Source organism: Brevundimonas sp. TWP2-1 (genome assembly GCF_049897645.1).
GTDB lineage: Bacteria > Pseudomonadota > Alphaproteobacteria > Caulobacterales > Caulobacteraceae > Brevundimonas.
Genome location: NZ_JAFCWR010000001.1, coordinates 1,675,177 through 1,898,872 on the forward strand (window position 1 = coordinate 1,675,177; position 223,696 = coordinate 1,898,872).

Sequence of the window (223,696 nt, forward strand, 5' to 3'; positions counted from 1 at the left end):
AGATGACCGCCGGCATCGGGCCCGACAGCTGTATCGACGCCGTCGGCATGGAGGCGCACGGCTTCTCGCCTGACAACATCGTCGACGCCATCAAGCAGGAGACCAAGATCTTGGGCACCGACCGCCCTCACGTGCTGCGCGAGACCATCATGGCGGTGCGCAAGGGCGGCACGGTTTCGGTCCCTGGCGTCTATGGCGGCGTCGCCGACAAATGGCCGATCGGCGCTTTTATGGAGAAAGGCCTGACTCTGAAGACCGGCCAGACGCACGTGCAAAACTATCTGCCGCAGCTTCTCGAACTGATCCTCGACGGGAAGATCGACACCACCGATCTGATCTCGCACCGGCTGCCGCTGGAACAGGCCGCCGAGGGCTACAAGAACTTCAAGGAAAACCAGAATGAGTGGACCAAGGTCGTGCTGAAGCCCTGAGGCCTGCCCCCATGCGCGCTGATCTGGACGCCCGCCCCATGGAGGCCCGGTCTCGGCCGGATCTGCCCGAGGGGGCGGAATGGATCTTTGAGCCCAAATGGGACGGGTTTCGCTGCCTCGCCTTCAAGCGAGGCGGCCAGGTTCACCTGATCGCCAAGTCCGGAAAGTCGCTGAACCGCTTCTTTCCCGAGGTCGTCGAACGTCTCGCCGCCCTGCCCGAAACCCGGTTCGGTCTCGACGGCGAACTACTGGCCAGCGACGGCGACGGCTTCTCTTTCGAGGTGCTGCAGGCGCGTCTGCACCCCGCCGAGAGCCGAATCCGGCGTCTCGCCCAAGAGACACCGGCGATCTTCGCCGTCTTCGACATGCTGGTTGATGTGGATGACGCGGACCTGCGGTCGTTGCCCTGGTCCGAGCGCCATGTTCGGCTTGAGACGTTCCTGCGACGCCATCAGTCTGCGGAACTCACGCTCACACTCGGCGCGACAGATCGGGATCAGGCCCAGGCTTGGCTCGATCAAGGGAAACTGGAGGGCGTGATCGCCAAGTCCAAGGCCGGCCCCTACCTCGAAGGCGAGCGGGCCATGATCAAGGTCAAGCGCGCCCGCACAGCCGACTGCGTCGTCGGCGGTTTCCGCTATGCGTCGAACGCGCCGGTCGTCGGCTCGCTTCTCCTTGGTCTCTACGACGACGCAGGAAAACTCAACCACGTCGGCCATACGTCGGGTTTCGCGGGCATCGACAAGATCGCCCTGACCCGCGACCTGGAAGACTTGCGTGGCGGTGAAGGCTTCAGCGGTCGTTCCCCCGGGGGGCCGAGCCGATGGTCCACCGAGCGGTCGGCGGCCTGGGAACCGCTGCGGCCCGAGCGCGTGGTCGAGGTCGGCTTTGATCAGGTTTCGGACGACCGTTTCCGCCACGGCACGAAGCTGTTGCGCTTCCGCCCTGACAAGACGCCAGGCCAGTGCCGCATGGAGCAGCTGAAGAGTTAAGGGGGAACCTCCCTCAAGCCCAGTTGGCGAGGACCTCCGCGCTCTGCGCCGTTTCGACCTGCTGTCCGTAGCGATTGCGGTACAGACCCAGCAGGGCGTCATGGCTCTTGTCGGAGGAACTGCACAAAGCATCCGTGACGACGATCACCCGGTACCCGAGATCGACCGCCCCCAGAACGGCGGCCAGAACGCAGACGTCGGTCTCTGCACCGGTGACGACCACCGTGTCCACGCCGCCGGTGCGAAGGGCGTCATCGAGCCCGGTGCCCGGCCACGGCGAATAGATCCGCTTGTCCAGAACACGGGCCGGCGGCGTGAAGGCCGCGAGGTCTGGGATCAAATTCACCCTCTCGGGGCCCAGCCGCTCGATCGTCATCTCCGGCCAGCGTTCCCAGTAGCCGCGCCAGGTTCCCCAACCCTCCCCCACCTCCGCAGCCGGCATGAAGCGGGTGAACCACGTCCGCTCGGACTTGCGCTTACAAATTCCGAGCACGATTGGAAGCACCCGCTCCATCCACGGCGTTCGCCAAGGGGTGTCCTCGGCGAACATCCGCTGCATGTCGATGCAGAGATGGACGGCGTTCTCAGGGATCGCGCCGCGGATCAGCCCGTCCGTCATGGCGGATCAGGCCGCTGCGGCCCCTTGGGCCTTCGCGTTGGCGGTGGCGTCCGCCAAGGCCGTCAGGCTTTCGTCCGTCGCCGATTCCTGCTGCAGGGTCTCGTCGAGAAGCGCTGCTGCGTCATGGAAGCCGAGCAGGGTCGCCCACCGCTTCAGCGTGCCGTAGCGGGTGATCTCATAGTGTTCGACCGCCTGAGCCGCCGCAATCAGGCCGGCGTCAAGCGCGTCGGTTCCCGCATACTCCTCGAGAATCTCATCGCCTTCGGCGAGGATGCCTTCGATGGCGTCGCAGGTCTTGCCCATGGCGCGCTTGCCGATGATCTCGAAGACCTGTTGCAAGCGCTCGATCTGGCCTTCGGTCTCTTCGCGGTGTTTCTCGAAGGCCGCCTTGAGCTCGGGCGAGTTCGCGCCGCGCGCCATCTTGGGCAGCGACTTCACGATCTTGCGCTCGGCGTAATAGATGTCCTTGAGCGTGTCGTAGAACAGGTTGTCGAGGGTCTTCTCAGCCATCTGGGCGCTCCACGTTAAAGGGTGAACCCGTAAAAACCGTTCGCCGCGAAAGTGTTCCAATGTCCGATGGCGGAGGCGATCAGACCCGGCTAAGGCCCGTCGCCCCGCACGATCTGGCCGAGCTCGGCCTGTCGGCCGGCTTTCCGTTCGGTCTTCAGAGATTTAGCCGATGCGGCTCCTCATCCGACAAAGGAATCGGTTGACGTCGGAGGACGTCCCGCCGGCGGGACGGATATCGGGGGATGTCGAGTCCTGGTCCATCTCGGTCTCCTGCAGGGGAAAGCCCTTGCCCGGTCGAGCCCGTTCCCGATCAGACCTCCGGCGTCAGTTCGGCCCGGTCCGCGCCGTGGCGCGCCAGAAGTCGCATCGGCCGCCCCCTCACCCACACCCGACCGATCTCGATCGCGGTCCAGCCCTTGGGCAGGACCACGGGACGGCGCGGCCAGGTCTGGGGATCGCCGTCGTCGATGACGAGCCCGGTCAGCCCGAGCATCAGACCCAGCAGCATTCCGCCGAGATTGGCGAAGAAGGGACCGGCCTTTACCTGGCTGTCGGGATGGTCGGGGCGGTATTCGAGGCACTGGTGGAAGCGCCCCTGGTCGTAGGCCGCGTAGCCTTCCTCGAAGAGCTTGAGCGATAAGTCGCGGTCGCCAGCCATGGCCGCCCAGGTCGTGTACAGCGCCGGGAACATCGGGGCGCCGACGTATTCGGCCCAATGCTGCAGGTAGAAGTCGAGGGTGTTGCGTCGCTCCCGATCCGACGCGGGGTGGTCGTAAGGAAAGAGCCCCGCCAGCGGCGACGGCGTCGCGCCCTTGGGCTCCGAGACCCGGAAGCCGTCATGGGCGGCGATCACCCCGTCGGACCGAAGCGGCAGGTACAGGTCATCGGCTGTCGTCGTCCATTCGGGCGGGGCCGTCCGTCCGATCTGCTCGGCCGCCCGGATCGCGCGACGCAGGACTTGGATCGCGGCCATGATGGTGAAGGCGTCGTTGTCCGGCGGCTCAGGCACCTCGGCCGGTCCCGTGACGCGCAGGATCTCCAGCCCGCGCGTCGTCCTGGTCGTGCGGCTGACGATCCAGTCCGCCACCCCCGACAGGACCGGCCAGGCGTCCTCTTTCAGGAAGGTCTCGTCGCCCGTGACGTCCGCATAGAGGCCGAAAGCCCGCGCCGTGTGCAGGGAGCCGTGATCCTCGTGGGCGGCGCCGTCGCCGCCCCCGGGCGAAGCCTCCTGTCCCGACAGCGGCGCCGCCTCCCACGGGAATTGCAGACCCTCCCGTCCCGATAGTCGGGCGTTGGATCGGGCGGCGTCCAGGCCCCGGGTGCGAAAGTCGAGGATGGCGCGGGCCGCATCGGGCTGGAAGAACAGCAACGGCGGGACGCAGAAGGCGTCCACATCCCACATCACGTGGCCGAAATAGTAATTATAGTCGTGCCAGGTCGCGAGGCCGAAGATCGAGGTCGCCGACGGCGAGGCTTCATGGGTCGAGCAGTTCAGGTAGAAGACCGCCGCGTCGATCAGGGCCTGATGCTCGCGGTTCGCGCCGTGCACGACGATCCGCCCCTTCCAGATTTCGGCCCAGGCCTCGCGATTGCGCCGGCGCAGGGCGTCGAATCCGCTCGCCTGGGCGCGGGCGACGCGACGAAGGGCTTCCTCGTCGGGCCGGTCGTGAAGGACCGACGGCAGGATGGCGACCAGCTGGCGCAACCTGACGGGCCGGTCGGGCCGGGCGCGCAGCCTGTATTCGGTGCGCAGCGGCCCGGATGCGTCCCAGGCCTGCACCGCCCGCTCCGCGTCACCGCCGATGAGGTCCGTCGCCAGGGCGAAACCGCAGGTGCTGAGCGCGCCTTCCGCTTCCCAGAGCAGCGACCCGTCGCATGCCGGTTCCGGCTCGCCGGGGGTGTCGGTCCGGCGCCGGGCGACCCGTCCGCGCAGCCCCCCGGTCTCGACCACGGCGCGCAAGGCCAGATCGCAGGCCTGATCGACCCGAACCGTGACCTCCTGCAGCACGATGGACGGGGCCGACCGGCTGGCGAAGGTGACGACCTCCACCTTGGCGACCACGCCGGCGGCCTCATAGCGGAAGCCGCTGGTCAACTCCCCGGTCGCGAAGTCGTAGGCCTGCGCCAGATGCGACACTGCGGACGGCTGGTCGCTGAGCCAGACGTTGTTCAGCGCGAGATCCCCCGCCAGCGGATAGGGCGCAGGCGCGGCGGCCTCGACCCGGCGTTCGGGATGCTCGCCCGCGAAGCCGCTGACGATGGTCATCCCGGCCTGCAGCGGCTGTTCCCGGACGCGCAGGCCGATCAGTCCGTTGCCGACATAGGCCGGCAGGTCGCCGTTGCGCGGGCCCTGCGCCTCGGGCGGATCGATGGGCGTGGTCGCCTGAACATCCGGCGTCCTAAGCATTGACGGGCGGGTCCAGATGGATTTTGGCGTGGCCGCCCCGACGCTCGTGGGTCTCGTCGATCTCGCGGATGATGGCCTCGCCGCGCTCCTTGCCGACCAGCTGCAGAAGGGCGTCCAGCTTGGCCTCGGTGCGGTCGTCGTTCTCCTTGGAGGCCGGCGAGCCGACGTAGAGGAAATAGGCCAAGCCGACGACCTGCCAAAGCAGTTGAAGGAACTCCGACTGCCAGTTCTCGAAGGTGTCGCGCCCCATGATCATCAGATAAGGCGTCAGTTCGACGGCCTGTCCGTGCTCGCGGGCCTCATCGACATAGGTGAACCAGCCGAACAGCCAGTGGCCGAGAATCGAGATGACGAAGAATCCCAGGGTGATCCAGGCGTAGGCATAGCGTTTCATCGATCTCTCCGTGATCGTTGCCGTAATGCTGAAGCAGCCGGAGAGTTTCTTCGTCCATTCGCCGACATTGGAACTCGCATCGGACGCCCCGCTTTGTTCCGAGGAGAGGAGAGTCTCGATGACTGACACAAAGATCCCCCGCCCATACGCAAACGGCTCGGAGGAAGACGAAGGCTCCGGCGTTCGCCGTCCCGACCTGGTCAGTCCGAATCAGCCGGGCCCCACGCCCCAAGGTTCTGCTAGCGGCGGCGAAGGTGCGGCCGGCGCCGGCGGCCCCGACGGATTTGGGACCGGCACATGAGCCGGCGCCTCTACAAGGTCGGGCTCGGACAGGATGGCGGCCCGTCCCGCCAGGTCCATGTGATGTCCGAGACGGATGTGCAGGCCGGGGACGCCGCCGCGCCCTTGATGGCCCCAGGTGAGGCAATCCTCTCCATTGAGCAAATTGAGGATGATGGTTCGGTCGTGGTCGATGCGCCGCCGCCCAAGTCCCAGGCGGCTGAACTTGCTCCGGTCACGCCGGGGGCGGCTGCAGCGCCGGACGTCTGAGGCCGGTCGCGGAGCCGGCTTTAACGGTCATTGTTCAGCGTCCGATCGGAATCCGGGCGGCTTGAGCGCGACGATGTCCTGCTCGCGGGCGACAAGCATCCGAGAACATAAAAGCCGCGTTCGGCAAGGCGTCTGTTCAACAATTCGATGTCGTCGGGACCAAACTCAGAGCGCGACGCAGTGTCGGTGTTGGCGTCCATTTGCCTTCCTCCCAGAGGGGAAAAACTCCCGAGACGTCGCTTCCGCAATTCACAGTCTCGGCATTATCGGGGGGCGATCCCCTCAGGCTAGGCGCGGTGTTCGCTCCCGCCACGCAAAGGAGCGCGTTCTCGCGATCCGTTCGACCTGGAGGGCTCGAACGCCGAACTGACATTCGGCATAGCGTCGAGGCGCTTCGTGTCTATGGACGCTGACTTTGTTCGACCCGGCTGGTTTGGAACTAAGCGGATGGACGCCTGCGTCGGAACAGCAGGCCAGGCCACGTGTTTTCTGAGGACATCCTGCCCAGAAAGCTGCCGATCATGACCGACCGCCTCGTCCGCCAGGACCCCCGCGAACAGTATCCGCGCCCTCCCTTTCCTGAGCAGCCGCAGCCCGAACCCGGTCTCGCAACGCGGATGGAGCCCCGGCCTGACCATGGTGAGACGAGCTATCGCGGCGCCGGTAAACTCGCGGGCCGCAGAGCCCTCGTGACGGGCGGGGACTCCGGCATCGGCCGCGCCGCCGCCATCGCCTATGCACGTGAGGGGGCCGATGTCGCTATTTCGTATCTGCCTTCCGAGGGGGCGGATGCGCGAGAGGTCATCGCCTTAATCGAGGCCGAGGGTCGCAAGGCCGTGGCGCTCCCCGGCGATATCACGGACGAGACCTGGTGCCGTCAAATGGTCGAGACGACAGTGGCCGAACTGGGAGGCCTTGATGTTCTCGTCATCAATGCCGGCCATCAGCAATACCGCGAAGACGTGGGCGAAGTCTCGACCGGGGATTTCGACCGAACGATGAAGACCAATCTCTACGCCATGCACTGGATCGTTCAGGCTGCGGTCCCGCACCTTCCCGCTGGTGCGGCGGTCATCACCACAGCCTCGGTTCAGGCCTACGAGCCGTCGGCCATACTGCTGGATTACGCGACGACCAAGGCCGGCATCGTGGCCTACACCAAAGCCCTCGCGAAACAGCTCATCAAGAAGGGCGTCCGCGCCAATGTCGTCGCGCCCGGTCCCTTCTGGACGGCCCTTCAGCCGTCGGGCGGACAGCCGCAGGAGAAGGTCAGAAACTTCGGTGAGCAGAGCGAATTCGGAAGGCCCGGCCAGCCTGTCGAGATCGCCCCCGTTTACGTCCTGCTTGCCTCGCAGGAAGGCAGCTATATCTCCGGCGAGGTCTACGGCGTCACCGGCGGGGCGGGCGTGGCCTGAATTCCCGTGTGCCCGGCAGATGACGTCCGTCGGCGGGCCCTCGCCCGGCCGTCAGGTGAACGTCCGATCCCCCGTCCGCCCCGCGGCGACGGGCAGCAGTTGGTCGCCCCAGCGGTGAATTGTGGGAAATCGCACGGTCGCTCGCCCTCTGCCCCCGGTTCGGTCTTGCCAGGCCGAAGTGCGCTAGACGGTGACTTTCTGAAGCTTAATCCGGCAAATCAGGCCATCGGGCCTGAAGTCTAACTGGACGTCAAACAGCCCCGCCTGCTCGGTCAGCAGGCGCGAGCCCAGGCCCTTTCGGTTTGGAGCGGCCACAAGCGGACCGCCGACCTCCACCCAGTCGAGATCAGCCGATCCCTCCTCGAGCCGCCAAGTCAGGATCACCTTTCCGGCAGAGCGCGAGAGCGCGCCGTATTTCACTGCGTTCGTCGCCAGTTCGTGCAAAGCCAGCACCAGGGGCACGCAGGTGGCTGCGGGCACGCTGCACTCCGGACCGGTTATTTCTACAGCGCCGTCGCGGGCGAAGGGCGCAAGCGCGGCCCTGACAAGGTCCGGAAGGCGGCACTCCTCCCAGCTTCCAGTGATCAGGATTTCATTGGCTTGCGACAAGGCCGCCAGACGCCCGTCAAACGCCTTATAGAATTCCGTGGGGTCCGGCGTCGTTCTCGCGGTCTGACGCGCAATTCCTTGAACAACGGACAAGTTGTTTTTCACCCTGTGCTGAAGTTCGAGGCTCAACACACGCTCACGTCTGGTGTTCGCATCCACTTCTCGAACAGATGCTCTCAGTGTTTGAGCAGCGACGACGATGAACATCGCTGAAGTCAGAAATAGCGTTGCGCCGACCCCGCTTTGTGCTGCGAACGAGAACCCAAATAGCGGCCGGATGAAGAAATAGTCGGCCGAGATTGCGCATCCGACCACCACGACGAGACCCCACCGCCACCCCATGAACATCGTCGCCAGGAGGACAGCGGGAAAATAGGTGAGGTAGGGGAGATCGTCCACGATCGGCGATGCAGCGAGCCTGATCAGCGTCGGGATCGCGATCGCGCAAAGCGCCCACACTGTCGGCCCGAGGAGGCCCGATCGATCGGTTACGATGCCACGATGGACAAACCCCAAGCGGGTCACTGGCCGTCCTTTTGGGGTAACGGTCCAAGACTTCACGAAGGCGAAGCGGAGCCGCTCGTCACATGGTCATGGCCGCTGCCCGAATGCCAGATCTGAGTAAAAGATCCCCTAGGCCCGCCCAATCTAGGCCCCCCCTACGATCCGTCGCCCAAGATTGCGTTGCCGCTGTCTCGATTGCGAAACAACAGCGGCTCGGCTCGCCCCAGGTTGCGATACGAGCAGGCGTCGGACCGATAGCGGAGCTCAAAAAGCCGTAGTGCTGGTGTGGAATCTAGCGCATAGACGGTGGTCACCTGCTCTTGAGCACCGGCTGGCGAACGAATTTCGTTCCGCTCCCGGAGGCCCAGAATGCCCGAGACAAATCTCATCAACAACTGGCTGTTCGCGGCCATGACTGAGGCGGACCAGGACGCTTTGCGCCCAGGGTTGGTCCGACAGGCCTTGACGCAAGGCGACGTGCTTTTTCGCGCAGGCGCCCTGATCGTTTACACTGCAAATCGCGCCATTGAGGACAAGACCGCCTGGAACGTTTTACGTGGCGCCTCGTTAGCCTTCCGGGGAATAGGGCCAACTCATTGACCGCACTGCAAGATACGGCGGACGACAGCCGATACAGGCTCTTGGTCGAGTCCATAACAGACTACGCCATCTATATGCTTGATGCCGAAGGGCATGTGACAAGTTGGAACCCGGGCGCCGAACGCTTCAAGGGTTACACCGCAGATGAGATCCTCGGCGCGCATTTCTCCCGCTTTTATACGCCTGAGGATCGCCAGGCCGGACGGCCATCGAAAGCGCTGCAGATTGCAGCGGAGTCCGGGCGGTTCGAAGCTGAGGGGTGGCGCCTGCGTAAGGATGGGGCCCGATTCTGGGCCCATGTGGTCATCGATCCCATACGCCGCGGCCAGGATCTGATCGGCTTTGCCAAGATCACGCGTGACTTGACTGAACGCAGAGCCGCCGAGCAGGCGCTTCGTCAGAGCGAGGAGCAGTTTCGGATACTTGTCGGAGGCGTGAGAGACTACGCCATCTATATGCTCGACCCCGACGGGCGGGTGATCAGCTGGAACGCCGGCGCCGAACGTATCAAAGGCTACACGCCAGACGAAATCATCGGCCACCACTTCTCGCGGTTTTACCTTCCCGAGGAGGTGGAGGCCGGCGCCCCAACCGTCGCCCTCAGCATTGCTCGTGAAGCTGGACGCTTCGAAAAGGAGGGCTGGCGTCTTCGCAAGGACGGAACGCGTTTCTGGGCGCATGTGGTGATCGATCCGATCACCGGCGACGACGGCGAGATTGTCGGCTTTGCGAAAATCACGCGCGACGTTACGGAGCGTGCCGAGGCTCAGCGCGAGCTCGAGGCCGCGCGCGAGGCGCTCTATCAATCACAAAAGCTGGAGGCCATCGGGCAACTGACCGGGGGCGTGGCGCACGACTTCAACAACCTCCTGGCGGCGATCACCGGCAGCCTTGACCTTCTTCGGAAACGACTGCCGTTCGATCCCAGAACGACGCCGCTCCTCGAGAACGCCATCCAGGGCGCAGAGCGTGGTGCGATCCTGACCCAACGGATGTTGGCTTTCGCCCGCAAGCAGGAGCTAAAGCTCGAAGCGGTGGACATACCCCAGCTGGTCAGGGGTATGGGCGAGTTCATCCGCCGCTCCATCGGGCCGAACATCGACGTCCGGATGCGGTTCGCCGATGTGTTGCCGAGAGTGCAGACCGACCCCTATCAACTTGAGACGGCGTTGCTCAATCTTGTCGTCAATGCGCGCGACGCCCTCCCGAACGGGGGAGAAATCTCGATCACCGCCGAACAGCTGAAGATGGCGCGCACGCAAGGTGAGCGCCGGGCTGGAGACTATGTAAGGCTCAGCGTGAGCGACAATGGCACAGGGATGCCGCCCGAGATCGCCGCCAAGGTGACCGAGCCGTTCTTCACCACAAAGGGTGTAGGCAAGGGCACCGGCCTCGGGCTTTCGATGGTCCAAGGCTTAGCCGGGCAATCCGGGGGCTGGATCGAGATCAAGAGCGAAATAGGCCACGGCACCCGCATCGACTTGTGGTTGCCCCTCGCAGGCGCCGACCTTCCTGCGGCAGGCTTGGTGGTGACCGAGGCCGTCGACAATGCCGGAGAGCGGCTTGTCGTGCTGGTCGTCGATGATGATCCTCTGGTGCTGACCAACACGGTGGCGATGGTGGATGAGCTCGGCCACAACGTCCTCGTCGCAAACTCCGGTGATGAGGCGTTGGTCATCTTCCAGCGACACCCGGAGATCGATCTGGTTCTGACAGACGAGGTCATGCCCGGGCTCTCCGGCAGCCAGCTTGCGGAACGGGTCAAAGCGCTGCGGCCCACAGCGGCGGTGGCCTTGGCGTCGGGCTATGCCGACCTTCACCTGTCGCCAGGCCCCGACGTGGCCACTCTGCCGCGCCTGGCCAAGCCGTTCACGCTGGCCCAACTCGCGAGCTTTATCGAGGGTCTGGCGCTGGACGTATCTCAACGCGCGGTGGACTGAACGGCGGGCGAATATCGCCAGCGACGCTAGCCTAGGGAGCCCCACACTGTGATCGACCGTCTCGTGTACCGCAGTCACGCTGTCGCGATCTTGCCTGAAGTTGCGCTGGATCGGATTTTCCGGTCCTCCGTCCCGAACAACGCGCGTATGAATATCACTGGAGCGCTGGGTTTCTGCGAGCAGACCTACATCCAGCTTCTCGAGGGCTCCCCCTGCGCCATCGACGAACTGGTCAAGACGCTGGAGGCCGACGCCCGCCACACACAGCTGACGATCCTGCTCCGCGGCTCATCTGAGAGGCGCTTGCTGCCGGGTTGGTCGATGGCGCGCGTGGACCTCGCCAAGGCGGCCCCCGAGACGGCGACACTGCTTGAAGCGGACGATGGCTTGGGTTTGATCGCGTTGATGGCCGCCCTGGCGCATGAGGGTGTCGCAACCTGACCTCGGCTCTGGCGGTCGAACGGGCGCAGGCTTCCTTCGTGTGGAACAGGCTCTCGCGGGCTCGCCGCTATCCTGGTGACTCCTCAAAGACGAGTTCATGGACAAGCTCGATCAGCACGTCAGGACGGACGGGTTTGGCGACATGGCGATCCGCTCCTGCCGCAAGCGCGACGGCTATGTGCTCGGGGAGAGCATTGGCCGACAGGATCGCAATGGGGGTATGGCCTCGGTCGCCTGTCGCCTCGATCTCGCGAATGAGGCGAACCGCCGTCAGGCCGTCCATGACCGGCATCTGCATGTCCATAAGGATGAGGTCGAAGACCCCGGCTCTGAACACCGCGACCGCAGCGGCCCCGTCCCCCGCTGTGGTGCATTGCGCACCGACCTGATCCAAAATCAGAACCACGACCTTCAGATTGGTCTCGTGATCATCGGCCACGAGCACCGAGAGCGTGCGGTCAGGCGTTTCCGCACGGGCGCCAGTCTGCTGCGGCGTGACAATGGGGCTCTCCGCAGCTGTAAAGGGCAGTAAAACCCAAAAGACGGAGCCTGTCCCGACTCGGCTGTCGTAGCCGATGTCGCCCCTCATGAGTTGGGTGAGGTCCTTGGCGATCGCCAACCCAAGCCCTGACCCCCCGAAGCGGCGGGTGATTGAGCCGTCAGCCTGCTGAAACCGTCCAAACAGATCGCCGGTTTCTTCAGGATCAAAACCGATCCCGGTATCACGGACAGCAAGCCGAAGACGGCTTTGATCGTCCAGTTCAGCCGACAGACGCACCTCGCCTCGATCGGTGAATTTAATGGCGTTGGCGACGAGGTTGGTGACGACCTGACGCAACCTTGCACCGTCGCCCAGTATCGCCCGATCGACCACTGGCGCGATCTCCAGAATGACCGTCACGCCCTTCTCCCGCGCCTTGAGGCTGAATAGGGCGCAAACGGACCTGAGCATGTCCCCAAGCTCGAATGGCGCCGACTCGAGGGCGATTTCCCCAGCTTCGATGCGCGCCACGTCGAGGATATCGGAGAGAAGACCTGTCAGGTTCTGCCCCGAGGAGCGGATGATTTCGACCATCTCGCGATCGCTTTGCGCGAGCGGGGATTTGGCGAGGAGATCAGCCATGCTGACGACGCCGTTCAGAGGCGTGCGGATTTCGTGGCTCATATTTGCGAGAAACTGCCCTTTGGCGCGGTTGGCGCGCTCCGCCGCCAATCGTCCCTCCTCGGCGAGGCGAAGTTTGCGCGCCAGCTGGGTCGAAGCCACGCAGGCGGCGATGACGAAAAGCAGGCTGGCTCCTGAGATTTGAAGTGTCGCGAGAGGCGTGTGACCGGTCGCGACGGCGGCCCCTGCGATGCCAACGAAACACATCATGAGAGGAAGGATGGACGCCCACGTCAGGGCACGGGAACCTGCGCTGACGATGACCCCGTTGATGATGGCGCCGGCGATCAGAAGGGCGGCCGAGACGAGGCTCAGATCGCCGCCCTCGAACGCTTGGCGCACGGCGAAGGCGCCGAAGACCGCATTGTTCACCGCGACCAGGGCGATCGCCCCTAGGCACCATCCCGTCGTCGGCGTCCACTCCGCAGGTCGCGACCGAAAGCTGAAGACACGCCATTCAAAGAGCTGAAGGGTGGCGTAGACCAAGAACCAACTCGCCGCGAAGGCGCCGCCGGTGGTCGTGAAGAAGGCGCTTGCGATCACGGCGCCGAGGCCTAGACGCGTCGGCCACTGGCGGGCGCGCGCCGCCATTGCGACACGCAGAAGCTGGCGGGAATTGGGGTGGGCCATACGGTCCTCGTTTCCCGGGACGTTGCGCCGGAAACAGTGGACACTTCGTTAGATTTCCACGCCCTTCTTCAGCCCGGGGCAAGTGAACGTCAGGATAGGCGGCACATCCAACTGCGGCCCATCCTCCTCATAAGGCCGCGGAATCACAAAGCGCCCTGCCCTTATGCTTCGGCGCGTCCACGACGCGCCAAGGCAGACATTGGTGGGCTCCAACCTTTCAGACGTTGGCTCCGCGCCCTAGCGGAAACGCTGGGAATGGCTCGAGCTAGCAATCTCATCGCCGAAAAATAACAACGGAACCCGAAAAGCATCTGCGGCTTAAACATGGCGAAATCGACCCTTGCCGGACCCATTCCTCAGAGTTTCAAATGAACCCTCGCCTTCTCGCCGCAGCGTCCGCGGCGGCGCTGTGCTGCGCCACATCCGCCTTCGCTCAGGCTCACCCTGAAGACAACGACCGGCTTGCCATTCCGACCGCGATCTTCGAGCCCACAGCGCGGGCTCCGCTGCCGGGGGATACGTCAGCGCTTAAGGTCCCTGATGGATTTGCGGTCAGCCGGTTCGCCGAACGCCTGGGCAATGTGCGCATGCTCGCGGTGGCGCCGAACGGCGACATCTATGCGACGCGGCGCGCCGAGGGCGACGTGATCCTGCTGCGTGACGCCGACGGCGATGGCAAGGCCGACGGCGACCCCGTCGTCGTGGCCCGTCGGGCCGGAGCGCACGGTGTGGCGGTCCATAGCGACAAGCTTTATCTCGCCACGGTCAAGGAGGTCTTCGTCGGCGACATCCTGGCTGATGGGACCCTATCCCCCCTGTCCCTGATCATCGGCGATCTTCCGGACTCGGGCCAGCATCCGAACCGGACGCTGAGCGTCGGTCCAGACGAGATGTTGTACATCTCCGTAGGCTCCACCTGCGACGCCTGCGCCGAGAGCAATCCGGAGAACGCTACGATCCTTCGGGCGTCGCTAGACGGTAAGAGCCGCACCATCTTCGCCTCAGGCCTGCGCAACACCATCGGGTTCGGCTGGCATCCGCGGACCGGTCAGCTGTGGGGCATGGACCACGGCATCGACAATTTGGGCGATGACCTGCAGCAGGAAGAGCTGAACAACATTCAAGCCGGCAAACGCTACGGCTGGCCTTACGTCTACGGCGTCGAGGAAGCCGTCAATCCGCAGGATGAGCCGCCGGCGAACATCACTGCCGCGACCTGGGGCGAGATGAGCGAAGCCGCTGTTCTGGGCTACACCGCCCACGCGGCGCCCATGCAGCTGGCCTTCTATGCTGGCGGGCCTTTCCCGGACGCCTACAACGGCGACGCTTTCGTCGCCTTGCGCGGCTCCTGGGCCCGCAGTACGCCGTCCGGCTATGAGGTCGTACGCGTGGACTTCGAAAACGGCCGCGCCCGCTCCATCGAGCCCTTCCTGACAGGCTTCATCGCTGACGGCGGCCAAGCCCGCACAGGGCGCCCCGCAGGGCTGGCTGTCGCCGGCGATGGATCACTTCTGCTGGGCGACGACGAAAACGGCATCCTCTATCGCATCAGCTATCCGCGAGGGCGTGGTCGCCCCGTGATGGCTGTCGCGCCCGCCGATGCGATGCGGACCCAGACTGGGCGCGGGTCCGGCGTGCCGCTGGCCATCGAACGACTCCAGGGCGCGGCGCCGATCACCGTTACCTCGACCGCATTCACGGACGGCGCGCCCATTCCCCGGCCACAGAGCGAATATTATGACGGGGTTGCCCCGGCGCTGAGCTGGACCCCCGTCGATGGCGCCGCAACCTATGTGATCATCATGGAGGACCCGGACGCCGCCGCGCCCAAACCCTTCGTGCACTGGCTCGCCTGGAATATCGCTCAGCCGATGACGCCGGAAGGCTTGTCCGAGGAGATCAAGCTCCCAGACGGCATCGTCCAGGGCGCCACCTCGCGCGGCTCGGTCGGCTATTTCGGTCCGCGGCCGCCGGTCGGCGATGCGCCGCACCGCTACCACTTGCAGGTCTTCGCGCTGGACACCCGCCTGGACATCCTGCCGGGTTCTGACCGCGACACCCTGCTCGCCGCCATGCGCGGACATGTCATCGGCGAGGGTCGCCTCGTCGGGACCTATGCCCAGACAGACGCCCCCCTCAAATAACCGAGAAGAAGACCCATGAAACGCCTCTTGTGCGCGACCGCAACGCTGTCGTTGCTCGCCACCGCCGCCTCGGCGCAATCGTTCACCTACACCTGGACGCCCGCCGGCACCCTGGCTCCCACGCCGCCCGCGCCTGAATTTCTGATGTTCGCCGGCGCTGGTGACCTTTATGAGCTCGAGTCGAGCAGAGCGGTGCTCGAGACAACCGCCAATCCGGCCATCCGCCGGTTCGCCCAGATGATGATTGATCATCATACCAAGACCACAGCGGACGCCGTGACCGCCGCTCGCGCGGCCGGCTTGACGCCCGCGCCGCCGATGCTGGATGCGCCTAAAGCCGCCATGGTCGCGGCCCTACGTCAGTATTCCGGCGTCGAGCGTGACCGCCTGTATCTGGTCCAGCAGCAAATGGCGCACAAGGAAGCCCTGGGCCTGCAGAAGACCTACGCCGAAACCGGCGAGACCCCGCAACTTCGCAGCGCCGCCCGCGCCACGGTGCCGATCGTCGAGGCCCATCTCGCCGAGCTCCAACGCCTGATGCGCTGATCGAACCCCGGGAAATCTGACATGAAACGCTTGACCACCATCCTCGTCGCGGGGGCCTCCGCCGCCGCCCTGTCCGCCTGTGCCATGACGCCGTCCGTGATGGACCCCGGCCTGACCAGCGCTCCTGCCTCGCCCATGGCGCCGATGGGCATGACCGCTCGTCCTGACGCTGACATGCAGGCCGTGCTCGACGCCCACGCCGCTCTCGGCGCTAAGCCGATCGAGACCCTTACGGTTCAACAGGCCCGCACCCAGCCGAGCCCCGCCGACGCCGTCAACCGGGTCAAGACGATGCGCGGCATGTCGACCGCGCCCGATCAAACCGTCACGGCCATGAACCTGACCTATCCGACCGGCGGCGCAACACAGCCGGTGCGCATCTACAAGCCGGCCGACGCGATCGGGAACAACCTCCCGGTCGTGGTCTATTATCACGGCGGCGGCTGGGTCATCGCGGATCTGGACGTGTATGACGCCACCCCGCGGTCGATGGCGCGCAATCTCAACGCCGTCGTCATCTCGGTCGAATATCGCAAAGGTCCTGAGAACAAGTTCCCTGCCGCACACGACGACGCCAACAACGCCTACCGCTGGGTGCTGGACAATGCTCGCGCCTGGGGCGGGGACCCGAGCAGGATTGCGGTTGCGGGTGAAAGCGCCGGCGCCAACCTGGCTCTTAACGTCGCCATCTCTGCGCGGGACGGCGGCTGGACACAACCCAAGCACGTGCTGGCGGTCTATCCGATCGCCGACGCCGATCCGAACCTGCCTTCAAAGATGGAGAATACCGCCAGCCTGCCGCTGCGCACGCCGACCCTGGCTTGGTTTGGTCAATACGCTCTGCGCGGCCCCTCGGATCAGCAGGACCCCCGCTACAACCTCGTCGCCGCCAACCTGCGCGGGCTTCACGGCGTGACCATCGTCAATGCTCAGATCGACCCGCTGAACTCAGACGGCGAGACCCTCGCATCCGCCCTAACGCGCGCAGGCGTCCCCAATGAGCGGCGCGTCTGGGACGGCTCGGTGCACGAGTTCTTCTCGATGGCCGACGTCGTCCGCGACGCCTACGACGCCCAGCAATGGTCGTTTGGCCGCCTGCGCAGCGTTCTTACGCGCTGACTTGGGTCCGGCCTCGCCGGCTTTGAGCGAAAAGGCCCCGGTTTGCGCCGGGGTCTTTGCGTTTCGTGCTGACCCCGACGATTACGGGAGCGCCCTGGGTAGCCGCCTGCGGAGAGCGGAATTGCCAGGATCAGACATTGGCGGCACGCCGGAAATACGACGTTTAGCCATGTCGTCTAGGCCTGCGAAAGTCCGCTTTTCGATCCGGCGCCTTTGGCGGTTTCCGACCCAAGGCGGACGGTGAGATGGCGCGGAACTCGACCCCTCCCGCTCTCATTCAGATCCTGAGCCATGGAGGACACGATGAGCCCCATCCGAAGCATTGCCCGTTTCAAAATCCATCTCGGCAAGACCGAGGAGGATAAGAGACTCTTGGCCAACTGTATGGACTTGGTGCGCGCAAAGACCCTGGCGCCGTCCGCTACGACATCTTCATGAACGACGATGCGAAAGAGACCGTTGTCTATGAGAAATACGAGAGTTCGGCAGCGGCGGTGAAGCACTTCGAGACCATGGGCGACGATGCCGAGGCGATCTTCAAAATCGTCGATATGGAAGGCGAGACATGGGGTGAGCCGAGCGGTGAACTTCGCAAGGCTTTGGCGGAGCATGGCGTTCGCATCCTTAGACCGCTGATGCGTCTCACCGAGTGGAAGATCCGCTCGCCGTGCGTTATCGTTCGCGACGTAGATGCGGTAGACAGAGCTTGATGCAGTGAGTTCCAGCAGTGAGCAGCGGCCACTCCGCGCATGTCGTGCCGACGCGGCAAATCTCTTCGCGGGTCCAGGCGAGGTCCGAGCCTTGGCGCGAGAGTTGGACTGGTCCGCGACTGCCTTGGGTTCCACCCGTCATTGGTCTGCGGCACTGCGGACCATGGCGAGGTCGATCTTCGACTCACCCTTCCCGATCTGTCTGTGGTCGGGTCCCCAATACGCGCTGGTTTACAACGATCCATACCGACGCATCCTCGCAGCGAAGCATCCTGCAGCGCTCGGTCGACCCGGCTCTGTCGTTTGGGCGGAAATCTGGAACGAGCTCCAGCCACAGTTTGAAGGCGTGCGAAGGGGCGGCTCGCCAGTCTATTTCGAGAACGCGCCTTTCCTGATGGCTCGCCTCGAAGGCGGCGAGGCCGAAATGGCCTGGTTCAACTATTCTCTTTCGGCGCTGAAAGACGACGACGGAAGTGTCGCGGCCGTGCTCAACATCACGCCGGAGACGACCGTCAGCGTCCTGCTGGAGCAAACGCTTAAGGAAGAACGGGCGGCCTTGGCGGCCAGCGAAGAGCGCCTTCGCCACCTCAACGAAACGCTGGAGGCCCAGGTCGAGGCGCGATCGGCAGAGCGGGACCGACTCTGGACCCTCTCCCAGGATATGATGGCGCGGGCCGACTACAGCGGGATGATGTCCGCGGTCAGCCCCGCGTGGACACAGGTGCTTGGTTGGACCCAGGAGGAGTTGCTTTCGCGCGGCTACGCCTCGTTCATGCATCCGGACGACGAGCCGCCGACGCTGGAGGCCATTGGGCAAATGGCCGAAACCGGCCTTCCGACCCGCTTCGAGAACCGGATTGCGACGAGCAATGGCGGCTGGAAATGGATCGAGTGGACCGTCGCGCCTGAGCCAGACGGCCTGAACTTTGTTGCAGTGGGGCGAGACCTGACTGCCACAAAAGCTCGTGAGGCTGAGCTGGAGCTGGCCCAGGAGGCTCTGAGGCAGAGCCAGAAGATGGAGGCGATGGGCAGTTTGACGGGCGGGGTGGCGCACGATTTTAACAACCTACTGACCCCGATCATCGGCTCGCTCGACATGCTGGTGCGCAAGGGTGTCGGAAATGACCGCGAGCGGATGCTCATCGACGGCGCCCTGCAATCGGCTGAGCGGGCCAAGACCCTGGTTCAAAGACTTCTGGCCTTCGCTCGGCGACAACCCCTTCAGCCGACCGCCGTCGATGTTACGCGGGTGGTTGAAGGCATGACGGGCCTTCTCGGCTCTACCCTCGGACCCAAGATCGAAATCCGTGTTGATCTTGCGGACGACTTGCCGCCGGCCCTGGCTGACGCAAACCAGCTTGAGATGGCTCTGCTGAACCTCGCGGTGAACGCGCGGGACGCCATGCCAGATGGCGGTGCTCTGGTCATTTCCGCACAACGCAAGAGCGTAAAGACACTCCACCCTGCCGGAGTGACGCGCGGGCACTATGTATCGGTAAGAGTGGGTGACTCGGGTGTGGGGATGGACGACGCGACCCTCCGACGGGCGACCGAGCCGTTCTTCTCGACCAAGGGCGTCGGCAAGGGCACAGGCCTGGGTTTGTCTATGGTCCACGGTCTGGCGGCCCAACTTGGCGGGGGGCTGGCGATCGAGAGCGCACCAGGGCGTGGCACGACGATCGAACTTTTACTGCCCGTCAGCTCACGCCCAATCTCCGAAGACGCAGCGGAAAGATCGGAAACGCACGCGATGATGACCCGCGGTGTCGCTCTCTTAGTCGAGGACGAGGAGTTGGTTCGGGTGAGCACCGCCCATATGCTGGCGGACCTGGGTTTTGACGTCGTGGAAGCGAGCTCAGGCGAAGACGCGCTATCGATCATCCGCACCGGATTAGTCCCGACTGTGGTGGTCACCGACCACCTGATGCCGGGCATGAGCGGTACCGAGCTGGCGCGGACCTTGAGGGCGGAACTCGCCCAGCTGCCGGTGCTCATTGTATCCGGCTACGCCGAAGCGGAGGGCGTCGACGCCAGTGTCGCGCGTCTCACGAAACCTTTTCGTAATTCTGAGCTGGCCGAAAGTCTGGCGTCGCTGGTGGGTGGGGCCAGCTGACGCGAACAGACCGGCCGCCCTGGGCTCGGGGGAAAGCGAAATCCGGCGCGGAAACGCACCCCGGTTCGCCCGCCTAGTGCGCTTCAATGCATCGGTCGGAACTAGCGGGTCAAGGCAGCCCTTAGCGCAACATTGCTCCGAACAGAATTCGCGAGCGTCCGCTTTGAGTTAGAAAAGGCCTATCGCCTGACTACGTGTCGGGTTTTCAGAGTTTCTGCTCTGATGCCGCCCAACAGGTAAGCGAATGAAGGCACAACGCCCGTGTCAACTCGTCGGAGGCGGTCCTTTCGATGGGTCGAACTGCTCGGCAACGGCGTTGATTTGCACGTTCGCGCCGTGGACCAGTTGCAGTCCCGCCGGCGAGCGGCGGAACACTAAGGTCATTCGGTCGTCTGAGGCAGGAACGATCGATCCATCAGGTGGACTGAACTGGCCGACCGACCAGCGCACGACCGCAATCACCACGTCGGGACCGGCAGACCTCACGCTCTCGATGGACTTGAGCGACATCGGCACGCCCTTGAACATGGTGTTCAGATACAGGGCGTGGACGCCGACGACCTGAGCCTTTCCGCGCCAGTGCATGCCGACAATATTGACCCATTCGACATCGTCGGCAGCCGACCGGAACATTCGTTCCGCATCGCTGGTCGCCCACGCGGCGGCGCATTCATCCAGCCAGGCCTGGACGGCGGTCCGGTCGGCGTCTGCGATTTGTGTTTGACCCAGGGCCGGAATGGCGGTCATCAGACTGGCTCCTCCAAGAACGGTCATAAGGGTGCGGCGGTTCATCGGCTTCTCCTTTTTCACGCGAAGGATGCCGCCTGCGGATACGGGTTCGCTAGGAAGAATCGGACATGGCGATCGCTTCCGAAACCAGGGCGCTGGGCGGCATGCCCGTGAAAGCGTGGGCATCGCGAAGCAGATGTGCCTGATCAAAATAGCCGAACCGGTGGGCTAGCGTGGTCCAGTTCAGATCAGGGTTTCGCTCGCGCGCCTCCAACACCGCTTCGAACCGTACTGTCCGCGCATAGAGTTTTGGCGTCAGACCCACTTGATCGGTAAACCGCCGCTGAAGCTGGCGAGGGGAAAGGTCTAACCGGGCCGCCATCTTGGCGACCGGCGGCGCGCCCTTGGCACGTCGGATGAGCCGCGCGACGTGGTCCAGGGGATCAGCGGCGCGCGACCACGCCAACCGATGGGCCAGCCAGTTGTCGGCGACCCTCACGCGCGAAGGAAAATCAGGCGCCTGTCGGATGCTACCGACAAACTCGTCGAGCGGCTTCAGACCTAAGTCGCAAATGCCCACCGCAATGTCGCTCAACTGCCCCATGCCAATGCCGAACAGTCGGTGAAATCCAGTCGGCTGAAAGGCGACATGGAAGGCGGCGACAGGGCCGGCGAGCAATAACCGCGCGCTGTGTCGCGATGACGGCCCGACAACCACAGCCTCGGGAGCAGCGTCGAATGCACCGCCATCGATGCTGACGCGATAGGGCGTATCCAGATAGATTTCGAGAAACTGAGCCGGGCGACCTGGCAGCGGCACGACCACGCCTGGCCCTGCGCTGAAGCCCGTTCGCTCGCGATAACCGCGCACAACTGCCACCACGCCTGGCGAGGCCCGACACGCGAGCGCCGAAATCACAGCCGTTGCACCCGTTGAGATATCCGGCCCACCCCAACCTCCTGCTGATCCGACATTACCACAGTCAGTCCTTGGTGGCGCGCCTCCCCTCGCGCTCCGCGGCAGGTATGCTTTTCGGACAGGCAACGACGAGGCAGAAGTCGCCACCGGCCCAGCGGATCAGACGCTGGTCGAGCGGCGGACGCGTGCCTACAAGGTGTTTTTGGTGCCATCGCCCAACCGCCGTGCCTGGACAGAAAAGGCAGAAGGCGGACTTCGCGAACCTCCGCTAGGAGTTAGGCACAATCATTTGCTGATGATGCGGCAGACCAGACATTGGCAGCCCGCCGAAAACGCGACAGTCGGGGAAGGCTGCGAAGGTCTGCTTCGTCGCCTGCGTGAACGCGCCGGTTCCGACCCTTAGCCGACATCAGCCATAGCTGCCGAGGGCCCGTTGTGCATGAGAGCCGCCTGTCGGGCTGAGGGGACGTAGCCAGCCATTGCATAAGCTGCTTTCAGGTTTCCAAATCTCCGGCGGATCGTGGCCGGCGTCGGCACACCCGGGGTCGATAGGATGAGTGGGATCGTGAGCCGTCCCTCCACCGCAAGAAGACCGCGTAGCTTCCTGATTATATGCTCGTCGGACAGCACACACCCTTTTTCGCGACGCCTCTCGGTGATCGCCTGCATGTTGACCAATGAGGTCTGCTGGCGTTTGGTCATCTTGAAGCCCGCCTGCGCGAAATGCGTTTGCAGATCGCCCAACCGCCGCCTGTAATATGCGCTGGTTCTTCCGCTGTAGGCACTGATCAGTGCTTGGCTCACGAAACCATGCTTTTGATAAAGCGCGTGTATCTCGGCCATGAGGTCTTCGTTAGTGGGCACGCGGCGGCGACGAAGGTACTCCCGTTGCGCACTCTCAAATGTTGCCTTCGTTACGATTGGCTTCACAAACCCCGGAAGGCGCACCCAGTCTTCCGGGGTGGTAGGCAGCGGCTTGCCGAGATGCTGCGGAAACCGGGCGCCGACATATGTGCCCGCGTACTTCTCGTTCGTGATGATCTGGCGGACAGTATACCAGCGCCAATCTCTTCCGTTCTCTGCCTTGAGCCCATCGCGGTTTAGGTGCGTTGCGATCTCAGCGAAGCTGAGCTGGTCTTGGATATACAAGCGATAGATGCGCCGCACGGTGGCCACCTCATCAGCTGGCCCATGCACCAATACGCACCGCGACTTCAGGTGAGGATTTCGCTCGCCATATTGGCAGACGCGGAGTGTTCGACCGGAGCGTGTCACCGCCTGTCTGCGCAGGCCATACCCCGGAGCACCATTGGTCCAATACCCCAAGTCTCGAAGGCCCTCCTTCGCAGCTTTCGTTTTGTGGGCCAGTTCGCGACTAAACTCCGCCGCCATCAGGCGCTTCATAGATTTCAGCAATCCAGAGGCCGGGCTTCCGTCGTTGGCAAATGGCTCTGCGCAGTAGTGAACAGGTACACCAGCCTCGACGCAGATGAACTCGTAGTGTGCGGCTTGGTCTGGGTTCTGAAAGCGCCCCCAGCGGCTGATGTCGTATACGAGCACGGTGGCGTACCGAGCGGTTCCCCCGACGACGTCAGCCAGAAGGGACCGGAGTGCTGGTCTGTTCGAAATGTCCAAGCCGCTGATGCCAGCGTCGGAGTACGTCTGCACAACTTCGTAGCCGTGCTTTTCGGCATACTCCGCTATGGCAAGCGACTGCATCTCAATCGAGAAGTCCTGCCTGTCTGTCGACATACGGACGTATTGAGCGGCTGGACGGGACTGGATGGTCGACGCTTCAAGCATTTCGTTGGACACCGTAGCGGGACGTCTGATCCGCTAACATTCACGGTAGTGACCAAACAGGAGCGACATTGCTGGTTAGTGTTCCATCCGTGTCGCCCAGTCGGCGTGACAACGCAAACATATGTCAGCTTCCCACCCTTCGCCGCCCGCGCGGACGTCGGCTGTCAGGCGGTCGACTGTTTGCGAACCGCTTAGTTGCGCGGCCCGACATTCGTCCGTTTGGTGACCGCCCTCCTCGGAAATAGTAGACATTGACTGCTCGCGAAAATGCGACGCTCCGATCCCGATCTCACATGGATATCGACACGCTGCTACGTGTCAGCGTCATCACCAGCATCCAGACGGCCATGGCGATCATCATCAGGTTTTCTGTCAGGGACAGAAATCCCAACGGGACATTGCTGTCGCCGCCGACGCAGGCGCATTTCAGTTCGCGTTTATCGATATAGACGGCCTTAAACACTGAGACCGCGCCGATGCCGCCGATGATTAAGGCGACCGGCGCCGAAAGCCAGGTCAGGGCGCCCGCCACCATTAGCGCGCCCGCCCCAAACTCGGCGAAAGGGTAGATCTTGCCGTAGGGAACCCAGCGCTTGGCCAGCAGGTCGTAGTTGAGAAACATAGACGAGAAACTCTCGATGTTCTGGAGTTTCAGCATCCCGAGCACCATCATCGACAGTGCGATGAACCACTCGCCGGCGCGCACGGTCAGAGGTGTGCCGTAAATGACAAGGCTGAGCATGGCGGCCATGACGGCGGTCGTCAGAAACACCACCAGCACCGGCGTATAGGTCGTCGCTTTGGGATCGCGCACCTTGAGGCCAAGATAGCGACGCAGATCGTCGTGGCCGCCGATCCGCTGTCCGTCGATGAACACCTGGGGCGTAGTCTTGACCCCATGCTCGGCCTTGAAGGCGTCGGTCTGCTCGCGAGTGGTCAGCAATCGGTCCTCGACCTGATAGCCCCGGCTCTTCAGTAGATGGCGCGCCTTGAGCCCCCAGGGACAGGTGTGGTCTGGCATCACCATGCGGTGGATGGTGGCGGTCTTGGTCACTGCAGCCTCCGTGATCTTCCAATCCGAGGGCCACGTCTTAAGTTCCGTACCATGATACGGAGTCAAGCATGGGCGTTCGAACGATTGCAGGACTGGCGCGCGAAGGGGGCGTCGGCGTCGAGACGATCCGCTTCTATCAGAGGCGGGGCCTTATGGTGACGCCGGAGCGATGGTCGCGCGACGGCGCGGGCGCGGGCATCCGCCGCTATGGCGACGAGGACGTGCGTCGTCTGAAGTTTATTCGGTCGGCCCAGACGGCGGGGTTCACCTTAGAGCAGATCAAGGAACTGCTGTCTCTGGATGCCGGCGAGGACCGGGCGCGCGCACGCGAGCTGGCGGCCGAACGGCTGACCGCGCTGGATCGCACGATTACGGAGCTAGAGAAGGCGAGAGCAGCGCTGCGGGGTCTCGCGGGTGCATGCGCGTCGAATGACAGCGGGCCCTGTCCTATAATCGAGGCGTTTCAGGGCAGTCCACTTTAAGACGAAGCCCATCTCGATATGACCAAGGTGGGCTTGGATCGACATCTCCGGCGCGGCGAGCGACGTCGCCGGCGGAAAACCGATCTTCAGGAAGCGTCAGCCAGCCTTCTTCCGACGGGTCTCCCAACCTTTTTTGGCAGCGGCCGAACGATCAGCCTTGGAGCGCGAGACAGACGCTTTGCCACCAGTGCGGCCCCCCTTATGTGCGGCGGGATGACCGGTGGACTTGCCGCGACCGGACCCTCCCGGGTTCTTGCCCCCGCCGTCGTCCTTGTTGACCGTGGCCCAGGCCCGGCGCTCGGCTTCGCTTTCGGAGACCCCGCGCTTCTCATAGCCTTCGGCGATGTGGTCGGCCTTCCGTTCCTGCTTGCCCGTGTATTTGGATTTTTCGCCGCGCGGCATGTTTAGCTCTCCCTTTTGGAGCGTGAACATTCGACTGAGCTGAGAGTTCCTCGACGGAAGGAACCAGCATTGCGCCGAACACTAAGCGCGGTCCGGGAAGCTACGGAGAGTGTCTTCAACCAGAACGATCCTGCGAACATCGCGGCGTCGCTCAAGCGATCCGCTGAACAAAGCCATCGACGCAGGGCACGCCGCTGCAGTCGGCGATGTCGATGCTGACGTTCCACGTCAACCGCACCGGCGAAATCTTGGCAGGGAACGGCTGGAGGCCCTGGAGGGGGCGAGGGGCGAGTCGCGTAAGGCGTTCGGCAAGCAGGAAGACCTCGAACTAAGCCGGGACTTTCGACGGTCCCTCCGCAACCCATTCATCAGGTCGCCGCAGACCGAGCCAAACATATACGCAATCTGCCGTCCTCAAAATGGCGCTTAGGTGCGAACCGCCTTAGCGCCTCCCGGTTCGGAGGACCCGTAATCGCCAGCACAGACGTCAGACCCTTAAAGAACTGCTCTGGCCGGTTATTCCCAATCAGGTCGACTGTGCGGTCAAGGCTACAATCCAACGGCGGTAATGAACGGCAGAGCGACCTGGGATCCCGTGAGACCGGCTGAAATAGGTTGGAAAGCTCAGTTCGGAATCAATAGCCCTGCACCCCACTTGTACCCCAGGAGCCCAACGCACGGGACAGTTCGACGCGAAGCCATTGAAAACATGGCGACCCCGGAGGGACTCCAACCCCCGACCTCGGCTTTAGGAAAGCCTTGCTCTATGCAGCTGAGCTACGGGGCCACGGGGGTGACCTAGCGTCTTGGGGGGATTTGGAAAAGTGGGCAGCGCCGTCGGTGGCGAAAAAGTCTTGTTTGGGTGACTGCGAAGAGTTGGAACAAGCTTGTGGTTGGGGCCCCTTAACCTACCAGATGTCGCGGTGAACAAAGGACGAATGGGGCGGTGTCGGCGATTCGGTCCTGATTCGTTTCACGCTTGTTCCGCACCATGAGGCTTGGCCGTTAACTCGCCGGCGGAACGTGTGCGGTCAGGGCGCGCAGGCCTTCCAGTAGGCGTTCGGAACCGGGCGTGGCCTTGCCGCTGTCGGCCAAAGTCAGTCTGAGCACGCGGACGTGGACCTCGACCGACGGCCAGGACCAGGCGTCGGCGGCGCGCATGCGGTCGGCGATCTCGCACAGGCTGAAGGCGGCCTCGAAGAAGGTGGGGACATCCAGATAGCCGGCCATGTCGACCATGGCGGAGGCGAAAGCGTAGATCTGGGTCGGGGCGTCGTCGGGACGACTGACGCACAGGGCGTCGATGGCGTCGATATTGGTCGCCAGCAGATCGAAGACGTGATCGCGCTGGCCCTCCAGCGCCTGATTGGCGCGGGATTCGGCCTCGACGATCAGGCGCCCGCCGGGGCGGGCCATCTGTCGTTGGAGCGAGGTGTGGACCTTGCGGATGGTGGGCTTGGTCATCGAGTGCGGCTCACAGGCTGACCTTCATCGGTTTCATCAGCATGTCGATGTCGTCCTGACCCATGTTTTCTTCGACGGCGGCGCCCAGTTCGCCGGACAGGTCGCTCTCGCGACGACCGTCGGTTCCGGCCGGCGGGCCATAGTTGCGCACTCGGCGGTCGGGTCCGACATAGTGTTCGGCCTCGACGAAGTCGCGGTCCTCGGCCCCCAGCCAGATGATGCGCTTGAGCAGCAGGGAGGGAGACAGGGGCTTGGCGACCACGAAGCTGGCGCCGCAATCGCGTCCCTGCTGAACCTTGACCTGGGACGCGTGACCCAGGATCATGATGACGGGCACGTAGCGGGTCGGCGTCGGGGCGTCGCGTCGCAACCAGCGGACGAACTCATAGCCGTCCATGTCGGGCATGATGCAGTCGATCAGGATCAGATCGACGGCGCGGCGGGCCAACAGTTCCGTCGCCGCCTGCGCAGACGCGCACTTGATCTGTTCCTTGCAGCCGAAGCCCTGGACGATGGAACCCAGCATATCCAGCGACGTAGGTTGATCGTCGATCAGCAGGACTGTGGTGTGCGCCAGATTGACCCGATCGCTCTTGGCCATGACATCAAAACAGCATCAGGTCGCCGGCGTCGGCGGTGGCTTGCGACGGCGCTTCGCCGGCCGCGGGCCGCAGACGGCCGGCCATGTCGGCCAGCGACAGCCGGCTGACGGCCTCGGACGGACTGGCGCCGCCGCCCAGCATGCGCAGGACGCCGGACAGGGCCTCCAGCCTCTGGGTCAGAGCGTCCAGGGCCTGGGCCTGGGTCAGGGCGTTGGGGCGTTCCTCGGGCGGGGCGCGGCGGACCAGATCGCTGACCAAGGCCTCGATCCCGTCGATGCCTTCGCGGATCAGCATCAGCTCATCGGCGACGGCGGCCAGAAGGTCGGCATGTTCGGGAGGGGCGCTCATGCTCAGAACAGTTCCAGCGCGCCGGTATCGACCGGAGCCATGACGGGAACGGGCTTGGGCGCGACGACGTCGGTCACGGCGCGTTGCATGGCGCGGCCGGAGACGGGCCAGTAGTGCAGGCGGCGACCGCCGTCGCCGCGCAGGCTGCCGCCCACGACCGGAATGCCTTCGTCACGCAGAAACTTCTCGGCGAAGTCGGCGTTGGCGCGACCCACGTCCCGCAAGCTGTCGAACATGCGGCCGCCGCCGAACAGCTTGGCCTCCATCCGCTCGCGCCGACCGCCGGCCTTGAGCATGTCGTTGATCAGAAGCTCCATCGCATAGGCGCCGTAGCGACGGCCCGCGTCGGTCCCCGCCCCCGCCCCTTCCGGCAGCAGGAAGTGGTTCATGCCGCCGACACCGGCCAGCGGATCGCGCAGGCACATGGCGACGCACGAGCCCAGGATGGTGCTGAGCACGACGTTGGGATCGGACGTGATGTGGTGCTCGCCCTGACCGACGTGTATGCGCTTTTCCACGCTCTCTCTCAGGGCGGCGAAGCTCATGTCAGGGGACCAAAGACGGCTTCCAGCTTGCCTTTGAGCTGAGCGACCGTGAACGGCTTGACCAGGTAGTTGTTGACGCCGAACTGCACGGCGCGCTGGACCAGTTCGCGGTCGGCCCGGCCGGTCAGCATGATGAAGGCGGTCTTGGACGTGGGCGGATGGGCGCGCACGGCGCGCAGCAGGCCCAGACCGTCCAGGTTCGGCATGTTGTAGTCCGAGATGATCAGGTGCGCGGGCTTGGAGATGATGTCGCGCAGGGCGATCTCGCCGTCGGCGGCCTCGCGGATTTCGCGAACCCCGAGCTGTTGCAGACTGGTGCGGACCAGCGAGCGCATAGTCATCTGATCGTCGACGACCAGGCAGTGAAGTGAGGCGGCGGCGGGCATGATGTACGCTCCCGGTTAGGCGACTGACCGCGCGGCCTGATCGGCGCACAGTTCGAGGATGGCGGGGGACAGGCGGTGCAGCGGCAACTGCCGCTCCACGGCGCCCAGTTCGAAGGCGGCTTTCGGCATGCCGTAGACGACGCAGGTGGTTTCGTCCTGGCCCAGGGTGCGGCCGCCGGCTTCGCGCATGGCGAGAAGGCCCTTGGCGCCGTCCTTGCCCATGCCCGTCAGGATGACGCCCGTCATCGGGCGCTTCAGGCGCACAACGGAATCGAACATCACATCGACCGAGGGGCGGTGGCCGTTGACCGGATCGCTGGCGACCAGTCGGCAACGGGGCGACATGCCGGAGGAAACCTCCAGATGGGTCGCGCCGCCGGGCGCCACATAGATGTGGCCGGTTTTCAGCGGCGCGCCGTCCACCGCCTCGGTCACGGTCGGGGCGCAGACGCGGTCCAGACGGGCGGCGAAGCTGGCGGTGAAAGTCGCCGGCATGTGCTGGGTGATGATCGTGGCGGGACAGTTGGCGGGAAAGCCGCTGAGCACCGTCAGCAGGGCCTCGACGCCGCCGGTGGACGAACCGATGGCCAGGATGTGATTGGAATCGGGGCGATACGTGCTGGGCGCCACGGCGGCGGCGGGGGTGTCGCCACGGGCGCGGACGCGCGAGCGGGCGGCGGTCTTCACCTTGCCGATCAGATCATGGAAGGCGTCCACGCTGGCCACCGCCGGCTTGGCCACGGCGTCCACGGCGCCGATTTCGAGCGCCGCCAGGGTCACGTCGGTCCCCGCCGCCGTCAGGGTCGAGACCATGACGACCGGCATGGGCCGCAGCCGCATGATCTTTTCCAGGAACTCCAGCCCATTCATGTTGGGCATTTCGACGTCCAGGGTGATGACGTCGGGGTTCAAGGCCTTGATCGCGGCGCGCGCCTCGATGGGATCGGCGGCGGTGCCGACGACGTCGATCTCGGGGTCCGACTTCAGCGCGGCCGAGATCAGGCCCCGCATGGTCAGGCTGTCGTCGACGACCAGGACACGAATGATGCTCATGCCGGTCCACCCAGACGATAGGTGGTCAGGCCGGCGGTCTGAAGCTGGCTGGTGGCGGGACCGGAGACGCGTTCCGAGTGCCCGATGTAAAGGGTCGCGCCGGGGTTCATCAGAGGCGTGAACCGCTTCCACACCCGCTCCTGGGTCGCGTCGTCGAAATAGATGACGACGTTGCGGCAGAAGATGACGTCGAACTTGCCCTTCATCGGCCATTCGCCGATCAGGTTCAGCTCCTTGAAGCTGACCAGACGCTTCAGCTGCTGGCCCGCCGTCCATTGGCCGCGGTCGGCCCGGTCGAAATATTTGCGCCACAGGGTGACGGGCGCCGGTTCCAGCGCTTCTTCGGAATAGGTGCCGTCATGGCCTTGGGCGACCATATTGGGATCGATGTCGGTAGCCAGGATCCGCACGTCCAGATCCGCCGCCTCGGGCAGGGCTTGAAGGATCGTCAGCGCCATCGAATAGGGCTCCTGTCCGTTCGAACAGGCGGCCGACCACAGGCGCACCCGACCGCCGGCGCGCGCGCGGGCCGCCAGCTCGGGCATGACCCGGTCGCGCAGATCGTCGAAATGGTGCGGCTCGCGATAGAAGCGCGTCACGTTGGTGGTCAGGGCCGCCGTCATCCTCTGGCGCTCGTCCACGCCGTCCACGCCCTCGACCAGGGCGCAGTAGTCCCGGAAGCTGGTCAGGCCCAGGGTGCGCAGACGCTTGGCCAGCCGCGAATAGACCAACGCGGCCTTGCCCTCGTTCAGGGCGATGCCGGCGTGGGCATGCAGCATTTCGGCGATGTGGCGGAAATCATCGGCGGTGAAGACGAACTCGCCCTCGACAATGGATCCCCGACCGGCGGCGGCGTTCATGCGGCTTCGGCTTCGACTTGAGGCAGGATGTAATCCAGTTCGATCAGGCTGATCATGCGGCCGTCGATCGAGAAGATGCCCTTGACGAAGGTCTTGACCTGATCGCTGGCGACGTCGGGCGTCGGTTGAACCGAGGCCTCGCTCATCTGCAGGATGTCGGACACGGCGTCGACCAGCAGCCCGACCATCCGGCCGCCGATATGGGCGACCATGATGACGTGGCGCGCCGTCGGTTCCGAGGTCGTCAGGCCGAAGCGCGCCCCCAGATCGATGATCGGCAGGACGGTGCCGCGCAGGTTGATGACGCCCTTCATATAGCCTGGCGAACGCGGCAGGGGCGTCGCCGGCGTCCAGCCGCGGATTTCACGCACCGACATGATGTCGACGCAGAATTCCTGACTGCCGATGCGGAAGGCGATGAGTTCGCGCTGGGGATCTTTGGCTTCGGTCATGGTTCAGCTCGCGAGCTTGAAATCGGGACGGATGGATTTGCGGCGCATGTCGGTGACGATGACGTCGACGTCGAGGATCAGGGCCACGCGGCCGTCGCCAAGAATGGTGGCGGCGGCGACGCCCTCGACCTGCTGATAGTTGGTCTCAAGACTCTTGATGACGACCTGGCGCTGGCCCTGGATGGCGTCGAACAGAAGGGCCGCCTGCTGGCCGCTCTCGGTCTCGACGACCACGGCGACGCCGTCGGTCGGGCTCATCGGCTGCTCGCGGAAGCCCATGATCAGGGCCACGTCGATCAGCGGCAGGAAGCGGTCGCGGAAGCGGATCACGGGGTCCACGCCGCCGACGAAATGCAGGTCGGCGGCCTGGGGCGTGAGGCTTTCCACGATGGTCGGCAGGGGCGCGATCAGCGTCTGTTCGGCGGCGGCGACGACCATGCCGTCCAGCACCGCCAGCGTCAGCGGCAGGCTGAGGGTGAAGGTCGAACCCTTGCCCGGAACCGAACTGATGGAGATCCGGCCGCCCAGGGCCTGGATCGAGCGCTTGACCACATCCATCCCCACGCCCCGGCCCGAGATGTCGGACACGACGGCGGCGGTGGAGAAGCCCGGGGCGAAGATCAGATTGTCGATCTGCTCGTCGGTCAGGGGGGCGTCGGCGGCGATCAGTCCCTTGTCGATGGCGATTTTCTTGACGCGTTCGCGGTTGATGCCGCGACCGTCGTCGGAAATCTCGATCACGATCCGGCCCGAGCGGTGAAGGGCGGCGAGACGCACCGTGCCCTCGGCCGACTTGCCGGCCGCGATACGCTCGTCGGGCGTTTCCAGTCCGTGGTCGATGGCGTTGCGCAGCATGTGGGTGATCGGCTCGGCGAGGCGTTCGACCACGGTCTTGTCGACCTCGGTGTCCTCGCCGACGGTGACCAAGCGAACCTGTTTGGAGACCATGTCGGCGACTTCGCGGACCAGACGCGGCATGCGTTGGAACACCGACTTCACCGGCTGGGCGCGGATGGCCATGACGCTGTCCTGGATCTCGCGGGTCAGCAGCTCCAGGTCTTCAAGGCCGAGGGCGATGCCGGACGAACGGGCCAGGCCGCTTTCCAGGACGCGTTGCGACAGCATGGCCTGCTGGATGACCAGCTCGCCGACCACGTTGATCAGGCGGTCCACCCGATCCAGATCGACGCGGATCGTCACCGGCGCCGGCGCAACAGGCGCAGAGGCGGCGACAGGAGCGGCGGCGACGGGCGTAGGGGCAGGCGTTGCGACGACAGGAGCGGGCTCGGGCTCAATGGCCGCGAACGGGATCGTCTCCGGCACAGGGTCCGCGACCGCTCCGCTGGCCTTGGCCAACAGGGCGGCGATATCCAGATCGTCGCCGGCCGGCAGGATCGCCGCCGGTTCGTCTTCGAACGTTGCGCTCATGTCCGCGCCTCCCAGAGTGGCGCCAAGTGGCGTGATGGTCAGTTCGCAGTCGCTCTCGACGAAGTCGAAGACCTCGCGCACGGCGGCTTCGTCGACGGCGGCGTCCAGATCGACGGTCCAGGTCAGGCAACCGTCCTCGACCGACAGGGCGTCCAGCGTAGGCGTTTCACTATCGTCCATGACGACCGTGGTCGGGCCGAGGCGGCCCAGTTCGCGCAGCAGCAGGCCGGTCTCGTTGGCGTTGGCGTACATCCGCCCCATCGGCTTGAACACGATGCGCCAGCCGACGGCTTCAGGTTCAGGCTCCGGCTCGGGTGCGGCGACGGTTTCGTCCAGCGCCATGTCGAAGGCCATGGGCATGAAGCCGAAATCGTCGTCTTCGTCCTCGACCGGGGGGGGAGCCTCGCCGCCGTGGGTCAGCATTTCAAGCTCGGCGACCAGGGCGGCGGAACGGCCCTCGTCCACCTGCGGGATCAGACCCTGGGCCGCCTGGATATGGTCGGCCAACACGTCGGAGGCGCGCAACAGGGTCTTGATGGTGATCGTATCGCACGGCTTACGGCCCGAGCGCAGCTCATCCATCAGGGTCTCGAAGACGTGGGCGAACCGGACTAACGCCTCCAGCCCGAACGCCCCTGCCCCGCCCTTGACCGAATGCACGGCGCGGAAGACGGCGTTGATCGTTTCAAGGTCGGTCTGACCCTGTTCCAGCAGCATCAGCTTCGCCTCCAGGTCGGCGAGCAGTTCGTCGCATTCCTGGAAGAAGGTGACTTTGATGGCTTCGAAGGCGTCCATTAGGTGCGGGTCCGGCGGGTGATCAGGCGGCGACGCGGCGAACGGCGTCCACCAGTTTTGCGGGGTCGAAGGGTTTGACGATCCAGCCGGTGGCGCCGGCGGCGCGGGCGCGAGCCTTCTTCTCGGCATCGCTCTCGGTCGTCAGAACCAGCACCGGCGTGGTGCGATGGTTCGGATCGGCGCGCACGCCTTCGATGACGCCGAAACCGTCCATGCGGGGCATGTTGATGTCGGTGATGATGACGTCGGCGCCCCTGGCGGCCAGCGTCTCCAGCCCGTCCACCCCATCGACGGCCTGGATCACGGTATAGCCCGCGTCTTCCAGCGCCATCAGCAGCATGTCGCGCATGGTGCGTGAATCGTCGATCGTCAGAACGGTCTTGGTCATGCCAACGCCCCCTCGGTGTTGAAGTCGGGCGCGCCTAGAGCCGCCCATTGTTCTGTCCAATATTGGGACACAGACCCTAAGCTTAGGTTGACGCCGTCGGCGGCCCAGGTCTTGCGGGCCGACATGAGGATTTGCAGGCACAGCCCGCCCAGCCGCTCGACGGCCGAGGCGTCCAGCGTCAGGGCGTGACCTCGCAGAGCCAGCAGTTCAGCCTTCAAAGGCTCGGCTGCATTCAGGTCCAGCACCTCGGCCAGGATCAGGGTCTCGCTCATCAGAACTCCTCCCAGCCGTCTTCGACGGCGGCGGCTTGCGGTTTCAGGGCCGCGCCGCCACGACCGATGGTCTTCAGCGCGGCGACCATACGGTTGGCGGGCTTGGCGGCAGGGGCAGGCTTGCGAACCGGAGCGGGCGCGTGAGAAGCCTGCTGGTGCGACCCGACGCGGAACTGGGACACCGAGGCCTGCAGGCTTTCGGCTTCCTGGGCCAGCGAGTGGCTGGCGGCCGTCGATTGCTCGACCATCGCAGCATTTTGCTGAGTGACCTGGTCCATCTGGTTCACGGCCGTGTTGACCTGGGCCAGGCCGACGGCCTGCTCCTGGGCCGAGGCGGCGATTTCGGTGACCAGGCTGTCGATCTCGGCGACACGATCCACGATCCGTTGCAGCGCTTCGCCGGTCTCACCGACCAGTTTGACGCCGGCGCCGACCTGACCGGTCGAGGCCGAGATCAGGGTCTTGATCTCTTTCGCCGCCTCGGCCGAACGTTGCGCCAGGGCGCGGACTTCAGAGGCCACGACCGCGAAGCCACGACCCGCATCGCCGGCACGGGCGGCTTCGACGCCCGCGTTCAGGGCGAGCAGGTTGGTCTGGAAGGCGATCTCGTCGATCACGCCGATGATCTGGTTGATCTGGTTGGACGAGCCCTCGATGGCCTGCATGGCGGAGACGGCGTCTCGAACGACCATACCGCTCTTTTCGGCGTCGCCGCGCGCAGCCTGAACCACGTCGGAGGCCTGACGCGCGCCCGAGGCGGTCTTGTTCACCGTGGCTGTGATCTCATCCAGGGCGGCGGCGGTTTCCTCAAGCGAGGCGGCCTGCTGCTCGGTGCGGCGCGACAGGTCGTCGGCGGCCTGACTGATCTCGCTGGCGCCGGAACGGATCCCGGACACATTGCCGACCACGACCGAGATCGCCTGCTGGAGTTGGGCGATGGCGGCGTTGAAGTCGGCTTTCAACGATTCCGAACGCGGCGCGACCTCGACCGTGAACCGATGGGTCAGGTCGCCGTTGGCCATGGCCGAGAGGCCGTCGGCCAAGGCGTCCAGAGCGACCTTGTCCTCGGCGGCGACGCGGGCTTTTTCGGCTTCGTTGGCGGCGCGTTCCTGTTCGCTCATCGAACGATGCGACGCGGATTCCTGCTCAACGCGGACCTTGTCGAGGGCGGCGTCACGGAAGGCGACGATGGCCTGGCCCATCTTGCCGAACTCGTCCTTGCGGTCGGCGCCGACGATCTGAATGGCGGTGTCGCCCGCCATCAGCTTCTGCATATAGCCGATCATCGTGAAGATCGGCTGTGTGATGGCGCGGGTCGCGATCAGGCCGGCGACCAATGCGATCGCCAAGGCGGCGATCAGACCGACAATCAGGCCGATCATGGCGGATCGACTGGCAGCACCCTGCGCCTCAGCCGACGCTTGTCTAAAGATGTCGTTGTTGCTCTCAATCGCCGCGATCGTGTCTTCGATAGGGGCGACATAGTTGTCGGCGGAGCCATTGCGTCCAACCATCTGAACCGCCTGTGCGCCTCGACCGTCGCGAACCATGACGACGCCGGCTTCGACGACGTTCTTGTACCAGGTCGCGTTGGCCTCGATGACCTTGTCGATCGGAGCGGCGCGGTCGGCCGGCAATGCGTCGCGCAATTCCTGCAGCGCGGCGAGGAATTTGGCGCGGTGGGCGTCCAAACGTTCGAGGTAGTAGGGATCCTGAGACAGCAGGTAGCCGCGGAAGGCGTTTTCCTGGCGCGCCATGTAGAATTCAGCGCTCGCCGTAGCGCGGTTCGCTTCGTTCTCGACCGTGCGAACTTCGCCCGCCGCTTCCAGCCTGAGCAGGCTCATCACGACGACCGCGCCCATGATGGCGATCGCCGCCAGCACCAGACCGAAGGCCACGAACAGCTTACGGCCGACGGGCATATTCTCGATAATCTTCAACTCAGCATCCCCCGATGGATCGGTTATTCAAAAAATATAACTGTAGACGAGAGGGCAGCCAGACGGCGCGCCCGCGGACCGACGGTCGGCGTCGCATTTTTGCGGATCGATCGCCTTCGTCCGCAAACTTGCGCCTGTAGGCCGACATTCCATGCGTGTGATCATTTTCCCCGCCGTCCATGCGATCGAAGGGGCCTGTATCGCGGCATGTTGTCCCGGCGTTCAGAAGCCGATGGACGAAAGGCGAACGAGACATGGCGGTCCTTGATGCACCTGCATTGTGCCGATCAAGGATGAGGCGATGATTAATATTATTTCTGAACCACGCCGTAGGTAGGAATGCGTAGGAACGGCAGAGCTTGCTTCTCGTGGCCCGGCTGCCAATCCGTCGCAGTGATTACGTATTTTCACGCATAGAAAAATCGCCTATACGAAATAAGGCAAAAAAACGACAGGGAAGCGTTCGGGTGGTTTTGCGCAGGCAATATGCTTCATGGCGCAATTAGATTGCGCCGTTTTGAAAAGATCTGATCACCCAGTCTACATGCTGCGGCGCACAAAGACTTGGTGGGGCGGCCTTTCTGTCGCCTTTGTATCAGTATTGGTTGCTATCTCCGTTCGCCTGGCGCTCGAACCCTTCGGTCATTTCTATTATCTGCCGATGATCGTCGCCGTGATGGTCACGGCCTTGTTGGCGCGGCGGCTCTCCGTGCTGGTGGCGATCGGTCTGTCCATCACGGCCAACGAACTGATGGTGCAGCGGGAAGATGCGCTGGACTCGGCGATCAACGCGGCCCTCTTCGCCGCCGTTTCCTGGACCATCGCCGAGGTCTGCCGGCGCCTGGGCGGCGCGTTGAGAACCGCTCGGGCGCTGTCGCGCGATCTGGCCATGCGGGAGATGCTGCTCGACACAATCCTGACGTCCGTCCCGGTCGTGACGCTGGATCGCGAAGGCCGCACACAGCGCGTGACGCCGGCGGCGGCGGCGCTTCTGGGCGTGAGGCGCGACGAAGCGATGGCTCTGCCCTTTCACACGCTGGTGCCCGGTTTCGATGACCTGGCCCTCGAGTCGGCCCGGCAGGGCGGCGAGGTTCTGGCGCCGTCTCCGGGTTCCTGGATGGTCAGCCGGGCTGACGCCTGTCCTGTGCCGCTGACCATCCACGCCAATGTGTTGCCGGACGACATCGGGCCGGAACATATCCTCCTGGCGCTCGCAGATCAGAGTCAGGCCGAAGCGATCCGTAAACGCGAGCGCGACCTGACCGAAAGGCTCGACAGCGTCTGGCGTCTGAACTCCATGGGCGAGATGGCGGCGACCCTGGCGCACGAGATGAACCAGCCCCTGACGGCCGCCGCCGTCTATCTGCATGCCGGCCAGGCCGGTCTGGCCAAGGTGGGGCCGGCCGCCGAAGAAGCCAGTCGCGCACTGGATTTGGCCAGGACTCAGTTGCTGCGCGCGGGCGACATCATCCGACGCATGCGCGAACTCCTCTCGACTGGATCACGCACCTTCACCGAGGAGCGTGCGTCACAGATGATACAGGATCTGGTTCCCGTCTTCACTCTGATCGGGCGCGATACCGATGTCGTCATCGACATAGACGCCGATAACGAGGACGACCATGTGATGGCGGATCGAATTCAGCTGCAGCAGGCCCTGGCCAACCTGGTCCGCAACGCTGTCGACGCCGTCGTCGGAAGCGAAGCAGGCCGCGTGTCCATCGTCGGCCGTTCGGTCGGCCCCGAAGGCTACGAGATCGCCGTCGAGGACAACGGACGCGGCATTCCCACCGATCAGCGCGAGAGCATCTTCCAGCCCATGATCAGCACCAAGGCCGGCGGCATGGGCCTGGGGCTGTCCGTCACGCGCTCCATAGTCGAGAGCCACGGGGGCGCACTGACCGTCGGCCGTGGCAGACTTGGCGGCGCCGCCTTCACCTTTCGTCTGCCTCACAAATCGGAGCTCGACGCCGCATGAACCCGCATTCCGTCTTCATCGTCGATGACGACCCAGCCATGCGGGACTCGCTTGTCCTCATGTTGCGGGGGGCAGGCTTTCGGGCGCGCGCCTTCGTTAGCGCAGACGAATTTCTGGAGAACCTGCCCACAGACAAGAGCGCCTGCATCGTCAGCGACGTGCGCATGCCCGGCGTCGAAGGGCCGGAACTGGTTCGCAAGCTGAAGGTGCTGAGGGGCGACACCTGGCCCGTGATCGTCATCACCGGCCATGCCGACGTATCGCTGGCGGTTCAGCTGATGAAGGCCGGAGTCGTTGATTTCATCGAGAAACCCTTCGATCCCGAACAGATTCTGGACTGCGTCGGCCGCTGCATGGCCTCGCTGACCAGCCTGGAAGCGGACCGGTCGGCGCGGGACGAGGCCAGGAGCCGTCTGGCGACCCTGACCGCCCGCGAGCGCCAGGTATTCGACGCCCTGATCGAGGGCTGTTCGAACAAGGAAATCGCGCTGCGGCTGGAGATCAGCCCGCGCACGGTGGAGATTTTCCGCGCCAAGGTAATGACCAAGATGCAGGCGCCGAACCTGTCCACCCTGGTTCGTATGGGAATGCGCGCCGGCGACGCTTGAGCCGGAGGAGAATCGTCTCCACCTTAGGGCGGCAATGAGCGACCGGTCCGCAGGCCTCGCCCCGTCCCGCGTCACTGCGGTCCTGGGGCCCACGAACACCGGCAAGACCCATCTGGCGGTCGAGCGGATGCTGGGTCACGCCTCGGGCATGATCGGCCTGCCGCTGCGCCTGTTGGCTCGTGAAATCTATGAGCGGATCGTTCGGCAGCGCGGCACCGCCGCCGTCGCCCTGATCACGGGCGAGGAAAAGATCGTCCCGCCCCGCCCGCACTATTTCGTCTGCACCGTCGAGGCCATGCCGCTGGAGCGGTCGGTCGAATTCCTGGCCATCGACGAAATCCAGCTGGTCGCCGACCCCGAGCGCGGCCACGTCTTCACCCAGCGGCTGCTGCACGCGCGCGGCCGGTTCGAGACCATGTTCCTGGGCGCCGGAACCATGGAGCCCCTGATCCGCCGCCTGGTCCCGGACGTCGAGATCGTGACGCGGGACCGGTTGTCCACGCTTTCCTATGCCGGGTCCAAGAAGTTGACCCGCCTGCCCCGCCGCAGCGCCATCGTCGCCTTCTCGACCGAGCGGGTCTACGCCATCGCCGAGCTGATCCGGCGTCAGAGGGGCGGGGCGGCCGTGGTCATGGGCAGTCTGTCGCCTCGCACCCGCAACGCCCAGGTCGCCCTGTACCAATCGGGCGAGGTCGACTTCCTGGTCGCCACCGACGCCATCGGCATGGGTCTGAACATGGATGTGGACCATGTCGCCTTCGCCGGTTTGCGCAAGTTCGACGGGCGGCGGACCCGCTGGCTGCACGCGCACGAGATCGGCCAGATCGCAGGGCGCGCCGGGCGTCACCTTCGCGACGGGACGTTCGGCGTTACCGCCGAGGCCGAGGATCTGGACGCCGATCTGGTCGAACAGGTAGTCGAGCACCGGTTCGATCCGGTCGAGGCGGCGGAATGGCGCAACGCCAAGCTCGACTTCGACACCCTGCCCGACCTGCTGCGGTCCCTGACCGTCACACCCCAGCGGAGCGGTCTCAGCCTGACCGGCGAAGCTCTGGACGAGACCCTGCTGCGTCGCCTGATCAAGGACGAGGAGGTGGCGCGCATCGGCCGGTCGCGCGGAGCCATCATGCGGCTGTGGGAGGCGTGCCAGTTGCCCGACTTCCAGAAGACGACGCTGGACGAACACGCGCGGCTGGCCAAGGACGTCTTTCACGCCCTGACCGGCAAGCGCGGGCGGCTGACCGACGACTGGATGGGGCCGCGCTTCGCCTTCGTGGATCGCGACGACGGCCAGATCGACCAGCTGTCGGCCCGGCTGTCGGCCGTTCGCACCCTGTCCTATATCGCCAACCGCCCCGACTGGGTTCACGACGCGCAAGGGTGGCGCGACAAGACCCGCGCGCTGGAGGACCGGTTGTCGGACGTGCTGCACGAGCGGCTGACCGCCCGGTTCGTGGATCGTCGCACCACCGCCCTGATGCGCGCCCTGAACGTCCGAGAGGATACGTTTGCTGGGGTCGCCGACGACGGCGAGGTCACGGTCGAGGGCCAGGTGGTCGGCCAGTTGGAAGGCGTCAGCTTCCAGATGGAAAAGGGCGCCTCGGCGCTGGAGGACCGCACCCTGCGCCAGGCGGCGGTGCGCGCTGTAACGCCCGAGATCAATCGCCGGCTGGGCCGGCTGGCGGCCGAGAGCGACGAAGCCTTTTCCGTCACGCCGGACGGAGCCGTCCTGTGGCGCGGCGTGCTGACGGCCCAGATCGTGGCGACGCCGACCGGCGCCGATCCGTTCTCGCCCGTCGTCCGCCTGTTGGGCGAACTGGGTCCGACGCCCGCCCGCGAGCGCGCCAAACGCCGGATCGAGGCCTGGCTGGCGTCCGAGGCGGGCCGTGCGCTTCGGGATCTGCGCCGCCTGCGTCAGGCGGTGGAATCGGGGGCGCTGAAGGGCCTGCCGCGCGGGATCTCCTTCCGCCTGATTGAAGCTGGCGGCCTGATCGACCGGCGCGACGTGGAGCGCGATCTGGCGGCGCTCAGCCAGGTCGAGCGACGCACGCTGAAGAGTTTCGCCATCCGCGTGGGCGTCCACTCCGTCTGGCTGCCCGGCCTTCAGAAGCCGCGCGCCCGGCATTTCGCTCAAGGGTTCGTGGACGCGCCCCTGATCACGGCGACGCCCGACCTGATCCCGACGCCGGTCGAGGCGCCCTCGCCGCGCCTGCTGTCGGCCCACGGCCTGCGCCAGGCCGGCCGATGGCTGGTCCCGGTCGAGACGCTGGAGAAGATGGCCGACCTGCGGGCCGCGAACCACGGCAGGCTGTCCAACGAAGCCCTGACCGACCTGGGCTGGACCGCCGATCAGGCGAAACAGGTCATCGCCGCCCTGAAGACCGAACGCGCCCGCCTGCCCGACAAGCCGGGCGCCGCGCCCAAACCGGTTAAGGATTCGCCGTTCGCTGCGCTTGCGGTTCTGACGGAAGCCCCGCCTGCGCGGCCCAAGCGGCGGCGTCCGCGTCGGAAGGCGACGGCTTGAGCGAGGACGCCTGTCGCATCGATCTGTGGCTGTGGCGCGCGCGGTTCGTGAAGACGCGGGGATTGGCCGCCAATCTGGTCGAGCGGGGCGCGGTGCGGCTGACGCATCAGGGGCGGGAGACACGGCTGGACAAGCCCAGCCGCTGCGTCCACGTCGGCGACTTGATGACCTTCGCTCAGAACGGACGGGTCACCAGCCTGAGGGTGGAGGCGCTGGGCGAAAGGCGCGGACCACCCGAGGAGGCCCGCGCCCTTTATTCACCTACTGCTTGAGGGCTCAAGTAGCGCGAGGCGCGATAGCCCTACTGCTTAAGAACGAACTCGCCCTCGATGTGCAGCTTCACTTCGTCGGAGACGGCCGGCAGGGCGTAGTTGATGCCGAAGTCCGAGCGCTTGATCGTGGCCTCGCCGTCGAAGCCGGACTTGTAGGCGCCCATGACGGTGCCGGCGCCGTTGAACTCGACCTCGATGGTGACCGGCTTGGTCACGCCGCGCAGGGTCAGGTCGCCGACCACGGTCGCCTCATTGGCGTCGTCCGAATCCACCGTCACCGAGCGCGAGACGAAGGTCGCCGTCGGGTGGTTGGCGGTGTCGAAGAAGTCGGCGGTCTGCAGGTGCGCCTTCAGCCGGTCGTCGTTCGGCGCGACGTCGGTCAGCGGAATGGTGGCGGTAAGGGTCGAAGCCGACGGATTGGCCGGGTCCAGCTTCAGCTCGGCCTTCACGTTCACGAACTGGCCCGTGTAGGTCGACAGGCCGAAGTGGTTCACCGACCAGGTGATCTTGCCGTGGCTGGATTCCAGGTCGTAGTTCCCGGCGGTGACTTCGGCCGGGTTCTTGGTCAGGGCGGCCTGGGCCACGACCGCGCCGCCGGCGGCGAGGCTGAGCGCCAGAGCGCCGGCAACGGCGTATTTCATGAAGGGCGTGCGCATGGGGAGTTCCTGTCGATGGGACGGTGGATATGCAATCAATACAGTTGCGATTAAGCCTGACTGTTGTCAAGCGGCGTCGAACCCGCTTGCGAACGTCTCTCGCTTTAAGCCCTGCTGTTGACAGTTGGTTGCGTGGCCGCCATGTCGCAGGCCTCCCGCTCACAGCTTGCCCCCATATCTTCGCCCAATGACCTACATCGTCACCGACGCCTGCGTGAAATGTAAGTTCATGGACTGCGTCGAGGTGTGTCCGGTGGACTGCTTCTACGAGGGCGAGAACTTCCTGGTCATCGCGCCCGACGAATGCATCGACTGCGGCGTGTGCGAGCCGGAATGCCCCGTCGACGCCATCGTGCCCGACACCGAGGACGAGCCGGACGGCAAGTGGCTTCAGGTCAACGCCGAATACGCCAAGGTCTGGCCCAACATCACCGTCAAGGGCACGCCCCCCGCCGATCGCGAACAGTACGAACGCGAGACCGGCAAATACGAGAAATACTTCAGCCCCAAGCCGGGCAAGGGTTCCTGACTTAGAGCCCGGCGGCGCTCAAGCCTTGCCGCAAATCCACGTCCGCCCTGTGGACGTTTTGAAATTCCGCAGATTTGTGATAGGTTCTGTTTCATTGGATCGGGCGGTCGAAATCTTCGCGCCGCCCGTGTTTGCGACAGAATCCCGCCCACAGACGGGATCGGCCAGAGGTTTGGTGATCCGTTTCCGCATTTGACGCCTGACATCATCCCCTCCGACGGAGCGATCCGGCGGATGAGATTCTGTTTGCGTTTTCTGCGCCTTCGCGTCGCCCGGCCCTGAACCGGGAAAGGACGAATATGACGAGCAAGACTGGTCTGGAGTTCAAGGTTGGCGACGCGGTCGTCTATCCGGCGCACGGCGTCGGTAAAGTCGCGGCGGTCGAGACCCAGGAAGTCGCGGGCATGTCGCTGGAAGTCTATGTCGTGACCTTCGACCACGAAAAGATGACCTTGCGCGTTCCGACCAAGAAGGCCGCGACGGCCGGCCTGCGTTCGCTGGCCGCCGACGACGTCGTGACCAAGGCCCTGAGCACCCTGAAGGGTCGCGCCCGCATCAAGCGCACCATGTGGTCGCGCCGCGCTCAGGAATACGAAGCCAAGATCAACTCGGGCGACCTGATCTCCATCGCCGAAGTGGTCCGCGACCTGCACCGCGCCGACACCCAGCCGGAACAGTCCTATTCGGAGCGCCAGCTCTATGAATCGGCTCTGGACCGCATGGCGCGCGAAGTCGCTGCCGCCAACAAGATCGACAAGGGCGCCGCCGTCGAGCTGCTCGCCAAGTCGCTCAGCGCCAAGAAGCCGATCCCGACCGCCGAAGCCGCTTAATCTTCGACCTCGGACAAACGAAAAGGCCCCGGAGCGATCCGGGGCCTTTTTGTTTTTCGGGTCCTACTTGCCGAGCTTTCCCGACTTACCGGGCACGGGAACCAGGTTCTTCAGGCTGGGCTGGGACGCGTTCGCCTTGGGCGGCGCGACCTTCTTGGACTTGCCCTTGCTCTCTTTCACGGTGATCGACCTTTTCTGTGAGAGATCAGCCTAGCAGGCAGGCGGCCGCCAAATGAGGCCGCACAGGCCCGCGCCCATGGCTTTTGAGCCGAGACTTCCCAAATAGGAGAATGGTCGCCGAGAGCGAACCGCCCGCAGGCGGTTGATCGGATCCGGTTTGACCACCATGCGAAACCTTCGATCTTATGATCTGGCTCATCGAGCTATCCGTCGTGCGCGCCGCCGCGACGGGTCGTCCCCTTTCAATCAAGGGGAGGGCGGACGCATGATCGGCTATCTGATCCTGGTTCACCGCTATCCCGAACAGTTCAAACGCCTGTTCGACGCCGTCTATGATCCCGCCAACCAGTATGTCGTTCACGTCGATCGCAACTCCGGCCCCGAGCTGGAACAGCAGATCCGCCAGTTCCTGGCGCCCTACGCCAACGCCGACGTCATCGAGAGCCGGCGCGCCCTGTGGGGCGGCTACAGCCTGATCGACGCGGAGCTGCGCGGTATGAAGCGGCTGCTGGAGATGAGCGACGACTGGTCGGTCTTCGTCAATCTCAGCGGCCAGGACTTCCCGTTGAAGTCCCAGGCCGACATCATGGCCTTCCTGACGAAGCACAAAGGGCAGGAGTTCATCCGCGCGGTCGATCAGCGCACGATCCGTCCCGACACCATGAACCGGGTCCGCAACATGGTGTTCGAACGCCCCGGCGGCATCCTGCGCACCATCCTGCGCCGCCCGTTCCTGCGCGGCGCCACGCCCTATATCGGCAATCAGTGGATGATGGTCAGCCGCCGCTTCTGCGACTTCGTCTGCAACGACAAGGCGGCGGACCGGTTCAAGGCCTTCTATCGCCACACCTTCATCGCCGACGAAGGCTTCTTCCAGACCGTGATGAAGAACACGAACGCCCATGGGCCGATGGTCAACGACGACATGCGGATGATCGACTGGATCCCCGACGGCGACATCAAGCTGCGCCCGCGCACCTACACCCTGGCGGATCTGCCCGAACTGAAGGCCAGCCCGTCACTGTTCGCGCGCAAGTTCGACGCCGAGGTCGATGACGCCGTCATCGACGCGCTGGAGGACTGGATCGCGCCCGTCGGCGCCAACAGACCGATCCCGACCGCCGAAGCCGCTTAATCTTCGACCTCGGTCGAAAGAAAAGGCCCCGGAGCGATCCGGGGCCTTTTTTGCTGCTCGGCTATACGGGCTTCAGAAATACTCGGCGTTGGCCGGGCATTGGGCGCTGATGCGACGCGCGGTGATGCTGGCGGGAATATAGGGAGTGCCGCGCACGATCTGGGCGCCGCCGTTAAAGCTGAAGCTTGTATCCGTATAGGTCCCGTTCAGCCGCACGGCGATACGGCGGCCCTTGCGGTCCTGGCACGTGCCCTCGAAGCGGGCGTTGCCATTCCCCACCACCCGGGTCGGATAGGTGCAGCGCCACTTGTTGGTCGACAGGCCGCCGAAGAAGCGGTTGATCTCGCTGGGGCGAACGCAGCGCTGGAGAGTGTCGCGCTGGCCCACGGCGCTGGTGGTGTATTCCCAATAGCCGGGCAGCACTTCAGACTGGGCCGCCGTCTGTGCGGGGGCGACGGCGGGCGAGGCCAGCATGAAGCCGCCGGCGACGACCGGGGCCAGGACGGCGAGCGCCCGCTTGGGCAGACGGTCGATCAGCGACGGACGGGACATGGCGGCCTTCTGTTCAGCTTTGGTCTTCATGGTATGACGCATACAGGGCGGCATTTGAATGACGGCTGAACGAACCGTCTGGATCATGCGTCCAGACTCAGCTTGACGCCGAACCGCCTCTTCCCTTATACGGCCCCCTCTCGCGCGGGCAGGTTCCTGCGCGCAACTGTTCATGCGTCTTCTCCCATGCTCGGGCTGGACGCCGCATCTTAAGGATCTGACGATGTCGCGTCGTTGCGAACTCACCGGTATCGGCCCGATGGTCGGCCACAATGTGAGCCACTCGAACATCAAGACCAAGCGCCGCTTCCTGCCGTCGCTGAAGACGGTCAAGCTGACTTCGGACAGCCTGGGCCAGACGTTCAGCCTGCGGATCTCGAACGCCGCGCTGCGCACCCTGGACTACAAGGGCGGCCTGGACGTCTTCATCGTCAAGGCCCGCGACGAGCAGCTGTCGATCGCCGCCCAGCGCATCAAGCGCCAGGTTCGCGCCAAGCTGGCCGAGCAAGCCGCCGCCGCCTGATCGGCGACGACATAGAGTTCTGGAAGAGGCCGGTGGAAACACCGGCCTTTTTCTTTGCGCCCTTGCCGGCCCGCGCTAAGCCTTCCTCGCCAGACCAAAGGGAAGTTCGATGCGCATCAAGGTTCTGCTCGCCGCCGCGAGCCTTCTGACCCTGACCGCCTGCGCCACCACCCCGACCGCCGCGACGACGCGCGAATCGACCCCCTACACCCTGGCCACCGACCAGCCGTTGACGCCCGAACAGCAGGCGATGCGGTTCGACAAGGCCGATCTGACGATCAAGGTCATTCCCGCCGACCAGGCCATCGACGCGGTCGCCGTGCTGGACTTCACCGCCAAGGCCCCGCTGGAGGCCCTGGTCGTCGACCTGGATACGCTGCTGACCATCTCGTCGGTCCAGATCGACGGGGTCGAGGTCGCCGTCGACCGCTGGTCCAATCCCCAGGGCCGGCTGACGGTGCAGCTGGCCCAGACCCTGCCCGCCGGACAGTCCGTCGCCCTGCGCGTCGCCTATTCCGGTCAGCCGCGCGTGGCGCCCCGCGCGCCGTGGGATGGCGGCTTCGTCTGGTCTGCCGCGCCGTCGGGCGAGCCGTGGATCGCCACCGCCGTCCAGGGCGAGGGCTGCGACATCTTCTGGCCCTGCATCGACAGCCCGCATGGCGAGCCGGACCGGGTCGATCTGCACATCACCGTGCCGTCCGAGCTGTCGGCGCCGTCCAACGGCCGGTTCCTGGGCAAGGTCGATCACGGGGACGGCTGGACCACCTGGAACTGGACCGCCAGGTCGCCCGACACCTACGCCATCGCCCTGAACGTCGGCCCTTACGAAGAGGTCGCGGGCCAATATCGCAGCCGGTTCGGCAACACGATTCCGATGGCCTACTGGCATCTGAAGTCGGACACGCCGGAACAGGTCCAGGCCCTGTTCGCCCAGTTCCCGAAGATGCTCGATTTCTTCGAGGCGACCGTGGGCCCCTATCCCTTCGGCGACGAGAAGATGGGCGTGGTCGAGACCCCGCACCTGGGCATGGAGCACCAGACCATCAACGCCTATGGCAACGGCTACAAGATCGACGGCCGGGGTTACGACTGGCTCCTGCAGCACGAGTTCGCCCACGAATGGTTCGGCAACCAGCTGACCAACCAGAACGCCGACGACATGTGGCTGCACGAAGGCTTAGGCAGCTACATGCAGCCGCTCTACGCCCGCTGGCTGCTGGGCGACCGTTACATGCAGCGCGAACTGGCCGATCAGCGCGAGGGGCTGATCAACGCATTCCCCGTCGTCTCAGGCGCCCCCAAGACCGAGGACGAGGTCTACAAGGGCGATGTCGGGCCCGGCCTCGACATCTACAACAAGGGTTCGCTGATCAGCCATTCGCTGCGGATGCTGATTGGCGACGCGGCCTTCCACGAGGCGGTAACTCGCCTGGTCTATGGCCGACCCGATCCCCGGCCGGGCAATTTCGCGCCGCTCTATCGTTCGACGGGCGACTTCCTGGACATCGTCAATGCCGTGACGGGCCAGGACTATGGCTGGTTCTTCCAAGGCTATCTCTACAACGCCGCCTTGCCCGTGCTGGCGCAGACGCGCGAGGGCGGGACGTTGCGGCTGGAGTGGACGACAGGCGACGGCGGGGCCTTCCCCATGCCGCTTGAGGTCGAGATCGACGGCGTCGTCCAGACCGTGGCGATGCCCGGCGGCCGGGTCCAGATCGCGGTTCCTGCCGGGGCGCATGTGCTGATCGACCCGCAGAATAAGGTGCTGCGCCAGATGGACGTGATCGACGAACTTCAGGCCTACAAGGCGGCGCAGGCCGCGAAATAACGGCCCTTCTCCCATTGGGAGAAGGTGGCCCGGAGGGCCGGATGAGGGTCGGCCGGTGGGCCAACTCGCACAACCCGCCCCTCACCCTTTCGCGCGAAGCTGATCGCTTCGCTCTCAGGCGCTCAAGCCCTCTCCCAATGGGAGAGGGTAAGCATCACGCCGCCGCCACCGTCACCGACTGACGCACCATCTGGCACCGTTCCTGGGTGGTCAGGAAGGCGATGTCGGCCGCATCCCGCCCGCAGGCGATTCGCACCAGACCCTCGACCGGGGCCAGGCCCGTCGCATCGACCAGCCACCAGCCGTTGTCCAGCCAGACCTCGAAGATGGCGTGGAAATCGGGCGGCTCCAGCTGATGAGCGAAGGCGCTGACGGCGCGGGCGGGAATGCCCGACGCGCGGCACAGGGTCATGCCCAGGTGGGTGAAGTCGCGGCAGACACCCGCCCGGTCGATGAAGGTGCGCGCCGCGGTGGTCTCGGTGTCCGAGACGCCGTGCTCGTAATCGACGTTGGCGGTGATCCAGTTCAGGATCGCCAGCACGCGCGCGCCGCCCGCCGTATCGCCGAACTCGCGCGTCACGAACCGGCCGAACTGGTCTGACGGGCAATACCGGCTGGGCTGAAGATAGGGCAGGACCTCGGCCGGCAGCTCGCCCCAGTCATGCTGAGACACGCTGGGCGGCAGTCCTTTCAGGACGCCGTTCTCGACCACCGCCTCATAGGTCAGGGTGACCTCGCCCTCGACATGGCAACGCAGGGTGCGGGCGCCGAAATCGACGTCCTCGTCCTCGTGAAACTCGACCGGAGGATCGAAGGTCAGGGTCTCTTCGATGATGTCCTGGCCGGGCCAGTGGGCCACCTGGATCTTGTAGATGGCGTCGGTCGGCGGATCGAAACGATAGACGAGCTCGGCGCGCACGCGCAGTTTCATGAGGGCCTACCGTTCCGAGCGAAAATGAAAATGGACGAGGCTGCTGAACGCCATGCGCCCTGGGCCGTTCCGTGTCCGTGAGGCGCCTTCTAGCGCGGCTTTGCGTCCGTGAAAATCGACAAGACAAGACAGTGTGTTAGTCTGGCGCCCATGATCGCTTCCCCCGCCCTTCTCGCTCTTCGGGAAGCCACCGCATCCGCTCACGAAGCGCTGGAAGTCGAGGCCCGGATCGAGCCGCGTCTGGCCGACCGCGTGACCCGCGCCGCGACGGTGCAGGCCTTTCACCGGTTCCACGCCGGTCTGGAGCCGGTAAGCCATCCGCTGGTCGCGGGCCTGAACACGGATGTCGGCGGCGGTTTCGCGCCTCGCTCTCGCGCCGACGGCATCGCCCGGGATCTTGCGGCGCTGGGCGTCCGCGTCCCCGCCCCTGCGCGCCCGGTCGCGCCGACGACCGCTGGGGCCGCCCTGGGCTGGGTCTATGTCGCGGAAGGGTCGATGCTGGGCGGCCGCATCATTCGTCGTCGTTTGACGGCCGAAGGACGCGATCTGGACGGCCTCGACTTCCTCGATCCCTATGGCGAAGAGACCGGCGCCCGCTGGCGCGCCTTCATGACCCTGCTGGACCAGGCCTGCGCCTCGGGTCGCGCGACTATCGAAGAGATCGTGCAGGGCGGTATCGACGGCTTCGCCTTCGCCCAACGGACCCTGCAACCGCAGACGCAGGACGCCGCCGCATGACCGAGGCTCCGGACCGCGTCGAACCGGCGCTGACGGACTGTGATCGCGAGCCGATCCACATTCCGCAATCCATCCAGCCCCACGGCTTCCTGCTGGTTCTGGACCTGCAAACCCTTACGATCAGACAGGGCGCGGGCGCCATCGAGGATCTGACCGGCCGCAAGACCTGGATTGATCGCGCCATCGCCGACGTGCTGGGCGATGTCACGGACCGGCGCATCCGTTCGATGGCCGCGATGCAGGAGACCGGCTTCGCCTGCCGCTGGCGCGCGACCAACCGCCTGGAATACGACGTGGTCGTCCACCGTGCGCCCAACGCCGGCCCCGCCGACGACCTAATGATCGTCGAGGTCGAACAAAGCTCGCAACAGGCGCGCCTGGGCATCGACCTGGTCGCCAATCTGGACGCTGCGGGCGCGTCGCTGGAACGGGCCGTGACGGTGCAGTCGGTGTGCGAGCGGGCGGCCGAGGCGTTTCGCAAGCTGACCGGGTTCGACCGGGTCATGATCTACCGCTTCCACGACGACGATGCGGGTCAGGTGATCGCCGAGGCTCGTGCGGACGGCACGGGCTCCTTCCTGAACCACCATTTTCCGGCCGCCGACATCCCCAGACAGGCGCGGGCCCTGTATCTGCGTAACCCCGTGCGGGTCATTCCCGACAGCCGCTATACGCCCCAGCCCTTGCGTCCCGTGGCGCCCGGCGAGACGCCGCTGGACATGAGCGACAGCGGCCTGCGCTCGGTGTCGCCGATCCACCTGCAGTATCTCAGGAACATGGACGTGCGGGCCTCGGCCTCGGTGTCGATCATCGTCGACGATGCGCTTTGGGGCCTGATCGCCTGCCACAACGCCTCGCCCAAGCTGCTGCCCTACGAGCTGCGGGTCGGCTGCACGACCTTGGCCCGCAACTTGGCGCGGCAGCTGAAGGCCAAGGGCGACGCCGAGCTTTATCGTGAACGCATCCGCCTGCGCCGCCTGGAAGACGAACTGATCGGGCGGCTTTCGACGGACCGCCCGCTGCGCGACGCGCTGGGCATGCGCGCGGATTCCTTGATGCAGCTGACGAGCGCCGACGGCCTGGCCATCGTCGGCGAGGGCGACGTCCAGATCTTCGGCCATGCCCCGCCCAAGGACGCGGTGAGCGCCATCGCCGCCTGGGCTGCGGAACAGCCCGGTCTGCGCCCCGTGTCCTCCCACAACCTTGCCGCCGTCCTGCCCGAGGCCAAGGCCTGGTCGATCCATGGCAGCGGGCTTCTGGCCGTCACCCTGCCCATCGACCAGCCGGTGTCGATCCTTTGGTTCCGCTCCGAAGTGATCGAGACGGTGCGGTGGGCCGGCAATCCCTCGACCGCCGACAAGACCGGTCCCAACGCCGTGCTGACGCCGCGCGCCTCGTTCGAGAGCTGGTCGGAATCGGTCTCGGGCCGCGCCCATCGCTGGAGCCCGGCTGCGATCGAGTCGGCCGCGCGCCTACGCGACGCCCTGGCCGACTATGCCGCCATCGACCAGCTGCGCCGCCTGAACCGCTCGCTTCAGGACCGCCTGTCCGAGCGGGATCTGCGGCTGGAGCAGCAGCAATATCTGATCCGCGAGGTGAACCACCGGGTCCAGAACAGCCTGACCCTGGTGTCCAGCTTCCTGGGTCTTCAGGCGCGCGAGCAGACGGGCAGCGCCGCCGCCACGGCCTTGAACGAGGCGCGGCGTCGCGTGCGCGCCGTCTCGGCGGTGCACAGTCGGCTGTATCTGGGCGACCAGGTCGCCTCCATCGACATGGCCCGCTACATCGGCGACCTGATCGTGGACCTCAGCTCCAGCATGGGGCCGGACTGGACCGCCGTGATCGAGACGGATCTGGACCCGGTCTGCGTCGATGCCGGGCGGGCGGTCACCATCGGCCTGATCCTGACCGAGCTGATCATCAACGCCCAGAAATACGCCTACAACGGCAAGCCCGGTCCGCTTCGCATCATCATGGAAGACCAGGGCGCCAACTTCCGCCTGTCGGTCGAAGACGAGGGCGCCGGCGGCCATCTGGCGGGCAAGGGTTTTGGCTCGATGATGATCCAGAGCCTGGTGGGACAGCTGGACGGGACCATCGACTATGTGGACCGGGCGCCGGGCCTGGCGGTGAACGTCAAGGCGCGGATCGATCCGCTTATCTGATCCAGCCGCCTGTGGCGTGACGCCGCAGGGCGGCGTAAGAGCCGCGCCATGTCCGCCCTTGTTTCGCGTGTCTCGCCTCGCGCCTTCGCCCTGATCGTCCTGCTGATCGCCGCCTGCGTGCTGGGCCTGGCGCCCATTCTGGTGCGATTGACGGAGACGGGGCCGGCGGCCGCAGGTTTTTGGCGCTTCCTGTTCGCCCTGCCGCTGCTGACCATCCTGGCGGCGCGTGAGCCCGGCGGGATCGCGACCCCGTCGAAATGGGCGCTGCTGGCGGGCCTGTTCTTCGCCCTGGACCTCAGCTTCTGGCACTACGGCATCGTCATGACCTCGGTCGCCAATGCGACGGTGCTGTGCAACCTGACGCCGGTCGTCGTCACCCTGTTCGGCTGGTTCGTGCTGAAGGAGCGGCCGCACCGGCTGTTCCTGTTGGCCCTGGCCCTGGCCATGGGCGGCGCCTTTGCGATGGCGGCGGGAGCGGACGGCGGACAGGGGACCAATCCGCCGCTGGGCGACGCCTTCTCTCTGTCGGTGGCGGTCTGGTATTCGGGTTATTTCCTGGCGGTGAAGGCGGCGCGGCGCACGGCCGGCGCCATGCGCGTCACCTTCTGGGCCACCCTGCTGGGCGCGCCCCTGCTGCTGATCGTCGCCCTGGCCCTGGGCGAGGACATCATTCCCGCCGGGCCGGCCGGGTGGGCCGCCTGTATCGCCATGGGGGTCATGCACGTCTTCGGCCAAGGCGGCGTGGCCTGGGCGCTGGGCAAGCTGCCGGCGTCGGTTACGGCCGTCACCATCCTGATCCAGCCGGTGGTCGCGGGCCTGCTGGGCTGGTGGATCTTCGGCGAGACCCTGACGCCGATCCAGGCCCTGGGCGGCGCCCTGGTGCTGGGCGCCATCGTTCTGGCGCAGCGGTCGCAGCGGGCGAAGACGGTCACCGCCGCAGAGGCGCCGAACGGGCTCAAGTAGCGCGAAGCGCGGTAGCCGGGAACGATGCGCTCAAGCAGCGCGAAGCGCGGTAGCCAGACAAAAAGAAAACGGGCGCAGGAGAAACTCCCGCGCCCGTCCCTAAGCCTTGAAGGCTGATCGACTCAGAGAAGCTTGAGATCGATCGCCGAAGTCTTGCCGCGCTGGTTTTCCAGCTCGTATTCGACCTTGGCGTTCTCATCGAGACCCTGAAGTCCTGCCTTCTGAACGGCGGTGACGTGAACGAACACGTCTGTTCCGCCGCCATCGGGCTGGATGAAGCCGAAGCCCTTGGTGGGGTTGAACCACTTGACCGTGCCGGTCGCCATGTCTGCGTCTCCGTAAACGCGCTTTTCCAGGCGGATCCCCCTTGGGGTGACCCGACAGTCCTCTGGACAGCTCGTTCAGGCGAAGGAGCGAAACGCGGGTATGGACCCCACGTAAAATCCGGACTGTATCGATGTTGTCACCCGGCTTTTCGAGGCGGTCAACAGCAAAGCGATTCGCGCTGGACGCATTCAGGATTAACGACAGATGCCCCGCGCGGCGCCGTCGATGTGCAGATGGTTGGCGTGGGCGGCGTTGTAGTCGGGCGTCAGAACCGTCGAGAACAGACGGCACGCGCCGTCGCGAACGGCATGCAGGAAGCGCGAGCCCGGCTCGCCCGCAGGACCGTCGCCACGCCAGTCGTTCAGCACACTGACGGTCCGTCCGTCCTTCAAGGTGACGCCTGCGACATCCAGCGCATTGGCCTTGGCATGTTCGCTGGGGCGTTCCTGATCGTCCTGCGAGCCATAGATGCGGCGGCAGGAATAGGTGCCGTAGTTCTCGACCCGCGCCGGGGCCGAGCCCAAGATGTCGCGCGACGCCGGCCGTAGCACCTGTCGGTCCCAGATGACGTAGCGCACCGCCAAGGGGCACTGCATGACGACGCCTGCCGGAGCCAGGGGCGTCACCTCGCCGCCCGTGATCCGCACCGCCCCGCGCACCACGCAGAAGCCGCCGTCGTCGCGGTCGGCCGCCCGTTCGACCTGAACCCCCGCATTGCGCAAGGCCTGCATACAGGCCTCCGTCGCGCTGTTGACCGCCTCGGGCGAGGCGGCGGTCGGCACGTCGAAGGCGGCGACTTTGGCCGTCGTGGCCCGTCCTAGGGGCCGATCAAGATCCAGCGGCTTCCACGGCAGGTCCTGCGCCGGAGCGAAGACGTTGAGCAGCGCAAAGCCCGCGCAGACCAGCAGCGCGAACTCCCACACCAGATTCCACATGTCCGCCAGATCGCGCTTCATTCCGCCCCGTCACGGGCCGCAAACGGCCCCGCTGGCAAACGCCGCCGGGCGCGATACGTTCACCCCGCCTCGAAAGCGCGGACCAACCCCGGCATCAGTCCGGTCGCCGCCGCCCCGTCGCCCTGGTTGGTCAGGGCGATGAAGGCCGCGCCCAGACCCGGCGCCACCACGGCCGTCGCATACCACAGGGTGTTCGACCCATCGTGGGTCAGGAGCGGCCCCCTGGACCAGGCTTTTCCCGGCAGAACGATCCAGCCCAGCCCATAGGGGGTTCCCTCGCCCGCCAACGGGGCGGCGAGCGTCCCGACCGTTTCGGATTTCAGCCAGCCCGCTCCGTCGTTCAGAAAGACGCCCAGCCATATCGCATAGTCGCCCAGCGTCATGTGCGACGTGCCCGCAGGCCCGAGGGCCAGAGGGTTGTCCGCGCCCGGATCGGCGGGGTCCATGGCGATCCGCCCGGCCCCGGCGCCTCTGTGTCCCCAGGCATTGGCGCCGCCCGTCGCATTGTGGACCGGCGCGCCGAACCCGCCGGTCGTCAGACCCAATGGGCCATAGACCTCGGCCCGCATCGCCTCTTCCCAGGGTGCGCCGGTGATCCTTTCGATGGCGGCGCCGACGATCATGTAGTCGGCGTTGCTGTATTCATAGACGCCCTGGGGTCCGCTTGGCGGTGCGCCCAGCACCCGCTCGACGACGGCCGCCCGCTGTTCGGGCAGGGATCGCGGATCGTCTCGCGCCGTCATGAAAAAGACCATGCCCAGGGCGGCCGCGTCCTTGACCCCGGCCCGGTGACCCATGAAGTCGCGCATGGTCGTCCCATCCCAGCCTGGATCGATCGTCATGCCGGGAAACAGTTCGCCCAGGGGCGCGTCCCATCGGGTTCGGCCTTGTTCGACCAACCGCGCGAACAGGGCCGCCGTCATCGCCTTGGTGTTCGACCCGAAATGCCAGCGATCATCGAGCGTCGCCGGATCGTTCGCGCCGAACCGGCGCACGCCCCGCACCCCGGACCACGCCAGCCCCTCGCGCGTCACCACCCCGCCGGCCATAGCGACCGGCGCCTGGGCGGCGAAGGCCGCGTCCAGGGCGGCGTCATAAGCCGCCGCTCCCCGCGCGGCAGCCGGTCGGGCGCCCAACAAGGCGGCTGCGGCGCCGGCAGCCATGACGTTTCGACGATTCAGCCTCATGCGATCCCTCCTCCTGAAAGTCTGCGACCCTAGTCCGAAACCGCGCGGCGTCGCGTGAGAAGATCGTAATCTCGCGCCGCTTGCCCCGATCCCGCATCCGGCCCACTCTCTCGTGATGGGAAAGAAATCAGACGCCTATGACGCCGAGCTGGAGCAGATCCAGCTGGCCATCGTCCAGAGCCAGGCCTGGAGCATCGAACACGGCTCTCGCGTGGTCATCGTGCTGGAAGGCCGCGACACGGCCGGCAAGGACGGGGCGATCAAGCGGCTGACCGAACACATGTCGCCGCGCCAGACCCGCGTCATCGCCCTGCCCAAGCCCAGCGACCGCGAGACCAGCCAGTGGTATTTCCAGCGCTATGTCCCGCACCTGCCGGGGGCGGGCGAGACGGTGATCTTCAACCGGTCCTGGTACAACCGCGCCGGGGTCGAGCCGGTGATGGGATATTGCAAGCCCGAGCAGTACGCCCAGTTCATGACCGACGCCCCACGCTTCGAGCGGATGCTGACCGACGACGGGATCATCCTGATCAAGATCTGGCTGGACATCTCGCGCGAGGAACAGGCCAAACGGCTGAAGGAACGCCGCACCGACCCGCTGAAGAAGTTCAAGCTGTCGTCGCTGGACGCCGAGGCCGAGGCGCGGTTCGACGCCTATTCCGACGCCCGCGACCGCATGCTGGACGAGACGGATCGCCCCTTCGCGCCCTGGACCGTCGTGGCCACCGATGACAAGAAGACGGCGCGGCTGAACATCGGACGCTACATCCTGTCGGTCCTGAAACACGCCAGCGTCGAGGTGAAGAAGCCGGACCCGCAGGTCGTCTTCAGCGCCGCCAAGGCCAAGGGCAAGCTGGCGCGCTGATCGGCCTCAGGCCGTCCTGACGATCCCGCCCGTCGCCGCCACCGGCCACGGCATCAGCCGCCCGCCCGCGCAGGGACCGCCCTTGCACTCGCCCGTCAGCGGCTCGAACACCGCCCCGTGCCAGCCGCACAGGATCAGCGATCCGTCGGGCGTCAGATAACGGTCGATCTCCATGGCGATGGGGAAACCGGCGTGAGGGCAGCGGTCGACCCAGCCGGCGACCTGACCATCCTTGCGCACGACGAAGCCGTGGAAGAAGGCCTCGCCGATCTGAAGCACGAAGCTGCGCGAGCCGGGGTCGGCGATGTCGCCCTCGGCGCACAGGGCCACATTGGGCGGCGTCTTCCAGACCCGCTTGCGCTCGGCCGGGTTCTCCTCAGACACGCTCGGCCTTCAGCGGACGCGAAAGCAGGCCGTCGATCAGGCCGTCCACGTCGATCTCGCCCGCCAGCAGGGCCGCGACGCCTTCCGAAATCGGGATTTCCACGCCCATGCGCGCGGCCAGTTCGCGCACGGCGGGCGCGCTCTCGTAACCTTCGGCCACCGACCGTTTGCCGGCCAGGGCCTGTTCAACCGTCTGCCCCTGCCCCAGGGCCAGACCCAGGCTCATGTTGCGCGACTGGGGGCTGGAGCAGGTCAGGACCAGGTCGCCCAGGCCGCATAGGCCGGCGACCGTCTCGGCCTGTCCACCCATGGCGACGGCAAGGCGGGTCATTTCCGCAAAGCCGCGCGTGATGAGGGCGGCATGGGCGCTGCGACCCAGCTGTCGTCCCTCGGAAATGCCGCATGCAATGGCCAGCACATTCTTCAGCGCCCCGCCCGCCTCGGCTCCCACCAGATCGGTCGCCAGATAGGGCCGGAAACCCGGCGCCGACAGGGTGTTCAACAGGGCCTGACCCAGCGCCGCATCGGCGCAGGCCAGGGTGACGGCGGTCGGCAGGCCGCGCGACACCTCGCCCGCGAAACTGGGACCGGACAGGACGGCGGCGGGCGCGTTCGGCAGGGTCTCGGCCAGCACCTCGGTCATCAGCTTCATCGTGCCGCGCTCGACCCCTTTGGAGCACAGCACCACCGGCACGCCGGCGCGGTGATGGGGCGCAAAGGCCGTCAGAGTCGCGCGCATATGCTGGGCTGGCGGCACGGCCAGGATCACGTCGCAGTCGCCCAAATCCGCCAGGTCCGCCGTGAACTTCAGCGCGTCCGCCAGCGGAACGCCGGGCAGATACAGGTCGTTGGCCCGCGTCGCCCGCAGGGTCTCGACCAGCTTCTGCTCGCGCGCCTGCAGCGTCGTGTCGAGGCCTGCCCGGACGCAGACCTGCGCCAGGGCGGTGCCCCAGGCACCCGCGCCGATGACCCCTGCCGTGCGGAATTCCATACGCCCTCCCGAGGCTTCTTTTTGCGTCATGCCTTGGCGCCTTTGCGGCCCGGCTTGTGCGAAGGATCGGACAGGGCGCGCGCTTCGTCCAGCGGCCATCGCGGCCGGGCGACGACGTCGATGTCGCTGGTCAGCCCCAGGGCCAGCCGTTCCGCCCCCGCCAGGGCGATCATCGCCGCATTGTCGGTGCAATAGGCCATGGGCGGCGCCAGGAAGTCGAAGCCGTGTTTCGCCGCCGTCGCCTGCAGCGTGGCGCGAATGGTCTTGTTGGCCGCCACGCCGCCAGCCACGACAAAAAGACGATTCTCATGCGTTTCCGCATAGGCCGCCAGCGCCCGCTCCGACCGGTCCGACAACTGGCGCGCGATGGCGTTCTGAACCGCGTCGGCCAGGTCCGCCTTGTCCTGATCCGTCTCGCACGTCTGGGCGATGCGGAAGGCCGCCGTCTTCAGACCCGAGAAGGAAAAGTCGCAGTCCTTGCGGCCAAGAAGTGCACGCGGCAGATCGATCTTAGACCCGTCGCCCTGCGCCGCCAGACGCTCCAGCGCAGGCCCACCGGGATAACCCAGGCCCAGAGCCTTTGCGATCTTGTCAAAGGCCTCGCCCGCCGCGTCGTCGATGGTGGCGCCGATCCGGCTCATGTCGCCGATGCCGCGCACCTCCAGAAGCTGGCAATGGCCGCCCGACACCAGGAGCAGCAGGAAGGGATAGGCGACCTCCGCCCCCAGCCGCGCCGACACCGCATGGCCTTCCAGATGATTGACCGCCACCAGGGGCAGGCCGCGCGCCAGGGCCGCCGCCTTGCCGAAGCTCAAGCCCACCATGACCCCGCCGACCAGGCCCGGCCCCGCCGTCGCCGCGATCGCGTCCAGCCCGTCGTAGCCCATGTCCGCCTCGGCCATCGCGCGGCGCGTGACCTCGGCGATCATCTCGACATGGCTGCGCGCCGCGATCTCGGGCACCACGCCGCCATAAGCCGCATGGTCGTCAATCTGGCTGTGAACGACCGAGGACAGCACCTCGGCCCGCCCGCCAAATTCAGAAGGGTGTAGGCGCACGACCGAGGCGGCGGTCTCGTCGCAGCTGGTCTCCAGGCCCAGCACCGTCACGGCCCGGACATCCCGTCCAGTTGCCGCATGGGCGCGGCTGCTATAGTCGGCGGACATCTCCATCGGGTCGAGGTAACGACCCGGCGACCGGTGCGCAACGCTCATGACCTTTCCTCTCCGCATCGGCACCCGGCGCTCCAAGCTGGCCCTGGCCCAGTCCGGCATGATGCAACGCGCCATCGGCCGCGCCCTGAACGTGCCCGAGGCCGAGATCGAGACCGCTATCCCCCTGGTCGAGATCGTCACCACCGGCGACCGCATTCAGGACCGCCGCCTGCTGGAGGTCGGCGGCAAGGCCCTGTTCACCAAGGAGATCGAGGAGGCCCTGCTGGCCGGCCGGATCGACATCGCCATCCATTCGATGAAGGACGTCCCCGCCGAACAGCCCGACGGCCTGTGCATCGCCGCCATTCCCGAACGCGAGGACGCCCGCGACGCCTTCATCAGCCGCGACTTCGACAGTTTCGACGCCCTGCCCTTCGGCGCGCGCCTGGGCACCGCCAGCCTGCGTCGCCAGGCCCAGGCCCTGGCCCTGCGGCCCGATCTGAAGGTCGAGATGCTGCGGGGCAACATCGACACCCGCCTGCGCCGCGCGGCCGAGGGCGATTTCGACGCCATATTGCTGGCCGTCTCGGGCATGGCGCGGCTGGGCGTCACCGAACACATCCGCGAGAAACTGTCGCTGGACGCCTTCCTACCGGCGCCGGGCCAGGGCGCCCTGGCCATCCAGACCCGCGCCGAGGACATTGACGCCCCCCTGAATGCTCAATGGGTCGCCGCCCTGAACCACCCCCAGACCGCCATCGCCGTCGCCGCCGAGCGCGGGGCCATGACGGCGCTGGAGGGGTCGTGCCGCACAGCCGTCGGCGCCTATGCCCTGATCGCCAACGATGCGCTGCACCTGACCACGGAAATGCTCAGCCCCGACGGGTCCGCGCGCTGGCGCCGCGTCGGCGACCTGCCTCAACCCACCGAAGCCGACGCCCGCGCCCTGGGCCAGCGTCTGGGCGGCGAGGTTCACGCCTCCGCCGGCGATCAGGAGGTCGATCTCGCGACCCTGGACGGATGACTGCCCCCGACGCTGAAGCCAGGCCCGCCCGCGTCTGGATCACGCGCGCCGAGCCCGGCGCCTCGCGCACCGCCGCACGCCTGCGAGACATGGGGTTCGAGCCGATTATCGCCCCCCTGCTGGCGATCGAGAACCTGACCCCGCCCGTCCCCGACCTGGCCTCGGTCGCCGCACTGGCCTTCACCAGCCTGAACGGCGTGGCCGCCTTCGCCGCCCTGACCCGCGAACGCGACCGGCCGGTCTTCGCCGTGGGCGATGCGACCGCCCAGGCCGCCCGCGACGCCGGCTTCGCCGACGTCCGCTCCGCCTCCGGCGACCTCCACGCCCTCGCCCGCCTGATCGCCTCCGAACTGAGCGAAGGCGTCGTGCTGATTCCGCAAGCCGAAACCCCCGCCGGCGACTTCGACGCCGCCCTGGTCCTCGCCGGCGCCCGCCACGTCTCGATCCAGCCCCTGATCGTCTACCGCGCCAGGCCCACGACCGTCGCCGCACCCACGACATCCGACGCGGTCCTGGTCCACTCGCCCCGCGCGGCGAAGATCCTGGCCGAACAAGGCGGCGCCCGGCTGTCGCACGCCCTCACGGCCTGCATTTCCGCCGCCGCCGCCGCCCCGCTGGTCGCGCTGGGCCTGACCCCGGCCGTGGCCCAAACGCCCGACGAAGCCTCATTGCTCACGATCTTGAAAGCGGCGCTTGGCAAGCGCGATGCGGCCGTATAAAGACCCCGTCTCGCGCGGACTGCTTCGTCCGTCGCAACCGGGCCGCTTTAGCTCAGCCGGTAGAGCACATCATTCGTAATGATGGGGTCAGGTGTTCGAGTCACCTAAGCGGCACCACTTTTCCGAGCGCAGTTCGCGCCGGAGGCGACGGCGAGAACCCCGTCATACATCCCAATGGTTGAATTCACACTGATCAGCACACGTAGCACTCCCTAGTGGAGCAGCTTTGGCTTGACGGCGTTGATGTTTTGGGGCCTTGGCACGCCATTAGTCCTGTCCGTAGGCCCAAATGAACGACGCAGTAGATCCCGTAGACATCGCCATCGGCGGCCGCATCCGCACGCGTCGCGAGGAACTGCGCATTACGCAGGCGCAATTGGCAGCCGGCGCCGGCGTTACCTTCCAGCAGATTCAGAAGTACGAGCGGGGCGTCAATCGCGTGTCCGCCGCCCGTCTGCTGCAGATCGCATCGGTCTTGAAATCGACCGGCGCGGCCCTGCTGGGCGAGTTGGAGACGGCCGAGGGCGACGAGCTTGCTCTGGCCGCCCCTGGCGTCGCCGAACTGCTGGCTGCCTTCCGCGGGATCAAGGACGCCGCTCAACGCGACGCCCTCTTGACCGTGGCCAAGGGCCTGCGCGGCTGATCAGCCTCGGTTGCTGACGCTCTTCAGCAACTGCTCGACCTCGTCTCGCCCGCCCGACGGCGCGTCCAGCGCCGTAGCGGCAAGCCAGGACTGAATAGCTTCAAGCGCGCGCATGTCGCGGCCGTCCGAACGGCCGGCGTCTGACAGGCTCTGGCGAATGATCTCGATCATGCAGACCGCTTCTACCGCCGTCTTGGGTGCGTGATCGAGAAGCGTCGTTTCCGCCTCTTCCATCGGCGCCAGATCAAGCTCGACCAGCAAGTTCTCGCCGCTCGCGGACAGGGCCTGAGATCCCACCTGTTTAGCCAGATTGGCGGTTTCCAGCCAGGAGCGGAACAGGGGCATGAAGGCGTTCGAGGTTTGGATATTCATGATAGTCTGACCTTTTTAAGCGCGCGGATCGATGCGGGCCTTGATTTGGTATGGGCGTAGGGGGCGGCTCGCGCCTCCCAGACGCCGAAGAGGGCGAGAAGCAGGAGTTCGAACCAGACGACCATCCGAGTCGAAACGATCGACCAGAGAAGGGCGTCGGAACCGGCGATGCCGGCCAGATGGGTCGAGACCGCGATAAGCTGGGCTCCGGCCGCAAGAAGCAGCCACCATCGGTCGTAACGGAGAGCCAGACCGACCAGCAGAAAGAACATTGAGACCGAAAGGATCGCCACCCCCCACCGGAAATCTCCGATGAACAGGTCATCGACCAATGGCGTGCCCCAGTTGAGGACGACCAAGGCGACCAAGGCGATCCGCTCGGGCGTACGGCCTTTCCAGAGCAGAAGCGCCATGACGCCGTAGGTCAGACACGCCAGAAGCAAGGATAGCGGCGACCACATCCCGACGGCAGCGATCAAGCGGCGACGGCGAGAACCGGGGCAAACCCAGTGGGTTTGACCTTTTCTTCGTGCGCACCGTCCATGTGCCAGCCGACCTTATGGTCATCGGCCACCTGGGCCAATTCGCCATGACTGGCGATCACGGCGCCGCGCACCTCTGCCAGTTGGCTGAGACCGCGCACCATATTCGCCAGGGCGTCCTGTCCGACTTCCGCCGCCAGCCGGGCCTCGACCCGTCCTTCCAGCGCCGTCTGAACCAGACGACAGACCTCGATCATCGCCTGATCGACGGCGTGTTCGGCGGTTCTGACCTGTCGCGCCACGCGAACGCCGACGTGCATATTCTTCATTGGCTCATCTCCCGTTAAGCCGTTTTGTCAGCGCATTTCAGCGGGAGCGAGCCGGTCGAAAAGGGATGGAACCACCATGCCCGCCGTCACGATCCCGATGGCGAACAGCAGGGCGATGGCAGCCCCGGCGACGATGACCCCCACTCTCGCCAGAGCGCCGCGGGGCGGAGCCGGCAGGAGCCAGGACGTCGTTCGGTCGGAAACCGCATCGTCAGACTGTTCGGCCGACGTGGGATCATTCAGCGGATCGGGACCGGTGTTGGGAATGAGTATCGACGCCTCTGAGTAGACGCTACTCAGCCGACGCGCCGCCAGTTTGCGATCCGATACGCCCAGTTTGGCGTAGGCGCGATGCAGGTGATTGCCGACGGTGCGGGGCGAAATGCCGAGCCGTGCGGCGATCTCCTTGTCCTCCAAGCCTTGGCCGGCGAGGTGGACACATTCGCTCTCTCTCGTCGTCAGGCTGTCAGGCATTCGATCCCCCGCAGCCTGTTTACCCTAAAATCCAACGCTGTCAGCCGATCCGCTCGGCGTGCGAACCACTTTCCGCGTTATCGCCCGACGTCAGATCACTTGAACATATAAGCATATCTTTATATGTCTGATCACCTGACACAGACAGGAGCCTCTCTTGGCCGCTCGTTCTTCCTTCCTCTTCACCTCGGAAAGCGTTTCCGAAGGTCACCCCGACAAGGTCGCGGACCGCATCTCCGACACCGTCGTCGACGCCTTCCTGGCCAAGGATCCCGAGGCGCGCGTGGCGTGCGAGACCCTGGTCACGACCCAGCGCATCGTTCTGGCCGGCGAAGTCCGCGCCACCCAGCCGGGCAATACCAAGGAAGAGAACGAAGCCTTCACCCAAGGCATCATCGACAGCCTGGAGCCGCTGGTCCGCGCCGCGGTCAAGGACATCGGCTATGAACAGGACGGCTTCCACTGGGAAACGGCGGAGTACGCCTGCCATCTGCACGCCCAGTCGGCCGACATCGCCGTCGGCGTCGACTCGACCAACGAGAAGGACGAGGGCGCCGGCGACCAAGGCATCATGTTCGGATACGCCTCGAACGAGACGCCGGAACTGATGCCGGCGACCCTGCAATACAGTCACAACATCCTGAAGCGCCTCGCCGAGGTTCGCCACGCCGGCGGCTCGCAGCTCGAGCCCGACGCCAAGAGCCAGGTCACCATCGAATACCAGGACGGCAAGCCGTTGCGCGCCACCTCGATCGTCCTATCGACCCAACACGCCAAGGGGCTGAGCTCGGCCGAGGTCGCCGAGATCGTCAAACCCTATATCCTGGAAGTCCTGCCCGAGGGCTTCATCGACGAGAACACCGTCTGGCACATCAATCCGACCGGCATCTTCGAGATCGGCGGGCCTGACGGCGACGCCGGCCTGACCGGTCGCAAGATCATCGTCGACACCTACGGCGGCGCGGCGCCCCACGGCGGCGGCGCCTTCTCGGGCAAGGATCCAACCAAGGTTGACCGTTCGGCGGCCTATGCCTGCCGCTACCTGGCCAAGAACGTGGTCGCCGCCGGTCTAGCCGATCGCTGCACCATCCAGATCTCCTACGCCATCGGCGTGGCCAAGCCCCAGTCGATCCACGTCGATCTGCACGGCACGGGCAAGATTTCCGAAACAGTCCTGGAAGACAAGATCCTGGACCTGATCGGCGGCGCCACGCCGCGTGCGATCCGCGAGCATCTGAAGCTGAACAAGCCGATCTACGCCCGCTCGGCCGCCTATGGTCACTTCGGCCGTGAGCCCGATGCGGACGGCGGTTTCAGCTGGGAAAAGACCGACCTGGTCGATCAACTCAAGGCGCTCGCTTAAGGCGTCAGGCGGCCTGGTCCACGACCAGGCCGCGCACGCCCGTCAGATTGGCGTCGGTCAGGTCGGCCTGACGCATTTGGGCGCCGTGCATCGTCGCCCGGCCTAGGTCGGCGCCGACCAGCACCGCGCGCTTCAGATCGGCGCCCGATAGGTCCGCACCCCGCAGCACCGCCCCCGTCAGATCGGCCGGCATCAAACGATCGGCGGCGATCAGCAACGGCCCCAGCTGCGCCTCGCGCATGTCCGCGCCGTTCAGCCTTGCGCCCTTCAGGCGCGCTCCACGTAGGTCGGCGCGTCGCAGTTTGACGGACCTCAGATCGGCGTTTTCGAGCTGGGCGCCCTGTAGCTGCACCCCCTCCATGTCCAGGCCGTAAAAGACCGCCCCCTTGGCCGACAGGGCGGTCAGGTTCAGTCCCGTGATCGACTTCAGCGGGCGCAGATCGACGCCGTCGAAGACCGAAGGCTGCCCCTCCGATCCACCCGTCTCGCACCAGCGGGCGTGTTCGCGCAGCATTTCGGCGGCGGGCATCCGGTCCACGGATTCGCAGGCGGACTTGTTGTCCGTCAGCGCGCCTTGCATGTCAGCGCCGTCGGCGCGCCACATGGTCATCTTGCAGCCCACCAGGATGGCGTCGCGCAGATCGGCGCCCGACAGGTCCGCGCCGGACAGATCGGCGCCGGCGAGGTCCGTGCCGCGGAAATTGGCCTGTTTCAGATTGGCCCGGACCAGTTTGCAGTCCTTCATCACCGCGCCGGAGAAGTCGGCCTTCATGGCGATGACGCCCGACATCTTGGAGCGTTGCAGATTGGCGCCGGACAGGTTGGCGCCGACTGCCTCGGTCTCTTCGCGATGGCGCGGCTCGATGACCTTGAAGCCCAGTTTGGCGTCGGCGGCGGCGATGGTGCCTTCGCGCAGGTCGGCTTCGAACATGTCGGCGCCCGACAGGTCCGCGCCGCGCAGACAGGCCCCGCGCAGATCCGCGCGACGCAGGCTTGCCTCGGCCAGGATCGCGTCCTGCATATCCGCGCCGAAGAAGTTGGCGTTGTCGAGCTTGGCCCCCGTCAGGTCGCAGCCTTCCAGGCAGGCGGCGGCGAAATCGGCGTCGGCGAGATTGCGGCCCTTCAGGCTGAGGCCCGACAGGTCCATCCAGGCGAAGACAGCACGGGCGCCGCCGGGGCGGGCCTGGAACAGCCGGTCATGCCGGGCGCAGACCAGGTCCAGCTCCGCCTGCGTCAGGCGTTTTCTCACGATGGGTTCCGCCAGTGCCATTTCGACACATTGCGCCCGTCTGACTTAAGAAACCCTTGAACGACAGGCGGTTGTCAGACGCTGAGCAGGCCCTGCTCTTCGAGCGCCTCGGCCAGCTCGCCGGGGCCGGTCCACAGGCGGGTGTAACCGGCCTCGCCTAGCCGCTTCAGCTCGGTGACCAGATCGGCCTTGGGCGAGGCGACGAAGCGGCCGTCGAAGCCGACGCCGTCCTCGCTGATCCGCACCATGGGCCGTCCGGTTTCCAGCCGATGCAGGAAGCCTTCGCACAGGTAGGCGCCTTCCTCGCACATCAGACCGGTCTCGACGGTCAGGCCCTGGGCGCGCAGGCGCTCGGTCCCCCGGCCTGCGGCGAAGGGCGACGGGTCCAGACAGGCGATGACGACGCGCGCCACGCCCGCCTCGGTCAGGAAGTGGGCGCAGGACTTGCGGCCCGACGACCGGGCGCCGCACGGCTCCAAGGTGACATAGACGGTCGAACCGACGATCTCGGCGCCGGCGGCAGGCACGGCCTGCTCCTCGGCGTGGGGGCGGCCGCCCGGCGCGGTGGCGGCCTGGGCGATCACCCGGCCGTCCTTGACGATGACGCAGCCGACCGCCGGATTAGGCCAGGTCTCGCCCATTCGTCCGGTCGCCAGGGCGATGGCCTGGGCCATGAAGGCCTGGTCGGCGTCGCTCCAGCTCATGATGCGGTCGGCAGCGCTTCGGCGCGGGCGGCGTCGAGATAGCGGGCGGCGGTGGGCTTCAGGTTCGCGTCCAGGTCGATCTCCAGCGGATTGCCCGTGGGGATTTCGACGCCGACGATCTGGTCGTCCGGCACGCCGAACAGCAGTTTGACGATGGCCCGCAGAGAGTTGCCGTGGGCGGCGATCAGCACGTCCTCGCCGGCCTTCAGGCGCGGCGCGATCTCGGCGTCCCAATAGGGTTTGACCCGATCCAGCGTGGTCTTCAGGCTTTCGGTGTCGGGAATGGCCTTGCCGGCATAGCGAGGGTCGGCCTCGAAATCGAACTCGCCGCCGGGCGCCAGCGGGGGCGGCGGCACGTCATAGCTGCGGCGCCAGACCTTGACCTGGTCCTCGCCGTGCTTCTGCGCCGTCTCGGCCTTGTTGAGACCCGTCAGCCCGCCGTAGTGGCGCTCGTTCAGACGCCAGTCCTCGATCACCGGCACATCGGTCAGGCCCGCCGACTGCAGGGCCAGGGCGCCGGTCCGCTTTGCGCGCGTCAGGACCGAGGTGAACATGACCGCCGGCTTGAACCCGGCCTCGGCGATCAGCTCGCCGCCGTGACGCGCCTGGGCCTCGCCCTCCGCCGTCAGATCGACGTCGACCCAGCCGGTGAAGCGGTTTTCGAGGTTCCACTGGCTCTGGCCATGGCGGAGCAGGATCAGGCGCGGCATTCGGTCGGTCCTTCGCGAAACGGTCTTTCGGGGTAGGACGCCCTCCGAAGTCGGTCAAGGCTCACCAGGATCAAGCCGTCGCCTCGCTTGTCGCATCGGACGCACGAAGGTAACAGTCGACCGATGTCAGACCGTCTGTTCTTTCCCCTGGCGCTCGCCGCCGCCGTCGTGATGATCGCGCTGGCGACCGTCTGGCCGTAAGGCGGGCCGCAGCCCGCCCCTTCGTCTCTTAAAACAGTATCTTGCGCAGGTTGATGCGGAAGACGCGGCCCTGCGGGTCCAGATAATCGCGCTGATAGTTGATCGGCGTAGCGCCGTCGCTGCTGGTCACCGAAACTCGGTCGTCGAAGATGTTCTGAACCCCGAACCCGATCCGCGTCCCCTTCAGGAACGGGAAGCGTTCGACCCACGACGTGCGCTGGGTCAGATCGGCGAAGGCGAACAGATTGACCGTCGTGCGTCCCGAGAAATCCAGGTCGGGCGAGCCCAAGGCGTCGCCGTTGACCGTGGTGCCCGCACGCCAGTTGGCGTTGACGAAGGCGCCCAGCCCATTCTTGAACAGGCCGGTCTGAAGCTGGACCTCATGGCGCGACTGACCGCCTGAACCCGAGATCGAGTCTCCGTCCAGCAGATCCAGCGGCGCCAGCCCCTCGCGGATCACGACCTCGTCCTGAACCCGCCAGGTGTGGGTCAGCGACAGGTTGAACATGCCTTGGCCCGGCTGCATCCCCGGCCCGCGCGAGCCGCGCATCCGTCCGCCGCCGCCAGGGCCTCCAGGACCGCCTGGGCCAGTTATCATCATGCCGCCGCCAGGGCGTCCGCCGCCCGGCCGCTGACCGGCCTCTGCCGGGTTCGGCTTGCCGAAGGGACGCGAGAAGTTGAAGCCCCACTGCACGTCCTGCTGCTCGCGCTTGAAGAAGTTCAGCGGCCGGGCGTCGATAGACAGCAGATTGCCGTCGGCGTCGCGCACGAACCGATCCGGCAGGGCCGCTTCCAGGTCCGGGGTGATGGCGGGGAAGCTGGAAATCTCGTTATCCGCCTCGGTGCGAGTATAGGCCAGGTTCAGCCGGAAATCCTGGGCCGACACGGGCTGCCAGTTCATGCCCAGCTTCAGGATGCGCCGATCCTCGGCCTTCAGATTGGGGTCGCCGCCTGTGATCTGGTTGATCTCGACGGTCTGGCTGTTGCGGAAGTCGAAGACCGGGGTGTTGGGCGTCGATATCGTCGGGTCGTTCAACTGCTGGACAGTCGGCGCCTTGCCCTCGTCGGAATAGTTGGCCGACAGCGACAGACGCTCGACCGGGGACCAGTTCAGGCCCGCGCCGACGGCGGTGACGCCGCCGAAGTCGGACAGTTCCTGATAGGCCAGGTTCACATTGGCCGACAGGTCGCCGATCTTGGGCAGGATGCCGCGATCGACACTGGAGATCGGCAGGTCGAAGTTGGCCTGGACATTGCCCGAGTTGCGCGACTGCGACCGATCCACGGCCACGCCGGAGCGCACGCTCTCGGAGTCCAGCGACTGATAGCCGGCGCCCACCTTGAAGGTCGAGGTGATGTCCCCCGCCGGCAGCTCGTACGGCCGGCCGTTCAGCACCAGTTCCGCCGTCGCCGTCTGAGCCAGCGAGTTGGCGGTGTCGCGTGGATTGACCGTGGCCCGGCTGGTCAGATCGCCGAAGGGGTTGACCGTCAGGTCGCCCGCGGTCAAGGCCTGCAGCGCGAGTTCATCCACGCCCCGCCCGGTTGAGGTGTCGGTCTCGACGCGGCTGTATTCCCCCGTCGCCGTCCAGCGCCAGTCGCCCACATAGCCGTCGAAGACCGTTCCCAGCTCGGCGGTGCGGGTATCGGTCTTGCGCGTCAGGGAGCCGGGCAAGTCCAGATAGCTGAACAGGGTCTCGTCCTGGCCGGACGGCGAAAAGGGATTGGTCCCCGGCACGTTCAGCAGAAGGTTGGGCAGGCCCTGGTAGCTGAAGCTGCTGGAGTCCTCCAGACTGCCGCTCAGCGTCATTCCGACCTTGTCGTTCAGGTCGTGCTTGTAGGTACCGGCGACCGAAACCTCGTCGGTCTTGGGCAGCAGGGTCCGATAGGCGTTCGCCTCTTCACCGGTCGCTCCACCGGCCGTGGCGCTACGGTCGATATCGCGCTCGGTCTCGAACAGGGTGTTGGCGGTCGTGCCGTTGATGTCCAGCGACCAGCGGTCGCCCCCGGCGATGCGCAGGACGTTGTTCTCGCTGGCGGTCGTGGTGCGACCGCCCTGCTCCGGCCGGCTGACGTTGACCGAGGCCGTCAGGGACTTGAAGTCCGCTTTCAGGACGATGTTCACCACCCGCTGATTGGCGCTGTAGCCATAGGACAGGGCCGTCTCTTCCGGCAGGACGTCGAAACGCTCGATCGCCTCGGGCGGAATGCCGCGGATCTCGCGGAAGCCCGAGATGCGGCGTCCATTGACCAGGAAGACCGGAGACCCGCCGCGCGCGCTGCGGGTCTGGGCTTCCAGCAGCGTGATCAGCTCGCCGATATTGGTCGCGCCGAACGCCTGGATCTGGGCGGCGTCATAGGAGACGATCGGCTCCTGCCCGCCCAGGGCCACGCCACGCCGCGCCGCCGTGACCTCGATCTCGGGCAGAACCACAGTGGGATCTTCCTGCGGCGTCTGGGCCGGTGTGGTCTGGGTGACGCCGGCCGTAGGGGCCAGCGCCAACAACATAAGCGCGATCTGGGTCATGGAACGACGGTCCGGGAAACGAATTCAGCCCCTTGCAGGACGGTACAAACATGGCCGTAAAACGACACAATTCATGAAGAAACAGAAAGCGTTGCAGGCTTTCAACACAGTGAAAAAAGTCGCGACGGAAAGCGCGATCTGCGCCGTTTAAATCACCGCTTGGCGTGCGACTTCCTCAATCAAGGGCAGCATCAGGCGCGAGTATTTCGCGCCTGAACACCTATTTCCTCTGCAAAGGCGCGAGCGGATTGCTCAACGCTCAGGTCGGCGACTTCGGCTCGGACCCTCGCACCTTTTCCACGGCCGCGGCCACTGCGGCGATCAAGGTCGGCAGAGTGATCGGCTTGGAAAGGTGACCGTCCGCCCCCGCAGCGCGGCCCGCTTCGATATGTTCGGCCAAGGCGTTGGCCGTCAGCATGACCAAGGGCGTGCGCGCCCGGCCTTGTTCCACTTCCATCCTGCGGATGGCGCGGGTGGCGCTTAGCCCGTCCATGACCGGCATCTGCATGTCCATCAGCACCAGGTCGAAGCCGCCGTTGCGGTAGGCCTCCACCGCCTGATGCCCGTCCTCGACCAGGACCAGTTCGGTCGGCAGGCCGCCCAGCATGATCTCCATGACCTTGCGGTTCGCCGGATGGTCATCGGCCAAAAGGATGCGCGCGGGAAAGACCATCTCCGCCGCCGGCTCGTCCGGCGCCGACACCGGCGCCTCGACGGCGGGCGCGAGCGGAATCTCGAACCAGAACCGGGCGCCGACGCCCGGTTCGCCGTCGCATTCCAGCTGACCGCCCATCAGCTCGACCAGATCGCGCGAGATCGTCAGCCCCAGGCCCGTGCCGCCGAACCGGCGCGTGATCGATCCGTCCGCCTGCTGGAAGCGCGAGAAGATGCGGCTCTTCTGTTCGGCGTCGAAGCCGCAGCCGGTGTCCGTCACGGAAAATCTCACCCGCCCATCGCCGGCGGACGTCACAGCGATCGCCACCTCTCCCCGTTCGGTGAACTTCATCGCATTGGAAATGAGATTGGACAGGACCTGGCGCACCCGCACCACATCCCCCTCGACGGCGACGTCCAGCGCCGGCTCGACCTCCAGACGCAGATTCACGCCCTTTTCCTCGGCGCGAGGACGGTAGAGGGCCGCCACGCCGCGCACCGTGTCGCCGAGATCGAAGGTGGCGCGCTCCAGCGAAATCTGGCCCGCCTCGATCTTGGCCGTATCCAGAATGTCGGACAGAAGGCGTTCCAGGGTGATGCCCGAAGCGTGGATCACCTCGGCCATCTCTCGCTCGCGGGGATCGAGGCCCGCGCGAGACAGGGCGTCGGCCATTGCCACGACCCCGTTCAGCGGGGTGCGGATTTCATGGCTCATATTGGCCAGGAACTCCGATTTCGACCGGCTCGCCTCTTCCGCGCGTCGTTGCGCGATCCGCAGCCTCCGCGACTGACGCCAGAGCCACACAAGGCCGAAGACCGATACCAGGCCAAAGACGGCGGCGATCCCCATCAGCCATCTCTGCGTTTCGATGATGTCGCCCTGCAACTGGGTGTTGGCGCGCGCGGTCTCCAGTTGTTCGCGGCGGCGGGTCAGCTGCTGCTGCATGTCGCCGGTGACCTGGCGAATACCCGCGCTGAAGCGGCTGGCGTCCGCGATCTTGTCCAGGCGGGCATGCTCTCGCAGTCTTTCATAGGCCTCGGACGGGCGTCCTTCGGCGAACAAGATTTCCGCCTCCACATGCGGAAGCTCCGAAGCCCCCTCGTCACGCACAGCGCCTCCGGCCTGGCGCCGGCGCATCTGCTCAAGGTCGCGGCGCGCTTCGGCGATTTGTCCCGTCTGCGCACGGGCGATCGCCCGTGCGGGCAGCAGATGAGCAGCGAGGAAGGAGGCTTCGCCCAGGTCCTCGCCATAAGGGGCCAGACACTGCAGAACATCCCCTGGCGCCTGTCGGGCCTCGGCGACGATGGCGCACAGATTGGCGTCATAGACCGATAGACTGGGCAACCCTGCCCGCTGCGTCAGACGGTGGTGGATCAGATACAGGCGCTGCGCCTGGGCGGCGTCGCCGATCTGGCTCGACAGCCTGGCCAGATTGTAGACGGCGTCGAAATCCGGCCGCGGATAGGCCGGGTTGGCGAAATCGATCTCGAACCGACCGAAGGCGGCAGTGGCGCCCGTGATGTCGTTCAGCTTCAGCAGGCCGATGCCGGTCATCTCCCACAGTCCCGCTCGCGCCGCGTTCGCATAGGGCGCGTTGTCCGGGATCAGGGCGTCCGCGTTGGTCAGCAGGCTCAGTCCCTCGCCGATCTTGTCCTGATCCATCAAGGCCAGGGCCCAGATGCGTATGGCGTGGGTGCGTGCGAACCAGTCTTGCTCGGTCTCGGAGATGCGCCGCATCTCCTCAGCGGCGGCCGTGTCGCCCTGATCGTAACGCAGCGTCAGGGCATTCAGATGAGCGATCTGCATATATCGCTTGTCGCCCTGGCGACGAGCGGCCTGCGCCAGCCGGTCGTTCCAGGCCTCGGCGCGATCGAACTCGCCCTGGTTCAACAAAATCCAGGCCACATGATAAAGTCGGTTCAGCCCCTCGCGGTCGCGCCGTTCCATGGCCTCACGGCCAAAGGATTCCAGCGCCGCGAAATCCGTCGCACCCGCACGGCGTTCCACCGCCTGCGCCAAGGCCAATGGCGTGCGGGCCGACGCGGAAGCCTGGCCCCGAGCCAGCGAGATGGGGACAAACAGCCCGGTCAGAACGAGGGCGACAGTAAGCGAGACTGAGAATCTGGACATGCGGGTTCCGGTTCGTCCAGACCCTGCCACACCGTTCGTTGAATAAGGTTTATCAACCGGCGCCGCGACGGTCCGCTGCGGCGTCCTGCGGGATAGAGAGTCGATCCGGCCAAGACTCCGCGTTGACCGCCCCCGGGCTTTCGGCTATAGGCCCGCCCTCTTGAGATTTCCGCGCCGTGGACGTGTGCTCCGCGGCGTTTTCCGTTCGAAGGTTTGACATGGCCAACAACCCCGGCGCCCGCAAGGCGATCCGCAAGATCGAAGCGCGTACCGAAGTGAACAAGGCGCGCCGTTCGCGCGTCCGCACCTATCTGCGCAAGTTCCAGGAAGCTCTGGCCGGCGGCGACGCCGCCGTCGCCAAGACCGCTTTCGTTGAAGCTCAATCCGAGCTGATGCGCGCAGTCTCCAAGGGCGTCGTTCACAAGAACACCGGCTCGCGCAAGGTGTCGCGCCTGGCCGCCCAGCTGAAGAAGCTGTCGGCCGCCTGAGCCAAATTTAATCCGACGCAGACGGAGCAGCTGTCGCTGTTCCGTTGTGGGATTACGAAGCAATATCAACGCCGAAGGAGCGCATGCTCCTTCGGCGTTTTGCGTTGTGTCGCTAAGGTGCATTTTTGAAATCGTCGCTCGTCGAGCGACAGTTCGCCGGAAATTCCAAGCAGGATCAGGGTTTGACGGAGTCAAACAATTTAACTGCGAATCGACCAACGAATCAGCGTTGACCCACCCGGCTCGCAGCGTAAGTTTTGGCCTCTAACGCACTTCCATCCCAGCACGGATGAAGACGGCGCGGGACTTGGTTTCGCGTCGGCGGGAGATGTCTGTCCAGAGGTTCGACCCCGTCCGAAAAGCATCGCTTTTCGGCGCAGGAGAAGTCGTCCCTGAACCATCGCCCTGAAGTCGCGGAAGGTCGGATTTGGTTTTGGACTGGGCGGGCAAGATGGTTGGGGGCGCAACGGCGATGGCGGGCGGAACGAAGACGTCGGGAATGACGGACCCGGACCGCATCTGGAGCGAGGCCTCTCTGCGTTTGCGCGCCGAGATCGGCGACGGCCCCTTCTCGTCCTACATCGCCCCGTCGGCGGTCCGGCTGGACAACGCCGGCGGCCTGATCCTGGTCACCCCCACCGCCTATGCCCGCGACTGGGTGCGCAAGAACGCCCTGCGCCGCATGAACGAGCTGTGGCTGGGCCTGGACGGCCTGAACCGCCGCCTTGAGGTGCGTTGCCGCGCCGAAGTGGGTTCGGCCCCGCCGGCCTCCGCCGTTCTGGCCGGCAATGTGGTGGACGCCGCCCCGCGCCTGGCCGCCTTCGCCTCGACGCCCCATATCGCGCCCGCCGCCCCCATAAGCGCGGACGGCGCCCGCGCCGTGCGCGCCGCCGGCTTGCAGGACCGCCTGACCTTCGACAGCTTCGTTGAGGGTCAGGGCAACGCCTTCGCTCTGGCCATCGCCAAACAGGTCGCCAGCTGGGCCGACGGTCACTTCAACCCCGTCTTCTTCTGCGGCCCCTACGGCTACGGCAAGACCCACCTGCTGAACGCCATCGCCTGGGAAGCCCAGCGCCTGCGGCCCGAGGCCAAGGTGGTCTATCTGACCGCCGAACGCTTCCTGTCCACCTTCGTCAAGGCGATGCAGGACCGATCGACCGCCGCCTTCAAGGAGAGCCTGCGCTCGGCCGACATGCTGCTGCTGGACGACGTCCAGTTCGTGGGCGGCAAGACCTCGACCCAGGAAGAACTGCTTTCGACCCTGACGGCCCTGATCGAGGACGGCAAGCGGATCGTCTTCTCGGCCGATCGCGCGCCCCTGGCCCTGACCGAGGTCGAGCCGCGCCTGCGCAGCCACCTCGCCGCCGGCCTGACCTGCCCGGTCGAGGCGGGCGACCGCGAGCTGAAGATCGCTGTGGCCCAGAACCGTCTGAAGGCCCTGTCGGCCCTGGGCGTCGTTCAGGGCGAGGCCAACCCCGAAGTTCTGGCCCAGTTGGTGGATCGCACCCCCGGCTCGATGCGCGAGCTTGAGGGCGCCGTGAACACCTTGGCCGCCGCCGCCGGATCGCGCCTCTCTTCCGTCTCGGTGGACGAGGCCTCGACCCTGCTGGGCGCCGCCATGCGCGGCGGACCCGAGCGCCGCATCACCGTGGACGAGATCCAGAAGACGGTCGCCGACCACTTCAACATGAAACAGGCCGACCTGCTCAGCGAGCGCCGCACCCGTGCAGTCGCCCGTCCCCGCCAGATCGCCATGTATCTGTGCAAGCAGCACACGACCCGCTCCTACCCCGACATCGGCCGTCGTTTCGGCGGTCGCGATCACACCACGGTCCTGCATGGCGTGCGCAAGATCGAAGAGCTGATGCCGCAGGACGACCAGATCGCCCGCGACGTCGAGGCCCTGACGCGCAAGCTTCGCGGCTGATTTTAAGTGTCGAGTGGCGAGTGACGGGTGGCGAGCGAGGGAAAATCTCCCCGTATTGCCGACTTGCCCCCATTATCCACTCGCCACTCGCCACTAACCACACGCCACTTCCTTGCAGCATGCGCCTAATCCGCTAGTGTCCAAGGTCACTTAACCGCGGCCATCTGCGAATCGGCCGCGCCGGGCGAGACGACATGCAGCTGACCATCGAACGATCCGCGCTCCTCAAGGCCTTGGGCCACGTCCAGAGCGTCGTCGAACGTCGAAACACCATTCCGATCCTGTCCAACGTCCTGCTGTCCGCAGGGCGCGACCGGCTGGCCTTCGCCGCCACCGATCTGGACATGGAGATGGTCGACGAGGCCGAGGCCCAGGTGCAGGTAGAGGGCCAGATCACGGCCCCCGCCCACACCCTGTATGAAATCGTCCGCAAGCTGCCGGAAGGCGCCGAGGTCTCGCTGCTCTATTCGGGCGACGATCCGCGCCTGGTCGTCTCGGCCGGTCGGTCGCGCTTCAACCTGCCGGTCCTGCCGGCGGGCGACTTCCCCGTCATGTCCACCGACAGCGCCGGCGCCTCCTATGTCATGCCAAAGGAAGACCTGGCCCGCCTGATCGACAAGACCCGGTTCGCGGTCTCGACCGAGGAAACCCGCTACTATCTGAACGGCCTTTATCTGCACACGGTGTCGGAGGCCGGCGTGCCCCTGCTGCGCGCCGTCGCCACCGACGGTCACCGTCTGGCCCTGGCCGAGACCCCGGCGCCCGAGGGCGCGGCCGGCGGCCCCGGCGTCATCGTGCCGCGCAAGACCATCGATCAGGTCCGCCGCCTGCTGGACGACGCCGGCGGCCCGGTCGAGGTCACCGTCTCGGCCCAGAAGATCCGCTTCCAGATGGGCGAGGCGTCCCTGACGTCCAAGGTCATCGACGGCGCCTTCCCCGACTATCTGCGCGTCATTCCCAAGGGCAACGACAAACAGGCCGACATCGACAACGCCCTGTTCGCCAAGGCCGTCGACCGCGTCGCCACCATCTCGGCCGAGAAGAGCCGTTCGGTGAAACTGGCCTTCGACAACGACCGCGTAAAGCTGACCGTCCGCAACATGGAAGCCGGCCAGGCCGAGGAAGAGGTCGAGATCGGCTATTCCGACGAGCCGTTCGAGATCGGCTTCAACGCCCGCTACCTGCTGGACGTCGCCGGCCAGATCACCGGCGAAAACGCCGCCTTCCGCTTCGCCGACCCAGCCTCACCCACCCTGGTCCTCGACCCGGCCGATCCGGGCGTTCAGTATGTGCTGATGCCGCTGCGTGTCTGATAGCCATGGGCATGGCGGAACGGTGATCAAAAAAGCGAGGTGGAGAATTTGGACTCCGCTCGTGATCTCGTTCTTGGGTCTTGGCGCTTACGTCGGCATTTACGCTTGGTTTTCGAGCCTTGAGGGTCGCGAAGAATTTCTTCGCTCCTTCACGAGTTCCATTACCGACGCGGTCATAATCGTTGCACCAGGTTTGGTGATGCTCGCTCTATGCGGCGAAGCGATACGGTCGCTGTTCTGGGGAGATTATATCGCCCCCGGTCATCGCGGCATCGGCTTCCGGGTCAACGGTCGCACGCATTTCCTTCTCTGGGAACGGGTGAGGAAGTTCCGCGTCGAAACGCCCGTGTTGGGCCAAGAGGGTGTGGTCGGATGGGACTACAGTGACGATTTCCGTAGCGAAAAACGCATAAAGAGTTCGGTGGCGACGACACTGGATGGCGATTTCGGCCTCGGCTGGCAAGGTGGGCCAGACGCCGTTTGTGCGACGCTGGAAGATTGGAGATCGTGCCATTCCGACCCCCTAGTCTTTCAAGAAGAGAGAAGCGCTGCGCATCGGGACGGCGGTCAGGACGGAACAGACCTTCCAATGTCTTTGACGGTGCGCACGGACACACGAAAAGCGCTTGGGCCGCTACTATTGATCTGGTGCTGCTTTTTCGCACTGTTCGCCCTGCCGATCTGGATTACGGCCATGGCAGCTCCAAGCGGCCAGGGGCTGACGGTATGGACGAGACTTGCAAGCAGTTGGTCGTTCTGGCTCATCGCACTGATGTATGTCGCGATGGCGCTTTGGCTCGGATATGTCGCCCACCTTTTGACACGCCGCTTTTTTCTGAAGCCGACCATGGTGCTGACCTCAGCTGGCTTCACGATCAAGGACGAGGCGGGGGTCCGCTTCACACGCTGGCGAGACGTCGAAGCGTTCGGCATAGCCCATGACTCGAACAATCATCGTGAACACGTCGGCTGGCGTTACCGGCCCGGCGTCGCCACCGTAGACGCCTGGGACAAGCCGTCCCTTGATCTGGACGCTTCGGTTGGCATGGGCTGGCAGGGTTCGGTGCATGACCTTCGCGCTACGTTTGACGAGTGGCTCCGTCGGTACGGCGCCCTCTGAGCCTACAGATTGATCCAAACCCTCACCCTCACCGACTTCCGCTCCTATGCGAGCGCACGGCTGGAGATGACCTCCGGCCCCGTGGTGATGCATGGGCCAAACGGGGTGGGGAAAACCAATCTGCTGGAGGCGATCAGCCTGCTGACGCCGGGCAAGGGGCTGCGCGGCGCGACGGCCGCCGAGATGGGTCGTCGTGAGCCCGGCGAGGCGACCGGCCGCGCCTGGGCCGTCATGGTCGAACTGGACGACGAGACGCGGCTCGGCACCGGCGTCCAGACGGCGGGCGCGGCGCGGCGCATCGTGCGGATCGACGGCGAGACGGCCCAGCCGGGGCGATTGCTGGACTATCTACGCCCTGTCTGGGCCACGCCGGAACAGGATCGGCTGTTCTCGGATGCGCGGGCCGAGCGGCTGAAATTCTTCGACCGGCTGGTCTTCGCCGCCGATCCCGATCACGCCGCCAGCGTCTCGAACTATGAAAAGGCCCTCCGCGAACGGCTGCGCCTGCTGAACGATGCGGCCGACGGACGCGAAGCCGACCCGGTCTGGCTGGACGCGCTGGAGCTGCGCCTGGGCGAGTCAGGCGCCCGCGCCGCCATCGCCCGCGTCGCCGCCCTGCACGCGCTCCAGGCCGCCATCGACGCCCGCCGCGACCGTCCCTTCCCCCAGGCCGACCTGGGGCTAGACGGTCCCGCCGAACAAATGGCCGAGGACGGCGCCGAGGAAGACGAGATCGCCGCCGCGATCCGCGAAGGCCTGGCCAAGGCCCGCGCCCGCGACGGCGCCGCCGGCCGCTCCCTGTTCGGCCCGCACCGCACCGACCTGACGGCGCTGCACCGCGAGAAACAGCGCCCCGCCGCCGAGGGGTCGTCGGGCGAGCAGAAGGCCCTGGTCCTCAACCTGATCCTAGCCCAGATCACCCGCCTGTCAGATCAGGCCGTCGCCGGGGCCGCCCGCCCCGTCCTGCTGCTGGACGAGGCCCCCGCCCACCTCGACGAACGCCGCCGCGCGGCCCTGTTCGACGAGATCGTCGCGCTGAACCTCCAGGCCTTCATGACCGGCACCGAACGCGACCTGTTCGCCGGTCTGGAAGGCCGCGCCCAGTTCGTCCAAGTCGCCGGCGGCGCGCTGGAAACCGACTAGATTGCCGACGGTTCGCCGTTCCGTTATCTTCCGGACATGGCGACGATGACCCTTTCCCTGTCGGATTCATTGAAGGCGTTCATCGACGCTCAGGTCGCCGACCAGGGCCTGCCAGCCGACAGCGACTACGTTCTGGCTCTGGTGCAGTTGGAACAGGAGAAACAGCGTGTCCGCGACATGCTGATCGAAGGTCGAGACTCCGGTCCCGGTGAAACCGTCGATGCTGACTATTTCAAACGTCGCCTGGATCGCATCGAAACCGCTCGGCGTGGCCAAGGGTGAGATCATACGCGATCCGCTCGCTGAGCAGCGCTGATCGCGACTTCGACATCATCGTCGATCATTACGTCCAGGAGGCGAGCTTCGATACGGCAGTGCGCTTCGTCCACGCTCTGGACGCGGCCTATGTCGTTCTGGCCGCAGCGCCTGAGGCCGGATCACCGATTGTCGGCGGCGCCTTGGGCATCCCGGACCTTCGGACATGGACGTTGCGAGGCTTCCCCTACCTGATCTGCTACGCACCCGTGGAGCATGAGGTCGTGGTATGGCGCATTCTCCACACACGCCGCGATCTGGCTCAGGCTTTCGCCGACACGACGTTTCCGAACTGACTGGAATTCATCGGTCGCAAACACGGCGCTGAGCCGCCGTTTCGCTCGCAATTCCCGTCAAATTTCCTATATGTTGCGGGCTTCGGCGCGGTGCGACTCCGCCGTCGATTCGAGTGCTCCACGCGGCGCTCTATCCCCGTCCCGGTCGGGACTTCAGAGCCAATGACTTCATGACCGATCCGATTGCCGACATGCCCGAATACGGCGCCGATTCCATCAAGGTTCTCAAAGGCCTGGACGCCGTGCGCAAACGTCCCGGCATGTATATCGGCGACACCGACGACGGCTCCGGCCTGCATCACATGGTCTATGAGGTGGTGGACAACGCCATCGACGAGGCCCTGGCCGGCCACGCCGACCTGGTCCAAGTCATCCTGAACGCCGACGGCTCGGTCACCGTGACCGACAACGGCCGCGGCATTCCCACCGGAATTCACGAAGGCGAAGGCGTCTCGGCGGCCGAGGTCATCATGACCCAGCTGCACGCGGGCGGTAAGTTCGACCAGAACTCCTACAAGGTCTCGGGCGGCCTGCACGGCGTGGGCGTGTCCGTCGTCAACGCCTTGTCCGATTGGCTTGAGCTGAAGATCTATCGCGACGGCAAGGCGCACCAGATGCGGTTCGAGCGCGGCGACACGGTCAAGGCGCTGGAGATCACCGGCGACGCCCCGATCCGCGAGGACACCGGCAAGGCCCTGAGCGGCACCGAAGTCACCTTCTATCCGTCGGTCACGACCTTCAGCCACATCGATTTCGACCTGAAGACGCTGGAGCATCGCCTGCGCGAGCTGGCATTCCTGAACTCGGGCGTTGTGATCAAGCTGTCGGACCATCGCGGCGCCGAGCCGGTCGAGATCCTGCTGCACTATGAGGGCGGCGTGGAGGCCTTCGTGCGCCACCTCGACAAGTCCAAGACGCCGATCCTGAAGGACGTCATCGTCATTCGCGGCAAGAAGGAAGGGATCGAGATCGATCTCGCCCTGTGGTGGAACGACAGCTACCACGAGACCATGCTGTGCTTCACCAACAACATCCCCCAACGGGATGGGGGCACCCACCTGTCGGCCTTCCGCGCCAGCCTGACCCGCATCATGGGCGGCTATATCGAGAGCTCGGGCGCCGGCAAGAAGGAGAAGGTCTCGGTCACCGGCGAGGACGCCCGCGAGGGCCTGACCTGCGTCCTGTCGGTCAAGGTGCCGGATCCCAAGTTCAGCAGCCAGACCAAGGACAAGCTGGTCTCGTCCGAGGTGCGCCCGGCCGTCGAGGGCCTGTGCTCCGAGGGTCTTTCGCAATGGTTCGAGGAACATCCGGTCGAGGCCAAGCAGGTGGTCGCCAAGATCATCGAGGCCGCCTCCGCCCGTGAAGCCGCCCGCAAGGCCCGCGACCTGACCCGCCGCAAGTCGGCGCTGGAGATCAGCAGCCTTCCGGGCAAGCTGGCCGACTGCCAGGAGCGCGATCCCGCCAAGTCCGAACTGTTCATCGTCGAGGGCGACTCCGCCGGCGGTTCGGCCAAACAGGCGCGCAACCGCGAGAACCAGGCCGTCCTGCCCCTGCGCGGCAAGATCCTGAACGTCGAGCGCGCGCGCTTCGACCGGATGCTGTCGTCGGAACTGATCGGGACGCTGATCCTGGCCCTGGGCACCGGCATCGGCCGCGACGACTTCAACGCCGACAAGCTGCGCTATCACAAGATCATCCTGATGGCGGACGCCGACGTCGACGGCGCCCACATCCGCACCCTGCTGCTGACCTTCTTCTATCGGCAGATGCCCGAACTGATCACGCGCGGCCACGTCTATATCGCCCAGCCGCCGCTCTATAAGGTCGCCAAGGGCAAGCAGTCCCGCTACCTCAAGGATCAGTCCGAGATGGACTCCTACCTGATCGAGGAAGGCTCGTCCGAGGCCGAGCTGGACCTGTCGACCGGCGAACGCCGCCTGGGCCTGGACCTGCAATCCCTGGTGCGCGAGGCCAAGAGCTTCAGCGCCGGCGTTGATCGCCTCAGCCAGCGCGCCCCGGCCTTCGCCATCGAACAGGCGGCGCTCGCCGGCCTGTTCGCCGAAACCTCGGACATGGCGACCGCATCAGCCGCCGCCGCCGTGCGCCTGAACCTCTATGCCGAAGAAGGCGACGGCGACTGGACGGGCGCACCGGGCGAACAGGGCGCCGTGGTCTTCACCCGCACCCGTCGCGCGGTGCAGGAAACCATCGTGCTGGAAGAGACCCTGATCCGGTCGCTGGACGCCCGTCGTTTAGCCGAACGCGCCCAGGCGTTCGACGGCGTCTTCGTCTCGCCCGCAACCTATCGCCGCAAGGACAAGTCCACGACCATTCGCGGGCCGCTGGACCTGCTGAACGCGGTGCTGGACGCCGGCAAGAAGGGCCTGTCGATCCAGCGCTACAAGGGCCTGGGCGAGATGAACCCCGAGCAGCTGTGGGAGACGACGCTGGACGTCAACGCCCGCACCCTGCTGCAGGTCTCGGTCGAGCACGAGGAAGACGCCAACGACCTGTTCGCCAAGCTGATGGGCGACGTGGTCGAGCCCCGTCGCGAATTCATCCAGGAAAACGCCCTGGACGCGGCGGTCGACGTCTGACGGCGGTTGAGACGCGGCCTACTGGCCGCGTCCGCCCGCGATGAAGGCCGCAATGGTCGGGAAGGCGGCGGTCTGAGGCCGCATATCCTCGCAGGCGAAGGACTTGATCCCGCCGTAGACGCCGCCGCTGGGCGTCGCTTCCCACGGCGTGTCCTCGGAATAGCGATCGGTTTCCGCGCCGTCCGCCCCATAGGTCACCGTCGCGCCCGAGCGCGACTGGCCGTCCGAACACCGCACCATGACCTCTTCGGTTTCATGGCTCAGATCGGCGGCGTCGCCGCGCGCCGGCACCCGCGCCATCCGTGTGGTCGCCACGCCGTCCACCGGCGTCAAACCGTCCAGATCGACGAGATAGACGACGGCGTCGCTGCGCGAAAACGCGGCCCAGCTTTCCGCCGCCGCAGGCGACGCCAGGGCGGCCGTGGCCATAATCGCTGCAAGACCGATTGTTCTGATCATTCTCTTCCCTCCCCAGGCAAGGCGATCATTTCATACCCGTGTGCGGAAGAATTCAATCTACATGACGGTCCTGAAAAGCTTTTCCGATCAGGGCCGATCTCGCGACGGCAAAGCCGCGATCTCTTCGGCCGTCAACTTTCTGGCGATGCGGACGCGGCAAGGTTCAGGGCCGGTCGCCGGGCTGCGCAAGGTCGCCTGATCGCCGACGCACAGGTTCGATCCAGAGAGCGGCTCCAGCGCGACCGACAGGGCGCGGGTCATGTCGCGGCAGAAGGTGCTGTCGATCTGAAACACGTCCGAACTGGACGTGCGCACATACAGGGTCTGGTCGTTGGGGGCGTTGAAGTTCCGCACCAGGCTGGGCCGGAAACATTGGGTGGCGTCGACGCGGCTGGCCGTCGTCGCGCCGGGCGATGGCGCACAGGCCGACAGCGCCAGGACGGCGGCCGAGGACAGGATGAGACGATGCATGTTTGGCTCCCGAAACAGCCCCCGGCTCATCCTGCGCTTGCCGGAGACGGGGGCGCAAGGTGATTACGGATGACCGCCGCCCGGCGCGGCGAAACGCGCGACGCCAGATCGCGCGGCATAGGCGAAGGTCGGTTCAGGATCAGGGCGGCGACATGCTCCGCCAACACAGGCGCGACGCAGAAGCCGCGCGACCCCAGCCCGCCTAGCAGATAGAGACCGTCGTCCAAAGCCCCCGCCAGGGGCAGACGATCCGGCGTGGTGGCGCGGATTGCGGCGCGGCTCTGCACCTGTCCCGCCGCCTCGATCTTGTCGGCCAAACCTGGCAGGCGCGCCCGCAAGGTCGCCAGATTTCTCTCGCTGTCTTCCGCGGTTGGCGCCGTGTCGGTGTCGCTCCGGTCATGGGTCGCGCCATAGAGGACGCCATGGCCGGTCGGGACGGCATAGCCGCCCCAGGCCATCGCGTTGGTCGTGACCTCGCCCTCGACCCAGTCCGCCTGCCCCCGCACGGGCGACAGGCGCGGCGCCGGATCATGCCCGTCCAGCAGGGCGGCCGATCCCCAGCCGGCGGCGACCACGACGGCATCCACCTCGGCCAGCACCGCAGACCCCTCGCCGATCAGCCGCCAGCGGCCGTCGATCCGCTCCAGTTTCGTCACCCGCTCGGAGCGCATGTCCGCATCGCCCAGCCAGTCCGACAGCACGGCGGCGGGATGCACTGCACAGGCGCACCTCATCGACAGACCGCCCGACGCCGTCGCCTCGCCCGCCAAGGCCGCTGCGGCGTCTTCGTCCAGCACGACCATCGTCCCCTCGGCCCAGATCGGCTGGCGCGCGATCTTCTCGAACCGGGCCGCATCGCGCGGCGCCTGGGGCAGTTGCAGCACCCCATGGCCCGTCACGGCGTCCGGCGTCGCGGCATAGAGATGGCCTGCCCGTTCCAGCGCCTGGGCGTGCAGGGCGGCGATACCGATGTCGCCCGCATCCAGACGCGGCGTGACCAGGGCCGCCGGAAAGCCCGATCCGCCCGCGCCCGGCCGCTCGGCCTCGAACACCACGGCCCTCACGCCCTGATCTTTCAGGGCGCGCACGACGGACGCCCCGGCCACCCCCGCCCCGATCACGGCGATGCTGGGAAGCGGCGCAGATGCAAAGGTCGAGTTCAAACGCGCCTCCAGCCGCTCGCGCTTGCGGCCATGACCGGGGCGTTTGTCGATCACGAAGCCCTGCTTGGCCAGGCCACGCCGCACGGCGCCGGCGACGGTGAAGGTGGCCAGGCGCGCGCCGGGCGCAGACCGCGCGGCGATCAGGGCCATCACCTGCGGCGACCACATGCCGGGGTTCAGCGCCGGCGAGAAGCCGTCCAGGAACCAGGCGTCGGCCGCTCCCGACCACTGCTCCAGCGCCCAGGCCGCATCCCCAACCGCCAGGTCCAGCACGGCGTCGAAGCCCGGCAGGTCCACACGGTGAAAGCCCGGCGTCGCGGACGGCCAGGCGTTGATCAGCGCCTGCGTTGCCTGCGCCAACTCCGGCCAGGCGCCCAGGGCCCGCGACGCCTCGGCCGCCGTCAGCGGAAACCCCTCGATGGAAAAGATATGCAGCCGCCCGCCCTCGGGCCGCGTTCGGCGCCACAGGTCCAGCAGGGCGGCGATGTTCAGCCCCGTGCCGAAGCCCAACTCCGCCACCGTGAAACAGTCCCGTCCGGCCCAGGCGTCGGGCAGGCCGCATCCGTCCAGGAACACCGCCCGCGTTTCCGCTAGTCCGTCATCGCGCGAGAAATAGACATCCCCGAACCGGCCCGAGCGCGGCTCGCCCTCTTCGGTCCAGGTCAGGTGCGGCGAGGCGTCGTCATCGGAGATCATGGCGCGGCTCTAGCACCTTCGTCGCACAGACGAAAAAGGCCGCCTCGTTCGAGGCGGCCTGATCGATGGCTTGCAACCGAACCCTAGTGGGCGGCGGGCGCGTGCGGCGGTTCGGCCGGGGCTGTCGGGGACGGCGCCGCGGCGGACGCGTCCGCGCCCTGCATCGTCGTTGCCGCCGGGGCGGCGGCGGTGTCGTTCTGGATAGCTTGGTTGGCGGCGGCCTCGGCGTCCTTGGCGGCCTGATCGACCGTCAGGGCCGCTTCCTCGGCGGTGCCGGCAGCCTCGACCGCGTCGGTCGCGGGGGCGGTCTCGGCCTTTTCTTCAGGCGCCTTGCCGCAAGCGGCCAGGACCAGGACCGCAGCCGATGCGGCGACGAGGGCTTTGATACGCATGAGGACTTCTCCGAAAGCTTGCGCGAGGCTGCACGCCTTGCACCCGGACGATAGGGCCGCCTTGCGCGTCAGGGCAAGTTACGATCCGGCAAGGCGCGACCGGGGCGGCGCCGCGCCGCGGCGGACTAAACCTAGTCCGCGGTGATGTTGTTCAGCGTTTCTTCCATCTCGCCGAACGACGGCTGGGCGGACGAAGGAATGTCGCCACGGCCGATCTCGACCGAGATCTGGGCGGCGTTGCCGTGCAGGTGGGCCACCAGCACCGACTGGATGATCTTGTAGTAGGCCGCTTCCTCATTGATGATCGCGGTCAGGCGTGCGGCGAACGGGCCGACCAGGCCGTAGGCCAGGAACACGCCCATGAAGGTGCCGACCAGGGCGCCGCCGATCATGGTGCCCAGCACCTCGGGCGGCTCGGTGATCGAGCCCATGGTCTTGATGACGCCCAGCACGGCCGCGACGATGCCCAGGGCGGGCAGGCCGTCGGCCAGGGTCTGAAGGGCGTGGGCGTTTTCGAGATGCTCGTGGTGATGCTTTTCGAGCTGCTTTTCCATCGCGTCCTCGACCTGGTGCGGATCCTCCAGGTTCATCGTCATCATCCGCAGAGTGTCGCAGATGAAGTCGACGGCGAAATGGTCCTTCAGCACCTTGGGGTACTTCTGGAAAATGGCCGATTCCTTGGGCTTTTCGATGTGGCTTTCCAGCGCCACCACGCCTTTGGACTTCATGGTCTTGGTCAGCTGGAACAGCAGCGACAACAGGTCCTTGTAGTCCTGCTTCTTCCACTTGGGGCCGGCGAAGCATTTGCCCAGCCCCCCCATGGACCCCTTGATCACGGTCATGGAGTTGGAGATCATGAAGGCCGCGATGCCCGCACCGCCGATCGCCATCAATTCATGGGGCGCGGCGTGCAGGATCACTTCGAACTTGCCGCCAGAGATGGCGTAGCTGCCGAAGACGAGGCCGAACAGCAGCACGATGCCGATGATCTGGAACATGAAAGCGAACGATCCTGACGCGAGAGATCGGGATCATCGCCGTTAATCATTAAGACGGCGTTTCGCGAACGCCGTCTCCTGACCTCAGAGGCGACCTTCGCCGTTCAGGATCGCGGTGCGCGCCGCCGCCGTCAGCTTCTGATACCCGGTATTGCCGCCGCGCACGTAAAGCGCCGTCCCGGTCTTTTCGGGATCGAAGCCGTCCGCGACCAGATCGGCCTTCCTGTATTTGAACGTGCCGGTGGTTTCCGCCGACTTGATCAAGCGCAGGAAAACGGGCTGGGCATAGGCGGGCAGCTTGGCCTCGACATGGTCGGAGAAGGCCTGGGCGTCAAACTTGCCCTCGACCACCAGGGCCGCCATCCCCGCCTTGCCGTCCTGGGCCGGCACCGGCACGCCATAGACGATGGCCTCGGTGACGCCGGGCGCATCCATCAGCACCTGTTCGACCTCGGAGGTCGAGACGTTCTCGCCCTTCCAGCGGAAGGTGTCGCCCATCCGGTCCACGAAGTAGAAATAGCCCTCCGCATCCTGTTTCATCAGGTCGCCGGTGCGGAACCAGCGGTCGCCCTTCTTGAACACGTCGGTCAGGATCTTCTTCTGCGACGCGGCCTTGTCGGCATAGCCCGAGAAGTCGTGGCGGATGTCGTTGCCGATCAGGCCGATGGCCTCGCCCACCTCGCCGACCCGCGCCAGACGGCACAGGCCGTCAGGGCCTCGAATGGGCTGTTCGGTCTCGACGTCGAACTGAACCAGCCGGATATTGATCTGCGACTTCAGGAAACCGGGCACGCGGCCGATGGAGCCCTGTTTGCCGTCAAAGTTGAACAGCGAGACGTTGCCCTCGGTCGAACCGTAGAACTCCAGCACCTCGGGGATGCGGAACCGGCTCTGGAAGTCCGGCCAGACGTCGGCGCGCAGCCCGTTGCCGAACGCCAGCCGCAGCTTGTGCTTGGTCTCGTCTTCTTGCGGCGGACAGTTGACCAGATAGCGGCACAGCTCGCCGATATAGACGAACATGGTCGCCCCCGACGACCGCACGTCGGGCCAGAAGGTGCTGGCCGAGAACTTCTTGCGAATCACCAGCCGCGCGCCGTTCAGCAGGGCCGCGCCCACCCCGACCAGACCGCCGGTCGAATGATACAGCGGCAGGACGTTGAAGATCCGATCCTCGGGCGTCGAACGCGTGGCGCCGGCGAAGGCGCGCATATAGGTGCGGGCGCGCGAATGCGGGATGCGCGCCGCCTTGGGCAGGCCGGTCGTGCCGGAGGTGTAGATATAAAGGGCGGTGTCTCGGTTGGTCAGACCCTCGCGCGCCGACTTGGACGGCCGCACCGACGAGCCGCCGCGCACGGGCTTGTCCAGGCCGCGACGGTCGCTGGTCTCCAGGTCGTCGGGCAGGCCCAGCACCCAGAGCGCCAGGTTGTGATCGACCAGAGGGCGCGCCTCCTCGATCTGGCGCCAGCAATCCTCGTCGGCGACGACGTTGAAGGCCTTGGAGATGGCCAGACAGTGGGCCAGCCCCTGCCCGCCCAGATTGGTGTTGATCAGGGCCGTGGCGATGCCGACCTTGGAGAAGCCGATCCAGGCCGCCAGATATTCGATCCGGTTCGTCATCATCAGGGCGATGGTGTCGCTGCGACGCAGGCCCCGGTTCTTGGCCCAGTGGGCGAAGCGGTTGGCCATGGCGTCGAGGTCGCGATAGGTCAGGGTGCGCTGACCGTCGTCGATGGCGATATTGTCGGCGAACTTGTCGACCGCCTCTTCGAAGTCGTCACAAAGCAGGACGTCGCTGTCCAGCTCTATCGGCTTGATGCGCTTGAGCAGGCGGAACAAACCGCGAGCGAACCGGACGTCCCGACGGATATTCGCTACAAAACCCATGCGCGCCGTGTCTCCGGTCAATGCGTGTTCCACCCTGTCCGGTGATGGACGAAGGGGGGGCGTCGGGTCAACCGCGCCGTCCGCGATCCCTCGCGAACCCGACGGATTGGCGTCAGCCGTGATCCATTTGTTCTGTTGACGCCGGGGAAATCCAGAGGCGTCGCCTGCTTTTTATTGCCGCATTCCCCGCTGATCCGGCCGCAAAGGGCGCGATTGTCGCCTCATTCCAGGCAGGAACGGTGTTTCTTCGGGGCTTTTGCGCCGGCGGCGGAACGACGTTGCGAGACGGCGGGTTGGTTGATCAACGTTATGGAGGACAGAAACAATGTCGATGACCTACGCCAACGCCAATACCGAAGCCCGCACCGAAGAGACCTTCGTGCCGCGCTACGCCCGCAACACCAAGGCCAAGAAGTCGGTGAAGACCTGGATGATCCTGGCCCCAATCGGCGCCGTCGTGCTGCTGGGCAGCGGGGCCGCCATGATGATGGGCGGCGGCGAACAGGCGGCTCCCGCTGCGTCCACCGAGGTTGCGGCCCCGGCGATGCAGACCGCGCCCGCCGCGATGACCGCCGCCGAGACGCCCGTACTGCCGGCCGCGCCGATGGAGACCGCTCCTGCTCCGACCGCCGCGCCGACGCCGGCAGCCCCCGTTCCGGTCGCCCGTCGTGCTGAACCGCGCGCCGAGCCGGTCGCCCGTCGCGCCGCACCGGCCGCTGAACGCCCGGCCGCCGCACGCGTTGAGACGCCTGCTGTGCCGACCGGTCCTCAGCCCTATGCGGCCCCGTCCGTTCCGGCGGCGAGCACGAGCCAGTTGAACACCGCTCCGGCGGCGGCTGCGACGCCTGCTCCGGTCGTGACCACACCCGCCGCGCCGGCGATCACGGTTCAACCGTTGAACTGATTGCAGTCAAATAGAAGAAAGCCCCGGTTTCGACCGGGGCTTTTTTTATGGGCCGGTTACGCGCCAGATTACATTGCCCACGTCGTCGGCGACCAGCAGCGCGCCCAGCCGGTCAATCTGGACCCCCACTGGCCGTCCCTGCGCCTGACCCTGGGCGTTCAGAAAGCCGGTCAGCACATCCTGCGGCGGACCGGCCGGGCGGCCGTCCATGAACGGCACGAAGATCACCTTGTAACCGCTGCGCACGCTGCGGTTCCACGACCCATGCTGGCCGACGAAGGCCCCGCTCCGCAAGGCGGGCGGCAACAGGGTCGCCCCCTCGCCGAACGTCAGCCCCAGAGAGGCGGTATGGGCGCCCAGGGCGTAGTCCGGCCGGATCGCGCGGGCGACCATCGCCGGATTGGCGGGCGGCCGCACATCGACGTGCTGACCATAATAGCTCCACGGCCAACCGTAGAAGGCGCCCGGCGTCACCGAGGTCATATAGTCGGGGACCAGATCGTCGCCGATCTCGTCACGTTCGTTGACCGCCACCCACAGCTGGCCGGTCTGCGGGTTCCAGTCCATGCCCACCGGATTGCGCAGGCCCGATGCATAGACCCGCCGCGTCCCCGTCGCCGGATCGATCTCCAGGATGGCGGCGCGATCGACCTCTTCGTCCAGCCCATTCTCGCCGACGTTCGAGTTGGACCCGACCCCGACATAGAGGCGGCTTCCGTCAGGGCTTGCGACCAGGCTCTTGGTCCAGTGGTGATTGCGACCGGCGGGCAGGTCCACGATCTTGGTCGACGTGGCGTCGATCCGCGTCTGTCCTGTCCGATAGGGGAAGGCCACCACCGCATCGGCGTTGGCGACGTAGAGGCGCTCCCCCACCAGGGCCATGCCGAAGGGCGAGTTCAGGCCGGTCAGGAAATCCGTCTTCGTCTCCGCGACCCCATCGCCGTCGGCGTCGCGCAGCAGGACGATCCGGTTCGGACTGGGCACGCCGGCGCCTGCTCTGGCCATGACCTTGCCCATCACCCAGTCCCGCAGTCCGCCCTTCTTGTCCTGCGGCGGAGGCGGTGCATTCGACTCGGCGACCAGAATGTCGCCATTGGGCAGACGATAGAGCCAGCGCGGGTGATCCAGCCCCCTCGCAAACGCCTGCACCCGCAACCCCGCCGCCGCGACCGGCGTCGCGCCCTGGGGCCAGCTTGTCGCAGGCGCGATATTGACCGTCGGCAACAACCCCTGACGCGGTGCGGGCAGTTCCGGGTTCGGGCCAAAGCCCGCCTCGACGGGCAAGGCCTGGCCGCCCGCACAGGCCCCCAATCCCAGGGTCGCCGCCAACATTGTCGAGGCGAGCAGGGATTTGGAGGTCGCGGTCATGATCGTTGGTCCTTACCGAGCGGGTTGCGCCGGAAACTCCAGCCGGCTGACATCATAACCCAGACCGCGCGCCCGTTCGGTCAGGCTGCGCACCTGGGCTTCGGTCGGCAGGTCGCGGGTGTAGATGAACAGGCGCTCGAACGTGGGATCGGCCGAGATGAACCAGCTGTAGTCGTCGGCCCGGTCCAGCACCCAATAGTCCCAGGTCACGAACCCGGCCAGATACTTGACCCTCAGCTTGGCGTTCGTGCCGGGATCGAGGATTTCGCCTCGCCCGCCGATGGCCTTTTCCTTGCCCTGCGGCGTGCCGACCTGACAGGTGTCGCGCACGTCGACGCGCGTGCCCTCCACCGGCGTGTAGATCGATGCGCCCGCCACGCAGCCGTCCGTCAGCCGATCCGGCAGACGCGCAATCTCGTGCCAGCGCCCGGACCACAGACGCTGGACATCCACCGGTTTCGCCGGCTGTGGCGCGCGATATTCGGAAGGCGGCGGCGCCGTCACGCAGCCGGCAAGAGCGAACACTGCGGCCGCCGAAACGGCGAGGGATTTCATGCTGGACATGAGCGTTTCCGTTTGAAGCCATAAGCCGCGCTTGGCGACCCTGGTTCCTTTACGTCGCAGCGCCCGTGTCGGACGGCGTGGACGGCAAGGTGGGAAATCTCTCAGGCCGTGGCAGTATCCCTCGCTTGTCTTAAGTCGCACATTGGCGTTGTCACGTCGGCGTTCGACGGAGATCCGCTGGTGGACACTGCCATTCTGACCGAAAGCCAAACCGCCCTGCCTGCCGCGCGCCTGACCCATCTTCAGCGTCTGGAGGCCGAGGCCATCCACATCATGCGCGAGGTGGCGGCCGAGGCCGAGCGACCGGTGATGCTGTATTCGATCGGCAAGGATTCGGCCGTGATGCTGCACCTGGCGAAGAAGGCCTTCTACCCGTCCAGGCCGCCCTTCCCCCTGCTGCACGTCGACACGACGTGGAAGTTCCGCGCCATGTACGCGATGCGCGAACAGGCGGCGGCCGATCTCGGCGTCGAACTGCTGGTCCATCAGAATCCCGAGGCTGTCGCGCGCGGGGTCAATCCCTTCGACCATGGCTCGGCCCTGCACACCGACCTATGGAAGACCGAGGGGCTGAAACAGGCTCTGACCCTGCACGGCTTCGACGCGGCCTTCGGCGGGGCTCGTCGCGACGAGGAGAAGTCGCGGGCCAAGGAGCGGATCTTCTCCTTCCGCACGGCCGAACACCGCTGGGATCCCAAGAACCAGCGGCCCGAGCTCTGGCGGCTCTACAACACGCGCAAACGGCCGGGCGAGAGCATCCGCGTCTTCCCCATCTCCAACTGGACCGAGTTGGACGTCTGGCAATACATCCACCTGGAGCAGATCCCCATCGTGCCCCTCTATCTGGCCGCGGAACGGCCGGTGGTCGAACGCGACGGCGCCCTGATCATGGTCGATGACGACCGGTTCCGGCTGCGCCCCGGCGAGACGCCTCAGATGAAGTCGGTCCGGTTCCGCACCCTGGGCTGCTACCCCCTGACCGGGGCGGTCGAGAGCACGGCAGCGACCCTGCCCGAGGTCATCCAGGAAATGCTGCTGACCACCACCTCCGAACGCCAGGGCCGGATGATCGACCACGACCAGTCCGCCTCGATGGAGAAGAAGAAGCAGGAGGGCTATTTCTGATGGCTCACCAGTCTGACTTGATCGCCCGCGACATCGACGCCTATCTGGACGCCCATCAGCACAAGAGCCTGCTGCGCTTCATCACCTGCGGCAGCGTGGACGACGGCAAGTCGACCCTGATCGGGCGGCTGCTCTACGATTCCAAGATGATCTTCGAGGATCAGATGGCGGCGCTGGAGGCGGACAGCCGCCGCGTGGGCACGCAAGGGGGCGACATCGACTTCGCCCTGCTGGTCGACGGTCTGGCGGCCGAGAGGGAGCAGGGCATCACCATCGACGTGGCCTATCGTTTCTTCTCGACCGAAAAGCGCAAATTCATCGTCGCCGACACGCCCGGCCACGAACAATACACCCGCAACATGGTCACCGGCGCCTCGACCGCCGACGCCGCCGTCATCCTGATCGACGCGCGCCGCGGCGTCCTGACCCAGACGCGGCGGCATGCCTATCTGGTCAGCCTGCTGGGCATCCGCCACGTCGTCCTGGCGGTCAACAAGATGGACCTGATGGGCTGGTCCCCGTCTGTGTTCGACGCCATCGTCGCCGACTTCCGCGCCTTCGCCGGCCAGATCGGGCTGAAGACCTTCGACGCCATTCCGATGTCCGCCCTGCGCGGCGACAATATCACCGAAGCCAGCGCTCATTCGCCCTGGTACGCCGGCCCGCCGCTGATGAGCCTGCTGGAGACGCTGGAGGTCGGGGACGATCTGCAGGTCGATCCGTTCCGCCTGCCGGTTCAGTGGGTCAACCGGCCCAATCTCGATTTCCGGGGCTTCTCCGGCCAGATCGCCGCCGGGACGGTGCGCCCCGGCGATCCCGTCCGCGTCCTGCCCTCGGGCCGCACCTCGACCGTCGCCCGCATCGTCACCGCCGACGGCGATCTGGCCCAGGCCGTCGCCGGCCAGTCGATCACCCTGACCCTGACCGACGAGATCGACGTCTCGCGCGGCGACGTTCTGGCCTCGGCAGACGCCCCGCCGGAAGCCGCCGATCAGTTTGAGGCCACGGTCGTCTGGATGGACGACGAGCCCCTGCTGCCAGGCCGGCCCTACCTGCTCAAGATCGGCGCCAAGCTGGTGGGTGCCACCATTACCGAGCCCAAGCACAAGGTGAACGTCAACACCCTGGAGCAGCAGCCGGCCAAGCGGCTGGAGCTGAACGAGATCGGCGTCTGCAACCTGTCGCTGGACGCCCCGGTCGCCTTCGCCCCCTATGTTCAGAACAAGGACCTGGGCGGCTTCATCCTGATCGACCGGATCTCGAACCGCACGGTCGGAGCGGGCCTGCTGAACTTCGCCCTGCGCCGCGCCCACAACATCCACTGGCAGGCCCTGTCGGTGGACAAGGCGGCGCGCGCCACGATCAAGAACCAGACGGGCCGCGTCGTCTGGCTGACCGGCCTGTCGGGCGCGGGCAAATCCACCATCGCCGACCTGGTCGAGAAACGTCTCTACGCCGACGGCCGCCACACCTATCTGCTGGACGGCGACAATGTCCGCCACGGCCTGAACCGCGATCTGGGCTTCACCGAGGAGGACCGGGTCGAGAACATCCGCCGCGTCGCAGAGGTGTCGAAACTGATGGTGGATGCCGGTCTGATCGTCCTGGTCAGCTTCATCTCCCCTTTCCGCGCCGAGCGCCGCCTGGCCCGCGACCTGCTGGGGCCCGGCGAGTTCGTCGAGGTCTATGTCGACACGCCCCTGGCCGTCGCCGAGCAGCGCGACGTCAAGGGCCTCTACAAGAAGGCCCGCGCCGGTGAACTGAAGAATTTCACCGGCATCGACAGTCCCTACGAAGCCCCCGAAAATCCCGAGATCGTTGTGGACACCACCACCATGTCGCCGCAGGACGCGGCCGAACGCATCGTCGCCTGGCTGGACGGCCGGTTCTCGACCGAGGATTTCAGCATCTGACCCCTCGACGTTCGGCCGGTTCGGGCGCGAGGGTGGAACCTTGACCGTTCGCCAAACGCTCTGGAGCCCATGACCAATCCGATCAAACAATTGGACCTGGCGGCCATCGAACAGTCGCAGGTCGTGCGGATCGCCGGGGCCAATCTGACGATCGGCGGCCTGACCAGCGCCGGGGTGATCCTGCTGGTCGCCTTCGCCGCCCACTGGCTGGTGACGCGGTCCCTGCGCCGACTGCGCGAGCGGGCGGATCGCAGCCGCCAGGCCGTCTATCTGCTGGAGCGGCTGGCGGGTTACGCCATTATCGTCATCGCCGTAATGTCGGCCCTGTCGGCGGCCGGACTGAACCTGTCGTCGCTGACGGTGTTCGCGGGCGCCCTGGGCATCGGCGTGGGGCTGGGCCTGCAGGGCGTGGTCAAGGAGTTCGTCTCCGGCCTGTTCCTGATCTTCGACCGGATGGTGTCGGTCGGCGACTATATCGAGATCGAGGACATCGGCATTCGCGGCGCCATCATGGAGATCGGCCCGCGCGCCACCCGCGTCCGCACCAACGACAACGTCAATGTGCTGGTGCCCAACTCGCGTTTCATCGGGCAGCCGGTGACCAACTGGACGCTGAAGGGCGATACCCGCCGCATCCACGTGCCCTTCTCGGTCGCCTATGGGTCGGACCGGGGCAAGGTGCGCGACGCGGTTCTGGCGGCGGCGCGGGCCAGCCCCTTCACCCTGCCTGAGACGGAAGCGCGCAAGAGCCAGGTCTGGCTGGTGGCCTTCGGCGACAAGGGGCTGTCGTTCGAGCTTCTGGTCTGGCCGACGCGCGAGGCGGTAAAACGGCCCGCCGCCATGCACGCCGCCTATACCTGGCTGATCGCCGACGCCCTGGACGCCGCCGGCATGGAGGTGCCCTTCCCCCAGACCGACCTGCGCATCCGCAGCGCCTTCGGCCTGGAAGGCGACGAAGCCCTGAAGCGGCTCGGCTATGGCGTAGGCGCCCCGCCCCAACCGACCAGCCCCCCACGCTCCGCCCAGACCGCCAACGACGCCGCCGACGACGTGATGGCCGACGACGAAGCCGATGGGCCGGAAGCGCCGAGCGCACGGACGGATTAAAACAAGCCGTCACCCTCGGGCGCGTCCCGAGGACCCACCCATCCGTCGCACGGGAAAGGACGTGGATCAGCGATCTCGATCCGCCTCCAAACGCCCGCGCCTGCATCAGCCGTAGGCCCTCGGGACAAACCCGAGGGTGACGGGCTTTTAGTGTTGCGCCTTCGCCTTCAACCGCCAGGCATGCAGCAGCGGCTCGGTGTAGCCGTTCGGCTGTTCCACCCCCTCGAACACCAGCGCGCGCGCCGCCTGATAGGCCAGGCTGGTCTCCGGGTTAGCTGCCATCGGCCGATAGAGCGGATCGCCCGCGTTCTGGCCATCGACCTTGGCGGCCATGCGCAGGAAGGCGGCCTCGACGTGATCGGCCGTGCAGACCCCGTGCAGCAGCCAGTTGGCGATATGCTGCGAACTGATCCGCAGCGTCGCCCGGTCCTCCATCAGGCCGATGTCATGGATGTCCGGCACCTTGGAACACCCTACGCCCTGATCGATCCAGCGCACCACATAGCCGAGGATGCCCTGGGCGTTGTTGTCCAGCTCGGCCGCCACCTCGTCCTCGGACCAGTTGACGCCGTGGGCCAAATCGGGGGCCAGCGGCGGGGTCAGCAGGGCCTCCAGCCCCGGCGTCGGCTGCTCCGCCACCGCCTTCTGCACCTCAAAGACATCGACGGCGTGATAGTGCAGCGCATGCAGGGTCGCCGCCGTCGGCGACGGGGTCCAGGCGGTGTTGGCGCCCGTCCTGGGGTGGGCGATCTTCTGCTCCAGCATGTCGGCCATCCGATCCGGCGCCGCCCACATGCCCTTGCCGATCTGGGCCTTGCCGGACAGGCCGCATTTCAGGCCGATGGCGACGTTGCGCGCCTCATAGGCGGTGATCCAGGCGCTGGACTTGATGTCGGCCTTTCGCACCACCGGCCCGGCCTGCATGGCCGTGTGGATCTCGTCGCCGGTACGGTCCAGGAAGCCGGTGTTGATGAAGACGATCCGGTCCTTCACCGCCTGGATGCAGGCCGCCAGATTGGCCGAGGTGCGGCGCTCCTCATCCATCACCCCGACCTTGATCGCATGGCGCGGCAGGGCCAGCAGATCCTCGACCGCGTCGAACAGCCGGTCGGTGAAGGCCGCCTCGTCCGGCCCATGCATCTTGGGCTTGACGATATAGACCGACCCCGTCGCGCTGTTGCCGAACCCACCCAGCCCCTTGATGTCATAAAGGGCGATCAGGCTGGTCACGATCGCGTCCATGATCCCCTCGGGCGCGTCCGACCCGTCGGCCAGACGAATGGCCGGCGTGGTCATCAGATGTCCGACGTTGCGCACGAACAGCAGGCTGCGCCCCTTCAGGATCACCGACGATCCGTCCGGCGCCGTCCATTGGCGATCCGGCTCCAGCGCGCGGGTCAGGGTCTCGCCGCCCTTTTTGAACGTCGCCGACAGGTCGCCCCGCATCAGGCCCAGCCAGTTGCGATAGGCCTCGGCCTTGTCCGCCGCATCGACGGCGGCGACGGAATCCTCCAGATCGACGATGGTCGTCAGGGCCGATTCCAGCACCACGTCCGCCAGACCCGCCGCATCGCCCCGCCCGACCGGATGGCTGCGGTCGATGACCAGTTCGATATGCAGGCCGTTGTGCGCCAGCAGAATCGACGCCGGCGCCGCCGCATCGCCGGTAAAGCCGACGAACTGTCCCACATCCTTCAGCGCCGGCGACAGGGCGCCGTCCACCACCGACCAGCCGGTCACGTCCGCATGCGACCCTTCGGCCAGCGGCGCCGCCTCATCCAGGAAGGCCTTCGCCCGCGCCACCACCCGCGCCCCGCGCGCCGCGTCATAGCCGCCGCCGGCCGGCAAATCGCCCAGGGCGTCCGTGCCGTAAAGGGCGTCATACAGGCTGCCCCACCGCGCATTGGCGGCGTTCAGCAGGAAGCGCGCGTTCAGCACCGGCACGACCAATTGCGGCCCGGCCATCTGCGCGATCTCGGCATCCACGCCTTCGGTGCCGATGGAAAACGCCGCCGGCTCATCGACCAGATAGCCGATCTCTCTCAGGAAGGCCTCCGACGCCCCCACGTCATAGGGCTGGCCCCGCCGCGCCCGATGCCAGTCGTCGATCTGCGCCTGCAAGGCATCGCGCCGGTCCAACAGCGCGCGGTTCTCCGGCGCGAACCGCTCGAAGATCGACGCCGCCCCGGCCCAGAAGTTTGCCGCATCCAGCCCCAGCCCCGGCAGCACATCCTGTTCGATCAGGGCGATCAGCTCGCCTGCGACCTTCAGCCCGGCGCGATCTTCATGGGTCGTCATGACGGCCTCTCCCCGGCGCGACGCCGGACCTGTAACAATGCGTGATCAGGTAAGCCGAGCCCGCGCCGCTCCGCAAGGGTCACGTCGCGTCATCGGGGTCGCTTTTCGTCGAATGGTGACGGCGGCGCGCTCTGATCGTGGTCAGAAACTCTTAACCGCGTCCGTGAACGGGACTGCAAGCGGCGGCGCCTATTGTGAGCTTACGGACGAACTCGCGTCCGGCCAGTCGAGCGTATAGCCCATGCTGTTTCTTCTGAACGATGTCGTGTTCGACCTGGACGAGGCCTGCCCGGCCACGCCCGCCGACACGCGCCGGTTCGAGAAGCTGGAGTTCGACTATGTGCTCGAACTCGGCTGCGAACTGTTCGCCGAGGATCCGCTGCTTCACCGCAACGATCCACAGCGCGCGCGCCGCCTGGCTTGGCTGATCGCCGAGCGCAGCCCGGATGTGAACGCCGCCCTGTTCGCCGCCCCGGCCGTCGCCTGCAACCCCGACCTGGTCGAGCCGCGTTTCTGCGCCCTACCGCAGCAGGTCATGCATCAGCTTCAGGCCAAGGGCCGTCGCCTCGACGCCGTCTCCGCAGACCGCGCCGTCTGGAATCGCCTGGCCGCCTGATCGCGGCCCAAACGCAGTCAGAACACCGCGTTGAACACCACGTGGACCAGCGTCGCCACGACCACGATAAAGCCGAACCCAACCGCTAGCCCCAGGGCCGGATGAAGGGGCGCATGCTCGCGCGGCGTATGGGCGATACGGTCTTGAGGATGGATGACAGCCATCGTCTTTGTCCTTTCCCTATGATCCCGGATCGATCCGGGAGGGGAGCGTCGGACTCTGACGGCCTGATCGTCTCCTCCAGACCGGAGCATGACTCCAATATCCCCTGATGGCGAGGGGTTATTTTTCGTGCGCCCTGCGCTGGACGACGGCGCGCCGAAGTTGCACCTTCGCGCCCAAGGGATGTTCAGGGGCGATCTATGACTTCGAGGCTTTTGACCTGCGCCGCTGCGGCGGTGGGGGCATTCATGCTGGCGACCGCGCCACAGCCGGCGCGCGCCGACTGGCTACGGGCCGAAAGCGAACGCTTCATCGTCTACAGCGACGGCGGCGAGCGCGCGCTGAGAGACTATGTCCAGAAGCTGGAGATCTTCGACCGCGTCATGCAGTTGCGGACAGGCGTGGCCATAACGACGGAGCCGCCCAGAAAACTGCCCATCTATCTGGTGCGAAACAGAAGTGCGCTCCTGCGCGTCCATCCGCAAAGCGGAGAAAATGTCGTCGGCACTTATTTTCCGACGGAAGAGGACATCTTTGCAGTCGCCATTCGTAGCGATGGCAACGGCATTTCTGGCGACGAAGTCCTGATGCACGAATACGCGCACCACTTCATGCTGGGAAATTTCCCCGGCTCCTACCCGGCCTGGTTCGTCGAAGGTTTCGCCGAATATTACGCGACTGCGGACATCGACGTCCGCGACCGGGAGGTCGTGCTCGGCGGCTACAATCAGAACCGCGCCTATTGGATCATGGCGGAGAGCTGGCTGCCGCTGGACGTGTTGCTGACGAAGCGCCCGAGTGAAATCCGCGCCTCCAGCCAGCGGGCGACCTACTATCCCATCGCCTGGTTGCTCACGCATTGGTTCTACAGCACGCCTGAACGACAGCAGCAGTTGCAAACCTACCTGACGGCTGTTGCAGGCGGAGACGACTCTCTCACGGCGATGCAGCAGGCGACAGGGATGACACTGGAACAACTGCGCACCAACCTGCGGCGCTACACACGCGAGCGCCTGAGCATCACCAAAATCAGCGGTCAGTTTCCTACCGCCGAAATCTCGGTAGAGAATCTCTCGCCCACTGCCGACGACCTGTTGCTGATCAATCAGAGACTAAAGGTCGGCGTGCCGGACGAAAACAGGGCCGCTCTTGGCCAGGAGGTGGCCCGATTGGCGGCCCGTCACGGCGACGATCCGTTGGCACTGCTGGCCGCCGGCCACGCCGGTATGCACTTCGGCGACAAGCCGGCGGGGGAACGCGCGTTGCAACGCTTGCTGGAGATAGAGCCCGACCATGTGGAGGCCCTGCAGTATCTGGCGCAGGAACGGTTGCGGCAAGCGCGGGAGGCGGACGACGACAACCAGGCGCAGGCTTTGCGGATTCAGGCCCGCGAATATCTAGCTCGCGCCTATGCCGCCGGTCAGAATGATTATCGCACCCTGATGCTGTTGTCACAGATGCGTCAGAGCCAGCCCGGCTATCCGAATGAGAACGACCTTTTGACGCTGGGACTGGCGCTGGATAGGGCGCCTCAACTCGCAGCGGTGCGCTTCCCCTACGCCAACGCCTTGGTGCAGACCGGCGAGAAGGAAGAGGCGGTCGCAATCCTGAAGCCGCTGGCCAACAATCCACACGGCGGTAGCGCCTCGACCTTCGCCAGTCGTCTGATCGCCGCCATCGAAGCGGGTCAGGATCTGCCCGAGGTCACAGAGGACGCCGACGCCCCTCAGATCAGCGAGCCGGAGCCTGAAACGCCCGGCGAAGAGCCCGAATCCACCCCGGCGCCCGCCAGCGAGTGACTTTCGGCGCGTGGCGGGGTAGTCGCGCGCCATGTCCTCTCTGACCCTGCCTGAAGAAGCCGCGCGCCGCCGGACCTTCGCCATCATCGCCCACCCGGATGCGGGCAAGACGACCCTGACCGAGCACATCCTGCTGGCCGGCGGCGCCATTCGCGCGGCCGGGGCCGTGCGGGCGCGCGGCGAGAACCGGCGGACCCGGTCTGACTGGATGAAGATCGAGAAGGAGCGCGGGATTTCCGTCAGCGCCTCGGTCATGACGTTCGAGCACGACGGCAAGATGTTCAACCTGCTCGACACGCCGGGGCACGAGGACTTTTCCGAAGACACCTATCGCACCCTGACCGCCGCCGACTGCGCCATCATGGTGCTGGACGCCGCCAAGGGCATCGAGCCGCAGACGCTGAAACTGTTCGAGGTCTGCCGCCTGCGCGACATTCCGATCATCACCTTCATCAACAAGCTGGACCGCGAGGCCCAGGATCCGATGACCCTGCTGGACGACATCGCGTCCCGCCTGCAGCTGGACCCCGCCCCGATCTGGTGGCCGGCCGAGAGCGGCAATCGTCTGCGCGGCATGGTCGAGGTCGGGACCGGTCGGTTCCAGCCCTATACCCGCAAGATCGCCGGCTCGGCCGAAGACCCGGATCACCCCCCCGCCCTGCCGCTGGACCAGGCGGCGCAGTATTTCGAGGCGGGCGAGCAGGACAATCTGGCCGAGGCGGTCGAACTGGTCGAGGGCGGCTATCCGGCCTTCGACCGGCAGGCCTTCCTGGAGGGGCATATGACCCCGGTGCTGTGGGGTTCAGCCCTGCGCCACTTCGGCATCGACGAACTGCTTAAGGCCATCGGCGACTGGGCCCCGGCGCCCAAGACGATGAAGGCCCGAAAGGAATCCCCGCCCGAGACCCGCAACGCCCCCGCCCCCGTCGATACGGTGGTCGAGCCCGGCGCCGACGAGGTCACCGGCTTCGTCTTCAAGGTCCAGGCGAACATGGACCCCAACCACCGCGACCGGATCGCCATGTTCCGCATGGCTTCGGGCGCCTTCAAGCGCGGCATGAAGCTGAAGGTGCAGAACACGGGCAAGTCACTGTCGGTCAACGCCCCGATCATGTTCTTCGCCAGTGACCGCGAACTGGCCGACGACGCCTTCGCCGGCGACGTGATCGGCATTCCCAACCACGGCGTGCTGCGGGTCGGCGACAGCCTGTCGGAGAGCGGCGTGGTGCGGTTCGCCGGCCTGCCCAACTTCGCGCCTGAAATCCTGCAACGGGTGCGGGTCAAGGATCCGCTGAAGGCCAAACACCTGAAGAAGGCGCTGGAAGGTCTAGCCGAAGAAGGCGTGACCCAGCTGTTCCGACCCGAGATCGGCTCGGACTTCATCGTCGGCGCCGTGGGCCAGCTTCAGTTCGAGGTCATGGCCGACCGCCTGGGCGAGGAATACGGCCTGGACGTCATCTTCGAACCGTCCCCCTACGCCGAGGCGCGCTGGATCGGCGGAACCGACGCCGACATTGAGGACTTCAGCGGAAAATACCGCCCCCAGATGGCCCGCGACATCGACCAGGCCCCGGTCTTCCTGGCCAAGTCCAGCTGGGAAACCGGCTACGTCGGCGAACGCTTCCCCAAGATCGCCTTCACCAAGACGAAGGAACGGGGCTGAGTTTCGGAGCGCCAAACGACTTCCTTTGGTCACGCGGCTGAGCCATGATCGCGTGATGTCGTCGCTTCTCGCCCTTTCCAGCGCTGTGGTCATGCTGCAGGCTGCCCCTTCCGTGGGGCTGGTCTCGTATGACGAGGCCGTGCGCTGTGCGGGGCTGACCCAGGCGGCGTCTGAACTTGAGGGTGGCGAGAGCGCGCAGGGGCGGCGGCTGTACGATGCGGCCCTTTACTGGTCGCTGGCGGCGATGCAGGCGGCGACGGCGGCGGGCAAGCCGGCGACGGTCGCCGAGGGTGATCAGACGCGAGCGCGCATCGCGGCCGTGCGGTCGCTGAACGGCAGTACGCCCGAGGCCAGGGCCGCCCTGCAACGCTGTCAGCAGAAGACGCCGAACCTGGACTGACGAAAGTCCGCATAAGGTCAAGCCGAACCGCTTTCGCGGCGCTGCGTTTGCATTGGACGCCCCGAGAGACGCAGTCTGCGTCCCGAAGCGGGATAACTGAGGTCAAGCGCATGTTCGAATTCGGCCGCGATCTTCGAAAACTCTTCGCCCAGGCGCGTGAGAGCGAAGACCTGGGCTGGGTCGAGCTGATCGGCGTGGACCTGTTGCAGGCCGAGGCGCGGCGCGAGACGATCGATTCAGGCCGCGTGTCCTGCGCCCGTCCCTTCGAAACCGAACACCGCGCCTGCGCCCTTTGGCGCGAACATGCCCGGCGCGGCGGCGCGTCCGACAGTCTGGACCGCGCCGAACGCTGCGCCGACAGCCTGGCGCGCACGGCCGTGGGCGAGGATCAGGTCGCCTTGGCCGCCATGGACAAGGCGGCGGTGCTGATGCTGCGTTTCGACCTGTGCGGCGATCCCGCGCGACTTGATCGCGCCCTCGCCACCCTGGCGGCTGTCGGTCGCCCGCGCAGCCGACGCATTACGGCGAGCATGGCCGCGCTGCATGCCCGGCTCAAGGTCCGCACCGCCCGGCTGAGCGGCGATGTCGCCAGCCTGTCCGACGCCGCCGTGTTGATGGACGCTGCGGTGCGCAGCGACGACACGCACGACATGGATCTGCGAATGGACCGCGCGGCCCTGTCGCTGGAGATGGGCGTGGTCCAGCGCGACGTGCGTTTGCTGGATCAGGCCGGCCGCGACCTGGGCGCCCTGGTGGAGACCGCCTCGCCGGACCATCGCCCCCTGACCCGCGCCCGCGCCCTGGCCCTGTGCGGCGCCGGCCTGTCGGCGCTGGCCGCCATCGCCGGTCATGAAGAAGCTCGCGCCCAGGGCCGGATCATGTTCGACGCGGCTGCCGATCAGTTCACCCCGGACCACAGCCCGCTGGACTGGGCCGCCATTCAGGTGCTGCGCGTCGACGACGACGCCCAGCCGCTGATGCTGTTGAACCAGGCCGAGGCCCTGACGCAGGGCGGCGAACTGATCATCGGCGCCTTGGTGCGCGAACGTCGTATCACGCGCGAAGTCGCCCTGGCCGAAGCCGTCAAGAACCTGACCGCTCTGATGACGCTGGAAACGCGCCTGCGGGCGCGGATGGCGACGGCGACGCCGCTGGACTGGGCCGCCGATCAGATCGGCATGGCGGAAATCCTGCTGGCGCGGCATCGTCTGGGCGGCGACGCCCCGACCGATCTGGGTCTGATCCTGGGCGAGGCCGCCATGACGGCGCGCGAACTGGGCGTCGGCACCTTGGCCGAGCGGGCAGAGGCCCTGCTGGCGACGGCGAGACGCTAGGCCTTCAGCCGCCCATGGCGACGAAGGCGCCGTTCAGGAACTTGGTCTTGCCATAGGACAGTCGCTGGCCGTCATCGGCCAGCACCCGGCCGCCGGCGGCTTCCAGAACCGCCTGGCCCGCTGCGGTGTCCCATTCCGAGGTCGGGCCGGTGCGCGGATAGGCGTCGAACCGTCCCTCGGCGATCAGGCAGAACTTCAGCGAAGAATCTGTCCCCTGCCAGCGCGAGCAGCCGTGGCGGGCGGCGAGGCGCGTCGCCTCCTCGTCGGTGACGCTGTGGCTCAGCAGGGCCATGCCCTCCTGAGGGCGGTCGCGCACACGGATCGGACGCCAGTCCTCGCCCGCATGGGCCTCGCCGGCCTGAAGCGCGCCGAACTGACGCCGGAAGGCGCCGCCTTCGGGCTTGTCGGTGCGCCAGGTCGTCGCCGTCGCAGGCGCCGTCACCACGCCGGCCACCGGATGGGCGCCATGGATCAGGGCGATATTGACCGTGAACGCCTCGCCGCCGCGCACGAAACCGCGCGTGCCGTCCAGCGGATCGATCAGCCAGAACCAGTCCTCGGCGCTGGCGGGCGCACCGTTCGCCGAAACCGCCTCTTCCGCGACCATCTGGACGCCGGGATACAGGGCCGTCAGCCGTTCCAGGATCAGGGCCTCGGCCGCGCGATCGGCCTGGGTCACCGGGCTGTCGTCGGACTTGGTCTCGACCGCCGTGCCTGCGCGCCAATAGGGCAGGATCAGCCGCGCGGCCTCCTCCGCGATCTCGGCGATGGCCAGGGAAAGCGCACCGGACTTCAGGTCGCGGGCGAGATCGGTAGAAGAAGAGGTCGTCATTGGCGGGTCGATAGACCATCCGGGCGGTTCCATGAACCAGCAAATCACTCCAACTTCGCGCGCGACACGAACTGTGACCTGAGCGCGCCAGACATCATGACATCCATCCACGACACAGACGCCGCTCCGCTGGACCTTCCCGTCGATGGGACGGAGCTGGCGACCTACATCGCGGCCAAGCTGTGCCATGACTTCATCAGCCCCTCCGGCGCCATCGTTTCCGGCCTGGACCTGATGCAGGATCCGACCGCTCAGGACATGCGCGACGACGCCTTGGCGCTGATCGAGCAGAGCGCTAGGAAGATGGTCGCCCTGGTGCATTTCGCCCGTGTCGCCTTCGGCGCCGCCACCACCAGCGAACGGTTCACGGCGCGCGAGATCGAAGGCCTGGTGTCCGGCATGGTCCAGGGCGGCCGCGCCGCGATGGACTGGCGCATAAGCGATGGCGAATTCACCAAGCCCCAGGCCCGCGCCCTGACCAATCTGGCCTATCTGACCATGGGCGCCCTGCCGATGGGCGGCGTCGCCGTGATACAGTCTCGGGTCGAGGACGGCATGATCTATCTGGAAGGGTTCGCCGAAGGCGCACGCGCCCGGCTGAAGCCCGAAGCCGTGGTCGGCCTGGCGGGCGAGCGCCTGACCGAAGGCCTGGCCGGACAATGGATCCAGCCCTATTGGCTGTGGCTGACCGTGAACGAGGCCGGCGGCGCGCTACGCGTCAAGGTTGAAGACGGAGAGGTCGCACTGGTCGCCCGAATGCCGGTCTGAGGCATTTCCAAACGACTCATTAACTGGCGTCTGGGATAAAAAGGGTCCATGCGCCTCGGGCGAAAGCCGCGTGTCTGTGAGGGATCGATCTTGGACTTCCGAACCTGCCTGATCGTCGACGACAGCCGCATCATCCGCAAGGTTGCGCGTCGCATCGTCGAGGGCCTGGGCTATGAGGTCGATGAGGCGGCGGACGGCTCCGAGGCCATGGCCTATTGCACCGGCGCCATGCCCGACGTTCTGCTGGTGGACTGGAACATGCCCGTGATGGACGGCATCACCTTCCTGCGCCGCCTGCGCGCCATGCCGGGCGGCAAGCGACCCAAGGTTCTGTTCTGCACGATCGAGACCCGCCCCGAGCGGATCGCCGAAGCGCTGGCCGCCGGCGCCGACGACTATGTGATGAAGCCGTTCGACGGCGAGATTCTGCAATCCAAGCTGACGGAGGTCGGAGCGATCGCCGCATGACCCCAGAGGACTTCGACAAACTGCAGTCCCTCCTCGCCACCCGCGCCGGCTATCGGCTGTCGCGGGATCGCATTCACCTGGCCGAACACCGGCTGGGACCGATCGCGCGGCGCGAGGGCTACGCCAATGTCGAGGCCCTGCTGTCGAACCTGTGGGCCAACCCGGTCGCCTCCCTGGCCTGGTCGGTGATCGAGGCCCTGCTGAACGCCGAGACCTGGTTCCGTCGCGACCGCACCCCCTTCCGCATTCTGGAAAGCGAACTGTTGCCGGCCCTGTCCAAGGCGCGGCCTGACGGTCGGATCAAGATCTGGTCCGCCGGCTGCTCGACGGGGCAAGAGGCCTGGTCCATCGCCATGACCGGGCTGGAGCTCGGCGTGCCGGTCGAACTGGTCGCCACCGACCTGTCGCAACGCGCTATCGAAAAGGCCCGCTCGGGTCTCTACACAGGGTTCGAGATTCAGCGCGGCCTGACGGCCAAGACCATGCTGCGGTGGTTCGAACCGATGGACGACCAGTGGATCGTCAAGGCTGAACTGGCGGACGCCGTGCGTTTCGGGCGCGCCAACCTGCTGGACGAGCCGACCGACGACGCGCGGTTCGACGTCATCTTCTGCCGCAACGTCCTGTCGGACATGGAGCCGTCGCGACGCGCCCGTCTGCTGGACGGGCTGGAACGGCGTCTGGTCGACGACGGCTGCCTGTTCCTGGGCGCCGAAGAGAAGCTGGAGGGCGAAACCGTCGCCTTCCGCGCCGTCAACGGCCGCCGGGGCCTGTACGTAAAGGCGCCCTCGGCGCTACGCCGCGCGGCCTGAACATTCGGCGGCTGAGTCAGACCGACCAGCGTATCATCGTAATTCAGAAAAGGTTCGTCACAGCGATCACGACGAGTATCACGGCGAACACGACGGAGCCGTGTCCGGTTCGGAACGTCTTGATGGCCTGCGGCGGCGAAGCCGCAGATCGATAAACGGCCTGAACATGAAGTTGAAAGGAGCCGACGCGTATTCGGTCTCGTCGTGTTCGCCGTGACCTCGTCGCGCCCGTTGTGATGAACCCCTCCCAGGCCCGCATCAACTCAAGCGCCGATGGCTCTAGCCCGCGTGCAGTTCCTGCTTCACCCGCTCCGCCAGGGTCTTGATGTCCAGCGGCTTGGGCAGGAAGGACACCCCGACCTCGTCCTGCAACAGATCCGAGAAGTCGCTTTCGGCATAGCCCGAGATGAACATCACCGGCGCATCGCCCAGATACTGCCGCGCCTTCTTCAGCAGCGACGGCCCGTCCAGCCCCGGCATGATGACGTCCGAGATCATCATGTCGATCTGACCGGCGTATTCCTCGGCCAGCAACAGGGCCTCCTCGCCATCGGCGGCCTCGATCACCTCATAGCCGCGCTGGCGCAACAGGCGGGCGGCGATGCCGCGCACGGCGTCCTCGTCCTCGACGAACAGGATACGGCCGGCGCCCGACAGGTCGCGCGGCGCCTTGACCTTGACCTCGACCGGCTGAACCTCGGCCAGTTCCGCCTCGCCGGCGGCCGGCAGGAAGATGCGGAAGGCGGCGCCGGCGCCCTCGATGTTGCTGACGGTGATATGGCCGCCCGCCTGCTGGGCGATGCCGTAGACGGTGGCCAGGCCCATGCCTGTGCCCTCGTTCACCGCCTTGGTGGTGAAGAAGGGTTCGAAGATCTTGTCCAGCAGTTCGGGCGGCACGCCGGGGCCGGTGTCCGACACCTCGATCAGGGCCACCTCGTCCGTCGGCGCATCGACCCAGCCCAGGGCCCGCGCCTCGTCGCCCGTCAGGCGGCGCGTGGCGATGGTGACCACGCCGGCGCCCGGCTCGACCACGCCGCGCATGGCGTCGCGGGCGTTGACGGCCAGGTTCATCACGGCCGTCTCCAGCTGGGACTTATCGGCCAGCACCACCGGCAGGTCGCGACCGTAGTCGGTCTCCAGCCGCACGTCCTCGCGCAGCAGACGCCGCAGCAGGATGGCGAACTCGCCCACCAGTTCGCCCAGGTCCAGCCGCTCGCGGCGAACGGTAGACTTGCGCGAGAAGGCCAGCAGCTTCCTGACCAGATCGGCCGCGCGGATGGCCGTCTGGCGGATTTCGTTCAGCCCCTCGTAGGACGGATCGCCCACCGGGTGGCGTTCCAGCAGGCCCGACAGCTGAAGCTGGATCGCGGTCAGCAGATTGTTGAAATCGTGCGCCACGCCGCCGGCCAGCTGGCCCACGGCCTGCATCTTCTGGGCCTGGTTGAGCTGCAGCTCCATCGACTTCTGGCCCGACACGTCGAACAGCCAGATGCGCCGCTTGTCGCCCTCGGGCGCCACATAAAGATGCAGCATCTTGTCGGGATAGGCCCGCGCGATCAGCTCGATCGGCCCCGACGACCCGTCCTCCAGCTTCAGCCGCGCCTCGGCGACGCCGCCCGGATCGAACAGATCGCCGAAGGCCGCGTCGCGCGCGGCGCCGGGACCGGTCAGCACGGCCAGGGCCGGATTGGCCTCTTCCGCCCGGCCCGAGAACAGGTCGTCGCCGCCGATCACGGCCGAACCGAACGGCGCCCCGGCGGCCATCGCGCGCGCCTCTCCGGTCGCGGCTGCGGGCGCATGCACAGGAGCCAGGGCGATGGGCAGAGCGGCGTCGGGCGCCGCGCGCATCAGGAAACGACCCTCGCCGGCTTGGCCGATCACGACCTCGACTTCGCGCGCGCCGATCATGACGATGGCGCGGCCCGGCTCGCCTTTGCGCGCCTGGGCGAAGGCCATGTAGAGAGCCTGGGCCGACTTGCCGCGCGGCAGGGCGCCCGTTGCGCCGTTGGCCTCGGCCCAGGCGGTGTTGAACGCCAGGATCTGTCCTGAATCCCACACGAGGGCGGCCGGCTCAGCCATGGCCTCCAGCACCTCGATGGCCGCGTCGCTGCTGGGCTTGGCGTTCGCCGCCCGCCGGAAACCGAACAGGCCGATCAGCGCGATCATCCCCACCGTCAGGATCAGCACCAGCCCCGGCGCCGAGGTCGGGTTGTCGCGAAACGCCGGATAGGCCAGGGCGGCGATGGCCGCCACGACGCCAAACGCCATCACGGCCGACAGAATATCGAACGAAGGGCGTCGGGTGGACGTCATGCAGCCTCGCGAATCAGTGGGCAGATCATACGCTCAAATCCTGACGCACTCTTACCGGCGCTTTCTGGACTGGAAGACGAAGCCGATGATCTTGGCGGCGGCGTCGAAATGCTCGCGCGGAATGATCTCGTCCACCTCGACGGCGGCATACAGGGCGCGCGCCAGCGGCACGTTCTCCACGATCGGCACCCCGTGCTCGGTCGCCACTTCGCGGATACGCAGCGCCAGCGCATCGACGCCCTTGGCGACGCAGATCGGCGCGCCGTCGCCCTGGTCCGGCTCATAGCGCAGCGCGACCGAATAGTGGGTCGGGTTGGTGACGATGACGGTGGCCTTGGGCACATTGGCCATCATCCGCTGGCGGCTGCGCTGCATGCGGATCTGCTTCAGCTTGGCCTTGATGTGCGGGTCGCCCTCGGACTGTTTGTAGTCTTCCTTCAGCTCTTCCTTGGTCATCCGCATCCGTTTGGCGAAGCGCATCTTCTGCCAGACGAAGTCGGCGCCTGCGGTCGCAGCGAGCAGAAGGATCGAGGCGAAGAACAGCGACACCGCCATGTCGCGCGCCAGCGGCAGGATCGCCAGCGGGCTCATCGACACCATGTTCTCGAACTCGCGCAGGTGCGGCTTCAGCACCATCCAGCAGACCACGCAGACGGCGATCAGCTTCAGGAAAGTCTTGACGAACTGCATCAAGCCGTCGGGTCCGAAGATCCGCTTGAACCCCTGCAGCGGACTGACCGCCGACCATTTCGGCTTCAGCTTTTCGGCGGTGAAGATCAGGCCCGACTGCGCCAGATTGCCCCCGACCCCGCCCAGGATGGTCGCCAGCATGACCGCCCCCAGGAACGGCGCGATGGCCCAGACGGTGCGCACCATGATCTGGTTGCCGGCGCCCGAGTTCAGCGTGCCCAGCATCTCGTGTGGGGCGGCGATGAAGGGCAGCATCTGTTCGGCGATGGACGAGGCGAACCAGCCGCCGCCCATCAGGATCACCGCCGCCGCGCCCGCCAGCGACATCACCTGGGCGACGTCGGGCGACTTGGCCGAGTCGCCCTTCTTTCGGGCGTCCTCAAGCTTTCGCGGGGTCGCCTCTTCGGTTTTCGACTCGGGATCCGCGCCTTCAGCCATTGGGGCCTCCGAACACGAAATACTCCGCCAGACGGCGGTAGCGGTCGATGAAGATGGTGCCCAGAGCCCCCAGGCTCAGCGCGAAGATCGACAGGCCCAGGATGACGCTCAAGGGCGCGGCGGCGAAATAGACCTGGAAGGACGGCATGACCCGCGCCACCAGACCGGACGCCAGGTTGAAGATCAGGGCGAACACCAGCACTGGCGCCGACAACTGGACCCCCAGCATGAAGCTGTCGCTCAGGGTGCGGACCGCCATCTGGGTGAAGTCGGCCATCACCAGCGGCTGGGCCGGCGAGATCAGGCGATAGGAACCCACCATGCCGGCGATGAAAAGGTGATGGGTGTCGGTGGCGAACAGCAGCGTCACCCCCAGCAGGGTCAGAAAGGCCGCGACGGTCGTGCCGGGTTGGGCCTGCATCGGGTTGGCGGTCTGGGAAAAGCTCAGCGTCGTCTGCAGCGAGATGATCTCGCCCGCCGTCGACAGGGCCGTCATGAACATCCGCAGCAACAGACCGATCATCAGGCCGACAGCCACCTCGCGGATGATCCATCCGACCATCAGCCCCAGGCTGTCGGGCAGGCCCGGCAGCGATCCGCGCACCACCGGCCATAGCGCCAGGCTGATGAGCAGGGCCAGCGACAGCCGCACGCGCGGCGGCACATAGGTCTCGCCGAAACCGGGGATCAGCATCAGGATCGCCGCGATCCGGGCGAAGATCAGCCCCCCGGCCCAGACCTGATCGGCGGTGGCGTAAGCCTCCACTACATCCCCGCGATGCGGGCCGCGATCTGGCGCATGAAGCCGCCCAACAGCGCGCCCATCAGCGGCAGGAACAGGATCAAGGACACGAAGATGGCGATGATCTTGGGCGCATAGATCAGGGTCTGTTCCTGGATCTGCGTCAGTGCCTGAAACAGGCCGATCACCACGCCGACCACCAGGCCAACGATCAGGACCGGCAGGCATAGTTGTATCGTCAGCCAGATGGCGTCGCGCCCGACATCCAGAACTTCCGCGCCGTTCATCGACACCGCTCCCAAACTACTGGGCAGAAAATGCCGACAGGATGGTTAACAGGCCGCTAACCAAACGCGTATTCGTGGAAGATCAGGCCGCCAAGGTGCGAGACAGTTTGCGCGCCAGTTCGGCCTGGGTGAACGGCTTGCGCACGATCATGTCCTCGCCCACGTCCGTCAGGGCCTCGGCGTCGGCGTATCCGGTGGCGAACAGGATGGGCGCTTCGGGTAGCCGCGCCTTCAGTTCCTTCGCCAGCTCGCCGCCGTTCATCCCCGGCATGGCGAAATCCAGCACCATGGCGTCGATCCGCTCGTGATGCTCCAACGTCTCCAGCGCCGCCCCGCCGCTGTCGGCCTCGATCACGTCATAGCCCAGGTCGCTGAGATAGCCGGCCGTGACGGTCCTGACCGCCTCGTCGTCATCCACCACCAGAACGACCATCCCGGCGTCGCGCGCAGCCAGCAGTTCGCCGCTCGGCTCGCGTTCCTGCGTCGGCGCGGCGTCGGCGCGGGGCAGGAAGATGCGGATCGTCGTGCCCTTGTCGACCTCGGTATCGATGCTGACCCCGCCGCCGGACTGTTTGGCCAGGCCAAACACCTGGCTCAGTCCCAGGCCCGATCCCTTGCCGACGTCCTTGGTGGTGAAGAAGGGTTCGAACGCCCGCGCTCGAACCTCGTCGGTCATGCCCGATCCGGTGTCGCTGACCGACACCACCACATAGTCGCCGGGCGGAAGCTCGTCGGGCCTCCCGGACGCATCGAGCCGCGCGTTCTCTGTGCGGATGGTCAGCGACCCGCCCACCTCCATGGCGTCGCGCGCATTGATGGCCAGGTTCAGAATGACCAGTTCGATCTGCGTCGGATCGATCATCGCTGGCCACAGGTCCGTCGCCAGTTGCGGCGGCTCGATATGCACGCTGCCGCCGATGGCGCTCTGCAGCATGTCGCCCATGCTGCGCACCGTCTCGTTCAGATCGACCGCGCGCGGCTCCAGTTTCTGACGACGCGAGAAGGCCAGCATCTGCGCCGTCAGTCGCGCACCCCGCTGCGAGGCCTCGCGCATCATGTCCAACCGACGCAAGACCTTGGGATCGGTCTCGTTCTTCCTTAGCTGATCGACATTGCCCAGCACGACGGTCAGCAGGTTGTTGAAGTCGTGCGCCACGCCGCTGGTCAGCTGGCCGACGGCCTCCAGCCGCTGCGCCTGACGCAGGGCCGTCTCGGCCTTTTCCCGCTCGACGATCTGGGCGGCCAGTTCGCGGTTGGCCGCCTGCAATTGCGCGGTGCGGTCGGCGACCCGACGTTCCAGCAGGGCCTCCGCGCGCTGGATCTCGGCGATCCGTTCGCGCGCCTCATACTGCCTGCGGCGACCGCGCAACGCCGTATCGACCGCACTGACCAGGGTCGTGGGATGGAACGGCCGCTCCAGAAAGCTGACATTGCCCAGGGTCGCCGATAGCCGACGCGCCGCCGGATTACGCTCGACGCTGCCGCCGCGGCGGTTCAGCACCAGAAAGGGAAAATCCGACCAGGACGGCTGGCCTTCGATCCAGACGGACAGGGCGTTGAGGTCGCCGTTGATCAGCACCTCCTCCACCACCACGGCCAGGGCGGCGCCTTCGATCATTCGCGCCAGAAGGTCGTCCAGGGTGTCGCAGACCTGCGCCACCGTGCCGACCTCCGTCAGGATCTGGGCGGCCACGACCGCGTCGCGCCCGGCGGGCGCCAGTATCAGAGCGCGTTCTGACAGGTCTCCGCCGCGGCTCATTCGGCGCTATCGCCCATCAGTAGTCGTTCACCTTGGCCCACGAAGTTGGGAACGCCGCGCAGAACCCCCTGGAAGCCGTACAAGGGCTCGCCCAGCGTCAGGCCGTTGGTCCCGATGTCGAATTCGCGAATAGTCTTCTCGTGGCCGCCCGCGCGCTTCTTGATGACCGAGATGGCGCGACGGACCAGGCCCGCCGCCTCGAAATAGCGCAGCAGAATGACCGTGTCGGCCAGATAGGTCACGTCCACCGGAGCCTTCATGTCCCCGACCAGTCCGTGCTGGGCCACGGTCAGATAGGTCGAGGCCCCCTGACGGTTCAGATACTGCAGCAGTTCGTGGATATGCAGCACCAGGAACTGCTCCTGCGGCATGGCCGCCTGATAGCCGTTCAGGCTGTCGATCACGACCGTCTTGATGTCTCGCCTGGAGACGCAGTCCCGAACGCGCGCGGCGAACTCGCCCGGCGACAGCTCGGCCGCATCCACCTGCTCCACGAGCAGGGAGCCCTCGTCCACACAGGCTTGCAGATCGATGCCGATCTCCAGCATCCGCGCGAACAGCAGACCCAGTTCCTCGTCGAAGATGAACATGGCCGCCTTCTCGCCCCGCGCGATCGCGGACATCACGAAACTGACGGCGAACAGCGACTTGCCGGTGCCGGCGGGGCCCAGGATCAGCGCGCTCGAACCGCGCTGTATGCCGCCGCCCAACAGGTCGTCCAGGCCAGTCACCCCGCTGGACATGGGCTCGCGCTTGAACCGGGTGCGGTGTTCAGAGGCGACGATGCGTGGATAGACCTCCAGCCCGCCCGTCTTGATGGTGAAGTCGTGATAGCCGCCGCGGAATCGACGCCCGCGATACTTCATCACCCGGACGCGGCGGCGCTCGGCCCCATATTCCGGCGCCAGCTCCTGCAACTGGATCACGCCGTGCGTGACGCTATGGACCGTCTTGTCGTTGGCGTCGGTCGTCAGGTCGTCCAGCAGCAGCACGGTCACGCCGCGCTTGGCGAAATAGTGTTTCAGCGCCAGCACCTGACGGCGGTAGCGCAGCGATCCCTGGGCCAGCAGTCGGATTTCCGACAGGCTGTCGATCACCACCCGCTGGGGCTGAAGCCGTTCGACCGCCTCCAGGATCATGCGGCTGGTCTCGCCCAGTTCCAGGTCCGACGAATACAGCAGGCTCTGCTGCTGCTGTTCGTCCAGCAGACTTTCCGGCGGCACCAGTTCAAACAGTTCGATCCCGTCCAGCGACCAGCCGTGCGACTTGGCCGTGGCGCGCAGCTCTTCTTCCGTCTCAGACAGGGTGATGTAGAGGGTGGTCTCGCCCAGCGCGACGCCCGTCATCAGGAACTTCATCGCGGCGGTCGTTTTGCCGGTGCCCGGATTGCCTTCCAGCAGATACAGCCGGTCCCGTTCCAGCCCTCCGGCCAGAATGTCGTCCAGTCCGGCGATCCCGAAGGCGGCCTGGTCTTGCTTAATCTCGCCGTCCGTCATGCCATCCTCTCGCCTGTAGCTGAGCCGTAACGCACGGAAACGGATAAGGTTACACGCCAGATGACTCGTCTCCAGCGGCGCAGGATCGACGACAAAATCTCTTCCCAGACCTTGAACGGCGTAGCTCTGATCCCAACCTCACGGCTTCGCCGGGGGGCCTTTCACGATCCGATTTCAGACGAATTGCACTCTTCAGACGCTCTTTTTTCAAGCGTCACCGTCTGAATGCGTCCCGGCCTCGTAATGAGGCCCGAGATCCTCTCCCCTTCCCGCAATCGCCCCGCTATCTAGGCCGCCATGACCGAACCCCGCGCCTCCAAAGTCTCCCAGGCCGACGCCGAAGCCGCCGTCCGCACCCTGATCGAATGGGCGGGCGACAATCCCGACCGCGAAGGCCTGCTGGAGACCCCGGCCCGCGTCGCGCGCAGCTATCGCGAACTTTTCGAGGGCTATGAGGTCGATCCCCTCTCCTATCTGGAGAAGACGTTCGAGGAGACGGGCGGCTACGACCAACTGGTCGTGCTGAAGGACATCCGCTTCGTCAGCTTCTGCGAGCACCACATGCTTCCGGTCGTGGGCAAGGCGCACGTCGCCTATCTGCCAACTGACCGCGTCGTCGGCATCTCCAAACTGGCCCGCGTCGTGCGCGGCTTCGCACGGCGCCTGCAGATCCAGGAGAAGATGACCTCCGAGATCGCCGAGGCCATCCAGACCGTCCTGCGCCCCCACGGCGTCGGCGTCGTCATCGAAGCCGAACACAGCTGCATGACCCTGCGCGGCGTCAATGCGCCGGGCGCCAGCCTGTCGACCAGCCACCTGATCGGCGTGGTCCGAGACGACCCCCGCACCCGCGAAGAGTTCCTGCGACTGGTCCGGGGCTGATTATGTTCGCCTGAGGGGCGAACTGGCCCGACGCTTGCGGTAAAAGGACCAAAGGAGGCGCTGACGATGCCCTGGTCCCTGATTTCGACCCGCAATGAGACAGTTCAGATCGCGCGCGGCGGCTGGCTGGACGCTCTGCGTTTCATCGTGGCCTTCCTGATCATCCTGCATCACTTCCAGGCGGCGGGCCCGGCGCCCCTGGCCGAGGTGATCAATCCGATCTTCGAGCGCGGCGGCTTCCTGCTGACCAACTTCTTCCTGATCGACAGCGGCTATGTGCTGATGCGCGTCTATGGCGCGGCGGTGGACAAGGGCCGGCTTTCGCCGGGCGACTTCTTCCTGAAGCGGTTCCTGCGCGTCGTGCCCGCCCACCTGATCATGGGCCTGTCGCTGGTCGGATTCGTTCTGCTGGCCACCGCCGCCGGCGTCCCGCCCCGCAATCCGGAATGGTTCGCCTGGGACCAACTGCCCGCCCAGTTGCTGCTGCTTCAGTCCTATGGCGTTTATGGCGGCCTGGGCTGGAACGCCCCAACCTGGTCGATCTCGGCCCTGATCGGCTGCTACCTGGCCTTCCCCTGGATCATTCGTGGCCTGATGCGTCTGGGTCCGTGGTCGGCGCTGGCTGTCGGCGTCGGCGTCTACCTGGTCGCCAACCAGCTCTGCTGGCACTTCCTGGGCTATCCCGTCTATCAGATGCCCATGCGCTACGGCATCATCCGCGCCCTGCCGCTGTTCTTCCTGGGAATGTGCCTGGCCTGGTTCGCCCAGAAGGTCTGGATCGCCCCGCGCCTGGCCGGCTGGGCCGGCGTGCTCGCCGCCGTGGGCTTCTTCGCGCTTGAGCTTCACGACAAGCACGCCCTGGCCGCCCTGACGCTGATCTCGATCATCATCCTGGCCGCCGGCGCGGTGCCGGTGAAGCGACCCTCCAAGCTGGTCGAGATGGCCGCCATGGTCTCCTTCTCCATGTTCATCTCCAACGAGGTGATCCGCATCGTCTGGTTCGGCGTGGTCAACGCCGTCGAGGCCCGCATCTCTCTGCCCCTCGCCGCCCAATGGGGCCTGTGGGGCCTGGGCGTCGCGGCGGCCGTCGCCTTTGCCTTCGCCTTCCACTTCGCCATCGACAATCCGATCCAGACCCGCATCCGCGACTGGTTGAAGCGTCGCAGCGCGCGTCGCGGCCAAGTTCAGCCCAAACTGGGCCCGGTCATCTCCATCGACGGCTGATCGACGCTCGACTCCAAGGTCGCCTTGGCGACCGGCGATCCTCGACCAAAGTCGCTCTCTCCAGCCGCCTCCCTCTCGGTCAATGTCGGCGTCCACGTATCCGCAGGGATGCGCAGAACGGCCGATAACGGCGACTTGGGAGGAAATGGATCATGGCTACCGACGCTCCAATTGCGTCTGGGGAAGAGGAACACACCGTCGATCGCAGCGATCGCCTGGTCATCCTCGCCTCATCGGTCGGCACCGTCATCGAGTGGTACGACTTCTATCTTTACGGTTCGCTGGCGGCGATCATCACCGTCCAGTTCTTCTCGGGCGTCAACGAGACGACCGGCTACATCTTCGCCCTGATGGCCTTCGCGGCCGGCTTTGCGGTGCGGCCCTTCGGCGCCATCGTCTTCGGTCGGCTGGGCGACCTGTGGGGACGCAAGAACACCTTCCTCGTCACCATGCTTCTGATGGGTCTGTCGACCTTCGTCGTCGGCCTGTTGCCGCCCTATGCGGTCATCGGCATCGCCGCACCGATCATCCTGGTGCTGATGCGCCTGATCCAGGGCCTGGCCCTGGGCGGTGAATACGGCGGCGCCGCAACCTACGTCGCCGAGCACGCCCCGCGCGGCAAGCGCGGCTTCTACACCTCCTTCATCCAGATCACGGCCACCGCCGGTCTGGTGCTCAGCCTCGTGGTCATCCTCGGCGTCCGGCTTGCGGTCGGCGAGGAAGCCTTCGCCGATTGGGGCTGGCGCATTCCGTTCCTGGTCTCGATCCTGCTGCTGGGCGTCTCCCTGTGGATTCGTCTGAAGCTGGCCGAGAGCCCGTCGTTCAAGAAGATGAAGGCCGAAGGCAAGGGCTCCAAGACCCCCCTGAAGGACAGCTTCGGCAAATGGCCGAACCTGAAGATCGTGCTGATCGCCCTGCTGGGCCTCACCGCCGGTCAGGCCGTCATCTGGTACACGGGTCAGTTCTACGCCCTGTTCTTCCTGGAACGGGTCATGAAGGTCGACGCCACCCTGGTCTATATCCTGTTGACCATCGCGCTTCTGGCCGCCTCGCCCTTCTTCATCTTCTGGGGCTGGCTGTCGGACAAGGTGGGCAGAAAGCCGATCATCCTGGCCGGCTGCCTGATCGCGGCCCTGACCTATTTCCCGCTGTTCAACGCCCTGACCCAGGCCGCCAATCCGCGCCTGGCCGCCGCCGCCGCCTCGGCGCCGGTCGTGGTCTATGCCGATCCGGCCGACTGCAACGTCCAGTTCGACCCCGTCGGCAAGACGGTGTTCAACCAGTCCTGCGACGTGGCCAAGTCCCACCTGGCCAAGGCCGGCGTGACCTACACCAATGTCGAGGCGCCTGCCGGAACCGTGGCAGAGGTGCGCATCGGCGATCAGTCCGTCATCCCCAGCTTCCGGGGCGACGCCATGACCACGGCTGATTTCGCCGCCCAGAAGAAGACCTGGGACACGGAACTGACCGTCGCCCTGACCGCCGCCGGCTATCCGGCCAAGGCGGACAGCGCCCTGGTCAACAAGCCGATGGTTGTGCTGATCCTGTTCATCCTCGGCTTCTACGTGACCATGGTCTACGGACCGATCGCGGCGGCCCTGGTCGAGATGTTCCCGACCAACATCCGCTACACCTCAATGTCCCTGCCCTATCACATCGGCAACGGCTGGTTCGGCGGCTTCCTGCCGACCACGGCCTTCGCCATCGTGGCGGCGACCGGAAACATCTATTCCGGTCTCTGGTATCCGATCATCGTCGCCCTCGCGACGGTCGTGCTGGGCTTCCTGCTGGTCAAGGAAGGCAAGGACGTCGATCTGAACGCCTGATCCTGCTTTCAGGCGGAACGAGGGGCGGGTCGTCGCGAGACGGCCCGCCTTTCGCTTGTGAAACACACCCTGCCAGGTTCAGATGCCCCCATGTTCAGCCTGACGATCCTCGGCCTGGTCGCCGCCTATATGGCGGTGCTGTTCGCCGTCGCCTGGTATCAGGAACGGCCGGCGGCGCGGGCGCGCGGCAAGGGATTGGGGCCGTCGGTCTACGCCCTGTCCCTGGCCATCTACTGCACCTCCTGGACCTATTACGGCGCGGTCGGCACGGCGGCGCGTGACGGGTGGGAGTATCTGCCCATCTACATCGGGCCGGTGATCGGCCTGACCCTGTTGTTCCCGCTGTGGCGCAGGATCGCGGCCGCCGCCCGGCGCGAGAACGTCGGCTCGATGGCCGACTTCGTGGCCTCGCGTTACGGCAAGAGCCAGACCCTGGGCGCGGCGGTCACGGTCGTCGCCATCCTGGGGTCGCTGCCCTATATCGCGCTTCAGCTGAAGTCGCTGTCGATGGCCGGCGCCCTGTTGACCGCCGGCACGCCGGTGGCGGGGTCCGAGCGGCTGACGGTGCTGGTGCTGGCGGGGGTGCTGGCCTTCTTCGCCATCCTGTTCGGTGCGCGCCGTCCCGACCTGACCGAGCACAATCGGGGCCTGATCCAGGCCATCGGCCTGGAGTCGATGGTCAAGCTGGGCGCCCTGTTGTTTGTCGCCGTCTTCGCCCTGGTCCTGCTGCTCAACGAAGGCTCGCCGCCGCGCATCATCGAGGGACTGGGCGCCCTGGCCTCCCCGCCCGAGGTCACGCCGCGCTTCACCGCCATCACCCTGTTGTCGACCTTGGCCATCTTCTGCCTGCCGCGTCAGTTCCACGTCGCCTTCGTCGAGGGCGCCCAGCCGTCGGACGTGAAACGGGCGCGCTGGATCTTTCCCCTCTATCTGCTGCTGACCAGTCTAGCGGTCCTGCCGCTGGTGGCGGCGGGCGCCCTGTTCGCGCCGAGCGTGAACCCCGACCTGCTGGTGCTGGCCCTGCCCTTCCAGCGCGGCGAAACCATGCTGACGGCCATCGTCTTCGTCGGCGGCTTTTCGGCCGCCACCGCCATGGTGATCGTCGAGGCCGTCGCCCTGTCGGCCATGGTGTCCAACAGCCTGATCCTGCCCTTCGTGGCGCGCGACCGCTGGCGGGTGCGGGGCGACGCCTCGGACATGGCGGGGACCATCCTTCAGGTGCGGCGCGCAGCCATCGTCGCCGTCTTGCTGCTCGCCTGGCTCTATTATCAGGCGACGGATCAGTCGCGCGGTCTGGCGGCCATGGGGCTGGTGTCCTTCGCCGCCATGGCCCAGCTGGCGCCCGCCCTGTTCGGCGCCGTGCTGTGGCGCGGCGGTCATGCGCACGGGGCCCTGGCGGGGATGACGGTCGGGATGGCGGTGTGGATCGTCATGCTGGCCCTGCCGCAACTGGCGCCCGGCGCGCCGTGGCACCTGCACGTCATGCTGGGGGTCAAGGACCCGCTGGCCCTGGGGGTCTTCGTCAGCCTGGGGCTGAACCTGGCGGCCTATGTCGGGGTGTCGCGCTTTGCTCAGCCCCGACTGATCGACCGGGTCCAGGCCCGCGCCTTCGTGGATCGGCTGGGGCCGGACTGGATGGAGGCCAGACCTTCGCCGTCGGGCGCCTCGGTCGGCGACCTGCGCGCCCTGGTCGCCCGCTTCATCGGCGACGAGCGGGCCGAGCGCGCCTTCTCCGCCTGGGGACGCGAGACGGACACCCGGCTGCGCGACGCCGATCCGGCCGATGCAGCCCTGGCCCGCGCGGCCGAACGGATGCTGGCGGGCGCCATCGGCGCCGCCTCGGCCCGGCGGGTCATCGCGGCGGCCCTGGCCGGCGTCGGCCGCGCGCCCGAGGACGTGGTGCGGATGCTGGACGAGGCGTCGCAAGCCGTTCAGTTCAACCGCGACCTGCTTCAGACCACGCTGGACAACATCGATCAGGGCGTGATCGTGGTGGACGAGGATCTGCGCGTCACCGCCTGGAACCGACGCTATGTCTCCATGTTCGAACTGCCGGTCGGCTTCGTCCACGTCGGCCTACCCATCGCCAACATCTATCGCCTGAACGCCGAGCGCGGCGAGAGCCCCGACGACATCGAGGCCTGGGTCGAGCGGCGGCTGGAGGCGCTGAGCCGCCGCATCCCCCACGACCATGAACGCGCACAGCCCGACGGACGGGTGCTGCGCTCATCCGGCGCGCCCATCCCGGGCGGCGGCTACGCCACCAGCTACACCGACATCACCGCCCTGCGCCGCGCCGCGCGTGAACTGGAAGAGGCCAACGAACGGCTGGAGGCGCGCGTCGCCGACCGCACCGCCCGGCTGGACGAGGCGCGGCGCGTCGCCGAGGACGCCACCGCCTCCAAGACCCGCTTCCTGGCCGCCGCCAGCCACGACCTGCTGCAACCGCTGCACGCCGCCCGCCTGTTCATCGCCGCCCTGAAGGAGGAGCCTGCGCTGGCGGAACCGACCAGCCGCACCCTGGCCGTCAACGCCGACCGCGCCATCGACAGCGCCCACCGCCTGCTGACCGCCCTGCTTAACCTGTCCAAGCTGGAGGCCGGCGGGGTGCGGACCAATGTGACCAAGCTGTCGCTGGGCGGTCTGTTCGACGAGTTGCGCCGCGAGTTCGCACCCGTGGCCGAGGCCAAGGGCCTGCGCCTGACCATCATGCCCAGCCGCCTTTGGGCGGCGTCGGACCGCGACCTGCTGCGATCCATGCTGCAGAACCTGGTGGCCAACGCCATCCGCTACACAGATTCAGGGCGGGTGCTGGTCGGCGCGCGGCGGCAGGGCGAGACGGTGCAGTTGTTCGTCTGCGACACCGGGCGCGGCATCCCCGATTCCGATCACGAGACCGTCTTCGGCGAGTTCGTGCGTCTGCCCGGTGCGGTGGACGAGCCGGGCGCCGGCCTGGGCCTGGCCATCGTGCGCCGCCTGTCCAGCCTGCTGGACCATCCGCTGGAGCTGAGCTCGCGCATCGGACGCGGCACGATCTTCCGCATCACCGTGCCGCGCAGCCCCGCCGACGTGATTCCCGAAGTCGCGCCGGTGCGCGAGGCGCGCTTGCCGCTGGCGGGCCTGCGGGTGCTGTGCGTGGACAATGAGCCGGTGATCCTGGATGCGCTGAACGCCCTTCTGACCCGCTGGGGCGCGAAGCCGACCCTGGTGTCCAGCGTGGCGGCGGCCAAGGCGGCCAAGGGTCCGTTCGACGCCGCCGTGGTCGATCTGCACCTCGGCGACGGGCCGGAAGGCTTCGCCGTCATTGACTGGCTGCGGCCCCACGGCGTGCGCCGCATCGCCCTGGTCACCGCCGACACCCGCGATGGTCTGAACGAACAGGCGACGGCGGCGGGCGCCGTCCTGCTGCCCAAGCCGATCAAGCCAGCGGCGTTGAAAGCCTTCTTGTCGAGCTAGCTGGGGTCCAGCGACTTGGCCAGGATCACCGCCTGGGTCCGGTTGTGGACGCCCAGCTTGCGGAACACGCTGGTCAGGTGCGCCTTGATCGTGGCCTCGGACACGCCCAGGTCGAAGGCGATCTGCTTGTTCAGCCGCCCGGCCTTCAGCCCCTCCAGGATACGCAGTTGCGACGGCGTCAGGCTGGCGACGCGGCCGGCCGGGTCGTCGTCGTCCGCCTCTGGCACATCGGGCGCCCAGCTGTCGCCGGCCAGGATGGCGGCGATGGCCTCGACCATCTGGGGCAGGGACGAGGATTTCGGAATGAAGCCGGCGGCGCCCAGGCCCAAGGCGTGGCGCACCACGGGCGCGTCCTCGCTGGCCGAGACCACGGCGACCGGCACGGTCGGCTGTTCGGCCCGGACGGCGGCGAGCCCCGCCATGCCCTCGCTGTCCGACAGTTTCAGGTCCAGCAGCAGCAGATCGACCGGCCCAGCGACCATCGCCGCCTTGGCCTCGGCCAGGCTGGCGCATTCAACCACCTCCGCGCCCGGCGCCGCCTTGTCGACGGCCGAGCGCAGGGCGGCGCGGAACAGGGGATGGTCGTCGGCGACGACGATGCGATCCATGGGCGTCCTTCCGTGCGCGGCGTCTGATCGGCCGCGTCGTCGCCATCATGGCGCGGTTCGACTTTGGTCGAAATTAGACCAATGGCCAATGGCTCCCCGAGGCTGGAGGCGGAAAGGTTTTCGAAGGGACGCCCGCGTTAGATGGGCGCGGGAGGATTCATCATGATCAAGACAAGCCTAATGGCGGGAGCCGCCGCCGTCGCCCTGCTGGCGTCGCCCGGTATCGCCTCGGCCCAGGACGAGGCTGCGCTCGAAGCGCGCATCGCCCAGCTCGAAGCCCAGCTGAACGCCCTGAAATCCGAGGTCGTCGCCTCGCGCACCCAACAGGCCGCGCAACAGCAGGATATCATCCGCCTGGAGACCCGCCCGGCGGCTGCCACCAATCAGGGCCAGGTCCAGCAAGCCGCCGCCCCGGCCGCGCCCAGCGACGGCTTCCGCATCGGCGACCACACCGTCAAGTTCGGCGGCTTCGTCAAGGTCGACGCCTACGCCACGCGCTACTCCGGCGGCGACCCGGTCAACGGCGACGCGCTGCGTGAATTCCACATTCCCGGCTCCATCCCCATCGGCGGCGCCGACGAGGATACGGCGACCGATTTCAACGCCCGTCAGACCCGCTTCTGGTTGACCACCGACGGCATGGTCGGCGGCCACAAGATCGGCACCCGCATGGAGATGGACTTCCAGACCCTGCCCGGCGCCGGCGACCAGCGGACGACCAGCCCCGCCAACCCGGCCCTACGTCGCGCCTTCATCACCATCGACAACTGGCTGATCGGCCAGGAGTGGACCAACTTCCAGAACACCGCCGTCCTGCCCGAATCCGCCGACTTCATCGGCGCGGCGGAAGGCACCGTCTTCGCCCGTCAGGTCCAGGTCCGCTATACGCGCGGCCCCTTCTCGGTCTCGGTAGAGAACCCCGAGACGACCGTGACCCCGTTCGGCGGCGGCGCGCGCATCGTCGCCGACGACAACAGCCTGCCGGACTTCACCGCCCGCTACGCCGTGTCCCAGCCTTGGGGCGACTTCCAGTTCGCCGGCCTGCTGCGCCAGCTGAAATACGAGAATCCGGCGACCAACATCGATTCCACCGCGACCGGCTGGGGCCTGTCGGCCTCGACCAAGATCAAGGTCGGGTCCAAGGACGACATCCGCCTGATGCTGACCGGCGGCGAGGGCATCGGCCGTTATGTCGGGCTGAACTTCTCCAACGACGCCGTGCTGGACGCCTCGGGCGAACTGGACTCCATCGGCGTGGTCGCCGGCTTCGCGGCCTACCGCCACGTCTGGGCCCCCGGCTGGCGCTCCAGCCTGATCTGGTCGGCGCAGAAGGTTGACAACGAGACCGGCTTCACCGGCCTGGCGGTCAACCGTTCCGCCCAGAGCATCCATGCGAATTTGATCTGGTCGCCGGTTACGGCGTTCGATGTCGGGGCCGAGCTGATGTTCGCGGATCGTGAGATCGAGACCGGCGCCAGCGGCGACATGACCCGTCTGATCCTGTTCGCCAAATACGGATTCTGATTTTCTACGGAGACGTCTCGCGTGCCTGATCCCGACCTCTATCCCGTCCCTGCCGACTGGGCCGAAAAGGCCCATTTGAACCGGGAGACCTATGAGGCGGCGCGGATCGCGGCGCGCGAGACGTCCGACGCCTATTGGGCCGAACAGGCCAGGCGTCTGGACTGGATCACGGCCCCGACCAAGATCAAGGACGTCTCGTTCAAGAAGGAAGACTTCCGCATCCGCTGGTTCGAGGACGGCGTCCTGAACGTCTCGGCCAACTGCATCGACCGGCACCTGCCTCACCGCAAGGACGAGACGGCGATCATCTGGGAAGGCGACGATCCCGCCGACAGCCGCCACATCACCTTCGGCGAACTGCACGCCGAGGTGTGCCGCATGGCCAATGTGCTGAAGGCGCACGGGGCCAAGAAGGGCGACCGGATCACCCTGTATCTGCCCATGATCCCCGAGGCCGCCTACGCCATGCTGGCCTGCGCGCGCATCGGCGCGGTCCATTCGGTGGTGTTCGGCGGCTTCTCGCCCGACAGCCTGTGCGGCCGGATCGAGGACTGCGGCTCCAACCTGGTCATCACGGCCGACGAGGGTCTGCGCGGCGGCAAGCACGTGCCTCTGAAGGCCAATGTGGACGAGGCCCTGACGAAGGTGAAGGTCGACACCGTGCTGGTCGTGCGTCGCACCGGCCGCGACGTGCCGATGATCGAGGGCCGCGACTTCGACTACGCCCTGGAAGCCGCCAAGGTCGACGCCGACTGCCCGCCCGAGCCGATGAACGCCGAGGATCCGCTGTTCATCCTCTACACCTCGGGTTCGACCGGAAAGCCCAAGGGCGTGCTGCATACCACGGGCGGCTATCTGTTCTGGGCCGCCTGGACGCACGAGATCGTCTTCGACTATCGCCCCGGCGAGGTCTTCTGGTGCACCGCCGACGTGGGCTGGGTCACCGGCCATTCGTACATGGTCTATGGGCCGCTCGCGAATGCGGCGACGACCCTGATGTTCGAGGGGGTGCCCAACTATCCCGACGCCGGCCGCTTCTGGCAGGTGGTGGACAAGCACAAGGTCGAGATCTTCTACACCGCCCCCACGGCCCTGCGCGCCCTGATGCGCGAAGGCGATGCGCCTGTGAAGGCGTCCTCACGCGCCTCGTTGCGCCTGCTCGGCACGGTGGGCGAGCCGATCAATCCCGAGGCCTGGCGCTGGTATCACGAGGTGGTCGGCGACAGCCGTTGCCCAATCGTGGACACCTGGTGGCAGACCGAGACGGGCGGCCATCTGATCACCCCTCTGCCCGGCGCCACCGACCTGAAACCCGGATCGGCGACCCTACCCCTGCCGGGCGTCGAGCTTGAAATCGTGGACGCCGAGGGCCAGCCGCAGGAGGGCGCCGCGTCCGGCAACCTGTGCATCACCGACAGCTGGCCGGGCCAGATGCGCACCGTTTATGGCGACGACCAGCGCTTCTTCGACACCTATTTCTCGACCTATCCGGGCCGCTATTTCACCGGCGACGGCTGCCGTCGCGACGAAGACGGCTACTACTGGATCACCGGCCGGGTGGACGACGTCATCAACGTGTCCGGCCACCGCATGGGCACGGCCGAGGTCGAGAGCGCCCTGGTGCTGCACGACGATGTCGCCGAGGCGGCGGTCGTCGGCTATCCCCACGACATCAAGGGCCAGGGCATCTACGCCTATGTCACCCTGAACAACGGGGTCGAGGGGACCGAGGACCTGCGCAAGGCCCTGGTCGCCCACGTCCGCCACGAGATCGGCCCCATCGCCGCGCCCGACGTGATCCAGTGGGCGCCGGGCCTGCCCAAGACCCGCTCGGGCAAGATCATGCGACGCATCCTGCGCAAGATCGCCGAGAACGAGATCGGGTCGCTGGGCGACACCTCGACCCTGGCCGACCCGTCGGTCGTGGACGATCTGGTGAAGAACCGCGCCGGGGCGGAATAGACAGGGCGCAATAGCGGCGCGGGGTTCAATGCGGGGGCGGACGCGCCTATCTGTGCGTCAGCCTGCCGCAGCCTGAGCCGTCCATGCCCCGTTTCCTGTCCCGCCTGCCCATCGACGGCTATCTTCTGGCCCTGATCGGGATGGTGATCCTGGCGGCGCTGCTGCCCGCCAGCGGACAGGCCGCCGTGGTCATGGACTGGGTGGTCAAGGCGGCCATCGCCCTGCTGTTCTTCCTGTACGGCGCGCGGATGTCGCCGGCGGCCATCGGCGCGGGCCTGCTGCACTGGCGGCTTCAGGGCACGGTCTTCCTGTCGACCTTCCTGCTGTTTCCGCTGCTGGGGCTGGGGCTTGTCTTCCTGATGCGCGGCTCGCTTCAGCCCGATCTGCTGACGGGGATGCTGTATCTGTGCCTGCTGCCGTCCACGGTGCAGTCGTCCATCGCCTTCACCTCCATCGCCGGCGGCAATGTCGCGGGCGCCCTGACCAGCGCCAGTCTGTCGAACCTGCTGGGCGTGATCGTGACGCCGCTTCTGGTCGCCCTGATGATCGGCGGAGCGGGCGGCGGAATCCACCTGCAATCCATCCTCGACATCGGCCTGCAGATCCTGGCCCCGTTCGCCGTGGGCCAGCTGTGTCGCCCGCTGCTGAAGGATTGGCTGGGTCGTCACGCCAAACTGACCGGCCTGGTCGATCGCGGTTCGATCCTGCTGATCGTCTACGCCGCCTTCAGCGAGGGCGTCGTGGCCGGCGTCTGGTCCCAGGTGGCGCCCATGGATCTGGCCAAGGTCATCGGCCTGAACATCGTCCTGCTGGCCATCGTCCTTGGCCTGACCCTGATGGCAGGGCGGCTTCTCAAGTTCGACAAGCCCGACCGGATCGTCATCCTGTTCTGCGGCTCCAAGAAGAGCATGGCGACCGGCATCCCCATGGCCGGCATCCTGTTCGCCGGTCACGCGGTCCCGCTGATCGTCCTGCCGATCATGCTGTTCCACCAGATTCAGCTGTTCGCCTGCACCATCATCGCCCAGCGCTATGCGCGGGAGAATGAAGCTCGCGCCGTTAGCCCAGTCTTGCCTTGAGACATGGCGCCCCTTGAGATAGACCGCCCTCAGGCCATCGCGGGCATGATGTAGTGGTAGCCTGGCAGCTTCCCATGCTGCTCGTGCGGGTTCGATTCCCGCTGCCCGCTCCAGCCGATCGCCCGAGCGGTTGGTGAAGGCGCGACGATCGTGCCGCCGCGCCTCCTTCCCGTTCTCAGTTCGCGGCTTCGACGGTGACGCCGCGCTGTTGCAGGATGGCCTGGACACTTTCGTCCCCCGTCAGGTGACCGGCACCGACGGCGATGAAGGCGGTGCCCGAACCTTCGAGCAAGGTCTGGATCTGATTGGCCCAGTCGGTGTTCCGGTCGACCAGCAGCGCCTGATACAGGGCCGGCGAGGCCTCCTTCATTTCCTCGACCATGACGCGGTCCAGGGTGGCGACGTCGCCCTTGGCCCAGGCTTCGACCATGCCATCCAGCATGGTGACGGCGTTCTCGTAATCCTTCAGCGTCTCGCGCAGGAAGGCCATCTGCACGTCGTCGGGCAGGTCGGCCAGGATGCCGATCTGCTTGTCGATGGTTTCGAAGCCGTGGATCGGCTTGCCGGCCGCCTCGGCGCGCGCCTTCAGCACCAGTTCGACGCCGGACTTGGGATCATAGCCCGCCTTGACCAGGGGGGCGACCGACAGGCTGAGCGCCGCCAGCCAGGGCTTCATCGGCTGAAGCTGGGCGGCGGACGAACCCATGGCCTGGGCGGCGGCTTCCAGTTCGACGTTCTCCTCGGGCGTCAGGCGGCTGGACAGGGGCGTGTCGAGCGACAGGCCGTGCTGCTGGATCAGCGGCATGACGGCGGCCTGATCGTCGGGATTGCTGATCTCGAACCAGATGTCCGAGGCGCTGTCGAAAGCGGCCTCGACGCGGGGGCTGGCCCAGCCGGTCGTGGGGCGCAGGACGTGGACCGAACCGAACAGATACAGGGTCGAATCCGCATCCTTGATCACCCACAGGGCGGGGCCTTCGCCCTGGATGGGCGCAGCGGCGGCGGGGGCCGTCGTCTGGGCCAGGGCGTCGGCCGGAACCCCGGCGATGGAGACGAACAGGGCCAGGCCGCCGGCGACGCCGAGGGCGCCGCGCGCGAGGGTGGAAACGGAGGATCGGAGGCGGGCAGAGAGGGTCATGAGGTCACTCCAGTTTTTGAAAAGGACGGAAAAAGGGAAAAGAGGTCAGGCCAGACCGCGACGGGCGCTGACCCAGATGGAGGCGGCGAGATAAAGCGTCATCAGCACCGCGTAGATGTCCCAGGCGGTGATCGTCGGCGCGGCGCCCAGGCGTTCGGCGGCGGCCCACAGGAACAGGATCAGCTGGCCAAAGAAGAAGGTGACGGCGGCCGCCTCCATCACGGCGCGGCGCAGCAGTTCGTCGGCCTGGCGATAGACACGCACGTTCATCACCGTGTGCAGCATCACCAGCAGGCCGATGGCGCCGAGGCCGAGCACGGGGCTGACGCCCGTCAGGCTGAATCCGATCGGCAAGGTCAGGATGACGCCGGAGAAACCCATGACCGCCGCCTGGAACCGCGCCACGGCGGCTTCCTCGGGCGAGGCGTCGCCTTCCAGATTGTACATCTGTCCCAGGCGTTTGGCGTCCAGGCTGACGTAAAGCGCCCACAGCGCGCCCACGACCAGGGCGAACCCGACCAGCAGGGCCAGCACGTCCGACCAGCGTATGGCCTTGTCCGTCAAGCCGAACCCGCCCGGCGCGACCTTGGCCAGCCAGGCGCCGACGCCGTAGCCGATCACGCCGAACATGGCGCCGAAGGCGAAGGCGCGGACCCATCGGGGCCACGAGGCGGGAGAGAGCGAGGGAGACTTCATTTCGTCGGCTCCTGGTCGTCCGAAAAGATGGATTCGATGGGTTGGCCGAAGATGCGCGCGATCTTGAAGGCCAGCGGCAGGGAGGGATCGTAGCGCCCGGTCTCCAGCGCGTTCACCGTCTGGCGCGACACGCCCAGATGTTCGGCCAGCTGCGCCTGGCTCCAGTCACGCTCGGCGCGCAGGACCTTGAGACGATTGTTCATGGCTCAGCCCCGCATCCGCGCCAGCCACCACCAAGCCCACACGACGGTGTAGCCGATCAGCATGGGGGCGATCATCAAGGCCGCGCCGGCGGACATATAGTCGACGGGGGAGCCGCCCGATCCGACGTGGCGGGCGATGATGTCGCGCCACGGTCCGGCGGAGGACAGGATCAGTCCCACGCCGCTGACGCACATGCCGGCCGTGCCGCCCCAGTACCAGGCGGCCTTGTGGGCCTCGCGCGCGGCCTCGTCGATCACCCGCATCCATTCGGCGCCGACCCAGAGGGCACCCGCCATGATGGCGGCGGCGAAGACGCCGGTCACGATCAGCTCACCAAGCTCAGAGGTAATCCAGCCCGAGTTGGAAGCGTAGCCAACCGCAATGCCGCCCAGAAGCGCGAACAGCAGCCCACCGCCGAACGTGATCACCGTCGCCCTGATTACCGGCCGCCACTTACGCATCAGTCAACACCCCTTGTCCAATTGACAAGTTACATTGACATCACGCTGCGACGCCTGTCAAGCGCCCTTTCCACAAAAAGACGCCCTACTCCGACTTGGACGAGGCGATCAGCTCCGGGCGAGCGATGACGCGCGGCGCCGTCTCCACCGGCGTCAGGTCCGGCAGGGCCTTGCCTTCGTGGTCCACCTGCAGGTCTTCGAAGCGGCGGGCCGAGACCATGACCTGGCTCTCCAGCGAGCCGACGAACTGATTGTATTTGCCCACGGCCTGATCCAGGGCGCGACCGACGGCCGAGGCGTGACCGCCCATGACCGACAGCCGCTTGTAAAGCTCGCGGCCCAAGGCGGCGACCTTGTCGGCGTTGGCCGCCTGTTCTTCCGCCCGCCAGCCATAGGCGACCGCCTTGCACAGGGCGAACAGGGTCGAGGGGGTGACGATGACGACGCGCGACGCCATCGCCTGGGTCATCAGGTCCGGCTCGTGATCCAGAGCAGTGACCAGAAAGGCGTCGCCGGGCACGAACAGGACGACGAAATCCGGGCTGGGCTTGAACTGGTCCTGATAGGCCTTGGACGACAGCTGGCGCACGTGAGTCTTCAGGCTGGCGGCGGTGCGCAGGCCGACCGAACGGGCGCGCGCCTCCTCGTCGCCGTCGCCCTCGTCGAAGGCCAGGGGCACCTTGGCGTCGATCACGAACATGCCGCCGCCGGGCAGGCGCACGATGAAGTCGGGCCGGTTCTGGCGACCCTCGTCGTCGGCGCTGGAGGTTTGTTCGGTGAAGTCGAACCGGCCGGCCATGCCGGCGGCCTCCAGCACGTTTCGACAGGTCTGTTCGCCCCAGCGGCCGCGTCGGCCGGTGTTGCCGCGCAGGGCCTCGGTCAGCTTTCGCGCCTCGTCCCGTGTCGCCGACGACGCCGCCATCAGCTGGGTCAGTTGTTCGCGCAGGCCGCCGGTCTCCTCGGCCCGGGTCTTTTCCAGCGCGGCGACATGTTCCTGGAACTTGGTCAGGGTGTCGGCGACGGGCTTGAGCTGGGCCGCCATCCGCTCGCGCGCCAACTGGTCCTGGGCGCGGAAGGTCTCGGTCGCGCGGCTGACCATCTGGTCCGCCACCACCTGGGCCGACTGGGCCGCTTGGGCCTTGAGCATTTCGCCCATGGTGACGCGGCTTTCCTCGACCAGGTCGATGCGCGCCTCGGCGGCCGCCAGCGCGCCTTGCGTCCTCTGCCAGCCCATGAAGGCCCACAGGAACGCGCCCGCGAAGGCGGCGGCGAGAAGGGCGAGGATGGGCACGAGCATGTTCATGCTCCGTTCCTAGCGGGAGTCGCAGCCCATGAGAAGCGCGCCAAGCCTCGCAGGAACGTAGCCGTTCCGGTGACGTTGGTTTGGCTGAACCTGTCCTCGGAGAAGACACGCCATGATCCCGCAAGAGCCCGAACGTCACGACAAGGCCGCCGACGCCGTCCACGAAGGCCGTCCGGTCGATGCCGAACTGGTGCGCAGCGGACGCAAGGGTCCGCGCATCCTGGTTCTGCTGGTCATCTCGACGCTGGCGGCGGCGGTTCTACTGTTGGGAATCTGGATGATTTCGAACGGCGGCTTCAACGCCCAGAACGATGAAACTGGCCCGACCGCAGCGGACACTCGCGACTTTGCAGGCGACAGCCAGACGCCGCCTGCGGCCGACGCCCCCACGGACGCGACAGGCCGAGCTGAGCCTGTGCCGACCGGCGAGGCGCCGAACGTCAATGCGCCGACGACGCCGTCGAACTGATCGGCGTCAGGCGGGGCGGCGGGCCTTCAGGGCCTGGACGATGGTGCCGTCGTCCAGCCAGTCCAGATCCCCGCCGACCGGCACGCCGCGCGCCAGGGACGTGACCTCGACATCCGGGCCGCCGATCCGCTCGGCGACATAGTGGGCGGTGGTTTGGCCATCGACGGTGGCAGGCAGGGCCAGCACGACCTCGCGCACGCCGCCGCCCCGCACCCGTCCGACCAGTTCGGTGATGCGCAGATGCTCGGGCCCGACGCCGTCCAGGGCGGACAGCAGCCCGCCCAGCACATGGTATTTACCGCGGAAAGCGCCGGATCGCTCCATCGCCCACAGGGCGCCGGCCTCCTCGACCACGCAGATCAGGCCGTTGTCGCGCGCGCCGTCCGAACAGATGGCGCAGGGGTCGCGGGTGTCGGGTGTCCCGCACACCGAACAGGACACGACCTTTTCCGCCGTCTCGGCCAGGGACGCCGCCAGCGGCACAAGCAGCTGCTCGCGACGCTTCAGCAGGGCCAGGGCCGCGCGACGGGCGGAGCGTGGACCCAGACCTGGCAGTTTGGCGAGCAGGGAGATCAGCCGTTCGATCTCCGGCCCGGCGGAGGCGGCCATCAGAACAGTTTCGGCATTCCGGGAATGTTCATCCCGGCCATCGGCCCGGCGGCTTCGCGCATCAGGGCGTTGTTCTGTTCGTCCAGCTTGCGCTTGGCGTCGGCATGGGCGGCGACGATCAGGTCGGCCAGGATCTCGCCCTCGCCGGGCGTGAGCAGGCTGTCGTCGATCCTGATCGCGGTGATCTCGCCCGGTCCCTTGAGGGACACCGAGACAAGGCCGCCGCCCGAGGAGCCCTCGGCGCTGGTTTCGGCCATCTTGGCCTGGGCGTCCTGCAGCTTTTGCTGCATCGCCTGGGCCTGCTGCATCAGTTGTGTGAGGTCTTTCATGCTCTCTAGATAGGGGCAAGACGGCCGGTGCGACAGGGGTTTTGCGCATTCCTCGCGAAATCGGAAACGCAGAGGCGCCGCATTCGCACTTGCGACCGTTGCAAAACGGCCTAATTAGCACCTGCATTCGTTGCTGTTCTAATCAGGAAGGCATTCCATGGCCTATGACGCCCTCACTCATCGCGACGCCCCGCTGTCGGACGCCGCCCTGTCGCAACTGTTCACCGAGGCGCGCACGCGCAACGGCTGGACCGATCGCCCCGTCGCGCCCGAGCTGCTGCACAAGCTCTATGAGCTGACCAAGTTCGGGCCCACGGCGGTCAACGGATCGCCCGCCCGCTTCGTCTTTGTGACCTCGCCCGAGGCCAAGGCGCGCCTGGTCCCGCTGATGAGCGAGGGCAATCAGGCCAAGACCCAGCAGGCGCCGGTGACCCTGATCATCGGCCAGGACATCGACTTCCACGAGCATCTGGACGCCCTGTTCCCGCACGCGCCGGGGGCCAAGACCTGGTTCGCCGACGAGGCCGGCCGTCGCGAAAGCGCCTTCCGCAACGCCTCGCTGCAGGGCGGCTATCTGACCATCGCCGCGCGGGCGCTGGGCCTGGATGTCGGGCCGATGTCCGGTTTCGACGCGGCGGGCGTGAAGGCCGAGTTCTTCCCCGACAGCAATGTCGAGCCGAACTACATCCTCAACCTGGGCTATGGCTCGGACGAGAACCTGTTCCCCCGCTCGCCGCGCCTGTCGTTCGACGAGGCGGCGCGGATTCTCTGAGGCGGCTGCGCCTGCCGAAAAACGAAGAAGGGCGGCCCGTCGGGGCCGCCCTTTTTTGTCGTCTCTGGACCGAAGTCGATCAGGTGTTCGGCGGGGCCGAGGCCGTCGCGGCGGGCGGAGCCGCCGGGGTGGCCTGGGCCGCTGCGGGCGCGCCCTCGGCCGGGGTCGTGCCCGTCGCTTCGGTCGCGGCGGCGCCTTCGGTCACGGGCGCCTCCGCCCCCTCGGCCGGGGCGGCGGCGCCGGGCTGACGGGTCGGATCCGGCGCCGGGATGGCGAAGCCGCCCGAGCCTTGCGTGCGCAGCCAGGCGATCAGGTTGATGCGCGTCTGGGTGTCGCGGATGCCCGCGAAGGACATCTTGGTGCCCGGCACATAGCGCGCCGGCGCCGTGATGAAGCTGTCCAGCTGGTCATAGCCCCAGGCCGGCGCCTCGGCCTTGTGCTTGGCCATGGCGTCCGAATAGGCGAAGCCTGGACGGTGCATCACCGGTCCGCCGACCACGCCATACAGGTTCGGACCGATGCCGTCCGCGCCCCCTTGCGTGACATTGTGGCAGGCCTGGCAGCGCGCGAAGGCGGCCTCACCAGCGGCCAGATCGGCAGTCGGCAGGACCGTGCCCCAGTCGGGCGCCAGTTCGGCCGCCTCGCCGCCTGCGACCTCATCCGGCGCATCGACGAAATAACCCATCTTTTCAGGAGGCTCGGAATGATAGACGAGGCCCGAGGCCTGCTGGACGACCAGGATGACGAAGGCCGTCCCCAGAGCCGCACCGAAAATCTTGTTCCACTTAAGATCGCCGCTCATGCGCCTGGTCGAATCCCTCTGCCGGCCGGGCCCTCGAAAACACGCCCCGGACATAATCTTGCGTTGGCGTCTCTTGCACGGTAGCGCCGCCTTCGCAACCGGCCCAACGCGCGACGGGCCAGACAGGCGTCAGGGAAGTCGATGAATCCGTTGATAATGATACCCGCTCGCATGGCGGCGACCCGCCTGCCGAACAAGCCGCTGGCCCTGATCGGCGATGTGCCCATGATCGTGCGCGCCTATCGCCAGGCGGAAGCCTCGGGCCTGCCGGTCGTAGTCGCCGCCGGCGATCCCGAGATCGTCGAGGCGGTCGAGGCGGCGGGCGGGCGGGCCGTACTGACCGACCCCGCCCTGCCCTCGGGTTCGGACCGGATCCGCGCCGCCGTGGACGCCATCGACCCGGAGGGCGATTTCGACGCGGTCATCAACGTCCAGGGCGACATGCCCTTCGCCAGCCCCGGTCTGGCCGTCGCCTGCGCCGCCATACTGCATGGCGAACCGGCGTGCGACATCGCCACCCTGGTCGCCGCAGAAGCCGACCTGTCGGACCGGACCAACCCCGACGTGGTCAAGGCGGTGCTGGCGTTGGGTGAGAACGAGCGCCAGGGCCGCGCCCTCTATTTCACCCGCTCGACCCTGTATGGCGACGCGCCCATCTGGCGGCACATCGGCGTCTACGGCTATCGCCGCGAGGCTCTGAACCGCTTCTGCGCCGCCCCGCCGTCGCCGCTGGAGAGGCGCGAAAAACTCGAACAGCTGCGCGCCCTGGAGATGGGCATGCAGATCTGGGCCGCCGTCATCGACGAAGCCCCCCTGTCGGTCGATAATCCGGCCGATCTGGAAGCGGCGCGACGGCTGGCATGAAAAGAATCTCGCTCCCATGAAAGGGAGCGAGATTAGGCTTCCTCGACCCAGGCCTTGATCAGGCTGTGGGCGATGGCGAAGGGCGGCGGGGCCTGGATGGTCGGGTGGTCGCCCGCCAGCACCGCCCGCGCCTCGGCCCGCGTCAGCCAGGCGACGGATTCCAGCTCGGTCTGGTCGGGCCGGGCCTGGTCGTCCGACACCTCGGCGATCAGGCCGATCATCAGTTGCGACGGGAACGGCCAGGGCTGGCTGGAGTGGTAGGCGGTGGCGATCACGGTCAGGCCGGCCTCCTCCTTCACCTCGCGGGCGCAGGCCTCCTCGATGGATTCGCCGGGCTCCAGGAAACCGGCCAGAGCCGACATCCGCCCCTCGGGCCAGGCCGCCTGACGGCCCAGAAGGCAGATGGGTTCGGCGCCGCCCTTATAGACCGGCAGCATGATGGTGACCGGATCGACGCGCGGGAAATGCTCGGTCCCACAGGCCGGGCAACGGCGTTTCCATCCGCCCGAGGCCGTTTCGCTCAACGTGCCGCAGTTGGCGCAGAAACCGTGTTTGCGCCGCCAGTCGAACAGGCTCTTGGCCCCGCCCGCCATGGCCGCGTCCGCCGCCGGCAGGATCGCCGCCGCCGAGCGTAACTCCTGAAAGGCGCCGACGCCGGCCAGCGGCCCGTCGGTGGGGTCGATGGAGCCTTCGAATTCGATGGCGAAGACGGGCGCCGCATCCCACAGGCCCAGAAAGACATCGCGATCCGGCACGATGTCGCGCGCGTGTTTCAGCGACAGCCAGGCCAGGCGCGGCCCGTCGGCCGTCTCCTCGATCAGGGGACGCCCTTCCCACATGACCATGGCTTGGGCCTCGGGATTGGCCTCCTGTCGGGCCAGCCATTCGGGATCGTTGCGCAGGTCGCCGGCGCGATCGAGCGGATTGCCGGCGAAGGTGTTCTGATGGGCCATGCGGGTTTTGTAGCTCTTGATTCCGATGGCCGCACCCGTCATATCTCCGCTCGGAGATCGCGGGCGAAGGTTTCGCCAACTTGGTCAGGGCCGGAAGGCAGCAGCCACAACGAATTCCCCTTCGGGTCGCGGTCTCTACTTCTCTTTTTTGGTGCGCTAACGCTCGCGACGCGGTCGCTCGCTGCTTGAGCGCGGTTGTGCGCTAACGCATCGCGATGGGCCGGTTTGCTGCTTGAGCGCGTCTCGTTCGCCTCCCTTCTCCCCTCGGGGGAGAAGGTGGCTCGCGGAGCGAGACGGATGAGGGGGCTGCCAGACGCAGGCCCGCTCTCGCCGTCAGTGGGGCGGATAGAGCCCCCTCATCCGAGCCCTTCGGGCCCACCTTCTCCCCCGAGGGGAGAAGGGAGATTGAATCCCTTCGCGTAGCCCCGGACCCGCTGTAAGACTTCTCTCATGACGGACAGCGACACGAATCTCGACGGCCCGCCTTGGGAAGAGGACGACGTCGTCCAGCGCGACGAGAACACCGACGACATGTTCGGCGCGCCCGCTGCGGCGCCTGAGCCGGTCGCGGCGCCCATTGCTGCGCCCGTCGTCGCCAAGCCCGCCCATGCCGATATCGATATCGAGGCCCATGTGGACGACGGGGCCGCCTATCAGGTTCTGGCGCGCAAATACCGGCCGCGGACGTTCGAGGATCTGATCGGGCAGGAGGCGATGGTGCGCACCCTGACCAACGCCTTCGCCACCGGCCGGATCGCCCACGCCTTCATGCTGACCGGTGTGCGGGGTGTCGGCAAGACGACCACCGCCCGCCTGCTGGCCCGCGCCCTGAACAACGAGACGGAGACCATCGACCGGCCGTCCCTGACCCTGACCGCCCACGGCCGGCACGACGCCGCCATCATGGCCGGCCAGCATATGGACGTGATGGAGATGGATGCGGCGTCGCACACCGGCGTCAACGACATCCGCGACATCCTGGAGAGCGTCCGCTACGCACCGGTCGAGGCGCGCTACAAGGTCTATGTGTTGGACGAGGTCCACATGCTGTCGACGCAGGCGTTCAACGCCCTGCTGAAGACGCTTGAGGAGCCGCCGCCCCACGCCAAATTCATCTTCGCCACCACCGAAATCCGCAAGGTGCCGGTGACGATCCTGAGCCGGTGCCAGAGGTTCGACCTGCGCCGGGTCGAGCCCGAGATCCTGGTCGAGCATCTGGGCCGGATCGCCGACCGCGAGGGCATGAAGATCGAGACCGACGCCCTGGCGCTGATTTCGCGCGCAGCCGAGGGGTCGGTGCGCGACGGCTTGTCGCTGCTGGACCAAGCCCTGGTCCAGGCCGAGCGGGGCGAGACGGTCAAGACCGAGACCGTGCGCGACATGCTGGGTCTGGCCGACCGGACCCAGACCATCGCCCTGTTCGAAAGCGTCATGGCCGGCCGCACGCCCGAGGCGCTGGAAAGTTTCCGCACCCTGTACGGCTTCGGCGCCGATCCGGTGCAGGTGACCAACGACCTGCTGGAACATTGCCACGCGGCGTCGGTCGCCAAGATGCTGGGCCCGAACGCGACGCGCCTTCCCAACGACCAGGCGCAGAAGCTGGCCGCCCTGGGCGCAGCCATCCCGGCGGCCACCCTGTCGCGCACCTGGCAGATGCTGCTGAAGGCGCTGGACGAGGTGCGGCGCGCGCCCAATCCCGCCGATGCGGTCGAGATGGCTATCGTGCGCCTGGCCTATGCGGCCGACTTGCCTGGGCCGGAGGAGGCGCTGAAACGGCTCCAGTCGGGCGAACCGCTGGGCGGCGGCTCGGCCCCGCGTGGCGGCGGTGGTGGAGGTGGCGGTGGAGGCCACGCCAGTACGGGGGCGCAACTGGCCGCTCGCCCCGTCATGGCCCCCGCCCTGCCCGATCCGCAAACCTTTGAACAGGTTGTCGCCCTGATCGGCGAAAAGCGCGAGGTCGGACTTCAGATGGACGTGGAGCGGTATGTGAAGCCGGTCTCGTTCAAGCCCGGCGCCATTGTCTATGAAAGCGTCCAAGGGGCGCCCATCGAACTGGCGCGCAAACTGTCCGCGCGCCTGCGCGAATGGACCGGGCGCACCTGGCTGATCGCCGCCAACGGCCAGGGCGGCGCCGAGACGGTGATCGAACGCCAGAAAAAGGATCGCGCCGCCGAACGCGCGGAGGTCGAGGCCAACCCCTTCATCAAGGCGGTGATGCTGGCCTTCCCCGGCGCCAAGCTGGGCGAGATCAAGACCATCGCCCCGACCGTGGTCACCCCGGAAATCCCCGACATGGTCGAGGATGACGACGACTGAGACTGCACACGCCTTCTGAGGTGCGTCAGTCAGCCTTTAAATCCAAACTCCGTCACCCTCGGGCTTGTCCCGAGGGCCCACCGTCGAGCTGCACGGCCGACTGGAATCCGCGAGCGATGGCCGAACCAGTTGTCCAACCACCGTGTTCGAACCTACCGTGGGCCCTCGGGACAAGCCCGAGGGTGACGGATTAAGGCTTGCCCCCTACCGCGGCGCGCGCTTGGCGAGGATGCGTTGCAGGGTGCGGCGGTGCATGCCCAGGCGGCGGGCGGTTTCCGAGACATTGTGGTCGCACAGCTCGTAGACGCGCTGGATATGCTCCCAGCGAACCCGGTCGGCGCTCATGGGATTTTCGGGCGGCTCGGGAGAATCGCCGGTCGCCAGCAAGGCCTTGACCACGTCGTCAGCGTCGGCGGGTTTGGACAGATAATCGACGGCGCCGGCCTTGACCGCCGCGACCGCCGTGGCGATGGCGCCGTAACCGGTCAGCATGACGATGCGGGCGTCCTCGCGCTTTTCGCGCACGGCCTCGACGACCTTCAGGCCGTTGCCGTCCTCCAGCCGCATGTCGAGCACGGCGAAGGCAGGAGCCTTGTCGCGCAGCAACTGCGTGGCCTCGGCGACGGACTCGGCGGTCGTCACCTGAAAGCCGCGCGCCTCCAGCGCGCGGCCCATGCGGGTGCGCAGGGCTTGGTCGTCGTCCAGCAGCAGCAGGGACTTGTCGGGCAGGGCGGCGATGCGGGCTTCTAGTTCGGACATGCGTTTCTCTCCTGCCGCTTCAAGTCGGGACGGGTAGCGTGTGGGTCAAGGCCAAGGTTCCGCCTGCGACGCTAAGACCTAATCCGGTCATGCCGCGACCTCCAGCGCCGGTCGCGCCCAGCGCACGGCCACGCGGGCGCCGCGTGACGCCCCCTTAGCCTCGGACTGAGCAAGCCCCTGGCCCACGCTGACCGAGCCGCCGGTGCGTTCCAGAAGAGTGCGGGCGATGAAGAAGCCAAGGCCCATGCCGCCCTGGCTGGGGGCGATGGGCGTTTCGGCTGTCGGGCGGCGTTTGGACGGGCGAGCGGCGGCGGCGATCTGGGCGGCCAGGGCCTGGCGGGCCTTGCCCTGGGGCCGACTGGTCACATAGGGCTCGCCAAGGCGGGGCAGGATGTCGCTGGCGAAGCCGGGGCCGTCATCCAGTATGTCGATCTCGATCCAGCCGGCGTCGACCACGGCCTGGACCCGCACGGTGGTCGCAGCGAAGTCGGCGGCGTTCTCGACCAGGGTGGACAGGCCGTGGACCACCTCGGGGAGGCGGCGCACGCGCGGCGCGGGCTGGCCCGGCGGGGTCTTCACCAGCACCTCGAACGCCAGGTCGAAGCCGCGGTGGGGCTCCACCACCTCTTCCAGCAGGGCCTTCAACGACACGTCGGCATAGAGGGCGTCGTCGCCCTCCGGCTGTTGCGACAGCTGGGTCAGTATGCCCCGGCACCGTTCGGCCTGTTGCAGGATCAGGGCGGCGTCCTCGGCCGCGTCGCTGTCGGGGGGCGAGGCGCGCTGAAGCTCCTTGGCCACGACCTGAATGGTCGCCAGCGGCGTGCCCAGCTCGTGCGCCGCCGCCGCCGCCAGCCCGCCCAAGGCCGCCAGCCGTTGTTCGCGTTGCAACACGTCCTGGGTCGTGGCCAGGGCCAGTTCCAGCTTCTCCGCATCGGCCGCCACCCGCCAGGCGTAGCCTGCGGTGAAGACCACCCCGGTCACCAGGGCCATCGCCATGCCCAGCCGATACAGGGTCGGCAGGTGGAAGTTCTCGTGCGGGCGCCACGGCAGCGGCTCGGACCAGAAGAACAGCACCCCGACCGCGATCAGGGCCAGCAGACCCAGCATCAGGGCCTGGCGCCCCGGCAGGGCCGCCGCCGCGATTGTCACGGGCGCGACCAGCAAGAGGCAGAAGGGGTTCTCCAGACCGCCGGTCAAACCCAACAGAATCCCCAGCTGGAAGATGTCGAAGCCCAGATGGATCGCCGTCAGGCGCCCGTCCGGCAGGCTAGCCTCCAGCCGACGCACCCGCGCCATGGCCCCCACGTTCACCGCCGCGCTGATGGCGATGACGATCAGGCAGGGCCAGAGCGGCAGGGGGAAGTGAAGCCCCTGATGCGCCGTCAGGATCGCCGCGCTCTGCCCCATGATGGTCAGCCAGCGCAGCACGATCAGAGTCCGCAGCGAAAACCCGCGCCCCCGACGCGGCGCATCGCCCCACCCGTCTAGCGGCTCGGAAGCCAGACGTTGGGGGGATGATGCGTCGTGCGGCGCCATGCGGGCTTCTGTCGAGGTCACACCGCTTCTATAGACCGATCACATCCGTTTCGTGAGAGGCCGTCATGCCGCGTCGTTCCATCCTGCTGTTCGCGGGCGCCTGTATCGCCATCGCCGTGGCCCTGGCCATCATCACCGTGGTGGTGGTCAGCGGACGCGCCCCGACCTCGAACGGCGCCGAGATCACATCGACCGGCCAGCCCCTGGTCGGCGGCGACTTCAAACTGGTGAACCAGGACGGACAGCCGGTCGATCAGACGATGATGAACGGCAAGTGGAGCCTGGTCTTCTTCGGCTTCACCTACTGTCCCGAGTTCTGCCCCACGACCCTGGCGGAAATGGCCGTCGTGCAGCAGCGGCTGGGCGACAAGGCCGAGGATCTGCAGATCGTCTTCGTCAGCGTCGATCCCCAGCGCGACACGCCCCAGGCGCTGAAAGACTATCTCTCGTCCGACGGCTTTCCCAAGGGGACCATTGGTCTGACGGGCACGCCGGAACAGGTGGCGACGGCGGCCAAGGCCTACCGCGCCTTCTACGAGAAGGTCGGTGAGGGCGAGGCCTATACGATGAACCACTCGCTGACGGTCTATCTGATGGGACCGGACGGCAAGTTCCGCACTGCCGTCGCATATGGGATGGGGCCGGACAAGACGACCAAGATCATCGAGGACGCCATCGCGCGGGGCTGAAGGAAACGCGCCGGATAAGGACGATCCCATAATCCTTTTGCAGGGTGATGCATTATATGTTGCCCTGCACAAACGGCGATGGGCCGTAACGGATCGTCATGCTCTACGCATTTCATGAACTCGCCTACCAATCGGCCCTGCCGTTCCGGGTCGGCGCCCAGATGGCCCGGAACTTCTGGACCTCGCCGTTCAATCTGGCGGCGGACACCGCCATCGGGCGCACGGCCTATGCCTCGGCCGAACTGTTCGAGAGCGTCACGCGGCGCTACGGCAAGCCGGACTGGAAGCTGGAAACCCTGGAAATCGGCGGCAAGACCGTCCGCACCACCGAACAGGTGATCTGGCAGAGCCCGTGGTGCCGCCTGGTCCGTTTCGCGCGCAACATCGGCGACCTGAAGCGGGCGGGCAAACCCGTCGCTGCGCCCGCCGTCCTGATCGTGGCGCCGCTGTCGGGTCACTACGCCACCCTGTTGCGCGGCACGGTCGAAGGCTTCCTTCAGGACCACGACGTCTATGTCACCGACTGGGTCAATGCGCGGCAGGTGCCGATGCTGGAAGGGCGGTTCGACTTCTTCGACTATATCGACCACGTCCGCATGATGCTGGCCGAGATCGGCGGGCGCGCCCACGTCGTCGGCGTGTGCCAGCCCGGCCCGCCGGTTCTGGCCGCCGGAGCCGTGATGGCCGAGGACGGCGACGAGAACCGGCCCCTGTCCATGACCTTCATGGGCTCGCCCATCGACGCGCGCCTGTCGCCGACCGTGACCAACCAGCTGGCGGAGGAAAAGCCCTTCACCTGGTTCAAGTCCAATATGATCCACACCGTGCCCCTGCCCTATTCGGGGTTCGGTCGGCGCGTCTATCCGGGCTTCGTCCAGCTCTACAGCTTCATGTCGATGAACGAGGCGCGCCACCGCGATGCGCACTGGGACTATTTCAACAGCCTGATCGACGGCGACGGCGACGGGGTCGACAAGCACGAGGAGTTCTACGACGAATATCTGTCGGTGCTGGACCTGACCGAGGAGTTCTATCTCCAGACCATCGACATCGTCTTCCAGCAGCATCTGCTGGCGCGCGGCCTCTTGGAACATCGCGGGCGCAAGGTCGATCTGTCCAAGATCACCGACATCGGCCTGATGACGGTCGAGGGCGAGAAGGACGACATTTCCGGCGTCGGCCAGACCCAGGCGGCCCATGGCCTGTGCCCCAACATCCCTGAGGATCGCCGCGTGCTCTATGTCCAGCCGGGCGTGGGCCACTACGGCGTGTTCAACGGCCGTCGCTTCCGTGACGAGATCTACCCCCGCGTCCGCGATTTCATCGCCAAGAACGAGGCCGTCGGTGGCGTACCGCAACGATCAGCGGCTGCCGCTTGACGAAGGGGGCGGGCCTGGTCCCGTCCTGAGACTGTCCGTCAATCCCCGCGCCCGGCGCCTGTCGGTGCGGATCGACGCGCGGGCCGGCGAGGCCGTGGTCATCGCCCCTACCGAGCGCGGCCTGATTCAGGCCGTCGCCTTCGCCCGGACCAAGGCCGTCTGGATCAGCCAACGGCTGGCGGTGCGACCCAAGGGTCGGCCGCTGGAGCCGGGCCAGGTCATTTCCCTGCGCGGCCGTCCCGTGCGGCTGGAGGCCGTGCCCGGCGCAGGGGCCGCACGCCTGGTCGAGGAAGGCACGATCATCCGTTCGGGCGGCGAGGGCGAGGCCTATGCCCGTCGGATCGAGAACCTGCTGAAGCGCGAGGCGCGCGACACCCTGCTGGAACGCACCGACCACCACCTGCGCGCCCTGGGGCAAAAGCCGGTGAAGATGTCGATTGCCGACACCCGGTCGCGCTGGGGCTCGTGCAGCCCGCACAACCGCACCATCCGCTATTCCTGGCGCGTCATCATGGCCCCGCCCCCGGTCATCGACTACCTCGCCGCCCACGAGGTCGCCCATCTGGTCCACGCCGACCACAGCCCGGCCTATTGGTCCGTGGTCGAACGTCTGGTCGGGGATCACAGGCCGTGGCGCAAATGGCTGAAGGATTACGGCGGCGCCCTGCACGCCGTGGGGCGGTAGGTTCCCAGCGTCTCCTCCCCATGAAATGGGGAGGAGACGGATGTCAGAAGAACAGGGCGTCGCCCCTGCGTTCAGGCGGCTGGCGGCCTTCCGGCTGCTGGTCCGGCGTGTCGCGCGGCGCCGGCTGAGGCGCATTTGGACGCATCATCGGCTGGTTGGAGGACGGCTGCTGGATCGGCGCCTGCGGGTCTTCGACATAGGGTTGGCCCAGTAGAGAATCGACCGGCTCCACCGGCAGGCCGTTCTGGTCCAGGCCGCTCATCAGGTCGCCGACCGGGTCGGGCGCGACCCAGCCCTCGGGCATGGCCGGGCCGTCGGGGATGCGCGGGGCGTTCAGGCGCGGCAGGGCCGCCTCCATGAAGCCCTTCCAGATCGCGGCGGGCGACGATCCGCCGGTCACGCCGCGCATGGCGGTGTTGTCGTCCTTGCCCACCCAGACGGCGGTGACGAAGCCGCCGGTGTAGCCGACGAACCAGGCGTCCTTGTAGTCCGAGGTCGTGCCGGTCTTGCCCGCCAGGTCGCGGCCCGAAATCGCCGCCGAACGGCCCGAACCGCTGGAGACCACGCCCCGAAGCATCTGGTTCATGTAATACAGCGACGGATTGTTGATCGCCTGGCCGCTCTGACCCGACTGGCGCTGATAGATGACGCGGCCCTGGGGCGTGCGGATGCGGCTGATGCCATAGGCGTCCACGCGGCGGCCGCCGTTGGCGAAGGCGTCATAGGCGGTGGCCATCTCCAGCGGCGAGACCTCCACCGCGCCCAGGGCCATGGCCGGCTCCAGCCCGATGCGGCTTTCGATGCCCAGGCGGCGCGCGGCGCGGGCCACGCTGTCGCGGCCGACCTGATCGGCGACATAGGCGGCGACCGTATTGGTGGACTGGGCCACGGCCTGAGCCAGGGTCATGTTGCCGCTGAAGGTGCCGGAATAGTTGCGGGGCGACCAGTTGCCGATGGTGATCGGCTGATCGACCACCGGGGTCTGGGGCGTATAGCCGGCCTCGACCGCCGCCAGATAGACGAAGGGTTTGAAGGCCGAACCCGCCTGGCGTTTCGCATCGACGGCGCGGTTGAACTGGCTGTCGGCATAGGAGGCGCCGCCGATCATGGCGCGCACCCGGCCGTCGCCGTCCAGCGCGACCAGAGCCGCCTGCTGTACGCCCTTGCCTTCGTCCCGGTCCAGGATGCGGCGCACCGACCGCTCGGCCGAGGTCTGCAGCGTCAGGTCCAGCGTCGTCTCGACCACCATGTCTTCGGTCGGTTCGCCGACCAGGCTGCGGATCGACTTGTCCAGCCAGTCGATGAAATACTGGGCGTGCTGGGTCGCAAGCGTCCGCGAAACGATGACCGGCTGGGTCACGGCCTGTTCGCGCTGGGCGGCGGTGATGACGCCGGCCTCTTCCATCTCGTTCAGCACGACGGTGGCGCGGGCGGCGGCGCGCTCGCTCTCGGACACCGGCGAATAGCGCGACGGCGCCTTCAGCAGACCGGCCAGCAGCGCGGCCTCGCCCACGGTCAGGTTCTTGGCCGACTTGTCGAAATAGCGTTGCGAGGCGGCCTCGATGCCGTAGGCGCCGGCGCCGAAATAGACCCGGTTCAGATACAGGGCCAGGATCTCCTGCTTGGAGAATTTCATCTCCAGCCAGACGGCCAGCATCAGCTCCTGCACCTTACGGCGCATGTTCTGGTCGGGCGTCAGGAACAGGTTCTTGGCCAGTTGCTGCGTCAGGGTCGAACCGCCCTGAACCACGCGGCCGGCGCGCATGTTCGTCACCATGGCGCGAGCCATGCCGATCGGGTCGAAGCCGGGGTGGTTGTAGAAGCGGCGATCCTCGATGGCGATGAAGGCCGCCGGCACATAGTCGGGCAGGCTGTCGAGATCGGCGGGCGGCGCCATCTGCGTGCCTCGGGTCGCGATCAGGGCGCCGTTGCGGTCCAGATAGGTGATCGAGGGCTGGCGATCGACCTGATACAGGCTCGACGTATCCGGCAGGCCCCGCGCGAAGACGGCGAAGAAGACGACCAGGAAGATCAGCCCCCAGACCGCAAGCACCGCGCTCCAGTAGAACAGCCGTTGCCAGGCCGACCGGCGGGGCCTGCCCTGCGCCTGTTGTCCGCCCGCGTTAACTGGACCCGCCATGACTATCCTTCAGATGCCGCCCTGGGCGGGTTTTCGTTCAGAGGCTGTGTATCGCGTATGAACGACCGCCGAAACGGTCCCACCGACTTCACGGGATCGTGAGCGGCTATTTCGCCGAAAGAAAGGCGTCCAGGTCGGCGTAGAAGACCTGGGGCTGGTCGAACATGATGAAGTGGGCGCTGTCGTCGATGCGCTTCAGTTCGACGCCTTTCAGATTGGCGAACGAGGCCTGATAGATGGCGTCGGTGATCTGGGGCGTCATGCGCGCATCGTTGAACTTGACGTACAGCACCTCGGTCGGGGCGGTGATCTTCGACAGCTCGGGACGCAGGTCGGTGGTGACCAGCTCGCGGAAGGCGGCGGCGGAAACCTTCTGGTCGCTGGTCCGCATGTCCTCCAACGCCTCGGCGCGGCGGCTCTCGGTGTTGATCATGCCGTTGATGCTGGCCGTGGCCTGGGCGACATAGGCCTCGCGCGGGCTGGTGGATTGGGCGGCCCAGATCTGGTCGGCGACGGGGGTAACGCTCTCGGCCGTCGCGCCGGGCGCGCCGAACATCGCGCCCATGAAGGGGATCATGTCCACGACCATCAGCTTGTCCACGCTGTCGGGATGGCGCGCGGCCAGCATCAGGCCGATGGTCCCGCCCATCGAATGTCCGACCACGGCCGGCTTGATCAGCCCATTCTCGCGAATGTAGCGGGCGATCTCCTCGGCGACCGGGGCGGCGACGGGCGTCGGCGTCGCGCCTTGCGCATTGCCCTCGGCCGGCGCGCCGGCGAAGCCCTGGACGTGGATGCGGTGAACGCGCCAGCCCACGCCGTCCTGCGCCGTCAGATGGTCCACCGTCCCCTGCCAGATCTCGGGCGACGAGCTGAGGCCGGGGATCAGGATGATGTCGCGACCGTCCGTGTCGCCATCGACGCGAACATGGATGCGGTCGGAGACGAAGGCCGCATGGCTGTGCCCGTGTTCGGGGTGCGTCCCGTGCCCGTCCTGGGCCGAGACGATAGCCGGCGCGCCCAGCATGGCGGCGGCGATGGCGAGGATGCGGAGCATGGCGAAACTTCCCTTGGACGACCTGAGCGGCGTTCTTCGAACAAGACATAACCCCGCCGAGACAGACAGGGGAAGGCGACGGCGGCCTTGCGCGCTCCTCTTTTTTTCGTTTCGGGGCCGAAACGTCTTCTCACTCTACGCGATCATGCGAATGCGGATGACGTTCGCCTTCGCCCCCGCTAAAGCCATCCCATGACCGACACGCCGAAAAAGGGCTGGTTCCAGCGCCTGTCCGCTGGGCTCTCGCGCTCCTCCAAACAGATGACCGATCAGGTCGTCGCCACCTTCGTCAAGGAACCCCTGTCCGAGGCCTCTCTGGAGCAGTTGGAAGAGCATCTGCTGGAAAGCGACCTCGGCCCGGCCGCCTCCGCCCGCATCGTCGAACGCTTCCGCAGCCTAAAGTTCGGCAAGGACGCCCAGGAGCATGAGGTCAAGGAGGCGCTGGCCGAGGCCGTCGCCGCCGAGCTGTCGCCGCGCCAAGCGACCTTCGATCCGCTGAGCGGACCCAAACCCTATGTCGTCCTGTTCGTCGGGGTGAACGGCTCGGGCAAGACCACGACCCTGGGCAAGATCGCCGACGACCTGACGGGAAAGGGAGCCAAGGTGATGATCGTCGCCGGCGACACCTTCCGCGCCGCCGCACGTGAACAGCTCAAGGTCTGGTCCGAACGCGCCGGCGCCCATTTCGAGAGCCGCCGCGACGGCGCCGACGCGGCCGGCCTGGCCTTCGACGCCTATACCAAGGCCAAGGCCGAGGGCTTCGACGTCGTCCTGATCGACACGGCCGGGCGATTGCAGAACAAGTCCGCCCTGATGGACGAACTGCTGAAGATCGTGCGGGTGCTGAAGAAGATCGATCCCGAGGCGCCGCACGACACCCTGCTGGTGCTGGACGCCACGGTGGGCAGGAACGCTCTGGCCCAGGAACAGATCTTCGGCCGCACCGCCTTCGTCACCGGCATCGTCATGACCAAGCTGGACGGCACGGCGCGCGGCGGGGTGCTGGTGCCTGTGGCCCAGGCGTCGGACGCCCCCCTGATGCTGATCGGCGTGGGCGAAAGCGTCGAGGACCTGCAACCGTTCGACGCGCGCGCCTTCTCCCGCTCGCTGGTGGGACTGGAAGACTAACATGACCGAGACACCTCGCAAGGCCTCCAACATCCGCCAGGCCGTCGATTTCGGCGCCTTGGTCGCCTTCATGGCCGCCTACGCCGTCAACCGCTTCGCGCGCGGCCTGGACGGGCAGGAGGCGCTGGTCCAGGCGACCTGGGTGCTGGTCGGGGCCTCGGCCATCGCGCTGATCGTCGGCTATGCGGTGGAACGGCGCCTGGCGCCCCTGCCCCTGCTGACGGGCGGCTTCGCCCTGATCTTCGGGGTGCTGACCATCGTGTTCCACGACCCGAACCTGTTGAAGATCAAGCTGTCGATCCAGAACGGTCTTCTGGCGGTCGTGCTGCTGGGTTCGCTGCCGATGGGCCGTTACCCGTTCAAATATCTGCTGGGCGACGCGATCAAGATCACCGACCTGGGCTGGCGCGGCCTGACCCTGCGCTACGGCCTCTATTTCGCAGCCGTCTGCATCGTCAACGAGATCGTCTGGCGCACCCAGTCGGACGACACATGGGTGGCTTTCCGCGGCGGCCTGTGGATCGCCTCGGCCGTCTTCGGCGTCTGGCAGGTCTTCTTCATCATGAAACACATGATCAAGGACGAGGAACCCGCCCCCGTCTCGCCCGATACGGGGCTGTAGGTCCGACGAACTGTCACGGAACCGACGCGCTTTTCCCGTCAAATCGTAAAGCATAGCTGATACGTGTTCGGACGAAACTTGAGGGAGCGGTGCGATGGTGAAGGCTGGAAAAGCGATAAAGAAGGTCGGTCCCCTAGCGACCTCGCCCAGCCACCTGATGCACCGCGCGCTTCAGCTCGCGCTCGATATCTATGCCGAGGAAACCGGCGCCGACGGCCTGACCCAGCGCCAGTTTGCGGTGCTTGAGGCGGTGTCGATCAAGGCCGGTCTGACCCAGACCGAACTGGTGCGCATGACCGGCATCGACCGCTCGACCCTGGCCGACCTGGTCACCCGCATGACGGCCAAGGGCCTGCTGGAGCGGGAGCGTTCGACGCTGGACGCCCGCGCCAAGGCGGTCCGTCTGTCGACGCAAGGGGCCGCCCGCCTGGAGGCCGCCCGTCCGCTGGTCGAGGCCGCCGACAAGCGGATCATGGCCCTGCTGCCCAAGGGCCAGCGCGAAACCTTCCTGGCTCAGCTGGCCGAGCTGGCCGCCGCCGCCGACGCCGCCCCCGACGCCGCCAAGGCCGAGGCCAAGGCCGCCAAGAAGGCGCTGAAGGCGGTCGAAAAAGAAGCCAAGAAGGCCGAGAAAGCCGCCAAAAAGGCCGACCGCCCGGCCAAACCCGCCAAGGTCAAGAAGCCCAAGCTCCAGATCGTCGAGACGGCCTAAGACTGGGGTTTGGGCCTTACGCTGAAGCGCCGCGCCCTGACGTCTCGGCCTCTGGCCCATCCGCATCGGCATCCGGATCGCGACCCTGGCTGCGGTCGAACCACCGCATGACGGGCGTGACGGTGATCCCATGCAGCAGGATCGACATCAGGCAGATCAGACCGACGATGGCCCATAGGCGGTCGCCGCCCTCGAACGGCGCGGCGTTCAGCCCATAGGCCAGATAGTAGAACGACCCCACGCCGCGGATGCCGAAGAAGCCCAGGATCAGCTTCTCGCGCAGAGGTCGCTTCCAACCGATCAAGCCGATCATCCCGGTCAGCGGTCGCACGACCAGCACGATCACAGCCGCCACCGCCGCATCGACCGGTCTCAGCGGCGCCAGCAGACCCGACACCAGCGCTCCTCCAAAGAGGACCAGCACCACCATCATCGCCATGCGTTCGATCTGCTCGATGAAGTCGTGCATCTGGGCGTGGAAATCGTGGTCCCGGTCGGCGTGCCGGAACGCCAGCGCCGTGATGAAGACCGCCAGAAACCCGTAGCAGTGCAGCATCTCCGTCACCGAATAGGAGATGAAGGTCGCCGCCAAAACGATGAAGCCGTCGCGTGTCGCCGCAAGCCGCGAGCGGACCGGGATTGCAAAGGTCAGCCACCCGAACAGCCAGCCGATCGCCCAGCCGATACCAAGCCCCGCGCCGATCTCCCACAGCACGCTGACGGTCAGCCATTCCACGAACCATTCGGTTTTCTGGCCCGACGCCACCAGCGCCAGGGCGATGGCCAGGTTCACAAACGGAAACGCCAGCCCGTCGTTCAGCCCTGCCTCAGACGTCAGGCCGAACCGAACCTCGTCTTCTCGCCCTTCGCGCGGCGCGCCCACCTGGATGTCGGAGGCCAGAACCGGATCGGTCGGGGCCAGCGTCCCGGCGAGCAGGATCGCCCCGGCCAGCCCAAGCCCCAGCACCGTCCAGCCCAGGATCACGATCGCCGCGATCGACAGCATCATGGTCACGCCCAGCAGTCGCCAGGTCACCCCCCAGCGCCGCAGGTTGAAAATCCTGTCGATCTTCAGACCGGCCCCCATCAGCGCGATGATCACCACGAACTCGGTCAGACGCTCGGTGATGTCGGGATAGGTCTGAGGCAGCGGATCGAACCCCACCTGCGGCAGGGCGAAGATCACGGCCCCGAGGATCACGCAAACGATCGGCAGCGACAGTGGCGCACGCCGGAACACCAGCGGCAACCACGCCACCAGAGCGACCAGCGCCCCCACCACGAACAGCATCAGGATATAGGGATCGGGCATGGCTCTCCGGGGGCCGTCAACGAGACCGTGCTTGCCTAATGCGACAGCGCACAGAAGGTCGCTGACGCCGCGCAATAGCGTCATCAGAGAGAGGCCGCCAATCCTCCACCGCCGATGCAAACGACCCTTCTGCGCTGCCTAAAGCGGCCGCCGCAGGGCTCCACAGCCTCGTCTGCTTTCCACCCCGACCATAGGCATGTCCTTTTGCGGCGCCTGCGCTCCGCTTTGCCGGTAAAGGTCTATCCTCGTCATTTCAGGGCGAGAATGACGGCTTAAAGAAGGGTCTAGCTCTTCTTGCGAAGTCGCTTCGCGTTGGCCGTCGCCGTCTTGTGGATCGGGGCCAAGGCCTCGGCCTGGGCCTTCATCAGTTCGCCGTTCAGGGTCATGGCCTGGGCCGCCGCCCGGCTCCACCAGCCCATTGCATAGCTGAGCTGGGCTTCGGCCGCCTTTGCGGGGGTGCGCGCCTGGGTGACCGCCGCCGCCGCCCGCAGCGCATGCGCCCCCTCGTCCATCGCCGCGCGTCCCAGCCGCTGGCCGATGGCTCCGGCGCTGGCGGCCATGGCGTCGGCCGAGGCGGACAGGGCCTCGGTCTTCTCCGAACTCATCAGCGACAGCTCCTTCAGGTCCTGACCCTTGGCGCTGGTCAGCCCCTGAGCCATCAGGCCGGTGCGGACCGCGATCACCTCGGCCGAGGCGGCCAGAATCTCGGCGCCGACGATGGCTGCGTTGGCGGCGGTGGGGGACTTGCGGGTCAGTGAGGACCTCCAGGTTGAGTCTCTGCGGCGAAGGCCGCGATGTCGCTCAACAGGGCGGGGATCGCCGCGTCGATGATCTGCCGGCCCTTTTCGGGACTGGCCTGCGCCGGATCCGAGCCGATACGGCCGTCGGGGAAGCGGGCGCGATAGTCCAGGGCGTCGCGGATGGGACCGTTGGGCGCGATCTGGGGCGAATAGTCCGCCGTCTTGATCCGGTCGGGATAGGCGGCCTGCGTCACCGCGATTTCGGACGGCGTGGCGTGCATCCCGTGGCCAGTGGGGAACAGGCGGTTGCACAGGCCGTGGACGCCCGGCAGATCCCACCAGTTCTTCAGCTTCAGGATGAAGGGCGGCTGATCCTCGACGAAGCTCCACTCCGCGTAGATCTCAGAGATGGTCGCCTCGATGGTGGCGACGTTGCCGCCGTGGCCGTTCAGGAAATAGATCCGCTCGAACCCGTGCCGGCTCAGCGACGACACCCAGTCCGTGATCGCGGCCATGAAGGTCGATGGGCGCAAGCTGATGGTGCCGGCGAAGGCCAGATGGTGCTGGGCCATGCCGATGTTGAACGTCGGGGCCACGATCAAACCGCCGTCGGTCTTCTCGGCCGCATGGGCGATGATCTCGGGGCACAGCCAGTCGGTGCCCAAAAGGCCCGTCGGTCCGTGCTGTTCGTTGGAGCCGATGGGCACGACGACCGTCTTCGACAGAGGACCGCCGTCGTTCAGCCGGGCGTCGATCTCGGGCCAGGACGACAGATGGATCAGCATGGCGACACTCTCAGGCTACAAAACACCAGCGCTTCTAGCGCGGCGGGGTCAAGAAGTCTTCGCTTCGGATGGGGGCGCATGGGCGACGACGAAGATCCGGGCCGCCTCCCTGGCCCGCGCCGGGCGCTTCTCGGGCGCCAGCTGCGGCACGTCCAGCATGGCGCGCAAATGGCCGTGGCCCAGCACCAGGCCGGCGAACATCTCGGCCGCCTCGTCGGGATCGGCGACGGTCAGACGCCCCAACCGCGTCTGTTCCGCCAGCCAGGCCGCCAGTTCTCGCAGGCTGCGACGCGGCCCGGCCTCATAGATGGCGTGGGCGATCTCGGGCGCCTCGACCGACACCAGGGCCACGCCGCGCATCGAGCCGACCTTGTCGGCGCTGCACACCCGGTCCAGCAGGGTCAGGGCCAGGGTCTCCAGCACCGTCTGCGGATCGCCGGTCCCGCGCAGGGGCGCGATGATGTCCTCGACGCGCTTGCTCGCCAGGGCCTGCGCGATCTCCAGCTTCGAGGCGAAGCGGTTGTAGACCGTCTGTTTGGACACGCCGGCCAGCTTGGCGATCTCGTCCATCTTGGCCTGCAGCCCCTTGTCGGCGAACAGGGTCGCGGCGGCGTCCAGGATCGCCTCGCTCTTCTTTTCGTCCACCTGTCCGCGACGGCGCGCCATCAGTGGACGTCCGAGGGCGGGGCGCCCGCCTGGGCCTTCACCGGCTGGGCCGCCAGGGTGACGAAGGCCGCGCCCGCGCACATGATGCCCAACAGGGCGAAGGCGTCGCCGAAGGCCATCGTCGTCGCCTGCCGTTGCAGAATCCCATAGACGGCCTTCATCGCCGAGGCGGCCGGGTCGATGGAGCCGGAGAACCGCAACGCCATTCCCGCCAGCATCTGCTGCATCGCCTGGTCGCCCTGGGTGATGCCGCTGGTCAGTTCGGCCATGTGCAGAGCGGTGTTGGTGGTCAGGCTGGTGTTCAGGATCGCCAGGCCGAAGGCGCCGCCGACGTTGCGCGCCAGGTTGACCAGACCCGAGGCGTTCTTGACCATGTGCGGCGGCAGGGTCGCCATCGTCACCTGTTGCGAGGCGATCATGGCCAGCATCACGCCCACGCCCCGGAACGCCTGGACCGAAGCGAACTCCCAAAAGCCCCAGTTCTGGGTGACGACCCGCGCCTCCCACATGCCCCAGGCGCACAGCATGAAGCCGCCGAACATCAGGATACGCGCATCCATCTTGCGCACCAGACGCCCGGCGAAGGGGGCGGTGGCGAACATGGCAAGACCCGAGACGACCATGGTGGTGCCCACCTGGGACGACGAATAATCCAGCACCCGCCCCAGGAACAACGGCAACAGGAAGGTGCCGCCGTACAGGGCGAAGCCGACGATGAAGGTCATGACGAAACCGACCAGGAAGTTGCGGTTGGCGAAGGCGCGCAGCTCGACGATCGGCTGGCGATAGGCCAGGGAACGCCAGATGAAGACCGGCCCCGCTACGGCGGCGACCACCGACAGCAACAGGATGTGGGTGTCGTCGAACCAGTCGTTCTTGGAGCCTTCCTCCAGCACATATTGCATGCTCATCAGGAAGGTCGCCATGAAGCCCAGGCCCCACCAGTCGAACCCCTTGGCCAGGGACGGGTCGCCCTTGTCGAAGTTCCCGTAGCGGCCGACCAAGAACAGCACCAAGAGGCCCGGCCCGACGTTGATGAAGAACAGCCAGCGCCAGCTCAGCCACTCTGTCAGGTGCCCGCCCAGGGTGGGGCCGACGGTCGGCGCCAGGGTGACGATCAGGCCTATGACCACGCTGGCCGTGACCCGCTTGTCCGGCGGGAAGGCGGTGAAGGCGACGGCGAAGACAGTCGGGATCATGGCCCCGCCGACGAAACCCTGGATGGCCCGGAACAGGATCATCATGTCGATGGACGACGACAGGCCGGTGGCGATGCTCATCAGGACGAAGCCGGCGCACGAGGCCAGGAACAGCCGCTGCGTCCCCCACAGCCGCGACAGGAAGCCCGACAGCGGGATCATGACGACTTCGGGGATCAGATAGGCGGTCTGGATCCAGCTGATCTCGTCGGCCGAGGCGCCGACGCCCGCCTGAATCTGAGGCAGCGAAGCGGCGACGATCTGGATGTCCAGGATGGCCATGAACTGGCCCACCACCATCCCGGCGAAGCCGAGCAGCAGCATGGTCCAGTTGATCTCGGGATGGCCGGCGACGGGGCCCTTGGGCGCGGCAGGGGCCCCGCCGTCTGCGGCGGGGGCGGCGGCGGTCACTGGCCTGCGGCCCCGATCGCGGCTTCGCCGAAGCTCTGGCCGCCCTGGCTCTTCAGATCGATCTTGACGTCCACCGACAGGCCGGGACGCAGCGCCAGACTGCGGTCGGCGCCGCTGACCACGATCCGCACCGGCACGCGCTGGGTGATCTTGGTGAAGTTGCCGGTGGCGTTCTCGACCGGGATCAGGGCGAACTCGGATCCGGTGGCGGGGGCGAAGCTGTCGACGCGCCCCTCGATCTTGCGGCCGGGGAAGGCGTCGGCCGAAATCTCGACGGTCTGGCCCAGGCGCACCTTGTCCAGCTGCGTCTCCTTGAAGTTGGCGACGATATAGGTCTGGGTCAGGGGCACGATCGACAGCAACTGGGTGCCGGCATTGACGTATTGGCCAGCTCGCACGCTGCGGGCGCCGACGACGCCGGCGGCGGGCGCGCGGATAACGGTGCGCTCCAGGGCGATGCGAGCCTGATCGACGACGGCGCGCGCCTGTTCGACGGCGGCGACGCTCTGCTGGCGGGTCGAGCCGAGCACTCCGGCGGTGCGTTGTTCGGCGACCAGGGCGGCCTGGGCCTGCTGAACCCCGGCGGTCGCGGTGGCGGCCGAGGCGCGCTCGGTCTGGATGCGCTGCTGCGACACCCATCCCTGTTCGGCCAGCTTGCCGTAGCGATCGACCTCGGCGCGCGCCAGGCCGGCCTGGGCGTTCGCCTGGGCGACGGAGGCGGCGCGGGCGGCGATGGTCGCCTGTTCCTGCTCGGCCTGGGCGTCGACATGGCCGACGGCGGCGATGGCGGCGGCCAGATTGGCCTCGGCCTGGGCCAGCTCGGCCTTCTGGTCGGAATCGTCCAGCTTGACCAGGATCTGCCCCGCCTCGACCCGCTGGTTGTCGCCGACCAGAACCTCGGTCACCCGGCCCGACAGCTGCGGGCTGACCAGGGTGGTGTCGGCCTGGACGAAGGCGTTGTCGGTGGTCTCCCACCGCTGGCCGTTCACCCACCAGATGACGCCACCCACGATCAGGGCGAGGCCGACGATGACCGCCGCGAACAGCGGCAGGCGTTTCTTGAGTTCAGGCGACATTGGACATCCGGGGAGGGTGCGACGTTTTGAAGCGGCGCTAAAATGGACCCCGCCGTCCAGAAATCAATGTCCAATCGCGCAAAACCCGATCACGACGCGTTTTCGTGTATGTCCTCGCCGCATGAACGACCGCGCCCGAGCCTCCAATCCCCTGCCGTCCCAGGTCGATGTCGTGGTGATCGGCGCCGGCGCGGCCGGGATCGCCGCCGCGCGCCGCCTGACGCGGCCCGGCTTGTCCCTGTTGGTCCTTGAGGCCCGCGACCGGATCGGCGGGCGCGCCTGGACGGTCAGGGCCGAAGGCGAAGGCTTGGACATGGGCTGCGGCTGGCTGCACTCTGCCGACGACAATGTCCTGGCCGGGCGGGTCGAGGCCGAGGGGCTGACGCTGGATCAGACCCCGCCGCCCTGGCGCACCCAGGCCTTCGATCACGAGATGACCCGTGCGGACCAGGTCGCGTTCGGGGAGGCTTTCGCCGCCTTCGACCAGCGCGTCACCGAGGCGGCGGCGCGGGGCGAGGACCGCCCGGCCTCCGATTTCTTCGATCCCGACAGCCGCTGGAACGCCCGGATGGACGCCATCTCCGGCGCCCTGAACGGCGCTCGCTTCGCCGAGGTCTCCAGCCTGGATTACGACGCCTATGGCGATACCGGTGTGAACTGGCGGGTGCGCGAGGGTTATGGCCGGCTGATCGCGCGCCTGGGCGAGGCCGTGTCGCCGGTCACGGTGACGGACTGCGCCGTGCGTCGCATCGACCGATCCGGCCCCTTGCTGCGGCTGGAAACCAACCGGGGCGAACTGACCGCGCGGATCGTGATCCTGACCGTGCCCAACAGTCTGATCGCCAGCGAGACCATCCGCATCGACCCGCCCGTTCCGATCCTGCTTGAGGCGACGGCGGGCGTGCCCCTGGGTCTGGCGTCCAAGGTGCATATGACGGTGCGCGGGGCGGGCGATTTCCAGCCCGACACCCAGCTGTGGACCCGCACCGACACGGCCGAGACGGGCGGCTATCACCTGCGGCCGTTCGGGCGGCCGATGATCGAGGCCTATTTCGGCGCCGACCTGGCCTGGGGACTGGAGGCGCAAGGCCCGGCCGCCCTGTTCGATTTCGCCCTGTCCGAACTGGTCGCGGCCCTGGGTTCGGACATGCGCAGACGGCTTGAGGCGGTCGCGGTCAGCGGATGGGGTGTCGATCCCTGGTCGTGCGGCGCCTATTCCCACGCCCTGCCGGGGCATGCGGCGGACCGGGCGAAACTGCGCACCTCGGTCGAGGACCGGATCTTCCTGGCCGGCGAGGCCACGGCCCGCGTCTATTACGGGACGGCGCACGGAGCCTGGATGGAGGGTCGTCGGGCGGCCGATACGGCCCTCATCGCGCTGGGTCTTGACCCGCGTCGCGACGACGGCGACAGCGAGGCATGAAGCCCGCCAAGGCCCGAAAACCCGCCGCGAAACAGGCCGCCAAACGCCCGTCCATCATGACCGGCGCATCCATCCCCGTGCTGCGCTGGCCGCCGGACGAGGACCGGGTCGAGACCATCTTCGAACGCCTGTCCGGCGTCATGCCCGACCCCAAGACCGAGCTGACCTTCTCCAACCCCTACACCCTGGTCGTCGCCGTCGCCCTGTCGGCCCAGGCCACGGACGTGTCGGTGAACAAGGCGACCGACCGGCTGTTCAAGGTCGCCGACACGCCGGAAAAGATGCTGGCCCTGGGGGAGGAGGGGCTGGTCCCCTACATCGCTTCCATCGGCCTTTATCGCGGCAAGGCCAGGAACGTCATCGCACTGAGCCGCATCGTGCTGGAGCAGCATGGCGGCGAGGTCTCTTTGAACCGCGCCGATCTGCAGGCCCTGCCCGGGGTGGGACGCAAGACGGCCTCGGTGGTGCTGAACGAGTTGGGCATCGAGGCCGCCATCGCCGTGGACACCCATGTCTTCCGTGTCTCGCACCGGCTGGGCTTGGCCAACGCCGCGACGCCGGACAAGGTCGAGGCCCAGTTGTTCAAGGTCGTGCCGGAAGACTGGCTGCCCAAGGCGCACCACTGGCTGATCCTGCACGGCCGCTACACCTGCACGGCGAAGAAGCCCAAATGCCTGTCGTGCGTTATCGCCGACCTGTGTCCGTCGCGCGCCGGACTGCTGGCCCTGAGCGAGGCGGGCTAGGAGCCGGCGTCCGGCGGGAGTTCCGAAGGGGTACCGCTCAAGCTTTCGTTGGCTTCCAGATCGGCGATCATTTTCTGAAGAAGATCGCGCAACTGGGCGATCTGCGGGTCGGAGAGCGGCAGACGGTCCACGACCTCCCGCCGAACGTCCAGAACCTGTCGCCGCAGGCCCCAGGCCTTGGCCGTGGGCTGGACCCAGACCTTGCGTTCGTCCTTTTCGTCGCGCCGACGATCCAGCAGACCGGCGGCCTCCATCTTCTTGACCTGTGGGGTCAGGGCGCCCGTCTCCATATGGGTGCGGCGGCCGACCTCGCCCATGGTCACGGGGCCTTGCGTCTCCCACAGGGCGAGAAGGATGAGGTACTGCGGATGGGTCAGGCCCAAGGGGTCCAGCAAACGCCGATAAAGGCGCGTCACCAGACTGCTGCTCGTCTGGAGCGCCAGACACAGTTGGGCGTCGATCTCCAGGTCGGGAATACGTCCCTCGGTGCGTGATTGGGAAGCCATGATGGTCTTTAGAACACGCTTCGCACGGGCCAAAAAGAACCGAAGCAATCGGTTCCATCAAAGCTCAAAAATATATCAGGTCTGATATAATCATTTGTTAGTTAGATGGACCTACTGCCGACGACCTTGTTCAGAAGGAACCTGCAGATGTTCGGCCACCGCCAAAGACGCCGCGATGCGGAAGAGCTTCAGGAAATGCGCGAGATGGTCGCGGCCCTTGGGCGCGTCCAGGCGGTGATCGAATTCGAACTGGACGGCACGATTGTCACGGCCAACCCCAACTTCCTCGCCGTGGTCGGCTACAGCCTGGACGAGGTTCAGGGTCGGCATCACCGGATCTTCGTGGATCCCGCCGAGGCCGCGTCGCCCGACTACGCCGAACTGTGGCGAAAGCTGAACGCCGGCGAGTTCGTCGCCGGCAAGTTCGTCCGCTACGGCAAGGGCGGCGCCCGCGCGGTGATCGAGGCCAGCTATAATCCGATCCTGGGCGTCGATGGAAAACCCTACAAGGTCGTCAAGTTCGCCATTGACGTGACAGCGGTCGAGGCGGAGCGCCAGCGTCGCATCGAGGCGGACCAGATGGCGGCTCAGGTGCAGACCCTGGTCGTCAAGGCCACCGGCCAAGGCCTGTCGGCCCTGGCGGCGGGCGACCTGTCCTATCGCATCGACGAGGCCTTTCCCGGCGATTACGCCGTGCTGCGCGAAGACTTCAATCGCGCCATGGGCTCCCTGGACCAGGCCGTCGCCGTCATTCGCAGCAACGCGAGTTCGATGCAGTCCGGCGCCGGCGAGATCAGCAGCGCCGCCGAAGACCTGTCGCGCCGCACCGAACGCCAGGCGGCCGGTCTGGAAGAGACCGCCGCCGCTCTCGATCAGATCACCGCCACCGTCCGCAAGGCGGCCGAGAACGCCCTGGCCGCCGACACGGTCGTGACCCAGACACGGGCCCAGGCCGAAACCGGCGGCGTCGTCGTCCAGCGCGCCATTACGGCCATGGGCGAGATCGAGGCGTCCTCGACCCAGATCAACCAGATCATCGGCGTCATCGACGAGATCGCCTTCCAGACCAATCTGCTGGCCCTGAACGCGGGCGTCGAAGCGGCCCGAGCCGGGGAGGCCGGTCGCGGTTTCGCGGTCGTGGCCTCGGAAGTGCGAGCCCTGGCCCAGCGCTCGGCGGACTCGGCGCGTGAGATCAAGACCCTGATTTCGGCCAGCGGGGCGCAGGTCAAGGACGGGGTCACCCTGGTGCGCCAGTCCGGTGAAGCCCTTTCCGGCATCGCTCAGCGCATCAACGACATCACCCATCTGATGGGCGAAATCCGCGCCTCGACCCAGGAGCAGGCGCTGGCCCTGGCCGAGGTCAATACGGCCGTGAACGAGATGGACCAGGTCACACAACAGAACGCGGCGATGGTCGAGCAATCGACCGCCGCCAGCCTGAACCTGAATCGCGAGGCGGCCGACATGGCGCAACTGGTGGGTCGGTTCCAGGTCAGCGACGGCGGCGCCGGCCAGGCGCCCGCCCCGATCCGCCGGGCCCACGCCCGGATCGAAGCCTTCGCTGCACAATCCGCTCCGGCCAAGTCCGCGCCCGCCAGGCCGCGTCTGGTCGCCGGCGGCGACTGGCAGAGCTTCTAAGCCTCCAGCCGCGCCTTCACGGCCTCGGCGAAGCCGGCGCCGTTCGCCGGGTCGTGATCCAGGTAGAAGTCCGGCTCGATCAATTCGGCCTCCATCAAGACCCAGGCCCCGGCGTCGTCGCGGGCCAGGTCGATGCGGGCATAAAGCAGCGGCTCGTCGATGGCCGCCAGCACATGCTGCGCCAAGGCCATGGCCTCGGCGTCCGGCGTCACGGTCGTATAGAGGCCGCCGAACTGCATCTGGATGCGGAAATCGCCGGGGACCGGCCGCTTGTTGACGGCATGGCTGAACCGGCCGCCGAAAAACAGCAGCGAGGTCTCGCCCTCGGTCTCGATGGATTTCAGATAGGGTTGGATCATCGCCGCCCCCTCGGGTGCGTCGATCAGAGCGTCGCCGCGAGAAAGACGCAGGGTCCGAAACGCCCCGGCCGACACTGTCGGCTTGACGATCAGAACCGGCGCGCCAGTCTCGGCGAAGGCGGCGTCCACCTGATCCTGGGTCACGCCGTCGCTCCAGCGGGTCGGCGGGATCGGCACGCCCTTGTTCGCCAGCCGCGCCAGATAGGCCTTGTCCGAGTTCCAGCGCAGCACTTCGGCCGGATTGGCGACCGGCAGTCCCGCTTCGGCCCAGGTCGCGCACGCCTTCAGCCAGCGTCCATGGTCGCGGTGATAGCCCCAGGCGATGACCGGCAGGATCAGATCATAGGCCGCCAGACCCGAGGCGTACTCCACATGATCGGTCCAGGGCGTCGGCGAGACCGTCGCACCCGTGCTTTCCAGCCTCGCCTTCAGCCGCTCCAGCACCTCGGGCCAGCGGCCGATATAGGTGCGGTCGGACGGATCGGGGGTCAGGACGGCGATCTGGGTCATGACGCCTGCCTATCGCAACGCGCCGACGCATATAAGGGCTTCCTTATATGTTTTCGGGTGACGTCGGAGCCTGCAACCGCTAAGGCGCGACCATGACCCAGAACACCGCCCAATATGACGTCTGCGCTGTCGGCAACGCCATCGTCGACGTGCTCAGCCCCTGTGACGCCGCCTTCCTGACGGCCCAGGACCTGGCCCCCAACTCCATGCAGCTGGTCGACGCGGACCGCAGCGCCGCCCTGTATGACGCCATGGCGCCGGGCGTCGAGGCCTCGGGCGGTTCGGCCGGCAACACCGTGGCGGGCGTCGGCTCGTTCGGCGGTCGCGCGGCCTATATCGGCAAGGTCGCCGACGACATCCTGGGCGAGGTGTTCAGCCACGACATCCGCGCGGCCGGCGTCCACTTCGACACCCCGGTCCTGACCGGCGGGGCCGAGCGCGGCTTCGGCACCGGCCGCTGCCTGATCAACGTCCTGTCGGACGGGGCGCGGACCATGGCCACCTTCCTGGGCGCCGCGAACCAGCTATACGCCGACGACATCGACGAGGCCCTGATCGGCGCCAGCCAGATCGTCTATCTGGAAGGCTATCTGTTCGACCCGGCTCCGGCCCGCGCCGCCTTCGAACGCGCCGCCGCCGCCGCGCACAAGGCCGGCCGCAAGGTGGCCATCACCCTGTCGGATACCTTCGTCGTCGCCCGCTGGCGCGCCGAGCTGCTGGACTTCATCACCCAGTCCGCCGACATCGTCCTGGCCAACGAGGCCGAGCTGGGCGCCCTGTTCGAAACCGACGACTTCGACGCCGCTGCCGCGAAACTGGCCGCCATCGTCGAGATCGCCGCCGTAACGCGAGGCGAGCACGGCTCGGTCGTGATCAAGGGCGAGGAGCGCGTCGTGGTCGCCGCCTATCCGGTCGCCAAGGTGATCGACACGACGGGCGCCGGCGACCAGTACGCCGCCGGTTTCCTGCTCGGCGTCGCGCGCGGTCTGACGCTGGAAGAGGCGGGCAAGCTGGGCTCGCTGGCCGCCTCCGAAGTCATCGCCCACTGGGGCCCGCGCCCGATGGTGAAACTGGCGGATCTGGCCGGTGAAGCCGGGTTGAAGATCTAAACTTATTCCTTCTCCCCTTGGGGGAGAAGGACTTGGGCCTCAGCTCTTCCACCTTAGCGTCGTGGGCTGGATCGGGTTGACGAACGGCCGGTTCTCGGCGTGGCTCTTGGCCCACTCGCGCTTCAGCTGCTGGTACCATTTCGCCTGTCTGTCGGCGTCGTCGATCCAGATCAGGGCGGGGTCGTAGCGCAGGCCCTCGTTCTGCAGGTTCACCATGCCGCCGTCCTGTTTCAGGAAGGCGACCACCCCCATACGCAGGAAAGGCTTGGCCAGGTCGAAGACCCAGTGGTCGGACCAGAAGATCTGGGTGATCCGCGTCTTGGTGTCGGTGATGGGCGTCAGGCAGGTCAGGGCCAGGATCTGTTTTTCGCCCACCTGAATATGCTCCCAACGAAAGCCGGGCAGGCGGAAGGTGATCTCGGTCGCCGGCGCCCCGCCCAAGATCTTGTAGAGGCGGCTGTTCGACGACGGCGCGTGGCGCACCATGGCCCAGCCGAACTCGGTCGGCGCAAAGGCCTTGGCCTTCTCGTGCATCGAATGTTCGGACCGCCACCACCATTGCTGGTGGACGTAGGGGCCGTGCGCCGGGTCCATCAGGCCGACGACGGCGTTGTCGATATGGCTGTCGAAATCCATCGCCTCGACCAGCTTGGCCTCGCCGCCGACCACGCCGGGGAAGACCGGCGGCTCATGGTCCGGCTCCATCGGATTGCGCGCGTCCGACGCCATCCAGACGAAAACGATCCCCTGGCTCTCGCGCACCGGATAGGACCGCACGCGGATACGGTTCGCCTCGAACGCCTGATCCTCGACCAGGGACGGAATGGCGGCGCAGACCCCGTCGGTGCGGAACCGCCAGCCGTGATAGGGGCATTCGACCGTCTCGCCCTCGCCGGGCTTGTCCACCAGTTTCCCCGCCGACAGCGGCGCGGCGCGATGGGGACAGATGTCGCGCATCGCATAGACCTGGCCCGCGCGCGTGCGGCCGACCAGCACCGGCTCGCCCATGATCTCGTAGCGTTTCAGACTGGCGACCGCGACGTCGCGGCCCAAGGCGACGAAATACCAGGCGTTGGTGACGAACCCCTTGCCGAACGGACTGACGCCCGCCTTGGACGGGGCGGCTTCGGCTTGCGGGGACGGGACGGGAGCGACGGTCATTCGAGCTGTTTAACAGCGGCTGACAGGCGAGGCCATCATGCGAGATGGCCTCAATAAACGGCTTGTCGTTCGGGCGATATGATATACGAAATATGTCCGTTTCATATATTTTGGAGCCAGGGCATGGGCATCGTCAACATCGAGGACGAACTGCACGAGCAGCTGCGTCGGGCCGCAAAGGCGTCCTATCGCTCCATCAACGCCCAGGCGGCGTTCTGGATCAGGATCGGCATGTTGTGCGAGACCCATCCGGGCGTGACGTTTCAGGAGCTGGTGGCGCGCGAGCTGAGGGCGGCGGGCGTGGATGCGCCTGCCCAAGGTGCTCCAATGCCGACGGACGCCGCCGCGTGATCAAGACGCCGGCCGAGATCGAACTGATGGCCGAGGCGGGCCGGCTGCTGGCCTGCGTCTTCACCCATCTGGACGCGATGACGCTGGAGGGGCTGAGCACGCTGGAGATCAACGACCGGGTCGAGGCCTTCATCGTGGACGAGTTGAAGGCGCGACCGGCCAGCAAGGGCCAGTACGGCTACGGCTTCGTGCTGAACAGTTCGCGAAACCAGGTCGTCTGCCACGGCGTGCCGTCGGCGGACGAGGTGTTGAGGGACGGCGACATCGTCAATCTGGACATCACCCTGGAAAAGGACGGCTTCATCGCCGATTCCTCCAAGACCTATCTGATCGGGTCGGTCGGGCCGCAGGCGCGACGGCTGGTCCGCACAACCTATGAGGCGATGTGGAAGGGAATTCAGGCCGTTCGGCCGGGCGCCAAGCTGGGCGACATCGGTTTCGCCATCGAGAAACACGCCCGCAAGGCCGGCTATTCCGTGGTGCGCGACTATTGCGGCCATGGCATCGGCCGCGAGATGCACGAAGACCCCCAGGTGTTGCATTTCGGCAAGGCGGGGACCGGCGCGACCCTGCGCGAGGGCATGACCTTCACCATCGAACCGATGCTGAACCAGGGCGTCCGCACGGTCCGCACCGAGGACGACGGCTGGACCGTGGTCACCGACGACGGAAAACTGTCGGCCCAGTTCGAACACACGGTGGCGGTGACGAAGGACGGAGTGTGGGTGCTGACCCTTCGGCCAGACGAGAAGCGGGAGGGGGCAAGGCCAGCCGAAAACTGGAAGTTGTGATTTGGGAATGTTGGCCTACAGTCTCCTAAGCTGAAGAAGTCTTGCGGAGAAGATATGATGGCTTTGTTGGCTGGCCTGTTGAGCGTCATGCTTTCGTCGGGCTTTCAGGTTCAGCCGCAATCGACTCAAGCGCCTGTCGATCTGGAAGATATATCCGTGCTCGGATTATCTACGAGGGAACAGACACAGCAGTTTGTCGGACGCATCGCAACGGCGCCCGCCGGCGCAAGAATCGGTCGATGGCATGACCCCCTCTGCATCAGCGTGGCGAATATGACAGCGCCTCACGGGCAGATGCTGGTTGATCGAATAGCAGAGTTGGCCAGAGAGCTTGACGTCAAGGTTTCGCCTCCAGGCTGCAGGTCCAATGTGCTGATCGTGGCGACAGACGATGGCGCAGCCATGGCGGAGGCTATGGTGGAGAGATGGCGACTGAGATTTCGCCCGCCTATCGATAATACGAACATGGGACTTGCGGCGCTGGACCGGTTCCGAACAGGAGACGCGCCGGTGCGATGGTGGCCTGTCGCCCTGCCAGTCTCTGTCGATACAGGGCAACCTGTCGCCCGCGTGACAGGCGAGCACCGCGCGCCGATTTATTACGCCCGAAATGTGAGTCGCTTGCGATCGGCAGTAAGATACGATCTGCGATCGGTGACCGTGATCATCGACATGACCAAGACCGGAGACATTACGCTTCAATCCCTGATGGACTACACAGCGATGGTCGTCCTTGCTCAGGTCAATCCGAGATCTGACTATTCAAATCAACCGACCATCATGAATCTTTTTGATAATCCAGATGACATAACACAGATGACCGAATGGGACCGGTTATATCTTCAAGCTTTATATGATTCGGAAGTCGATCGACCCACGCCTAGCGCTCAGGTGGCGGCGGTTGTCGAGCATGTGGAGCGGTTTCGACGCCGATCACCTACATCTCAAGATCGTTTCAGCGAAGTCGACTAACGGAAGGCGCAATTCCGCCCTCAAGGATGCGCTGCTGACCAAGCCACATAGGCGTCCAGCGCCGTCTGGGGCTGGGCGAGCCACCAGGAGTAGCCGTTGCGGCGGCCGACGGAGATGCCGTTGACGTCGTCGTGGATGGTCTGGTCCTTGTCGCCGAAGATCGGGCGGCCGGTGACCAGGTCGTAGTTGCGCGACCAGATCGGGCCGGCGCCGGGCTTGTCGATCAGCTTGCGGCCGTCGTCGGTCATTTCGAACGACTTGTCGTAGGTGCGGTTCGCCTCCAGCCAGGCGACGCCCCCCCGGATGGCGGCCTGGACTTCAGGCGACGGATCGGGTTCGCCCATCAGGAAGATCAGGATATCGGTCGTCTCGCCACTGGCGATGGAGCGGGGTTCGTAGTTGCGGGCGCTGGTGGGGACCAGACGCATCGGCTCGACCTGTTGCGGCCAGCCCAGCAGGCGGTCGCCCCCATTCTCGTCTTTTTGTCTGACCTGGGCGGCCAAGGTGACGTCGATGGCCTTCCTGGTCGCCTCGCCGGCGCGGACCTTCAGTTCGTCGGGGACGAAGTCGAAGCCTTCCGCGCCCTTGGACACGTCCCGCAGGATCATGGCCGCCTCGGCCACCGCATTGTCGTTGAAGGTGATGGAATCGTGGAAGCCGCCTTCCAGCGGCCAGATTTGGGGCCAACCGCCGTTCGGATACTGGGCGTTCAGCAGATAGTGGACGCCCTTGATCACGCTGGCGCGCCAGGCGTCGCCCTCACGGCCCGGCGTCCGGGCCGCGACCTTGGCCAGATAGCGCATCTCGGTCCAGGTCGAGTTGTTGTCCAAGGTGCCGACGAAGGTCCAGAAACGGTCGGCGGGCGCGTCGAAGTTGGCCGGGTTCTGCTCCATCGTCTCGGCGTCGTTGGAGAAGCGTTGGCCCGGCAAGCGGGCGATGGAGCGGTCTTGGTTCTTGCTCCAGCCGCCGGCGGGGGTCTGGAAGGTGACGACGGCGTCGGCGACGGCGCGGGCTTCGGCCGAGCCGTACCAGGCGGCGGGGCGATCCAGCGGCATGTGCGAACTGTTGCCGCGAATGGCCAACGGCGGCGGGGGCGGGGTCGCGCCGGCGGGCAGTTCGGCGGCGAGGGCCGCGCGATCCGCCAGATGCTGGGCCTGCGACCGCGCCAGATAGTCGGCCCAGGCGCCGCGCTCCGCATCCGGCAAGGCGCCGATCCGATCAATGGTCAGGCCCACCGCCGGGGTGTTGGCGCGAATGACATCGGCCTGGGCCGCGCCGACGGTGAGACCGGCGGCCAGAACGAGGGTCAGGATCGAGGCGGTGAGGGCGTGTCTCATGGTGCGTTTCCTGGATGCGGTCCAGCTTCTGCGCCAGTCCCATTATTTGCCACGCACTCTACATATTGAAATCTGAGGCGCAAGGCGGTGATGTCGGGTTTGATCCAACCTCCATCCGCCTGCATGATCGCCCCTGTCGAGCGACGGATTCTCGCCCTTCATCTTTCCGGCCTATATGAAGGGCGACGACCGGCGCGCGCCGGATGCAGCGGACGATCCGATGGTTGATGCCCCCTCCTTCTTCTCGCCCAAGACGCACGGCTTCGTGCGCGTGGCGGCGGCGACGCCGATCAGCCATGTCGGCGATCCCAGGGCCAATGCGGAGGAGCATGTTGCCCTGATCCGTCAGGCGGGCGAGCAGGGCGTAGACCTGATGGTGTTTCCAGAACTGTCGCTGTCGGCCTACGCCATCGACGACCTGCATATGCAGGCGGCGTTGCTGGAGGAGGTGGAGCGTCAGATCGCGGTCGTCGCCCAGGCGGCGGACGACAGCAATCTGGTCGCCATCGTCGGCGCCCCGATCCGCAACGGCGACGCCCTGTATAACTGCGCCGTGGTGATGGGCGCCGGCGAGGTTCTGGGCGTCGTGCCCAAGACCTATCTGCCCAACTACCGGGAATATTACGAGAAACGCTGGTTCGCTCCGGCGACGGCCCGCGCCGAGGACGTGATCCGGCTGAACGGCGAGACGGTGGACTTCGCCCCCGGCCTGGTGTTCGAGGCGGTCAACCGGCCGGGCTTCGTCTTCGCGGTCGAGATCTGCGAGGACTATTGGGCGCCCCTGCCCCCCTCGACCCGCGCGGCCCTGGCGGGGGCGCGCATCCTGCTGAACCTGTCGGCCTCCAACATCGTCATCGGCAAGGCCGACGAGCGCGCCATGCTGAGCGCCAGCCATTCGGCCCGCACCCTGTCGGCCTATGTCTTCACCGCCTCGGGCTGGGGCGAGAGCACCACCGACCTGGCTTGGGACGGTCAGGCGACGATCCATGAGCTGGGCTCTAAGCTGGCCGAGGGCGAGCGGTTCGCCCTGGAGAGCCACCTGACGATCGCCGATGTGGACGTGGACCGGATCGGGCTGGACCGGCTGAGGAACGGCACCTTCGCCGAATGTGCGAGGAACGAAGGCGAGCCGGCGACCGTCGTGCCCTTCATGGCGCGCGAGGACCATGAGGCCAGCGAGTTGATCCGGCCGTTGGACCGCTTCCCCTTCGTGCCGGACGACGCCGGGCGGCTGGATCAGGACTGCTACGAGGCGTTCAACATCCAGGTCCAGGGGCTGATGCGCCGGATGACGGCGACCCAGGCCGAGCGGCTGGTGATCGGCGTCTCGGGCGGGCTGGATTCGACCCAGGCCCTGCTGGTCGCCTGTCGCGCCTTCGACCGGCTGGACCTACCGCGCACCCAGATCCTGGCCTATACGATGCCGGGCTTCGCGACGTCGGACGGGACCAAGTCAAACGCCTGGGCCCTGATGAAGGCTCTGGGCGTCTCGGGGGCCGAGATCGACATCCGCCCCGCCGCCGAACAGATGTTCAGGGACATCGGCCATCCTTACGCCGAGGGTCAGCCGGTCCACGACATCACCTTCGAGAACGTGCAGGCTGGCCTGCGGACCGATTATCTGTTCCGCCTGGCGAACCAGAACAAGGCGTTCGTGCTGGGGACCGGCGACCTGTCGGAACTGGCTCTGGGCTGGGCCACCTATGGCGTCGGCGACCATATGAGCCACTACAACGTCAACGGCGGGGTGGCGAAGACGCTGATCCGCCACCTGATCCGCTGGGTGGCGACCGGCGACCTGATCGGCGCGGGCGCGCGCGAAACTCTGCACGCCATTCTGGACACCGAAATCTCGCCCGAGCTGGTGCCGGCCAAGGACGGCGTGATCCAGTCCACGGAAGGGACGGTGGGCCCCTATGCGCTGAACGACTTCTTCCTGTTCTACATCAGCCGCTTCGGCCTGAAGCCGTCCAAGGTCGCCTTCCTGGCGCACCAGGCCTGGAGCGACGCGGGCGCCGGGCATTGGCCCGCGAACACACCCGACGACGAAAAGGTCGAATACGACCTGGCGACCATCAAGGCCTGGCTGAGGAAGTTCCTGATCCGCTTCTTCCAGACCGCCCAGTTCAAACGCTCGGCCCTGCCCAACGGGCCGAAGGTTGTGACCGGCGGCTCCCTGTCCCCGCGCGGCGACTGGCGCGCGCCGTCGGACGGCAATGCGCGGGTGTGGCTGGACGAACTGGACGCCAACGTGCCGGACTAACCGTCTCCTCCCCGCTTTGCGGGGAGGTGGCGCGGCGCCTTTTCGCGCCGTGACGGAGGGGCTGTGTCCGCATCGCTGATGTCTGTGGGGCGTCAGGCAGCCCCTCCACCGCTTCGCGGTCCCCTCCCCATTTCATGGGGAGGAGACATGGGCAAATCCGCACGTCGAGTGTGGATATTTGTCGGCCCGGTCGCTAGAAGCTTCGCCATGACCGAAGACGTGACCAAAGACTCCAACGGCAACATCCTGGCCGACGGCGACAGCGTGACCCTGATCAAGGATCTGAAGGTCAAGGGCTCGGGCGGGGTGACGCTGAAGCGCGGCACCCTGGTCAAGAACATCCGTCTGACCGGCGACACCGACGAGATCGAGGCCAATGTGGACAAGGTGCGCGGCCTGGTCCTGCGCGTCGAGTTCGTGAAGAAGGCTTAGCGCCCCCTCTTCCCAAGTGAGGCGTCAGCCGCCATCTAGCGGCCCATGACCGACACCCTCGCCGCCCCCGCCTCGACCGCCTCTACCAACGGCAAGATCCCCGTCACCGTCCTGACCGGCTATCTCGGCGCGGGCAAGACGACGCTGCTGAACCGGATCCTGACCGAGGATCACGGCAAGCGTTACGCCGTCATCGTCAACGAGTTCGGCGAGATCGGCATCGACAACGACCTGGTGGTCGGCGCCGACGAGGACGTGTTCGAGATGAACAACGGCTGCGTCTGCTGCACGGTGCGTGGCGACCTGATCCGCGTCGTCGCCGGCCTGATGAAGCGCCAACGTCCCGGCAAGCCCGCCTTCGACGCCATCATCGTCGAGACCACGGGCCTGGCCGACCCCGGCCCGGTCGCCCAGACCTTCTTCGTCGACGAGGACGTCAAGGCCAAGACTCAGCTGGACAGCGTCACCACACTGGTCGATGCCAAACATGTGATGGCGCGGCTGGACGACTCCAGGGAGGCCCGCGAACAGGTGGCCTTCGCCGACCGGATTATCCTGAACAAGGTGGATCTGGCGACGCCGGAAGAGCTGGATGCGGTCGAGGCCCGGCTGCGGGCTCTGAACCCCCTGGCCCCCATCGTCCGGGCCGAGCGTTCGAACGTGCCGCTGGATCAGGTGCTGGGCCTGCACGCCTTCGACCTGGACCGGATCCTGGAGGTTCGGCCGGACTTCGTGAATCCGCCGCACGGCGCGGATGGCCATGTGCATGATGAGGCCTGCGGGCACGATCATCACGACCACGATCATGGACACGACCATCATCACCATGATCACTCACACGGCGCGCGCGGTCACGCCCACCAAGACGACATCAAGGGCATTTCGCTGTCGCTGGACCGCCCGCTGGACGGCGCCAAGTTCACCGCCTGGCTGGACAAGCTTCTGGGCGAGCAGGGCCAGAACATCCTGCGCGCCAAGGGCATCATCGACGTTCAGGGCGAGAACCGCCGCCTGGTGTTCCAGGCCGTACACATGATCCTGGAAGGCGACCTGCAACGCGAATGGGGCGTCGCCGAACGCCGCTGGTCCCGCGCCGTCTTCATCGGCCGTGATCTGGACGAGGCCGCGCTGAAGGCTGGCTTCGAGGGCTGCGCGGCCTGATCTCTGTTTTCGTCATTCCGGGCGAAGGGCTCTTGGCTCGAAATGACAAAAGAGGCCGGTGGAGCGATCCACCGGCCTTTTCCTTGTGTGACAGTCAATTCGCTTAGGTCTTACTTCCCGAACAGCTTGTTCCAGCGGCGCTTGTCGCGGGCCTTCCAGGCGCCGCGGTGATAGGCGTCGGAGCCGATCAAGGGCACGACGGTCGTGGCTTCGGCGAAGACCATCTGTTCGTGGGTGGTCTGGACCTTGCCCCAGGAGGCGGCCTCTTTCAGCGTCGAGGACGAGCAGGCGCCGTCGCGGACGTCGGCGACCGTGATCTGGACCGCATAGCGGTGCATCTCGGCTTCCACGCCCAGGATTTCGGCGCAGACGACCGTGTCCTGGGCGAAGTTCTTGGGCACGCCGCCGCCGACCATGAACAGGCCGGTGACGCCGGCGGCGATCTTGATGTCGGTCAGTTCGCGGAAGTCGGCGATGGCGTCCAGCATCAGATAGGGCAGGCCAGCCGCAGCGCGTTCCTTCTGGTGCTTGACCAAACCAAAGCCGGCCGAGCTATCGACGAAGGCCGGGCAGAAGATCGGCACGCCCTCTTCATAGGCGGTCTGGATCAGCGAGCCGGGCTTCTTGGCGTTGCCCTCGCTCAGCCACTTGCCCATTTCCCAGATGAACTCGCGGCTGGAATAGCCGCGCGGCTCAAGCCGGTTGGCGATCTCCAGGATGGTGTGGTCGCATGCCTGAAGCTCTTCCTCGTCGATATAGGTGTCGTAGATCCGGTCGATGTAGTTTTCACGCAGGTCGTTGTCGTCCACCTCGCCGGCGGCCTGATAGTGTTTGAAGCCCAGGGCCTCGAAGAAATCCATGTCCACGATCGAGGCGCCGGTGGCGACGACGGCGTCCACCATGCCGAACTTCACCATGTCGCGGTACACATGCATGCAGCCGCCGGCCGAGGTCGAACCGGCCAGGATCAGCCAGGGCGAGCAGTCCTTGTCCTCGATGGCCATGGAGAAGATGTCGGCGGCGCGGGCGGTGTCGCGCGAGCTGAAGGACATCTTGCGCATGCTGTCGATGATCGGGCGCGCGTCGAAGGACGTGATGTCCACGTGCTCGACGACATTCTGCAGCAGCTGGGCCTTGGTGTTGGCTTGAACGGGAGCGTTCATTTCGGAGGTTTCCCTTTGATTTGAGCGCCCGTCATAACCGTAAGGAGCGTCGGGACGGAGCGACCGATGATCCTAATAGACCGTCACCCTCGGGCTTGTCCCGAGGGCCCACCTGTCAGTCGCACAATCCCATCATTGATGGACGCAAAACCGTGGGCCCTAGGGACAAGCCCGAGGGTGACGAAGTCAAGTTACTTCCGGCGCGACTTGCGCTGACCGGCCTTACCCTTGGGACGTGACAGACGCACGATCTTGCGGGCGTTCTCTTCCGCCGTGGTGCGCACGGTGGGGATGGAGCGCGGGGCCAGACCATAGAGCGAAGCCATCGGGGCGTCCTCGACCACGGCGAGATCGTGCTCGCCATAGCCGTTGAAGCCGGTCGACATCGCGACGCCGTAAGCGCCCAGCATGCCGATCTCGATGAAGTCGCCTTCGCGGATATCGGCCGGCAGCCAGAAAGGTCCCGGCATGTGGTCGATGGAATCGCAGGTCGGGCCGTAGAACTGGAAGGCCTTCAGATCGCTCGCCGCCTCGCCGTCCCGGACCAGCTTGGTCGGGAAGGGCCAGCGCGAGTGGGTCGCGTCGAACAGCGAGCCGTACGAACCGTCGTTCAGATACAGGGCGTCGCCCTTGCGCAGATCGACGCGCGCCAGGATCGACGAGGATTCGGCGACCAGGGCCCGGCCGGGCTCGCACCACAGCTCGGTCGTTTCCGACACCGGCATCTCGTTGAAACCGCGATGGATGGCGTCGGCGTATTCGCTCATGTCCGGCGGGACCATGCCCGGATAGACCGAGGGGAAGCCGCCGCCGACATCGACGATGTCCACGATGACGCCGGCGCGGCTGATCGACCGCCCGACCTGGGCCATGGCGGCCTGGTAGGCGGTCGGACGCATGCACTGGCTGCCGACGTGGAACGAAACGCCCATCAGGCCTTGCTTGACCGCCTGGCGCGTGGCCATCAGTAGGGCCGGAGCCTGATCCGCCGAGACGCCGAACTTGCCCGAAAGCGTATAGGCCGCACCGTCGGCCGAGACGGCCATGCGCACGATCAGGTTCAGGTCGTCCGCGCCGCCGGTGGCGTCGAGGATCTTGTTCAGCTCATCGACGCAGTCGAGCGAGAAGGTCCGCACGCCGTGATCGAAATAGGCCTTGGTGATCGCAGACCGGCTCTTGACCGGGTGCATGAAGGCCAGGCGAACGTCATGGCTGACCGAGCGAACAAGCTCGATTTCGGCGATGGACGCCACGTCGAAACCGCGAACACCGGCTTCGATCAGGGTTTCGACGACCCAACGCGACGGGTTCGCCTTCACAGCATAGAAGACGTCGGCCTTTAGATTATCCTGGAACCAGCGTGCCGCTACGGAAACCGAACGCGGTCGCACGAGGGCGACGGGACGTTCAGGGGACCGCTCACGGACCAGGTCCAGGGGAAGCTGATACGTGCGCAATTCACGTAACCCCCTGCTAATTGTTAAACCCAGACCGGCGTTAGCGGCGCAGAAAGGACCTACGGGGTCCGCCGGAAGGCGCGATATGGGGACTTCGAACTGTCATGTAAAGGGGTTTTTTCGTGGCGGGGCTTGGGTTTGGCCAGGACTGGACTGTCACAAATGTCCGCGCACCCCATGAAACGCCGCCATGAGGGCAACCTGGGCCGTTCCACCTGGTTGAGCAGATTGCGACGCACCAGCCCTGGCGCCGGCGATGGGTATCCTCGCGCGCGAAGCACTTGAACGCTGCCGCGGCGGAAGGCCGCTGAATGGGTCGGCTATGGACGAGGTCGCACGCCGTGTGCGATTAAGGCCTTGCCTAGACGCCTTCGTCGCGTCATGCGGCGCCCCTTCGCCACAGCCTCCTAGCGAGTTCATGAGTTCATCCGCAGCCGCCGTCTCCCCCGGGCTCGTCCTGGCGCGCGACGTGTCGAAGACCTTCGGATCGCGAAAGGCGCTGGACGGCGTCTCGATTTCCGTCGCCTCCGGCGAAATGGTCGCCCTGATCGGTCCGTCCGGTTCGGGCAAGTCCACCCTGCTCCGCTCCATCACCGGCCTCCAGTCGATCGACGCGGGCGCGGGCACGATCCAGGTGTTCGGCGAGACCGTGCAGAAGGACGGTCGGGTCACCGGTTCCGTGCGCAAGGCGCGCGGCAAGCTGGGCATGATCTTCCAGCAGTTCAACCTGGTCGGCCGCCTCAGCCTGTTCTCCAACGTCATGCTGGGCGCGCTCGGGCGCCTGCCTGCATGGAAGGGCCTGCTGGGCGCCTGGCCCCAGGCGGACAAGGACAAGGCCATGGCGGCCCTGCACCGCGTCGGCGTGTCCGATTATGCGGCTCAGCGCGCCAACACCCTGTCGGGCGGTCAGCAGCAGCGCGGCGCCATCGCCCGCGCCATCGTGCAGGGCGCCAAGGCCATCTTGGCCGACGAACCCGTCGCCTCGCTGGATCCGGTGTCCGCGCGCAAGGTGATGGAACTGCTGGTCGAGCTGAACAGGCGCGACGGCATGGGCGTGATCGTCACCCTGCACCAGGTCGACTACGCCATCCGATATTGCGACCGCGTCATCGCCCTGCAAGGCGGCAAGATCGTCTATGACGGTCCGTCAACGGCGCTGGACCAACAGCGTCTGATCGAAATCTACGGTCCCGAGTTCGAGGACGCGTTCTGGGAGACCAAGGCATGAGCCTGTCCCGTATTTCTTCTACTCGCCGACTGTTCGCAGCGGCGGGCGCAGCCGTGATGATCCTGGGCCTGTCGGCCTGCGGCGGCGGTGATGACCAGAAGGCCGGCGGCGTGCCGACCGAGATCACCTTCTCGATCCTGTCGGCCGAAGGTCAGGCCTCCGCCGGTCCGCTGTGGCAGCCGCTGCTGGACGATATGTCCAAGGCCATCGGCGTGCCGGTCAAACCCTATTTCGGCTCGAACTATACGGTTTTGGTCGAGGCCATGCGCGGCAACCACACCCAGGTCGGCTGGTTCTCGGCCAAGCCTGAGGTCGAGGCCATCGACCGCGCCAAGGCCGAGGTCATCGCCCGCACCGTCAACCGCGAAGGTCTGGACAGCTATCAATCGACCCTGATCGTCAAGAAGGGTTCGGGCATCACGCTGGACAAGGTCATGGCCTGCGGCAAGCAGTACAACTTCGGCATCGGCGACGCCCAATCGACGTCGGGCACCCTGGCCCCGCTGACCTTCCTGTTCAATCCGCGCGGCGTGGTGCCGTCACAGTGCTTCAAGACGGTGCGCTCGGCCAACCACCAGGCCAACGCCTTCGGTGTGGCCACGGGCGTGATCGACGTGGCGACCTCCAACAGCGTCAACACCATCTTCATGCGCAAGGAAAACCCGCAGCTGGCCGGGCAGATTGAGGAAATCTGGACCTCGCCCCCCATCCCCGAGAGCGGCATCGTCGTGCGCGAGGACCTGGACCCGGCGCTGAAGGAAAAGATCCGCAGCTTCTTCCTGACCTATGGCCAGGGCGAAGGCGCCGAGGCCGAGCGCCAGCGCGCGGTTCTGGCGGACCTGGAATATTCCCGCTTCACCGCCGCCGACGACAGCTATCTGGACCCGATCCGCGAGATGATCGCCGACCAGAAACTGGGCGATGCGCGCGCCAAGGGCGACACCGCCGCCGCCGCCGCCGCCGAGCGCGAGCTTCAACGCCTGCGCAGCCTGCGTGAGGTCCGGCCTTGACCGCAGTCGCGTCCCCCGCCGTCTCCATCCCGGCGGCGCCCAAGAAATCCACCCTGGCGTGGGTCGCCGACATTCTGGTGTGGGGCGGCGTCGCCGCCGTCCTGCTCTACAGCATCGATGCCGTCGATCTGGGCAATCTGCCGCGCCTGTTCGCAGGCAACGACAGCACCCAGCTGTTCGTGCACGACCTGCTGCGTCCCGACTTCAGCGACTGGAAGATGTTCGTCGCCAAGATGTGGGAGACGGTTCAGATCGCGCTGTGGGGCACCTTCCTGGCCGTTCTGCTGGGGATTCCGCTGGGCCTGGCCGCCGCGCGCAACATCGCCCCCGTCTGGGTCGTGACGCCCGTGCGGTGGGTGATGAACCTGCTGCGTTCGGTGCCCGACCTGGTGATCGGCCTGCTGTTCGTGACCGCCGTTGGCCTGGGGCCGCTGGCCGGCGTCCTGGCCATCACCCTGAACACGGCCGGCGTTCTGGCCAAGCTGTTCTCCGAAGCCGTCGAATCGATCGACAAGGGGCCGGTCGAGGGCGTGCGCGCCACCGGCGCCGGCAAGCTGCACGAGATCGTCTGGGGCGTGTTGCCGCAGGTCGCGCCTCTGTGGACCTCGTTCGCCCTGTATCGCTTCGAATCGAACAGCCGTTCGGCGACGGTTCTGGGTCTGATCGGCGCCGGCGGCATCGGCCAGGTGCTGTTCGACAGCATGAACGCCTTCGACTTCCGGGCCGTCTCGGCCATCGTGATCGTCGTGGTCGTCGCGGTGACCCTGATCGACACCCTGTCGCAGGTCATGCGCCGCCGCCTGCTGTAGCGGCGGGCTGTCCTTCGTCGGACTGTCACAATCCTCTGCTCTAAGCATCGCGAAATCGATGCTCAGGGAGAGCTCAGGATGATCCGCACACTGAAACTGGCGGCTTCGGCCGCCGCCCTTCTGGCCCTGGCGGCCTGTGGCGACAATGGCGGGGGCGGCTCGGCCTCCGGCACGCGCGCCGGCATCTGGTCGGCGGGTTCGTCCACCGTCTTCCCCTTCGCCACCCGCGTGGCGGAAACCTTCGCCCGCGCCTCCAACGGCGCGGCGCCCCGCGTCGAATCGCTGGGCACCGGCGGCGGCATCCAGGCCTTCTGCCAGGGCATCGGCCCGACCACCCCGGACATCGCCAACGCCTCGCGTCAGATGAAGCAGTCCGAGTTCGACCTGTGCGCCAAGAACGGCGTCACCGAGATCGTCGAGATCAAGATCGGCTTCGACGGCATCGTCATCGCCACCGCCCGCAACGGCAACAGCTTCAACTTCGAGCTGAACGACATCTACGAAGGCCTGGCCAAGGAAGTGCCGGGCCCGAACGGAACCTTCGTCGCCAACCCCGCCACGACCTGGAACCAGGTCAACGCCGGCCTGCCGAACCAGCGCATCCAGGTCTATGGCCCGCCGCCCACCTCCGGCACGCGCGACGCCTTCCTGGAGCTGGGCATGACGCCGGGCGCCAAGCTGGTTCCGGCCGCTGCTGCGGTCGAAGCCTCCGACGCGGATCGTTTCGAAGCCCTGGCTCACACCTTGCGTGAGGACGGCGCCTGGATCGATTCCGGCGAGAACGACAACGCCATCGTCCAGACCCTGACCCGCACGCCGGGCTCGCTGGGCGTGTTCGGCTATTCCTTCCTGGAACAGAACCTGGACACGGTGAAGGCCGAGACCATCGACGGCGTCACGCCCAATGCAGACACCATCGCCAGCGGCGCCTACCCGCTGTCGCGCAGCCTCTTCATCTATGTGAAGAAGGCCCACATCGGCGTGATCCCCGGCCTGCAGCAATATGTGCAGGAGTTCCTGTCGGAAGGCGCCGCAGGCAAGGGCGGCTATTTGGCCGACCGCGGCCTGATCCCGCTGCCGGAAGATCAACTGCTGGCCCAGCGCGCGACCATCGCCGCCATGACCCCGATGACGCGTCCCGCCAAGTAAGGCGGAACCCGACCGCCGTCCCGCCCCTTCTTTCGCCGGTCCGCACCGGTTAGAAGGGGCGGGATAGCTGTCAGGATATATTGATGACCACCACGCCCGCGCGCTTGCGCAAGGCCGTATTGCCCGTCGCGGGCCTCGGCACCCGCGTTCTTCCCGGCACCAAGACGACGCCCAAGGAACTGCTGAACGTCGTCGATCGACCGATCCTGTCCTACATCGTCGAGGAGGCGCGCGAAGCGGGTATCGAGCACATCGTCTTCGTCACCGGCCGCTCCAAGGGCGCCATCGAGGACTATTTCGATCACCAGATCGAGCTGGAAGCCCAGCTCCTGGCCAAGGGCAAGATCGAAATCCTTGAGATGATGAACGCCGAACTGGCGTCCGCCGGCGAGATGAGCTTCACCCGGCAGATGCAGCCCAAGGGCCTGGGTCACGCCGTCTGGTGCGCGCGCGACATCATCGGCCATGAGCCGTTCGCCGTCATCCTGCCCGACGTGATCGTGGACTCGCAGCCCGGCGCCCTGAAGCAGCTGGCCGAGGTCTATGCCGAGACCGGCGGCAACATCATCGGCGTGGAATCGGTGCCCGAAGAAAAGACCCACCAATACGGCATCGTCGATCCCGTGAGCCGCGACGGCTCGCGCATCGTCATGAAGGGCATGGTCGAAAAGCCCGCCGCCGGAACCGCGCCGTCCAACCTGTCGATCTCGGGCCGCTACATTCTGCAGCCGGAAATCTTCGACCTGCTTGCGACGCAGGAAAGCGGCGCAGGCGGCGAGATCCAGCTGACCGACGCCATGGCGCGGCTGATGCAGCACCAGGCGTTCACCGCCGTCGAATATGCGGGCGTGACCCACGACTGCGGCGACAAGATCGGCCTGCTGCGCGCCAACGTCGCCCTGGCCCTGAAACGGCCCGACCTGGGCGACGCCGCCCGCGCGGCGATCTCGGCCCTGCTGTAGGTCTCGACCGTGGCTGAGGGGAGGCGTTGAGCGCGCCTCTTCACCCTGCTAACCCTGCGCCAAATCATCAGGAGACGAACCATGGCCACTTCCGAAGGCTGGGACATGCCGACCGGCGAACTCATGAAGGGCAAGAAGGGCCTGATCATGGGCGTGGCGAACTCCAGCTCCATCGCCTGGGGCATCGCCTCTCAGCTGGCGGCGCAGGGCGCGGAACTGGCCTTCACCTATATGGGCGAAAGCCTTGAGCGGCGCGTGCGGCCGCTGGCCGAAAGCGTCGGCGCAAAGCTGCTGATCCCGGCCGACGTCACCGACGACGCCTCGATGGACGCCGCCTTCGCCGAGCTGGAAAAGACCTTCGGCACGATCGACTTCGTCGTCCATTCGGTGGCCTTCGCCAACAAGGACGAGCTGAAGGGCAGCTTCGTGGACAACACCACGCGCGACAGCTTCCTCTTGACCATGAACATCTCGGCCTTCAGCTTCGTAGACGTGGCCAAGCGCGCCGCCAAGCTGATGCCGAACGGCGGGTCGATGATCACCCTCACCTATCTGGGGTCGGAACGGGTCATTCCGAACTACAACACCATGGGCGTGGCCAAGGCGGCGCTGGAGGCGGCGACGCGTTACATCGCCCGCGACCTGGGCCCCAAGAACATCCGCGTCAACGCCATCTCGGCCGGGGCCATGCGCACCCTGTCGCTGGCCGGCATTTCGGGCGGGCGCGGCCTGCACTCCAAGTCGGCCCAGTTCTCCCTGATCAAGGAAGAGACCTCGATGGAGGGCGTCGCCGGCGCGGCCCTGTGGCTGTGCTCGGACCTGGGGCGTTCGACCACGGGCGAGGTGGTTCACGTGGACGCAGGCTTCCACGCCGTGGGCCTGCCGGACGACATGGAAGGTTGATCGGCGAGGCCTGATCAGGCCCTTCCGACGTTCACGGTGACGGTTTAAGGCCGGGGCATGACTGCTCCGGCCTTTTCCATGCGCCCCCTGCCCGCCTCCGCCTTTTCGTCCGCCGCCGTGGCGACGCTGATCGGGTTCGGCGGGACCGTCGCCCTGGTCGTTCAGGCGGGACAGGCGCTGGGCGCGGACGCCGGTCAGATCGGGTCGATGGTGACGGCGCTGTGCCTGGGTATCGGCGTGCCGGGCGCCCTGCTGAGCTGGCGGTTGAGGATCCCCGTCGTCCTGGCCTGGTCGACGCCGGGAGCGGCCCTGTTGGCGGCCTCGACCCTGGGCCTGTCATGGCCGACGGCCATCGGCGCCTTCGTCTTCGCCGCCCTGCTGATGATCCTGACCGGCCTGATCCCGGCCCTGGGGCGGTTGGCGGCGCGGATACCGGGGGCCATCGCTTCGGCCATGCTGGCGGGCGTGCTGCTGCCCTTCGTGTTGAGACTGTTCAAAGTCGTGCCTGACGAGACGGTTCTGGTCGTCGGACTGGTCGCGCTGTTTCTGGTATCGCGGCGCCTGTGGCCGACCTGGGCGCTGCCGGCCGTGCTGGCGGCCACCTTTGCCGTCCTGGCGATACGGGGGCAGTTGACCCTGCCGGCAGGGACCAGCCTGTTCGGCCATCTGGAGCCCGTTGCGCCCGTGTTCGACTGGAAGGCCGCGGTCAGCCTGGGCTTTCCGTTATTCTTGGTGACCCTGGCGGCGCAGAACCTGCCGGGGCTGGTCGTGTTGCAGAGCGCCGGCTATCCGCCGCCCGCCAACCGGCTGATCCTGTCCACCGGCGTCGCCAGCCTGCTGATCGCCCCGTTCGGCGGACACGGGGTCAATCTGGCGGCGATCACTGCGGCGATCTGCACCGGGCCGGACGCCCATCCCGAGCCCGCGCGGCGCTGGGTCGTGGGCGTGATCTATGGCGGTTTCTATCTGATCGTGGCCCTTTTCGCCGCACCGCTGGCCGGGCTGTTCATCACTATGCCGCCGGCCGTTTTGGCGGCCGTGACGGGGCTGGCGCTGATCTCGCCCTTGACGGGCGCGCTTCAGAACATGACGGCCGAAGTCGCGTCGCGCGAAGCTGCCGTGCTGACGTTCGCCGCCACAGCCTCGGGCCTGGCCCTGTTCGGGGTGGGATCGGCCTTCTGGGGCCTGGTCGTCGGCTTTGCGGCCCTGGCTGCCGGACGCTGGATCAGACCGCAGACCTGATCCAGCGCATCATTTTAGCCTATCGCGCTTCGCGCTACTTAAGGCGCGTTAGTCGCGCAGCGAGGCGGGGACGTGACCGCCGTTTTCAGCCAGTTTGGTCCACACCGCCTTTGAAAGGGCGATGTTCTGTTCAGCCGAACCGTGCTCGCCGGCGTGGACATTCAGCTCTTCCGCCAGTTCCTTGCGGGCGGACAGGCTGGAATCCAGGTCCAGCAGCTTCAGCAGATCGACGATCGAGGTACGCCAGTTGCCGCCGCCGCCCTTGGACGCCGCCAGATCGCTGAGCACCGCCTCGACATCGACGGGCGGCAGGGCCGGAGCGGCGGTCGGAGCCGCCGCGCCCGGTGTCGGCGTGACGCTGGCGGTCGGCGTGGGCGCCGGAGCGGGGGCCGCCTTGGGCTTGTGACCCGTGATCTTGTTCCAGATCGAAGAGAAGATACCCATCCGTCGCGCTCCTGTTTGTGTCGTCAGATAATGCCCACCGGGCACGACGGTTCAGTGACGCGCCGGAATCTCCAGTCCGCGCTGCACGGCGGGGCGCGCCAGACCGCGTTCCAGCCAGGCGGCGACGCGCGGAAAGTCCGCAAAACCGACGATCTCGCCCGCCTCGTAAAAGCCGATCAGGTTGCGAACCCAGCCCAGTGTGGCGACGTCGGCGATGGAGTAGTCCTCGACGATCCAGTCCCGGGGCTCTCCTCCTTCATTGGCAAGCCGCGTCTCCAGCACGCCCAGCAGGCGGCGGCTTTCGGCGACGTAGCGGTCGCGCGGGCGCTTGTCCTCGTAGTCCTTACCCGCGAACTTGTGGAAGAAGCCCAGCTGGCCGAACATCGGGCCGATGGCGCCCATCTGGAACATGACCCACTGGAGCGTCTCGTAGCGGGTCGCCGGATCGGTCGAGAGCAGCTTGCCGGTTTTTTCCGCCAGATAAATCAGGATGGCGCCGGATTCGAACAGGGCCAGCGGCTTTCCGCCCGGACCGTTCGGATCAAGGATGGCGGGGATCTTGCCGTTGGGGTTCAGCGACAGAAACTCCGGCCCCCAGGTCTCGTTCTTGGTGATGTCGACCAGGTGCGGCTCATAAGCCAGGCCGACCTCCTCCAGCATGATCGACACCTTCACGCCGTTGGGCGTCGGCAGCGAATAAAGCTGGATACGGTCGGGATGCTGGGCCGGCCAGCGCTGGGTGATGGGGAAGGCGGACAGGTCGGTCATGCGGGAGCCTCGGCTTGCGATAGGGCCTATGTCGGCGCCGTCCGCCCGATCCGCAACACCTACAGGCGCGGTGTCAGGATTCCGGTTCGCGCTCGCCCACCTCGGTCGGCGGCGCGGCCAGCAGCCAGCCGTCGGCCAGGTGCAGTTCGGGCGTCGCTTCCTTGGTGAAGGGCAGATACCAGGTCGGACCGCCGATCGCGGGGTCAATCTCCAGCATGTCGTCGGCGCCGAAGTTCTGGACCGACTTCACCTTGCCCAAGACCGCGCCCGCCGTGTCGCGAACCTCGATCCCCAACAGGTCGGCAAGGTAGAATTCATCCTCGTCCGGCTCGGGGAAGCGGTCGCGTGGGACGTGCAGTTTCAGCCCACGCAGGGCGTCGGCCTCTTCCTTTGTGGCGATCTCCTTGGCCCGGCCGACGACACCGTTCTTGTCCGGCCGCGTCGAGGTTAGGGTCAGGGCCACTATGCCGTCGGCGCGCAGCAGCGGGCCATAGGCGGTCAGGGCCAGGGGATCGGCGGTGAAGGCGGTCACCCGCACCTCGCCCCGCACGCCGAAAGCGCCGCCGATCTGGCCGACGAGGATCAATCTGCTGTCCGTGGTCATGCTGGTCCTTAACGCATGAAAAAGGCGGCGTCGAAAGACGCCGCCTTGATCGTGTCGAAACCGAAAGGCTTAGGCTTCGGTCTTTTCTTCGGTCGATTCTTCAGCAGCCGGAGTTTCTTCGGCGGCGGCCTCAGCGGCAGGGGCCTCTTCAGCCGGAGCTTCTTCAGCCGGAGCTTCTTCAGCAGCCGGAGCCGGAGCAGCGGCGGCGGCCGCAGCTTCTTCCTTGGCGCGGGCGGCGGCTTCAGCGGCCTCGACCTTGGCGGCGGCTTCGGCTTCCAGGCGGTCGGCTTCGCGCTGGGCGCGTTCGGCGGCGCGCTCTTGCGCCTTCTTGCCGGGCTGGGCCTTGTTCGGGTTGTTCGACTGGGTCCACTTGACCTTCTGACCCAGGGTCTCGTCCTGCGACAGGAAGCGCGCGACGCGGTCGGTCGGCTGGGCGCCCTTGCCGAGCCATTCGGCGATGCGCTCGACCTTCAGAGCGACGCGCGGGGTGGCGCCGTCCTTGGGCAGCATCGGGTTGTAGCTGCCGACCTTCTCGATGAACTTGCCGTCGCGCGGCGAGTGCGAGTCGGCGACGACGATGTGATAGTAGGGGCGCTTCTTGGCGCCGCCGCGGGCCAGACGAATCTTCAGCATTTTCAGTCTCTTTCTAGGAAGTCGTTATTTCTTGGGAGGGAAGCCCGGAAGGCCAGGGAGGCCTCCCGGAAGTTGTCCGCCACCCAATCCGGCGAGCCGGTCTTGGATGGCTTTCAGTTCGTCGGCGCTGGCTTCCGGCGTCTTGCCGCCGCCCAGGGCCTTCAATCGGTTCAGATCCGGGCCGCCGCCCATTCCGGGGATGCCGCCGCCGCCGCCGAGACCGCCCAGCATGGCGGCCATCTGCTGCATCTTCTTGGGTCCGCCGCGCGCCATCGACTTGACCACGTCGGCCATCTGGCGGTGCTGTTTCAGGACCCGGTTCACGTCCTGCACATCCACGCCGGCGCCGGCGGCGATGCGCTTCTTGCGGCTGGCGTTCAGCAGGTCGGGCTTCTTGCGCTCGGCCTTTGTCATCGAGGAGATGATGGCTTCCTGGCGCAGGATCATGCGGTCGTCGATGCCGCTTTCGGCCATCTGGCCCTTCATCTTGGCCACGCCGGGCAGCATGCCCATGATGCCCTGAAGCCCGCCCATCCGCTTCATCTGCTGAAGCTGACCGGCCAGGTCGTCCAGGTCGAACTGACCCTTGGCCAGTTTGCGGGCCATCTTCTCGGCCTTGGCCTGGTCAAGGTCCTGGCTGGCCTTTTCGACCAGGGCGACGATATCGCCTTGGCCCAGGATGCGGCCGGCGACGCGACGGGCGTCGAAGACGTCCAGCGCATCGACCTTTTCGCCGGCGCCCAGATATTTGATCGGCAGGCCGGTAACGGCCCGCATCGACAGCATGGCGCCGCCGCGACCATCGCCGTCGGCGCGGGTCAGGACCAGGCCGGTCAGGGGCAGACGGGCGTGGAAGGCGGCGGCGGTGCGGACCGCGTCCTGGCCGGTCAGGCTGTCGGCGACCAGCAGGGTCTCGATGGGCTTGGCGATCTCGGCGACCTCGGCCACCTCGTTCATCAGCCCTTCGTCCAGGGTGATGCGGCCGGCGGTGTCGAGGATCAGGACGTCGAAGCCCTGAAGCTTGGCCGACTGCAGCGCCCGACGCGTGATCTGGACGGCGCTCTCGCCCGCAACGATGGGCAGGACGGCGACGTCGATCTGTTTGCCCAGCTGGGCCAGCTGTTCCATCGCGGCCGGACGACGCGTGTCCAGCGAGGCCATCATGACCTTCTTGCGATCGAACTTGGTCAGGCGCAGCGCCAGCTTGGCCGAGGTCGTGGTCTTGCCCGAGCCCTGCAGGCCGGCCATCAGCACCACGGCGGGCGGACTGGCGTTGGTGTTGAGGGGGACCGGCTCTTCGCCGCCCAGCATCTCGATCAGGCCGTCATAGACGATCTTGACCACCTGATCGGCCGGGCGGACCGAACGGATGACCTCTTCGCCCGTCGCGCGCTCCGTCGCGAAGGCGATGAATTCCTTGACGACCGGCAAAGCGACGTCGGCCTCAAGCAGGGCCACGCGCACTTCGCGCATCGCCTCGGCGACGTCCTTTTCGGACAGGGCGCCGCGCCCGGTGATCCGGTCGAAGACGCCTGTCAGCCGCTCGTTCAGAGCCTCGAACATTCACTACCTCGTGGCGACGGGTGAAGCGGCTCCATACGACAACGACCTCTGGCGACGATCACGTCGGCAGAGGGTTCTCGCCCACCTCGTTCTCTCCTGCGAGAGCTGTCGTGTGGGTGGAGACGCAGGTTCACTTGCGTCGGAAGCGGCGGCTTATGGCGGAAAACCCCGACAAAGGCAACCGAAGCGAGTCGATGACGGCTATAAAGCCGATCTTCGCCGTGGGATTTAGCGGATTGTCATCATCGTGCTAAGAGCCCCGCCCTTTATAGGGGCGGCGATGTCGCCAACGTTTTTGACTTCAGGAGAAGCACGCATGAGCAAGGTGCTGGTAATCGGCGCAGGCGGCGTCAGTTCGGTCGCGGTCCACAAGATGGCGATGAATGCGGACATCTTCTCGCATATCACCCTGGCGAGCCGCACCAAGTCCAAGTGCGACGCCATCGCCGAATCCGTGAAGTCGCGTTTTGGCGTCACCATCGACACCGCCGCCATTGACGCCGACGACGTGGCGGCGACCACGGCCCTGATCAAACAGGTGCAGCCGGCCCTGGTCGTGAACCTGGCCCTGCCCTACCAGGACCTGGCGATCATGGACGCCTGTCTGGCGGCCGGCGTGAACTATCTCGACACCGCCAACTACGAGCCGCGCGACGAGGCCAAGTTCGAATACAAGTGGCAGTGGGCCTATCAGGAGCGGTTCGAGAAAGCCGGTCTGATGGCGCTGCTGGGCTCGGGCTTCGATCCCGGCGTGACCTCGGTCTTCGCGACCTACACCAAGAAGCACCTGCTGGATTCCATCGAGACGCTGGACATCCTGGACTGCAACGGCGGCGACACAGGCCTGCCGTTCGCGACCAACTTCAACCCCGAGATCAACCTGCGCGAAGTGACCGCGCCGTCGCGTCACTGGGAAAACGGCCAGTGGGTCGAGGGTCCGGCGCTGAGCCACAAACAGGCCTTCGACTTCGAGGGCGTGGGTCAGAAGAACATGTACCTCATGTACCATGAGGAGCTGGAATCGCTGGCGAAATTCTACCCCGAGATCAAGCGCATCCGCTTCTGGATGACCTTCGGCGACAGCTATCTGAAGCACCTCGAAGTGCTGGAAAACATCGGCATGACCTCCATCGAGCCGATGATGTTCCAGGGCCGCGAGATCATCCCGATCGAGTTCCTGAAGGCCCTGCTGCCGGAACCGTCGTCGCTGGGTCCGATCACCAAGGGCAAGACCAATATCGGCACCATCGCCACGGGCGTGAAGGACGGCGTGGCCAAGACGGTCTACGTCAACAACATCTGCGACCACCAGGAAGCCTATGCCGAGACCGGCAACCAGGCCGTCAGCTACACCACCGGCGTGCCCGCCATGATCGGCGCGGCCCTGATGCTGACCGGCCAGTGGAAGGGCGCGGGCGTGTTCAACATGGAGCAGCTGGATCCCGATCCCTTCATGGACATGCTGAACAAGCACGGCCTGCCGTGGAAGGTTCAGGACCTGGACGCCCCTCTCGACTTCTAAGGCTCAGACCATGGCCATGCAGACCCAAGCCGGCGGACCGGGCGCCTTCGCCCGGTTCGATCTGAACCGCGTCCCGTCGCCCGCCTTCGTGGTCGACGAGGCGGCGGTGCGTCGCAACCTGTCGGCCCTGAAGGACGTAGGCGCGCGCGGAAACGCGCGGGTTCTGTTGGCCCTGAAGGCCTTTTCCATGTGGTCGCTGGCCGACGTCGTCGGGGAATACCTCGACGGCGTCTGCGCGTCTGGCCTGTGGGAGGCGCGGCTGGCGCGGGAATTCTATCAAGGGCATCTGACCACCTATTCGCCGGCTTACAAGCCGTCGGACCTGCCCGAAATTCTGCGTCTGTCGGACACGGTCATCTTCAACGCCCCGGACCAGATCGCCCGGTTCGCCGATGTGATCAAAGCCGCGCGCGTCGAGGGCGAGACGTTCGACATCGGCCTGAGGCTGAACCCCGAGCATTCCGAGGCCGAGGTCGCCAAATACGATCCCTGCCAGTTCGGCTCGCGCCTGGGGTTCCCGGTGTCGCAGCTGAAACCCGAACATCTGGACGGCGTCGACGGCCTGCACATCCATGCCCTGTGCGAACAGGGGTTCGAACCGCTGGAGCGGATCTGGGCGGCGGTCGAGCCGACGCTGGCGCCGCTGCTGGCCGATCTGAAATGGATCAACCTGGGCGGCGGGCACCATGTCACGCGGGCCGACTATCGTCGCGACGATCTGGCGGCCTTCCTAAGGCGGCTAGGCGAGACCCACGGGCTTGAGGTCTATATCGAGCCGGGCGAGGCCGTGGCACTGGATGCCGGCATTCTGATCGGCGAGGTGCTGGACACCTTCGACAACGGCATCGCAGTCGCCATCACCGACATTTCAGCGACCTGCCACATGCCCGATGTGATCGAGGCGCCCTATCGTCCGGCCATGCTGAACGAGGGCGAGGCGGGCGTGACCTATCGCCTGGGCGGGCCGTCGTGTCTGGCGGGCGACATCATCGGCGACTATGTCTTCGAGACGGCGCCGACGGCGGGGACGCGGATCGCGTTTCTGGACCAGGCCCACTATTCGATGGTGAAGACCAACACCTTCAACGGGGTGCCGCTTCCGGCCATCGCCCTGTGGAACAGCGAGACGGATGCGCTGACGATCGTGCGCGAATTCGACTATTCGGAATTCCGCGACCGCCTGTCCTGATCGCTCCGGTCGTAAGAAAAAGGGCGGCTTTCGCCGCCCTTCCCTGACCTATTCTTCCTTAGATTCGTCCGCCGCCGGCTCGGCGTCGGGCTTAGGCTCGGAGCCCGGCTCGGTGACGACGACGCCTTCGGGCGCAGCCGACAGTTTCGTCAGGTCGCCGCCGGCGCGCAGCACGTCCAGCGCCCGTTCCAACTGATAGTCCTTTTCCTTGTCGAAGCTCTCGCCGGGGGCTTCACGCGGCGTGTGCGGGCCCTTGCGTTCGGCGCCGATGGAGGCGTCCAGCGCCGTGGCGTAGGCGGCTTCGGAATAGATGAAGCTGGAGCGTGAGACGATGCGGGCCTCGGCTTCCGAACGGGCCACCTCCAGGTCCGGCTCGATGCCGATCTTCTGGATCGAGGCGCCCGACGGGGTGTAGTAGCGCGCGGTCGTGATCGACAGGGCGCCGTCCTGGCCTTGGCGCAGCGGGATCACCGTCTGGACCGACCCTTTGCCGAAGCTGGTCAGGCCGACGACGGTCGCGCGCTGATGATCCTTCAGGGCGCCGGCGACGATTTCCGACGCCGAGGCCGAGCCATAGTTGACCAGCACCACCAGCGGCAGGCCGCCGGTGATGTCGCCGGGCTTGGCGGAATAGCGCTGGATCTGCTCGGGCTTGCGGCCGCGCTGGCTGACGATCTCGCCGCGTTCCAAGAAGGCGTCGGACACGTCAATGGCGGCGTTCAGCAAACCACCGCCGTTGTTGCGCAGATCAAGTACATAGCCCTTCACGCCCGGCTTCTCGGCCTTGATCTTGGCGATGGCCTCGTTCAGCTCGCGGCCGGTGTTTTCGTTGAAGGTCGAGACGCGCAGATAGCCGAAGTCGCCCTCGACCCGGCCGGTCACCGACTGGACCTTGATGACCTCGCGGGTCAGGACGACCTCCAGCGGATCCTCGCCGTCCCGCAGGAAGGTCACCTTGACGCTGGTGCCGACCTCGCCGCGCAGCTTTTCCGACACCTGGCTGACGGTCAGGCCGGCCGCGTTCTGGCCCTCGATCGAGGAGATGACGTCGCCTGCCTGGACGCCGGCCTTGGCGGCGGGGCTGTCGTCCATCGGCGAGATGACCTTCACCATGCCGCCGTCGGCGCTGATGGTCAGGCCGACGCCCGAATACTGGCCCTCGGTGCGCTCGCGCAGCTCGTCGTAGTTGGAGGGTGGCAGATAGTTGGAGTGCGGATCCAGCGCCGTCATCATTCCGGCCAGGGCGGCCTCGATCAGCTTCTTGTTGTCGACCGGCACGACATAGGCCTGCTCGACGATGCCCACGACGTCGCCGAACAGCTCCAGCATGCGGAAGGTTTCGTTGCGGGGGGTCTGGCTGCTGACAGCAGCGGCGGATCCGCCGAGCACCAGTGCGGCGCAGCCGACGAGGAGCAGTTTACGCATTCGGTCTCTTTCGGTCGGGCCGATCATTCAAGGCGCCCGTGGGAAGGGTAAGGCGGTGCAGACACGACCAAATCGTGGCGACGCAGCGTTGCGCCGATAAAATCAGCGTCAGATGGGAAAGCAAGCGCTTATCTTGATACGCACCTTACACGCTCGTCATCCTCGGCCTTGTGCCGAGGATCCACGGTCGGGCTGACACAAACATGGAAGCCGCGCACAAAGTTGGGCACATCTCGATCAACGAGATGGCTGACAGGTGGGTCCTCGGCACAAGGCCGAGGATGACGGCGGTGAAACCTATTGCAACCACGGCCCCGGATCGATGGGCCGTTCGTCGCGTCGCAGCTCGAAATAGATGTCGCCGTCCGGGCCGCTGCGCCCCAGGGCCTGACCGTCCGACACGCGGGCGTCCGATCCCACATCCACGCTGTCCAGACCGGCGATGACTGCGCGCCAGCCGGGGCCGAGGTCCAGCACCACCACATTGCCCCATCCCGTCAGCGGTCCGGCATAGGCGACCTTGGCGTCGGCAGGAGCCGTCACGGCCGCCCGGTCGGCGCGCCAGCGCCAGCCGGAGGTTCCCGCCCCCCAGGTCTGGCTGGGCGCGCCGGAAATGGGCGAGCTGAGGCGCGCGCGGCCGGCGGGCAGGCGGGCCGTGGGGGTTTCGGCCGCCTGGGTGGTCGGCACGGCCCCGCCCAGTTCACGGATGCGGCGCTCCAGCACGGCGGAGGCGCGTTCGGCGGCGCGGGCCTCGGCGTTCAGGACGGCGGTCAGGGCGGTCTTGCGCGACGTCAGACCCTCGATCTCGCCGCGCCGGTCGCCCTGTTCGCTCTCGGTCGTCAGCAGCCGCTCGGAGGACAGGACGGCGAGGCGGCGGATGCGCATGATCTCGGCCTGACGCGCGCCCAGGGCCTTGGCGCGGTTTTCCAGGTCCGGCGTCATGGCCTTTAGCAGGATGGAGGCGCGCACCGTGTCGATGGCCTTGTCGGCCGGCACCAACAGGGGCGGCGGCGGGCGGCGGCTCATCATCTGCAGCGCGCTGAGCAGACGGCCCTGGGCGCCGCGTTCGCGGGCCAGGTCGGTGACCAGTTCGGCCTCGCGCTCGGTCAGTTGCTGCAGGCGGGCGCGCTGGTCATCGATCTGGCGGTCGTCAGTCTGCTCGTCGGCGCGCAGCGAGGCCAGGCGGCGCTCCAGCTGGGCCAGTTCGGACTTGGCGGCGTCGGCGTCGGCGCGCAGGCGGCGCGCCCGCACCGTCTCGTCGCGGTATTCGGCCTGGATACGCGACAGTTCGCTCTCGGGCGCCTGTCTGCCGACGGCGGGCGCGGCGCAGACGAAACCCGTCAGCAGGGCTAGCGATAGGGGAAGGGCGCGACGCATGTCAGTCGCGATGATAGGGCGATCCGGCCAGGATGGTCACGGCCCGATACAGCTGTTCCGCCAGCATGGCGCGCGCCAGGGCGTGGGGCCAGGTCTGGGGGCCGAAGGCCAGGGTCGAGGACGCGGCGGCGCGCACGCTCTCGTCCAGCCCGCCCGCCCCGCCGATGGCGAAGACAAGGCGGCGTTCGCCCTGGTCGCGCAGCTTGGCGATGTGGTCGGCGAAGGCGCGCGAGGAATAGGTCCTGCCGCGTTCGTCGCAGGCGATCAGATGCGATCCTTCCGCGGCGGCGAGGATCAGCTCGGCCTCCGGCGCCTTGCCCGGCTTGCGGGCTTCAAGGTCGATCAGTTCGAGGGGGCCGAGGCCAAGCGCGCGTCCCGACAGGGTGGCGCGCTTGGCGTAGTCGTCGGCGAGCGTCGCCTCAGGCCCCCGGCCCGGTCGGCCGATGGCGACGATGCTCAGCTTCACGGTCTCAGTCGCGGACCATGCGGTGGGCGGAATCGACGGCCCAGATCTTCTCGATATTGTAGAAGGTGCGCACTTCCGGGCGGAACAGGTGGACGATCACGTCGCCGGCGTCGATCAGGACCCAGTCGCAATGCGGCAGGCCCTCGACCTTGGCCTTGCCCAGACCGTTTTCCTTCAGCGTGCGCAGCAGGTGGTCGGCGATGGCGCCGACGTGACGGTGCGAACGCCCGGACGCCACGATCATGGTGTCGGCCATGGCGCTTTTGCCCTTGAGGTCGATCAGGACCATGTCCTGGGCCTTGTCTTCGTCGAGGCGGCTCAGAATGGCTTCTTCGAGCGGCGTGGAGCCGACGGGACGGGGAGCGGAATCGTCGAAACCGCGCGGCGCGGCGTCGAAATCAGATTCATCTTCGGTATGGAGAGGTTCGATAGGGTCCATCTCGTGCGCCGTATTCGAAACGGCGGCGTCTTGCGTATCATACGCGGGCGAGGGGGTCAGCGGAGAGCTCCGGGAGCGATGACTAAAGAAGCCCTCTAGCACGGATGGGCCGCAACGTGAACCGGCGCCCGAATCATCGGGCGATCACGAGACCGCGCGTCGCCCCGCCGAGGTCCTGATCGCGGTCGAGGACAGGGGATTGAGCGGCGCCGTCAGATAGGTCCAGGCGGGCGCTTCAAGGGTCGGCAACAGGCCGGCCTGCTGGGCCGGAATGCGGAAACCGGCGAAACGGGCGGCGGCCGGCGCCGTGCGGCTGTCCAGCAGCGAACCGGGCCGGGCGATCACGGCCACGGGCATCAGCCGCATGATGTCGGTCCAGCCTCTCCAGCGATGGAAGCTGGCCAGATTGTCCGATCCCATCAGCCAGACGAAATGCACGCCGGGATGCCGCGCGACCAGCAGGCGCAGTGTATCCACGGTCCAGGCGACGCCGGCGCGGGTCTCGAAGTCCGAGACAATCATCGAGGGACCGCGCGCGTGCCGGCGGGCCGAGGCCATGCGCTCGTCCAGCGGCGCGCTGTGCCGAGCGTCCTTCAGAGGGTTCTGAGGCGAGACCAGCCAGACGACGCGGTCCAGGTCCAGCCGACGCATGGCGGTCTCGGCGACATGGGCGTGACCGTTGTGGGCAGGGTTGAAGGAGCCGCCGAACAGACCGACCTTCATGCCCGGCGCCAGGTTCAGGCCATCGCGCAGCGCCCCGGATCGGGGGCCGGCGCCTTTGGGCGCGGGACCGGCGTGGAAGAAGGACAAGCGGCGTCTCGGGCGGCGAGGGAGTTTTGCTCAGCGGTGCCCTTATAGCGCGGGTGTTTGTTCAGCCTACAGAAATCGTTTCAGACGGCGGCGTCGAACAGGGCGTCGCGGGCGATGTCGGCGTGGGTCATGGGGAACAGGTGGCCGCCGCCGGGCACGACCTCGACCGTGACGTGGGGCAAACCGCGCGGCGCGACCGGAACATGGGTCAGGGCGCCGTGTTCGGCCTTCAGAATGCGCACCGGCCCACGATAGCGACGCAGCGCCCGCCAGGGATCGTGCGCCTGGGCCGAATAGTTGGCCGCCTCCCAGGCCGGTGTGGCGGTCAGGTTCAAGCCGCCCTCTCTCTCACCCAGGCCTTCCGACAGATAATCGGCCAGAACCATGTCGGGCCAACCCTTGAAGGCGCCGCGCCCGCGATAGGCGGCCATGGCCTGCTCGCGACTGTCGAACAGGCTGCGGCGGCGAAGCGTCGCCTTGGCGATCGGGATCGCGCCCATCAGCCGGTGGGCGAAGGGCAGGTTGAAGGCGAAGACGGCCGAGCGTTTCCAGATCACCGGATCGAACAACACCAGGCTGGACACGCGATCCGGCTGCACGGCGGCCGCCATCAGCGACGACGTGCCGCCCATCGAATGGCCAGCCATCACCACCGGCGGGCCGTCGATGGCCTTGAGCAGGGCCAGCAGATCGTCGCGATGATCCAGCCAACTGGTCTTGGGCCGGGTGAAGACCGGCAGTGTCGAGCGGCCATGCCCTCGCAGGTCCGGCGCCCAGATGCGCAAGGACGCCGACAGAGGCGACAGCAGGCTGCGATAGGTGGCGGCGTTGAAGCCGTTGGCGTGGGAGAAGATCAGATCGACCGGGCGTTTGGGATCGCCGAAATCCAGCACCGCCATCTCGCCGGCGCCCCAGCGGTTGTCGATGGGGACGGACAGGCGCCGAGGAGGAGACATCAGCGCCGCATCCATGCTCAAGCCGCCTCGCGGCACGCGGCGCAACGGCCGTGCGCCTCGATCGTCGTGCGGGCGATAGCGTATCCGGCGGCGGCGGCGGCGGCGTTCATGGCGCTCTGGTCCGGGCCGCTGACCTCGCGTGTCGCGCCGCAGCAGTCGCAGATCAAAAAGGCGGCGGCATGGGCGGCGTCGCCGTCGTCGGTGCAGGCGACATAGGCGCTGATGGAGGCGATGCGGTGGGCCATGCCCAGCCGCTCCAGAAACTCCAGCGCGCGATAGACGGTCGGCGGCTTGGCGGCCTGGCCGTCCTCGCCGAAGCGCGCGATCAGGTCATAGGCCTTCACAGGCTCGCCCGTTTCCAGCAGCAGGGCCAGAACCCGGCGGCGCTGGGCGGTCATCCGCTCGCCACGCTGAACGGCGCGCCCCTCGGCCGCCGCCAGGGCGCGATCCAGCGCGCCGCCGTTCAGGCCGGAATGGTCGTGATCGTGATCGCAGGCTGAACCCATGCGCCACAGCTAATGGCTGGCGACCTCTATCGCAACTGAAGCATCGCGGGTTTGCCGGTGAGACGGGGTTGGGCTAGAAGGCGCGCCTCCTACCTCAACCAGAGCGTCCTCGCTTCATGACCGACACGAACAACTCGCCGCTCGAAGGCAACGTCCTCTTCTACGTCAACCCCGAGCCGCTCGATCAGGGCATCCACGGCGGGCTGGGCGTCAACCCGACCGACAAGCCCTACGCCTTCGTGGCCCAGACCAATGTCGTGCCGCTGACGGTGACCGAGTTCTCGGCCGCCGCCCTGTCCTATCCGATCATTTTCACCGGCGAAAACCGCCAGCCCGTGGCCGTGATGGGTCTGCGCGCGAACGAGAACCTGTTCGTCGCCGACGACGGCGAGTTCCGCGCCGACGCCTATGTGCCGGCCTATGTGCGCCGCTATCCGTTCGTCTTCGCCGACGACAAGCAGAACCAGCGCCTGATCCTGTGCATCGACCGCGGCGCCTCGATCGTCGCCGAGGGCGGCCAGAACCCGCTGTTCGTCGATGGCAAGCCCAGCGACTACACCAACATGGCGATGGAGTTCTGCAACAACTTCGAGCAGGAGCGTCTGCGCACCGAAGGCTTCATGACGCTGATCAACGAGCTGGACCTGCTGGACATCCGCGAGGCCCACTTCACGCCCCGCAACCCCGACGGCACGCCGGGTCAGCCGCAGAAGCTGGCTGAATACTACGCCGTGTCGGAAGACAAGCTGCGCGCCCTGCCGGCCGAGAAGCTGGCCGAACTGCGCGACAACGGCGCCCTGGGCCAGATCTACGCCCACCTGGTGTCGCTGGTCGGTTGGGATCGCCTCATCGCCCTGGCCGTCATGCGCCAAGCGCAGGCTCCGACTTCGGTCAACTAAGCCCCGGCCTTTACAGACTGACAGACGCCCCGCCGGTTCGCCGACGGGGCGTTTTTCGTTTCAGCGACGCGAAAACAGGGCGCGCGTCAGACACGAGAAGACCAGCCTGCCGGACTCGTCCAGCAGGTCGTGCGAGGCGATGACGATGCCTTTTTCGTCGCCGACCGGATCCTTGCCCATAACCGTCATCCGCCCGCGCAGCAGTTCGCCGGCGGGCGGATTGCGCATATAGCGCAGCCCGTCGACGGCCAGGACCTTGGTCTGGGCCCAGCCGCCGGACTTGTCGGCCGCCAGCCGGCTCCACAGCACATAGACCATGGCATCCGGCGCACCGTAGGCGACGTCCCACCCCGGCGAGAACCGCTCGATGAAGACGTCCAGCGCCGCCTCATCGACGGCGCAGGCGCCCAGCGGCACGACCTGACCCACTTCCAGGTCTTCGAAATGGACGTGCAGCGGATCGCTCATGGGCAGGACTTTCCGTATCGACTTCAGGCGGGTTCTTCGGAGACGCGAACCAGCAGCTTGCCGTCGTGATCGCCGGTGAACAAGCGGTTCAGCGAATCCACTGCGCCGTCCAGGCCGTCATCGACGTGAACCTTCCACTTCACCCGACCGTCCGCCAGCCACGGCCCCATTTCGGCGACCATCTCGCGGGCGCGCGGGGCATAGTCGAGGACGAGGAAACCCTGGACCTGAAGACGGTGGGTGATGATGCGCGCGAAGTTCGGCGACGGCGGCGCCTTGGTCGCATTGTAGGAGGACACCAGGCCGCAGACCGCCATGCGACCGTGCACCTTCAATCGGTTGAACACGGCGATCATGATGTCGCCGCCGACGTTTTCGAAGTTCAGGTCGATGCCATCCGGGGCCAGACGGTCCAGCGCCTCGCCGACATCCTCGTTCTTGTAGTCGATGGCGGCGTCGAACCCGAGGTCGTCGGTCAGCCAGGCGCATTTCTCAGGCCCGCCGGCGATGCCGATGACGCGGCAGCCGCGCTGCTTTGCGACCTGACCGGCGATGGAGCCGACGGCGCCGGCCGCCGCCGAGATGACGATGGTCTCGCCTTCCTTGGCCTTCAGCACATCGGTGACGCCGAAATAGGCGGTCAGGCCGGTCATGCCGAGCACCGACATATTGGCGGTCAGCGGCAGGCCCGGCGCGCGGTGAACGGGACGCAGGCCGCCTTCAGGCACGACGGCGTAGTCGGCCCAGCCGCCCGAGGTCGGCATGACCACGTCGCCGGACTTGAAGCGGCTGGACCGCGACGCCTCGACCACGCCCAGGGTCAGGCCGCGCATCACCTCGCCCAGCCCCACCGGCGGCAGATAGCCTTCGGAATCGTTCATCCAGGTCCGGTTGGTCGGGTCCAGCGACAGATAGACAGTGCGGACCAGCACCTCGTTTTCCTTCAGATCAGGGAGGGCGGTTTCGACCAGTTCGAGGTCGCCGGCCTGGATCAGGCCCTTGGGACGCTGGCGCAGCACCCATTGACGGTTCGTCTTGCCTCTTACCGAAGCCATACGCGTCTCTCCGTGCGTTTTCTTTGACCACCACCTTGGCCCCAGCGGGCCCGGCGGTCGAGCCATGACAAAGAAAAAAGCGGCCCTTGCGGACCGCTTTGAAGTGGCATCATCGAGAATGAGGCGCGGAGGCGGCATGATCGGCTATCGCTGATCAAGTCGGGGGGCGTCGCCGCCTCCGCACGCCGATAACGACAAGGCCGAACACCGGTTCCCGGCCGTTGAGACTTTTCCTGTCGGCGCAAAAGAAAAGGCCCCGTCGCGGATGCGAACGGGGCCTCATTATCGTCTGAAAGATAGGCTGCGGCCTTATGCCGCTTCCTTCTGACGCGAAGGGTGGAAGAACAGGGCCTGGCTGATCGCCGCCTTCACCGTTTCCGGCTGGAACGGCTTGGTGATCAGGAAGGTCGGCTCGGGACGCTCGCCGGTCAGCAGGCGTTCCGGGAAGGCGGTGATAAAGATCACCGGCACGTCCATGGTCTTCAGGATGTCCTTAACCGCGTCGATGCCCGAGGAGCCGTCGGCCAGCTGGATGTCGGCCAGCACCAGGCCCGGCTTGTGGCGGGCGACGGCGTCGATGGCTTCGTCATGCGTCGTGGCGGTGCCGGTGACGCGGTGACCCAATTCCTTGACCAGGCTCTGGATGTCGGCCGAGATGATGGCCTCGTCCTCGATCACCAGCACGTCCGTCGCCAGTTCGGCGTCGATGTCGGACTGGGCGTCGGCGATCAGGCGTTCGACGTCGCGCGGATCGGCGGACAGGATCTGGGCGGCTTCCGAAGGCGTAAAGCCTTCCAGTGCGGTCAGCAGGAAGGCCTGGCGCGAGCGCGGGGCGATACGCAGCAGACGCTGCGACGCGTCGGTTCCCGTCGTCTCCAGCGTGCCGGTCTCAAGCTGGGCGCCGGTCGAGGACCAGATGGCGTGGAAGACGTGATAGAGGGCCACGCGCGGCGTCATATCGGCCGACAGCTGCTGTTCGCCGGCCGCCAGGGCTTCCAGCGCGACGCGGACGTAGTTGTCCCCGGTGGATTGGTCGCCGGTCAACGCGCGAGCGTAACGGCGCACATAAGGCAGGTGCGGCGCAAGTCTGGCCAGAAGGCTCATTCAGATAGTCCCCGACAAATCTTCGCCGTCCCGGCAAGGGACAGCGATACAGCGGGTCTAAACGTATCATACGCACCACGGTTCCGCAGTTTCGATGAAGCTTGAGCTTAAAATTGATGCGGCCTAGGAACCCTCCCGGAGGGATGACGTTATCGGCGGGCATCTCCGCGATGAACGTTGGGTGGGCGTACTCTGTCTATGATTGATTCTACCGACTCCTCGCGCCCGAAAGGCGCCGATACGAAGGGGGAGGCGGGGCTTGAAGAAGCTCGGCTTCGCCAGCAGGCCATCGGCGTGAAGCTGCGGCATATGTTCGACGAAGTCGTCAACGAGCCCGTTCCCGACGAGTTTCTCGACATCCTGAAACGCGCCGATGCGAAGGCTGCGGATGGCGCCGCATGAGTACGTCTCGCCTGGGGGCCGCCCCCAAGCCCGCGTCGGCTGACGACGAAGGCTTCAAGCGCGAACTGGTAGTGCTGATCCCGCATCTGCGCGCCTTCGCCCGTACCCTGACCGGTGATCCGACCGCCGCCGACGACCTGGCGCAAGACGCCATGATGAAGGCGTGGGACGCTCGCGCGTCGTATCAGATGGGCACAAACATGAAGGCCTGGACCTTCATGATCCTGCGCAACCAGTTCTATTCCGAGAAGCGCCGCTCGTGGCGTCAATCGCAGCTGGATCAGGAGGCCGCCGAGCGGACCCTGGTCGCCGTGGACGATCCCGAGGCGCCCGTCGCCCTGGACGAACTGCGTCAGGCCCTGAAAACCCTGCCGGAAGAACAGCGCGAAGCGCTGATCCTGGTCGGCGCCGGCGGCTTCGCCTACGAAGAGGCGGCCGAAATCTGCGGCTGCGCGGTCGGCACCGTGAAAAGCCGCGTCAGCCGGGCCCGCCGTGCGCTTGCGGCCACGCTGGAAAAAGGCGGCTACGGCCGCGACGGCAAGGCGGCGGGCGACGCCATGCGCTCCATCCTGGGCGAGGCCGACAGGCTGGCCGGCGCCCGGAGCTGATCTGCGGTGAGTGAATCGACCCAAGCCGCGACAGGGCAGCGCCTAGGTCGATCGTGGACTTCAAATCGCTTTCAGGGAATTCGTTTTCGTCTGGGCGCGGCGATGGCCATGGCCCTGCTGCCGATCTTCGTCCTGAGTCTGATCCAGACCCAGGCCGATTTCCGCCGACAAGCAGAGGATCGACAGGTCGATCTGCAACTGGCGGCCGAACGCAGCGCCTCGAGCGCCAAGGCCCAGCTGGACAGCGCACAGGTCCTGCTGCGCGCGCTCAGCCCCGATGCGCTCGGCCCCTATTGCGAGCCGCGCCTGACCGCGCTCGTCGGACGGCTGGAAGGCTATGAGGGTCTCTATCGCATCAGCCCCACGGGCGAAGCCGTCTGCGCTTCCGGTCGCACGGACGGTCTGCGTTCCGGCGTCGCGCCCGCCGCACAGGCCACATGGTTTCAGCGGCTGCGCAATGGCGAGGAACTGGTCGTGGTGCGCGCCCCTGACGGCGCCGGCTATCAGAGCGCACTGATCGTCGCCACCCGCGCTGAACGACCGATGGGTCGCTTCGACGGGGCCATGGTCGCCGTCATTCCCCTGTCTGAGCTGCAACCCGATATCACAGACCCCGCCCTGCCCTCGGGCGCCGAAGCGGCCCTGACCGATGGCGCAGGGCGTATCCTGACCGCCAGCGATCCTGATGTCTTCAATCTGGCCGACGGCGACGACATCGCCGGGTGGGTCGCCCGTGCGCGCGAACAGGGCTCGGCCGTGTTTGAGGCCAAGGACGTGCAGAATCATCGCCGCGACTACGCCGGGGCGGCGCTGGCGGGCGGAGACCTGTATGCCCTGCTGTCGGCGCCGGCGCCCGGCCTGCTGTCGTGGGCACGGCTCAATCCGATCGGGACGCTGCTGTTGCCGCTGGGCGCCTGGCTGACGGCGTTCGCGGCGGTAATGTTGCTGTCCGAACGCATCTTCATCCGCTGGCTGGACTATCTGGAGCGGGTCGCCGCCATCTATGCCCGTGGGCGGTTCTCGGTGCGGCCGCTCCAGGCGATGAACGCCCCGGCCGAAATCCGCACCATGGCCCGAACCCTGGACGAGATGGCCGAAGCCATTACGGTTCGAGATCGGGAGCTGACCGACGCCTTGGCGGAAAAGGACGCGCTGATGCGCGAGATCCACCACCGGGTGAAGAACAACCTGCAGATCATCTCGTCCCTGCTGTCGATGCAGCAGCGCGCCCTGACGGACGCGCCGGCCAAGGCGGCGCTGGGTGATACGCGTCAGCGCATCTCGGCCCTGGCCCTGATCTATCGCACCCTCTACCAAAGCAACGACATCCGCCATGCCGATGCGCGCGAGTTCCTGAACGAGCTGGTGGGCCAACTGGTCGCCAGCGAGGCGGGACGCGGGCCTGTCGTCATCAGTTCGGTGGACGCCGATTCCCTGCACGTCGATCCCGACAAGCTGGCGCCCCTGGCGCTGTGGCTGGTCGAGGCGGTGACGAACGCCCAGAAGCATGCCTTCGCCGGCAGCGGCGGCGAGCTGAAGGTGCGCTTCCGCGTCCACGGCGAGAAGTCGGTGCTGGAAGTCGAGGATGACGGACCAGGCGCGCAGGCCGGCGCTGAAGTCGGCGTAGGTCGCACCCTGATGAGCGCCTTCGCCAAACAGCTTCGCGGCGAGACCGAATTCGATACGCCCCCCGGCGGCGGCACTATCGCCCGTATGATCTTCGCCACGCCGGAGGCCTTGGCGCCGGTCGATCCGGCGGACAAGGCATCCAGCAAAGGAACCGGGGCCGTTGGGCCGCGTTAATCCAGCAAGACCGGCGGAGTTTACCCCGGCTAACCTCGGAGCATCACTCATGCGCAAGATTTTCGTTCTGGTCGCCGCCGCCACCGCCCTGACCACCGCCGCCTGCAACACCGTCGAAGGCGTGGGTCGCGACACCCAAGCCGCTGGCCAAGCCGTGACCGGCGCCGCCCAAGACGCCAAGAACTAATCGACGGCCGCAGCCCCGGCTGCAGCATTCGACCGGCAAGGCCCCGCATCGTCGGGGCCTTGTTCGTTTCAGGACCGCGACAGGAGTCATTCCGTGAACCACACCGCCCGCGACGCCGGCCTTGCGCTGCTACGCCAGCACGCCCTGATCGCCGGAGAGCCCATTGCAGCGAACGGCGCCGGGATCGCCGTCGATGATCCGGCGACGGGCGAGATCATCGGCCATATCCCCGATCTGGGCGGTGCCGAGACCGAGCAGGCGATCGCGGCGGCGGCCGAGACCTTCAAGACCTGGTCCCGCTCCGATCCTCACGAGCGCGCCGCCTTGCTGCGAAAATGGGCAGCGCTGATCGACGACAACATCGAGGGTCTGGGCGCGCTTATGGCGCTGGAGAACGGCAAGCCTTTCGAAGAGGCCAAGGGCGAGGTCACCTACGCCAACGGTTTCCTGAAATGGTTCGCGGGCCAGGCCGAGCGACTGATCGGCGAAACCCAGGATAGTCCGCTGGGCCATCTGATCCTGACCTATCGCGAGGCGGTCGGGCCGTGCGCCCTGATCACGCCGTGGAACTTCCCCGCCGCCATGCTGACCCGCAAGCTAGGCCCCGCCTTCGCCGCCGGCTGCACCGCCGTGGTCAAGCCGGCCAGCCAGACCCCCTTCACCGCCATCGCCTTGGCCGAACTGGCCTATCAGGCCGGTCTGCCCAAGGGCGCCCTGTCCATCGTGACGGGCGACGCCGCGACCATCGGCAAGGTGCTGACCGACAGTCCCGAAATCCGCAAACTGTCCTTCACCGGCTCGACCGGCGTGGGCCGCAAACTGGCGGAACAGTGCGCCCCGACGTTGAAGCGCGTGTCGATGGAGCTGGGCGGCGCCGCCCCCCTGATCGTCTTCGCCGACGCGGACCTGGATCTGGCCGTCGCCGAGACCATCAAGGGCAAGTTCAGGAACTCGGGCCAGACCTGCGTCTGCCCCAACCGCGTCTATGTCGAACGCTCGGTGTCTGAGGCCTATGCCGAAAAACTCGCGGCGGAAGTGGCCAAGATCAAGGTCGGTCCCGCCTTCGAAGACGGCGTCAAGGTCGGCCCCCTGATCGAGGACAAGGCCATCGACAAGGTCGAGAAACATGTCGCGGCGGTCAAGGCCGACGGCGGCCGCGTCCTGACCGGCGGCGCGCGCCATGAACTGGGCGGCCGCTTCTTCCAGCCGACTGTGACCCTGGGCGGGAACGATGAACTGTTCAGCGAGGAAGAGACGTTCGGCCCGATGATCCCGGTCTTCCCGTTCGATACTGAGGACGAGGTGCTGGAGAAGGCCAACGCCAGCGACTATGGCCTGGCCTCCTATCTGTTCACCCGCGACCTGGACCGCGCCATGCGCTTTTCCCGTCGGATAGAGGCGGGGATGTGCGGGGTCAACACCGGCCTGATCTCGACCGCCGTCGCCCCCTTCGGCGGGGTCAAACAGTCCGGCTATGGCCGCGAGGGGTCGATCCACGGCATCGACGAATATGTGGACATCAAGACGGTGACTCTGGCGCTGAAATAACGCCAGGCGCGCAGGTCTGTAATTTGCCGCGCTTCTGCGGCATAAGCCCGCGATGAAGTTCCTCGACCAGGCCAAGATCTACATCCGCTCCGGCAACGGCGGCGGCGGTTCCGTGTCGTTTAGACGCGAGAAATTCATTCCCAACGGCGGCCCGGACGGCGGCGACGGCGGGCGCGGCGGCGATGTCTGGATCGAGTCCGTCGATGGGCTGAACACCCTGATCGACTATCGCTACCAGCAGCACTTCAAGGCCCAGACCGGCCACCACGGCCAGGGCCGCCAGATGCACGGCGGCAAGGGCGATGACATCCATCTGAAGGTGCCGGTCGGCACCCAGGTGCTGGACGAGGACAAGGAAACCGTCCTGCTGGACATGGACACGCCAGGCAAGATGGAACTGCTGCTGAAGGGCGGCAACGGCGGCTGGGGCAATGTGCGCTTCAAGGGGCCGACCAACCAGGCGCCGACCTACGCCAACCCCGGCCAGGAGGGCCAGGAACGCTGGATCTGGCTGCGGCTGAAACTGATCGCCGACATCGGTCTGGCGGGCCTGCCGAATGCGGGCAAATCGACCTTCCTGTCGGCCGCCAGCGCCGCCAAGCCCAAGATCGCCGACTATCCCTTCACCACCCTGGCGCCGAACCTGGGCATGGTGGACCTGTCGCCGTCCGAGCGGTTCGTCATCGCCGACATTCCCGGCCTGATCGAGGGCGCCAGCGAGGGCGCTGGGCTCGGCACGCGTTTCCTGGGCCACGTCGAACGCTCGGCCAGCCTGATCCACCTGATCGACGGCACCCAGGACGATGTGGCGGAGGCCTACCGGATCATTCGCAGCGAACTGGAGGCTTACGGCGAGGGCCTGGCCGACAAGGCCGAGATCCTGGCGTTGAACAAGATCGACGCCCTGACGCCGGAGGCGCGCGAGGAGAAGGCCGCCGAGCTGGAAGCCGTCGCTGGTCGTCGGCCCATGCTGGTGTCCGGCGTGTCGGGCGAAGGCGTCCCCGCCCTGCTCCGCGCCGCCTGGGCCGAGGTGAAGAAGACGCGCGGCGCCCTGGCCGGGGACAGCGACGCGGACCAGACCAGCGGCTGGCAGCCCTGATCAGACTTCCGGCGCAGGTTCCGGCTTGGGCCGGGGCTTGCGACGGCTCGGTTTCGACGCTGAGGTCTTCTTGGTCTCATCCGCATAGGGTTCGCCGTCGCCGGAGAGCAGGATCGCCATCCAGCGCGAGCCCTTGAACTCGGCCAGGATCGCCATGGCCATGACCGCCAGCGGCGTGGACAGGAACATGCCGACCACGCCCCACATCTTGCCCCAGAAGGCCAGGGCCAGCAGCACCACGACCGGGTCGATGTTCTGGTTGTCGCCCTGCATGCGCGGCTGGATGAAGTTGCCGACGACGAACAGAATGACCTGCAGGCCGACCAGCAGCACCGCCGCCGGCCAGTAGCTTTCGAACTGGACCAGGGCGAACAGCGGCGGCGCCAGGCCGGCGACCGCCCCGCCCAGCACGGGGATGAAGCCGACGATGAAGATGACGAAGGTCCAGAACTCGGCGTTCTGAAGCCCCACGGCCCGCATCAGGATCCAGGCCACGACGCAGATCATCGCCCCGGTCACCGACTGCACCCAGATATAGCCCTCGACCCCGCCGCGCACACGCTGGAACACCGCCACGGCCTCGTCGCGCTGGGCCTCGGACGGGAACATGGCGATGATCTTGCGCCGGAACCCGATCTGGGAAGCCAGGAGAAAGCCCAGATAGATCAGGACGAAAAAGGCGCCCGAAGCGATGCCCTGCACCTGGAAGGCCATCGACGTCAGGTAACCGCGCACATCGACACCGTTGATCAGATCCTGGGCCGTCGGCGGATTAGCCAGCCGCACGACGCCATAGACGTCGCGAATGATCTGATCGATGCGCGGGCCGATATTCTGGGACACGCCCGACGCCTCGCCGAAGAAGCTGGCCGCGCCGTTCACGATGATGGCGATGGAGGCGAAGAAGGCCAGCACCACCAGGGTCAGGGCCGCGATCCCGGCCATGCGACTGTTCAGCGGCGTGCGCGCCTCGACCGAGCGTTTCACCCCGTCGATCATGATCAGCAGGAAGATGGCCATGGCCAGCGGGGTCAGGATGTCCCGCAGCCAGTAGATGGCCGCCCCCGCCGCCACGGTGGCGATGACGCCCAGGGCGTTGCGGGACACGGCCGAGGACGGCATGGCGACGGGGCTTTTCATGTCTGTGTTGTCGAACCGCTCGGCTTCGGCGTCAATCGCTGTTCCGAGCGCGTTTGGAACGCGCTAGACCTTTCGCCGAGACGCCATCGGAGACCCTCATGCCCGACGCCCTGCCCGGCCTGTTCCTCGGCCAGTCCGACGCCGACCAGCCGGAAAGCCTGCTGTTCAACCGCGCCAACCGCCACGGCGTCGTCGCCGGCGCGACCGGAACGGGCAAGACGGTCACATTGCAGATCATGGCCCAGGGGTTTTCCGACGCCGGGGTTCCGGTCTTCTGCGCCGACGTGAAGGGCGACCTGTCGGGCATTTCGCAGATCGGAACGCCGAACGAGAAACTGGTCGCCCGCGCGACCGAGATGGGCCTGACCCTGACGCCCCGCGCCGCCCCAACCGTCTTCTGGGACCTGTATGGCCAGAAGGGCCACCCGATCCGCACCACCGTGTCCGAGATCGGCCCCGTGCTGATGGCGCGGATGCTGAACCTGAATGACGTGCAGGAAGGCGTGCTGACCGTCGTCTTCCACGTGGCGGACAAGGAAGGCCTGCTGCTGCTCGACCTCGACGATCTGCGCAGCCTCTTGGTCTATCTCGGCGAGAACGCAGACCGGATCGGGCGCGAGGTCGGCAATGTCGCCCCCGCCTCCATCGCCTCGATCCAGCGCGCCCTGCTGCAGGTCGAGCAACAGGGCGGGGCCGCCTTCTTCGGCGAACCGGCGCTGAAGCTGGAAGACATGATCCGCGTCGGCCTGGACGGGCGGGGCCAGGTCAATGTGCTGGATTCGACCCGGTTGATGAACAGCCCGCGCCTGTATGCGGCCTTCCTGCTGTGGCTGCTGTCGGAACTGTTCGAGCAACTTCCCGAGGTCGGCGACCCGGAAAAGCCGCGCCTGGTCTTCTTCTTCGACGAGGCTCACCTGCTGTTCAACGACGCCCCGCGCGCCCTGCTGGAAAAGGTCGAACAGGTCGTCCGCCTGATCCGGTCCAAGGGGGTCGGCGTCTATTTCGTGACCCAGAACCCGGCCGACATTCCCGACAGCGTCCTGGCCCAGTTGGGCAACCGCATCCAGCACGCCTTGCGCGCCTATACGCCGTCGGAACAGAAGGGGCTGAAGGCCGCCTCGCAGAGTTTCCGCGTCAACGCCGCCTTCGACACGGCCGAAGCCATTCAGGGCTTGGGCGTGGGCGAGGCCCTGGTCTCGGTGCTGGACGAAAAGGGCGCGCCGACCATCGTGGCCCGCACCAAGATCCGCCCGCCCGCCTCGCGCCTGGGCCCCGCCACCGACGCCGAACGCGCCGCCGTCATGGCCGCCAGTCCCGTGCGCGGCCTGTATGACCAGGTGCTGAACCGCGAGTCCGCCGCCGAAATCCTGGCCAATCGCCACACCGCCGCCGATCAGGCGGAAGCGCAGGCCCAGGCTCAAGCGAAGGCCCAGGCCGACGCCGCCAAGGCCGCCGACATTCAGGCGAAGGCTGACGAGAAGGCGCAAAAGGAACGGGCCAGGGAGCAGGCCCGCGTCGCGCCCCGTGCTGCGCCGGCTCCGCGCGCCCGCGCCTCCAACCGTCAGACCCCGATGGAGGCCCTGACCAAGTCGGTGTTGCGCACCGCCGGTTCGACCCTGACCCGCGAGCTGATGCGCGGCATCCTGGGCGGGCTGAAACGGCGCTAGGTTCGGGGCGGGGCCTTGCAACGGGGCGGGGGCGAGCGCATCTCCCGCCCATGTTCATCCAGACCGAACCCACGCCCAATCCGAACGTGCTGAAGTTCCTGCCCGGCCGCGACGTCTCGCCGGCCGCCGCGCTGGAATACCGCACCATCGACGAGGCGACGGCCTCTCCACTCGCCGAGGCCCTGTTCGAGCTGGAGGGCGTCGATGGCGTCTTCTTCGGCGCCGACTATGTGTCCGTCACCCGCCAGCCCCAAGGGCCGGACTGGTCGGAGATGAAGGCGCCGATCCTGGGCGTCGTCATGGATCATTTCGTCTCGGGCCAACCGCTGACGCGCGGCGCGAGCGCCGAGGCCGACGGCCATGCCGAGGACGACAGCGAGATCGTCGCCGAGATCAAGGCCCTGCTGGACAGCCGCATCCGCCCGGCCGTGGCCCAGGACGGCGGCGACATCCTGTTCGATTCCTTCGACGAATCGACCGGGGTGCTGAACCTGCGGATGCGCGGCGCCTGCGCCGGTTGTCCTTCGTCGTCGGCGACGCTGAAGGCCGGCGTCGAACAGATGATGCGCCACTATGTGCCCGAAGTGACGCGGGTCGAGCAGACCATTTGATCGACAGAACGGTTTCGTCCTCGCCAGACACGCCGTCGGGCGCCATCTTAAGTTGGTGCCACGCTTCGTTCCTGATCCTGAAGTTCTACGCCTCGGCGAGGCGCTCGCCGCCCTGCGTCGCGAGCGCGGCCTGTCGCAGGCCGAGGCGGGCGCGCGGGTGAACATGACCAGCCAAGGCTGGGGCCTTTACGAATCCGGCCGACGCCCCGGCCTGTTCCGGCCCGACGTGCAACGCCGCCTGACCGGCGCGCTCGACTCCGGTCCCGACGCCTTGGCCTTGCTTCTGTCCGGCCAGACCGAACGGTCGACGGCGGCCTCCGATCCCATGGGCGTGGAAGGCCGGGGACGGGCCTTTGAAGGCCGCCCCCCCCGCCGGACCCGGATCGAGGTTCGGAACGCCGATCTTTCGCCCTGGGCCGAACCAGGCGTCGTGCTGGAGTGCGAACCCGGTCTGTGGCCCCGCCAGGGTCAGGGCTGCGTGATCGAGATGACGGACGGGACGACGCGGGTGCGGCTGTTCGAGACGGCGGACGCCCAACATATGCACGTGCGGGGCGCGGGCGGGCTGGACCAGGTCGAGATGATCGAGCGGCGCCTGATCCTGAAAACTTCCGCCGTCATCGCCAGATTGGAGCGATGAAACGAAAACGTTGCATTCTCGGTAAGGTTGTGAAACTGTCCTTTTATGGATAAGACGGATGCCACAACACGCAAGACGGCGCGCGCGGTCGAGCCTCTGGACGTTCTGGTCGGGGCACGGATCATGGCGCGGCGCACGGCGCTCGGACTGTCCCAAACGGCTCTTGGCGAGATGGTCGGCGTCAGTTGCCAGCAACTTCAGAAATACGAGGGCGGAAAGAATCGCATTTCGGCGGCGCGTCTGCATCGCCTGGCCCTCGCCTTGGGACTTCCCGTCGAAGCCTTCTTTCCGGATCGGGCGGACGAGAGCGACACGCCTGAGCTTGTGGTGATCCGGTCCCTGGCCGCGACGGCCGAGGGACGCGCCATGGCCGACGGCTTTTCCCGCATCGACGACCGCGCGGTGCGCCAAGCCCTGACGCGACTGGTGGAGGTTCTCGCCAGAGCGGCCTAGAAGGCCGTTCATGAGACTTCTGGTGATCGATACGGCGCTCGGCGCCTGCACGGCGGCGATGTTCGAGGACGACCGCCCCCTGGCCGTGCGGTTCGAACCGATGACCAAGGGCCATCAGGAACGGCTGGCCGGCCTGGTTCGCGACGTGATGGCCGAGGCGGGCGGCGGTTTCGACAGCCTGGATCGGATCGCCGTGACCGTCGGACCGGGATCCTTTACCGGCTTGCGTGTCGGCCTGGCCTTCGCTCAGGGCCTGGGCGCGGCGCTGGATCGGCCCGTTGTCGGCATTTCCGCGCTGGACGCCCTCGCCGCGTCTCTTGATGACGCAGCAGGGCCGGTCGCGGCCCTGATCGACGCCCGACGGGGTCAGGTTTACGCCCGGCTGTTCACGAACGGCTCGGCGCTTGGACCGGACGAAGCCCTGTCGCTGGAAGAGGCGGCGCGACGGGTCGCCGAGATCGGCGCCAACGTCGCCCTGATCGGCAATGGCGCAGCCGTGCTGGCGGAAGCCTTCCCGGCTTTGAAGTTCGCCCGTATCGACGACCGCGTCGCCCCGTCGCCCGAAGCCCTGGCTCGTCTCGCCGCCGCCGCCGCCGATCCGGCGATGCATCCGCCCCGCCCGCTCTACCTGCGCGCGCCCGACGCCACCCCGCCCACCCGCTTGCCGGGCCAGCCGCGCCAACCGGCGTCATGACCGCATCGGACCCGGCCGCCCTTGCCGCCCTTCACGCCCAAGCCTTTGCGGCGCCCTGGAGCGCGGGCGAGTTCGCCGAACTGCTGTCCCAGCCCGGCGTCGTTGCGATCGCGGAATCCGACGGCTTCGTCCTGATCCGCATCGTGCTGGACGAGGCTGAAATCCTGACCCTGGCGGTCCTTCCAACGGCCCGCCGTCAGGGCCTGGGGCATCGTCTGGTCGAAGAGGCGGCCGTCGCCGCGACGAAAGGCGGCGCCGCACGGCTGTTCCTGGAAGTCGCAGAGGACAACGCCCCCGCCCGCGCCCTTTATGACCGCGCGGGATTCCGTCAGATCGGCCGTCGAAAGGCCTATTATGCGGCCGCCGACGGGTCTCGGACGGACGCTGTGGTGATGAGCCGCGATCTCTATGCGGATCAGGCCAACGTGCCGCTTCCCTGATGCGATCCTAGCCCCTATTCTAGGATCATGGACCGGATCGAAAAACTCTGCGCCGACCGCGGCATGCGTATGACCGAACAGCGTCGGGTGATCGCCCGCGTGCTGTCGAACGCCGAAGACCACCCCGATGTCGAGGAGCTGTACCGCCGCGCCTCGGCCATCGATCCCCACATCTCGATCGCCACCGTCTATCGCACCGTGCGCCTGTTCGAAGAGGCGGGCGTAGTCGAGAAGCATGACTTCGGCGATGGCCGCAGCCGCTATGAAGAGGCGGGCGACGACCACCATGACCACCTGATCGACACCAAGTCGGGCGAGGTGATCGAGTTCTTCGACGCCGAGATCGAGCGGTTGAAGTCCGAGATCGCGGAACGGCTGGGCTTCCAGCTGATCGGCCACAAGCTGGAGCTTTACGGCGTGGCGATCGAGGGCGCCGAACCGTCCAAGCGCGAAGGCCTGATCTTCACGCGCCACGCTGCGCGGGTCGATCCCGCCGATGTGGATGCAGGCTGAACGCCCGTCTTGTCGGGACGCGCCTTGTCGTCAGGGGCATGGGCGATCATAAGCCCGCAATGACTGAGACCCTGGTTCCAACGGCCGAAGCGATGGCGGCGCCCGAGAAGCGTCTGTTCATCAAGACCTACGGCTGTCAGATGAACGTTTATGATTCGGAGCGCATGGCCGATGTGCTGCGCCCGCTGGGCTATGGCGTCACCGACGACGTCAAGGCCGCCGACTTCGTCATCCTGAACACCTGCCACATCCGCGAAAAGGCGGCCGAGAAGATCTATTCCGAGCTCGGCAAGCTGCGCGAGATGCGCGACGTCCGACGCGAGACGGGCGGGGACCTGACCATCGCCGTCGCCGGCTGCGTCGCCCAGGCGGAGGGCGAGGAGATCATGCGTCGCCAGCCCGCCGTGGACATCGTCGTCGGCCCCCAGGCCTATCACCAGCTGCCCGAACTTCTGACCCGCACGGCGCGGGCGCGGGGCGAGCGGATCGGCGCCGACTTCGCCCCCGACGACAAGTTCGACGCCTTGCCGGCCGCCCGCTTTACCGAAGGCCCGACCGCCTTCCTGACGGTGCAGGAGGGATGCGACAAGTTCTGCACCTTCTGCGTCGTGCCCTATACGCGCGGCGCCGAATGGTCGCGGCCGATGGCCTCGGTGCTGGAGGAGGCGCGGCGACTGGCCGGTCGAGGCGTGCGCGAGGTCACCCTTCTGGGCCAGAACGTCAACGCCTATGACGGCGAACGGCCGGACGGGAAGACCGCGACCCTGGCCGAACTGGCCTATGCCCTGGCCGAGATCCCCGGCCTGGACCGCATCCGCTATACGACCAGCCACCCCAACGATATGGCCGACGAACTGATCGCCGCGCACGGCGAGCTGGATGCCCTGATGCCCTATCTGCACCTGCCGGTTCAGGCGGGGTCGGACCGAATCCTGCGGCTGATGAACAGGAAGCACGGCCGCCAGAAATATTTCGACCTGATCGACCGCATCCGCGCCGCACGCCCGGACATCGCCATCGCGGGCGACTTCATCGTCGGCTTCCCCGGTGAGACGGATCGGGAGTTCGAGGACACCTTGGATCTGGTGCATCGCGTGAACTACGCGGGGGCGTTCGCCTTCGCCTATTCGCCGCGTCCGGGCACGCCCGCCGCCGGCATGGACAAACAGGTCGAGCCGGAGGTGGCCAAGGAAAGGCTGCACCGTCTAATCGCCCTGCTGACCGAACAGCAGACCGCCTTCAACCTCGCCCAGGCGGGCCGGACCTTGAATGTGCTGTTCGACAAGCCCGGCCGACACGGCCACCGTCGCCAAGCGATCGGTCGATCCCCATATCTGCAATCGGTCCACGTCGATGACGCGGATCATCTGATCGGACAGATCGTTCCGGTCGAGATCGTTGCGGGCCAGCAGAACAGTCTGATGGGCCGGTTAATCCCGAATGGGCTCATGCAGCCGAGCGCCGCGCGCGAGGCGATAGCCCAAAAAGAAAAGGCGGCCTAGTGGCGCGAGAATCCGAATTCGTCCCGTTGAATGACGCCGAACTGCGTGCGGTCGTCGGGCCGAACAGCCGTCACGTCGCCCTGATCGAGGACGCCTTCAAGGTGCTGGTCGAGGCGCCGGGCGGCGGGGTCTCGGTCAACGGCGGCACGCGCGACCGCACCGATGCGCGCCAGGTCATAGAGGACCTGGCCAAGCGCGCCGCTTTGGGCGCCGAGGTCACTGAGGCCGACGTCCGCGCGGCCCTGGGCCAGGTGCGCGGCGGCAAGGGCACGCCGGGCATGGCGGCGGCGGGCGTGTCGCTTCCGGGCGGCAAGCGCGGCTCCATCGTGCCCAAGACCAAGGCCCAAGCCGCCTATCTGGATATGTTGGGTCGGTGCGAGCTGTCCTTCGGCGTCGGCCCGGCCGGCACCGGCAAGACCTTCCTCGCGGCGGCTTACGGCGCCTCGCTGCTTCGTCGGGGACAGGTGGACCGTCTGGTCATCACCCGCCCTGCGGTCGAGGCGGGCGAGAAGCTGGGCTTCCTGCCGGGCGACCTGAACGAGAAGGTCGATCCCTATCTGGCCCCGATCTGGGAGGCGCTGAACGACATCCTGGGCGCCGAGGACGTGCAGCGCCGCCGCGACAAGGGCGAGATCGAAGCCGCGCCCATCGCCTTCATGCGCGGCCGCACCCTCAGCCACGCCTTCGTCATCGTCGATGAGGCGCAGAACACCTCGCGGCTGCAGATGAAGATGGTCCTGACCCGTCTGGGCGAGGGCGCGCGGATGGTGGTGACGGGCGACCCGTCCCAGATCGATCTGCTGAACCCGCGCGATTCCGGCCTGGCTCATGCCCTGCGCATCCTCGACGGGGTCAAGGGCGTCGGCATTCTCAAGTTCGAGGCCTCGGACGTGGTGCGTCACGCCATGGTCGAGCGGATCGTCCGCGCTTATGACGCCGACGCGGCAAAGGGCCGTCCGGCCCCGGACCTCGAAGACCCCGCATGATCGAGATCGAAGTCGAGGCCGAGGCGTGGGCCGGCGCCCTGCCGCCTGTCGAAGCGGTGGTCGAGACGGCCGCGAAGGCCGCTTTGGGGACTGTCGAGGGCGACATCGTCGTCCTGCTGACCGACGACGAAAGCGTTCGCGAACTGAACGCGCGGTTTCGCGACAAGGACAGGCCGACCAATGTCCTGTCCTTCCCCGCGCCGGACAACGCCGCGCCGCATCTGGGCGACATCGTCCTGGCCTACGACGTCTGCGCGACTGAAGCCCAGGCCCAGGGCAAGACCCTGGCCGATCATCTGAGCCATCTGGTCGTTCACGGCGTGCTGCACCTGCTGGGTCGCGACCACGAAGACGACGGCGAGGCCGAGGAGATGGAAGCCGAGGAGCGCGAGATCCTGGCCCAGATCGGCGTCGCCGATCCCTACGCCTCCGAGCGGCAGGACTGACCCCATGTTTCCCGACGCCCTGCTGGACCGTTTCGCCGCCCCGATCCGGGCCCTGCCCGACAAGAAACGCGCCCTGACCTGGCGTCTGATCCGCATCGCCCTGGCGCTGCTGGCCGGCGCCGGGACGGCCTTGGCTCATCCTCCGTTCGGCGTGCTGATCGGCCTGTTGGGCTATCCGTTGCTGATGATCCTGTCGGAGCGGTCCGACACGGTGCGCGGCGCCTTCTGGATGGGGTGGCTGGCGGGCTTCGCCTATTTCTTCGTCGGTTGCTGGTGGGTGGCCGAGGCGTTCTTCGTCAATCCCGAACAGGCGTGGATGGCGCCCTTCGCCGCCAGCCTGTTGCCGGCCGGTCTGGGTCTGTTCTGGGGCGCCGCCTGCGCCCTCTATCGCCGGTTCGCCCCGCTGGGCGCGGTTCGGGTGCTGTTGTTCGCGGCCCTGTTCTGCGCCGCAGAATGGCTACGCGGCCATGTGCTGACCGGCTTTCCGTGGAACCCGGCCGGCGCGACCTGGCGGGCGGGCGGCGGCATGTCCCAGTTCGCCTCGGTCGTCGGCGTCTATGGACTGAGCCTCGTCACCGTCGCCGCGACGGCGGCCTTCGCGCCGCTGATCGGACCGGGCGCGAAACGCAGCCGTCTAATCTCCGCCGGCCTGGGCGCCTTGGCCCTGATCGCCGTCGGGACGTTCGGCGCCGTCAGGCTGGCGCAAGCCGACCTGCAATTCACCGACACGGTCGTCCGTCTGGTCCAGGCCGATGTGAAGCAGGAGACCAAATGGTCGCCCGAGGCCTATCGCTCCATCGTCGATCGCTACGTCGCCCTGACGGGTCGGGCGGCGGCGCGCACTCCCAATGTCGTGGTCTGGCCTGAGGGCGCCCTGCCCGCCTCGGCCAACGATGTCTTCGCCTCGGCCGACGCCCAGGCCATCGCCGGCGCCTTGCGACCCGGACAGACCCTGCTGATGGGTCTGGCGCGCGGCGAGGCGGACCCGACGGCGCCGGAGGGCGGCCGTTATTACAACAGCCTGTTCGCCCTGGCCGACGAAGGCGGGGCGGGTCTGAAGGTCGCCGCCGTCTATGACAAGCACCGGCTGGTGCCGTTTGGCGAATACTTGCCGCTGGGGTCGATCATGACCTCCATCGGCCTGCGCAGCCTGGTGCATATGCCCAGCGACTTTTCCGCCGGACCGACGCCGGCGCCGATCTCCTTCCCCGGCGCGCCGCCGGCGCAGGTGCTGATCTGCTACGAGAGTCTCTATCCAGGCTTCACGCCCGGCGCGGCCGGGCGGCCCGAGTGGATCGTCAACGCCTCCAACGACGCCTGGTTCGGCGCCACATCCGGCCCGCGCCAGCATCTGAACTTGGCCAGCTATCGCGCCATCGAGACCGGCCTGCCCATCGCGCGCGCCACGCCGACGGGGATTTCGGCCATGATCGACCCCTGGGGCCGGATCGTGGACGGCGAGCGGCTGGACCCCGGCGTCATGGGGGTGATCGACGCGCCGCTGCCGCGCCCGACCGGCATCACGCCCTATGGTCGGTTCGGCGACTGGCCGTTCTTCCTGGCTGCTCTAACGGCGTTCCTCCTATCCTTGTGGCCGTTGATTTTACGATCTAGGGTTCGCTCGAATCGGTTGGCGATCTGAAGCAGGGGAACCCGGATGGCGCGTGAAAAGGACGAGGATCCGCATCCCGTCGATCGACATGTCGGCCGTCGCGTTCAGGAAAAGCGTCTGGACCTTGGCCTGACCCAGACCGCCTTGGCCAAGGCCGTCGGCGTCAGCTTCCAGCAGGTCCAGAAATACGAGAAGGGCACGAACCGCGTCTCGGCCTCGAAACTGTTCGAAATGGCCGACTTCATGAAGGTCGGCATCCCCTTCTTCTTCGACGGTTATGGCGGCGTCTCGGTCGGCGTGGCCGAAGAGGCGCCGGCCTTCGAACACGAGCACCGCCCGACCAAGACCAGCGTCGAGATCACCCGCCTCGCGCCGCGCCTGCCGCCGCGCAAGCAAAAGCTGATCCTGGACATGATGCGTGAGATGCTGGGCGACGAAGACGCCCAGAACTAGGGTTTAGCCGACGGCGACGATCTCGGCCGACTGACCCGCAACAATCACCTCGTCGCCGACCCGCTTGCCCACGACGGCGCGGGCCAGGGGCGAGACATGGCTTACGGAGCCGGCGGCCGGATCGGCCTCGTCCTCGCCGACGATGCGCCAGGTCTGGGCGCGACCGTCCTCGCGTTCGATCGAGACCGAGCCGCCGAACCGCACGGCGCCGTCGTCCTGCGTCGGCTCGACCAGCTGGGCCGAGGCTCGCCGCGCGGACCAGTAGCGCAGGTCCCGCGTCGCGCGCGCCATGGCGGTGCGGTCGCTCTCGATGGAGCCCTTCACCTGGGCGGCGGTATAGGCGGCGCGCGCCGAGGCCAGTTCGACCTCGATCATCGCCAGCCCTTCCGGCGTAACCAGATTGGGATGGGGCGAGATCGGCCGGTCCGCCAGGTCGGCGGCGGTGGCTTCGAGATCTTCTTCGCGGGTGAATGCAACGCTCATGGTACGGAACATAGCGACGCTGCTGCCTATAGCCAGCGCCGCCGCAAGCGCGCAAAGCGACGCCATGCAACAGTCCCCTCCCCCGACGCCCTCCCGAACTGTCCATGTGATTGGCGCCGGTCCCGCCGGACTGATGGCCGCTGAGCGGCTGGCGCAGGCGGGGGCGACCGTGGTGGTGCACGAGCGGATGCCGTCGGTCGCCCGCAAGATGCTGATGGCCGGGCGCGGCGGGCTCAACCTGACCCATTCGGAACCGCTGGATCGGTTCACCACCCGTTATGGCGTTGCCCAGCCGACGGCCGCCGCCTGGATCGACCGGTTTACGCCTGCCGACCTGACCGCCTGGGTCGAGGCCCTGGGACAGGAGACCTTCGTCGGATCCAGCGGCCGGGTGTTTCCCAAGGCGATGAAGACCTCTCCGCTATTGCGGGCCTGGCTTGCGCGGCTAGAGGGGTTGGGCGTCGAAATCCGCACCCGCTCGCGCTGGACCGGCTGGCGCGACGGGGCGCTGGCGTTCGAGACGCCGGACGGCGAAGGGCTGGAACGACCGGACGCCGTCGTCCTGGCCCTGGGCGGCGCAAGCTGGCCGCGTCTCGGCTCGGACGGGGCCTGGGCGCTGTGGATCAAAGAGGCCGGAACCGAAGTCGCGCCGTTCCGGCCCGCGAACGTCGGGTTCGACGTCGCCTGGTCTGGGCTTTTGCGCGACCGGTACGCCGGCCAGCCGCTGAAGGGCGTCGCCATCACCCACGGCGACAGGACGGCGCGCGGCGAGGCGATGATAGCCCGCTACGGCATCGAAGGCGGCGCCGTCTACGCCCTGCCGGCCGTGCTGCGGGCGGCGGTCGAGGCGGACGGACAAGCCGAGATTCGCATCGACCTGAAGCCGGACGTGGCGACCGGGCGGTTGACCGAACGTCTGTCCCAGCCGCGCGGCAAGGCCAGCCTGTCGAACCATCTGCGCAAGGCGGTCGGGCTCGATCCCGCCGCCGTCGCCCTGCTGTACGAAGCCGGCCCCTTGCCCGCCTCACCCCGCGCCATTGCCGAACGGATCAAGGCCATGCCGCTGACCCTGACCGGCGTGCAGGGGCTGGAACGGGCCATTTCCTCGGCCGGCGGGGTGGTGCTGGACGGGGTGAACGAACGGCTGATGCTGAAGGCGCGACCCGGCGTCTTCGTCGCCGGCGAGATGCTGGACTGGGAGGCGCCGACCGGCGGTTATCTGCTTCAGGCCAGTTTCGCCTCTGGCGTGGTCGCGGCCGACGGCGTCATCGACTGGCTCGACAGCCGGGACTGAGAAAGGCAGGATCGGGCGGTTCGATCAGGAGTTTCCGATGCGCCACACCCCCCTCTGCCTCAGGGCCGCCGTTTCCACCCTCGCCCTGATCATGGCCTGTTCCCCCGCCCTGGCGCAGGAGGCCGCGCCGAACATCGATGCCGCGCGGATGAACGAGTCGGTGCGAATCCTGGCCTCGGACGAATTCGAGGGCCGCGCCCCCGCCTCGCCGGGCGAGGAGAAGACCGTCGCCTGGCTGGTCGAACAGTTCCGCGCTGCGGGCGCAGAGGGCGGCGGACCGGACGGCGCCTTCGTCCAGGTCGCCCATCTGTCGCGCACACGCCAGGACGGTCCGGCGACCGTCGCCGCGACCGTCGGCGGCAGGACGATCAGCCTGGAACGCGGACCGGACGTGCTTGTCTCCAGCGACAGGCCCACCGACCACATCACCGTGACCGACGCGCCCGTGGTCTTCGTCGGCTATGGCGCGACCGCGCCGGAGCGTCAGTGGGACGATTTCAAGGACGTGGATGTGCGCGGCAAGGTCATCGTCGTCCTGGTCAACGACCCCGACTTCCAAGCGCCCGAGGGCGATCCGGTGGCGGGCAAGTTCGACGGCGCCGCCATGACCTTCTATGGCCGCTGGACCTACAAGTTCCAGGAGGCGGGCCGTCGCTGCGCCGCGGGCGTGCTGGTCGTCCACGAGACTGACGGCGCCGGCTATGGCTGGTCGGTGCTGCAGAATTCGTCCGCTGCGCCCAAGTTCGACATCGTCCGCGCCGATCCCGACGCCGAGCGCGCGCCATTCCAGGGCTGGATCCAGCGGGCCAAGGCCGAAGAACTGTTCACCGCCGCCGGCCTGGATTTCGCCGCCCTTAAGGACAGCGCCCGCAGCGCCGACTTCAAGCCCGTCATCCTGCCGGGCCTGACGATGAGCGTCGATTTCGGCCAGATCGCCGACAAGGTGGAGACCAAGAACGTCATCGCCCGCATTCCCGGCGCCGAACGCCCGGACGAGACCGTGATGTACGGGGCCCACTGGGACGGCTACGGCGTCGGCACCCCGAACGCCCAGGGCGACAAGATCTATAATGCGGCCGTGGACAATGCGACCGGCGTCGCCGCCCTGCTGGAACTGGCCCACGCCTTCGCCGACGGTCCGCGCCCCAAACGGTCGGTCGTCTTCGCCGCCTGGTCGGGCGAGGAGGCGGGCCTCTTGGGCTCGACCTATTACGCCGCCAATCCGGTCTGGCCGCTGGAGACCACGGTCGCCAACATCAACGTCGACAGCCTGCTGCCGGGGACCGAGATCGACCCCAATGTCGTCGTCATCGGCAAGGGCAAGAACCAGCTGGACGATGTCTTGGCCCGCCACGCGACCCAGGCCGGCCGCACCCTGATCGCCGATCCGGCGCCCCAGGCCGGGGCCTTCTATCGCTCGGACCACTTCCCCCTGGCCCTGCGCGGCGTGCCGGCCCTGTTCCCCGCAGCGGGCTTCACCGGCGCCAGCGCCGCCAGCCGGGACTATGTCCAGAACCGCTATCATCAGCCCACGGATGAATGGGATGCGACGTGGAAAATGGACGCCGCAGCCGCCGACACAGCCCTTATCTACGCTGTCGGACGCGAACTGGCGGACAGCGATCAATGGCCGGAATGGAACGCCGGCGCCGAGTTCGGCCCGGCGCGCGATACGTCGAAAGCCTCGCGCAGGTAACTAGAGTTCCAGCTGAAGCTCGGGCGCGGCCGCGGTCGTCGATGCGCCTAGCGGCAGGTGCAGGATGAAGGCGGCGCCCTTGCCGGGTTCGCTTTCGACCTCGGCCCAGCCGCCGTGGAGTTCGACCAGGGCCTTGACCAGGGCCAGGCCCACGCCGGGGCCGCCGCGTTCACGCCGCACGAAGCGGTCGAAGACGTGGGCCTGCAAGTGATAGGGGATGCCGCGCCCGGTGTCGGACACGGTCAGGCGGACCTCGGCTGCGCCGGTCTCGGCCTTCAGCTCCACCGCCCCGCCCTCGGACACGGCGCGGGCGGCGTTTTCCAGCAGATGATCCAGGGCCTGGCCGATACGGTGTTCGTCGGCGCGGATCGGCTTGAGGTCGGCGGGACACGAGACGGTCAGGGTCGCGCCGCGTCCCTCGACCCGCGCACGGACCTTCTCGGCCGCCTGGCTCAGCAGGTCGCTGACGCGCATATCGCCCAGCGACAGCTCCATCTCGCCGGCGTCGATCTGGGCCATGTCCAGCACGTCGTCGATGGAGCGGGCCAGCTGGCTGGCGGCGATACGGATGGCGCCCGCGTGTTGGCGGCTGCGTTCTGGCAGGTCGCCCATGGTCTCCAGCAGTTCGGAATAGCCGACGATGGTCGTCAGGGGCGTGCGCAACTCATAGGAGACGCTGCCGACGAACTCGCGTTTCAGCGCCTGGCTTTCGGCCAGAGCCTGTTCGCGCTGAACCAGGGCCTGTTCCAGCCCGCGCCGCGCTGTGACGTCCGAGAAGGCGACCAGGGTCGCGCCGTCCGGCAGCGGCCGGGTCTGCCAGGCGGCGACGCGTCCATCGACGGTGCGGCCCTCGCCTGAAATCGCCACACGGCTCTCGGGATCGGGATCGGCGACGCGCGCCTTCAGCCCCAGCCACAGGGCCGGATCGGGCAGCACCGCCTTGCACAGTTCGGCCAGGGCGTCGAAGTCCGACGCCGCCGCGATCCGGTCGACCGACAGGTTCCAGAAGGTCTCGAACGCCTCGTTGTGCAGCCTCAGCCGACCGTCCGAGCCGAACACGGCGACCGCATCGTTCAGCTTGTCCAGGGTCGCGCGCTGGACCTGGATCTGGGCGTTGAACCGGCTGCGCAGCTTCAGCTCGTCGGTGATGTCCGAGAAGATCAGCAATATGCCGCCCAGCGGGTGCGGCTGGCGCACGACACGCAGGGTGCGCCCGTCCGGCAAGGACCAGCTGTCGTCGGGCGAGGCCTCCGACGCGCCATAGAACTCAAGCTCGCGCGCCTTCCAGCCGGCGTAGTCGACCACCTCGGGCAGGCTGCGACGCTGGCGCAGGCGGTCCAGAAGCTCGGCATGGGTCGGGCGTTCGTCCAGCCACGCTGAGTCGATGTCGAACAGGGTCTGGAAGGCGGTATTGTGGAAGGCCAGCCGCTTCTGCGGGCCGAAGATGGCGACGGCGTCGGCCAAATGGTTCAGCGTCTCGTCATGGGCTTCGACGTGGCGGCGCAGGGTGTCGCGCGTCTCTTCCGCCTCGGTCACCTCGATGGCGAAGGCTGTGACGGCGCCCCCGCCCGCCGGTTCGGCGATGATGCGCCAGGCGCGGCGTGCGCCGCCGCCGGTCGTCCAGCGGAAGCCTTCCTGGCGCACGCCCAGGCGCGCGGCCTCGGCGACCAAAGCATCCGCCCCGCGGTCGAACGACAGGCCGTCTTCGATGGCGGCTTCAATGGTTTCGGCGTTGATCTCGGCCAGCCAGGCGCGGTTGGCCCAGGCCAGTTTGCCGGTCCCGTCCACGACCCAGGTCGGCATGGGCGAGGCGTCGCCCAGCATGGCCAGGCCGCTTTCGGTCGCATCGGCGCCGGTGAGGGTGAAGCGCGACGCGGGCGACAGCCGAAGCCAGGCCGAACCGCCCGCGACGCGCCCCTCGATCCGCCACGGTTCGACATCGTCCAGCGCGACCAGACCTTCGAAGGCCTGGCCGGACTGCACCAGGGCATCGATCAGGGCGTCGTGGGTGATCTTGAGCTTGCTCAGAACGGCGGCGCCGACCTCGTCGCTGTCGCCCGCCAGGCGCGCGATCAGTTCGGCCGAGCCGATGGGCGCCCCGGCCGCCTGACCCTCCGGCGTCAGAGCCAGGCTGACATCGTCAAAGGCGCGCAGCATGGCGTCGTGGCGGCTGAGGTCCGCCAAGGCCTCGATCCGCTCGCGCTCGGCCTGCACGGCCGTCTCGTTCAGCCGTCCGCGCAACAGCAAGGCCCAGGCGCTGACGGCCATGGCCAGTCCGGCTGCGCCCGCTGTGGCGACATAGGCGATGTCGGCCTCGGCCATTCGTGTCCCTGGAGAAAGGTCTGCGCCCCGATTCGGTAACCATACCCCAAGCGCGCGAAAAAGCGGCAGTCTCGTGATCGCGTCATCGCGCCCCGTTGCGCCGCCCCCTCGGGACCGCGATATCGCTGTCATGACCGACGCGATCGCCCCCTCCCTCGACGACTTCGCCAGGCTCGCGCAGGAGGCGTTCGACGCCCTGCCGGGGCCTTTCAGACAGGCGGCGGGCGAGGTTGTCATCCGCATCGACGACTTCGCCGATGAGGCGACGCTGGCGGAGATGGAGATCGAGGATCCGTTCGAGCTGACGGGCCTGTATCACGGCGTGGACATCGGTCGGCGCGACAGCCTGGGGCCGGCGGCCGAGCCGTCGCGGGTCTTCCTCTATCGTCGCCCGATCCTGGACGAATGGTGCGAGCGTGGCGACGTGGGGATCGGCGAACTGATCGCCCACGTCCTGATCCACGAGATCGGCCACCACCTGGGCCTGACCGACGACGACATCCACGCCATAGAGGACGACGAGGACTGAAGCCTACTTCGCCGCCGGATAGGGCGTCGTCACCGCGCCGGAGATCATGCCGGGTATGGCCTCGCCCAGGCCCAGCAGGATGAACTGGATCGCCAGGGCGCACAGGATCAGGCCCAGCACGCGCACGATGATGGCCATGCCCACCTCGCCCAGCAGGCGGCTGAGCGACCCGGTCAGGGCGAAACAGACGAACGAGACGGCGCAGGCGGCCGTGATGGCGGCCAGCGACCCCATGGTCCCCGCATAGCCCAGCTTGGCCGCCTCGCCCGCCTGGATGATGACGGCGGATATGGCGCCTGGGCCGATCATCAGCGGAATGGCGAAGGGCACGACCAGGCGCTGGAACCGGCGGCGGGCATAGCCGCGCACGTCCTTGGTGTCGGCGAGCGCGTCCTTGTCGGCGAACATGGCCAGGAAGTCGCCGCGCGCCATGTCCAGACCCAGGAACAGCAGCAGAATGCCGCCCGCGATGCGGAACGCCGCCAGCGAAATGCCGAAGAACTGCAGCAGACCCAGGCCGGTGAACAGGAAGAAGGCCAGGAAGACGGCGGCGAAGGCGCAGATCAGGGCCGAGACCGAAATCCGCTGACGCAGGGTCGCGCCCGCCGTAGCGGCGGCGAAGATCGGCAGATTGCCGATCGGGTCCAGCAGGGCGAACAGGGTCACGAACAGGTTGACACCCAAATCGACTGCGTTCATCGCCTGCCCTCGCCCTCAATCCGTCACGCCGCCCTGCCGACGCGCCCTCATGTCCGGCATAGCCGCTAAGCGCGAGTCCGTCGATGACCCAGACCAACACAGCGACGCCCAATCGCGCACCTGACGAACGGATCATCTGCGCCCTGGACGTGCCGACACCGGCCGAAGCCGCCGCCCTGGTCACGCGGATCGGCGACGCCGTGGGCTTCTACAAGATCGGACTTCAGCTGTTCGCGGTCGGCGGCATGGACCTGGCGCGCGAGCTGAAGGCGCAAGGGCGCAAAATCTTCCTGGACTGGAAACTGCACGACATCGGCGCGACGGTGGAGAAGGCGACAGCCAACCTGGCGGACGCCGACTGCGATCTGCTGACCGTCCACGCCCGTCCGCAGGTGATGGCGGCCGCGGCGCGCGGGGCCGCCGGGTCGAACATGAAGGTGCTGGGCGTCACCGTCCTGACCAGTCTGACGGCCGAGGATCTGTCCGCCGACGACCACAGCCTGTCGCCGGCCGAACTGGTCGAGCTGCGGGTGCGTCAGGCGCTGGACGCCGGCATCGATGGCGTCGTCTCCAGCCCGCACGAGGCGGCGCGCGTGCGGGCCCTGGCCGTCGCGGCGGGACGGCCGGACTTCCTGATCGTGACGCCGGGCGTTCGGCCGGTCGGCGCGGCGCTTGACGACCAGGCGCGAGCGGCGACCCCGCAGGCGGCTCTTGAAGCCGGCGCGACCCATCTGGTCATCGGCCGGCCGATCACGGCCTCGGCCGATCCCCGCGCGGCGGCGCAGGAGATCGCACAGCAGATCGCCCTGATCTGAGACAGACCAGGGCGACCTTTTCGTCTTCGGTTGTCCTACCGAGAGGCGATCAGCCCCGCTCGCCCGGCTCCTGGGCATAGCCGTGGCGCGGCGGCGCGTGGGGCGCGGGCGCTTCGGGCGGCGGCAGGTCGCCGTAGTAGCCCGAAGGCGGCGGCGGAGGGGGCGGAGGCATGGTGTTCACCTCCGGCGGGGCCACATAGATCTGGGCCGGGGCGACGTTGACCGGCGCGGACTGCACATAGACCGGCGACTGATCGACATAGACCGGGCCGCCGGTCTCGATATGAGGCGGCGCCATGTTGACCTGACCGGGGGCGACTTGGATGCGTTGCGGGCCGATGTTGACCGGGGCCGACTGCACATAGACCGGGGCCTGATCGTAATAGACCGGACCGCCCGTCTCGATCTGCGGCGGGGCCATGTTCACGTGAGACGCGGCGACCTGGACGCGCTGAGGCCCGATGTTGACCGGCGGCGCCTGCACATAGATGGGCGGTTGCTCGATATAGGTGGGCGGTCCCATCTCGATCTGGGGCGGCGCGAAGTTCACCTGCGACGGGGCGACATAGATGCGCTGCGGCGCGACCTGCACCGGCGGGCCCTGAACATAGACCGGCGGCTGATCGACGTAGCTCTGTTCGTAACGCTGCTCATATCGCTGTTCGTAACGCACCGGCGGGCGAACGGGCGGGCGGCAGTTGCAGTCGGCCGGGCGGCCCTGCTGATACGGACGCCAGCCGATGTAGTCGCGGCCGAAACCATAGACGGGATAGCCGACCGGCGCGCTGACCGGGGGACGGCCAACCAAGACCGAGGTCGTGCTCACGCCGCCGCCGTATCCACCGCCGTAATAGCCGTCCGAATAGCCGCCGCTGCCGACATAGGTCGTGCCGCCGCCGACATAGCCGCGCTGGAAGCTGGACGAGCTGGAATAGGACCGGGCGTTGATCGCCGAATAGCTGGAGGCGCCCGCATAGGCGTTCGCATTGGCGTTGGCGTAGGCCCCGCCGTTTACGTTCACATTGACGTTGTGGTTGGCGTTGTAGTTGCCGCCCCCGTAGTGGCCGCCACCGCCTTGGTAGCCGCCGCCACCGCACCCGCCGCCGCAGCCGCCGGGTTGACCGCCATGGCCGCCGCCATATCCGCCGCCGTGGCCTCCGGGCCCTCCGGCGAGAGCGGGCGCTGCCGAGAGCAGCAGAGCCGCCGATGCGGCGGTAAGTATCGACTGTATCGTCACGGGACAGACTCCTCTGAGTTGTCCCTGCACTGGCAAATCCGGCGCCTGTTTCTTAAGCCGTGGTTAACCGTTTTCCCCACGCCGACAGGACCAGCAGCTCAGAAATCGACCGCCAGGCCCTTCTTCTCCCAGTCGCCGAAGCGGGTCGGTTCGGGACCGGACGGGCCGCCGTATTCCGTGTCCGCCTGAACAGCCTCTTGGTGCGCGCGACGATCGGCCGCCTCCTGAAGGGCGCGACGGGCAGCCTCGCTGACGGGCCGTTCGGGCGTGGCGTGGGGCACGTCGGCGTTGAACACCGGGGTCGCCGGAGCCGTTTCGGCGTCGTTGTCCGGGCCGGGGGTGGGATGTTCGGTCACAGGGCGGCTCCCTTGAGGCTTGATGCGCCTTCTCTCAAATAGAGGATCAAACCCGTGACGCCAGACACAGCGGCCGGATCGGGTGACGGAACCGCGATGAATCACCTGAAGACCTTCATCCTGCTGGCGGCGATGACGGCCCTTTTCGCAGGGGTCGGCTACCTGATCGGCGGCGCGACCGGCATGGCCGTCGCCCTGCTGCTCGCGGGCGGGATGAACCTGTTCAGCTACTGGAACGCCGACAAGATCGTGCTGAGGATGTACCGGGCTCAGCCGGTCGACGAACAGCACCCCAACGCCGTGGTCCGAAACTATGTCGCCGATGTGCGCCAGATGGCCCGTGACGCCGGCCTGCCCCAACCCCAGGTCGCCATCATTCCCAACGACCAGCCCAACGCCTTCGCCACGGGCAGGAATCCCGAGAACGCGGCCGTCTGCGCCACCACCGGCCTGCTGGACATGCTGACGCGCGAGGAGGTGCGCGGGGTGATGGCGCACGAACTGGCTCATGTGAAGAACCGCGACACCCTGATCATGACGGTGACGGCGACCATCGCCGGCGCCATCGCCGCCCTGGCCAACTTCGCCCTGTTTTTCGGCGGCGGAGACGACCGCGAACGGCCGGGCGGGATCATCGGAACCCTGGCCCTGATGATCCTGGCGCCCATGGCGGCCGGCCTGGTGCAGATGGCGATCAGCCGGGGCCGCGAATACGAGGCCGACCGCGTCGGCGCCGAGATCGCGGGCGACCCCCAGGCCCTGGCCAGCGCCCTGCAGAAGATCGACGCCTACGCCAAGCGGATCACCAATCAGACGGCCGAGCGCAATCCGGCCTCGGGCCAGATGTTCATCATCAATCCGCTGGCGGGTCGCGGGGCCGACAATCTGTTCTCGACCCACCCGGCGACGCTCAATCGCGTCAAGGCGCTGCTGGAGCTGGGCGCCAAGATGGGGATGCAGCCGCGCCCGCGAACGCCGGACCTGACCCAGCCTCGCCCCGCCGCTGGTTTCACGACCTCGACCACCGGCGTTCCCGCGACGCCGACGGAGCCGCGCGGCCCCTGGGGCTGAACATGGGGCTGATCGTCGCGGCCTGAACACGGTTTGCGGTTTGCACTCCGTCGTCGGATCGCCTCAGATGCGCCCCTGTTCAGCCATCGGGCTTTCTTGGGGAAATCCATGTCGCGTCTGCTCGCCTTCGTATCCGCCGCCGCCCTTCTCGCCACGCCCGTCGCCGCCCAGTCGGTGGACCGGGTCGCCGTCAACGGCATCATCGACCAGGGGCTGAACCACAGCCAGGTGATGCAGACCGCCGCCTATCTGACCGACCGGATCGGCGGGCGGATGACCAACTCGCCGCAGATGCGCGAGGCCGAGCGGTGGGCTCAGGCGCAGTTCACCGACTACGGCCTGTCCAACGTCCGCGCCGAAGGCTTCGAGTTCGGCCGGGGCTGGTCCATCGTCCGCTCCAGCGCCCGCATGACTGCGCCGCGTCCGCTGGACCTGCGCGCCATTCCCGTCGCCTGGACGCCTTCGACCAAAGGGACGATCAGCGGCGGCGTCATCGTGGCCCCGATCTCCAAGGTCGAGGATTTCGAAAAATGGCGCGGCAAGCTGTCGGGCAAGATCGTCATGCTGTCCCAGCCGGGGACGGGGTCCGAGCCGACCGAGCCGGCCTTCCGCCGCTGGAGCAGCGCAGAACTGGCCGAGCGCAACGTCTATAACCAGCCGCAGCATTCGCCGGCCGCCATCGAACGCTCGCTGAAGACCGTCAACTTCGCCAATGAACTGGACGCCTTCCTGGTCGAACAGGGCGCTCTGGCCTGGGTGCGGATTTCCCAGCGCGACGGCGGTTTGCTGCACGGCACGGGCTACACCTATCAGGTGGGCGCCACGCCGAAACTGGCGGGGATGGAGCTGGCGGCCGAGGACTATCGCCGCCTGGCGCGCCTGGCCCTGACCGATGCGCCCCCGACGCTGGAGCTGAACAGCGAGGTCCGGTTCCACGACGAGGACGTCAACGCCTACAACATCCTGGCCGACATCCCCGGCACGGCGCGCGGGACCGAATACGTCATGGCCGGCGCCCACCTGGACAGCTGGGTCGCCTCGGACGGCGCCGTGGACAATGCCGCCGGCAGCGCGGTCGTCATGGAGGCGGCGCGCATCCTGAAAGCCCTGAACGTGCGGCCCAAGCGCACCATCCGTTTCGCGCTGTGGAACGGCGAGGAACAGGGCATCCTGGGCTCGCTGGCCTATGTGGACCAGCATCTGGCGACGCGGGCTCCGTCGAACGATCCGGCGCTGGCGGGCCTGTCGAACAATCGCACCTGGCGCAGCCGCTGGCCCGTCGAGCCGCGCGCGGGCTATCGCGACCTGGTCGCCTATTTCAATCTGGACAACGGCTCGGGCAAGATTCGCGGCATCAACGCCGAGGGCAATGTCGCCGCCGCCCCGATCTTCCAGGAATGGCTGGCGCCCTTCGCCAGCATGGGCGCGACGACGGTCTCGCTGCGCAACTCGGGCGGCACCGATCACGTCTATATGCAGTCGGTCGGCGTGCCGGGATATCAGTTCATCCAGGACCCGCTCGACTATTCCAGCCGCCTGCACCACACCAGCATCGACAGCTACGACCATCTGAAGGGCGAGGACCTGCGTCAGGCGGCCGTCATCCTGGCCAGCTTCCTGCTGAACGCCGCCAACCGCGACGAGCCCCTGCCGCGCATGCCGCTGCCCACCCAGCCGACTCCGAGCGATCCGTTCGAATATCCGGCGGACTGACTAACGACTCCCTCTCCCGGTGGGAGAGGGCTTGAGCGCCCGAGAGCGTCAGCGATCGGTCTTGGCGCGAAAGGGTGAGGGTTCGGTGGTGCGATCTGGCCACCATCCGACCCTCATCCGGCCCTGGGCCACCTTCTCCCACTGGGAGAAGGCTTGATCAGCAGATCACCCCCGCTCGACGCACATCGCCACGCCCATGCCGCCGCCGATGCACAGGGTCGCCAGGCCCTTCTTGGCGCCCGACCGCTTCATCTCGAACAGAAGCGTCGTCAGGATGCGCGCGCCCGAGGCGCCGATGGGGTGGCCGATGGCGATGGCGCCGCCGTTGACGTTGACCTTGGCCGGGTCGAGACCCAGCTCCTTGACCACGCACAGGCTCTGGGCGGCGAAGGCCTCGTTGGATTCGACCAAATCCAGATCGGCGACGCTCCAGCCCGCCTTCTCAAGCGCCTTCTTCGACGCCGGGATCGGGCCCGTGCCCATGATCGACGGATCGACGCCGGCGGTGGCGTAGGAGGCGATGCGGGCCAGCGGCTCCAGGCCGCGCGCCTTGGCCTCGTCCGCGCTCATCAACACCAGGGCGGCCGCGCCGTCGTTCAGGCCCGATGCATTGGCGGCGGTGACGCTGCCGTCCTTGGCGAAGGCGGGCTTCAGCTTCTGCATCAGCT

The 223,696-nt window shown here is 66.8% G+C and carries 217 protein-coding genes, 3 tRNA genes, 1 other RNA gene and 1 pseudogene (2 of these 222 running past the window's edge); 115 read left to right on the forward strand and 107 right to left on the reverse strand.

The genetic code is table 11. The features are described 5' to 3' along the window. On the forward strand, positions 1-431 hold the 3' portion of the coding sequence (locus ACP7BH_RS08295; protein WP_372691255.1) for a zinc-dependent alcohol dehydrogenase. Its footprint begins 745 nt before the window's first position; 431 of the gene's 1,176 nt are visible here — the last part of the coding sequence; the start codon falls outside the window, past its left edge; it ends in the stop codon at positions 429-431. An 11-nt stretch (positions 432-442) separates the two neighbouring features. Continuing rightward, positions 443-1,423 (forward strand): ATP-dependent DNA ligase, encoded by a 981-nt coding sequence (locus ACP7BH_RS08300; RefSeq protein WP_425982146.1) that lies wholly within the window; start codon positions 443-445, stop codon positions 1,421-1,423. Between the two features lie 13 nt (positions 1,424-1,436). On the opposite strand, the gene ACP7BH_RS08305 is transcribed toward ACP7BH_RS08300, so the two are convergent. The 4 genes from ACP7BH_RS08305 to ACP7BH_RS08320 all read right to left on the reverse strand — a co-directional run bounded on the left by ACP7BH_RS08305 (position 1,437) and on the right by ACP7BH_RS08320 (position 5,353). Beyond that, on the reverse strand, positions 1,437-2,042 hold the full coding sequence (locus ACP7BH_RS08305) for a cysteine hydrolase family protein (protein ID WP_425982145.1): 606 nt from the start codon (positions 2,040-2,042) through the stop codon (positions 1,437-1,439). A gap of 6 nt (positions 2,043-2,048) precedes the next feature. Next, complete coding sequence (locus ACP7BH_RS08310) at positions 2,049-2,552, reverse strand: ferritin-like domain-containing protein (protein ID WP_372691258.1); 504 nt, start codon at positions 2,550-2,552, stop codon at positions 2,049-2,051. Positions 2,553-2,862: 310 nt separating this feature from the next. Beyond that, on the reverse strand, positions 2,863-4,959 hold the full coding sequence (locus tag ACP7BH_RS08315) for a glycoside hydrolase family 65 protein (protein WP_425982143.1): 2,097 nt from the start codon (positions 4,957-4,959) through the stop codon (positions 2,863-2,865). Beyond that, positions 4,952-5,353 (reverse strand): DUF6766 family protein, encoded by a 402-nt coding sequence (locus ACP7BH_RS08320; protein WP_425982140.1) that lies wholly within the window; start codon positions 5,351-5,353, stop codon positions 4,952-4,954. The genes ACP7BH_RS08315 and ACP7BH_RS08320 overlap by 8 nt, the downstream gene beginning before the upstream one ends. Before the next feature lie 297 nt (positions 5,354-5,650). Between ACP7BH_RS08320 and ACP7BH_RS08325 the strand changes: the two genes are divergently transcribed. Then, the gene (locus ACP7BH_RS08325; RefSeq protein WP_425982138.1) at positions 5,651-5,902 is read left to right on the forward strand and encodes a hypothetical protein; all 252 of its coding nucleotides are present in this window, start codon (positions 5,651-5,653) and stop codon (positions 5,900-5,902) included. Between the two features lie 521 nt (positions 5,903-6,423). Next, a complete protein-coding gene (locus ACP7BH_RS08330; RefSeq protein ID WP_425982135.1) occupies positions 6,424-7,317 on the forward strand; it encodes an SDR family oxidoreductase in 894 nt (297 codons plus the stop codon). A 183-nt stretch (positions 7,318-7,500) separates the two neighbouring features. Here ACP7BH_RS08330 and ACP7BH_RS08335 read toward each other — a convergent pair whose 3' ends face one another. After that, complete coding sequence (locus tag ACP7BH_RS08335) at positions 7,501-8,451, reverse strand: sensor histidine kinase (RefSeq protein ID WP_425982132.1); 951 nt, start codon at positions 8,449-8,451, stop codon at positions 7,501-7,503. Positions 8,452-8,799: 348 nt separating this feature from the next. On the opposite strand from ACP7BH_RS08335, the gene ACP7BH_RS08340 reads away from it, so the two are divergent. The 3 genes from ACP7BH_RS08340 to ACP7BH_RS08350 are packed head-to-tail and all read left to right on the forward strand — an operon-like array spanning position 8,800 to position 11,411. After that, positions 8,800-9,030, forward strand: a complete 231-nt coding sequence (locus tag ACP7BH_RS08340; RefSeq protein ID WP_425982129.1) for a hypothetical protein — start codon at positions 8,800-8,802, stop codon at positions 9,028-9,030. Continuing rightward, on the forward strand, positions 9,027-10,970 hold the full coding sequence (locus tag ACP7BH_RS08345) for a PAS domain S-box protein (protein WP_425982126.1): 1,944 nt from the start codon (positions 9,027-9,029) through the stop codon (positions 10,968-10,970). The genes ACP7BH_RS08340 and ACP7BH_RS08345 overlap by 4 nt, the downstream gene beginning before the upstream one ends. Positions 10,971-11,018: 48 nt before the next feature. Further along, positions 11,019-11,411 (forward strand): BLUF domain-containing protein, encoded by a 393-nt coding sequence (locus ACP7BH_RS08350; protein WP_372691263.1) that lies wholly within the window; start codon positions 11,019-11,021, stop codon positions 11,409-11,411. 67 nt (positions 11,412-11,478) lie between these two features. Here the strand turns inward: ACP7BH_RS08350 and ACP7BH_RS08355 are convergent, their stop codons facing one another. Continuing rightward, a complete protein-coding gene (locus ACP7BH_RS08355) occupies positions 11,479-13,203 on the reverse strand; it encodes an ATP-binding protein (protein WP_425982123.1) in 1,725 nt (574 codons plus the stop codon). A 368-nt stretch (positions 13,204-13,571) separates the two neighbouring features. On the opposite strand from ACP7BH_RS08355, the gene ACP7BH_RS08360 reads away from it, so the two are divergent. From ACP7BH_RS08360 to ACP7BH_RS08380, 5 genes are all read left to right on the forward strand, one after another. Beyond that, complete coding sequence (locus ACP7BH_RS08360) at positions 13,572-15,347, forward strand: YbhB/YbcL family Raf kinase inhibitor-like protein (protein WP_425982120.1); 1,776 nt, start codon at positions 13,572-13,574, stop codon at positions 15,345-15,347. A 15-nt stretch (positions 15,348-15,362) separates the two neighbouring features. Beyond that, positions 15,363-15,893 (forward strand): DUF4142 domain-containing protein, encoded by a 531-nt coding sequence (locus ACP7BH_RS08365; protein WP_425982118.1) that lies wholly within the window; start codon positions 15,363-15,365, stop codon positions 15,891-15,893. Positions 15,894-15,914: 21 nt separating this feature from the next. Further along, positions 15,915-17,012, forward strand: coding sequence for an alpha/beta hydrolase fold domain-containing protein (locus tag ACP7BH_RS08370; protein WP_425982115.1), 1,098 nt, complete (start codon positions 15,915-15,917; stop codon positions 17,010-17,012). Positions 17,013-17,446: 434 nt separating this feature from the next. Then, positions 17,447-17,722, forward strand: coding sequence for a hypothetical protein (locus ACP7BH_RS08375; RefSeq protein WP_425982113.1), 276 nt, complete (start codon positions 17,447-17,449; stop codon positions 17,720-17,722). Between the two features lie 163 nt (positions 17,723-17,885). Beyond that, the gene (locus ACP7BH_RS08380; RefSeq protein ID WP_425982111.1) at positions 17,886-19,835 is read left to right on the forward strand and encodes an ATP-binding protein; all 1,950 of its coding nucleotides are present in this window, start codon (positions 17,886-17,888) and stop codon (positions 19,833-19,835) included. Positions 19,836-20,099: 264 nt separating this feature from the next. Here ACP7BH_RS08380 and ACP7BH_RS08385 read toward each other — a convergent pair whose 3' ends face one another. From ACP7BH_RS08385 to ACP7BH_RS08400, 4 genes are all read right to left on the reverse strand, one after another. Next, complete coding sequence (locus ACP7BH_RS08385) at positions 20,100-20,627, reverse strand: SgcJ/EcaC family oxidoreductase (protein ID WP_425982108.1); 528 nt, start codon at positions 20,625-20,627, stop codon at positions 20,100-20,102. A gap of 49 nt (positions 20,628-20,676) precedes the next feature. Further along, complete coding sequence (locus ACP7BH_RS08390) at positions 20,677-21,390, reverse strand: helix-turn-helix domain-containing protein (RefSeq protein WP_425982105.1); 714 nt, start codon at positions 21,388-21,390, stop codon at positions 20,677-20,679. Positions 21,391-21,882: 492 nt separating this feature from the next. Beyond that, a complete protein-coding gene (locus ACP7BH_RS08395; RefSeq protein ID WP_425982102.1) occupies positions 21,883-23,298 on the reverse strand; it encodes a recombinase family protein in 1,416 nt (471 codons plus the stop codon). A 277-nt stretch (positions 23,299-23,575) separates the two neighbouring features. Next, a complete protein-coding gene (locus tag ACP7BH_RS08400; RefSeq protein WP_372691272.1) occupies positions 23,576-24,340 on the reverse strand; it encodes a MauE/DoxX family redox-associated membrane protein in 765 nt (254 codons plus the stop codon). A 68-nt stretch (positions 24,341-24,408) separates the two neighbouring features. Here ACP7BH_RS08400 and ACP7BH_RS08405 point away from each other — a divergent pair, with 68 nt between their 5' ends. Beyond that, positions 24,409-24,822 carry a MerR family transcriptional regulator gene (locus tag ACP7BH_RS08405; protein WP_372691273.1) on the forward strand — a complete coding sequence of 138 codons (414 nt, stop codon included), beginning with the start codon at positions 24,409-24,411 and terminating at the stop codon, positions 24,820-24,822. Positions 24,823-24,918: 96 nt separating this feature from the next. On the opposite strand, the gene ACP7BH_RS08410 is transcribed toward ACP7BH_RS08405, so the two are convergent. Then, the gene (locus tag ACP7BH_RS08410) at positions 24,919-25,224 is read right to left on the reverse strand and encodes a plasmid stabilization protein (RefSeq protein ID WP_372691274.1); all 306 of its coding nucleotides are present in this window, start codon (positions 25,222-25,224) and stop codon (positions 24,919-24,921) included. Positions 25,225-25,293: 69 nt separating this feature from the next. On the opposite strand from ACP7BH_RS08410, the pseudogene ACP7BH_RS08415 reads away from it, so the two are divergent. Beyond that, positions 25,294-25,556: pseudogene (locus tag ACP7BH_RS08415) on the forward strand (DUF3175 domain-containing protein). A gap of 378 nt (positions 25,557-25,934) precedes the next feature. Here the strand turns inward: ACP7BH_RS08415 and ACP7BH_RS08420 are convergent. The 13 genes from ACP7BH_RS08420 to ACP7BH_RS08480 all read right to left on the reverse strand — a co-directional run bounded on the left by ACP7BH_RS08420 (position 25,935) and on the right by ACP7BH_RS08480 (position 35,739). Then, positions 25,935-26,011, reverse strand: a tRNA-Arg gene (locus ACP7BH_RS08420). Between the two features lie 218 nt (positions 26,012-26,229). Then, on the reverse strand, positions 26,230-26,688 hold the full coding sequence (locus tag ACP7BH_RS08425) for a hypothetical protein (protein ID WP_425982099.1): 459 nt from the start codon (positions 26,686-26,688) through the stop codon (positions 26,230-26,232). A 10-nt stretch (positions 26,689-26,698) separates the two neighbouring features. Beyond that, entirely contained in the window at positions 26,699-27,289 is a 591-nt protein-coding gene (locus ACP7BH_RS08430) for a response regulator (protein ID WP_425982096.1), read from the reverse strand. Positions 27,290-27,293: 4 nt separating this feature from the next. Next, the gene (locus ACP7BH_RS08435; protein WP_425982093.1) at positions 27,294-27,638 is read right to left on the reverse strand and encodes a hypothetical protein; all 345 of its coding nucleotides are present in this window, start codon (positions 27,636-27,638) and stop codon (positions 27,294-27,296) included. 2 nt (positions 27,639-27,640) lie between these two features. Then, the gene (locus ACP7BH_RS08440; RefSeq protein ID WP_425982091.1) at positions 27,641-28,183 is read right to left on the reverse strand and encodes a chemotaxis protein CheD; all 543 of its coding nucleotides are present in this window, start codon (positions 28,181-28,183) and stop codon (positions 27,641-27,643) included. Beyond that, entirely contained in the window at positions 28,180-28,569 is a 390-nt protein-coding gene (locus ACP7BH_RS08445) for a response regulator (RefSeq protein WP_008262387.1), read from the reverse strand. The genes ACP7BH_RS08440 and ACP7BH_RS08445 overlap by 4 nt, the downstream gene beginning before the upstream one ends. A gap of 15 nt (positions 28,570-28,584) precedes the next feature. Beyond that, on the reverse strand, positions 28,585-29,622 hold the full coding sequence (locus ACP7BH_RS08450) for a protein-glutamate methylesterase/protein-glutamine glutaminase (protein ID WP_425982088.1): 1,038 nt from the start codon (positions 29,620-29,622) through the stop codon (positions 28,585-28,587). Continuing rightward, positions 29,619-30,482, reverse strand: a complete 864-nt coding sequence (locus ACP7BH_RS08455; protein WP_425982085.1) for a CheR family methyltransferase — start codon at positions 30,480-30,482, stop codon at positions 29,619-29,621. The genes ACP7BH_RS08450 and ACP7BH_RS08455 overlap by 4 nt, the downstream gene beginning before the upstream one ends. After that, positions 30,479-30,934 carry a chemotaxis protein CheW gene (locus tag ACP7BH_RS08460; RefSeq protein ID WP_409716480.1) on the reverse strand — a complete coding sequence of 152 codons (456 nt, stop codon included), beginning with the start codon at positions 30,932-30,934 and terminating at the stop codon, positions 30,479-30,481. The genes ACP7BH_RS08455 and ACP7BH_RS08460 overlap by 4 nt, the downstream gene beginning before the upstream one ends. A gap of 3 nt (positions 30,935-30,937) precedes the next feature. Beyond that, a complete protein-coding gene (locus tag ACP7BH_RS08465; protein ID WP_425982082.1) occupies positions 30,938-33,157 on the reverse strand; it encodes a chemotaxis protein CheA in 2,220 nt (739 codons plus the stop codon). Between the two features lie 22 nt (positions 33,158-33,179). Next, the gene (locus ACP7BH_RS08470; RefSeq protein ID WP_346494404.1) at positions 33,180-33,545 is read right to left on the reverse strand and encodes a response regulator; all 366 of its coding nucleotides are present in this window, start codon (positions 33,543-33,545) and stop codon (positions 33,180-33,182) included. After that, entirely contained in the window at positions 33,542-33,817 is a 276-nt protein-coding gene (locus ACP7BH_RS08475; RefSeq protein WP_409716474.1) for an STAS domain-containing protein, read from the reverse strand. Before ACP7BH_RS08475 ends, ACP7BH_RS08470 begins: the two co-directional genes overlap by 4 nt. Further along, positions 33,817-35,739, reverse strand: coding sequence for a methyl-accepting chemotaxis protein (locus ACP7BH_RS08480; RefSeq protein ID WP_425984770.1), 1,923 nt, complete (start codon positions 35,737-35,739; stop codon positions 33,817-33,819). The genes ACP7BH_RS08475 and ACP7BH_RS08480 overlap by 1 nt, the downstream gene beginning before the upstream one ends. A 619-nt stretch (positions 35,740-36,358) precedes the next feature. Here ACP7BH_RS08480 and ACP7BH_RS08485 point away from each other — a divergent pair. Genes ACP7BH_RS08485 through ACP7BH_RS08500 form a run of 4 tightly spaced genes read left to right on the forward strand, consistent with a single transcriptional unit; the run spans position 36,359 to position 41,139 of the window. Further along, a complete protein-coding gene (locus ACP7BH_RS08485; protein WP_425982080.1) occupies positions 36,359-37,735 on the forward strand; it encodes a two-component system sensor histidine kinase NtrB in 1,377 nt (458 codons plus the stop codon). Continuing rightward, positions 37,732-38,343, forward strand: coding sequence for a response regulator FixJ (gene fixJ, locus ACP7BH_RS08490; RefSeq protein WP_425982078.1), 612 nt, complete (start codon positions 37,732-37,734; stop codon positions 38,341-38,343). The genes ACP7BH_RS08485 and fixJ overlap by 4 nt, the downstream gene beginning before the upstream one ends. Before the next feature lie 34 nt (positions 38,344-38,377). Next, positions 38,378-40,867, forward strand: a complete 2,490-nt coding sequence (locus ACP7BH_RS08495; RefSeq protein ID WP_425982075.1) for a helicase-related protein — start codon at positions 38,378-38,380, stop codon at positions 40,865-40,867. Further along, positions 40,864-41,139: an RNA-binding S4 domain-containing protein gene (locus ACP7BH_RS08500; RefSeq protein ID WP_425982073.1), complete on the forward strand. Its 276-nt coding sequence runs from the start codon at positions 40,864-40,866 to the stop codon at positions 41,137-41,139. Before ACP7BH_RS08495 ends, ACP7BH_RS08500 begins: the two co-directional genes overlap by 4 nt. A gap of 29 nt (positions 41,140-41,168) precedes the next feature. Here the strand turns inward: ACP7BH_RS08500 and ACP7BH_RS08505 are convergent, their stop codons facing one another. After that, positions 41,169-41,795: a YceI family protein gene (locus ACP7BH_RS08505; protein WP_425982071.1), complete on the reverse strand. Its 627-nt coding sequence runs from the start codon at positions 41,793-41,795 to the stop codon at positions 41,169-41,171. A 187-nt stretch (positions 41,796-41,982) separates the two neighbouring features. On the opposite strand from ACP7BH_RS08505, the gene fdxA reads away from it, so the two are divergent. From fdxA to ACP7BH_RS08520, 3 genes are all read left to right on the forward strand, one after another. Beyond that, a complete protein-coding gene (gene fdxA, locus ACP7BH_RS08510) occupies positions 41,983-42,324 on the forward strand; it encodes a ferredoxin FdxA (RefSeq protein ID WP_017505910.1) in 342 nt (113 codons plus the stop codon). A 299-nt stretch (positions 42,325-42,623) separates the two neighbouring features. Then, positions 42,624-43,154, forward strand: coding sequence for a CarD family transcriptional regulator (locus ACP7BH_RS08515; protein WP_135194663.1), 531 nt, complete (start codon positions 42,624-42,626; stop codon positions 43,152-43,154). 445 nt (positions 43,155-43,599) lie between these two features. Next, entirely contained in the window at positions 43,600-44,469 is an 870-nt protein-coding gene (locus ACP7BH_RS08520) for a beta-1,6-N-acetylglucosaminyltransferase (protein ID WP_425982069.1), read from the forward strand. 72 nt (positions 44,470-44,541) lie between these two features. Here the strand turns inward: ACP7BH_RS08520 and ACP7BH_RS08525 are convergent, their stop codons facing one another. Continuing rightward, the gene (locus tag ACP7BH_RS08525; protein ID WP_425982067.1) at positions 44,542-45,051 is read right to left on the reverse strand and encodes a DUF3617 domain-containing protein; all 510 of its coding nucleotides are present in this window, start codon (positions 45,049-45,051) and stop codon (positions 44,542-44,544) included. 193 nt (positions 45,052-45,244) lie between these two features. Here ACP7BH_RS08525 and rpmB point away from each other — a divergent pair, with 193 nt between their 5' ends. Continuing rightward, complete coding sequence (rpmB, locus tag ACP7BH_RS08530; RefSeq protein ID WP_135195581.1) at positions 45,245-45,544, forward strand: 50S ribosomal protein L28; 300 nt, start codon at positions 45,245-45,247, stop codon at positions 45,542-45,544. Between the two features lie 109 nt (positions 45,545-45,653). Further along, complete coding sequence (locus ACP7BH_RS08535) at positions 45,654-47,372, forward strand: M1 family metallopeptidase (RefSeq protein WP_425982064.1); 1,719 nt, start codon at positions 45,654-45,656, stop codon at positions 47,370-47,372. A gap of 154 nt (positions 47,373-47,526) precedes the next feature. Here the strand turns inward: ACP7BH_RS08535 and ACP7BH_RS08540 are convergent, their stop codons facing one another. Next, entirely contained in the window at positions 47,527-48,303 is a 777-nt protein-coding gene (locus tag ACP7BH_RS08540) for a transglutaminase-like domain-containing protein (protein WP_372691292.1), read from the reverse strand. Positions 48,304-48,453: 150 nt separating this feature from the next. Here ACP7BH_RS08540 and ACP7BH_RS08545 point away from each other — a divergent pair, with 150 nt between their 5' ends. From ACP7BH_RS08545 to ACP7BH_RS08555, 3 genes are read left to right on the forward strand one after another with little or no spacing between them, the layout of a single operon-like run. Continuing rightward, a complete protein-coding gene (locus ACP7BH_RS08545) occupies positions 48,454-49,041 on the forward strand; it encodes a biliverdin-producing heme oxygenase (RefSeq protein WP_425982061.1) in 588 nt (195 codons plus the stop codon). After that, a complete protein-coding gene (locus ACP7BH_RS08550; RefSeq protein WP_425982059.1) occupies positions 49,038-51,206 on the forward strand; it encodes a histidine kinase dimerization/phosphoacceptor domain -containing protein in 2,169 nt (722 codons plus the stop codon). Before ACP7BH_RS08545 ends, ACP7BH_RS08550 begins: the two co-directional genes overlap by 4 nt. Before the next feature lie 48 nt (positions 51,207-51,254). Continuing rightward, positions 51,255-52,169, forward strand: a complete 915-nt coding sequence (locus ACP7BH_RS08555) for a DMT family transporter (RefSeq protein ID WP_425982057.1) — start codon at positions 51,255-51,257, stop codon at positions 52,167-52,169. A gap of 122 nt (positions 52,170-52,291) precedes the next feature. Here the strand turns inward: ACP7BH_RS08555 and ACP7BH_RS08560 are convergent, their stop codons facing one another. From ACP7BH_RS08560 to ACP7BH_RS08570, 3 genes are all read right to left on the reverse strand, one after another. Then, entirely contained in the window at positions 52,292-52,495 is a 204-nt protein-coding gene (locus tag ACP7BH_RS08560; RefSeq protein WP_135194657.1) for a cold-shock protein, read from the reverse strand. A gap of 195 nt (positions 52,496-52,690) precedes the next feature. Beyond that, entirely contained in the window at positions 52,691-53,452 is a 762-nt protein-coding gene (locus ACP7BH_RS08565; protein WP_425982054.1) for an extensin family protein, read from the reverse strand. A gap of 59 nt (positions 53,453-53,511) precedes the next feature. Continuing rightward, complete coding sequence (locus ACP7BH_RS08570) at positions 53,512-54,639, reverse strand: serine hydrolase domain-containing protein (protein ID WP_425982053.1); 1,128 nt, start codon at positions 54,637-54,639, stop codon at positions 53,512-53,514. Positions 54,640-54,754: 115 nt separating this feature from the next. Here ACP7BH_RS08570 and ppk2 point away from each other — a divergent pair, with 115 nt between their 5' ends. After that, positions 54,755-55,504: a polyphosphate kinase 2 gene (gene ppk2 / locus ACP7BH_RS08575; RefSeq protein WP_409716442.1), complete on the forward strand. Its 750-nt coding sequence runs from the start codon at positions 54,755-54,757 to the stop codon at positions 55,502-55,504. Between the two features lie 6 nt (positions 55,505-55,510). On the opposite strand, the gene ACP7BH_RS08580 is transcribed toward ppk2, so the two are convergent. The 3 genes from ACP7BH_RS08580 to tsaD are packed head-to-tail and all read right to left on the reverse strand — an operon-like array spanning position 55,511 to position 58,093. After that, positions 55,511-55,888 (reverse strand): Rieske (2Fe-2S) protein, encoded by a 378-nt coding sequence (locus ACP7BH_RS08580; protein WP_425982051.1) that lies wholly within the window; start codon positions 55,886-55,888, stop codon positions 55,511-55,513. After that, complete coding sequence (locus ACP7BH_RS08585; protein ID WP_425984767.1) at positions 55,881-56,879, reverse strand: NAD(P)H-dependent glycerol-3-phosphate dehydrogenase; 999 nt, start codon at positions 56,877-56,879, stop codon at positions 55,881-55,883. The genes ACP7BH_RS08580 and ACP7BH_RS08585 overlap by 8 nt, the downstream gene beginning before the upstream one ends. A 26-nt stretch (positions 56,880-56,905) precedes the next feature. Beyond that, on the reverse strand, positions 56,906-58,093 hold the full coding sequence (gene tsaD / locus ACP7BH_RS08590) for a tRNA (adenosine(37)-N6)-threonylcarbamoyltransferase complex transferase subunit TsaD (protein WP_425982048.1): 1,188 nt from the start codon (positions 58,091-58,093) through the stop codon (positions 56,906-56,908). Between tsaD and hemC the strand changes: the two genes are divergently transcribed. From hemC to ACP7BH_RS08610, 4 genes are all read left to right on the forward strand, one after another. After that, positions 58,092-59,057 carry a hydroxymethylbilane synthase gene (gene hemC / locus ACP7BH_RS08595; protein ID WP_425982045.1) on the forward strand — a complete coding sequence of 322 codons (966 nt, stop codon included), beginning with the start codon at positions 58,092-58,094 and terminating at the stop codon, positions 59,055-59,057. The two genes, tsaD and hemC, sit on opposite strands and share 2 nt — an antisense overlap. Further along, on the forward strand, positions 59,054-59,776 hold the full coding sequence (locus tag ACP7BH_RS08600) for a uroporphyrinogen-III synthase (protein WP_425982043.1): 723 nt from the start codon (positions 59,054-59,056) through the stop codon (positions 59,774-59,776). The genes hemC and ACP7BH_RS08600 overlap by 4 nt, the downstream gene beginning before the upstream one ends. Positions 59,777-59,817: 41 nt before the next feature. After that, a tRNA-Thr gene (locus ACP7BH_RS08605) sits at positions 59,818-59,893 on the forward strand. A gap of 172 nt (positions 59,894-60,065) precedes the next feature. After that, positions 60,066-60,419, forward strand: coding sequence for a helix-turn-helix domain-containing protein (locus ACP7BH_RS08610; RefSeq protein WP_039246365.1), 354 nt, complete (start codon positions 60,066-60,068; stop codon positions 60,417-60,419). On the opposite strand, the gene ACP7BH_RS08615 is transcribed toward ACP7BH_RS08610, so the two are convergent. The 4 genes from ACP7BH_RS08615 to ACP7BH_RS08630 form a co-directional block, all read right to left on the reverse strand. Then, positions 60,420-60,791: a hypothetical protein gene (locus ACP7BH_RS08615; RefSeq protein ID WP_425982041.1), complete on the reverse strand. Its 372-nt coding sequence runs from the start codon at positions 60,789-60,791 to the stop codon at positions 60,420-60,422. It abuts the gene before it with no gap. Then, on the reverse strand, positions 60,788-61,204 hold the full coding sequence (locus ACP7BH_RS08620) for a hypothetical protein (protein WP_425982038.1): 417 nt from the start codon (positions 61,202-61,204) through the stop codon (positions 60,788-60,790). Before ACP7BH_RS08620 ends, ACP7BH_RS08615 begins: the two co-directional genes overlap by 4 nt. Positions 61,205-61,266: 62 nt before the next feature. After that, the gene (locus ACP7BH_RS08625; protein ID WP_425982035.1) at positions 61,267-61,602 is read right to left on the reverse strand and encodes a hypothetical protein; all 336 of its coding nucleotides are present in this window, start codon (positions 61,600-61,602) and stop codon (positions 61,267-61,269) included. Positions 61,603-61,629: 27 nt separating this feature from the next. Beyond that, positions 61,630-62,076, reverse strand: a complete 447-nt coding sequence (locus ACP7BH_RS08630; protein WP_425982032.1) for a helix-turn-helix domain-containing protein — start codon at positions 62,074-62,076, stop codon at positions 61,630-61,632. A gap of 157 nt (positions 62,077-62,233) precedes the next feature. Here ACP7BH_RS08630 and metK point away from each other — a divergent pair, with 157 nt between their 5' ends. Continuing rightward, a complete protein-coding gene (gene metK, locus ACP7BH_RS08635; RefSeq protein WP_425982029.1) occupies positions 62,234-63,439 on the forward strand; it encodes a methionine adenosyltransferase in 1,206 nt (401 codons plus the stop codon). A gap of 4 nt (positions 63,440-63,443) precedes the next feature. Here the strand turns inward: metK and ACP7BH_RS08640 are convergent, their stop codons facing one another. From ACP7BH_RS08640 to ACP7BH_RS08660, 5 genes are all read right to left on the reverse strand, one after another. Further along, on the reverse strand, positions 63,444-64,709 hold the full coding sequence (locus tag ACP7BH_RS08640) for a pentapeptide repeat-containing protein (RefSeq protein WP_425982027.1): 1,266 nt from the start codon (positions 64,707-64,709) through the stop codon (positions 63,444-63,446). Positions 64,710-64,762: 53 nt separating this feature from the next. Further along, entirely contained in the window at positions 64,763-65,392 is a 630-nt protein-coding gene (locus ACP7BH_RS08645) for a bifunctional diaminohydroxyphosphoribosylaminopyrimidine deaminase/5-amino-6-(5-phosphoribosylamino)uracil reductase RibD (protein WP_425982025.1), read from the reverse strand. After that, a complete protein-coding gene (gene gpmA / locus ACP7BH_RS08650) occupies positions 65,389-66,102 on the reverse strand; it encodes a 2,3-diphosphoglycerate-dependent phosphoglycerate mutase (RefSeq protein ID WP_425982023.1) in 714 nt (237 codons plus the stop codon). The genes ACP7BH_RS08645 and gpmA overlap by 4 nt, the downstream gene beginning before the upstream one ends. A 229-nt stretch (positions 66,103-66,331) precedes the next feature. Further along, positions 66,332-68,827: a TonB-dependent receptor plug domain-containing protein gene (locus ACP7BH_RS08655; protein WP_425982021.1), complete on the reverse strand. Its 2,496-nt coding sequence runs from the start codon at positions 68,825-68,827 to the stop codon at positions 66,332-66,334. Positions 68,828-69,086: 259 nt separating this feature from the next. Continuing rightward, positions 69,087-71,612: an ATP-binding protein gene (locus tag ACP7BH_RS08660; RefSeq protein ID WP_425982018.1), complete on the reverse strand. Its 2,526-nt coding sequence runs from the start codon at positions 71,610-71,612 to the stop codon at positions 69,087-69,089. Between the two features lie 218 nt (positions 71,613-71,830). On the opposite strand from ACP7BH_RS08660, the gene rpsT reads away from it, so the two are divergent. From rpsT to gyrB, 8 genes are all read left to right on the forward strand, one after another. Continuing rightward, positions 71,831-72,100 carry a 30S ribosomal protein S20 gene (rpsT, locus tag ACP7BH_RS08665; RefSeq protein ID WP_135194610.1) on the forward strand — a complete coding sequence of 90 codons (270 nt, stop codon included), beginning with the start codon at positions 71,831-71,833 and terminating at the stop codon, positions 72,098-72,100. Between the two features lie 451 nt (positions 72,101-72,551). Then, entirely contained in the window at positions 72,552-74,027 is a 1,476-nt protein-coding gene (gene dnaA / locus ACP7BH_RS08670) for a chromosomal replication initiator protein DnaA (RefSeq protein ID WP_425982016.1), read from the forward strand. A 194-nt stretch (positions 74,028-74,221) separates the two neighbouring features. Then, positions 74,222-75,340 carry a DNA polymerase III subunit beta gene (dnaN, locus tag ACP7BH_RS08675; RefSeq protein WP_346494456.1) on the forward strand — a complete coding sequence of 373 codons (1,119 nt, stop codon included), beginning with the start codon at positions 74,222-74,224 and terminating at the stop codon, positions 75,338-75,340. Positions 75,341-75,401: 61 nt separating this feature from the next. Then, positions 75,402-76,460, forward strand: coding sequence for a hypothetical protein (locus ACP7BH_RS08680; RefSeq protein WP_425982013.1), 1,059 nt, complete (start codon positions 75,402-75,404; stop codon positions 76,458-76,460). Between the two features lie 9 nt (positions 76,461-76,469). Continuing rightward, positions 76,470-77,603 (forward strand): DNA replication/repair protein RecF, encoded by a 1,134-nt coding sequence (recF, locus tag ACP7BH_RS08685; protein ID WP_425982010.1) that lies wholly within the window; start codon positions 76,470-76,472, stop codon positions 77,601-77,603. A gap of 45 nt (positions 77,604-77,648) precedes the next feature. Then, on the forward strand, positions 77,649-77,885 hold the full coding sequence (locus tag ACP7BH_RS08690; RefSeq protein ID WP_425982008.1) for a ribbon-helix-helix domain-containing protein: 237 nt from the start codon (positions 77,649-77,651) through the stop codon (positions 77,883-77,885). Continuing rightward, a complete protein-coding gene (locus ACP7BH_RS08695) occupies positions 77,882-78,214 on the forward strand; it encodes a type II toxin-antitoxin system RelE/ParE family toxin (protein ID WP_425982006.1) in 333 nt (110 codons plus the stop codon). Before ACP7BH_RS08690 ends, ACP7BH_RS08695 begins: the two co-directional genes overlap by 4 nt. Before the next feature lie 170 nt (positions 78,215-78,384). Next, positions 78,385-80,811 carry a DNA topoisomerase (ATP-hydrolyzing) subunit B gene (gyrB, locus tag ACP7BH_RS08700; protein ID WP_425982004.1) on the forward strand — a complete coding sequence of 809 codons (2,427 nt, stop codon included), beginning with the start codon at positions 78,385-78,387 and terminating at the stop codon, positions 80,809-80,811. Between the two features lie 18 nt (positions 80,812-80,829). Here gyrB and ACP7BH_RS08705 read toward each other — a convergent pair whose 3' ends face one another. From ACP7BH_RS08705 to ACP7BH_RS08730, 6 genes are all read right to left on the reverse strand, one after another. Continuing rightward, positions 80,830-81,270, reverse strand: coding sequence for a hypothetical protein (locus ACP7BH_RS08705; RefSeq protein ID WP_425982002.1), 441 nt, complete (start codon positions 81,268-81,270; stop codon positions 80,830-80,832). 87 nt (positions 81,271-81,357) lie between these two features. After that, a complete protein-coding gene (locus ACP7BH_RS08710) occupies positions 81,358-81,741 on the reverse strand; it encodes a DUF6491 family protein (RefSeq protein WP_425982000.1) in 384 nt (127 codons plus the stop codon). A gap of 26 nt (positions 81,742-81,767) precedes the next feature. Then, a complete protein-coding gene (gene mnmD, locus ACP7BH_RS08715; protein WP_425981997.1) occupies positions 81,768-83,600 on the reverse strand; it encodes a tRNA (5-methylaminomethyl-2-thiouridine)(34)-methyltransferase MnmD in 1,833 nt (610 codons plus the stop codon). 83 nt (positions 83,601-83,683) lie between these two features. Beyond that, positions 83,684-83,992 carry a hypothetical protein gene (locus ACP7BH_RS08720; protein ID WP_425981994.1) on the reverse strand — a complete coding sequence of 103 codons (309 nt, stop codon included), beginning with the start codon at positions 83,990-83,992 and terminating at the stop codon, positions 83,684-83,686. Positions 83,993-84,123: 131 nt separating this feature from the next. Then, a complete protein-coding gene (motA, locus tag ACP7BH_RS08725) occupies positions 84,124-84,990 on the reverse strand; it encodes a flagellar motor stator protein MotA (protein WP_159846706.1) in 867 nt (288 codons plus the stop codon). A gap of 84 nt (positions 84,991-85,074) precedes the next feature. After that, entirely contained in the window at positions 85,075-86,874 is a 1,800-nt protein-coding gene (locus ACP7BH_RS08730; protein WP_425981992.1) for a long-chain-acyl-CoA synthetase, read from the reverse strand. A 325-nt stretch (positions 86,875-87,199) separates the two neighbouring features. Here ACP7BH_RS08730 and ACP7BH_RS08735 point away from each other — a divergent pair, with 325 nt between their 5' ends. Next, positions 87,200-87,778 (forward strand): hypothetical protein, encoded by a 579-nt coding sequence (locus ACP7BH_RS08735; protein WP_425981989.1) that lies wholly within the window; start codon positions 87,200-87,202, stop codon positions 87,776-87,778. A 45-nt stretch (positions 87,779-87,823) separates the two neighbouring features. On the opposite strand, the gene ACP7BH_RS08740 is transcribed toward ACP7BH_RS08735, so the two are convergent. Both ACP7BH_RS08740 and ACP7BH_RS08745 read right to left on the reverse strand, forming a co-directional pair. After that, on the reverse strand, positions 87,824-89,146 hold the full coding sequence (locus ACP7BH_RS08740) for a PQQ-dependent sugar dehydrogenase (RefSeq protein WP_425981987.1): 1,323 nt from the start codon (positions 89,144-89,146) through the stop codon (positions 87,824-87,826). A 12-nt stretch (positions 89,147-89,158) separates the two neighbouring features. Then, positions 89,159-89,710 carry a lipocalin family protein gene (locus ACP7BH_RS08745; RefSeq protein ID WP_425981984.1) on the reverse strand — a complete coding sequence of 184 codons (552 nt, stop codon included), beginning with the start codon at positions 89,708-89,710 and terminating at the stop codon, positions 89,159-89,161. Positions 89,711-89,887: 177 nt separating this feature from the next. Here ACP7BH_RS08745 and cysD point away from each other — a divergent pair, with 177 nt between their 5' ends. The 3 genes from cysD to ACP7BH_RS08760 all read left to right on the forward strand — a co-directional run bounded on the left by cysD (position 89,888) and on the right by ACP7BH_RS08760 (position 93,855). Then, positions 89,888-90,835, forward strand: coding sequence for a sulfate adenylyltransferase subunit CysD (gene cysD / locus ACP7BH_RS08750; protein WP_426043342.1), 948 nt, complete (start codon positions 89,888-89,890; stop codon positions 90,833-90,835). Further along, positions 90,835-92,748 (forward strand): sulfate adenylyltransferase subunit CysN, encoded by a 1,914-nt coding sequence (gene cysN, locus ACP7BH_RS08755; protein WP_425981980.1) that lies wholly within the window; start codon positions 90,835-90,837, stop codon positions 92,746-92,748. The genes cysD and cysN overlap by 1 nt, the downstream gene beginning before the upstream one ends. A gap of 69 nt (positions 92,749-92,817) precedes the next feature. Continuing rightward, entirely contained in the window at positions 92,818-93,855 is a 1,038-nt protein-coding gene (locus tag ACP7BH_RS08760; protein WP_425981978.1) for a mechanosensitive ion channel family protein, read from the forward strand. Positions 93,856-94,002: 147 nt separating this feature from the next. Here the strand turns inward: ACP7BH_RS08760 and ACP7BH_RS08765 are convergent, their stop codons facing one another. Beyond that, positions 94,003-96,153, reverse strand: coding sequence for a malate synthase G (locus ACP7BH_RS08765; RefSeq protein WP_425981976.1), 2,151 nt, complete (start codon positions 96,151-96,153; stop codon positions 94,003-94,005). A 241-nt stretch (positions 96,154-96,394) separates the two neighbouring features. On the opposite strand from ACP7BH_RS08765, the gene ACP7BH_RS08770 reads away from it, so the two are divergent. Next, positions 96,395-96,769, forward strand: coding sequence for a hypothetical protein (locus ACP7BH_RS08770; protein ID WP_425981973.1), 375 nt, complete (start codon positions 96,395-96,397; stop codon positions 96,767-96,769). Positions 96,770-96,786: 17 nt separating this feature from the next. Here ACP7BH_RS08770 and ACP7BH_RS08775 read toward each other — a convergent pair whose 3' ends face one another. Continuing rightward, complete coding sequence (locus tag ACP7BH_RS08775) at positions 96,787-96,933, reverse strand: hypothetical protein (protein ID WP_425981971.1); 147 nt, start codon at positions 96,931-96,933, stop codon at positions 96,787-96,789. Positions 96,934-97,179: 246 nt separating this feature from the next. On the opposite strand from ACP7BH_RS08775, the gene ACP7BH_RS08780 reads away from it, so the two are divergent. The 4 genes from ACP7BH_RS08780 (at position 97,180) to ACP7BH_RS08795 (ending at position 102,127) form a co-directional block, all read left to right on the forward strand. Beyond that, complete coding sequence (locus ACP7BH_RS08780) at positions 97,180-98,730, forward strand: hypothetical protein (RefSeq protein ID WP_425981968.1); 1,551 nt, start codon at positions 97,180-97,182, stop codon at positions 98,728-98,730. A 31-nt stretch (positions 98,731-98,761) separates the two neighbouring features. Next, positions 98,762-100,393: a peptide chain release factor 3 gene (locus tag ACP7BH_RS08785; protein WP_425981965.1), complete on the forward strand. Its 1,632-nt coding sequence runs from the start codon at positions 98,762-98,764 to the stop codon at positions 100,391-100,393. A gap of 55 nt (positions 100,394-100,448) precedes the next feature. Beyond that, on the forward strand, positions 100,449-100,793 hold the full coding sequence (locus ACP7BH_RS08790) for a hypothetical protein (RefSeq protein WP_425981962.1): 345 nt from the start codon (positions 100,449-100,451) through the stop codon (positions 100,791-100,793). 110 nt (positions 100,794-100,903) lie between these two features. Then, a complete protein-coding gene (locus tag ACP7BH_RS08795) occupies positions 100,904-102,127 on the forward strand; it encodes a hypothetical protein (RefSeq protein WP_425981959.1) in 1,224 nt (407 codons plus the stop codon). A 4-nt stretch (positions 102,128-102,131) separates the two neighbouring features. Here ACP7BH_RS08795 and cysQ read toward each other — a convergent pair whose 3' ends face one another. After that, positions 102,132-102,959: a 3'(2'),5'-bisphosphate nucleotidase CysQ gene (gene cysQ / locus ACP7BH_RS08800; RefSeq protein WP_425981957.1), complete on the reverse strand. Its 828-nt coding sequence runs from the start codon at positions 102,957-102,959 to the stop codon at positions 102,132-102,134. A 96-nt stretch (positions 102,960-103,055) separates the two neighbouring features. Between cysQ and chpT the strand changes: the two genes are divergently transcribed. The 3 genes from chpT to ACP7BH_RS08815 all read left to right on the forward strand — a co-directional run bounded on the left by chpT (position 103,056) and on the right by ACP7BH_RS08815 (position 105,007). Next, positions 103,056-103,727, forward strand: a complete 672-nt coding sequence (gene chpT / locus ACP7BH_RS08805; RefSeq protein ID WP_425981955.1) for a histidine phosphotransferase ChpT — start codon at positions 103,056-103,058, stop codon at positions 103,725-103,727. A gap of 90 nt (positions 103,728-103,817) precedes the next feature. Continuing rightward, positions 103,818-104,195 (forward strand): response regulator, encoded by a 378-nt coding sequence (locus ACP7BH_RS08810; RefSeq protein ID WP_346494480.1) that lies wholly within the window; start codon positions 103,818-103,820, stop codon positions 104,193-104,195. Further along, positions 104,192-105,007 (forward strand): CheR family methyltransferase, encoded by an 816-nt coding sequence (locus ACP7BH_RS08815; RefSeq protein ID WP_425981953.1) that lies wholly within the window; start codon positions 104,192-104,194, stop codon positions 105,005-105,007. Before ACP7BH_RS08810 ends, ACP7BH_RS08815 begins: the two co-directional genes overlap by 4 nt. Positions 105,008-105,286: 279 nt before the next feature. Here ACP7BH_RS08815 and cckA read toward each other — a convergent pair whose 3' ends face one another. The 6 genes from cckA to ACP7BH_RS08845 all read right to left on the reverse strand — a co-directional run bounded on the left by cckA (position 105,287) and on the right by ACP7BH_RS08845 (position 112,732). Then, positions 105,287-107,320 (reverse strand): cell cycle histidine kinase CckA, encoded by a 2,034-nt coding sequence (gene cckA / locus ACP7BH_RS08820; protein WP_409716903.1) that lies wholly within the window; start codon positions 107,318-107,320, stop codon positions 105,287-105,289. 51 nt (positions 107,321-107,371) lie between these two features. Then, positions 107,372-108,448, reverse strand: coding sequence for a flagellar biosynthesis protein FlhB (gene flhB / locus ACP7BH_RS08825; protein ID WP_135194577.1), 1,077 nt, complete (start codon positions 108,446-108,448; stop codon positions 107,372-107,374). Further along, positions 108,441-109,214, reverse strand: a complete 774-nt coding sequence (fliR, locus tag ACP7BH_RS08830) for a flagellar biosynthetic protein FliR (protein WP_425981951.1) — start codon at positions 109,212-109,214, stop codon at positions 108,441-108,443. The genes flhB and fliR overlap by 8 nt, the downstream gene beginning before the upstream one ends. Beyond that, positions 109,214-109,477 (reverse strand): flagellar biosynthesis protein FliQ, encoded by a 264-nt coding sequence (gene fliQ / locus ACP7BH_RS08835; RefSeq protein WP_135194575.1) that lies wholly within the window; start codon positions 109,475-109,477, stop codon positions 109,214-109,216. The genes fliR and fliQ overlap by 1 nt, the downstream gene beginning before the upstream one ends. Positions 109,478-109,559: 82 nt before the next feature. Then, positions 109,560-111,236: a response regulator gene (locus ACP7BH_RS08840; protein WP_425981948.1), complete on the reverse strand. Its 1,677-nt coding sequence runs from the start codon at positions 111,234-111,236 to the stop codon at positions 109,560-109,562. Next, the gene (locus ACP7BH_RS08845) at positions 111,233-112,732 is read right to left on the reverse strand and encodes an ATPase domain-containing protein (RefSeq protein WP_425981946.1); all 1,500 of its coding nucleotides are present in this window, start codon (positions 112,730-112,732) and stop codon (positions 111,233-111,235) included. The genes ACP7BH_RS08840 and ACP7BH_RS08845 overlap by 4 nt, the downstream gene beginning before the upstream one ends. Positions 112,733-113,029: 297 nt before the next feature. Between ACP7BH_RS08845 and folE the strand changes: the two genes are divergently transcribed. The 4 genes from folE to ACP7BH_RS08865 all read left to right on the forward strand — a co-directional run bounded on the left by folE (position 113,030) and on the right by ACP7BH_RS08865 (position 120,120). Further along, entirely contained in the window at positions 113,030-113,614 is a 585-nt protein-coding gene (gene folE / locus ACP7BH_RS08850) for a GTP cyclohydrolase I FolE (protein WP_346494487.1), read from the forward strand. A gap of 66 nt (positions 113,615-113,680) precedes the next feature. Beyond that, positions 113,681-114,838: an acyltransferase family protein gene (locus ACP7BH_RS08855; RefSeq protein WP_425981943.1), complete on the forward strand. Its 1,158-nt coding sequence runs from the start codon at positions 113,681-113,683 to the stop codon at positions 114,836-114,838. Positions 114,839-114,990: 152 nt separating this feature from the next. Beyond that, positions 114,991-116,664, forward strand: a complete 1,674-nt coding sequence (locus tag ACP7BH_RS08860) for an MFS transporter (RefSeq protein WP_425981941.1) — start codon at positions 114,991-114,993, stop codon at positions 116,662-116,664. A gap of 90 nt (positions 116,665-116,754) precedes the next feature. Further along, positions 116,755-120,120: a hybrid sensor histidine kinase/response regulator gene (locus tag ACP7BH_RS08865; RefSeq protein ID WP_425981939.1), complete on the forward strand. Its 3,366-nt coding sequence runs from the start codon at positions 116,755-116,757 to the stop codon at positions 120,118-120,120. Here ACP7BH_RS08865 and ACP7BH_RS08870 read toward each other — a convergent pair. Then, complete coding sequence (locus tag ACP7BH_RS08870; RefSeq protein ID WP_135194568.1) at positions 120,117-120,728, reverse strand: response regulator transcription factor; 612 nt, start codon at positions 120,726-120,728, stop codon at positions 120,117-120,119. The genes ACP7BH_RS08865 and ACP7BH_RS08870 overlap by 4 nt on opposite strands. Before the next feature lie 162 nt (positions 120,729-120,890). Here ACP7BH_RS08870 and ACP7BH_RS08875 point away from each other — a divergent pair, with 162 nt between their 5' ends. From ACP7BH_RS08875 to ACP7BH_RS08890, 4 genes are all read left to right on the forward strand, one after another. Then, on the forward strand, positions 120,891-122,252 hold the full coding sequence (locus tag ACP7BH_RS08875) for a DcaP family trimeric outer membrane transporter (RefSeq protein ID WP_425981936.1): 1,362 nt from the start codon (positions 120,891-120,893) through the stop codon (positions 122,250-122,252). 21 nt (positions 122,253-122,273) lie between these two features. Beyond that, positions 122,274-124,214, forward strand: a complete 1,941-nt coding sequence (acs, locus tag ACP7BH_RS08880; protein WP_425981933.1) for an acetate--CoA ligase — start codon at positions 122,274-122,276, stop codon at positions 124,212-124,214. A gap of 83 nt (positions 124,215-124,297) precedes the next feature. Further along, positions 124,298-125,293, forward strand: a complete 996-nt coding sequence (locus tag ACP7BH_RS08885; protein ID WP_425981930.1) for a bile acid:sodium symporter family protein — start codon at positions 124,298-124,300, stop codon at positions 125,291-125,293. A gap of 39 nt (positions 125,294-125,332) precedes the next feature. Further along, a tRNA-Gly gene (locus tag ACP7BH_RS08890) sits at positions 125,333-125,406 on the forward strand. A 62-nt stretch (positions 125,407-125,468) separates the two neighbouring features. Here the strand turns inward: ACP7BH_RS08890 and ACP7BH_RS08895 are convergent. The 5 genes from ACP7BH_RS08895 to ACP7BH_RS08915 form a co-directional block, all read right to left on the reverse strand. Next, positions 125,469-126,431 (reverse strand): TraB/GumN family protein, encoded by a 963-nt coding sequence (locus tag ACP7BH_RS08895; RefSeq protein WP_425981929.1) that lies wholly within the window; start codon positions 126,429-126,431, stop codon positions 125,469-125,471. A 45-nt stretch (positions 126,432-126,476) separates the two neighbouring features. Continuing rightward, a complete protein-coding gene (locus ACP7BH_RS08900) occupies positions 126,477-127,127 on the reverse strand; it encodes a hypothetical protein (RefSeq protein WP_425981926.1) in 651 nt (216 codons plus the stop codon). Beyond that, entirely contained in the window at positions 127,124-127,330 is a 207-nt protein-coding gene (locus ACP7BH_RS08905; protein ID WP_135194562.1) for a helix-turn-helix transcriptional regulator, read from the reverse strand. The genes ACP7BH_RS08900 and ACP7BH_RS08905 overlap by 4 nt, the downstream gene beginning before the upstream one ends. 3 nt (positions 127,331-127,333) lie before the next feature. After that, positions 127,334-127,792 (reverse strand): hypothetical protein, encoded by a 459-nt coding sequence (locus ACP7BH_RS08910; protein ID WP_425981924.1) that lies wholly within the window; start codon positions 127,790-127,792, stop codon positions 127,334-127,336. 85 nt (positions 127,793-127,877) lie between these two features. Next, entirely contained in the window at positions 127,878-129,095 is a 1,218-nt protein-coding gene (locus tag ACP7BH_RS08915) for a DNA recombination protein RmuC (protein WP_425981922.1), read from the reverse strand. A gap of 112 nt (positions 129,096-129,207) precedes the next feature. Between ACP7BH_RS08915 and ACP7BH_RS08920 the strand changes: the two genes are divergently transcribed. Further along, positions 129,208-129,564, forward strand: coding sequence for a hypothetical protein (locus ACP7BH_RS08920; protein ID WP_409716872.1), 357 nt, complete (start codon positions 129,208-129,210; stop codon positions 129,562-129,564). Positions 129,565-129,570: 6 nt separating this feature from the next. On the opposite strand, the gene recR is transcribed toward ACP7BH_RS08920, so the two are convergent. Together recR and ACP7BH_RS08930 are read right to left on the reverse strand one after the other, a co-directional pair. Beyond that, a complete protein-coding gene (gene recR, locus ACP7BH_RS08925; RefSeq protein WP_425981920.1) occupies positions 129,571-130,173 on the reverse strand; it encodes a recombination mediator RecR in 603 nt (200 codons plus the stop codon). Further along, on the reverse strand, positions 130,173-130,502 hold the full coding sequence (locus tag ACP7BH_RS08930; protein WP_135194557.1) for a YbaB/EbfC family nucleoid-associated protein: 330 nt from the start codon (positions 130,500-130,502) through the stop codon (positions 130,173-130,175). Before ACP7BH_RS08930 ends, recR begins: the two co-directional genes overlap by 1 nt. 157 nt (positions 130,503-130,659) lie before the next feature. Here ACP7BH_RS08930 and ACP7BH_RS08935 point away from each other — a divergent pair, with 157 nt between their 5' ends. Continuing rightward, entirely contained in the window at positions 130,660-131,274 is a 615-nt protein-coding gene (locus ACP7BH_RS08935) for a malonic semialdehyde reductase (RefSeq protein ID WP_425981917.1), read from the forward strand. Between the two features lie 79 nt (positions 131,275-131,353). Here ACP7BH_RS08935 and ACP7BH_RS08940 read toward each other — a convergent pair whose 3' ends face one another. Beyond that, positions 131,354-132,076, reverse strand: coding sequence for a c-type cytochrome (locus ACP7BH_RS08940; protein ID WP_425981913.1), 723 nt, complete (start codon positions 132,074-132,076; stop codon positions 131,354-131,356). A gap of 141 nt (positions 132,077-132,217) precedes the next feature. Here ACP7BH_RS08940 and ACP7BH_RS08945 point away from each other — a divergent pair, with 141 nt between their 5' ends. Continuing rightward, the gene (locus ACP7BH_RS08945) at positions 132,218-132,940 is read left to right on the forward strand and encodes a 3-deoxy-manno-octulosonate cytidylyltransferase (RefSeq protein ID WP_425981910.1); all 723 of its coding nucleotides are present in this window, start codon (positions 132,218-132,220) and stop codon (positions 132,938-132,940) included. A 32-nt stretch (positions 132,941-132,972) separates the two neighbouring features. Here ACP7BH_RS08945 and nudC read toward each other — a convergent pair whose 3' ends face one another. Continuing rightward, positions 132,973-133,893, reverse strand: a complete 921-nt coding sequence (gene nudC, locus ACP7BH_RS08950; RefSeq protein WP_425981907.1) for an NAD(+) diphosphatase — start codon at positions 133,891-133,893, stop codon at positions 132,973-132,975. Positions 133,894-133,942: 49 nt separating this feature from the next. Here nudC and ffs point away from each other — a divergent pair. Then, positions 133,943-134,036, forward strand: an RNA gene (gene ffs / locus ACP7BH_RS08955) — signal recognition particle sRNA small type. A 307-nt stretch (positions 134,037-134,343) separates the two neighbouring features. Next, complete coding sequence (locus ACP7BH_RS08960; protein WP_425981905.1) at positions 134,344-136,209, forward strand: DNA polymerase III subunit gamma/tau; 1,866 nt, start codon at positions 134,344-134,346, stop codon at positions 136,207-136,209. A 204-nt stretch (positions 136,210-136,413) separates the two neighbouring features. Here ACP7BH_RS08960 and ACP7BH_RS08965 read toward each other — a convergent pair whose 3' ends face one another. After that, entirely contained in the window at positions 136,414-136,968 is a 555-nt protein-coding gene (locus ACP7BH_RS08965; protein WP_135194551.1) for an ActR/PrrA/RegA family redox response regulator transcription factor, read from the reverse strand. A gap of 87 nt (positions 136,969-137,055) precedes the next feature. Further along, entirely contained in the window at positions 137,056-138,504 is a 1,449-nt protein-coding gene (locus ACP7BH_RS08970; protein WP_425981902.1) for an ActS/PrrB/RegB family redox-sensitive histidine kinase, read from the reverse strand. Between the two features lie 65 nt (positions 138,505-138,569). Between ACP7BH_RS08970 and ACP7BH_RS08975 the strand changes: the two genes are divergently transcribed. The 3 genes from ACP7BH_RS08975 to ACP7BH_RS08985 all read left to right on the forward strand — a co-directional run bounded on the left by ACP7BH_RS08975 (position 138,570) and on the right by ACP7BH_RS08985 (position 141,257). Further along, complete coding sequence (locus ACP7BH_RS08975; protein ID WP_425981899.1) at positions 138,570-139,193, forward strand: SCO family protein; 624 nt, start codon at positions 138,570-138,572, stop codon at positions 139,191-139,193. 98 nt (positions 139,194-139,291) lie between these two features. Further along, on the forward strand, positions 139,292-140,572 hold the full coding sequence (locus ACP7BH_RS08980) for a polyhydroxyalkanoate depolymerase (protein ID WP_425981896.1): 1,281 nt from the start codon (positions 139,292-139,294) through the stop codon (positions 140,570-140,572). Next, positions 140,538-141,257: a M48 family metallopeptidase gene (locus ACP7BH_RS08985; RefSeq protein WP_425981894.1), complete on the forward strand. Its 720-nt coding sequence runs from the start codon at positions 140,538-140,540 to the stop codon at positions 141,255-141,257. Before ACP7BH_RS08980 ends, ACP7BH_RS08985 begins: the two co-directional genes overlap by 35 nt. A gap of 43 nt (positions 141,258-141,300) precedes the next feature. Here the strand turns inward: ACP7BH_RS08985 and ACP7BH_RS08990 are convergent, their stop codons facing one another. Together ACP7BH_RS08990 and ACP7BH_RS08995 are read right to left on the reverse strand one after the other, a co-directional pair. Continuing rightward, the gene (locus tag ACP7BH_RS08990; RefSeq protein WP_425981891.1) at positions 141,301-143,397 is read right to left on the reverse strand and encodes a PBP1A family penicillin-binding protein; all 2,097 of its coding nucleotides are present in this window, start codon (positions 143,395-143,397) and stop codon (positions 141,301-141,303) included. 106 nt (positions 143,398-143,503) lie between these two features. Next, positions 143,504-144,454: an alpha/beta fold hydrolase gene (locus ACP7BH_RS08995; protein WP_425981889.1), complete on the reverse strand. Its 951-nt coding sequence runs from the start codon at positions 144,452-144,454 to the stop codon at positions 143,504-143,506. A gap of 192 nt (positions 144,455-144,646) precedes the next feature. On the opposite strand from ACP7BH_RS08995, the gene ftsY reads away from it, so the two are divergent. The 3 genes from ftsY to ACP7BH_RS09010 all read left to right on the forward strand — a co-directional run bounded on the left by ftsY (position 144,647) and on the right by ACP7BH_RS09010 (position 146,913). Then, the gene (ftsY, locus tag ACP7BH_RS09000; RefSeq protein ID WP_425981886.1) at positions 144,647-145,582 is read left to right on the forward strand and encodes a signal recognition particle-docking protein FtsY; all 936 of its coding nucleotides are present in this window, start codon (positions 144,647-144,649) and stop codon (positions 145,580-145,582) included. Between the two features lies 1 nt (position 145,583). Further along, positions 145,584-146,204 (forward strand): inner membrane-spanning protein YciB, encoded by a 621-nt coding sequence (locus ACP7BH_RS09005; protein WP_409716839.1) that lies wholly within the window; start codon positions 145,584-145,586, stop codon positions 146,202-146,204. A gap of 94 nt (positions 146,205-146,298) precedes the next feature. Next, a complete protein-coding gene (locus ACP7BH_RS09010; protein WP_425981884.1) occupies positions 146,299-146,913 on the forward strand; it encodes a MarR family winged helix-turn-helix transcriptional regulator in 615 nt (204 codons plus the stop codon). Positions 146,914-146,929: 16 nt separating this feature from the next. Here the strand turns inward: ACP7BH_RS09010 and ACP7BH_RS09015 are convergent, their stop codons facing one another. From ACP7BH_RS09015 to ACP7BH_RS09040, 6 genes are all read right to left on the reverse strand, one after another. Beyond that, positions 146,930-148,225, reverse strand: coding sequence for a cation:proton antiporter (locus tag ACP7BH_RS09015; RefSeq protein ID WP_425981882.1), 1,296 nt, complete (start codon positions 148,223-148,225; stop codon positions 146,930-146,932). 284 nt (positions 148,226-148,509) lie between these two features. Further along, positions 148,510-148,908, reverse strand: a complete 399-nt coding sequence (locus ACP7BH_RS09020; protein ID WP_425981879.1) for a phasin family protein — start codon at positions 148,906-148,908, stop codon at positions 148,510-148,512. A gap of 68 nt (positions 148,909-148,976) precedes the next feature. Beyond that, positions 148,977-149,750, reverse strand: a complete 774-nt coding sequence (locus ACP7BH_RS09025) for a creatininase family protein (RefSeq protein WP_425981877.1) — start codon at positions 149,748-149,750, stop codon at positions 148,977-148,979. A gap of 48 nt (positions 149,751-149,798) precedes the next feature. Further along, positions 149,799-150,416, reverse strand: coding sequence for a TetR/AcrR family transcriptional regulator (locus tag ACP7BH_RS09030; protein ID WP_425981874.1), 618 nt, complete (start codon positions 150,414-150,416; stop codon positions 149,799-149,801). After that, positions 150,416-152,026: a DHA2 family efflux MFS transporter permease subunit gene (locus ACP7BH_RS09035; protein WP_425981871.1), complete on the reverse strand. Its 1,611-nt coding sequence runs from the start codon at positions 152,024-152,026 to the stop codon at positions 150,416-150,418. Before ACP7BH_RS09035 ends, ACP7BH_RS09030 begins: the two co-directional genes overlap by 1 nt. Then, on the reverse strand, positions 152,023-153,102 hold the full coding sequence (locus ACP7BH_RS09040; RefSeq protein ID WP_425981869.1) for an HlyD family secretion protein: 1,080 nt from the start codon (positions 153,100-153,102) through the stop codon (positions 152,023-152,025). Before ACP7BH_RS09040 ends, ACP7BH_RS09035 begins: the two co-directional genes overlap by 4 nt. A 121-nt stretch (positions 153,103-153,223) precedes the next feature. Here ACP7BH_RS09040 and ACP7BH_RS09045 point away from each other — a divergent pair, with 121 nt between their 5' ends. Continuing rightward, positions 153,224-154,525, forward strand: a complete 1,302-nt coding sequence (locus tag ACP7BH_RS09045) for a flavin monoamine oxidase family protein (protein WP_425981867.1) — start codon at positions 153,224-153,226, stop codon at positions 154,523-154,525. Next, positions 154,522-155,268, forward strand: coding sequence for an endonuclease III (nth, locus tag ACP7BH_RS09050; RefSeq protein WP_425981865.1), 747 nt, complete (start codon positions 154,522-154,524; stop codon positions 155,266-155,268). The genes ACP7BH_RS09045 and nth overlap by 4 nt, the downstream gene beginning before the upstream one ends. Here the strand turns inward: nth and ACP7BH_RS09055 are convergent. Beyond that, positions 155,265-155,774: a MarR family winged helix-turn-helix transcriptional regulator gene (locus tag ACP7BH_RS09055; RefSeq protein WP_425981863.1), complete on the reverse strand. Its 510-nt coding sequence runs from the start codon at positions 155,772-155,774 to the stop codon at positions 155,265-155,267. The genes nth and ACP7BH_RS09055 overlap by 4 nt on opposite strands. A gap of 147 nt (positions 155,775-155,921) precedes the next feature. Between ACP7BH_RS09055 and ACP7BH_RS09060 the strand changes: the two genes are divergently transcribed. Then, on the forward strand, positions 155,922-157,412 hold the full coding sequence (locus tag ACP7BH_RS09060; protein ID WP_425981861.1) for a methyl-accepting chemotaxis protein: 1,491 nt from the start codon (positions 155,922-155,924) through the stop codon (positions 157,410-157,412). Here the strand turns inward: ACP7BH_RS09060 and ACP7BH_RS09065 are convergent. Further along, positions 157,409-158,281, reverse strand: a complete 873-nt coding sequence (locus tag ACP7BH_RS09065) for an ATP-grasp domain-containing protein (RefSeq protein ID WP_425981859.1) — start codon at positions 158,279-158,281, stop codon at positions 157,409-157,411. The genes ACP7BH_RS09060 and ACP7BH_RS09065 overlap by 4 nt on opposite strands. A 92-nt stretch (positions 158,282-158,373) precedes the next feature. Here ACP7BH_RS09065 and ACP7BH_RS09070 point away from each other — a divergent pair, with 92 nt between their 5' ends. Continuing rightward, positions 158,374-159,390, forward strand: a complete 1,017-nt coding sequence (locus tag ACP7BH_RS09070) for an adenosine kinase (RefSeq protein WP_425981856.1) — start codon at positions 158,374-158,376, stop codon at positions 159,388-159,390. A 39-nt stretch (positions 159,391-159,429) separates the two neighbouring features. On the opposite strand, the gene ACP7BH_RS09075 is transcribed toward ACP7BH_RS09070, so the two are convergent. After that, a complete protein-coding gene (locus ACP7BH_RS09075) occupies positions 159,430-160,551 on the reverse strand; it encodes a Rieske 2Fe-2S domain-containing protein (protein ID WP_425981854.1) in 1,122 nt (373 codons plus the stop codon). A gap of 123 nt (positions 160,552-160,674) precedes the next feature. On the opposite strand from ACP7BH_RS09075, the gene ACP7BH_RS09080 reads away from it, so the two are divergent. Genes ACP7BH_RS09080 through ACP7BH_RS09090 form a run of 3 tightly spaced genes read left to right on the forward strand, consistent with a single transcriptional unit; the run spans position 160,675 to position 162,665 of the window. Next, a complete protein-coding gene (locus ACP7BH_RS09080) occupies positions 160,675-160,902 on the forward strand; it encodes a ParD-like family protein (RefSeq protein ID WP_425981851.1) in 228 nt (75 codons plus the stop codon). Beyond that, positions 160,899-161,693 carry a type I methionyl aminopeptidase gene (gene map, locus ACP7BH_RS09085; RefSeq protein WP_425981848.1) on the forward strand — a complete coding sequence of 265 codons (795 nt, stop codon included), beginning with the start codon at positions 160,899-160,901 and terminating at the stop codon, positions 161,691-161,693. The genes ACP7BH_RS09080 and map overlap by 4 nt, the downstream gene beginning before the upstream one ends. Positions 161,694-161,750: 57 nt before the next feature. Next, positions 161,751-162,665: a hypothetical protein gene (locus ACP7BH_RS09090; protein WP_425981845.1), complete on the forward strand. Its 915-nt coding sequence runs from the start codon at positions 161,751-161,753 to the stop codon at positions 162,663-162,665. Positions 162,666-162,685: 20 nt separating this feature from the next. On the opposite strand, the gene pelA is transcribed toward ACP7BH_RS09090, so the two are convergent. Continuing rightward, positions 162,686-164,002, reverse strand: coding sequence for a pectate lyase (pelA, locus tag ACP7BH_RS09095; RefSeq protein WP_425981842.1), 1,317 nt, complete (start codon positions 164,000-164,002; stop codon positions 162,686-162,688). A gap of 220 nt (positions 164,003-164,222) precedes the next feature. Between pelA and ACP7BH_RS09100 the strand changes: the two genes are divergently transcribed. From ACP7BH_RS09100 to ACP7BH_RS09110, 3 genes are all read left to right on the forward strand, one after another. Continuing rightward, a complete protein-coding gene (locus ACP7BH_RS09100; RefSeq protein WP_425981840.1) occupies positions 164,223-166,265 on the forward strand; it encodes an NAD(+) synthase in 2,043 nt (680 codons plus the stop codon). Between the two features lie 207 nt (positions 166,266-166,472). Beyond that, the gene (locus ACP7BH_RS09105; protein ID WP_008263608.1) at positions 166,473-166,697 is read left to right on the forward strand and encodes an alkylphosphonate utilization protein; all 225 of its coding nucleotides are present in this window, start codon (positions 166,473-166,475) and stop codon (positions 166,695-166,697) included. A gap of 45 nt (positions 166,698-166,742) precedes the next feature. Then, entirely contained in the window at positions 166,743-167,858 is a 1,116-nt protein-coding gene (locus ACP7BH_RS09110; protein WP_425981837.1) for a CobW family GTP-binding protein, read from the forward strand. Between the two features lie 110 nt (positions 167,859-167,968). Here the strand turns inward: ACP7BH_RS09110 and ACP7BH_RS09115 are convergent, their stop codons facing one another. Both ACP7BH_RS09115 and ACP7BH_RS09120 read right to left on the reverse strand, forming a co-directional pair. Further along, the gene (locus tag ACP7BH_RS09115; protein ID WP_425981836.1) at positions 167,969-169,021 is read right to left on the reverse strand and encodes a 1,9-bis(guanidino)-5-aza-nonane synthase; all 1,053 of its coding nucleotides are present in this window, start codon (positions 169,019-169,021) and stop codon (positions 167,969-167,971) included. A 191-nt stretch (positions 169,022-169,212) separates the two neighbouring features. Beyond that, complete coding sequence (locus tag ACP7BH_RS09120) at positions 169,213-170,478, reverse strand: type III PLP-dependent enzyme (RefSeq protein WP_425981834.1); 1,266 nt, start codon at positions 170,476-170,478, stop codon at positions 169,213-169,215. A 418-nt stretch (positions 170,479-170,896) separates the two neighbouring features. Between ACP7BH_RS09120 and phnC the strand changes: the two genes are divergently transcribed. The 7 genes from phnC to ACP7BH_RS09155 all read left to right on the forward strand — a co-directional run bounded on the left by phnC (position 170,897) and on the right by ACP7BH_RS09155 (position 177,781). Further along, the gene (gene phnC / locus ACP7BH_RS09125; RefSeq protein WP_135194523.1) at positions 170,897-171,706 is read left to right on the forward strand and encodes a phosphonate ABC transporter ATP-binding protein; all 810 of its coding nucleotides are present in this window, start codon (positions 170,897-170,899) and stop codon (positions 171,704-171,706) included. Then, entirely contained in the window at positions 171,703-172,716 is a 1,014-nt protein-coding gene (phnD, locus tag ACP7BH_RS09130; RefSeq protein ID WP_425981833.1) for a phosphate/phosphite/phosphonate ABC transporter substrate-binding protein, read from the forward strand. Before phnC ends, phnD begins: the two co-directional genes overlap by 4 nt. Continuing rightward, positions 172,713-173,525: a phosphonate ABC transporter, permease protein PhnE gene (gene phnE, locus ACP7BH_RS09135; RefSeq protein ID WP_409716790.1), complete on the forward strand. Its 813-nt coding sequence runs from the start codon at positions 172,713-172,715 to the stop codon at positions 173,523-173,525. The genes phnD and phnE overlap by 4 nt, the downstream gene beginning before the upstream one ends. A 78-nt stretch (positions 173,526-173,603) precedes the next feature. Further along, the gene (locus ACP7BH_RS09140; RefSeq protein WP_425981831.1) at positions 173,604-174,674 is read left to right on the forward strand and encodes a substrate-binding domain-containing protein; all 1,071 of its coding nucleotides are present in this window, start codon (positions 173,604-173,606) and stop codon (positions 174,672-174,674) included. An 83-nt stretch (positions 174,675-174,757) separates the two neighbouring features. Further along, positions 174,758-175,636, forward strand: a complete 879-nt coding sequence (galU, locus tag ACP7BH_RS09145) for a UTP--glucose-1-phosphate uridylyltransferase GalU (protein ID WP_425981828.1) — start codon at positions 174,758-174,760, stop codon at positions 175,634-175,636. A gap of 105 nt (positions 175,637-175,741) precedes the next feature. Next, on the forward strand, positions 175,742-176,539 hold the full coding sequence (locus ACP7BH_RS09150; RefSeq protein WP_425984764.1) for an enoyl-ACP reductase FabI: 798 nt from the start codon (positions 175,742-175,744) through the stop codon (positions 176,537-176,539). 57 nt (positions 176,540-176,596) lie between these two features. Further along, positions 176,597-177,781: a benzoate/H(+) symporter BenE family transporter gene (locus tag ACP7BH_RS09155; RefSeq protein ID WP_425981825.1), complete on the forward strand. Its 1,185-nt coding sequence runs from the start codon at positions 176,597-176,599 to the stop codon at positions 177,779-177,781. Positions 177,782-177,829: 48 nt separating this feature from the next. On the opposite strand, the gene ACP7BH_RS09160 is transcribed toward ACP7BH_RS09155, so the two are convergent. The 5 genes from ACP7BH_RS09160 to ffh all read right to left on the reverse strand — a co-directional run bounded on the left by ACP7BH_RS09160 (position 177,830) and on the right by ffh (position 181,793). Next, positions 177,830-178,225, reverse strand: a complete 396-nt coding sequence (locus ACP7BH_RS09160) for a DUF3597 family protein (RefSeq protein ID WP_409716782.1) — start codon at positions 178,223-178,225, stop codon at positions 177,830-177,832. 51 nt (positions 178,226-178,276) lie between these two features. Next, the gene (locus ACP7BH_RS09165) at positions 178,277-178,993 is read right to left on the reverse strand and encodes a glutathione S-transferase N-terminal domain-containing protein (protein WP_425981822.1); all 717 of its coding nucleotides are present in this window, start codon (positions 178,991-178,993) and stop codon (positions 178,277-178,279) included. 73 nt (positions 178,994-179,066) lie between these two features. Then, a complete protein-coding gene (gene rimM, locus ACP7BH_RS09170; protein WP_425981819.1) occupies positions 179,067-179,597 on the reverse strand; it encodes a ribosome maturation factor RimM in 531 nt (176 codons plus the stop codon). A gap of 69 nt (positions 179,598-179,666) precedes the next feature. Continuing rightward, entirely contained in the window at positions 179,667-180,230 is a 564-nt protein-coding gene (gene rpsP / locus ACP7BH_RS09175) for a 30S ribosomal protein S16 (protein WP_425981817.1), read from the reverse strand. 24 nt (positions 180,231-180,254) lie between these two features. Beyond that, on the reverse strand, positions 180,255-181,793 hold the full coding sequence (gene ffh / locus ACP7BH_RS09180; protein WP_425981814.1) for a signal recognition particle protein: 1,539 nt from the start codon (positions 181,791-181,793) through the stop codon (positions 180,255-180,257). A gap of 316 nt (positions 181,794-182,109) precedes the next feature. On the opposite strand from ffh, the gene ACP7BH_RS09185 reads away from it, so the two are divergent. Together ACP7BH_RS09185 and ACP7BH_RS09190 are read left to right on the forward strand one after the other, a co-directional pair. Further along, complete coding sequence (locus ACP7BH_RS09185) at positions 182,110-183,315, forward strand: saccharopine dehydrogenase C-terminal domain-containing protein (protein ID WP_425981812.1); 1,206 nt, start codon at positions 182,110-182,112, stop codon at positions 183,313-183,315. Between the two features lie 16 nt (positions 183,316-183,331). After that, positions 183,332-184,504 (forward strand): carboxynorspermidine decarboxylase, encoded by a 1,173-nt coding sequence (locus tag ACP7BH_RS09190; protein ID WP_425981810.1) that lies wholly within the window; start codon positions 183,332-183,334, stop codon positions 184,502-184,504. A gap of 48 nt (positions 184,505-184,552) precedes the next feature. Here ACP7BH_RS09190 and ACP7BH_RS09195 read toward each other — a convergent pair whose 3' ends face one another. The 7 genes from ACP7BH_RS09195 to ACP7BH_RS09225 form a co-directional block, all read right to left on the reverse strand. After that, positions 184,553-185,929 carry a S41 family peptidase gene (locus ACP7BH_RS09195; RefSeq protein WP_425981808.1) on the reverse strand — a complete coding sequence of 459 codons (1,377 nt, stop codon included), beginning with the start codon at positions 185,927-185,929 and terminating at the stop codon, positions 184,553-184,555. Between the two features lie 297 nt (positions 185,930-186,226). Then, complete coding sequence (locus tag ACP7BH_RS09200; RefSeq protein ID WP_425981806.1) at positions 186,227-187,306, reverse strand: murein hydrolase activator EnvC family protein; 1,080 nt, start codon at positions 187,304-187,306, stop codon at positions 186,227-186,229. Between the two features lies 1 nt (position 187,307). Continuing rightward, positions 187,308-187,772: a 23S rRNA (pseudouridine(1915)-N(3))-methyltransferase RlmH gene (gene rlmH / locus ACP7BH_RS09205; RefSeq protein WP_425981803.1), complete on the reverse strand. Its 465-nt coding sequence runs from the start codon at positions 187,770-187,772 to the stop codon at positions 187,308-187,310. 4 nt (positions 187,773-187,776) lie between these two features. Continuing rightward, positions 187,777-188,211: a ribosome silencing factor gene (rsfS, locus tag ACP7BH_RS09210; RefSeq protein ID WP_135194508.1), complete on the reverse strand. Its 435-nt coding sequence runs from the start codon at positions 188,209-188,211 to the stop codon at positions 187,777-187,779. 144 nt (positions 188,212-188,355) lie between these two features. Next, positions 188,356-189,021 carry a nicotinate-nucleotide adenylyltransferase gene (locus ACP7BH_RS09215; RefSeq protein WP_425981800.1) on the reverse strand — a complete coding sequence of 222 codons (666 nt, stop codon included), beginning with the start codon at positions 189,019-189,021 and terminating at the stop codon, positions 188,356-188,358. A gap of 80 nt (positions 189,022-189,101) precedes the next feature. Next, the gene (locus tag ACP7BH_RS09220) at positions 189,102-189,977 is read right to left on the reverse strand and encodes an alpha/beta fold hydrolase (protein ID WP_425981798.1); all 876 of its coding nucleotides are present in this window, start codon (positions 189,975-189,977) and stop codon (positions 189,102-189,104) included. Between the two features lie 17 nt (positions 189,978-189,994). After that, positions 189,995-190,483 (reverse strand): transcriptional repressor, encoded by a 489-nt coding sequence (locus ACP7BH_RS09225; protein ID WP_425981795.1) that lies wholly within the window; start codon positions 190,481-190,483, stop codon positions 189,995-189,997. A 116-nt stretch (positions 190,484-190,599) separates the two neighbouring features. Here ACP7BH_RS09225 and ACP7BH_RS09230 point away from each other — a divergent pair, with 116 nt between their 5' ends. Then, positions 190,600-191,382, forward strand: a complete 783-nt coding sequence (locus tag ACP7BH_RS09230) for a SapC family protein (protein WP_425981792.1) — start codon at positions 190,600-190,602, stop codon at positions 191,380-191,382. A 60-nt stretch (positions 191,383-191,442) separates the two neighbouring features. On the opposite strand, the gene ACP7BH_RS09235 is transcribed toward ACP7BH_RS09230, so the two are convergent. The 3 genes from ACP7BH_RS09235 to ACP7BH_RS09245 form a co-directional block, all read right to left on the reverse strand. Continuing rightward, positions 191,443-191,850, reverse strand: a complete 408-nt coding sequence (locus ACP7BH_RS09235; protein WP_346494556.1) for an acyl dehydratase — start codon at positions 191,848-191,850, stop codon at positions 191,443-191,445. Between the two features lie 23 nt (positions 191,851-191,873). After that, positions 191,874-192,905: an NADP-dependent oxidoreductase gene (locus tag ACP7BH_RS09240; RefSeq protein WP_425981790.1), complete on the reverse strand. Its 1,032-nt coding sequence runs from the start codon at positions 192,903-192,905 to the stop codon at positions 191,874-191,876. A 309-nt stretch (positions 192,906-193,214) separates the two neighbouring features. Further along, positions 193,215-194,009, reverse strand: a complete 795-nt coding sequence (locus tag ACP7BH_RS09245) for a response regulator (protein WP_135194503.1) — start codon at positions 194,007-194,009, stop codon at positions 193,215-193,217. Between the two features lie 198 nt (positions 194,010-194,207). Here ACP7BH_RS09245 and ACP7BH_RS09250 point away from each other — a divergent pair, with 198 nt between their 5' ends. From ACP7BH_RS09250 to obgE, 6 genes are all read left to right on the forward strand, one after another. After that, positions 194,208-194,411, forward strand: coding sequence for a NepR family anti-sigma factor (locus tag ACP7BH_RS09250; RefSeq protein WP_135194502.1), 204 nt, complete (start codon positions 194,208-194,210; stop codon positions 194,409-194,411). Further along, positions 194,408-195,019 carry a sigma-70 family RNA polymerase sigma factor gene (locus ACP7BH_RS09255; protein WP_135194501.1) on the forward strand — a complete coding sequence of 204 codons (612 nt, stop codon included), beginning with the start codon at positions 194,408-194,410 and terminating at the stop codon, positions 195,017-195,019. Before ACP7BH_RS09250 ends, ACP7BH_RS09255 begins: the two co-directional genes overlap by 4 nt. Positions 195,020-195,127: 108 nt before the next feature. After that, a complete protein-coding gene (locus ACP7BH_RS09260) occupies positions 195,128-196,822 on the forward strand; it encodes a sensor histidine kinase (protein WP_425981788.1) in 1,695 nt (564 codons plus the stop codon). 49 nt (positions 196,823-196,871) lie between these two features. Beyond that, the gene (locus ACP7BH_RS09265; RefSeq protein ID WP_425981786.1) at positions 196,872-197,009 is read left to right on the forward strand and encodes an entericidin A/B family lipoprotein; all 138 of its coding nucleotides are present in this window, start codon (positions 196,872-196,874) and stop codon (positions 197,007-197,009) included. Positions 197,010-197,102: 93 nt separating this feature from the next. Further along, a complete protein-coding gene (locus tag ACP7BH_RS09270) occupies positions 197,103-198,557 on the forward strand; it encodes an NAD-dependent succinate-semialdehyde dehydrogenase (RefSeq protein WP_425981785.1) in 1,455 nt (484 codons plus the stop codon). 52 nt (positions 198,558-198,609) lie between these two features. Continuing rightward, a complete protein-coding gene (obgE, locus tag ACP7BH_RS09275) occupies positions 198,610-199,656 on the forward strand; it encodes a GTPase ObgE (RefSeq protein WP_425981782.1) in 1,047 nt (348 codons plus the stop codon). Here obgE and ACP7BH_RS09280 read toward each other — a convergent pair whose 3' ends face one another. After that, complete coding sequence (locus ACP7BH_RS09280; RefSeq protein WP_425981779.1) at positions 199,657-200,796, reverse strand: AI-2E family transporter; 1,140 nt, start codon at positions 200,794-200,796, stop codon at positions 199,657-199,659. Positions 200,797-200,894: 98 nt separating this feature from the next. Here ACP7BH_RS09280 and ACP7BH_RS09285 point away from each other — a divergent pair, with 98 nt between their 5' ends. Genes ACP7BH_RS09285 through ACP7BH_RS09340 form a run of 12 tightly spaced genes read left to right on the forward strand, consistent with a single transcriptional unit; the run spans position 200,895 to position 210,813 of the window. After that, positions 200,895-202,463 carry a helicase HerA-like domain-containing protein gene (locus tag ACP7BH_RS09285; RefSeq protein ID WP_425981776.1) on the forward strand — a complete coding sequence of 523 codons (1,569 nt, stop codon included), beginning with the start codon at positions 200,895-200,897 and terminating at the stop codon, positions 202,461-202,463. Positions 202,464-202,513: 50 nt separating this feature from the next. Beyond that, on the forward strand, positions 202,514-203,074 hold the full coding sequence (locus ACP7BH_RS09290) for a NifU family protein (RefSeq protein WP_425981774.1): 561 nt from the start codon (positions 202,514-202,516) through the stop codon (positions 203,072-203,074). Positions 203,075-203,129: 55 nt separating this feature from the next. Further along, complete coding sequence (locus ACP7BH_RS09295; protein WP_425981771.1) at positions 203,130-203,714, forward strand: helix-turn-helix domain-containing protein; 585 nt, start codon at positions 203,130-203,132, stop codon at positions 203,712-203,714. Positions 203,715-203,759: 45 nt separating this feature from the next. Next, entirely contained in the window at positions 203,760-204,167 is a 408-nt protein-coding gene (locus ACP7BH_RS09300) for a helix-turn-helix domain-containing protein (protein WP_425981768.1), read from the forward strand. Between the two features lie 10 nt (positions 204,168-204,177). Further along, positions 204,178-204,861, forward strand: coding sequence for a tRNA (adenosine(37)-N6)-threonylcarbamoyltransferase complex dimerization subunit type 1 TsaB (gene tsaB, locus ACP7BH_RS09305; RefSeq protein WP_425981766.1), 684 nt, complete (start codon positions 204,178-204,180; stop codon positions 204,859-204,861). Continuing rightward, on the forward strand, positions 204,858-205,301 hold the full coding sequence (gene rimI, locus ACP7BH_RS09310; protein ID WP_425981764.1) for a ribosomal protein S18-alanine N-acetyltransferase: 444 nt from the start codon (positions 204,858-204,860) through the stop codon (positions 205,299-205,301). The genes tsaB and rimI overlap by 4 nt, the downstream gene beginning before the upstream one ends. A gap of 27 nt (positions 205,302-205,328) precedes the next feature. Further along, on the forward strand, positions 205,329-205,814 hold the full coding sequence (locus ACP7BH_RS09315) for a Fur family transcriptional regulator (protein WP_159847368.1): 486 nt from the start codon (positions 205,329-205,331) through the stop codon (positions 205,812-205,814). Positions 205,815-205,873: 59 nt separating this feature from the next. After that, entirely contained in the window at positions 205,874-207,316 is a 1,443-nt protein-coding gene (gene miaB / locus ACP7BH_RS09320; protein WP_425981762.1) for a tRNA (N6-isopentenyl adenosine(37)-C2)-methylthiotransferase MiaB, read from the forward strand. After that, positions 207,316-208,302, forward strand: coding sequence for a PhoH family protein (locus tag ACP7BH_RS09325; RefSeq protein ID WP_425981760.1), 987 nt, complete (start codon positions 207,316-207,318; stop codon positions 208,300-208,302). Before miaB ends, ACP7BH_RS09325 begins: the two co-directional genes overlap by 1 nt. Beyond that, entirely contained in the window at positions 208,299-208,748 is a 450-nt protein-coding gene (ybeY, locus tag ACP7BH_RS09330; protein WP_425981757.1) for an rRNA maturation RNase YbeY, read from the forward strand. Before ACP7BH_RS09325 ends, ybeY begins: the two co-directional genes overlap by 4 nt. Before the next feature lie 4 nt (positions 208,749-208,752). Continuing rightward, complete coding sequence (gene lnt / locus ACP7BH_RS09335) at positions 208,753-210,390, forward strand: apolipoprotein N-acyltransferase (protein WP_425981755.1); 1,638 nt, start codon at positions 208,753-208,755, stop codon at positions 210,388-210,390. Between the two features lie 15 nt (positions 210,391-210,405). Next, a complete protein-coding gene (locus ACP7BH_RS09340; protein ID WP_425981753.1) occupies positions 210,406-210,813 on the forward strand; it encodes a helix-turn-helix domain-containing protein in 408 nt (135 codons plus the stop codon). Positions 210,814-210,816: 3 nt separating this feature from the next. Here the strand turns inward: ACP7BH_RS09340 and greA are convergent, their stop codons facing one another. Then, the gene (greA, locus tag ACP7BH_RS09345; protein WP_425981750.1) at positions 210,817-211,296 is read right to left on the reverse strand and encodes a transcription elongation factor GreA; all 480 of its coding nucleotides are present in this window, start codon (positions 211,294-211,296) and stop codon (positions 210,817-210,819) included. Between the two features lie 64 nt (positions 211,297-211,360). Between greA and ACP7BH_RS09350 the strand changes: the two genes are divergently transcribed. Both ACP7BH_RS09350 and ACP7BH_RS09355 read left to right on the forward strand, forming a co-directional pair. After that, positions 211,361-212,590, forward strand: coding sequence for a TIGR03862 family flavoprotein (locus ACP7BH_RS09350; RefSeq protein WP_425981748.1), 1,230 nt, complete (start codon positions 211,361-211,363; stop codon positions 212,588-212,590). Between the two features lie 37 nt (positions 212,591-212,627). Then, on the forward strand, positions 212,628-214,286 hold the full coding sequence (locus ACP7BH_RS09355) for a M28 family metallopeptidase (RefSeq protein ID WP_425981746.1): 1,659 nt from the start codon (positions 212,628-212,630) through the stop codon (positions 214,284-214,286). On the opposite strand, the gene ACP7BH_RS09360 is transcribed toward ACP7BH_RS09355, so the two are convergent. Then, the gene (locus ACP7BH_RS09360; RefSeq protein WP_425981744.1) at positions 214,287-216,608 is read right to left on the reverse strand and encodes an ATP-binding protein; all 2,322 of its coding nucleotides are present in this window, start codon (positions 216,606-216,608) and stop codon (positions 214,287-214,289) included. A 130-nt stretch (positions 216,609-216,738) separates the two neighbouring features. Between ACP7BH_RS09360 and ACP7BH_RS09365 the strand changes: the two genes are divergently transcribed. Then, complete coding sequence (locus tag ACP7BH_RS09365) at positions 216,739-217,137, forward strand: metallopeptidase family protein (RefSeq protein WP_425981741.1); 399 nt, start codon at positions 216,739-216,741, stop codon at positions 217,135-217,137. A 3-nt stretch (positions 217,138-217,140) separates the two neighbouring features. On the opposite strand, the gene ACP7BH_RS09370 is transcribed toward ACP7BH_RS09365, so the two are convergent. Continuing rightward, positions 217,141-217,836, reverse strand: a complete 696-nt coding sequence (locus ACP7BH_RS09370) for a MarC family protein (protein ID WP_135194479.1) — start codon at positions 217,834-217,836, stop codon at positions 217,141-217,143. An 83-nt stretch (positions 217,837-217,919) separates the two neighbouring features. On the opposite strand from ACP7BH_RS09370, the gene pyrF reads away from it, so the two are divergent. Continuing rightward, a complete protein-coding gene (gene pyrF / locus ACP7BH_RS09375; RefSeq protein ID WP_425981739.1) occupies positions 217,920-218,651 on the forward strand; it encodes an orotidine-5'-phosphate decarboxylase in 732 nt (243 codons plus the stop codon). A 49-nt stretch (positions 218,652-218,700) separates the two neighbouring features. On the opposite strand, the gene ACP7BH_RS09380 is transcribed toward pyrF, so the two are convergent. Then, positions 218,701-219,888 carry a hypothetical protein gene (locus ACP7BH_RS09380; RefSeq protein ID WP_425981736.1) on the reverse strand — a complete coding sequence of 396 codons (1,188 nt, stop codon included), beginning with the start codon at positions 219,886-219,888 and terminating at the stop codon, positions 218,701-218,703. Between the two features lie 98 nt (positions 219,889-219,986). After that, on the reverse strand, positions 219,987-220,244 hold the full coding sequence (locus ACP7BH_RS09385) for a DUF1674 domain-containing protein (protein WP_425981734.1): 258 nt from the start codon (positions 220,242-220,244) through the stop codon (positions 219,987-219,989). 96 nt (positions 220,245-220,340) lie between these two features. On the opposite strand from ACP7BH_RS09385, the gene htpX reads away from it, so the two are divergent. After that, the gene (htpX, locus tag ACP7BH_RS09390) at positions 220,341-221,315 is read left to right on the forward strand and encodes a zinc metalloprotease HtpX (RefSeq protein ID WP_425984761.1); all 975 of its coding nucleotides are present in this window, start codon (positions 220,341-220,343) and stop codon (positions 221,313-221,315) included. A 108-nt stretch (positions 221,316-221,423) separates the two neighbouring features. Further along, entirely contained in the window at positions 221,424-223,028 is a 1,605-nt protein-coding gene (locus ACP7BH_RS09395) for a M20/M25/M40 family metallo-hydrolase (RefSeq protein ID WP_425981731.1), read from the forward strand. 165 nt (positions 223,029-223,193) lie between these two features. Here ACP7BH_RS09395 and ACP7BH_RS09400 read toward each other — a convergent pair whose 3' ends face one another. Beyond that, positions 223,194-223,696 carry the end of an acetyl-CoA C-acetyltransferase gene (locus tag ACP7BH_RS09400; protein WP_425981728.1) on the reverse strand. Its footprint extends 673 nt past the window's final position, so only the last 503 of its 1,176 coding nucleotides appear in the window; its start codon lies off the right edge, out of view — the gene reads right to left on this strand; the stop codon is at positions 223,194-223,196.

Coding starts and splice junctions, on each gene's coding strand:
- ACP7BH_RS08300 (WP_425982146.1), top strand. CDS start 443: ATGCGCGCTGATCTGGACGCCCGCCCCATGGAGGCCCGGTCTCGGCCG.
- ACP7BH_RS08305 (WP_425982145.1), bottom strand. CDS start 2,042: ATGACGGACGGGCTGATCCGCGGCGCGATCCCTGAGAACGCCGTCCAT.
- ACP7BH_RS08310 (WP_372691258.1), bottom strand. CDS start 2,552: ATGGCTGAGAAGACCCTCGACAACCTGTTCTACGACACGCTCAAGGAC.
- ACP7BH_RS08315 (WP_425982143.1), bottom strand. CDS start 4,959: ATGCTTAGGACGCCGGATGTTCAGGCGACCACGCCCATCGATCCGCCC.
- ACP7BH_RS08320 (WP_425982140.1), bottom strand. CDS start 5,353: ATGAAACGCTATGCCTACGCCTGGATCACCCTGGGATTCTTCGTCATC.
- ACP7BH_RS08325 (WP_425982138.1), top strand. CDS start 5,651: ATGAGCCGGCGCCTCTACAAGGTCGGGCTCGGACAGGATGGCGGCCCG.
- ACP7BH_RS08330 (WP_425982135.1), top strand. CDS start 6,424: ATGACCGACCGCCTCGTCCGCCAGGACCCCCGCGAACAGTATCCGCGC.
- ACP7BH_RS08340 (WP_425982129.1), top strand. CDS start 8,800: ATGCCCGAGACAAATCTCATCAACAACTGGCTGTTCGCGGCCATGACT.
- ACP7BH_RS08355 (WP_425982123.1), bottom strand. CDS start 13,203: ATGGCCCACCCCAATTCCCGCCAGCTTCTGCGTGTCGCAATGGCGGCG.
- ACP7BH_RS08360 (WP_425982120.1), top strand. CDS start 13,572: ATGAACCCTCGCCTTCTCGCCGCAGCGTCCGCGGCGGCGCTGTGCTGC.
- ACP7BH_RS08365 (WP_425982118.1), top strand. CDS start 15,363: ATGAAACGCCTCTTGTGCGCGACCGCAACGCTGTCGTTGCTCGCCACC.
- ACP7BH_RS08370 (WP_425982115.1), top strand. CDS start 15,915: ATGAAACGCTTGACCACCATCCTCGTCGCGGGGGCCTCCGCCGCCGCC.
- ACP7BH_RS08375 (WP_425982113.1), top strand. CDS start 17,447: ATGAACGACGATGCGAAAGAGACCGTTGTCTATGAGAAATACGAGAGT.
- ACP7BH_RS08380 (WP_425982111.1), top strand. CDS start 17,886: ATGGCGAGGTCGATCTTCGACTCACCCTTCCCGATCTGTCTGTGGTCG.
- ACP7BH_RS08385 (WP_425982108.1), bottom strand. CDS start 20,627: ATGAACCGCCGCACCCTTATGACCGTTCTTGGAGGAGCCAGTCTGATG.
- ACP7BH_RS08405 (WP_372691273.1), top strand. CDS start 24,409: ATGGGCGTTCGAACGATTGCAGGACTGGCGCGCGAAGGGGGCGTCGGC.
- ACP7BH_RS08410 (WP_372691274.1), bottom strand. CDS start 25,224: ATGCCGCGCGGCGAAAAATCCAAATACACGGGCAAGCAGGAACGGAAG.
- ACP7BH_RS08425 (WP_425982099.1), bottom strand. CDS start 26,688: ATGACCAAGCCCACCATCCGCAAGGTCCACACCTCGCTCCAACGACAG.
- ACP7BH_RS08430 (WP_425982096.1), bottom strand. CDS start 27,289: ATGGCCAAGAGCGATCGGGTCAATCTGGCGCACACCACAGTCCTGCTG.
- ACP7BH_RS08435 (WP_425982093.1), bottom strand. CDS start 27,638: ATGAGCGCCCCTCCCGAACATGCCGACCTTCTGGCCGCCGTCGCCGAT.
- ACP7BH_RS08440 (WP_425982091.1), bottom strand. CDS start 28,183: ATGAGCTTCGCCGCCCTGAGAGAGAGCGTGGAAAAGCGCATACACGTC.
- ACP7BH_RS08445 (WP_008262387.1), bottom strand. CDS start 28,569: ATGCCCGCCGCCGCCTCACTTCACTGCCTGGTCGTCGACGATCAGATG.
- ACP7BH_RS08450 (WP_425982088.1), bottom strand. CDS start 29,622: ATGAGCATCATTCGTGTCCTGGTCGTCGACGACAGCCTGACCATGCGG.
- ACP7BH_RS08455 (WP_425982085.1), bottom strand. CDS start 30,482: ATGAACGCCGCCGCCGGTCGGGGATCCATTGTCGAGGGCGAGTTCGTC.
- ACP7BH_RS08460 (WP_409716480.1), bottom strand. CDS start 30,934: ATGACCGAAGCCAAAGATCCCCAGCGCGAACTCATCGCCTTCCGCATC.
- ACP7BH_RS08465 (WP_425982082.1), bottom strand. CDS start 33,157: ATGGACGCCTTCGAAGCCATCAAAGTCACCTTCTTCCAGGAATGCGAC.
- ACP7BH_RS08470 (WP_346494404.1), bottom strand. CDS start 33,545: ATGACCAAGACCGTTCTGACGATCGACGATTCACGCACCATGCGCGAC.
- ACP7BH_RS08475 (WP_409716474.1), bottom strand. CDS start 33,817: ATGAGCGAGACCCTGATCCTGGCCGAGGTGCTGGACCTGAATGCAGCC.
- ACP7BH_RS08480 (WP_425984770.1), bottom strand. CDS start 35,739: ATGCCCGTCGGCCGTAAGCTGTTCGTGGCCTTCGGTCTGGTGCTGGCG.
- fixJ (WP_425982078.1), top strand. CDS start 37,732: ATGAACCCGCATTCCGTCTTCATCGTCGATGACGACCCAGCCATGCGG.
- ACP7BH_RS08495 (WP_425982075.1), top strand. CDS start 38,378: ATGAGCGACCGGTCCGCAGGCCTCGCCCCGTCCCGCGTCACTGCGGTC.
- ACP7BH_RS08505 (WP_425982071.1), bottom strand. CDS start 41,795: ATGCGCACGCCCTTCATGAAATACGCCGTTGCCGGCGCTCTGGCGCTC.
- fdxA (WP_017505910.1), top strand. CDS start 41,983: ATGACCTACATCGTCACCGACGCCTGCGTGAAATGTAAGTTCATGGAC.
- ACP7BH_RS08515 (WP_135194663.1), top strand. CDS start 42,624: ATGACGAGCAAGACTGGTCTGGAGTTCAAGGTTGGCGACGCGGTCGTC.
- ACP7BH_RS08520 (WP_425982069.1), top strand. CDS start 43,600: ATGATCGGCTATCTGATCCTGGTTCACCGCTATCCCGAACAGTTCAAA.
- ACP7BH_RS08525 (WP_425982067.1), bottom strand. CDS start 45,051: ATGAAGACCAAAGCTGAACAGAAGGCCGCCATGTCCCGTCCGTCGCTG.
- rpmB (WP_135195581.1), top strand. CDS start 45,245: ATGTCGCGTCGTTGCGAACTCACCGGTATCGGCCCGATGGTCGGCCAC.
- ACP7BH_RS08535 (WP_425982064.1), top strand. CDS start 45,654: ATGCGCATCAAGGTTCTGCTCGCCGCCGCGAGCCTTCTGACCCTGACC.
- ACP7BH_RS08540 (WP_372691292.1), bottom strand. CDS start 48,303: ATGAAACTGCGCGTGCGCGCCGAGCTCGTCTATCGTTTCGATCCGCCG.
- ACP7BH_RS08545 (WP_425982061.1), top strand. CDS start 48,454: ATGATCGCTTCCCCCGCCCTTCTCGCTCTTCGGGAAGCCACCGCATCC.
- ACP7BH_RS08550 (WP_425982059.1), top strand. CDS start 49,038: ATGACCGAGGCTCCGGACCGCGTCGAACCGGCGCTGACGGACTGTGAT.
- ACP7BH_RS08555 (WP_425982057.1), top strand. CDS start 51,255: ATGTCCGCCCTTGTTTCGCGTGTCTCGCCTCGCGCCTTCGCCCTGATC.
- ACP7BH_RS08560 (WP_135194657.1), bottom strand. CDS start 52,495: ATGGCGACCGGCACGGTCAAGTGGTTCAACCCCACCAAGGGCTTCGGC.
- ACP7BH_RS08565 (WP_425982054.1), bottom strand. CDS start 53,452: ATGAAGCGCGATCTGGCGGACATGTGGAATCTGGTGTGGGAGTTCGCG.
- ACP7BH_RS08570 (WP_425982053.1), bottom strand. CDS start 54,639: ATGAGGCTGAATCGTCGAAACGTCATGGCTGCCGGCGCCGCAGCCGCC.
- ppk2 (WP_409716442.1), top strand. CDS start 54,755: ATGGGAAAGAAATCAGACGCCTATGACGCCGAGCTGGAGCAGATCCAG.
- ACP7BH_RS08585 (WP_425984767.1), bottom strand. CDS start 56,879: ATGGAATTCCGCACGGCAGGGGTCATCGGCGCGGGTGCCTGGGGCACC.
- hemC (WP_425982045.1), top strand. CDS start 58,092: ATGACCTTTCCTCTCCGCATCGGCACCCGGCGCTCCAAGCTGGCCCTG.
- tsaD (WP_425982048.1), bottom strand. CDS start 58,093: ATGAGCGTTGCGCACCGGTCGCCGGGTCGTTACCTCGACCCGATGGAG.
- ACP7BH_RS08600 (WP_425982043.1), top strand. CDS start 59,054: ATGACTGCCCCCGACGCTGAAGCCAGGCCCGCCCGCGTCTGGATCACG.
- ACP7BH_RS08610 (WP_039246365.1), top strand. CDS start 60,066: ATGAACGACGCAGTAGATCCCGTAGACATCGCCATCGGCGGCCGCATC.
- ACP7BH_RS08615 (WP_425982041.1), bottom strand. CDS start 60,791: ATGAATATCCAAACCTCGAACGCCTTCATGCCCCTGTTCCGCTCCTGG.
- ACP7BH_RS08620 (WP_425982038.1), bottom strand. CDS start 61,204: ATGGCGCTTCTGCTCTGGAAAGGCCGTACGCCCGAGCGGATCGCCTTG.
- ACP7BH_RS08625 (WP_425982035.1), bottom strand. CDS start 61,602: ATGAAGAATATGCACGTCGGCGTTCGCGTGGCGCGACAGGTCAGAACC.
- ACP7BH_RS08630 (WP_425982032.1), bottom strand. CDS start 62,076: ATGCCTGACAGCCTGACGACGAGAGAGAGCGAATGTGTCCACCTCGCC.
- ACP7BH_RS08640 (WP_425982027.1), bottom strand. CDS start 64,709: ATGGCACTGGCGGAACCCATCGTGAGAAAACGCCTGACGCAGGCGGAG.
- ACP7BH_RS08645 (WP_425982025.1), bottom strand. CDS start 65,392: ATGAGCTGGAGCGACGCCGACCAGGCCTTCATGGCCCAGGCCATCGCC.
- gpmA (WP_425982023.1), bottom strand. CDS start 66,102: ATGCCGCGCCTGATCCTGCTCCGCCATGGCCAGAGCCAGTGGAACCTC.
- ACP7BH_RS08655 (WP_425982021.1), bottom strand. CDS start 68,827: ATGACCCAGATCGCGCTTATGTTGTTGGCGCTGGCCCCTACGGCCGGC.
- ACP7BH_RS08660 (WP_425982018.1), bottom strand. CDS start 71,612: ATGTCCAGATTCTCAGTCTCGCTTACTGTCGCCCTCGTTCTGACCGGG.
- rpsT (WP_135194610.1), top strand. CDS start 71,831: ATGGCCAACAACCCCGGCGCCCGCAAGGCGATCCGCAAGATCGAAGCG.
- dnaA (WP_425982016.1), top strand. CDS start 72,552: ATGGTTGGGGGCGCAACGGCGATGGCGGGCGGAACGAAGACGTCGGGA.
- dnaN (WP_346494456.1), top strand. CDS start 74,222: ATGCAGCTGACCATCGAACGATCCGCGCTCCTCAAGGCCTTGGGCCAC.
- ACP7BH_RS08690 (WP_425982008.1), top strand. CDS start 77,649: ATGACCCTTTCCCTGTCGGATTCATTGAAGGCGTTCATCGACGCTCAG.
- gyrB (WP_425982004.1), top strand. CDS start 78,385: ATGACCGATCCGATTGCCGACATGCCCGAATACGGCGCCGATTCCATC.
- ACP7BH_RS08705 (WP_425982002.1), bottom strand. CDS start 81,270: ATGATCAGAACAATCGGTCTTGCAGCGATTATGGCCACGGCCGCCCTG.
- ACP7BH_RS08710 (WP_425982000.1), bottom strand. CDS start 81,741: ATGCATCGTCTCATCCTGTCCTCGGCCGCCGTCCTGGCGCTGTCGGCC.
- mnmD (WP_425981997.1), bottom strand. CDS start 83,600: ATGATCTCCGATGACGACGCCTCGCCGCACCTGACCTGGACCGAAGAG.
- ACP7BH_RS08720 (WP_425981994.1), bottom strand. CDS start 83,992: ATGCGTATCAAAGCCCTCGTCGCCGCATCGGCTGCGGTCCTGGTCCTG.
- motA (WP_159846706.1), bottom strand. CDS start 84,990: ATGTTCCAGATCATCGGCATCGTGCTGCTGTTCGGCCTCGTCTTCGGC.
- ACP7BH_RS08730 (WP_425981992.1), bottom strand. CDS start 86,874: ATGGGTTTTGTAGCGAATATCCGTCGGGACGTCCGGTTCGCTCGCGGT.
- ACP7BH_RS08735 (WP_425981989.1), top strand. CDS start 87,200: ATGTCGATGACCTACGCCAACGCCAATACCGAAGCCCGCACCGAAGAG.
- ACP7BH_RS08740 (WP_425981987.1), bottom strand. CDS start 89,146: ATGACCGCGACCTCCAAATCCCTGCTCGCCTCGACAATGTTGGCGGCG.
- ACP7BH_RS08745 (WP_425981984.1), bottom strand. CDS start 89,710: ATGTCCAGCATGAAATCCCTCGCCGTTTCGGCGGCCGCAGTGTTCGCT.
- cysN (WP_425981980.1), top strand. CDS start 90,835: ATGGCTCACCAGTCTGACTTGATCGCCCGCGACATCGACGCCTATCTG.
- ACP7BH_RS08760 (WP_425981978.1), top strand. CDS start 92,818: ATGACCAATCCGATCAAACAATTGGACCTGGCGGCCATCGAACAGTCG.
- ACP7BH_RS08765 (WP_425981976.1), bottom strand. CDS start 96,153: ATGACGACCCATGAAGATCGCGCCGGGCTGAAGGTCGCAGGCGAGCTG.
- ACP7BH_RS08770 (WP_425981973.1), top strand. CDS start 96,395: ATGCTGTTTCTTCTGAACGATGTCGTGTTCGACCTGGACGAGGCCTGC.
- ACP7BH_RS08775 (WP_425981971.1), bottom strand. CDS start 96,933: ATGGCTGTCATCCATCCTCAAGACCGTATCGCCCATACGCCGCGCGAG.
- ACP7BH_RS08780 (WP_425981968.1), top strand. CDS start 97,180: ATGCTGGCGACCGCGCCACAGCCGGCGCGCGCCGACTGGCTACGGGCC.
- ACP7BH_RS08785 (WP_425981965.1), top strand. CDS start 98,762: ATGTCCTCTCTGACCCTGCCTGAAGAAGCCGCGCGCCGCCGGACCTTC.
- ACP7BH_RS08790 (WP_425981962.1), top strand. CDS start 100,449: ATGTCGTCGCTTCTCGCCCTTTCCAGCGCTGTGGTCATGCTGCAGGCT.
- ACP7BH_RS08795 (WP_425981959.1), top strand. CDS start 100,904: ATGTTCGAATTCGGCCGCGATCTTCGAAAACTCTTCGCCCAGGCGCGT.
- cysQ (WP_425981957.1), bottom strand. CDS start 102,959: ATGACGACCTCTTCTTCTACCGATCTCGCCCGCGACCTGAAGTCCGGT.
- chpT (WP_425981955.1), top strand. CDS start 103,056: ATGACATCCATCCACGACACAGACGCCGCTCCGCTGGACCTTCCCGTC.
- ACP7BH_RS08815 (WP_425981953.1), top strand. CDS start 104,192: ATGACCCCAGAGGACTTCGACAAACTGCAGTCCCTCCTCGCCACCCGC.
- cckA (WP_409716903.1), bottom strand. CDS start 107,320: ATGACGTCCACCCGACGCCCTTCGTTCGATATTCTGTCGGCCGTGATG.
- flhB (WP_135194577.1), bottom strand. CDS start 108,448: ATGGCTGAAGGCGCGGATCCCGAGTCGAAAACCGAAGAGGCGACCCCG.
- fliQ (WP_135194575.1), bottom strand. CDS start 109,477: ATGAACGGCGCGGAAGTTCTGGATGTCGGGCGCGACGCCATCTGGCTG.
- ACP7BH_RS08840 (WP_425981948.1), bottom strand. CDS start 111,236: ATGAGCCGCGGCGGAGACCTGTCAGAACGCGCTCTGATACTGGCGCCC.
- ACP7BH_RS08845 (WP_425981946.1), bottom strand. CDS start 112,732: ATGACGGACGGCGAGATTAAGCAAGACCAGGCCGCCTTCGGGATCGCC.
- folE (WP_346494487.1), top strand. CDS start 113,030: ATGACCGAACCCCGCGCCTCCAAAGTCTCCCAGGCCGACGCCGAAGCC.
- ACP7BH_RS08855 (WP_425981943.1), top strand. CDS start 113,681: ATGCCCTGGTCCCTGATTTCGACCCGCAATGAGACAGTTCAGATCGCG.
- ACP7BH_RS08860 (WP_425981941.1), top strand. CDS start 114,991: ATGGCTACCGACGCTCCAATTGCGTCTGGGGAAGAGGAACACACCGTC.
- ACP7BH_RS08865 (WP_425981939.1), top strand. CDS start 116,755: ATGTTCAGCCTGACGATCCTCGGCCTGGTCGCCGCCTATATGGCGGTG.
- ACP7BH_RS08870 (WP_135194568.1), bottom strand. CDS start 120,728: ATGGATCGCATCGTCGTCGCCGACGACCATCCCCTGTTCCGCGCCGCC.
- ACP7BH_RS08875 (WP_425981936.1), top strand. CDS start 120,891: ATGATCAAGACAAGCCTAATGGCGGGAGCCGCCGCCGTCGCCCTGCTG.
- ACP7BH_RS08885 (WP_425981930.1), top strand. CDS start 124,298: ATGCCCCGTTTCCTGTCCCGCCTGCCCATCGACGGCTATCTTCTGGCC.
- ACP7BH_RS08895 (WP_425981929.1), bottom strand. CDS start 126,431: ATGACCCTCTCTGCCCGCCTCCGATCCTCCGTTTCCACCCTCGCGCGC.
- ACP7BH_RS08900 (WP_425981926.1), bottom strand. CDS start 127,127: ATGAAGTCTCCCTCGCTCTCTCCCGCCTCGTGGCCCCGATGGGTCCGC.
- ACP7BH_RS08905 (WP_135194562.1), bottom strand. CDS start 127,330: ATGAACAATCGTCTCAAGGTCCTGCGCGCCGAGCGTGACTGGAGCCAG.
- ACP7BH_RS08910 (WP_425981924.1), bottom strand. CDS start 127,792: ATGCGTAAGTGGCGGCCGGTAATCAGGGCGACGGTGATCACGTTCGGC.
- ACP7BH_RS08915 (WP_425981922.1), bottom strand. CDS start 129,095: ATGAACATGCTCGTGCCCATCCTCGCCCTTCTCGCCGCCGCCTTCGCG.
- ACP7BH_RS08920 (WP_409716872.1), top strand. CDS start 129,208: ATGATCCCGCAAGAGCCCGAACGTCACGACAAGGCCGCCGACGCCGTC.
- recR (WP_425981920.1), bottom strand. CDS start 130,173: ATGGCCGCCTCCGCCGGGCCGGAGATCGAACGGCTGATCTCCCTGCTC.
- ACP7BH_RS08930 (WP_135194557.1), bottom strand. CDS start 130,502: ATGAAAGACCTCACACAACTGATGCAGCAGGCCCAGGCGATGCAGCAA.
- ACP7BH_RS08935 (WP_425981917.1), top strand. CDS start 130,660: ATGGCCTATGACGCCCTCACTCATCGCGACGCCCCGCTGTCGGACGCC.
- ACP7BH_RS08940 (WP_425981913.1), bottom strand. CDS start 132,076: ATGAGCGGCGATCTTAAGTGGAACAAGATTTTCGGTGCGGCTCTGGGG.
- ACP7BH_RS08945 (WP_425981910.1), top strand. CDS start 132,218: ATGAATCCGTTGATAATGATACCCGCTCGCATGGCGGCGACCCGCCTG.
- nudC (WP_425981907.1), bottom strand. CDS start 133,893: ATGGCCCATCAGAACACCTTCGCCGGCAATCCGCTCGATCGCGCCGGC.
- ACP7BH_RS08960 (WP_425981905.1), top strand. CDS start 134,344: ATGACGGACAGCGACACGAATCTCGACGGCCCGCCTTGGGAAGAGGAC.
- ACP7BH_RS08965 (WP_135194551.1), bottom strand. CDS start 136,968: ATGTCCGAACTAGAAGCCCGCATCGCCGCCCTGCCCGACAAGTCCCTG.
- ACP7BH_RS08970 (WP_425981902.1), bottom strand. CDS start 138,504: ATGGCGCCGCACGACGCATCATCCCCCCAACGTCTGGCTTCCGAGCCG.
- ACP7BH_RS08975 (WP_425981899.1), top strand. CDS start 138,570: ATGCCGCGTCGTTCCATCCTGCTGTTCGCGGGCGCCTGTATCGCCATC.
- ACP7BH_RS08980 (WP_425981896.1), top strand. CDS start 139,292: ATGCTCTACGCATTTCATGAACTCGCCTACCAATCGGCCCTGCCGTTC.
- ACP7BH_RS08990 (WP_425981891.1), bottom strand. CDS start 143,397: ATGGCGGGTCCAGTTAACGCGGGCGGACAACAGGCGCAGGGCAGGCCC.
- ACP7BH_RS08995 (WP_425981889.1), bottom strand. CDS start 144,454: ATGCTCCGCATCCTCGCCATCGCCGCCGCCATGCTGGGCGCGCCGGCT.
- ftsY (WP_425981886.1), top strand. CDS start 144,647: ATGACCGACACGCCGAAAAAGGGCTGGTTCCAGCGCCTGTCCGCTGGG.
- ACP7BH_RS09005 (WP_409716839.1), top strand. CDS start 145,584: ATGACCGAGACACCTCGCAAGGCCTCCAACATCCGCCAGGCCGTCGAT.
- ACP7BH_RS09010 (WP_425981884.1), top strand. CDS start 146,299: ATGGTGAAGGCTGGAAAAGCGATAAAGAAGGTCGGTCCCCTAGCGACC.
- ACP7BH_RS09015 (WP_425981882.1), bottom strand. CDS start 148,225: ATGCCCGATCCCTATATCCTGATGCTGTTCGTGGTGGGGGCGCTGGTC.
- ACP7BH_RS09025 (WP_425981877.1), bottom strand. CDS start 149,750: ATGCTGATCCATCTGTCGTCCTGGCCCGAGATCGACGCCCGGCTGAAC.
- ACP7BH_RS09030 (WP_425981874.1), bottom strand. CDS start 150,416: ATGGCGCGCCGTCGCGGACAGGTGGACGAAAAGAAGAGCGAGGCGATC.
- ACP7BH_RS09040 (WP_425981869.1), bottom strand. CDS start 153,102: ATGTCGCCTGAACTCAAGAAACGCCTGCCGCTGTTCGCGGCGGTCATC.
- ACP7BH_RS09045 (WP_425981867.1), top strand. CDS start 153,224: ATGAACGACCGCGCCCGAGCCTCCAATCCCCTGCCGTCCCAGGTCGAT.
- nth (WP_425981865.1), top strand. CDS start 154,522: ATGAAGCCCGCCAAGGCCCGAAAACCCGCCGCGAAACAGGCCGCCAAA.
- ACP7BH_RS09055 (WP_425981863.1), bottom strand. CDS start 155,774: ATGGCTTCCCAATCACGCACCGAGGGACGTATTCCCGACCTGGAGATC.
- ACP7BH_RS09060 (WP_425981861.1), top strand. CDS start 155,922: ATGTTCGGCCACCGCCAAAGACGCCGCGATGCGGAAGAGCTTCAGGAA.
- ACP7BH_RS09065 (WP_425981859.1), bottom strand. CDS start 158,281: ATGACCCAGATCGCCGTCCTGACCCCCGATCCGTCCGACCGCACCTAT.
- ACP7BH_RS09070 (WP_425981856.1), top strand. CDS start 158,374: ATGACCCAGAACACCGCCCAATATGACGTCTGCGCTGTCGGCAACGCC.
- ACP7BH_RS09075 (WP_425981854.1), bottom strand. CDS start 160,551: ATGACCGTCGCTCCCGTCCCGTCCCCGCAAGCCGAAGCCGCCCCGTCC.
- ACP7BH_RS09080 (WP_425981851.1), top strand. CDS start 160,675: ATGGGCATCGTCAACATCGAGGACGAACTGCACGAGCAGCTGCGTCGG.
- ACP7BH_RS09090 (WP_425981845.1), top strand. CDS start 161,751: ATGGCTTTGTTGGCTGGCCTGTTGAGCGTCATGCTTTCGTCGGGCTTT.
- pelA (WP_425981842.1), bottom strand. CDS start 164,002: ATGAGACACGCCCTCACCGCCTCGATCCTGACCCTCGTTCTGGCCGCC.
- ACP7BH_RS09100 (WP_425981840.1), top strand. CDS start 164,223: ATGGTTGATGCCCCCTCCTTCTTCTCGCCCAAGACGCACGGCTTCGTG.
- ACP7BH_RS09105 (WP_008263608.1), top strand. CDS start 166,473: ATGACCGAAGACGTGACCAAAGACTCCAACGGCAACATCCTGGCCGAC.
- ACP7BH_RS09110 (WP_425981837.1), top strand. CDS start 166,743: ATGACCGACACCCTCGCCGCCCCCGCCTCGACCGCCTCTACCAACGGC.
- ACP7BH_RS09115 (WP_425981836.1), bottom strand. CDS start 169,021: ATGAACGCTCCCGTTCAAGCCAACACCAAGGCCCAGCTGCTGCAGAAT.
- phnC (WP_135194523.1), top strand. CDS start 170,897: ATGAGTTCATCCGCAGCCGCCGTCTCCCCCGGGCTCGTCCTGGCGCGC.
- phnD (WP_425981833.1), top strand. CDS start 171,703: ATGAGCCTGTCCCGTATTTCTTCTACTCGCCGACTGTTCGCAGCGGCG.
- ACP7BH_RS09140 (WP_425981831.1), top strand. CDS start 173,604: ATGATCCGCACACTGAAACTGGCGGCTTCGGCCGCCGCCCTTCTGGCC.
- galU (WP_425981828.1), top strand. CDS start 174,758: ATGACCACCACGCCCGCGCGCTTGCGCAAGGCCGTATTGCCCGTCGCG.
- ACP7BH_RS09150 (WP_425984764.1), top strand. CDS start 175,742: ATGCCGACCGGCGAACTCATGAAGGGCAAGAAGGGCCTGATCATGGGC.
- ACP7BH_RS09155 (WP_425981825.1), top strand. CDS start 176,597: ATGACTGCTCCGGCCTTTTCCATGCGCCCCCTGCCCGCCTCCGCCTTT.
- ACP7BH_RS09160 (WP_409716782.1), bottom strand. CDS start 178,225: ATGGGTATCTTCTCTTCGATCTGGAACAAGATCACGGGTCACAAGCCC.
- ACP7BH_RS09165 (WP_425981822.1), bottom strand. CDS start 178,993: ATGACCGACCTGTCCGCCTTCCCCATCACCCAGCGCTGGCCGGCCCAG.
- rimM (WP_425981819.1), bottom strand. CDS start 179,597: ATGACCACGGACAGCAGATTGATCCTCGTCGGCCAGATCGGCGGCGCT.
- rpsP (WP_425981817.1), bottom strand. CDS start 180,230: ATGCTGAAGATTCGTCTGGCCCGCGGCGGCGCCAAGAAGCGCCCCTAC.
- ffh (WP_425981814.1), bottom strand. CDS start 181,793: ATGTTCGAGGCTCTGAACGAGCGGCTGACAGGCGTCTTCGACCGGATC.
- ACP7BH_RS09185 (WP_425981812.1), top strand. CDS start 182,110: ATGAGCAAGGTGCTGGTAATCGGCGCAGGCGGCGTCAGTTCGGTCGCG.
- ACP7BH_RS09190 (WP_425981810.1), top strand. CDS start 183,332: ATGCAGACCCAAGCCGGCGGACCGGGCGCCTTCGCCCGGTTCGATCTG.
- ACP7BH_RS09195 (WP_425981808.1), bottom strand. CDS start 185,929: ATGCGTAAACTGCTCCTCGTCGGCTGCGCCGCACTGGTGCTCGGCGGA.
- ACP7BH_RS09200 (WP_425981806.1), bottom strand. CDS start 187,306: ATGCGTCGCGCCCTTCCCCTATCGCTAGCCCTGCTGACGGGTTTCGTC.
- rsfS (WP_135194508.1), bottom strand. CDS start 188,211: ATGGACCCTATCGAACCTCTCCATACCGAAGATGAATCTGATTTCGAC.
- ACP7BH_RS09220 (WP_425981798.1), bottom strand. CDS start 189,977: ATGTCTCCTCCTCGGCGCCTGTCCGTCCCCATCGACAACCGCTGGGGC.
- ACP7BH_RS09225 (WP_425981795.1), bottom strand. CDS start 190,483: ATGGGTTCAGCCTGCGATCACGATCACGACCATTCCGGCCTGAACGGC.
- ACP7BH_RS09230 (WP_425981792.1), top strand. CDS start 190,600: ATGACCGACACGAACAACTCGCCGCTCGAAGGCAACGTCCTCTTCTAC.
- ACP7BH_RS09235 (WP_346494556.1), bottom strand. CDS start 191,850: ATGAGCGATCCGCTGCACGTCCATTTCGAAGACCTGGAAGTGGGTCAG.
- ACP7BH_RS09240 (WP_425981790.1), bottom strand. CDS start 192,905: ATGGCTTCGGTAAGAGGCAAGACGAACCGTCAATGGGTGCTGCGCCAG.
- ACP7BH_RS09245 (WP_135194503.1), bottom strand. CDS start 194,009: ATGAGCCTTCTGGCCAGACTTGCGCCGCACCTGCCTTATGTGCGCCGT.
- ACP7BH_RS09250 (WP_135194502.1), top strand. CDS start 194,208: ATGATTGATTCTACCGACTCCTCGCGCCCGAAAGGCGCCGATACGAAG.
- ACP7BH_RS09255 (WP_135194501.1), top strand. CDS start 194,408: ATGAGTACGTCTCGCCTGGGGGCCGCCCCCAAGCCCGCGTCGGCTGAC.
- ACP7BH_RS09260 (WP_425981788.1), top strand. CDS start 195,128: ATGGCCCTGCTGCCGATCTTCGTCCTGAGTCTGATCCAGACCCAGGCC.
- ACP7BH_RS09265 (WP_425981786.1), top strand. CDS start 196,872: ATGCGCAAGATTTTCGTTCTGGTCGCCGCCGCCACCGCCCTGACCACC.
- obgE (WP_425981782.1), top strand. CDS start 198,610: ATGAAGTTCCTCGACCAGGCCAAGATCTACATCCGCTCCGGCAACGGC.
- ACP7BH_RS09280 (WP_425981779.1), bottom strand. CDS start 200,796: ATGAAAAGCCCCGTCGCCATGCCGTCCTCGGCCGTGTCCCGCAACGCC.
- ACP7BH_RS09285 (WP_425981776.1), top strand. CDS start 200,895: ATGCCCGACGCCCTGCCCGGCCTGTTCCTCGGCCAGTCCGACGCCGAC.
- ACP7BH_RS09290 (WP_425981774.1), top strand. CDS start 202,514: ATGTTCATCCAGACCGAACCCACGCCCAATCCGAACGTGCTGAAGTTC.
- ACP7BH_RS09300 (WP_425981768.1), top strand. CDS start 203,760: ATGGATAAGACGGATGCCACAACACGCAAGACGGCGCGCGCGGTCGAG.
- tsaB (WP_425981766.1), top strand. CDS start 204,178: ATGAGACTTCTGGTGATCGATACGGCGCTCGGCGCCTGCACGGCGGCG.
- rimI (WP_425981764.1), top strand. CDS start 204,858: ATGACCGCATCGGACCCGGCCGCCCTTGCCGCCCTTCACGCCCAAGCC.
- ACP7BH_RS09315 (WP_159847368.1), top strand. CDS start 205,329: ATGGACCGGATCGAAAAACTCTGCGCCGACCGCGGCATGCGTATGACC.
- miaB (WP_425981762.1), top strand. CDS start 205,874: ATGACTGAGACCCTGGTTCCAACGGCCGAAGCGATGGCGGCGCCCGAG.
- ybeY (WP_425981757.1), top strand. CDS start 208,299: ATGATCGAGATCGAAGTCGAGGCCGAGGCGTGGGCCGGCGCCCTGCCG.
- lnt (WP_425981755.1), top strand. CDS start 208,753: ATGTTTCCCGACGCCCTGCTGGACCGTTTCGCCGCCCCGATCCGGGCC.
- ACP7BH_RS09340 (WP_425981753.1), top strand. CDS start 210,406: ATGGCGCGTGAAAAGGACGAGGATCCGCATCCCGTCGATCGACATGTC.
- greA (WP_425981750.1), bottom strand. CDS start 211,296: ATGAGCGTTGCATTCACCCGCGAAGAAGATCTCGAAGCCACCGCCGCC.
- ACP7BH_RS09350 (WP_425981748.1), top strand. CDS start 211,361: ATGCAACAGTCCCCTCCCCCGACGCCCTCCCGAACTGTCCATGTGATT.
- ACP7BH_RS09355 (WP_425981746.1), top strand. CDS start 212,628: ATGCGCCACACCCCCCTCTGCCTCAGGGCCGCCGTTTCCACCCTCGCC.
- ACP7BH_RS09360 (WP_425981744.1), bottom strand. CDS start 216,608: ATGGCCGAGGCCGACATCGCCTATGTCGCCACAGCGGGCGCAGCCGGA.
- ACP7BH_RS09365 (WP_425981741.1), top strand. CDS start 216,739: ATGACCGACGCGATCGCCCCCTCCCTCGACGACTTCGCCAGGCTCGCG.
- ACP7BH_RS09370 (WP_135194479.1), bottom strand. CDS start 217,836: ATGAACGCAGTCGATTTGGGTGTCAACCTGTTCGTGACCCTGTTCGCC.
- pyrF (WP_425981739.1), top strand. CDS start 217,920: ATGACCCAGACCAACACAGCGACGCCCAATCGCGCACCTGACGAACGG.
- htpX (WP_425984761.1), top strand. CDS start 220,341: ATGAATCACCTGAAGACCTTCATCCTGCTGGCGGCGATGACGGCCCTT.
- ACP7BH_RS09395 (WP_425981731.1), top strand. CDS start 221,424: ATGTCGCGTCTGCTCGCCTTCGTATCCGCCGCCGCCCTTCTCGCCACG.